Below are 225,039 nucleotides of genomic sequence, written 5' to 3'. Positions count from 1 at the left end.
TTCTTCTCGTCCACCTCGTAGTCGGCCACCGGACGCTGGTCCTCGGGCACCTTGTCGTCGGCGATCCGCGGCTTCAGCGTGTTCGCGATCCGGGCCATCTCGACGTACCAGCGCTGGGAGTCCTCGGCCGGGCCGGAGATGATCAGCGGGGTCCGGGCCTCGTCGACCAGGATCGAGTCCACCTCGTCCACGATCGCGTAGTTGTGGTCGCGCTGGACGCAGTCCTCGATGCTGCCCGCCATGTTGTCGCGCAGGTAGTCGAAGCCGAACTCGTTGTTGGTGCCGTAGGTGATGTCCTTGCTGTAGGCGATCCGCCGCTCGGCGGGCGACATCTCCGGCAGGATCACGCCGTAGTCGAGGCCGAGGAAGTGGTACACCCGGCCCATCCACTCGGCCTGGAACTTGGCCAGGTAGTCGTTCACCGTGACCACGTGCACGCCGCGGCCGGACAACGCGTTCAGGTACGTCGGCAGCGTACCGACGAGCGTCTTGCCCTCACCGGTCTTCATCTCGGCGATGTTGCCCAGGTGCAGCGCGGCGCCACCCATGATCTGGACGTCGTAGTGCCGCTGGTGCAAGGTCCGCTTGGCGGCCTCCCGGACCACCGCGAAGGCCTCCGGCAGCAGCGCGTCGAGCGACTCCCCGTTCTCGTGACGCTGTTTGAACTCCGCGGTCTGACCACGGAGCTCCTCGTCGGACATGCCGACGAAGTCGTCCTCGATCGAGTTGACCATCTTCGCGATGCCCTGGAGCTGACGCAGGATCTTGCCCTCGCCGATCCGCAGGACCTTGTCGATCACCTTCATGGTGGGGAGTTCTCTCCTTGCTGCTGAGCCTGGAAGCGGGCGACGCCTAAGAGCACGTTCCACCCTCGGGCAGGCGCGCGACACCCATGGTACGGGGCTGGGTGCGCCAAGCCACGCCGGATGCGTGCCGCCGGGCTTATCGGACCCACGTTCAGGCGGGCCGGAAAGTTCCCGCTGCTCCGTCAGAAACCTCGGAGGGCGTCACTGAGCGCAGGCGACAGGTCACCGCCCCCGGCCACCCGGACCTGGTCGAGCCCGAGCCAGCCGGCCAGCTGGACCAGCTCGGCGGCCAGCTCGTCCGCGGTCTCCACCGGGGCCTTCGGCTCCGCGTGCGCCGATTGGACCAGCAGCACGCCCGCCGTCCGGTCCGCCTTGAGGTCCACCCGGGCGACCAGCCGGTCCCCGAGCAGGAAGGGGAGGACGTAGTACCCGTAGAGGCGCTTCTCGGCCGGGACGTAGATCTCGATGCGGTACCGGAAATCGAACAGGACCTCGGTGCGGGTGCGCTCGAAGACCAGCGAGTCGAACGGGCTGACCAGGGCCCGCGCGTTCACCCGCCGCGGCAGCCGCGCGTCCCGGTGCAGGTACGCCGGCCGCTTCCACCCGTCGATCCGGACCGGGAGCAGCTCGCCCTCCTCGACCAGCTCCGCGATCGCCTGCGCGGTCGGCTCCGGCGACGTCCGGAAGTAGTCCTTCAGGCACTGCGCGGTCGCCACCCCGTGCGCCCTGGCCGCGATCGACACCAGCCCTCGGTGTGCCTCGGCCACGGACGGCGTCGGTGTCGCCAGGACGGCGGGCGGCAGCACCCGCTCGGGAACGTCGTACATCCGCTCGAACTGCTGGTTACGCCGGGCGACCGTGATCTCCCCGGCGAAGAACAGGAACTCGAGGGCACGCTTCACGTCGGACCAGTTCCAGCCCCAGTTGGTCCGGTCCCGCTCGACGTCGTCGTCGATCTCGCGGGCGGTCAGCGGACCGTGGTCGCGGACGTCGGCGAGCACCTGCTTGACCAGGTCCGGCCGCTGCGCGGCGATCGACCGCGGGCCGCCCCAGGCCTCGGTCGTCGCGCGGGCCATCCGCCAGCGCATCAACGGGTGCGTCTCGACCGGGATCAGGGACGCCTCGTGCGCCCAGTACTCCACCAGGCGCCGCGGCGCCTTGCCCGACGCGCGGTCCAGGAGGTCGCGCGGGTAGGGCCCGAGCCGCGAGTACAACGGCAGGTACTGCGCCCGGCTCAGCACGTTGACGGAGTCGATCTGGATCAGCCCGATCCGGCCGAGCACGCGAGCCAATGCCCGCGCGTCCGGCACGCCCTTCGGCCGGGGATCCATGAACCCCTGCGCCGCCAGCGCCACCCGCCGAGCCTGAGCCGTCGACAACACCTGCGTAGTCACGCATCGAATTCTGCCGGGCGCCTCCGACAGAAACCCGGCCATAACCCGGGAGTTACCGCAAGTGGGAGGTGCGCTACGGAGGGTGTTCAAGGGACGCTGCGAGGAGGTCACGCCGCCCGTGTGGCCCCTATCAACCTGGAGTGAGGCATGACAGGAAGAAAGCAGTTGGTCCGGGCCGCCCTGGCGGCCGGCGTACTGACCGCGGCGTCCCTCGGTGCGGTGGCGGTGGCCGGCTCCGCGTCGGCCGCGCAGTCGCCGGACGGACCCAAGACCCGGATCGTCGGCGGCACCGTCGCCCACACCGCGGACACCCCCTGGGCTATCGCCCTCAACAACAGCGGCTCCCCCTCGCCAAGCGGTCAGTGGTGTGGCTCGACGCTGGTCGCGGCCGACAAGATCGTCACCGCCGCGCATTGCGCCCAGGAGGCGGCCGGCACCTACACAGCGATCCAGGGCCGGGACGTGCTCACGGACTCAGGTGGCCAGGAGTCCAAGATCAGCAGCATCTGGGTGGACCCCGAGTACGGCAAGCAGCCCGGTCACGACGTCGCCGTGATGACGCTGGCCACGCCGTTCGACGGCGTACCGACGCTGGCGCTCGAGACGGACAAGGCCGCCGACGCGGCCGGAGCGGCGTCGGTCGTCTACGGCTGGGGCTCGACGGAGGGCACCGGACCGGAGGACACCTTCCAGAAGGTCGACGTACCGGTCCTCGGCGACGCCTACTGCGAGCAGGCGTACGCGAGCGAGGGCTACACCGCGGACGGCGAGATCTGCGCCGGCTACGAGGACGGCGGCAAGGACTCCTGCCAGGGTGACTCCGGCGGTCCGCTCGTCCTGAACGGCCGCCTGTTCGGCGTCGTCTCGTGGGGCGTCGGCTGCGCGGACGCGGGCAGCCCGGGCGTCTACGCCGAGGTCGCCACCTACGCTGCCGAGCTCCAGTCCCAGATCGGCGGGTAGAAGCCGTCACGTGGGGCCCGGGCGAGGCAGCCCGGGCCCCACGGTCAGACAGCGCCGAAGCGCTCGGTGTGGATCCGCCGGAGTGGTACGCCGAGACCGGACAGGTCCCGGCTGACCGCGCTGACCATCGGCTGCGGGCCGCAGACGAAGTACTCCAGACGCTGCGGGCGGCGTGGCAACTCACGGGACAGGAAGCTCCTGGTGATCCGCCCGGTCGCCCCCTGCCAGCCAGGATGCGGGCGACTGAGCACCTCGACCACCCTGAGGTTGAGCCGGGTGCGCAGCGCGGTGATCTCGGGCCGGAGCATCAGCTCGTCCTCGGTGCGCGCCGCGACGATCAGCCGGTGCCGCCGGCGGTCTTCGCGATCGGCCAGGGTGCGGAGCATGCTCAGCAGCGGGGTGATGCCGACGCCCGCCGCGATCAGCACGAATCCCGGTGCGTCCTCGCGCCCCTCGATCGTGAACCCGCCGTACGGGCCGTCCAGGAAGACCCGGCGCCCCGGCCGGAGCGCGCCGAGCAACTCGGTGAAGTCGCCGAGCGCCTTGATGGTGAACTCCATTCGCTCGGGGTGTTCCGCGGTCGACGCGATGCTGAACGGATGCTCCTCGAAGACGAACGGCGTCGAGCCGATCTTGAGCCAGACGAACTGACCGGCGTCGAACCGCAGACCGGCATGACCGTCGGCCTGGATCACCAGCGTCACGCCGTCGCCCGGCACGGCCCGCACCGACACCACGACGTACGCGTGCTTGCGGGACCGGATCGGCAGCCAGATCCAGCGGCGCGCGGCCAGACCCGCCACCAGCAGCCCGCTGCCGACGAACCACGCGGCCAGCAGCGGATGTGAGACGAGGTGCCGCAGCCACCAGACGTGCAGCCAGGCGGCGACCAGGACGATCGCCACCAGCCCGTTGTGGACCAGCCGCCAGCCCTCGTACCGCGGCTGGCGGCGGGGACGGCGCAGCGCGAGGACGACGACCAGGACCAGCGCGATCGTCGAGGTGACCGCCGCGCGCGCCGCCCAGGTGGTGTGCGCGAGATCGAGGATCGACAGTCCCCGCGGATCCACGAACAGCACCGCGACCAGGTGAACGATCACCAGCACGACCGCGATCAGCGCGATCAATCGGTGCACCGCCAGCACGGTCTCGATCCCGAAGGCCGCGATCAGCCAGGACAACCGGGCCGGAAGGACGACCGCCACGACCAGCGCGGAGAAGCCGACCAGGCCGGCGCTGAGGACCACAGCCGCGCCCGGATTGGCGTCCGGTGGCCCGATCACCCCCCACGTGAGGAAGAGCGGAACCAGCAGGACCGCGGCGTACCAGAGGAACCAGGCGAGGCGGGACAGCGGGCCATGTACGCGCTCGGAGATTCGGTGGCGGGACATGACGCTGGAAAACTACGCCGCCGGGCACGCGGGGGGAACACACGTGCTGAGGTATGACAAGACTGTCATCGCGGCGGGGAAAGACCGAGGGGCCGGGCTCTGCGGCCCGGCCCCTGCTGTTGCGCTCCTCCCAAGATCACACTGTTCGGCCGGGCAGGCTCAGACGGCCAGCCGGATGACGCCGTAGTCGTAGCCGCGGCGGCGGTACACCACGCTGGGCTGGTTCTCGTCGGCGTCGACGAACAGATAGAAGTCGTGTCCGACCAGCTCGAGCTCGTAGAGCGCCTGGTCCAGGGACATCGGCTTGGCGGTGTGGGTCTTCTCGCGCATCACCAGCGGGCCATCGCCGGTGACCGTGAGCGATCCGACTTTGTACGTCGCCACCTTGTCCTCGGCGACTGTCTCCTCCAGAGCGGTGTTCTCCACTGGTTGCTTCGCGTTCACGTGCCGCAGGCCTTCCGGCGAACGCTCACCCCGGTGCACCCGGCGCCGGTCGGCCGCCTTGCGGACCTGGGCCCGGAGCCGGTCCAGGCAGACGTCGAACGCCGCCTGCTTGGTCTCACCGCACGCTTCGGCGCGGACCACCGGACCCTTGGTGTACATGGTGAGCTCGACACGCATCGCCCGATCGTGCTGTCGCGGGTTCTTCTCCTGGCTGACTTCCACCTCGCACCGCAGTACTCGGTGATCGACCTTCTCGATTCGCTCGAGTTTTTCCTCGACGTACTGCCGGAAGCGGTCACTGACCTCGCAGTGATGACCCTTGACAACGACGTCCACGGAAACCTCCATCGATCGGCGACTCTTTGTTACGTCTCCGCACCCCCGTCAGAGCTGAAAACTGACTCCTTCTCGCTGTGTCGGTTGCGGTTGGGGCGCCCGAAACGAAGACACCCGCGGTCGAGCCGGTCGGAGCTCGTGGTGAGGATTCCGGCTGATCCGGCCCTGCACCACATCACTGCCCGACAAGCCCCTGCGGGTGTCATGGGCCAACGCTAGTCGGCTTCGGCGAAAACCGGTAGGGAAGTTCTCATGAACCAGACGCCGAGAACCGCCGGGTCGCGGCCAGCACGGCGCAGCCGAGGACCGGAATTCCCCCGTTTTCCAAGGCGCGGCACGCCTCCGCGAGCGTGGAACCGGTGGTGATCACGTCGTCGACCAGCAGGACCGGCTGAGCCGTCAGCGTTTCAGCCCAGCGCGAACGAAGCCCGAAAGCCCCGTCCAGGTTGGCCGTACGGCGTTCCGCGGACAGGCCGGCCTGGTCGTCGGGACGCCGGACGACCCGCAACGCGTCGGCGATCCGGGCCTCGATCCCCTGCCTGCGCAGCGATCGGACCGCGGCCTTGGTGATACGCCGCAACGGGTCGTGCCCGCGCTGCCGGACGGTCGCCGGCGCCGACGGAACCGGGCACAACCAGGCGCCCCGGCGGTCCCCCAGGGCGCCCACCACAGCGGTTGCGAGGACACCGCCGAGCGGCCGGGCCAGGGCGTACCGGGCGTGCTCCTTGTGGGCGATCACGAGCCGCCGCAGCTCATCGGCGTACGGCGCACTCGCGGTCGGCGGAGGCAGTCCGGGGGGCCTCGGGTCGGGCCAGGCACGGAACGGAGTCAGACCCGTCAGTAGCTTCCGGCAACAACTACAGAGAGTGACACCCGGGCGCTCGCAGCCCGCGCAGCGACCGCCCAGGACGAGATCCACGAACGCGTCCCGGGCCGGCACCGCACCCACGATCGGCGTACCGACCGGTCGTCCGCAACCGCCGGACCACCGACCTGTGGAAAACCCGGCCGGTGGACCCCCGCCCGTGGAACCCCGGCCTGTGGAACCCGGTCCTCGGCCCCGGGTAGACCGGAACTCGTCAGCCCGGGTAGACCGGAACGAGGGGCGGGTCCTTCTCGTCGGCGTCCATCGGCGTCCACAGCAGGTCGCGGCTGAGCCAGTGCACCCTGCCTTCGACGTCCTCGATGACCGGCAGGGTGTCCTTGTTCGGGTTGGACGCGACGGTCTTGGCGATGAACCCGGGCGGTGAACCGGGCAGCAGCTGCAGCCGGGAGCCGTCGGAGTTGACCAGCCACGGCAGCCGGGTCGGGTTGTTGCCCGTGATGCTCTGGCCGACGACCAGGATGCCCTGCTTGTTCCAGGCCGCGTCGGTGATGTTGGTGAGCTGCAGCCGGAGCTGGCGGAACTGCCCGAGCACCAGCTGCTTGCCGCTGCTGGCGGACTGGACCGCTCCGGTCTGCACGTAGTTCTGCCCGGTCGACTTGGACTTCATCACCATCAGGGCCCGGACCCCGTCCGGCGCCATCTTGAGCACCACCGGGGAATCGCCGTGGAAGCTGGTCTTCACCGTGCTGACGTCGCCGTCGCGGTTGCGGACCCGGAGCCGGGGCTCGGCACTGTCGGCCTTGTCCAGGATCCAGAGGTTGTCCTGGTTGTCGTAGGTCGGTGGCAGCACCCGGCCGTCGACCGGGATCGGCTTGACCGCGTCGGCCTTGTCGGTCGCGTCCAGCTTGGCGTACGCGACCACCTCGTCGCCGGCCTTGGTGGTGGTGACGATCGCACCGGCGTCACCGTGCAGGTTCACCGCGAACGAGTCGGCGTCGTACTGGTACAGCTGGCTGGAGTTCAGCGGCTGGGCGGCGATCTCCGACGATCCGTCCAGACCGACGATCCGCTGCACCTTCTTCGACTTCAGGCCGTACAGGTCGGTCAGCGCGCCGGCGGGGACGGACGGGTCGTACTGGCTGAAGTTCGAGAACGGGAGCACGTCGGGGTCGTCCGGCAGCAGCGGTGCGCCGCCGACGGTGATCTTGACCCGGAGACTGATCTGGTTGAGCGTCCAGACGATCTGCGCCGCGAGCAGCCGCCGGTCCTGCTCCCGGAGTGTCCCGGCGGTGTCGTTGAGCGCCACCGTCGCGACACCGAACTCGACCGGCACGGACACCTGGACCTCAGTGCCCGGCGGCGCCAGCGAGACCGCGCCGCCGCCCAGCCGGCTGGTCGGGCCCTTCAGCAGCTCCTGGATCAGCTGGGTCGCGGCCTGCCCGGAGGACAGGTTCAGCGGCAGGTAGACCGGGTCGGGGACGAGCATGTCGTGGGACTGCGTGAAGAAGTACAGGTCCCGCGGGGCGAGTTTGAGGTCCACCTGGTTGCTGCCGAGGTAGGCCCCGGGCGGCGCCGACGCGACCCGCAACTGCCCGTTCACCTTGGCGAGCTTGAAGACGAAGTCGGCCTTGGCGTTCGTCGCGGCCGGGATCCACTCGCCGCGGTCGTTGATGGTGGCGATCTTCAGGGCCGTCAGCTTGATCCCGCCGGCCTGCCGGGAGAGCCCGTCGGGCTGCTGGTCGTACACCACGGTCTGCGACTCCGGCTTCCACGCCGCCGCGGCTTCCGGCGTCATGTACTGCCGGGCGACGTCGTACGCCTGCGAGTCCGACATGGCCTCCAGGAACCCGCTCACGACCTGCATGTCGTTGAGGTTGTCCTTCGGGGGCTTGGCCTCCACACCGACGCCGCCGAGCTCCGGGGCCAGGCCCTGGCGGCTGCCGCTGCGGATGGTGCCCTTGGTCGGCACCGTCGCGCAGCCGGCCAGGAGCAGCACGGCCAGCAGGAGCGCGAACAGCTTCCGCCTCACCGGTCGTCACCCCCGCTCAGCTTCTGGTACGGCGCTCCCACGTCGACCAGCTCCGTGACGACCCGGCTCGCGTCGGCCGGGCGGGCCGGCAACGGCGATCCGGTCAGCGGGATGTCGGGCCGGCGCGGCAGGGTCAGCCGGAAGTACGCGCCCTCGCCCGGTGAGCCCCAGGCGTCCAGCCGGCCGCCGTGCAGCCGGGCGTCCTCCAGCGCGATGGACAGGCCGAGGCCGGTCCCGCCGGTGGTCCGGGCCCGGGCGGGGTCGGCCCGCCAGAACCGGCTGAACACCATCTCGGCCTCCTCGGCCCGGAAGCCGACGCCGTGGTCGCGGACGGCCACCGCCGCCGCGTCCTCGTCGTGCGCCGTGCTGATCCGGATCGGCTGGCCCTCGCTGTGCTCGATGGCGTTGCCGATCAGGTTGCGCAGGATGCGCTCGATCCGGCGCGAGTCCACCTGGGCCCGGCACGGATCCGGCATGTCCAGCTCGACCGGACAGCCCTTGCGCTGCAACAGGGTCTCGTGGTTCTCCAGGACGCGGCCGACGATGTCGCGCAGGTCGACGTCCTCCAGGTCGAGGGCGGCCGCGCCGGCGTCGAACCGGCTGATCTCCAGCAGGTCGGCGAGCAGCTCCTCGAACCGGTTGAGCTCGTTCTGCAGGAGCTCCACCGAGCGGCGGCTGATCGGGTCGAACTGGTCGCGGCTCTCGTGCAGCAGATCGGCGGCCATCCGGACCGTGGTCAGCGGCGTCCGCAGCTCGTGCGAGACGTCGGAGACGAACCGGCGCTGCAGCCGGGACAGCTCCTCCAGCCGCCGGATCTGCCGCTGCAGGTTGCTCGCCATCTTGTTGAACGAGACCGCCAGCCGGGCCAGGTCGTCGGTGCCGCGGACCTGCATCCGCTCCTCGAGCTTGCCGGCCGCCAGCCGCTCCGCGATCCGCCGCGCCATCCGGACCGGGGTGACGACCTGCCGGGTGACCAGCCAGGCCACCGCGCCGAGCAGCACGATCAGCAGCAGTCCCGCGGTCACCAGGGCGCGCTGGACGACGTCGAGCGTCTCCTGCTGCGCGGTGAGCGGGAAGAGGAAGTAGACGGCGTAGCGCTCGTTGGTGGAGTTGATCCGGAGCTGGGAGCCGATCACCAGGCCGGGGACGCTGGGCCCGTCGCGGTAGTTGATCTGGGTGTAGGTGTCGTACAGCTTGGAGTCGTCGCTGGTCACCGAGGACGCCAGCGGCTGCGGGATCGAGTCGCTGTCGACCAGGCCGGTGTAGCGGATCGCGTTGGAGTTCGAGCTGTCGGTCGGCACCAGCAGGACGTCGTACAGACCCGGGCGGTTGGAGCCGAGGACCAGCTCGGACAGCTGCTGGTTGATCTTGTTGCGGTCGGCGGCGTTGATCGTGTTGGACAGCTGGGTGAGCTGGGCGACCGCCTCCGCCTGCGCGCTGGTACGGCGGGATTCGAGCACGCCGTCGGTGACCTGGCTCATCATCACCCAGCCGACGAGCAGCAGGACGAGGGTCGACATCAGCAGAGTGCCGGTGACGATCCGGGCCTGGATGGACCGGCGCCAGAGATCCGGCCAGTGCCGGGGGTGGGTCCGCCAGAGCGGCTGTGGGTAGGCAGGCCAGTCCGCCGCGGCGGCGGTCAGCTCCAGCTCCGTCCCACGGGACTCGGCCACCTCCTGCTCGGGAGGGGCCTGCGGCTGCTGCTCCGGACCCGGTGTGGCCGGAGCTTCGACGACAGCCGGCGACTCTTGGTCGCGTCCGTACTCGATCAGTCCGCACCCGCCTTGTAACCGACCCCGCGGACCGTGACCACGATCTCCGGGTGCTCAGGATCCTTCTCGATCTTGGAGCGCAGGCGCTGGACGTGCACGTTCACCAGCCGGGTGTCGGCCGCGTGCCGGTAGCCCCAGACCTGCTCCAGCAGCACCTCGCGGGTGAACACCTGCCAGGGCTTGGAGGCCAGGCAGACCAGCAGGTCGAACTCCAGCGGCGTCAGCTGGATCGTCTCGCCGGCCCGCTTCACGGAGTGCCCCGCCACGTCGATGGTGAGGTCGCCGATGGTCAGCGACTCCGGCCCGGGCTCGTCCATCCGGCGCAGCCGGGCCCGGATCCGGGCCACCAGCTCCTTGGGCTTGAACGGCTTGACGACATAGTCGTCCGCGCCGGACTCCAGGCCCAGCACGACGTCGACGGTGTCGCTCTTGGCCGTCAGCATCACGATCGGTACGCCGGACTCGGCCCGGATCGCCCGGCAGACGTCGATCCCGTCCATCCCGGGCAGCATCAGGTCGAGCAGCAGCAGGTCCGGTTTGAACTCGCGGAACGCCGGTACCGCTTTGTCACCGGTCGCACACAGATAAGTGTCGTAGCCTTCGTTGCGCAGCACGATGCTGAGCATCTCCGACAACGCAGTGTCGTCGTCGACGATGAGGACCCGACCTCTCATCGTCCGGTTACCGTCTGCCACGCCTGGCTCCTTGCCGTCCGATCTTGTGCGCCCAGCGGATGCTGACCGTACGCACTACGGATAGTGTCCCATCCCCCGGGTAGTGCACACGCCGGATCGCCGAGTGACCCCCGACTTGGGCTGTGATCATGGTGCATCGCCGGGGCTCATCACAACTCACGCACGGTCGGGGCCGGCGGTTCACCCGAGGGGAGGCAGGTAGTGGCCGACGACATCCGCCTGCACGAGGAAGCGGCGGCGGACCCGTTGCGGCCCTGGCTGCCCGCGGACCTGCTGGACAACGCCGCCCGGACCATCTCCGACAACAAGACGATCATGCTGGGCCTTCCGGTGCTGGCCGCTATCGCTCTGGTGGCACTCCAGGCCGCTCTGACCCAGGTCGCCGTACCGGGTGGGCTGGACGGGTTCTTCGGGGCGGATGACCCGTTCCAGCAGGCCGGTGCGGCGCTCCTGCTCACGTACGGCGTGCAACTGGTTCTGTTCAGTGTGGTGTCGAGCATGCTGGCCGGGATCATCGCCCTGGCCGCGGTGCGGAGCCAGCTGGCCCACCGGGTCGGTCCGCGCGAGCTCCTGCGGCTGGTCCGGCCGGCCCTGCCCGCTCTGGCCGCGGTCGGCCTGGTGCAGTCGCTGTCGTTCATGCTGCTGATCGGCGGCTGGGGACTCGCCGTGCTCGGGGTCGGCAGCGGCGCGGATGCGGCCATCTCGTCCGACGTGGCCAGCGCGGTAGCCGTGGCGATGATGCTGGTCGGTGCGGCGCTCGTACTGATCTTCGGCATCCGCCTCGTGCTGGCCGGGACCGTCGTTCTGATGGAGGGCCGGCACGCGCCGGACATCGGGCTCCACATCCCCGTCCGGGTGGGCATCTGGGGTGCGCTGCGGCGGTCGTGGCAGCTCGTGAGGGGCAAGTTCTGGCGGGTCTTCGGCATCCTGCTGTTCGGCGGGCTCGTGGTGAACATCGTCAGCTACGCCCTGCAGTTCGGGATCTCGGCGCTGGTGCTCACGGTCGGCTCGTGGGCGGACGGCAGCGACAGCAGCGGAGCCACCGTGGTGGCGATCGTGCTCGGCGCGGCCGCCGGCATCGCGACCGTGCTGACGCTGATCGCCACCCTCGCGTTCATGTCCGCCGTCCAGGCGTTGATCTATCTGGACCTCCGGGTACGCCGGGAGGGTCTGGACCTGTGGATGCGCCCGGTGCTGCGCCCCGGAGGTGGGTCGTGATCTTTCTCCAGGAGCCGCCGGTCGACATCGGCCGGGACCAGGCCGCGCAGGAGGCGGCCAAGGAGCTGTCCAAGTCGGCGTACCGGGAGTCCGGTAGCTCGCTGATCGGGAAGGCCATCGGCAAGGTGCTGGAGTGGATCGGCGATCTGCTGGACAGCCTCACCGGGACCTCTCCCAACGGCCACGCCGGACTGGTCATGCTGATCGGCCTGCTCGCGCTCATCGTGATCGTGGTGCTCTGGCGGGCCGGCGTACTGCGGACGAGCCGCCGCACGCCGCAGGCGGTGTTCGACACGGCCAAGCCGCGGACCGCGGCCGAGTATCGCGCCCAGTCGGAGCGGGAGGCGGCCTCCGGCGACTACGCGCTCGCGATCCGCAGTCGCTTCCGGGCCTGCGTCTCCGAGCTCACCGAACGCACCATCCTGGACGAGCGCGCCGGCCGGACGGCGTACGAAGTGGTCGCCGACGCCGGCCGGACGGTGCCGGCGCTGCGAGAGCCGCTGCAACCGGCCGCACTGGCCTTCACGGAGGTTGTCTACGGCAACCGTCCCGGCACCACGGAGCGGTACGCCGCTGTCGTGGCCGCCGACGACGCAGCGCGGACGGCTCGGGTGGTGGCGTGAGTACGGCGGTCGGACGCAGCGCCGGCGAGAGTTGGCGAGTGCTGCGGACCCCGCTGCTGGTCACCGGAGCCATTGTCCTGGTTGCGATCGTCGTCATGATCGCCACGACCGCGCGGACGTCCGGACCGTTCAGCCCGGACTCCACCGAGTCGGACGGTGCACACGCGCTGGCGACGCTGCTGGAGAACCACAGTGTCAATGTGCACGGCACAGAGGTCCTGGAAGACGCTGTGCAATCCGGAGTAGGCAAGACGCTCGTCATCGGACCGGCGGGATCGCTGGATCGGTACGACTGGCAGCGGATCGCGGATGCACGGTGGAGCCACCTCGTCCTGATCCGCCCGGGGTCACGGGCCTTGGATATCCTCGCACCGGGTGTGCTGGACACCGGACAGGTGCTGTCGTCGGGCAGTCGCGAACCCGGCTGCGAGCTGCCGGCCGCGGTGAAGGCGGGCACGGTGACTGTCAGCGGGTCGACGTACTCCGCTCCCGAGAGTGCGCAGCGCTGCTACGGCGACGGCATCCACAACACGGTGATCCGGCTGGAGTCGGGCGGCCGGATCGTCGATGTCGTGGGGACGCCGCGGTCGTTCACCAATGCGGAGCTCGCGGACGATGGCAATGCGGCGCTGGCGCTCAATCTGATGGGCACCCATCAGGAGTTGACCTGGTACCTGCCGCAGTGGGAGTCCAGCGGTTACGACGACGAGGACTCGGACGGTCCCCCGCTGATCCCGCCGGATGTCCGGTACATCGGCTGGGCGTTGGCGTTCGCCGTACTGATCGTGGCGCTCTGGCGGGGGCGTCGGCTCGGTCCGGTGGTTGCCGAGCGGTTGCCGGTGATCGTGCATGCCGCGGAGACCACCGAGGGCAGAGCGCGGCTCTACCGGCGCTCACGCGCACGGGACCGTGCTGCCTCGGCACTGCGCGAGTCCGCTCTTGGCAAGCTGCACAAGGCGCACGGCATCCCCCGGCGGGCCGACCCTTCGGCTGTGGTCGCGACTGTGGCTGCTCGCACCGGCCGTGACCCGGCCATGCTCTACGAACTCCTCTACGGCCTTCCACCACTCAGTGACGCCGCACTGATGTCCTTGTCCCATGAACTCGACGTACTGACGCAGGAGGTACGACACCCGTGACGACTACCGAGGTCAGCGCCGACCAGGCCAGGCAGGCGCTGGTGGCGCTGCGGACCGAGATCGGCAAGGCAGTGGTCGGTCAGGACACCGCGGTGACCGCGCTGGTGCTCGCCCTGCTCTGCCGCGGCCACGTGCTGCTGGAGGGCGTGCCCGGTACGGCGAAGACGCTGATGGTGCGCGCACTGTCGATGGCCATGCGGCTGGACACCAAGCGCGTCCAGTTCACGCCGGACCTGATGCCGGGTGACGTCACCGGGTCGCTCGTGTACGACGCGAAGACCAGCGAGTTCGAGTTCCGGCAGGGGCCCGTGTTCACGAACATCCTGCTGGCCGACGAGATCAACCGGACCCCGCCGAAGACGCAGGCCGCGCTCCTGGAGGCGATGGAGGAACGTCAGGTCACCGTGGACGGCGAGCCGCGCAAACTGCCGTCGCCGTTCGTCGTGGCCGCGACCCAGAACCCGATCGAGTACGAGGGCACCTATCCGCTGCCGGAGGCCCAGCTCGACCGCTTCCTGCTCAAGGTGACCCTCGACATCCCGCCGCGCGACGCGGAGATCGCCGTACTGGCCCGTCATGCGCAGGGCTTCGACCCGCGGGACCTGGAGGCCGCCGGTCTGCGTCCGGTGGCCGGGCCGGAGGACCTGCTGGCCGGGCAGAACGCCGTACGACGGGTTGCGGTGCGGGAGGACGTACTGGCGTATGTGGTGGACCTCTGCCGGGCGACTCGGCAGTCGCCGTCGTTGCAGCTCGGGGTGTCGCCGCGTGGTGCGACTGCGTTGCTGGCGGTGTCTCGGGCGTGGGCGTGGCTGTCCGGGCGTGATTACGTGATCCCCGACGACGTGAAGGCGATGGCGCGTCCTTGCCTTCGGCATCGAGTACAGGTGCGGCCGGAAGCCGAGCTCGAGGGTGTCAGTGCCGATGCGGTGCTGGAGAGCGTGCTGGCCACGGTGCCGGTACCACGCTGATGGTTCTGACAGGCAGGGCCGCTCTGCTGGCCGCGGTCGGCGTCGTCTTCGTTGCTCTGGTGATGCCTAGCTGGAGCGGGGTCGGCGTGGTGGTCGCGGTCGTGCTGGTGGTGTGTCTGGTCGACATGCTGCTGGCGGGGTCGCCACGGCGGCTGCAGTTGAGTCGTGAGGGCGACAACGCCGTACGGCTCGGTGAGCAGGCTGTGGTGAACCTGCTGGTCGCCAACCCGGGTCGGCGGGTGCGCGGGTTGCTGCGGGACGCGTGGCCGCCGTCGGCCGGCGTACTCGATCCGCCGCACAAGCTCGACCTGCCCGCTGGTGAACGGCGGCGGCTGGTGACGCATCTGGTGCCGACCCGGCGCGGCGACCGGCACGCTTCGAGGGTGACCGTCCGGTCTGTTGGTCCGCTGGGCTTCGCCGGTCGGCAGGGGTCGCATCAGGTGCCGTGGACTGTGCGGGCGCTGCCGCCGTTCAACAGCCGGAAGCACCTGCCGTCGCGGCTGGCTCGACTGCGGGAGCTGGACGGGCGTACGGCGTTGCTGGTGCGTGGGCAGGGTACGGAGTTCGATTCGTTGCGCGACTACGTGCCGGGGGACGACGTACGCAGCATCGACTGGCGGGCGACGGCTCGGCGCGGCAACGTCGTACTGCGGACCTGGCGGCCGGAGCGGGACCGGCAGGTCGCCATCGTGATCGACTCCGGCCGGATGTCCGCGGGCCGGGTCGGCGACGCGCCCCGGCTCGACCACGCGATGGATGCGGCGTTGCTGCTGGCCGCGCTGGCGACACGGGCGGGTGACCGGGTCTCTTTGCTGGCTTGCGATTCCGCTGTGCGCGCCGACGTACGACGGCCTGCTCCGGAAGACGTACTGCCCTCGTTCGTGAATGCACTGGCGAACGTCGAGGCGGAGCTCGTCCAGACCGACTTCCGCATCGTCGTCTCACAGGTGCTGGAGCGCCTCGGTCAGCGCTCCCTGGTCGTGTTGCTGACCGGCCTCGACCCCGCCGTCATCGAAGAGTCCCTGTTGCCGGTGATCGGCCCGCTGCTGCGCCGCCACGTCATCGTCCTCGCCTCGGTCGCCGACCCCCGCCTCACCGAACTCGAATCCACCCGCACCGACCTCCCCGAGGTCTACGCCGCCGCCTCCGCCGCCCGCACCCGCCTGGACCGCGAACGCGTCACCGCCATCCTCACCCGAGCCGGCGTCACCGTCGTCGACGAAAACCCCGACCAGATAGCGCCCGCACTCGCCGACACCTACCTAGCTCTCAAAAAAGCCGGCCGCCTGTAAGCCCACGCGTGCTACGCAGGCACTCCTTCGTCGCACCCGCTACGCGCGCTCCCACCCACCCCCCGGCTCATCGCCGGTGCTTCCCCTGCCGGCTACCGCCGGCACCTGCGGGCTGCTGCCGCGTGGTGCGGCCTGTCGCCGCGTGGTGCGGGCCTGCCGGCCCCGGTCTGCGGGCTACCGCCCGCGCTTAGCGCGCTGCTGCGCGCACCCGCTCGTTGCCCCTTGCCGGGCTGTAGCCGGCCCTCTGCGGCTACCGCCCGTCGTGCGGCCTACCGGCCGCGGTCTGCGGGCTACCGCCCGCGCTTTGCGCGCTGCCGCGCGCCCTCCCGCGTTGTCCCTTGCCGGGCTGTCGCTGGCGCCCTCCGGCTGCCCGCCTGTCGTGCGGCCTGCCGGCCCCGGTCTGCGGGCTACCGCCCGCGTTGTGCGCGCACACGTGTCGCGGGAGCGTGCCGTCCGTGTGGTGCGGCCTGTCGGCCGAGCTCCGGGGGCTGTCGCCCCCTTGGCGCGCTTCCGCGCGTACCCCGGCCGTTGCCCCTTGCCGGGCAGTCGCCAGCCACCTGCGGCTCCCGCCCGCGCTCCCGCCGGATCCTGTGGCCATCGGCTGCGGGTATCGTCCACGCCTGCTGACCGGCGGGCGGCCTTGGTCGGCGGGTCTTGGCCTGCGGTTGTCGGTGGTCCGCCAGGCCGGCGGTTGTCGGCGGACCGCCGTGGTCGGCGGTTGTTGACGGGCCGCCGTGGCAGACGCTTCTCCGCTGCACGCGGATGGCACGTGGTTGGGATCGGGGTGATGATGGTCGGCGGTCGGGATGTGATGCCTACGGCCTCTAAGCCAGCGCGCGCTCGAAGATCTCTCGGTTGGCTGTTGTGAAGGCGTGTTCGCGGAGGGACCACGCGATGCGTTCGGCGCGCTGGTTTTCGGTTACCTCGGCGACGGCCTCGGTCCAGAAGTGGGCGTTGCGGAGTTGGCGGTCCAGCGTGGCGGCGATGACGGCGGTGCGCTCGGGGCCGGGGAGGTTGTAGGCGTCGACGAGGACTCTGACTTGGGCGGCCTGGCGGTGGGGGTCGGCGTGTTTTGAGGCGATGCACCAGGTCCAGGCTGCGTAGCCGATGTCCTCCAGTGGGTTGCCCGGCTCGGCGGTGTCGAAGTCGATGAGGGCTGCGGGGAGGCCGTTGCGGAAGATGACGTTGTTGGGGCCTGGGTCGTGGTGGCAGATGACTGGGTGGTCGCCGGCCAGGTGGGTGCCTCGGGTGGCGTCGTGGAAAGTGCGGAGGAGGGCGCCGGCGGCGGCTACCTGGTGGTCTTGCCAGCGCTGGAACTTGGGCGGGACCCAGCCGTCCAGGTAGGTGAGGATGTCCCGGCCTTCGTCGTCCTGGCCCAGGTAGCGGGGTGCTCCGGTGAAGCCTTGGCGTTCGAGAAGCCGGAGCAGGTCGGCAGTGAACGGGGACTTCGCGGAGGCAGGGCGCCGTACGGTGTTGCCGATGCGTGCGACGCCCGGGGTGAGCCTGCCTCCGGTTAGTGGGATCACATTGTTGGGCGGGCCTGGGCGAAGGTCCAGTGGTGGCCTTCGAGGTCTTCGGCTTCGTAGCAGCGGTAGCCGTGCTGGTGGATCTCGCTCAGAATCTTGGCGCCGTTGGACTGGGTGTGGGTGAAGTGGTCGTCGAGGTCGTCGACGTACACCCAGACGCTGTGGTCCAGCTGGGCGGTGCGCTTCTCGGTGAGTTTGAAGAGCAGGATCGCGCGCGTACCGACCTGCAGTTCGATCCAGGACGGGTCGGTGCCTTCGGCGGGGATCTTGTCCCAGGAGTCGAGGCCGAAGACGGTGTGCAGCCAGCGGGCCGCGGCGGCGGGATCCTCGTAGTACAAGGCGATTGCGAGCCGGTCGAGCTCGCGGGGAGTGCGCGGCGCGGTGTCGCGCCGGCTGACCCAGGCGGGCAGCCAGTGGATGACGTTGGGCCAGAAGTAGAAGGCTTTCTCGCCACCGGGGACCAGTGACTGTACGACGGTCACCCGGGTGCCGCCGTCGAGTGCGTCGAAGCTGATCCGGGTCTCGGTGTCGTCGACCGAACTGCGATAGGCGAACAGCGCGCCGGGCTCCCAGTCGGTGATCGTGCCGAGCTCGAGGACGTCGTCCGGCGGCGAGTAGACCTCGAGGATGCGGCCGCCGACACCGGGCTCGATCTGCATCGCGGTGGCCCGGGCGGCGTCGAAGAAGTTGATCGGGCCGCGCACCCACCACAGGTCGATCTCTTCGGTGAAGATGCGGAACGCGGTCGACGGGTCGGCGGCGACCTCGACGGACGCCGTGGCGGATGGTGCGGTCATGACGACTCCTTCTGCTCGACGTGGCGTTTGAACGAGCCCAGCTGTTCGCGCCAGTGCGCCTGCACCTGGTCCAGCCAGGCCTGCACCGCGACCACGGGCTCGGGGTTCAGCCGGAAGACCCGGACCCGGGCATCGTCCGGCACCCGCTCGTCGGCGACCAGCCCGGCCGCGAGCAGGATCCGCAGGTGCCGGCTCATCGCCGGTGACGACGCACCGGTCGCGGCGGCCAACTGCCCGGCCCGCCGCGGCCCTTCGCCCAGCAGCCTCACCACCTGCCGCCGGGTGGGATCGGCCAGCACCTCGAAGAACCGGTCCACCTGATCTTCCACCATGCCGCAATAGTTAACCAGAAGTAGAACTATTGTCAATGACTGGAACGACGTACGGCGGTGCCCTCAAAGAGTCAGGTGGTCGTGACGACCGGGGCCAGGTGGCAGGCGACCTGGGGATGGCTGGTCGCCGGGAGGATCGGCAGGGCGCCCGTGGTGCAGGCTTCGGCGCCTCGGCCCGCGGCGACGAGTTGGCAGCGGGGATGGAAGCGGCAGCCGGTGGGGATGCGAGTCGGATCCGGCGGTTCACCGGTGAGGATGACGCGCTCGGGCGATTCGGGCAGGACCGACAGCAACGCCTGCGTGTACGGGTGCTGCGGATTCGTCAGCACGTCCTCGGTCGGGCCGGATTCGACGATGCGTCCGAGGTACATGACCGCGACCCGGTCGGCGATGTTCCAGGCCAGGCCGAGGTCGTGGGTGACGACCAGCGCGGACAGGCCGAGGTCGTCCCGCAACCGCAGCAGCAACGACAGGATCTCGCCGCGGACCGAGGCGTCGAGTGACGCGACCGGCTCGTCGGCGATCAGGACCTTGGGGTTCAAGGCGAGCGCGCCGGCGATCACCACCCGTTGCCGCTGACCGCCGGACAGCTCGTGCGGATACCGCAGGAAGAACCGTTCCGGCGGACGAAGGCCGGCGCGGGCCAGCGCCGCCGACACCACCGACTCCTCGTCCGGCAGGCCGTGGATCCGCGGGCCTTCGGCAACAGCTTCGTAAACGGTCTGGCGTGGGTTGAGCGAGCCCATCGGGTCTTGCAGCACCAACTGGACCTGACGGCGGAACGCGCGCAGCCCGCGAGCGCTGTAGTTCAACGGCGCGCCGGCATAGGAAACCCGACCGGCGGTCGGGCGCTCCAAACCGAGCAGCGTACGAGCGAGCGTCGTCTTGCCGCAGCCGGATTCGCCGACCAGCGCGACGATCTCGCCCGCTCCGACCGACAGGTTCACCCCGTCGACGGCACGGGCCCGGCGTCCGCCCCGGCCACCGAACTCGACCCGGAGATCAGTTGCCTCAAGCAAGAGTCAGCCCTCCACCAGAACACAGGCGGCGGACCGGCCCGCACCGGCCGCACGCAGTTCGACGTCGACCGTCGAGCACGAGTCCAGCGCCACCGGGCACCGCGGATGGAACGCGCAACCACCGGGCAACCGCTGCGGATCCGGCGGATCGCCCGCCAGGCCGCGCGGGGCCAGCCGCGAGCCCGGATCACCGACAGTCGGGAACGCGGCAGCGAGCGCCTGACTGTACGGATGCCGGAAGCGCTCAGCCGAAGGACCCGCCTCGACCAGGCGACCGGCGTACATCACCGCGAGCCGGTCACACACGTCCGCCAGCACGGACAGGTCGTGCGAGATCATCAGCAACGAGATGTCGTGCTCGGCGATCAACTGCCGGATCAGCGTCAGTACCTGCGCCTGCACCATGAGATCCAGCGCGGTGGTCGGCTCGTCCGCGATGATCAGCCGCGGCGAGCACGCCAGCGCCATCGCGATCATCACTCGTTGCCGTTGGCCACCACTGAGCTCGTGCGGATAGCTCCGGGCCCGCCAGGCCGGCAACCCGACCTGCTCCAGCAGCTCCCGCACCCGCGCGGCCGCACCGGATCCGGACGCCAGCCGATGCACGAGCAACGGCTCGGCGATCTGGTCGCCGATCCGCTGCACCGGATTCAACCCGTGCTGCGCACCTTGGAAGACGATCGACGCCGACGACCACCGCACTGCACGCAACCGGCCCCACTTCATCGCCAGGACGTCCTCGCCGGCCAGCATGACCCGCCCGGACACCGCGGCCGACCGCGGCAGCAACCGCGCCCGCCCCCCGGCTTGGCGCCGGAGCATCCTGTCCGGCTGGCGCCGGAGTTTCCGGCTTGGCGCCGGGTTTGCCGGCTGCCGCCGGGGTCTTCCGGCTATCGCCGGACCTTCCGGCTGGCGCCGGGGAGTTGCGGCTGCCGCCGGAGTTGCCGGCTGCCGCCCGCGGTCGCCCCTCGTGCCGTGGTGGTCAAGGCGGGCCGCTGTCCGGGCTGACCACGGTCCCCGCATCACCACGGCCTCGCGGCCGCACGGCCCCACGACCGCACTCCTCCATCACCACAGCCCGCTCCCGAAGCGCATCGACCAAGCAGTCACCTGCGAGCGGCAGCTCGCAACACGCCGGCGGCAGCCGGCAAACCCCGGCGAGAGCCGGAAACTCCCGGCGACAGCCGGAAGGAATGCACGGCGCCAAGCCGGGGGCGGGTGGGAGCGCGCGGAGCAGGTGCGTCGAGGAGCGCAGCGACGAGCCGAGCCCCTGCGGAGCACGCGTGGGCTTGACTACACGCCTGTGTAGTAGTTTGCTCTTCTGTGTAGCGAGAGGAGCGAACGATGGATCGACCGGTCGACGACCTGACCGCGCGGGCCCGGATCCGGGACGCGGCGATCAAGCTGTTCGGTGAGCGTGGGATCGAGGGGACGTCGATCCGCGACATCGCTGCCGAAGCCGGTGTCTCGTCGGGGCTGGTGCGGCATCACTTCGGTTCCAAGGAGGACCTGCGCGAGGCCTGCAACCAGTACGCGCGGGAGCGGATGCTCGAGGTCAGCGAGGAGCTGGCCGGCCCGAGTGGGGTTGCCGCTCTCGACCCGGCGGCGCTGCATCCGCGGATCTTCCCGCTGCAGCTGTACCTGGTCCGCTCGATGATGGACGGCTCGGAGTCCGCGACGAAGCTCTTCACCGAGGCGGTCGACACGATCGAGGAGTGGAGCAAGGGCTACGGACTCGAGCCCAGCGACCGGCGCGCGTACTCGGCGGCGCTGGCCGCGATCAAGCTGAGCGTCTTCGCCTTCCGTGACCAGGTCTCGGAGGCACTCGGGGAGGACATCACCTCGCCGAGCGGGTACGCCCGGATCGGCCAGGGGCTGATGGAGGTCTTCACCATCCCGCTGGTCACCCCTGAACAAGCAGAACAAATCCGCAAACGCTCTGAGGAGAAGTGAGATCATGCCGGCTGCGATCAGCACGGAAGGTCTGGTCAAGACGTTCGGGCGGACCCGCGCCCTGGACGGTCTCGACCTCGAGGTGCGGACCGGTGAGGTCCATGGCTTCCTCGGCCCGAACGGCGCCGGGAAGACCACCACGATCCGGATCCTGCTCGGGATGACCCGGGCCAGTTCCGGCACCGCGCGGCTGTTGGACGGCGACCCGTGGTCGGATGCGACTGCCCTGCACCGCCGGCTCGCCTATGTCCCGGGCGACGTGACGCTGTGGCCGAACCTGTCGGGTGGCGAGGCGATCGACCTGCTCGGCCGGATGCGTGGCGGAATCGACAAGAAGCGCAAGGCCGAGCTCCTCGAGCGCTTCGACCTCGACCCGCGGAAGAAGGCTCGCACGTACTCGAAGGGCAACCGCCAGAAGGTCGCGCTGGTCGCCGCACTGGCCTCCGACGTCGAGCTGCTGCTCCTCGACGAACCCACCTCCGGGCTGGACCCCTTGATGGAGGAGGTCTTCCGCGAGGTGGTCCAGGAGGTGAGCGACGGCGACGGCCGGACCGTCCTGCTGTCGAGCCACATCTTGTCCGAGGTCGAGGCACTCTGCGACCGGGTCACGATCATCCGGGCCGGGCGGGCGGTCGAGAGCGGCACGCTGTCCGAGCTGCGGCACCTGACGCGTACGTCGATCCAGGCCGAGCTGGTCGGGTCGATGGACGGCCTGGCCACGCTGGACGGCATCCACGATCTGCGGGTGGACGACGGCCGGGTGCGGTTCGACGTCGACACGGACGAGATCAACCCGGTGCTGCGCCGGCTGACGGAGATCGGCGTACGGAGTCTGGTCAGTCAGCCGCCGTCGCTGGAGGAGCTGTTCCTGCGGCTGTACGAGCCGGCCCAGGTCCGTGAGCCGGAGGCGGCGAAATGACGAACCTGGCCGGCACCGGTGGGCTCGTCCGGCTGATCCTGCGCCGCGACCGGATCGTCCTGCCGCTGTGGATCATCCTGCTGTGCGCGATCCCGATGAGCTACGTGCGGTCGTACGGCGACCTGTTCCCGACCGCGGAGTCGCGCCGCACCTACGCGAACAACGCGGGCTTCATCACCCTGTACGGCGAACTGCCGGGCACCAGCCTGGGCGAGTTCGTGACCTGGCGACTGGGATTCGTCCCGGTGATGATCGGTCTGATCAGTCTGCTCACAGTCATCCGGCACACCCGGGTCGAGGAGGAGACCGGCCGGAGCGAGCTGCTCAGGTCGAGCATTGTCGGCCGGCATGCCCAGTTGGCCGCGGCCCTGCTGGCGACGTTCGGCGCCAACCTCGTGCTCGCCGTGCTGCTTGCCCTCGGCATGCACAGCCAGGACCTGCCCTGGGCCGGATCCGTTGCCATCGGCATCGAGTTCGCCGTTACCGGCTGGCTCTTCGCGGCGGTCGGCGCGGTCGCGGCCCAGCTGACCGCGAGCGCCGGAACGGCTCGGGGAATCGCGATCAGTGTGCTCGGAGCGGCCTACGTACTGCGGGCCGCCGGCGACACCAGCGAGCACACGGACGGACCGCTCGCCTGGTTGTCCTGGCTGTCCCCGATCGCCTGGGCACAACGGATCCACCCGTACGGCGAGAACCGGTGGGGCCTCGGGGTTCTGGTGCTCGCGGCAACCGTCGCACTCGTTGCCGTTGCCCTCTATCTGTCCGTACGGCGGGATGTCGGAGCCGGACTGTTGCCGGCCCGGCCCGGTCCGGCGCAGGGCAAGCTCGGCTCGCCGCTCGCCCTGGCCTGGCGGCTGCACCGTGGGTTGCTGGCCGCGTGGTCGGTCGGATTCGCCTTGCTGGGCTTGCTGTTCGGCGGTGTCGCGGAGGGGGTCGGCGACATGATGCGAGACGATCCCAAGATCCAGGAGATCTTCGCGCGGCTCGGTGGCTCGGCCGGCTTGATCGACTCGTTCCTGGCTGGGGTGATGACGATCGTCGGACTGATCGCGTCGGCGTACGCGGTGCAGGCGACGCTGCGGCTGCGGGCCGAGGAGACCAGTGGGCGCGCGGAGCCGGTGCTGGCGACCGCGACCAGCCGGCTGCAGTGGGCCGCGAGCCATCTGACGTTCAGCCTGCTCGGCCCGGCGCTGGCCCTGATCGTCGCCGGTGCGGCCGAAGGACTGGCCTATGGATCCGCGATCGGTGATGTGGGCGGACAGGTGCCGCGGCTGATCGGTGCGTCCCTGGCGCAGCTTCCGGCCGTGTGGGTCCTGGCCGCGATCACTATCGCGATCTTCGGGCTGTTCCCACGGCTGTCGCCGGTCGCGTGGGCCGGACCGGCGATCTGCCTGCTGATCGGGCTCGTCAGCTCCGGTGTGGAGCTGGACGACTGGGTGCGGGACATCTCGCCGTTCAGCCACCTCCCGCAACTCCCGGGTGGTTCGACATCAGCCGGTCCGCTGATCGCGCTGCTGGCGATCGCCGCCGTCCTGGGTGCCGCCGGGCTGGTCGGCCTGCGCCGGCGCGACATCCCGATCGGTTAGTGGCTCAGGTGCGGGCGTTGCGGGACCAGGCGAAGGCGTAGACACCGAAGGCGGCGATGCCGAGGGCGAGGATGCCGAGCATGATCGAGCCGAACGGCTGCTCCTTGATCGTGTGCAGGGCCGTGTCGAGGCCGCCGGCCTTCTCGGGGTCGTACTCGATCGCCGCCCAGGCGAACAGGGCGCCGACGACGATGAACGCGACCCCCTTCGCCGCGTAGCCGATCCGGCCGAGCAGGATGGTGCCCTCGGACACCCCGCCGACCAGGTCCTCGGTGAACTTCTTGGTGACCGCCTTGTAGATCTGGCGGACACCGACGGCGATGATCGCCAGCCCGATCACGACGATCAGCACCCGGCCGGGTCCGTGCGCCATCAAGCGCGCACTGAGGGTTTGCTGCTGACTGGTGCTGGAACCACCGGACCCGACGGCGACCTTCACCGCGCTGATGCCGAGGACGAGGTAGATGCACCCGCGCCCCACCGCCGAGACCTTCTTCTCCAGGTCGAGGTGGCCGTAGGCGAGTTCGATCACCCGCCAGATCACCAGCGCGAACAGCCCGATCGCGACGATCCAGAGCAGTACGCCGCCGAGCGGCTGGTCGGCCAGTTGCTGGAGGGCGCCTTGCTGGGATGCCTCCTGCGAGGACTTGCCCAGGGCGAGTTGCAGGGCGATCCACGCGATCAGCAGATGGACCACGCCGTACGCGATCAGTCCGACGGTGATCGCCACGCCGTACCAACGGCTCTGCCGGACCTCATGCGCGGTACTGCTTTGATTGCTCACCCGGATCCGGTGCCCAGGGTCCAAACGGCTACGCAGAGACAGGGGCTGTCGCTTCCCGGTCGGCGGGGTCGATGTCGCCGTACTCGCCGGAGCGGGCGGCGCGGCGGCCGAGGGTCCAGACGTAGGTGAAGAACGCGAGCTCGACGAGGATGCCGATGCTGATCCGGACCGGACCGGGCAGGAACGGGGTCACGAAGGCCTCGATCACGCCGGTGAGCAGGAGGATCGCGGCCAGGCCGATCGCCATGCCGGCGGTGGCGCGACCGGTCTGGGCGAGCGCTTGCATCCGGGTCCGGGCGCCGGGGGCGATCCAGGCCCAGCCGAGCCGCAGTCCGGCCGCGGACGCGACGAAGACCGCGGTCAGCTCGAGCAACCCGTGCGGCGTGATCAGGCTGAAGAACAGGCCGCCCTTGTCGTGGCTGATCATCAGTCCGGCGCTGACACCGAGGTTGACCGCGTTGTCCCAGAGGATGAAGACGGACGGGATCAGCAGGATGCCGAGCGCGAGGGCCGCGGCACTCAGGGTGGCGTTGTTGATCCAGACCCGGAGGGCGAAGTCCTGGGCCGGGTTCTCGGAGTAGTAGGACTCGAAGTCGTGATCGACGAGTTGCTGGATCTGCGCCGGCGTACCGATCGAGTCCACCACTTCCGGGTGGACGAGGATCCGCCAGGCGGCCCAGGCCGCGACCAGGTAGAACAGCAGGCCGATAGTGATCCACCAGCGTCTGGACGCGTAGAGGGCGGCGGGGAAGCTCACCAGGAAGTACTTCGAGATGTCACGCCAGACCGGCGCCTGGGCACCGGTCACGGCGCCGCGTGCGTCGGCGATCAGGCCGGAGAGGCGTCCGATCGAGACCGGGTCGGCCCCGGCGGCTCTGAGCGCGGCGAGGTGGGTGCCGACGCGCTGGTAGAGGGTGACGAGTTCTTCGGCCTCGGCACCGGACAGGCGGCGCTGGCGGCGGGTCAGGTAGGCCAGGCGATCCCACTGTGGCTGGTGCACCGACACGAACGCCTCGACGTCCACAGCCGCACCTCCTCCCCTGACTGGCTCCTTGCGCTGGCAGACTAGCCCGACACGGTGTCTGACCAGGAGGGGGGCGACGGAGTGTCTCAGCTGGTCACCGGTGAAGCAGTCGTCCTCCAGGTGCGGATCGCCCGGATGCCGACGCGGGCGCTGGCGTGTGCGATCGACGTACTGCTGCAGGGCGTCGTGCTGGTGGTGCTGATCTCGCTGCTGGCCGGGTTCCTGATCGGTGGCGAGGCGAGCGAGGCGCTCGCGGCCGCCCTGATCTTCATCGTCGTCCTGCTCGTCGTGATCGGCTACCGCGTGGTGATGGAGACGCTGACCCGCGGCCGGACGCTGGGGAAGATGGTGCTCGGCCTCAAGGTCGTGCGCGACGACGGCAGCTCGATCCGGTTCCGGCACGCCCTGGTGCGGACGCTGTTCTGGTTCTTCGTCGACTTCGCGCCGTGGTTCGCGGCGTGCCCGGGGATCGTGGCGAGCCTGATGAACAAGCAGGGCAAGCGGATCGGCGACATGGTCTCCGGCACCGTCGTCATCCGCGAACGCCACCAGCCGATGGCGTCGCCGCCGTTGTTCGTCCCCGGCCACCTGGTCCAGTGGGCGCAGTCCTTGGAGCTCTCCCGCCTCTCCGACGAGCTCGCCAACGCCTCCCGCGACTATCTCGCCCGCTACACCGAGCTGCAGCCCGACGCCCGCACCACGCTCGGCGACGCTCTCGCCAACCGTGTAGCCGCCGTGACGGCTCCCGTCCCGCCGATCCCCCTGATCGCCCCGGCCTACCTCTCGGCCGTCCTGGCCGAACGCCGCCGCCGCGAACTCAACCGACTCGCCACCCGTCGCCCGGTCCACACCGGCCCCTTCGCCCCGTCGTACGCCGTCCCTCCCGGCCCGTTCGCACCACCGAGCCCGTACGGCGTCCTCCAGGCACCCCCTCCCCCAGGCCCCTTCATCCCACCCCCGCCCATCACCACCCCTCGCCCAGCCACCCTCAACCCCCAGGGCTGGGCGGCACCGGGCAGCAACGAGGCATAAAGCAAAGCGCCCCACCAAAACTGGTGGGGCGCTTGCTTGTGGGGTCTCAGTAGCGGTAGGCCTCGGCCTTGTAGGGGCCTTCGACCGGGACGCCCAGGTAGGCGGCCTGCTCCTTGGTGAGCTCGGTGAGCTTGACGCCGAGGGCGTCGAGGTGGAGGCGGGCGACCATCTCGTCGAGGTGCTTCGGCAGGACGTACACCTCGGTCGGGTAGTCGGCCGTCTTCACGAACAGCTCGATCTGCGCGAGCACCTGGTTGGTGAAGGAGTTCGACATCACGAACGACGGGTGCCCGGTGGCGTTGCCCAGGTTCAGCAGCCGGCCCTCGGACAGGATGATGATCGTGTGGCCGTCGGGGAACCGGAACTCGTCGACCTGCGGCTTGATGTTGATCCGCTCGATGCCCGCGGTCTTGTACAGCCCGGCCATGTCGATCTCGTTGTCGAAGTGGCCGATGTTGCCGACGATCGCCTGGTGCTTCATCGCCGCCATGTGGTCGGCGGTGATGACGTCCTTGTTGCCGGTGGTGGTGACGAAGATGTCGGCGATCCCGACCACGTCGTCGAGCGTGGTCACCTGGTAGCCGTCCATCGCGGCCTGCAGCGCGCAGATCGGGTCGATCTCGGTCACGATCACCCGCGCGCCCTGGCCCCGCAGCGACTCCGCGCAGCCCTTGCCGACGTCGCCGTACCCGCAGACGACCGCGACCTTGCCGCCGATCAGTACGTCGGTGGCCCGGTTGATGCCGTCGATCAGCGAGTGCCGGCAGCCGTACTTGTTGTCGAACTTCGACTTGGTCACCGAGTCGTTCACGTTGATCGCCGGGAACAGCAGCGCCCCGGCCTTGTGCATCTCGTACAGCCGGTGCACGCCGGTGGTGGTCTCCTCGGTGACACCCTTGATGCCCTGACCGATGGTGGTCCACTTCGACGGCGACTCGGCCAGCGACCGGGTCAGCAACTTCAGGACGACGCCGTACTCCTCGGACTCCGCCGTCGACGGGTCCGGTACGGCGCCCGCCTTCTCGAACTCGGTGCCCTTGTGGACGAGCATGGTGGCGTCACCACCGTCGTCGAGGATCATGTTCGGGCCGTCCCCGCCCGGCCAGGTCAGGATCTGCTCGGTGCAGGCCCAATACTCCTCCAGCGTCTCGCCCTTCCAGGCGAACACCGGGACACCGGCCGGGTTCTCCACCGTGCCCTCCGGGCCGACGGCGATGGCGGCGGCCGCGTGGTCCTGGGTGGAGAAGATGTTGCAGCTCGCCCAGCGCACCTCGGCGCCGAGCGCGACCAGCGTCTCGATCAGTACGGCGGTCTGCACGGTCATGTGCAGCGAGCCGGCGATCCGCGCGCCGGCCAGCGGCTTGCTCTCGCCGTACTGCGCCCGCATCGCCATCAGACCGGGCATCTCGTGCTCGGCCAGCCGGATCTCCTTGCGCCCGAACTCGGCCAGGCCGAGGTCCGCCACCTTGTAGTCGAACGTCATACCGGTTCCCGCTCCCCTGAAGACTGTGGATTGCTTCCTGCGTGCCAGAGCCTAGAGGGCCGAGCTACCCGGTTTGATCGCCGGGGGACCGTTTTTGACACCGAAATGTCAAGATTGGGGTATGCGCATCACCGAGGCCGCGCGCCGACTGGGCACCACCCCGCGCATGCTGCGCTACCGGGAGGCCCTCGGCCTGCTCCCGCGCTCACGCGGCGCGCACACCGCACAACGCCAGTACGACGACCGCGACCTGGCCGCCGTCCAGCTGGCCCTCGACCTCGAACGCCGGTACGACGTGACTCCGGCAGCGCTGGCGTTCGCCCTCAAGGCCCTGGCGGAGCCGTCCGTCGCGGCCGACATCCGCAACCTCGGCTACCGCACCGGCCGCCTGTCCGCGCCGCCGACCCAGTCGCAGATCGACCGCGACCGGGCCCTCCGCTGGCTCGGCCGCTCCGGCGTCCTCCCACCCAGACCGCGTTAGTGGGACGGGGCCTCGGGGACCGCCGGGCGCTCGTCGGGGACGTGGTCCTCCTGGTAGACGTCGGGCTCGAGGTAGATGTGCACCGACGTCGGCTCGGCCTCGCGGATCGCGCGTTCGGCGGCGTCGATGATCTCCGCCACGACCGCCGCGTCGGTGGTCGGCTCGACGCCGACCTTCGCGGCGACCAGGACCTCCTCGGGCCCGAGGTGCAGGGTCTTGATGTGGATCAGCCGCTGCACGCCGGGTGTGTTCTCGATCGCGTCGACGATCTTCTGCTGCGCCTCCCGGGTCGCGGACTCACCGAGCAGCAGCGACTTCATCTCGATCGCGAGGAAGATCGCCACGCAGACCAGCAGCGCGCCGATCGCCATCGAGCCCAGGCCGTCGAACACACCGTTGCCGGTGACAAGCGTCAGGACGACGCCGATCAGCGCCAGCACCAGACCGGTCAGGGCGGCGAAGTCCTCCAGCAGGATCACCGGCAACTCCGGCGCCCGCGCGTTCCGGACGAACCTGGCCCAGGACACGTGCCCGCGCAGCTTGTTCGCCTCGATGATCGCGGTCCGGAACGAGAACGACTCCATCACGATCGCGATCAGCAGGACGGCGATCGGGACCCATTTCCAGTTCTCGATCGGGTGCGGGTCGTGCACCTTGTGCCAGCCCTCGTACAACGCGAACAAACCACCGACGCTGAACAGCACGATCGCGACGATGAACGAGTAGACGTAGCGTTCCCGGCCGAACCCGAACTGGTGCAGCTCGTCGGCCTCCCGCTTGGCGCGCTTCGCGCCGACCAGCAGCAGCACCTGGTTGCCGGCGTCGGCGAGCGAGTGGATCGACTCGGCGAGCATCGAGGCCGACTGGGTCAGCGCCCAGGCGGCGAACTTGGTGACCGCGATCCCGGTGTTCGCCAGCAATGCCGCCACGACGGCCTTGTTACCGCCACCAGCCATGTTCTCCAGGTCCTCCGTACGGGATCAGCGCGCGGACACGACGAACGCCGTGCCGGAACCACGCAAGATACAGGGTCCCTCGGGTCCCGCGGCGAACGCGGACTGACCGGTGGACAACGTCACAGCGGATTCTTTGCCGAGAGCATCGACTGTCCCGGCGACGCAGCAGATGATCCGCGGACCGACCCCGTCGATCGTCCGCTCGTCACCGTCGAGCTCCACGCGGTGGATGGCGAAGTACTCACACCCGGTCTCGTACGTCGCCACGCCGTCAGCCACCGTGGTCGCGGTCAGCACCGGATCGGCGAGCGGCTCGAAGTCGACCACCGACACCAGCTCCGGCACGTCGACGTACTTGCTCGTCAGCCCGCCCCGCAACACGTTGTCCGAGTTCGCCATCACCTCGAACCCGAGTCCGTGCAGGTACGCGTGCACGTTCCCGGCCGGCAGGTACACCGCCTCGAAGCGCTCCAGGCGCACCCGGTTCAGCAACAGCGCCGCGAGTACGCCGGGGTCGTCCGGGAAGTCGGCGCACAGCCGCGCGATCGTCTCCCGCTCGAGCGGGAACGCCGCACCGGCGTAGCGCGCCACGGACTCGCCCAGAGCCGAGACCAGCGGGCGGATGGCGTCCCGGTCGGCGCTCATGAACTGGGTGAACGCGTCCTGCAGCTTCCCGTTGCGGAGCAGATCCGTGAGCTCGTCGAAGCCTTCCGGAGCCAGCGCCTCCAGCAGTGCGACCGTGCTGTGCAGCGGCCGGAACCCGACCATTGCGTCGAACGGCTCGAGTGCGATCAGGATCTCCGGCTTCGGCCAGGCGTCCTTGTAGTTCCGGTCGGCCGCGTCCCGCGGGATCCCGGCGGCCTCGTCCCGCGCGTACCCGTCGATCGCCTGCTCGCGCGACGGATGCGCCTGGATCGACAGTGGCTGCCCGGCCGCCAGCAGCTTGGCCAGGAACGGGAACCGGCCGTCGAACCGCTCCGCCGTCTCCGCCCCCAGTACGTCGCTGGGCCCGGCGGACACCACGTCGTACAAGGAGTCCCCGGACGGGAGCACCGACGGTGCGGACTCGTGCGCGCCCATCCACAGCTCGGCCTGAGGCTTGCCGTCCGGCTCCACCCCGGTCAGCTCGGGGAGCGCGGTGAGCGATCCCCACGCGTAGTCCCGGATGGTGTTCCGCAGCCGCACTACCACGCTGGGTCCTCCGACGGATTCCCCGCCTCGAGCGGGCCCGGGTCGGCCGCCGTACCGTAGCGGCCCAGTCCGATCCCGAGGTACGCCGCGGCGTAGCGGCCGTGCTGGGTCAGAGCGGCGTACCTGGCGATGTCGGTGCCGTCGGCCTGCGTCACCACGTGCACCCGCACGTCATGCGCCTCGGCCTTGGCCTCCAGTTTGCGACGGTGCTCGGCGACGCCCGCGTCCTCCACACCGTCGTCCAGGATCACCAGAGCCGGCCGCAACTCCTCCGGCTTGTCGAACGGGTCCGCGAACAGGTCCCGCGGCGGCTGGTTGAGCACCGGCAGCAGGTGACCCGCGTCAGCAGCCAGCGCGGGCCGGCCACTCGCCAGCCGGATGGACTCGACCACACGCCGGGCTGCACGGGCAGCGAGCACAGAGCCACCCCACACCAGCGGCAGAGCGTCCGCCAGCACCAGAGCCAGATCCTTGGCCGGGTTGGACGCCACGTCGTTGTTGGGCGAGCACTCGATCGCGACCTCGTCCAGCAGCGCCGCGACCGACTTGTGGTCCACCTCAGGACCGAGCTCCATCTGGTGCAAGGCCTGCAGTACGGCGACAGCCGACGCCAACTGGTCGTCGGACTGCGACGGCAGCCGGATGGCGTGCCGCAGACCGGCCGACGCGATCGCCACGGGTGAGTCCGCCGGAGTTGCGACCATCAGACCGCACCCCCGCCGTACCGCCTCACCGGCGGCCGACACCGCGTCCATGTCCTCGGTGGCGCCACTCAGGATGATCACCAGGTCCAGCGGACCGGCCCACCCTGGCAGCCCCGGACCGGGCCAGGCGAGGAACGGCACCGGGCAGACCGGCTCCAGCACGGCGCGGACCAGCCGGGCGTCCCGGCCGGCGGCGACGACCGCCCGCGGCCGGAAGCCGTCGGACTCCACCTTCGCCAGCGCTTCCTCGGCCGCTTCCAGCTCGGCCCGGACCCGTGCCCCGGCCATCGCGAGCCGGCGGAGCAGCGGGTCCGCCGCCTCGAGTGCGGCCACGTCGTCCAGCCGCGTGTCGTCGAAGAGGCTCATCAGTTGTCCGCGGTCTCAGACTGTTCCGCCCGGGTGTCCCGGGCCTCGTCGATCAGCAGCACCGGGATGTCGTCCCGGACCGGGTAGGCCAGCGCACAGGCGGCGTTGGTGCAGACCAGCTCGTTCGCCTCGTCGTCCACGCGGAACTCCGAGCGGCACTTCGGGCAGACCAGGATGCTCAGCAGGTCCGGGTCCAGATTGACTGCCATTCAGTTCTCCTCCACCGATGCACCGGTGATCAGGGCCAGCACTTCGTCACGGACGCGCTCCATGGTGGGGCGGTCCGCGGCCTCGACGTTCAGCCGCAGCAGCGGTTCCGTGTTCGACGCACGGACGTTGAACCACCACTGTCCCGCCGACACGGTCAGACCGTCCAGGTGGTCAACGGTAATGCCGTCCCGGCCGCCGAACGTGTCCTCGATCGCCGCCACGGTCGCCGCGGCGTTCTCGACCTTGTTGTTCAGCTCGCCGGACGCGACGTACCGCTCGTACTCGGCGAACAGTTCGCCGGCCGGCCGGTCCTGCTCACCGAGTGCGGCCAGCACGTGCAGTGCGGCCAGCATGCCGGTGTCGGCCCGCCAGAAGTCCCGGAAGTAGTAGTGCGCGGAGTGCTCGCCGCCGAACACCGCGTCGGTCTCGGCCATCTTCTGCTTGATGTTGGAGTGCCCGACCCGGGTCCGCACCGGCGTGCCGCCGTGCTCGGTGACCAGCTCCGGCACCGCCTTGGAGGTGATCAGGTTGTGCAGGATGGTCGAACCGGGGTGCTTGGCCAGCTCCCGGACCGCGACCGCACCGGTGATCGCGCTCGGCGAGATCGGGTCGCCCTTCTCGTCCACCACGAAGCAACGGTCCGCGTCGCCGTCGAAGGCCAGGCCCAGGTCGGCGCCGGTCTCGCGGACCTTGGCCTGCAGGTCGACCAGGTTCTTCGGGTCCAGCGGGTTGGCCTCGTGGTTCGGGAAGTTGCCGTCCAGCTCGAAGTACAGCGGGACGATCGTCACCGGGCCGGAGGCGAAGACGGCCGGGACGGTGTGGCCGCCCATGCCGTTGCCCGCGTCGACGACGACCGTGAGCGGACGGATCCCGCTCAGGTCGACCAGGTCGTGCAGGTGGTCGGCGTACGCCGTGAGCAGGTCCTTGTGCCGGACATGGCCGGTCGCGGCACCGGTCTCCATGCCGCCGTCGGCCAGGGCCTTGGCGACCAGGTCGGCGATGTCCCGCAGACCCGAGTCGGAGCCGACCGGCGCGGCGCCTGCCCGGCACATCTTGATGCCGTTGTACTTCGCCGGGTTGTGGCTGGCAGTGAACATCGCGCCGGGCAGGTCGAGCCGGCCGGACGCGAAGTACAGCTGGTCGGTGGAGGCCAGGCCGATGTCGATCACGTCCGCGCCGGTGCTGGTCACCCCCTCGGCGAACGCGGCCGCCAGTCCCGGGCTGGACGGCCGCATGTCGTAGCCGATCACGACCGCCCCCGGGCCCGCGAGCACGTCCAGGACCTCGACGAACGCGGCGCCGGTCGCCCGGGCCACCGACTCGTCCAACTGGTCCGGGACGACCCCGCGTACGTCGTACGCCTTGAAGATCGCAGCAACGTCAACCATGCGTGGACCCTATCCGGCCGACGGCCGGATGCGTATCTCAGGCTCGGTCGAACCAGTCGATGTCCTTGCGGTGGTGCACCGTCGGCAGCTGCCGCGGGCTGCTCGGAGCCGCCCACTTCGCCGCGTTGGCGATGATCTGCTGGACCTCCGGCTGGTGGTAGGTCGGGAACTCCTGGTCACCCGGCCGGAAGTAGAACACCCGGCCCTGGCCGCGGCGGTAGCAACAGCCGGAGCGGAACACCTCGCCACCGGTGAAGGAGCTGACGAACACCAGCTCGTCCGGCTGCGGGATGTCGAACAGCTCGCCGTACATCTCCTCCCGCTCGATCACCAGCGGGTGCGGGATGCCCTGCGCGATCGGGTGGCCGGCGGCGACCGTCCAGATCAGCTCGCGGTCGTTCTCGGCCCGCCAGTCCAGCGAGCAGGTGGTGCCCATCAGCCGGATGAAGATCTTGCTGAAGTGCGCCGAGTGCAGCGCGATCAGGCCCATGCCTGACAGCACGTGCCGCTGCACCCGCTCGACGATCGCGTCGTCGACGTCGCCGTGCGCCGCGTGACCCCACCAGGTAAGTACGTCGGTCTCGGCGAGCACCTCCTCGGTGAGACCGTGCTCGGGCTGCTGCAGCCACGCCGTCCGGACGACCACGTCCTGGCCGAGCTTGGCCCGCAACGCCGCGGCGATCGTCTCGTGCATCGTGTCGGGGTAGATCTTGCGCACGGACTCGTCGCGGCCCTCGTGCACGTTCTCGCCCCACACCGTGACGCGAATCGGATCAGTCATGCAGCACAACCTCTCGTCCCGCCTTCGCCGAGGCGTAGCAGGCGTCGATGACCTCGGTCCGAAGCAGCGCCTCGGACCCGTTCTGACCGTCCCAGTCGCCGCTGCGGACGATCCGGACGAACTCCCGCACCACCGCGCGGTGGCCGAGCCCGGCGCCGGTCGCGGGCTTCACCTCGGCCGGGACGCCGGCCACGTCGGTGAAGATGCGCAGCGTGTCGACGGTGGTGTAGTTCTGCACCTCGATCTTGGCGCCGCCCTCGGTGCCGAACAGCTCGATACCGAAGTTGTCGCCCGGCGCGCGGTAGGTGGCCCAGCTGGTCTCCAGCTGCAGCGCACCGCCGCCCTGCAGCCGCAGGTACGCCGTGGCGAGGTCCTCGACCTCGAACTTCGACCCGAGCGTGTCGACCGTCGGCCGCTCCGCGCTGCTCACGCTGCCCTTGCCGCGCGGACCGAGCTCGGCGAAGGTGTCGGCCGAGACCGTGGTCACCTGCGGCTCGCCCATCAGGTGCAGCGCCAGGTCGAGGATGTGGACGCCGAGGTCGATCAGCGGACCGCCGCCGGACAGCTCGCGGTTGGTGAACCAGCCGCCCATTCCCGGGATGCCGTTGCGGCGCATCCAGTGCGCCTTCGCGTAGTAGATCCGGCCCAGCTGACCTTCGTCGATCTGGTGCTTCAGGGCTGCGACGTCACCGCGCTCGCGGTGGTTGAAGACGACCTTGAGGACCCGGCCGGCCTGCTTCGAGGCCTCGACCATCGCGGTGCCCTCGGCCACCGTCCGGGCCAGCGGCTTCTCGGACAGCACGTGCAGGCCCTTCTCCAGCGCCTTCAGCGCGATCGGGGCGTGCAGCTGCGTCGGTGTCCCGATGCTGACCGCTTCCAGGCCCTCGGTCTCGAGCAGGTCCTCCCACTTCTCGTAGAGATGCGGTACGCCGTGCTTCTCGCCCAGGCTGGTCAGGATGTCCTTCTCCAGCCCGGCCAGCGCGACCACCTCGACGTCCGGCAGCTCGGAGAACGCCTCCAGGGCCGTCCGCCCGGCGAATCCCAGCCCGACAACTCCGACGCGCAGTTTTTGATCGTTCACACCACGATCCTCTCGCATTGACAACGATGGTCACAAACCCCTTCCCACAGTACGGAACAGGTTTGAACACCAGTGCGCGAGTGGTTTTGCTCGTCGGGAGTGTCGCCCGCGCTTAGTCGTCGTCGGCGTCGAAGTCCGGGTCGATCTGCTCCGGGGAGAGGGCGAGGACGTCGGCCAGCTCGAGAACGAGCGCGGAGCGGACCAGCCAGGCCAGCCCGGCGCCGGAGCGCTCGGCCCGCAGCTCGATCGGCCGGCGGAACACCACGATCCGGTAGGGCTCGTGCGAGGTCCCGCCGCTGGCGTGGGTGAGCGGGATCTCGGTCGCGTCGAGATCCAGGTTCGGCACGTCCTCGATCGCGAACTCGACCCGGGCGACGACCTGCGGCAGCCGTTTCTCCAGCCGGGTCACCTCGATCGCGACCACCTCGTCGAACTGGGCCGCGGCCGCCCGCTGCAGCGGCAGACCGCGCGGCGCGAACCGGCTCGGCCGGCTGATCGGGCCGAGCATGCCGCGGCCGTGACGGTCTATGTGCCTGCGATGACGGCGAGCCTCGGTCACGCGCTCAGCCTAGTGGGCGTAATGTCTGGTCGTGAGCATCGCCAGGATCTGTTCGCGCGCCGCCTGTCACAAGCCGGCTGTGTCGACGCTCACCTATGTGTACGCCGACTCCACCTGCGTGCTCGGCCCACTGGCGACGTACGCCGAACCGCACTGCTACGACCTGTGCGCCGACCACGCCGACCGGCTGACCGCGCCGAACGGCTGGGAAGTCATCCGCCTCGCTCCGGACCCGGCCGCGGCCGGACCGTCCTCGGACGACCTGGAGGCCCTGGCCAACGCGGTCCGCGAGGCTGCCCGGCCCCTGCCCCGCCGCGAGCCCGGCACAGGCACCCCCGGCGCACCCGTCGAGATCGCCCGCCGAGGCCACCTGCGTATGCTCCAGGACCCCGGCGCGAACTCCTCCGAAGGCTGAGCTACCGCAGCGCTGCTGTGAGATCGGGCTGGGCGCCCAGCTGAGCCCGGAACACCAGCGAGGTGTTGAGCGGCCACGCCGCCACCTGAGCCACGTCGTCGTCGCCCGGCTTGGCGGCCGGCATCAGCGTGACGCCGGCGACGACACTGCCCCGCGTCTGCTCGACCATCAGGTACGTCGCCCGCGGTTGCGCGGCGAACGAGATCGGAGTGGTCGCACCACCGACCACGTCGACGGCCCGCGTCTGCAGCACCCGCCCGGCCAGATCCCGCAGCTCGAACTTCACGCTCCCGGTCTTCCCCGGCGCGGTCACCTGCAGCACGGCCGGCTGCTGGTGCGCCGGCAGCACGAGGTACGCCGGTCCCGTGAGCGCCTCGGCCGACCCGAGCGATGCGAAGTCCGTCCCACTCGCGTCCGAGATCCGCATCGACGCCGTCACCGGCTGGTCCGACGAGACGGTGATCGCACTGGGATCGCCGTGCAGGACCGGATCGAGCCGGACCGTCTTCACCGACCCGGCCGGGATCTGCACGGTCTCCAGACCGGCCGGCTTGAACGGGCCGTTCGGTCCGTTGATAGTCAAGCTCGCTGTCGCCTGCAGGTCCGACGGGTTGGCCACCGAGAGGATCCGCATCCCGGCTCCCGGCGCCGTGGCCGGCACGAACACCGTGGTCGCGGGCGGAGTCGACGGGTTCAGCCAGTCCACACCGGCCGGCTTGCCGTTCGTGGTCGGGTTGCTCCGCACGGCGGGCGAGACCCGCCCACCGGTCGACTCGACGTGCAGGGCGACGTCCCGCAGGTTGGCCGCGATCTGGCCGAGGAACAGTTCGTACGTGCCGCGCGCCGGCACGACGATCCCGCGCGCGGCAGGCAGGTCCTGCGGACCACTCCGCGCGTACAGGGTGACGTTGACCTCGGCGTTGATGCTGTCCAGGTTCGTCAGCACCAGCACGTCGCGCCGGTCGCTCGCTCCGGACGCACCGACGAACCAGAAGTCCGAGCCGGGCAGCTGGCACGGCACGCTCGCCATACCCCGGTTCGCGCCTTCGGTGGAGGTCGTCGTACTCGTGCCGACGGTGCCGGCGGCCAGTGGTCCGGTGCCGTGGATCGTCAGCGGAACGGGCTTGGTGGCCGGGTTGGTCGAACCGATCTTGCCGCGCACGAGCAGCGAACCGACCGGGTCGGCCGTCGCCGCCAAGGGGCTGATCGACAGCGGCGCATCGCTGCCCGCCGCGGTCGGAGTGCCTTCGGGCAGTGTCGGCGACACCGCGTTCACGACACTCGTCAGCTCGCCGCCCGGGGCGAGCACCGGGCACGACAACGCCGTACGGTTCACGACCGCCGGCGCCGGCGCGGCGGCGGCCTCCGGACGGGTCTTCGGCTCCTTGGCATGGGTGACCACGCCGAGGCCGGCGAACCCGGCCATCGCCAGTACACAAGCTCCGAGCCGGATGCGCGGATCCGACAGCAACCGGCTCACCGGTCCCTCCTCGCGTGGGTGCCGTGCGGAACGGCGACAGTCCGCCGCACGGTCGGCAGGCAGAAGATCAGCGCGATGATCCACGCGATGATGCCGAGCAGCCGCCACAGCGTGTGGGTCTGGTCGTTCAGCGGCGAACTGCCCTCGATCTTCGACCGGTCCACCAGCCAGGACGCGTCGCCGTCGTTCGCACTGGCCCGGGTCAAGCCGGGCAGCGAGTCGAGCGTCGACTGCAGGGTCGGATCCACCGGACCGGGCAGGTAGACGTAGTCGATCGCGAGTCCGGCCAACTGCCGGCCCTCTTCACCCGAGCCGCCGCCCCCCAGGGTCGACAGCACGTCGGTGATCGGCTTGGTCTGCTCCGCGGTCGGCGCGGCCTCCAGCGAACCCATCCGCGGGCCGCCGTCCTTCACCAGCGAAAACCGCATCTCTCCGTCCGGCGCCTTGCGCACGACCAGGATCGACTGGTTCTCCGGCGGGTCCTGCGCGGACACCAGGTACGCCGGCAGGTCCTGGGCCGGCCCGCGCCACAGCGGACCGTCCATCCCCCGCACCAGCCAGAAGCCGGCCGTCACGATCGTCGTCACCAGCACGATCCCGAGCACGCCCTGCACGATGATCTCGGTGGACTTGCCGACCGAGTCCCAGGCGACCGTCACCGCGATGATCCAGCCGGCCGTCATCAGGAACATCAGCGGACCACTGCCACCACCCAACCGGCTCGCGAGCAGCGTCCCGGCCAGTCCGGCCATCGCGGCGAACCACCCGAGCAGCTCGTACCGCTGGCGCGACTCACGCAGCAGACTGACCAACGCCACCACGATCAGCGGTACGGCGAACCACCACGGCGTCGGCCCACCGATCGGCGTACCCGTCAGGAGGTGCTGCAGGCTGTCGCCCGGACCGATCGCCGCGGTGGGCGGACCGCCCGCCTCTTGTCCGAGCCGCGACGGATGCAGCACCAGCTGGATCGTCCATGGCAGAACGAGCAAGAGACCCAGTACGACGGAGAAGACAAGCTGGCGACCTTGCCGGCGCCAGCCGAGGCCGAACACCGCGCCGAAGACCAAGAGGACGCTGATCAGCAGTCCCAGCGCCGGAGTGAAGGCGAACAGCACGGCCTGACAGATTCCGGCGAACCACGCGGCCCGCCAGCTGCCCTGGATAACCACGCGACGCCGGCGGGCGATGGTGTGCACCGCAGCACCCAGCAGCGGCAGGACGATCGCCGCCACACAGGTCCCGAGCCGGCCTTGGCTGATCGCGCCGTTCGTGAACACAGCAAGCCCGTACGCCGCCGCACCCCACGCCCGCGCCACCCGGTCCACGACGAACGAGCGCAGCAACGCCCACGCAGCGAGACCGGCCAGTGGGACGGCACCGAGCAACAGCAGGTTCGTCGCACCGCCCGGGCCGAACATGACCGTGGAGAAGGCCCAGAACTGCGCCAGCCAAGCAGGCGGCGTCACACCGGGCGGAGCCGAAGCTGCTGCATGCCAAAGCGCACCAAGGCTCTCGTGCGCCGGCAGCAAGAGGTGGGACCGCAGTGCGCCGCCACCGATCAGACTGCGCGCCGAGATCAACGCACCGATCGCCAGGAACACCCAGGCGACGAGGAACGGCCGACGGATCAGCTGACGACGCCAGCGTGGCTGGTCGGTCGCGACCCGGGCGGTGGACTTGGCCCTCCGCGCGCTCGTGACGACCTGCTCTTCCGGCTCGTCCGCCCAGGCTTCGCGGATCCGCTCGGAGATCGTGCCGGTGGTCTCTTCCAGGTTGTGCCGGAGAGCGTGCACAGACCGGGAGAACAGTCCCTTGATGTCGTCGTACGGGACTTGGTCGAGGTTGCGGCGATTCTTGCGGGCTTGGGTCCAGCCACCGGCCAGCAAGGTGCCGAGCAGGGCGGTCCACTCGTCGACCGCACCGGAGGGTGTCTTGCCGAGGAGGAACCAGATCGAGCGCAGCACAGTGCCGAGCAGGAACCGCAGGATCAGCAGCGGCAGCAGCTTGCCGGGCGCGTTCGCGAGGACCGTGTAGTACGCGTGTGCGCGGTCCAGCTGGTAGGCGTGCCGACGGGTGCCGGCCAGCGCGCGCTCACCGGTCGCGGCGGCCTGCGCGTGGTAGATGACCGCATCCGGTGCGACACCGACCTGGAAGCCGGCCCGGCTCGCGCGCCAGCCGAAGTCGATGTCGTCGCGGAACATCGGCAGCCGCGGGTCGAAACCGTGCAGCGCCTCCCAGACATCGCGGCGGACCAGCATGCCGGCCGAGCTGACCGCGAGGACGTTCCGCGGCTGGTCGTGCTGTCCCTGGTCCAGCTCGCCGTTCTCGATGCCGGTGTCGCGGCGGCCGCCGAGTGACGTGGTGACGCCGACCTCGAGCAGCTCGCGGTCCCGCGGCCAGAGCCGCAGCTTCGGGCCCCAGACCCCGACATCCGGTGAAATAGTGGCCTGGAGCAACAACTTCTCCAGGGCCTTGGGAGCCGGCGCGCAGTCGTCGTGCAGCAGCCACAGCCACTCGACCACCGGCATCTGCGCGTCCTCGCCGTACGGGCCGAACGGCGACGGGATCGGCGCGAAGCCGACCGTCTCGACACCGCGGGCGACCGCCGTACCGAAACCGGTACGGGCGGAGACGCTGACGACCGGCTCGACGCCGGGCATCGCGGCCAGCAGTTCGGCGGTCTCGTCGGTGGACCCGGTGTCGACCGCGATCAGCCGGTCCGGGCGTGGGTTGAGCGCCCACAGCGCCTCGGACAGCCGGGGCAGCCAGGCAGCACCCTCGTGCCCGACCACCACCGCGGTGACGACGTGCCGGACCCGCGGACGGCCCATCGGGTCGTCGATGTGATCGGTCGGGAAGTCGACGGAGTCGAAGAACTCCCAGCCGGCCGGAGCTTCTTGTTCCATGCGGAGCAGTGACACCTCGATGGTTACGGACGGTCTGGGTCACCATACAGCCGTGCGCCGAAGCCCAGAAAAGCCGCGGGCCCCGGTGACAGGACGTCCCCGGGGCCTCGCGGAAAGTTCGTGTGAAGTTGTGTGCCGGGTACTGACCGTCAAACGGCCTTTTTCTTCAGCTTGCGGCGCTCCCGCTCCGACAGCCCGCCCCAGATCCCGAAGCGCTCGTCGTTCTGCAGTGCGTACTCGAGGCACTCGCCCCGCACGTCACAGCCGAGGCAGACCTTCTTCGCCTCGCGGGTGGAACCGCCCTTCTCCGGGAAGAACGCCTCTGGGTCGGTCTGGGCACACAGCGCCCTTTCCTGCCAGTTCGGCTCCTCCTCGATCGCCTCACCGTCGACAATCGCCATCAGGCTCTCTGTCACGGTCCGACCTCCTCGACCCTGTTCGTTCCCCTGTACATGTGGGTTTGCGGTCCACATGCCTGACCTCGTCCGTCCTGCGCTCTGCAACGGTCCCCGATACCGAGTGTCCAACGAACGACACGGTTGAAATTACATTCCTGCAATCCACGAAAGTCAAGCCGTGGTCTGCTATTGGCATCATCCGCAACACGGCTGCAAAAGAACGAGAGGCCTGCATGTACAGGCCTCTCGCATCCGTCTCCGCCCGCGCGGGGCGCCGTGAATTTCATTCCACGGTCGCCCCGGCAAGGGCTTGCTGCCTTGTCCGGCTCAGGAAGGCTGGGACCACCAGCCCTGCTGCCCCTGACCCTGCTGCGGGTTCTGCTCGTCCTTGTCGGCCTCGGTCACCCGCGGGTCGACCCGGGTCTCGTCCGCGGCCTCGGTGGCCGGCTGCTCCGCCTGGGCCGCCGGCTCGGCGGCCGGTGCCTCCTCGGCCGGCCAGGCCTGCTCCTGCTGCCACGCCTGCGGCGCCTCGGGCACCTCGTGCGAGCCCTCTTCGCGGGCCGCGTGCTCGCCCTGGGCGGCGGGCCACTCCTGCTGACCCTGCGGCTGCGGCTGGCCGTAGTCCTGACCGCTCCACTGCTGCTGGCCGGCGTCGCCGCCGCCCCACTGCTGCTCCTGCGGCCACTGCTGGGCCTGGTCCTGGCCGCCCCACTGCTGCTGGCCTTCGGAGCTCCACGCCTGCGTCGGCTCGACGCTCTGGCCCTCGGCGGACCAAGCCTGCTCGGCCGGCTGCTGCTGCGGGTCGGCGTGCTGCGCCTCGGCCTCGCCGGCGGACCAGGCCTGCTGCTCGCCCTGGTTCCAGCCCTGCTCCTGCGGCCACTGCTGCTGGTCGCCCTGCGCCGCCGCGTAGCCACCGACCGCACCGGCGCCGGCGGCCGCGCCGTACCCGCCGTACTGGCCCTGGCCCTGGTCGTACTGACCGTACTGACCCGGCTGGCCCTGCGGCTGGCCGTAGCCACCCTGCTGCTGACCGTACGGCGCGGTCTGGCCGTACTGCTGCTGGCCGTACTGACCCTGCGGCGCGAACTGGCCCGGCTTGGGTGCGCGGACCGGCGCCGGCAGCGCCTGGTAGGTCTTGAGGATGTAGAGACCGGCCACGCCGTACAGCGCCAGGCCGGCCAGCGCGTAGAGGAAGCCGACGATCTTCAGACCGGCGGTGCTGGTCTCGTTGAAGCCCGCGAACGCGGTGATCACGCCGATCAGCAGCGCCACACCGGTGATCACCAGCGCGGCCAGCGCCACCGTCCGGGCGTTCGGCGTCCGCTCACCGGCCTCGCTCACCAGCCAGACCGCGCCCGCCAGGGCAACCAGCAGCACCAGCGCGCTGAACGAGGGCGGGGTGAGTGTGCCTTGCACGCCTCCGGCGGCGGCGGTGAAGCCGGCGCCGCCGACGAACAGCCGGATCAGCGAGGCCAGCACGAGCAGGCCGGCGAATGCGAGCAGGATGTACGCGACCGGCTCTCTGAGCTTCTTGGTTGCGTCGGTGACCACGAGGGCTCCTCGGGATGTTGGGGGGCCGTACAACTGAGCTGTGCGGATGGTTCGGACCCACCGCAGCATAGTCGTGCGGTGGTCCGACCGATTGACGACTCGTGCAGACTCTTCCCATGCGATTGACAGTGCTGGCCGGTGGCATCGGCGGGTCCACCTTCCTCCGCGGGCTGCTGAAGGCCCGCCCGGACGCCGAGATCACCGTGGTGGGGAACACCGCTGACGACATCACGCTCTTCGGACTGCGGGTGTGCCCGGACCTCGACACGGTGATGTACACCCTCGGTGGCGGCATCTCGGCCGAACGCGGCTGGGGCCGGGAGGACGAGACCTGGGTGATCAAGGAGGAGCTCGCGGCGTACGGCGTGGAGCCGACCTGGTTCGGGCTCGGCGACCGGGACGTGGCGACGCATCTGGTCCGGACACAGATGCTCGACGCCGGGTACGGCCTGACCGCGGTGACCGAGGCGCTGTGCGAGCGCTGGAAGCTCCCGGTCCGGCTGCTGCCGATGAGTGACGACCGGATCGAGACCCACGTGGTGGTGGACGATCCGGACCAGCCCGGCCGCCGGAAGGCCATCCACTTCCAGGAGTACTGGGTCCGCTGGCACGCGGAGATCACGGCCCACCAGATCGTCGCGGTCGGCCAGGAGAAGGCCAAGCCCGCGCCCGGTGTCCTGGAGGCCATCGCGGACTGCGACGTACTGATCGTGCCGCCGTCCAACCCCGTGGTCTCGGTCGGCACGATCCTCGGCGTACCGGGGATCCGGGACGCGGTCCGGGAGACGGCCGCGCCGGTCATCGGGCTGTCGCCGATCATCGGCACCAGTCCGGTCCGTGGCATGGCCGACAAGGTGCTGGCCGCCGTCGGTGTCGCCTCGACCGCGTCCGCCGTGGCGCGGTACTACGGTTCGCGCGCGAGCGGCGGCGTACTGGACGGCTGGCTGATCGACACGTCGGACGCGATCCAGGCCGATTCGATCGCCGGAGCCGGAATTCACGTCCAGGCGGTGCCGTTGTGGATGACGGACGAGACCACCACCGCCGCGATGGCTGACGCGGCACTGAACCTCGCGGAGGCCGTACGGCGATGAGGAAGCACCTGGACATCTTCCCGGTGACCGGACTGCCCGAGGTGACGGCCGGGGACGACCTGGCCGCGCTGATCGGCGAGGGGACCGACCTGCGGGACGGCGACGTCGTCTCGGTCACGTCCAAGATCGTCAGCAAGGCCGAGGGGCGGCTGACCCACGGCACCCGGCAGGAGGCGGTCGACGCCGAGCTCGTGCGGGTCGTGGCCCAGCGTGGCGAGACCCGGATCGTGCAGACCCGGCACGGCCTGGTGATGGCGGCGGCCGGGACGGATACGTCCAACACCGCGCCCGGCACGGTCCTGCTGCTCCCGGTCGACCCCGACCAGTCGGCCCGGCAGCTCCGGATCGCTCTGAAGCAGCAGTACGACGTCAACGTCGGCATCGTGATCACTGACACACTCGGCCGTCCGTGGCGCAACGGTCAGACCGACCTGGCGATCGGCGCGGCCGGAGTCCGCGTGATGGAAGACCTCCGCGGTACGACGGACAGCCATGGCAACGTCCTCGCGGTGACCGAGCCGGCTCTGGCCGACGAGATCGCCAGTGCGAGTGAGCTGGTCAAGGGCAAGGCGGACGGCGTCCCGGTCGCCGTACTGCGGGGCCTGCAGGACGCCGTACTCCCGATCGGGGAGCACGGCGCCGGGGCGCGGGCGCTGGTGCGGGACGCCGAGCACGACATGTTCAGCCTGGGGACCCGGGAGGCCGCGCGGGCCGCCGTACTGGAGCGCCGGGAGCCGACGGGGCCGCGAGAGGTCGATCCGGCGCTGTGGGACGGGCTGCTGGACGACGCGGAGGACATTCACCTCGAGCTGCTCGACAACGCTGTCACGGTCTTCGGTGACGAGCCGGTCGCGGTCGGGGTGATCGCCGAGCGGCTCGCCGTCCTGCTGCACGCGGAGGGCTACGGCGTGTCCGTGCGGACCGGGCCGGGCAGTGCGGCGACGGTCACGTTCGGCTCACGGTCGAAGTAGTTTTCTAGGCAACCTCTCAGGGTCACCTCGTACACTGCTCCCGCACGGCGGCGCGGTGGCCGCCCCGATCCGGGAAGACCAACACTGTGGGTAAAGCGTCGTCGCAGAAGCAGTCGCGTCGCGAGATGATCGAGAAGATGCAACGGGACCAGGCCCGCACGGACCGGAACCGGACCATCCTCATCGTGGTCGCGTCGATCGTGGTCGGTCTGGCCATCATCGCCTACCCGGCGATCCGGCTGATCCAGGACTCCCGGACCAAGAACCAGGCCATCACCGAGCTCGGCGTGGCCGCGTCGGCGGCGTCCTGTGACGCGCCCACCAACGACGAGGCCGGCGGCACCCAGGACCACAAGCCCGACGGCACCGTGATCAACTACTCGGTCTCGCCGCCGTCGTCCGGCCCGCACTACGCGGTCTGGGCGCCGTTCAACAAGAAGTTCTACACCCTCGACGACCGGCCGCCGATCCCGAACCTGGTGCACAACCTGGAGCACGGCTACACGATCCTCTGGTACAAGGAAGCCCTGCCGAAGGACCAGATCGACCAGATCGAGAAGCTCTCCAAGGCCAAGCTGCCCGACAGCACCGGCGGCAAGTTCATCGCCGCCCCCTTCCGCGAAACCGACGGCAAGCCCTGGCCCGACGGCAAGAACATCGCCTTCTCCCACTGGAGCGGCAACGCCTCCGGCCAGGACAAAGCCTTCGGCCACCGCCAGTTCTGCGCCTCAGTAAGCGGCGACGCCCTGAAGCAATTCATGGACAAGTACCCGTCCACAGACGCCCAGGAGCCGGCAGGCGGCTGAGCCCGACCAGTACACCGAACGCCCCCGAGAAGCTACTTCCGGGGGGCGTTCGCTCGTCCGTGGGTGCCTTCGTCGCCTCAGGCTTCCGCGCGTATCCGATAGCGGGCTAGATGTAGCGTTCGGCGTGGTCGGATTGGACTTGGGCTACTAGGTCTTTGACTCGTTCGCCGTCGGACAGGGGGCAGACCATGGTGACGTCCTGGGTGTGGACGATGATGTGGCTGGTCAGGCCTACGGCGGCGATGAGGTGGTCGGGGTCGTCGGTGACGATGATGTTGTCGTGGGAGTCGAGTAGGCAGCTCAGGGTGGTGCCGTCGGTGCGGTTGCCGTTGGCATCGGCGTCGTAGGTGCCGGCGAGGGCGGCCCACGAGCCGACGTCGAGCCAGTGGACCGGCATGGGTACGACGACCACGTCGGCGTCGACCTTGCCCTGGGAGGCCGGTTCCATCACCGCGTAGTCGACGCTGATCTTGCGCAGGTTCGGGTAGATCTCGGCTAGGGTCGTGTCACGTGCGGGGGTGTCCCACACCGACGCCACCTGACGCAACCGGGCCGCGGACTCGGGCAGGAGCTCGTCCAGCACGCTCAGCACGGTCTCGGCCCGCCAGACGAACATCCCCGAGTTCCACCAGAACCGCCCGGTGGCCAGGTACTCCTCGGCAGTGGCGCGATCCGGCTTCTCGCGGAACCGGTCGACGGCGAACGCCGCGGTCCCCTCGATCGGCTCGCCGCGCTCGATGTACCCGAGCCCGGTGTGCGGATGGGTCGGCTCGATCCCGAACGTCACCAGCGATCGGGCCCGCTGCTCGACGACCGCGAACCCGTTCTCGATCGCGGCCCGGAACTCGTCCTCCGGACTGATCAGGTGGTCCGATCCGACGAACGCGACCACCGCGTCCGGGTCGTTGCGGGCGACCACCGCGGAGGCCAGGCCGACCGCGTTCGCGGTGTCCCGGCGGGCCGGCTCGCCGATGATGTTGTGCGCGCCGAGCTCGGGCAGCTCCTTGCGCACGACCTCGGTGTACGCGCCGACCGTGCACACGTAGATGTTCGCCGGGTCGACCAGGCCGCGGAGCCGGTTGTACGCCACCCGGAGCAGCGACTCGCCGGCCGCCAGCGGCAGCACCTGTTTCGGCCGGTCGTCTCTCGACATCGGCCACAGCCGCGTCCCCGAACCACCGGCCAGGATCACCACGTTTCGCATGAGGGAAGACCCTACCGGTCGTCGCCGGCCGGTGGCGGAATCCTGAGGTGGGCGAGGTCTGCTGGGACTGGTGTGGTCGGCCGCCAGAACGGGTCGGACTCGCCGTCGAGGGCGGTGGCGGGTGCGTCGGTGAGCCGGAAGCGGTCGCGCAACCGGCCGTAGAAGTCGGTCGGGCGCAGGCGAACCAGCCGCAGCCGCCGGGGCGATCCGTAGACGCCGATCCAGTCCCCCGGGTCCAGGACGCCGCGCAGTTGCCCGTCGATGCTGACCGCGGCCTGGCCGGAGTGCGGGAGGACGCGGAGCGCGACCGGCTCGTCCGGCGCCGCGACAACCGTTCGATTGAAGGTCATGTGCGGCGCCACCGGCGTGAACACGATGGCCTCGGCGTTCGGCGACAGGATCGGTCCACCGGCCGCGAAGCTGTACGCCGTCGAGCCGGTCGGCGTCGCCACGATCACCGCATCGGCCGAGTACGACGCCAGCAGCCTGCCGGCGAGGTACACACCGAGGGCCACCTGGTGATCGCGCGCCAGCTTCTCGAGGACGACGTCGTTCAGCGCGGTCACGTCCAGCGCGACACCCCAGCCGTCGCCCTCGGTCGACTCCGGACGGACGGCCGGTGGCGGCAGCCCCGGACCATGCCCGTACCGCAGCAGGGACTCGATACCGCTGGGGATCTCCAGCGGACGCGACGCGCGCATGGTCAGCGTCATCCGCTCTTCGTACGTCGCGCCGCCGTGGTGCACCGCCTCCAGAGCCGCCTCCACATCGCGGCAGGCCACCTCGGTCAGGAATCCGACCTTGCCCAGGTCGACCCCAAGTACCGCGGCGTTGTTCTTCGCCGCGATCCGGGCGCCGCGCAGGAACGTCCCGTCACCGCCAAGCGTGACGACGAGATCCGGGTCGCCGGCGTGATGCAGCTCGTCCATCCCGCCGCGCCGGTCCTCGTGCGCCTTCCACACATCGATGTCCGTACAGCCGATGTCGTGCTCGGCCGCCCACTCACGCACGGTGGCGGCGGTCGTCACGGCAACCGGACGCCCCTCGTGAACGACAAGCCCAATCCGGCTGATCGGCACGGCGCTCTCCCTCCCGACGGTTCTTGGCTCCACGGTAGCCGCCGCGGAACTACTGCCGCGGTTCTGTCTTCGCGGCGCTGACGATCGGGTCGGTCTCGTCGTCGAACTCCCCGATCACCTCTTCCAGCAGGTCCTCCAGCGCGACCACGCCGACCGGCTGATCGGCATCGCAGACGACGGCCAACTGGGATCGCTCGTCGCGCATCGTCCGGATCGCGGTCGCCACCGGAGTCCCGGCTGCCACTCGCAGCGGCGCGGTCATCAGGTCCTGCGCGTGCAACGTCGTACCGCCGCTCGTGGTCGCGCGGGCCGCGTCGCGGACGTGGACGATGCCGCAGATCGTCGTACCCGGGCTGACGACGGCCAGGCGGGAGCGGCCTTCGCGGCGGCTGGTGAGCTCGACCTCGCGGGCCGGCGCGTCCGCGGGGACCGTGGCGAGCTGGGCGATCGGCGTCATCACCTGGGCGACCGTGGTGTTCTGCAGCGCGAGCATCGCGGTGAGCAGGTCGTGTTCGGGCTCTTCCAGCGTGCCGTGCTGCCGGGAGGAGCCGATCAGCAGGCGGAGCTCGTCGGGGCCGTGCGCGTTCGCCAGCTCGTTCTGCGGGGTCACCTTCACCAGCCGGACGCAGAGGTTGGCGATCCAGTTGAGGACGAGCAGCAGCGGGCGGAAGACCCACGTGAAGGCACGGAACGGGAGGGCGAGCACGAGTGCGGACCGTTCGGGGTTGCTGATCGCCCACGACTTCGGCGCCATCTCACCGAGCAGCACGTGGAGCAGGCCGATCGCGGCGACGGCGATGATCAGCGCGATGACGTGACCGACGCCTTCGGGGATGTGCGCCAGCTCGAACAACGGATGCAGCAGGTTGGCGACAGCCGGCTCACTCAGCGAGCCGAGCCCCAGGGTGCACAGGGTGATGCCGAGCTGCGCGCCGGCGAGCATCACCGACAGCTCGCTCACCCCGGCGATCGCGGCCCGCGCCGCGCGGCTGCCGGACGCGGCCAGCTCCTCGAGCCGGTGCCGCTTCGAGGCCACCAGGGCGAACTCGGCGGCAACGAAGAACCCGTTCAGCGCCAGCAGGAGCGCCGAGATGATCAGGGCGAGCGGCGTACTCACGTCGTCCGCTCCATCACGACGAGACCGGGCACCCGGCGCTCGATGGTCTGCACGGTCAGCCGGACGAACTCGGCCGGGACCGGACGCCCGTCGTGGTCGAACCGCTGCGGCAGCTCCACCACGAGCTCGTCGCCGACCACCGGGATCCGGCCGAGCCGCGCCATCACCAGGCCGGACACCGTCTCGTAGTCGTCGTCCTCGGGCAGCCCGACGCCGGTGGCCTCCTCGACCTCGTCGAGCCGCCACCTGGCCGGCACCACCCACGACCCGTCGCCGCCCTGCACCAGCCCGGTCTCCGGCAGGTCGTCCTCGTCCCGGATCTCGCCGACCAGTTCCTCGGCGATGTCCTCGAGCGACACGATCCCGGCGAACCCGCCGTACTCATCGACGACGATCGCGAGCTGGCGGCGGGCCGTCCGCAGCCGTTCCAGTACGCCCGGCAGCGGCAACGTGGACGGTACGACGACCGGCTGCGAAGCCAGTGAGCCGGCCGCGATGTGCTCCCGGTCGGCCGGTTCCAGCTCGACCACGTCATTGATCGCCACCACGCCGATCACCTCGTCGACCGAGTCGCCGATCACCGGGAACCGGCTGTGCCCGGTGTCGAGCAGGTCGACCACCCGGGTGAGCGGCTCGTCGCGGTGCACGTGGACCACGTCGACACGCGGAACCATCGCCTCCCCGGCGGTCCGGGCCCGGAAGTCGAGGCCGCGGTCGAGCAGCCGCATGGTGTCCTGGTCCAGCAGGCCCTGCTCGTACGACGTGGCGATGATCCGGTCGAGCTCCTTCGCGGTCGCGCCCTGCGGCAGCTCCTCGACCGGTTCGATCCCGACCCGGCGCAGGATCCGGTTCGAGGCCGAGTCGAACACCCGGATCACCGGCCCGGCGACGGTCAGGTACAACAGGGTGGACCGGGCCAGCCGGAGCGCGATCGCCTCGGCCTTCGCGATCGCCAGGTTCTTCGGCGCCAGCTCGCCCAGCACCATCTGGATGATCGTTGCCAACAGCAACGCCAGGAGGACGGAGACGGACCTGCTCACGGTCTCCGGCACCCCGGTCGCGCCGAGCAGGTCCTCCAGTCCCGCGCCGAGGTAGGGCTCGGCGAAGTAGCCGGCCAGCAGCGCGGTGATGGTGATGCCGACCTGCGCGCCGGACAGTACGAACGACAGCCGGGCGGTGACCTTCAGTGCCCGGGCCGCGGCCGCGTCACCGCCGTCGGCGAGGGTCTGCAGCCGGCTCCGGTCCACCGCGACGTACGCGAACTCCTGGGAGACGAAGTAGCCAGTGGCAACGGTCAGCACCAGGATCAGGGCCAGGCCGGCCACGATCAACATGTACTGACCTTACCGGCAGCAAGTTTATCGAGGGACGGACGGATTCCACGGGAGGACCTTGCCGTCGCGGACCAGTTCGCCGTACAGGGCCGGGTCGAGGTGGTCGGCCAGGATCAGGTCGACGATCGGTACGACGGCGTCGGCGGGGGACTTCGCCTGGCTGAAGTCGTCGAACCACGGCCGGGAGGCGCGGGTGTCGACGAGCCCGGGGCAGACCGAGGCGACCAGGGTCCCGTCGGCGAGATCCCGCGTACGCCGGTCCGCGGCGACCGCTCGTACTGCGGCGACCTGCGCCACCTTCGACGGGAAGTTGATCCACTCCGGCCAGCCCGGCTCGCCCGTGTGGATGGCCGCCCGCCAGTCCTCGACCGCCTGCTCGACCTCCTCGAGCGTCACGCCGTCGAACCGCGGCCACAGCTCCTCCGGCAGATGGTCGAGCGTCCCGAGCGAGCTCGCCACCACGATCAACCGGCCACCCGGCTTCAGGATCGGCCCGAAGGACCGCAGCACCGCCTGAGCCCCGAGATTGGCGACGTCGATGAACACGTCGGCTTGCTCGGCCTGGGTCCGATCCGGCTGCAACGGGCCGACCGCGTTGGAGATCACGATGTCGACCGCTCCGAGCTCGGCCGCCAGGGCCGCGACCGCGTCGGCATCCGTCACATCGAGCACTCGCCCCTCGACGCGGGCGACTCCCTTCACCCGACGAACCGCCTCGGAGACCCGCTGCGGGTCCCGGCCGGTGAGAAGGACCAGGTCGTCAGGGTCCAAGCGATTCGCCAGAGCCTCGACGAAGGCGAAACCGATGCCTTGGTTGGCGCCGGTGACCAGGGCTATGCGTTGTTCTGTCATATCGCCAACGTAGGGCGGCCGGATCCATGACTCCAACGAAACTTCAGCACAGGTAGTATGCGTAAACGTCATGGACTTCAGCGATGTCTCCCTGGTGGCGCTGCGGGTGTTCCGCGAGGTCGCGGAGCGCGGCACGTTCACCGCGGCGGCGACCGCGCTCGGGTACACCCAATCCGCGGTGTCCCGGCAGATCGCGTCCCTCGAGCGGGCCGCGGGCGCGCCGCTGCTGGAGCGACGGCGCGAAGGCGTGCTGCTCACCGCGGCCGGTCACGTCGTTCTGCGGAATGCCGCCGGTGTGCTGGATCAGCTCGACGCGACCGCCCGGGAGCTCGCCGGGCTACCGGCCGCCGGCGGGACGGTGCGACTGGGCTGGTTCCCGAGCGCCGGCGCCGTGTTGTTGCCGCGGGCAATCAGTGCGCTCCGGAGGTCGCATCCGTCGATCACGGTGACGACGCGGGAAGGCTCGACCCCGGCACTGGTGCGGGCACTGCGGGCCGGGACCCTCGAGTTGGCGCTGCTGGCGTCCGCGCCACCGTTCCGGCCGCCGGACGCGGAGTCACCCGCGCTCAAGCTGGAGACGCTGGCCGAGCGGAGCCTGCGGCTGGCGGTGCCAACCAGTCATCCGCTCGCGGCACACGACTCGGTGGATGTCGCCGACCTGCGCGGTCAGCGCTGGATCGCCGGACCGGCGGCCGGTGAGGAGTTGCTGATGGGTGTCTGGCCGGGGCTCGACGAGCGGCCGGTGATCGCGCACACGGTCCGCGACTGGCTGGCGAAGCTGCAGCTCGTCGCGGCCGGTGCGGGGCTGACCACGATCTCCGTGTCGATGGCCCCGGCGGCGCCACCCGGTGTCCGCGTGGTGACCGTGCGCGGTGGCTCGAAGGAGTTGCGCCGTACGATCCTGGCCCGGTTGCCCGGCCGGATGTCAGAGCCCGCGGCGCTCCTCGCCGACGCTCTCCGGACCGCCGCCCTCGAGGTCGGCGCGGCCGGCTGACCCGGTCCCGGCGGCCGGCTCGCCCGCCCCGACCTCGGGGGTCTCGTCCTCGCCGGACCTGGCCTTGTTGAACTCGTTCATCGCCCGAGCCGCGTTCTTGGTGAGCTCCGGCAGCTTCTTCGCGCCGAAGAGCAGCACCACGATGATCAGAATCACGACCCATTCGCCACCTTGCGGCAGCTCGAGCTGTGGCACCATCACAAGCCTTCTTTCGCTGAATCCCCCACCAAAGTACGTCGGCGCGCGAACCGTAGGGTGGGCCATATGTCACGAGTTCTGCCCGAGCTGTTCGCGGCCGCGGTCCGCCGGGACGGCGCCGGCCCGTTCCTCACCTACTACGACGACGCGAGCGGCGAGCGGATCGAGCTGAGCGCGCTCACCACCGCGAACTGGGTCGCCAAGACCGCGAACCTGCTGGTCGACGAGTACGACCTGGAGGCCGGCGAGACCGTCGCGATCGGCCTGCCGCCGCACTGGCTCGGCGTGGTCTGGGCGCTGTCCACCTGGTCGGTCGGGGCGTCGCTGACCAGCGGCACCGGCTCGCTCGCGATCACCGGGCCGGACTTCGGGATCCGGGGCTCGCGGGAGACCGTCGCCTCCGCGCTGCTCCCGCTCGGCGGCCGGTTCCGGGAGCCGCTGCCGGACGGGATCCACGACTACGGTGCCGAGGTCTACAACCACCCGGACGTCTTCGTCCCGTTCGACCCGCCGACACCCACGTCCCCGGCGTACGACGACCTCACCCACGACGACCTGATCGGTACGGCGGAACCCGTCACCGACCGGATCCTGGTGACGCGGGACCTGGTCGCGCGCGACGGGGTGGGACTGCTCGTCGGGGTGATCTCCGGAGGTGGTTCGATCGTCCTCTGCCGCAACCTCGACGCCGCCAAACTGGAGCGCCGGATCGCGGACGAGAAGGTCGATCGGATGTGCTGAGTCGGAGCATCGTGCAGCAGCTCCGGTGTCCAGGGAGGTGCATCGCAAGGCGGAGAAGCTGCCTCGATGCGGGGTTCATCGTGGCCGCTTCTCCAACGCAGCGAGGTGCCTTCCTGGACACCGGAGATGCTGTGCGAGGCTTCGACTCAGCACATCTCATGATGGAGGGGTAATGCGGCGGTTCGAGGGGCGGGTGGCATTCGTCACGGCGGGGGCACAGGGGATCGGCGCGGCCGTGGCACGACGGCTCGCGGACGAGGGCGCGTCCGTGGTGGTGACCGATCTCCAGGAGGAGAAGGTGGCCGAGGTCGCGGCCGGGATCGGCGAGCAGGCGCTCGGTCTGCGCCTCGACGTGACCAGCCGGGACGACGTCGACAGGGCGGTGGCGGCCGCGGTCGAGCGGTTCGGCCGGCTGGACGTGGTGGTGAACAACGCCGGCGGCTGCATCGTGACGTCCGCCCCCGAGGACACCACCACCGAGGAGTGGCACCGGCAGCTCGACCTCACGCTGGTCGGCGCGGCCCGGTGCATCCAGGCCGCGCTCCCGCACCTGGTGAAGACCCGCGGCAACGTCGTCACGATCAGCTCGGTCAACGGCCTGGCCGCCTTCGGCAACATCGAGTACGCCGCCGCCAAGGCCGGCCAGATCGCGATGACGGTGAACTACGCCGCGCGGTACGGCGAGCTCGGCGTCCGCTTCAACGTGGTTGCCCCCGGCACCATCCGGACGCCGAACTGGGACAGCCAGCCGGACACCCTCGAGCTGTTCTCGAAGATGTACCCGCTCGGCCGGGTCGGCGAGCCCGAGGACATCGCCGCCGCGGTCGCGTTCCTGGCCTCCGACGACGCCGCCTGGATCACCGGCCACACCTTGCCCGTCGAAGGCGGCGTACTGACCGGCCCGCGCGGCGTCATGGACCTGACCCCGTCCGGCGCCTTCAAGAAGGAGTATCCCCAGAGCTGAACAGCTGCTCGGCCTGCTCCGCAGCGGCGGGGTCGCCGGTGGTGCGGTGCAGGCCGCGCAGCGCGTGGGCCTGCTCGAGTTTGTTGCCGAAGGCACCCCAGTCGGCCGCGGCTCGCGCGAAGCCGGCGGCGGCCGTCGCGGTGTCGCCGCGGTGTTCGGCGAGCAGCGCCTGAGCCGTCGTCGCCGAGTACTCGCGCATCGGCAGCACCGGCTCCACGAAGTCCGCGAGCGCGCCGCCCGCCTCGGCATGACCGGCGGCGAGCGCGGCCCGCACCAGCGACGGCAGCCGGGCATCGAACTCCAGGCTGCCGCGCAGGTGCGAGAGCGACGCAAGCAGCCTGAGGATCTCCAGGACGCCGTCCGAGTCGCCGTCGCGGGCCCGGGTCGTCGCCGCGGGCGAGGCCGCGGTGGCGATCAGATCCGGCCAGCCCGCGTCGACCGCCAGCCGGTACGCCTCTTCGGCGGAATCCCGGGCGCCCGGGACTCCGGACTCGACCTCTGCCACCGCCAGCGCCGAGAGGACCTCGATGCGCCGCAAGGTGGTGAACGCCGGTCCGGGGTGCTCGAGCTGGGCCCGGCAGTCCGCGATGGCCCTGTCCGGCCGGCCTTTCTCGATGATCAATTGCAGGACCGTGCAACTGAGCTGCTGCTCCATCTCGGCCAACCGGCGCCGGGCGGCGAACTCACGCGCGGTGTCCAGCTCGTCCAAGGCGACCACCGGCCCCTCGATCTGCCACAGCAGCCAGCCGTAGTTCAGCCAGGTCACCGCGGCGTCGCGGCCCTGGCCGAGTTCGAGCAGGGCGGCAAGCGCCTCCTTGACGTCGACCAGGCCGCCGGTGTCGCCCTGGCCGACCCGGGCGAGCCCACGGGCCTCGAGCGCCCGTTGCGGCACGGCGTACCCGTGCTCGGCCGCCATCCGCAGGGCGCGGTCCGCCGCGACGATCGCATCCTGACGACGGCTGGCGACCATCCGGATGGTCGCCTGGCCGGACAGCAGCTGGACCAGGTCCTCGCTCGGCCCGAGATCCTCGAGCATCGCGACCGCCCGGTCGACCGTCGCCAGGCTCTCCTCCATGGTGTTCAGCGCGTACGTCGACGCCCGTAAGGTGCGAGCCAGCCCGCGGACGTCGCCGGTCGCCTCGAATCCGGCGATCGCCTCGCGGTAGGCGGTCCGCGCGTCGTCGAGCCGGCCGGCCAGGAACGCCGCCCAGCCCCAGCGCGCCAGGACGGCCGGACGTGCCGGATCCCCGGCCGGGGTGAGCCCGAGCGCGCGGTCGAGCAGGGCCATCGCCTCGCTGGCATCGAGGTTCATCGCCAGCTCGGCGGCCATCAGCTGGTAGTCGCGGGCCCGTGGCGCGATCGCCGCGACCGCGTCGGAGTCGCCGACCGCCGCAGACAGATCGAGTGCGGTGCTGAGGTGGTACGCGATCAGGCTCGGAGTCTCGGCCTGACAGGTGGGGCAACGCAGCTCGAGCCAGTCAGCGGCGGCGAGATGCCGCGCCGACCGGGCCGCCCGCGGCACCTGGCTGTAGGCGACGTCGCGGGTCAGTGCGTGCCAGAAGGTGTACTCGTGCTGGCCCAGCATCGCCGACCGCCGGACCGGACGCACCAACTCCTTGCGGGCCAGCTCCTGCAGTGCCTGGACGACCTCCCCCGGCTCCCGGCCGGACAGGGCCCCGACAGCTTCGGCCCAGAACACCGCGCCGATCACCGCCGCGTCGGCGAGCAGTGCCTTGCGATCGGGCTCCAGCGTGTCCAGCCGGGCCGCGATGAGCGCGGCGATGCCGGCGGGCAGCTCGGCGGAGGCAGCTTGGTCCGGGCCGCACTCGGTCACGACCCGGGCGAGCTCCTCGGCGTACAGGGGGTTGCCGTCGGCACGGTGGACCAGGCGCCGGCGGGTCTCGTCCGGGACGTCCTGACCGGCGAACATCTCGATCAGCAGTTGATCGGTCTCGTCAGCCGTCAACGGCGACAGGCCGACGGTGAGGGAGTTCTGCACCCCGCGGGTCCACCGCGGGGTGCGTTCGAGCAGCTCGGGGCGGGCGGTGACGACGACCAGCAGCGGCAGGTCGGTCAGCCATTCGGCCAGGTGATCGACGAAGGCGAGCATCGCGTCCGTCGCCCAGTGCAGGTCCTCGAACACCAGAACCACAGGTGACTGCTCCGCGAACGACTCCAGCAGTTGCCGCCAGGCCGCGAACGACTCCTCCTGGGCCACCGTCTCCGGCGGCCCGGAACGATCGACGCCGACCAGCGCTCCGACGCGGGCATGCAGCCAGGCACGCTCGGCGTCGTCCGGCAGGATCGCATCGAGCTTGTCCGCGACCTGCGCCGGCGGATCGGTGTCCAGGACGCCGGCCTGGACCTTGAAGATCTCCGCGATCGGCCCGAACGGCGTCTCGCCGTACGGCATCGAGCGGCCCTCGCGCCAGGTGACGAGCTCGTCGTGCTGATCCAGCCAGGCAGCAAGCTCCGCGACCAGGCGCGACTTGCCGATCCCCGGCTCGCCCAGCAGCGTGACGAACTGCGGCACCCGCTCCGCGACAGCCTTCTCGAACGCCGTGCACAGCAAGGTGAGATCGCGCTGCCGGCCGACCATCGGCGTACTGAGGTCGCGGATCACGTCCGCACCGAACCGGGCCCGCGGCGGTCCGGCCCGCCAGCGTTCGACCGGGTGGCTGATTCCCTTGGCCACCACGGATTCCAGCGCTTCGTAGCCGAACACGCGACTCGTCGCCGAGTAGGTGCCGGCCCCGACCACGACCGCGCCGACCGGTGCCGAGGCCTGCAACCGGGCGGAGGTGTTGACGACCATGCCGGTGACGAACGGCTCGCCGAGCTCGGGACGCGCGCTCAGCTGCACCAGGGCCTCACCGGTCTCGATCCCGATCCGGACCTCCAGCGGCCCGCCCGGCAGCACGCGCACCGCGTCGAGGACGGCCAGGCCGGCCCGGACCGCCCGTTCGGCGTCGTCCTCCCGGGACCGGGGTGCGCCGAACACGGCCAGGATGGCGTCCCCGGCGAACTTCTCGACCGTCCCGCCGTACCGCTCGACCGTCTGCCGCAGGGTCGAGTGGTACGGCGCCAGCCAGCGGCGGACGTCCTCGGGGTCGGCGGCCTCGGAGGCGGTGGTGAAGCCGACCAGGTCGCAGAACAGCACCGAGACGACCTTGCGCTCCTCGGTCATCGGGCCGCTCGAGCCGATCGGCTCAGTCCTCGGACTCGAGCGAGCGGATCCGGGCGGTCAGTGCCTTGAGCAGCGCCTGGGCGACGTCCGGGTTCTCCTTCACGACCGGCTCGAAGGCCAGCGCGGACAGCGCGAACGTGCGCAGCCCGTCCGGCCCGGCCACCACGGTCGCGGACCGCGGCCGGCCGTCGATCATCGAGATCTCACCGAAGTAGTCCCCCACCTTCAGCGGCGCGCGGACGACACCGTTGACCTCCACGTCGGCCGAACCCTCCAGCACCACCTGCAGACCGGCGTCGTTCGCACCCTGCTCGATCACGTGGCTGCCGGCGTTGACCGTCAGCGTGGTGCCACGCTCGATCAGGTCCGACAGCGTGTCCTTCGACAGCCCTTCGAAGAGGTCGATCTTCGCCAGGAACTGCGGCAGGCTCTCGTAACTCATGGATCGCACCCCTCGATCGGTGCCCGGCACGGGCAGTTCTGTGAACTGCGCCACAGGCTACAACCGGCGAGGGATCGCCCACCACGATTTCAGCTCTTCGGCCAGGCCTCCCACGCCGTCGCGAACATCTGGTCGACGGTGTAGGTGTTCTTCCAGTCCAGGTCGCGGGCGGCCAGCTCGCCGTCGGCGACAACGCGCGACGGGTCGCCGGGCCGGCGCGGACCCTCGGTCGGGGTGAAGTCGATACCGGTGACTCGGCGGGCGGCGTCCATGATCTCGCGGACCGACGTACCCGTTCCGCTGCCCAGGTTGTAGACGCGCTCCAGGGTCCTGCCGGCGTCCAGGGCGCGGGCCGCGGCGACGTGGGCGCGGGCCAGGTCGGCGACGTGCACGTAGTCCTTGACGGAGGTGCCGTCCGGCGTCGGGTGGTCGCTGCCGTAGATCTGCGGCACCTTGCCCTGGGTGAGCAGATCGCACACGATCGGGAACAGGTTGTACGGGCTGGCGTCGTACACCGTCGGGTCGCCGGAACCGACCACGTTGAAGTAGCGCAGCGAGGTGTGGTGCAGCTCGGTCGCGGCGGCCTGGTCCCGGAGCAGCCACTCCCCGACCAGCTTCGACTCGCCGTACGGGCTCTGCGGGTCCGGCGCCGTCCGCTCGGTCACCACCTCGTCCTTCGGGGTGCCGTAGACACCCGCGCTGGACGAGAAGACGATGTTCCGGATCTCCTTCTCCGCCATCGCCTCCAGGAGCGACACCATCGCGGTCACGTTCTGTGTGTAGGTGTGCAGCGGCCGCTCCACCGAGACACCGGCGTACTTGAACCCGGCCAGGTGCACGACCCCGCTGACCCCCTCCAGCGCCTCACGGACCGCCGTCCCGTCGAGCAGGTTCGCCCGCACGAACGGCACCCCGTCCGGCACGAACTCGGCCTTCCCGCTCGACAGGTCGTCGATGACCACCACATCGATCCCGTCGGACAGGAACGCCCGCACCACATGAGCCCCGATATACCCAGCACCACCAGTCACAAGCCACGTCATGTCCCCGATGGTGCCACCAGCTCCCGATCCGGCGCGCTCAGACGGGCCGAACTCGTACCATGGGACATGATCGGACTGGTTCTCGCCGCCGGCGCGGGTCGCCGCCTCCGCCCGTACACGGATACGTTGCCCAAGGCATTGGTTCCGATCGGCCCGGAGACCACCGTCCTCGACCTCACGCTGGCGAACTACGCGGCGGTCGGGATCACCGACGTGGCGATCGTGGTGGGGTATGCGGCGGAGGCGGTCGAGGCCCGCGTTCCGCAGCTGGAACGGCGGTACGGCGTGGCGCTCGAACTGGTCTACAACGACAAGGCCGAGACGTGGAACAACGCGTACTCGTTGTGGTGTGCGCGCGATCACCTGAGCTCGGGGGTGATGCTGGCGAACGGCGACACCGCCCACCCGGTGTCGGTCCAGCAGACCCTGCTCGACGCCCGCGGGGACAACCGGCAGATCATTCTCGCCCTCGACACCGTGAAGCCTTTGGCCGAAGAGGAGATGAAGGTCATCTGGTCGGAGCACGCCGGTGTCGAGCGCATCACCAAACTGATGGACCCGGCCACCGCGTCCGGCGAGTACATCGGCGTCACCCTGATCGAGCCCACCGCCGCGGCCGACCTCGCCACCGCCCTCCGCAAGACCTGGGAGCGCGATCCGCACCTGTACTACGAGGACGCCTACCAACTCCTCGCCGACCAGGGCCTCCGCCTCGATGTCGCCCCGATCGGCACCGTCGACTGGGTAGAGATCGACAACCAAGCAGACCTCACCCGCGCCCGCAAAATCTACGCGGCCAGAGTCGCCAACCAGAAGTAGCTGAGGTCGGTCCACTCGATCGCGGCCGGCGACACGTCTGCCGTGAACTGCCAGACCGTGGGGAAGTTCTTCAGCACCTCGTACGTACGGCCGTCGGACAGTTGCCGGGTCTGGTAGGTGTCGCCGTCCGCCGTGGTTCGCGTGATCGGGTGGTTGCTGCCTTCCACATAACGGTTGTCGGCCAGGATCACCACCCCACCCGGCTCGACCCGATCCAGGAGCCCCGCGGCGAACCGGCGTACGTCGGCGCGTGGGACGTGGGACCAGAAGAAGCCGGCGAAGATCGCGTCGAACCGGCCGGCGATGGCACCGAGGTCGTAGGCGTCGGCGACCTGGAAGCGCACCTCGCCCGGCCCGTACGCACGGGTCCGGGCGACGGCGAGCGTCTCGTCGTTCAGGTCCGTCGCCAGCACCGACTGGGCCGAGGACGACAGCGCCGTCGTCCAGTAGCCCGTGCCGGCGGCGAGCTCCAGGACCGACCGGCCGGTGACCAGGGGTGGCAGGAGGGCCCGCAGGCGGGCGAGGTCCTCCTGCCGTTCCGGCTTCGCGTAGACGGCGTCGTACTCCGTCGCGCGGTCGCGGTAGTAGCCGGCCAGGTCGCTCATCGGTCAGGTCCTCGTCACCTGGCGGATCTTGGGGGTGAGGATGAAGGCGCCCAGGTAGAGGAGGGCCGCGATGATCAGGAGGCCGTCGAAGCCGATGATCAGGGCGGCGTACTCGAGGCAGCCGCCGAGCATGGCGCCGAGGAGGTTGGCGCCGAAGGACGCGGTGCCGTCGGCGGTGTCGGTGAAGCGCTTGGCGAAGATGACGTTCGCGGCGAAGATCGGCAGGAACGCGATCAGCACGGCGACCAGCGCGCGCAGGCCGACCGGCATCCCGAGCAGCCACTCGTCCGGGAACACCCATGCCAATGCCAGCCCGCCGAACAGGACGGCGTACATGATCTTCACCGGTGGCGTCTTGAAGCGTCTGGTCACTTCGACCGCGGCCAGCACCGCCACCAGCACCCCGGCGAACACGATCGCGTTCACGACCCACGTCGTACCGAAGAGCAACGCGAACCCGGTGATGCTCTTCGTCTCCAGCAACATGAACCCGGCACCCAGCAGGAACAGATCCGCGTACGGGCGCATCCGCCGGTACGACGATCCGCCGCCGGCGATCCCGACCCCGATCAGACCGGCGACCAGGACCAGGCCGAGCGTGACCAGGTAGAGCGACGGGATCCGGTCGGTGAACAGGTACAGGAACGGGCGGTTGTCGGTCGCGGGCGGCGGCGTGATCGAGGTCGGCCCGGCCCACGCGTTCTGGCACGTCTGGTCCTGCTCGGTCAGACCGACCGTCACCACCGCCTGCTGCAGGTCGTCGCCGACCTTGTCCACACACGGCTTGTGCCCGAACGCCTGCTGCGCCGTCGACGCCAGCCGGTCGATCAGCCAGGTCTCGCGGTAGTAGTTGTACATCGCGAACGCGCCACCCGGATTGAGGTGGTCACGCGCGGACTCGAACGCCTGCTGGGTGAACAGGTAGCTCTCCAGCCGCAGCGAGCTCGCGCCGTTCACCAGCGTCAGCGAGTCCGGCAGCGCCAGCAGGATCAGGTCGTACTTCTTGTCGGTCCGGGACAGGAACGCCCGCCCGTCGTCGATGTGCGACGAGACCCGCGGGTCCTGGTACGGCCGGTCCGGGTGCAGCGCCTTGCCGATGTCACGGATCCGCGGGTCGATCTCGACCGCGTCGACGTGCTCCGCGCCCTTCTTGAGCGCGATCGCAACGTCGGATCCGGACCCGGCCCCGATGATCAGCACGTTCTTCGGCGCCTTGCCGACGTTCGCCCTCTCGTACGGCAGGCCGTACTGCGGCTCCCACTGCAACCGCGCGTCGGCCGGGATCGCCTGCTGGTGCGGGACGCCGTTCACGGTGATCGTCAGCAGCGGCACGTTCTGCCAGGTGAAGGCCTTGGTCTGCACCTTGTAGTACGGCGACCAACTGTTCTCCGGCCGGGTCGACTCGTGGAAGAGCACCCCGAGCATCACCAGCAGTGGTGCGAGCACCATCCCGGCACTCAGCCCGAGGGCGACGACGCTACGACCGGTCGCGACGCCGGACCGTTGCCGCGGGATCATCAGCACGGCGAACATCACCGTGACGATCAGCCCCCACCAGATCGGCGGCGCACCCAGGAACGACAAGCCGGTGAAGCCCGCGATCCCGATCAGGCTGCCGATCAGGTCGAACCGGTACGCCGTCAGTCGTGGCAACTCGGCGAAACACCGGCCGACCAGCTCGGCCGGACCGGCCAGCACCACCGCGGCCGCGACGAAGATGATCGGCAGGATCACCCACACCGGCGGGCCGGTGGTGTTCAGGCTGGTGAAGTAGATGACACTCGACGAGCTGCCGCGGTCGACCGTGACCGGCTTCCACGCGATCACCAGGACGAGCAGGCCGAGCATGATCGGCGAGTAGTACGGCAGCCGTTTCGCCCGGCCGGACCGCAGGATGCCGATCCCGATGCCGAGGAACGAGCCGAGCAGCACGAAGTTCGAGAAGTAGCTGAGATGGACCACGTTCGAGCCGGTCCAGCGGATCAGCGCGAGCTCGGTGAAGAGCATCAGCGCACTGGACGCGACCAAGCGGGTCCGGACCCCGAGGGGGCTCGGCCACTTCGACGTACTGACCTGGTCAGTGGAGGAGTCGACTGCCATGCGGGGCGACGTTACCGGATATCGAAGTGGTGTGCGTCACCCCGCACTCGTCGTGACAGAGGGTCAGTGACGGGCGGCCGGCTTCGGCAACTGGCACCCCGACTTGTTCAGGTCGATCGCGCGCGTGGCGGTCAGGCAGGTGTAGAGCCACCAGGTCTGCTGGCCGTACGCCGCGCCCTGGTCGACCGTGACATTGCCGTTGGAGTCGACCTCGCACGGGTTGTTCACCGTGCACCGCTCGCCGTCCTCGTTACCGGTGTTGTTCACGCCGATCACCTCGCCGGTCGACGTGCTCACCACCGGGGATCCCGACGTACCGCCGATCGTCTCGCAGCCGGGCTGCTGGTACTTGATCGAGTTCTGCCAGGTCCAGTCGCCCTCGCGCAGCTGCGGGATCGTCGCCTGCACCGAGCAGGTGTAGATGCGCTTCCAGTAGCCGGACACGACCGCCATCCCGGCGCCGTTCGCCGGGCCCTGCTTGGCCAGCGTGAGCGGCGAGACGTTGAGGCGGCTCTTGATCGAGGCGTAGCTCTCGTTCACCTCGTAAACGATCATGTCGGTCTTGGTCATGGTGCCGAAGAGGATCCGGCGCGCGCGCACGGTGCCGGCCCGGCTGGAGTCCGGCCGCAGCAGCGTGATCGAGCGGGACGACGCACGGTTCACCAGCACCTGCCCTGGCTGCAGGAACCCACCTTCGTAGCAGTGGCCGTTGGTGAGTACGAGCGCTCTGTCGGTGCCGACCGACTCGGCGTACCGGACGAGGGACGCGGAGCAGTTGCTCAGCGCGGCGATCCCGGTGAAGTCGGCACCGGGTGCCTGGACAGCGGGTTCGAATGCCTGGGCCGACGTGGTGCCGACCAGCGTGGTGGCGACTACCGCGGTGGCAGCCAGAAGTGTTCGGAACAGTTTCATGGGCGGTTTCCCTGTTCTCGGTGGATGACTCAGTCTCACTGAGTGTGCTTGGAAGACTTCGTAACGCATGCGGATGCCGCTCACCATCACAGCTGCGTGACGGCGGGTGTACGCACGGGTTTTCCTGCGCTCCGTGAGAGGACTGCTACTCTTCGTCTCCGGGTCCGCCTCTGCTCGAACCATCAGCTCGCCCGGCACGTCGTACCGGGTGAGGGTGTGGACGACAAGGTACGGTCGACTGCAGTACCGGCCCGCCGTGCCGCGTGAGATCTGAGAACGGAAGGACGTCATGCCGCAGGAGAAACCTGACCTGCGCAATCTCGGGGAGCCGGTGCGGTTCAAGCGGGCCTTGGCGCTCGTCCTGATGACACTGGTGCTGCCCGGATCGGCGCAGATCGTGGCCGGCAGCAAGCGGGCCGGTCGCTGGGCCTGGCGCATCGTCGCCGGGCTGATCGCGATCGTCGTGTTCCTGGTGCTGCTCGGCCTGGTCTGGCGGTCCGGCACGATCAACCTGATGGCGCGGCCGGGCACCCTGCGGATCGTCCAGATCCTGCTGATCCTGCTCGCGATCGGCTGGGCCGCACTGTTCGTCGACGCCTACCGGCTCGGCCAGCCGCTGACGCTGGAGCGCAATCACCGGCTCATCACCAGCATCCTCGACGGCGTCCTGGTGTTCACGGTCGCCGGTGCGCTGATCTACGGCAGTGTGATCGTGAACACCCAGCGCGACTTCGTCGCCAGCGTGTTCGGCAGCGGGCAGAAGTCGAAGGCCGAGAAGGGCCGCTACAACGTCCTGCTGATGGGCGGCGACTCCGGCGCGGACCGGATCGGCACCCGCCCGGACAGCATGACGGTGGCCAGCATCGACGCGGACACCGGCCGGACCGTCCTGATCGGCCTGCCGCGGAACCTGGCCAAGGTGCCGTTCCCGGCCGGTACGGCGATGGCCAAGCAGTTCCCCGAGGGCTTCCAGTGGAAGAACTGCGGCGCCGAGTGCCTGCTCAACGCGGTCTACACGTACGCCGCCGACCACAAGAGCCTGTTCCCCGGCGACCCGAACCCCGGTGAGACCGCGACCACGCAGGCGATCGAGGCGGTCACCGGGCTGAAGATCAACTACTTCGTGCTGATCGACCTGGCCGGTTTCCGGGACCTGCTCAACGCGGTCGGCGGGATCACCCTGGACATCGGCAAGCGGGTCCCGATCGGCGGCGGCAGTTCGCCGATCAAGGGCTACATCGAGGCCGGCAAGAACCAGCACCTGGACGGCTACCACGCGCTCTGGTTCGCCCGGTCCCGGGCCGAGTCGTCGGACTACGAGCGGATGGCCCGGCAGAAGTGCGTCATGTCGGCGATGCTGAACCAGCTGTCGCCGCAGACCGTGCTGACCAAGTTCCAGGGCATCGCCTCGGCCAGCAAGCAGGTGGTCAAGACCAGCATTCCGGCCAGTGAGCTGGGAACTTTCACCGACCTCGCGCTGGACGCGAAGAAGCTGCCGGTGTCAAGCTTCTCCGCGGTCCCGCCGTTGATCCACACCGGCGATCCCGACTTCGCACTGATCCGTACCAAGGTCGCCGAAGCCATCGCGAAGTCGGAAGCGCTGGACAAGGCGGGCTCGGGGGGAGACGGTAAGACTTCGAACACTCCGCGTAGCACCACCAGCAAGCCGACCACCAGTACGACGAAGAAGCCGAGCACACCGAAACCCGGCAGCTCGGCCACCACACCCGCCACCGGCGTCGACGACGTCGCTTCGATCTGTAAGGCCTGACCTGATATGCCGCTGTCCCACTGGCCGCCCGTGTCCGTCGTGATGCCCGTGCTGAACGAGGAACGTCACCTGGAGGAAGCGGTCGGCCGCGTCCTCGACCAGGACTACCCCGGCGAGCTGGAGGTCGTGCTCGCCATCGGCCCGAGCAAGGACCGGACCCAGGAGATCGCGGACAAGCTGGCCGACCGCGACCCGCGGATCAGCATCGTGCCGAACCCGACCGGCAAGACGCCGGCCGCGCTGAACGTCGGCATCGCGCACGCCAAGCACGACATCCTGGTCCGGGTCGACGGCCACGGCGCCCTCACCGACGGCTACATCACCCGGGCCGTCGAGGTCCTCGACGAGAGCGGCGCGGACAACGTCGGCGGCGTAATGGCGGCCGAGGGCCGCACGCCGACCGAGATGGCGGTCGCCTGCGCCTACCGGTCCCGGCTGGGCCTGGGGGCGTCGACGTTCCACCAGGGCGGCAAGGCCGGGCCGGCCGACACCGTCTACCTGGGCGTGTTCCGGCGGGCCGCGCTCGAGCGCGTCGGCGGCTTCGACGAGACCATGCACCGGGCCCAGGACTGGGAGCTGAACTACCGGATCCGCAAGACCGGCGGCCTGATCTGGTTCAGCCCCGACCTGTCCGTCACCTACCGGCCGCGCTCGTCGCTGTCGGCGGTCGCGAAGCAGTTCTTCCACACCGGCCAGTGGCGCCGCGAGGTCATCCGCCGGCACCCCGAGACCGCGAACAAGCGCTACCTGGCGCCGCCGGTCGCGGTCATCCTGCTGGCCGTCGGCACCATCCTCGGCATCATCGGCGTGATCACCGGTAGCAGCTGGCTCGACCTCGGCTTCCTGGCTCCGCTCGGGTACGCCCTGCTCCTGCTGGCCGGCTCGGCGGTCGAAGGCCGCTACCTGCCCTGGAAGGCGCTGCTCTGGATGCCATTGGTCTGCGCCACCATGCACGTCTCCTGGGGCCTCGGCTTCCTGCTGGGCCTCCGCGAGCAGCCGAAGGCCGTCTAGCCTCTGGTCTCCTTGAGGTAGGCGGCGACGACCTCGTCGGCGGTGCCGTCGAGGCGCAGGACGCCGGAGTCCAGCCAGATGGCGCGGTTGCAGGTGTCGAGGACGACGTCGAGGCTGTGGCTGACCAGGAACACCGTGCCGGCCTGGTCGCGCAGGTCGCGGATCTTGCGTTCGGACCGGACCCGGAACTCGGCGTCCCCGGTCGCCAGCGCCTCGTCCACGAGCAGGATGTCGTGCGTCTTCGCCGACGCGATCGCGAACTTCAGCCGCGCCGCCATCCCGGACGAGTACGTCGACATCGGCAGATCGATGAAGTCGCCGATCCCGGAGAACTCGACGATCTCGCCGTACCGCTGCTCGATCTCGGCCGGCGACATGCCCATCGCGAGACAGCCCAGGACGACGTTCCGGTCGCCGGTGAGGTCGTTCATCATCGCGGCGTTGACCCCGAGCAGCGACGGCCGCCCGCCCGTGTAGACCACGCCGGCCGCGGGTGGCAGCAGCCCGGCGATCGCACGCAGCAGCGTCGACTTGCCCGAGCCGTTGCGGCCGATCACGCCGATCGCATCGCCTTTGTAGGCGGTGAAACTGACGTCCCTGACCGCGTGCACCTCGCGGATCGTCGGCCGGTCCTGGCGCTTCAGGATCCGCCGGAACGCGGTCGCCGCCGTACCCTTGCCGCCCTGGCCGGCGATCACCTTGTAGATGATGTCCACGTGGTCGGCGATGACCGTCGGTTCAGCCACGTCCATAGCGGTCCTCCGCACGCCAGAAGTAGACGAACCCGGCCGCCAGCATCACGAACGACCAGACGATCGCGATCGTCCAGGCGTGCGGCAGCTGGTTGCGCTGGTGCTCCTCGAGCAGCGAGCGCCGGACGATGTCGATGTACGCCGAGATCGGGTTGAACGCGAGCACCTGGACCACCCAGCCCGGGGCGTCGAGCTGGGCCAGCTTGCCCGGCAGCGAGAAGAAGATCCCGGACGCGTACAGCCAGGTCCGGGTGATGAACGGCAGCAGCTGGCTGACGTCCGAGACGAACGTGCCGATCCGCGCGAAGACCAGCGTGATCCCGACGTTGAACATGACCTGCAGGAGCAGCGCCGGGACGACGAGCAGCCAGCGCCAGGCGAGTCCGTCGGTCAGGCCGACGATCACGAACAGGATGCCCATCGAGACGAGCATCTGGTTCAGCTCGTTGAGCACGTAGGCCAGCGGCAGCGTCGCGCGCGGGAAGTGCAGGGTGCGGATCAGCGACAGGTTCAGCGCCAGGGAGCGGGAGCCTTCGGTCATGCACCGCTGGGTGAACGTGAAGACGAAGATCCCGCTGAGCAGGAACGCGACGTAGTTGTCGATCCCGTTCTTGGTGCCGAGCAGGACACCGAAGGCGAGGTAGTAGACCGCCGCGTTGAGCAGCGGTGTCAGCACCTGCCAGACCGAGCCGAGGCGGGCCCCGGCGTACATGGCGTAGGTGCGGGCGGTGGCGTAGCTGAGGACGAACTGGCGACGGCTCCACAGCTCGCGCAAGTACGACCCGAGCGGAGGGCGGATCGAGCTCTTCGAGAGTCCGTAGCGTTCGGCCAGCGCCGCCGGGTCGGTCAGCCCAGTCGAATCTGCGGCGGTCGGCATTGCGCAAATGTACTGCGCTCTGTGATGCCCTCGTGACGCAGGTCTACGCGATCAGCCGGTCGCGGAGACGGCCGAGATCGTCGGTGGTCAGACCACCGTGCAGCAGGTATGCCTCGGGCCCGCCGTACTTTTCGTCGACATGGCGCAGAATCGCGACCAGCGACTCGGCCCGGGTATCGCGGAACTCGATCATCTCCGGATGCTTCGAGGTATCCGGTTCGTCCGCCAACTGTGCGGACAGCCAGTCGGCGAGTCGCGACCGGGTGAGGAAGTAGTCGGCGACGATCTCGTCCTCGGGGACGCCGGCGACGCTGAGCGCGAGCGCCACGACCATGCCGGTGCGGTCCTTGCCGCCGTGGCAGTGCACGACCACCGCGCCGTCGGGCTCGTCCGCGATCGCCTTGACGGCGGCCGCGAACAACTCCGGCCGCCGGTCGAGCATCCAGGTGCAGGCGGCCACGATCGTCGGCTGCCCGTGATCCGGGTCGGCCGGGTCCTGCAGCGACTGGCGGACGGCGAGCGGGTCCCCGGTGAACGGGGTCGGCGCAATCTCCACCTCCTCGTCGCCGCGGAGATCGAGGATGCGGCTGACGTTGGAACGGCGTACCGCCTCGACGCCTTCGGGCGTGAGGTACTGCAGGCTCTCCGAGCGGATCAGGACGCCTTCGCGGATGGTGCGGCCGTCGGCGGTCGGCAGTCCGCCGACGTCGCGGGCGTTGCGGCAGCCGGGCCAGTCGAGATCCACCGGGTTACCGGTCCTCGGGGCGGTCCGGATTCGGTCCCGGGCTGTACGGCGGAGGCGGCGGGGTGCTGCCCGGCGGCGGGTAGTTCCCCGGCGGGTACTGGCCGGGTGGGTAGTTCCCGGGCGGCGGATAGTTGCCGGGCGGGTAATTGCCGGGTGGCGGGTAGTTGCCCGGCGGATAGTTGCCCTGCGGGTATTGGCCGGGCGAGTACTGGCCCTGCGGGTACTGGCCGGGGGGATAGTTGCCTGGGGCACCTGGTGGCTGGTTCGGGAAGGTGTTCGACGGGCGGTTGCGCCTGCGGTTCTTGACGATGCCGATGGTGAGCAGGGTCGCACCGAGGGCGAGGAACACCAGGAACGAGCCGATCGCGCCGAGGATCGACAGCACGAACGCGACCACGGACGACCGCGGGCCGACGGCGTACGTCGCGGACGTCTCGTCGTCGGCGCAGGAGACGCTGTAGTCCCCGGCCGGGACGGTGTCCACCGACCGGGCGACGACGTACCAGCTCTCGCCGTTGATCGTGATCGTCTCCGACCCACCCGGGTCCTCGAGCGGCACGTCGGCGCCGGAGGCGTCCTTCGCCTCGCACGGCGGCGCGGGGACCGGCAGGGAGGCGTAGATCGTCAGGCCCTCCTCGTCCAGGTGGACCACGCCGTTCTCGATCGACTCCGGCGTCTGCGGCGCCGTCACGACGATCCGCCAGACGAAGAACCCGGTCAGCAGGATGCCGATCGCGAAGCACGCGATCGCGATCCAGATCAGCGTCTTCTTGGCCGGCGCCGGCGCCGGCTGCCCGGGATAGGTGCTCATCCACGTCCTCGCTTCGCTCCGGGCGCGGATGAGACACAACAGGCGCAGTGCTCGATGATGAACTCACTACGTTCGTTCATGACAGCACGCTATAGCCTCCGGCTACGGTACGCCGAGCAATCGCAGACCGGCCGCGGTCACGGCGGCCGCCACCACGACCAGCACGAACGGCGCCTTCCGCCAGGCCAGGACCCCGCCGACCAGCACCCCGGCGGGCCGGGCGATCCCGGCCGGACCGTGGCCGTCCGTCAGCGCGGAGGTCGCGACCAGCGCGGTCAGCAGGACGATCGCCGCCGCCGCGAGGACCTGCTGCGCCCGTTCCGGGATCTCGAACCGGCTGCGCAGCGCCGGCCCGGCGAACCGCAACGAAAAGGTGCCTACGGCAAGAACCAGGATGCCGGCCAGCACGAGCGGGGTGTTGGTCACTGGGACACCTCCAGCGCGGGCTTCTCCGCGCGGTAGAACAGCAAGCCGGCCAGGGCGAGCAGCACCGGCAGACCGGCCGGGAGGAAAGGCGTCGCGGCCAGCGCGACCACGACTCCGGCCAAGGCCGCCGTACGGGTCGAACGATCGCGCAGTGCCGGCAGGACCAGCGCGAGCAGGACCGCCGGGAAGGCCGCGTCCAGGCCGAACACGTCGGTGTCGGTGATGACGGATCCCGCCAGGCCACCGACGACGACACCGACGTTCCAGCAGACGAAGATGCCGAGACCACCGGCCCAGTAGGCGGCACGCTTCTGCGCGAGCTCCTCCTGGCCCATCGCGAACGCGACGTTCTCGTCGGTCATCACGTGGCTGCCCGGCACGCGCCGCCAGCCACTGCCGATCACGTCACTGACCGCCAGACCGAACGCGACATGCCGGGTGTTCACCAGCAGGCCGGCGATCATCGCGGCGATCGGGCTGCCGCCGGCCGCCACGATCCCGACGAACAGGAACTGCGAGGCACCCGCGAACACCACGATCGACAGCAGCACCGGCACCCACAGCGGCAGCCCGCCGCCGAGGCTGATCGCGCCGTAGGACAGGCCGACGACGCCGTCGGCCAGGCAGACCAGGCCGATGTCACGGGCCAGGCCACGGTCGAGTGTTCGCCAGATCGAACGCATGGGCATTATGATGAACAGCGCACCGCCCGTTCGTCAAGCCGAACAACCAGACCGATGGAGCGAACACAGATGGACAACAAGGCGCCACTCGAGGTGATTGCCGCTTCGTTGCGCAGACATCGGGCTCGGGCAGGCCTGTCCCTGACCGAGGTGGCCAAACGCGCCGGCGTCGCCAAGTCAACGCTCTCGCAACTCGAGTCCGGCACCGGGAACCCCAGCGTCGAGACCCTCTGGGCCTTGGCCGTCGCCCTCGACACCCCGTTCGCCGCGCTCCTCGACCCGCCCCGCCCGAAGGTCCAGGTCATCCGCGCCGGCGAGGGCCCGATCATCTACTCCGACCAGGCCGAGTACAGCGCGACCCTGGTCGCCTCCAGCCCCCCGAACGCCCGTCGCGACATCTACCGCATCGTCGCCTCCCCCGGCCCCGGCCGGAAGTCCGAGCCGCACATGCCCGGCGTCGTCGAACACGTCATCCTCGGCTCCGGCCGCGCGCTGGTCGGCCCCGCCGACGACCCCGTCGAACTCACCCCGGGCGACTACATCGCCTACCCCGGCGACCTCCCCCACATCTTCCAGGCCCTCGAGGAAGGCACCGCAGCAACGCTCGTTTCCGAGCACGTGTAACGTTAAGCGCTCACCTCTGGACATTAGCGCGCAGGTCTGCGCATCATCATCGCGAGAGAGCTCTCTGGCCGAAGTTCGCCCGCTTCGCTTGGAGGTTGCACCCCGATGAGACTCAAGTCCCTGCTGCTCTGCGCCCTTCTCAGCCTCGCTGCCGCGGTGATCCCGGCGTCCGGCGCCGCCGCCATCGGCGTCACGCCCGGGACGTACGTCAACTACACCTTCGACACGGCCTCGGTCACCCAGGCCGAGTTCCGGATGACGATCAACGCCTCCCCCGGCAAGGCGAACGTCTACTGGGCCAACCAGTTCAGCTTCACCGCGAGTGAGGTCGGCGGGTACACCGGCATGCAGTCGCATCGCGACGGCGTCGGCATGTTCATCTACTCGCTCTGGAACTCGACCGCCTGGCGGGTCGGCGACGCCGGCACCTACTGCATCCAGTTCCAGGAGGACGGCACCGGTGGCAGTTGCCGTCTGGACCAGTCGCCGGTCGCCGGCCACACCTACGCGTTCGCCGTCGCCAGCGAGGGCAGCGGCTGGTACGGCGTAACCGTCCGCGACCTCACCGCCGGTACGTCGTTCAAACTCGGCAGCCTGCAGACCGGAGCCGGCAACGCGATCAGTACGGCGGGCATGGTCAGCTGGACCGAGTATTTCGACTGGAACAACGACAACGCCACCTGCGACGACGAGCCGTACGCGAAGCTGACGATGTCCGCGCCGACGAGCGGCAGCCAGACGGCACACTTCACCGGCAGTTCGGAGAGCAGTGGATGTGCCGCCGACAGCCAGGTGACGCTCTCGGGCTCGACCGCCGTACAGGAGAACGGGATCGGCAACTCGTCGTCCGGTGAGATCCGCGGCAGCGGCGGCTGTCTGGACGTCTCCGGCAGCGACGGTACGTCGATCCTGCTGTACAGCTGCTCCGGCGGGAACAACCAGAACTGGGTGCACGCGGAGAACCGCACGCTGCACGCGCTCTTCAGTTGCATCGACGCGAGTGCCACCCAGTCGGGCGCCGTGATCCTCTACAGCTGTCACGGCGGCGCCAACCAGCAGTGGACCCAGCCCGGCGACGGGACGATCCGGGCGAACGGGCTCTGCCTGACCGCGCCGGTTGCTCTAGGCAACAAGGTGACGGTTGCCGCCTGCAACAACTCGGCGGCACAGCGCTGGACCACGCCGGCCTGAGACGACGGAGCGCCCGGGACCGCAGTGGTCCCGGGCGCCCCGTCGTACCGGTCGGGTCAGAGCTTGCGGCCGACGGCGCCGGCGATGCACTCCTCGACCTGGTTGAGCGGCTTGACCCGGGGGCCGTCCGGCCACCACTCGTCGCAGAGCGCCAGGCCCGGCGGGATCAGCTCCTGGTCGGGGAACAGCTCGAGCAACTGCTCGCGGGTGCGGAAGACGCCGCTGCCCATCGGGCTGTGGACGAACTTCTCCTCCATCATCCGGGCGATCTCCGAGTGCTCCGGCGTCTCCGGGTCGAAGAAGTGCGCGATCACCGTGTACGACCCCGGGACGACGGCGTCGACGTACTTCTGCATGATCTGCGGGCCGTCGTCACCGACGTAGTGGTGCAGGGTGCCGTTCTGGATGACGGCGATCGGCCGGCTGAAGTCGAGGAAGTCGTTCACCTCGGACAGGCTCAGCACGTCGTCGGGGTCGAAGATGTCGGCGCTGACGAACAGCGTGTTCTCGTTCTCCTCCAGCAGCGCGCGGCCGTGCGCGAGCACCACCGGGTCGTTGTCGATGTAGAGGACCTTCGCCTCCGGCTGCAGCCGCTGCACGACCTGGTGGGTGTTCTCCGCGGTCGGCAGCCCGGAGCCGCAGTCCAGGTACTGCGTGATGCCCGCCTGGCCGGCCAGGAACCGGCAGGCCCGGATCAGGAAGTTCCGGTTCGACCAGGCCAGGTCGTTGACCTGGGGTGCCACGGTGGCGACCTGGCGGAGCACTTCGCGGTCGATCTCGAAGTTGTCCTTGCCGTTCAGGGCGGCGTCGTACACCCGGGCGATGCTGGCTCGGGTGGTGTCCACGCCCACCGGGATCGAACTGGGTGCCTTGGTGGCATCGGGCATCAGTGGTCCTCGCACAGGGTCGGGATATCGGTGGCCCCGACTCTACTGACAGTAGGGGCCGGTGGACACATGGTGTACGCGCGCCGGGCTGGACGTGCTCACAATCTGTTGTGAAATGATCTACTGCTTGCACAGGGACACAGCGCTGCTGGGAGGCGAGGCGTGACGGAACCGGGCGCGTACAGCGGTCCGACCGCCTTGCGCATCATGCTCGGCGCCCACCTCCGCCGCCTGCGCGAGGAGGCCGGGATCACCCGGACCGACGCGGGCTGGGCGATCCGTGGCTCGGAGTCCAAGATCAGCCGGCTCGAGCTCGGCCGGGTCGGGTTCAAGGTCCGCGACGTCGACGACCTGCTGACCCTCTACAAGCTCCAGGACGGCGACGAACGCGAGCGTCTGCTCAACCTCGCCCGCGACGCGAACAACCCGGGCTGGTGGCAGCGGTACGACGACCTGACGCCGAACTGGTTCCACTCCTACCTCGGCCTGGAGATGGCCGCGGACCTGGTCCGGACGTTCGAGCTCCAGTTCGTCCCCGGGCTGTTGCAGACCCCCGACTACGCGCGGGCCGTGGTCCAGCTCGGCCGGCAGGACAGGCCGCTGTCGCGATCGGAGCAGGAGCGCCTGGTCGCGTTGCGGATGGCCCGCCAGCAGGTGCTCACCCGGCAGCGGCCGGCCCGGCTCTGGGCGGTCGTCGACGAGGCCGTGCTGCACCGGCCGATCGGCGGTAAGACAGTGCTCAGAGCGCAACTGGAGTTCCTGATCGAGGCGTCCAAGCGGCACAACGTCACGCTGCAGATCATCCCGTTCGGCAAGGGCGGCTACACCGCGACCGGCGGCGCGTTCACGCTGCTGCGCTTCAACGACACCGACCTGCCGGACATCGTCTACATCGAGCATCTGACCAGCGCTGTCTACCTGGACAAGCGCGAAGAGCTCGACACGTACGTCGTCACGATGGACGCGCTGTCGATCGCGGCGGCCCAGCCCCGCGAGACCGACCGCATTCTCCGCGAGGCCATCGCCGCGCTGTAGCGGCTACCCCGCCAGGGCGCGCAGCTGGGCGCCCGGCCCGGGCCTGATCGCGACCTCGCGCGGCACCGGTTCGTGGTCGGCTTCGCAGCGCAGGACGACGTGCACGCGCTCACCGCACTCGCCGCGGTGGCGAGGCTCGATCGGCGGGCCGTCGTCGAGCGGGAGGTACTCGTCGCCCCACTGGATCATCGCGACGAGAACCGGATACAGGGCGAGTCCGGCCTCGGTCAGGCGGTACTCGTACCGCTCGCGCTGGCCCGGGAGGCGGTAGGGCTGCCGGCGGAGCAGACCGCGCTCGATGAGCGCCGCGAGTCGCTCGGTCAGCACCTGCCGCGGGATGCCGGCCCGGGCGCGGATGTCCTCGAACCGCCGGACGCCGACGAACAGCTCGCGGAGCACGTGGAACGTCCACTTGTCGCCGAGGATCTGCATCGTCCGCGAGATCGTGCAGTTCTCGGTCGACCAGCGCATCGCCTCGGGCACCTGCTCAGTCATAGCGTCAGGATAAGTCTGCTTGACAGACTTAGCCAAGTCGAGCCACGCTGAATCCGTGAATCAGACTCAGACCACGGACCGAACGCCCGCAGCGCGGCCGGTGCCGACCGCGACGAGACCGCCGCTCGTCCGCCGTGCCGGTGAACCCGACACGGACGAGCTGGCGCTGATGCTGACGGGGCTGTCGGACCTCAGCCTCTACTTCCGGTTCCAGACCGCGATCGGCCGTCCGCCCCGGCCCGCGCTGCTGCTGCGGATGCTCTGCCCGACCGGCGCCGCGTTCGTCGCGACCCGCGAGACCGCGATCGTCGGCCACGCGATGTGGGCCTGGGCGCCGGGCGAGGCCACCGCCGAGCTCGCGGCGATCATCAGCGAACCCGAGCAGCACCGCGGGCTCGGGATCCGGATGCTGTCGATCGCGGCCGGGGATGCGATCGCGGCCGGAGCGCGGCATTTTCTCTTCGTGGTCAGCCCGTCCAACGACCGGACGGTCCGGATGATCCGCCGCCGCTGGCCGGAGGCGACGGTGGAGCGCGAGGGCACGCTCCTCAACTTCTCCGTACCGGCCCGCCTACCGGACCAGCCGGAAGAACGCGCGGATGTCGTCGACGAGCAGGTCCGGCGCCTCGAGGGCGGCGAAGTGCCCGCCGCGGGTGAACTCCGACCAGTGCACGATCCGGTGCCGGCGATCTAGCACGCGCCGGATCGCGGGATCCGTCGGGAACACGGCGACACCGGTCGGCACGCCCGGCCTGACGTCGTCGGCCGCGTGGCGGTTCTCGTAGTACAGGTTGGCCGAGGACGCACTCGTGTTGGTGAACCAGTAGATGCTTGCATCGGTCAACAAGTGGTCGAGGTCGACCGCGTCCTCGGGCAACGCGCGGGCCGGATCGGTCCACTCCCAGAACTTCTCGAGGATCCAGGCCAGCTGTCCCACCGGTGAATCGCTCAACCCGAACGACACCGTCTGCGGCCGCGTTCCTTGCAGGTCGGCGTACCCGGTCCCCACCGCACGCAACCGCTCCGCTGCCGCGAGTCGCGTGCGTTCGACCTCGGTCAACTGCTCGACATCGCCTGGCTCGATCGCGGGATAGGCCAGTCCACCATTGATGTGTACGCCAACCACGTGCGACGGATCGATCTGCCCGAGCAGCGGCGACACGACGGATCCGGTGTCGCCACCTTGAGCGCCGTACCGCTCGTAGCCGAGCCGGTTCATCAACTCGGCCCACGCCCGCGCGATCCGCCCGTGGTTCCATCCCGCGGACTCCAACGGCACCGAGAACCCGTGCCCCGGAACCGACGGCACCACGACATGGAATGCATCCCGCGCGTCCCCGCCGTACGACGCCGGATCCGTCAGCGGCCCGAGCACCGGCAGAAACTCGGCCACCGAGCCCGGCCACCCGTGCGTCAGCACCAACGGCAACGCGTCAACCTCGCGCGAACGCACGTGGAGGAAGTGAATCGTCTGCCCATCGATCCGCGTCGTGAACTGCGGATGCTCGTTGAGCCGCGCTTCCCACTCGCGCCAGTCGAACGCCAGCCAGCGCTCTACCACGCCACGCAGGTACTCAACCGGAACTCCGCGCTCCCACCCGTTCCCAGGTAGTTGCCGTGGCCAACGAACTCGCCGCAGCCGCTCCCGCAGGTCGTCGAGCTCCGCATCCGGCACCTCGATACAGAACGGAACCAGCTCAGAGGTCATACGCCGTCTCGTGCAGCGGCTGGTAGAGCCCGACCTCCCCGCCCCCTGGCAACCGGATCGACGTCAGCAGACCCCAGCGCTCTTCCTGCACGGGCTTGACGAACTCCACTCCCCGCGCGGTCAGCTCGGCGACGGTCCGCTCGAGGTCGTCGCACATCAGGTACAGCTCGTGCGACTCCTCGTCGGCCGGATGCATCGCCACCTCGGCCGGCGGCAGCTTGAAGATCAACCAGCCGTGGCCGGTGTCAACGTGCGGATACTCGAGCACGTCCCGGAAGAAGTTGCGATCCGCCTCGGCATCCCGGCTGAAGATGATCACATGCGCACCATTGATCATCTCCCGCACTCTACTCGGGAATACCCCCGCCCACCGGCCAGGTTGCCGACAGCATGATCCTCGTGACGGGCGCCTCCGGAAACGTCGGCCGCGAACTGATGAGCCGCCTGCCGGACGCTCGCGCACTCGACCGCCGCTCGGGCGCCGACCTCGCCTATCCGGAGACACTGACCGAGGCACTCGACAGTGTCGACACCGTTTTCCTGGTCTGGCCGTTCCTCACCGCCGACGGCGCGAGGGCGACTCTCGACGCGATCGGCCGGCAGGCTCGCCGGGTCGTCTACCTGTCGTCGTCCGCGGTCCGCTTCGGGCCGGACACCGACCCGATCACGCGGCTGCACGCCGATCTCGAGGCGAGCGTGCAGGAGTCCGGACTCGAGTGGACGATCCTGCGGGCGGACACCTTCGCGTCCAATGCACTGGGTTGGGCTGGGCAACTGCGGGCCGGTGACGTCGTGCGTGGACCGGACAGTGCCGCGACCGCGGTGATCGATCCCGCCGACATCGCGGCCGTCGCCGCTCGTGTCCTGCTCGAGCCCCGACCAGGCACCACGTACACACTGACCGGCCCGGAGGTGCTCAGCCGGTCCGACCAGGTGCGCATTCTCGGTACGGCGCTGGGCCGCGACCTGACCTTCGTCCCGACCCCGTTCGACGAGACTCGGGCACAACTGCTGGCGGACGGGCGGCCGGCGGCGCTCGTAGAGGCGTTGATCGGCAGCGCGGAGAACCGGCCGGCATCCGACCTCGTCACCGGCACAGTGGAGGAGCTGACCGGGCGGCCCGCGCGAAGCTTCCGGGAGTGGGCCGACCGGAACGTCAACGCCTACAGGTGATCAGCCCTCGACGACGGTGACCGGGGCGGTCCACAGGCCGACGATGCCGTCGATGAGTCCGTCGGCCATCTCCTGCCAGGTCGCCCGCGCGGTCGGCGATCCCTCGGCCAGTGCGCGCTCGAACTCCGCGGTCATCTGGATGATCAGGTGCCGGGCCATGTCGTTGCGTTCGAGCCGGACCGGCAAGGGCAGATCGGCCAGGCACACGTTCAGGCCTTCGAGGATCTGCTGCAGCGTCGGCGACGTGAGCGACTCCTCGACCTGGATCTGCCGCAGCGACGGGTCGGTCATCAGCTGGGCACTGAACCGCGCCAGCCAGCTCGGCGTGCCCAGGCTGCCCATGTGGTCGGTCGCCGACCGCACCAAGCAGGTGATCCAGTCCCGCACGTCCAGCGTGGGTCCCAGCTCGGCCAGCAGTTCCTTGCGGCGCGCCTCGATCGGCTCGGAGTGTTTGCGCACGATCGCCCGGACGAGGTCGGACTTCGTCCCGAAGTGGTACCCGACCGCGGTGTTGTTGCCCTGCCCGGCCGCCTCGCTGATCTGCCGGTTGGACACCTCGTGCACGCCCCGCTCGGCGAACATCCGCTCCGCCGTCGCCATGATCAGCTCGCGGGTCGCGTTCACCCGCTCGGTCCGGATCTCCCTCGCCATCATCATCACCACTCACAGTGTGCCCCGGTGACTTGTTTAAGTCAACTGCCTGACTTAAAGTCTAGTTGCACAAACCAACTATCTAGTTCGTCCCGGAGGCCTGTGATGTCCGTTGCTCCCACCCCGGCCGAGGCGCCGCCGGCGCCTTCGCGCACCGGTGCCGTTGTACCGGTGCTCGCCTCGGCCGGCATCACGGTCGCGCTGATGCAGACCCTGGTGATCCCGCTCGTCCCGGAGCTGCCGCGGCTGCTGCACGCCTCGGCCGCCGGGACCGCCTGGGCGATCACCGCCACCCTGCTCGCGGCCGCGGTCGCGACGCCGATCATGGGCCGGCTCGGCGACATGTACGGCAAGCGCCGGATGCTGCTGATCAGCATCGGCATGCTGGTCACCGGCTCGGTCGTCGCCGCGCTGAGCAGCTCGCTGACGCCGATGATCGCCGGCCGTGCGCTGCAGGGTCTGGCCGCCGGCGTGATCCCGCTCGGCATCAGCATCATGCGCGACGAGCTGCCGCCGGAGAAGCTCGGTACGGCGACCGCGCAGATGAGCGCGTCCCTCGGTGTCGGTGGTGCCCTCGGCCTGCCCGCGGCCGCACTGCTGGCCGACAACTTCAACTGGCACACGCTTTTCTGGCTCTCGGCCGCCCTCGGCGCGATCGTCCTCGTGCTCGTCGTGCGCTTCGTCCCCGAGTCCTCGGTCCGCTCCGGCGGCCGCTTCGACGTCCTCGGCGGAGTCGGGCTGTCGACCGGCCTGATTTCGTTGCTCTTGGCAATCTCCCAGGGCGCCGACTGGGGCTGGACCGGTGGCCGGACACTCGGCCTGTTCGCGCTCGCGGTCGTCGCGCTGCTCGCGTGGGGCTGGTGGGAACGCCGTACCGACGAGCCGTTGGTGGACCTGCGAACGACGGCCCGCCCGCAGGTGTTGCTGACCAACCTGGCGTCGATGGTGTTCGGGTTCGCGATGTTCGCGATGTCGCTGGTGCTGCCGCAGTTGCTGCAGATGCCCAAGGCCACCGGCTTCGGTCTCGGCCAGTCGATGCTGGCGTCCGGTCTGGTGATGGGCCCGTCCGGCCTGGTCATGCTCCTGACCGCGCCGTTCTCGGCCAAGATCTCGAAGACCCGCGGGCCGAAGGTCACACTGATGCTCGGCGCCGTCGTGGTCGCGGCCGGGTACGGCGTGGGCAGTGTGCTGATGGGTTCGGTCTGGGAGCTCGTGCTGGTCTCGCTGCTGATCGGCGCCGGGATCGGCCTGGCGTACGGCGCGATGCCCGCGCTGATCATGGCCGCCGTGCCGGTCTCGGAGACCGCGGCCGCGAACAGCTTCAACACCCTGATGCGGTCGATCGGGACCTCGGTGTCCAGCGCGGTCGCCGGTGTGATCCTGGCCCAGCTGACCATCAGCCTCGGCGGCTACACGCTGCCGTCGCAGACCGGGTTCCGCGTCGTCCTCCTGATCGGCGCCGGTGCCGCCCTGACCGCCCTCGCGATCGCGTCCTTCATCCCGACCCGCCGGGTCGCTGACGCACCGGTCCTGGAGGCCGAGGCCGCGCGAGCCTGACCACGCCCGCACCCTCGGGTGGTGTCCGCTTGGCACCAAGCGGACACCACCTACCCGGTTCACGGCCTGGCGATGTGGCGCATACTGGAGACCTGATGGAATCCTTCCGCGGGACGACGCGTCGTCATCTGTCCACGAGCCCCTTCAAACCCCGCGTTCCGGACCCGATCAAAGTTTTCGAGGTCGGGCAGCGGGTGTCCCATGACAGAGAAGGCCTGGGCCGGATCAGCTCGGTCGACGGCGGCTACGCGGTCGTCGTCGACTTCGGCGGCGGCAAGCTGATGCGCATCCAGGCACCCTTCGCCAAACTTCACGCCCTGTAGCTACCTGCCCCTCACGCCTCGAGCGCGCCGAGGAAGGTGAGCACGCGGCGCATCACCAGTGCGGCCGCCGCTTCGTCGTACGCCGGAAGCGAGGCGTCGGCGAAGAGGTGGTCCTTGCCCGGGTAGAGGAACAGCTCGGCCTGATCGGTGGACGCGACCAGCTCGCGGGCCGCGTCCAGATCGCCTTCGTCGGCGAAGAACGAGTCGCCCTCCATGCCGTGGACCTGCACCGGTACGCCGGCCGGCCACGAGCCGAACTCGGCCACCGGCAGGCAGGAGTACAGGAACACCGCCCCCTTCGCACCCGGGCGGGTCTGCGCGAGCTTCTGCGCGGGCATCACGCCGAGCGAGTGGCCGACGTACACCAGGCCCTCGCCGAGGCCCTCGCCGGCTTTCACGCCGTTGTCGAGGAGCGTCCCGAAGCCGGTCTGCTGCGCGTATCCGATGCCCTCCTCGAGGGTGGCGAACGTCCGGCCCTCGTAGAGGTCGGGCAGGTGGACGGTGTGGCCCGCCCGGCGTAGCTCGTCGGCGAACGACTTCACCCCGTCGGTGAGTCCCTGCGCGTGGTGGAACAGCACTACCTCGGCCATCGTCAGCTCCAATGATCCAAATATCTCGAACAATCGACGATGCTAGTCTATTCGGATCATGTCGATCAACAGTTCGGTCCCCGATTACGACCTCGCGGACACCATCGAGCTGACCACCGCGGAGCAGGTCCGCGCGATCAGCGACCCGTTGCGGACGACGATCCTCGGCCTGCTGCACGAGCGGGCCGCGACCGTGACCGAGCTGGCCACCGCGGTCAAACGCCCGAAGAGCACGGTCGCGCACCACGTGAAGGTGCTGACCGACGCGGGCATCCTGCAGGTGGTCCGGACCCGGCGGGTGCGGGCGATCGAGGAGCGGTTCTACGGCCGCGCCGCGCGGATGTTCTACATCGGTCTGGGCCGGCAGGGGCGGGACGGGCAGCTGCCGCACGACTTCAACGACTTCGAGGTCGCCGCCGAGGAGTCCAAGTCGGCGTACGACGCCGGACAGATGCGATCGTTCATCCGGCACGCGCGGATCCCGGAGGAGCGCGCGGCCGAGTTCTGGCAGGAGGTCGACCGGGTCATCCACGCCTTCGACCAGCTGCCGCGCTCCGGCGACACCACCTACGGCTTCACGGTCGGCCTCTACCCGATGATCGACTACCCGACGCTGCCGCCGGCCGAGGACGAGCGGTAGGCGGTGGGCGTGGTCCCGGCCACCTGACGGAAGACCCGGGCGAAGTGCTGGCTCGAGCTGAAGCCCAGGCTCAGGGCGAGTGCGGTGATGGTCACGTCACTGGTGTCGAGGAGCTCCCGGGCGCGGTCGATCCGGCGTTCGTTCAGATAGCGATGCGGCGGCTGACCGAGCTGGCCGACGAACAACTCCGCCAGGTACGACGGCGCCAGCCCGACGCGATCGGCCAGCTGCCGGAGTGTCCACCGCTCGTGGAACTCCTGGTCCAGAAGGCGTCTCACGGTCCGCACCGCCGGGTGCATCGCGAGCTGCGGTACGGCGGTCGGCGTCATGGACCGCGCGACCGCCAGCACCAGGTGGTCGACCGCGAGGGCCAGACCGGTTCCGGCGTACTCGTAGCGCGTGGTGAGCTCGCGAACCAGTTGGGCGAACGCGTAGGCGAGCTCTCCCGCCTCGCGGTGCACCACGGCCTTCGGCCACGGAGTCGCCAGGGCCGGTTGGCGGCGTACGACGGGTTTCAGGTCGATCGCGGCGAAGTAGAAGTGGTGGTTGCCCGAGCGTCCGGCCAGGTGGTGGGTGACGTGCGGCGGTACGGCGAAGAGGTGGCCGGGCCGGAGGACGTAGCTCTCCGCACCGGCCACCCAATGCGTGATGCCGTGCAGCTGCAGGTAGATCTCCCAGACCGGATGGTCGTGCGGCTCGATCAGGAACTGCTCGGGGACCCACTGCTCGCCGGCATGGACGAGGCCGCTCACCGAGTCGTGCACATCGGCATGGAAGCCCGCGCGCAGTCCGCTCGGCCGGGTCAAGGACACCTGAAGATTGTGTCCAGTCACCTGAACAACGGCAACGCTTCCGGCCGATCGGCTGCCTACGGTTCTCGCATGCTTCCAGGACCTGACGACATCGCCTTCTACCGTGAACACGGCTACTGGATCTCGCCGGTGATCGTTCCGCCCGAGGTGCTCGACGCCGCCGAGCGCGGAATGGAACGCTTCTACGCAGGCGATCACGACCACGCCCTCCCGGACCTGCCGGCCACCCGCGGCTGGCAGCCGGCCGATGGCGACGTACTCCGGAAGAACGACTACTCCTCGCTCCGTGTCGACGAGCTTGCCGCGATGGTCCGGCACCCGGCGATCGGAGCGACGGCGGCCGCGCTGTCCGGTGCGGACGGGATCCGGTTGTGGCACGACCAGCTGTTGCGCAAGCCGGTCGGCGGCTCGGCTCAGGTCGGCTGGCACACGGATCGGCAGTACTGGCAGTCCTGTACGTCGGACGACATGTTGACCGCGTGGGTCGGGTTCCACGACGTGGACGAGGTCAACGGCGCGGTGTCGTTCCTGCCCGGCAGTCACCGGTGGGACGTGACCGGGCTGGACTTCTTCTCGCAGGACAACGAGTCGCTCGCGGCCTCGATCGTCAACCAGGGCTTCGATCCCACTCCCGTCGTACCCCGGATGCGCCGCGGCCAGGTCAGCTTCCACCACTGCCGCACGGTCCACGGCAGCTCGGCCAACCGCGGTACGGCGCCACGCCGGTCGATCGCCATCCACCTCCAGCCCATCGACAACCGCTGGCGTCCCGGCTCGTCCCACCCGAACGACACGCTGGTCCGGCACACCCCCGACCCCGACTACACGGACCCGGCCATCCAGCCCTTGCTCTGGCCGAATCCGTTAGCGTCCAGGGGTGGACACTCGTAGCGGTCTCGATCTCGTTTCCCGGCTCGGCAGTCAGGACCACTGGCTCGCCGTACTCATCACCAGCCGGCGCTCCGGCGAACCGGCCGCCTCGGTCGTGAACGCCGGCGTGCTGGACCATCCGCTCACCGGCGAGCCGGTGGTCGCCGTGGTCGCCCGCGGCGGTACGGCGAAGCTCGCCCACCTCCGGCGTACTCCTCGCGCCACGCTCGTGTTCCGGGCCGGCTGGCAGTGGGTCGGCGTCAGCGGGCCGGTCGAGCTCGTGGGACCGGACGACGCGCTGCCCGGGATCGACGCGGAGCGCTTGCGACTGCTGTTGCGGGACATCTACCACGCGGCCGGCGGCGTACACCCGGACCTCGAGGAATACGATCGCGCGATGGCGGAGGATCGTCGTACGGCGGTCCTGGTCAAGCCGGAACACTTCACCGGCAACCCACCCGAGTAGGAAGAGAGCTGCTGTGGAGACGGTCGAGTTGGGTGGGAGCGGGACGGTTGTCTCGCGGGTCGTGCTGGGGCTGATGCGGATCAAGCAGCTCTCGGACGCGGAGATCCGCGAGTTGGTGGGTACGGCGCGTGAGGCCGGGGTGACGATGTTCGACCACGCCGACATCTACGGCGGGTCGCACGGCTGCGAGCAGCGGTACGGCGACGCGCAACCCGTCCCGCCGGCCGAGCGGGACCAGGTCACGATCCAGTCCAAGGTGGGGATCCGGGCCGGCTTCTTCGACTCCTCCCGCGAGCACATCCTGTCGAGCGTCGAGCAGTCGCTGGCCGCGTTGCGGACCGACTACCTGGACGTGCTGCTGATCCATCGCCCGGACACCCTGGTCGAACCGGACGAGGTCGCCGCCGCGTTCGACGAGCTCCACAGCAGCGGCAAGGTCCGCGCGTTCGGCGTCTCGAACCACACGCCCGCGCAGATGGAGTTGCTGGCCAAGTCGGTCCGGCAGCCGCTCGTCGCCAACCAGATGCAGTTCAGCATCGCGAACGCCGCCCTCGTCGCGCAGGGTCTGGCCGCGAACATCATGGGGCTCGACCAGTCCGCCGACCGGGATCTCGGCGTACTCGACTACAGCCGTTTGAAGGACATCACCATCCAGACCTGGGGGTCGCTGCAGAAGCCCCCACCCGGCGGCGTCTTCCTCGGTGACCGGGAGAACTACCCCGAGCTGAACGACGTCCTCGACCAGCTCGCCCACGACCACAACACCACGCCGACGGCGATCGCCATCGCCTGGATCGCCCGCCACCCCGCCCGCATGCAGGTCGTCATCGGCACCACCAACCCGGCCCGCGTCCGCGAATCCGCCGCCGGCGCGACCGTCCAGCTCACCCGCGAGGAGTGGTACCGCCTCTTCACCAGCGCCGGCCACATTCTCCCGTAACCAATTCGCGCCGGCAGCCATCTCTCAAGGTGAAGGGGTGGTGCGAATGTTCAAGGCAATCGGGATGGCGACGACCGCGGTGCTGCTGGTGGCAGCCGGCCTGCAGCCTGGTACGGCGACGGCCGCGGAGACCGCGGCCTGCGGGATCGGGCTGGGGACGGTGACCGCGGGCGGAGACCACACCGAACAAGCGATCACCAGCACCGTGCCACCCACCGCCGGCGCCGCCGCCCTCGTCGGACGCGGGGTGTACGCGCCGGGCCAGGCCAGGGTCAGCAGTTCCATGGTGGGCCTGGCCGACGAGTTCCTCGGCGTCATCGTCAACGGCTTCGCCCTGATCGGCGACGGGCTGTACTTCACCGCCTATTCCTCGAAGGACGGCACGATCACCGGCACCCCGTCCCAGCGGATCGGCGGCGGCTGGGCGAACTTCGTCGCGCTCGAGCAATCGCAGTACCAAGGCCCGACCGAGGCCGGCGTCTCGCGACGGAACACGTACGGACTCCGCAACGACGGCACGCTGTTCCGCTGGACCATCAGCACCAAGGGTGCCTGGGGCAACAAGGCATCCGCACCCGGCTTCGCCGCGGTGAAGTCGATGGTGCTGATCAGCCAGACCAAGACCTACGACACCTTCCTCGCGAACACCCGCGGCGGCGCGCTCTACACGATCCACATCCCGACCACGGCTCCGATGAAGCCGATCGTGAAGCAGGTCCGCGCGAAGACCTGGCAGGGCTTCGAGGCGATGGTCGCGCAACAGTGCGGCCGGTACGGCACCGTCCTGCTCGGCATCGACAAGGACACCCACACCGGCTACCTGTACGCCGTCGGCCACGCCACCGGCACCACCACCGTCATCCAGTCGATCGGCAAGGTCCCCACCACCTTCGCCAACACCGTCTACTTCCGCTGGATGGATCCCACCTACCCGCTCAACGGCGAGTAGGCACCATCCACCTGATGAGACCGCCCCGCGGCAACTCGCCGGCGGGAGCGCGCGCAGCAGGCGCGTCGAGGAGCGGAGCGACGAGGGAGCGCCTGCGCAGCACGCGTGGGGCGGCTACAGGTTTTTGAGGAGCTGGCGGGCCATGACGATGCGCTGGACCTGGTTGGTGCCTTCGTAGATCTGGGTGATCTTGGCGTCGCGCATCATGCGTTCGACGGGGTAGTCGTGGGTGTAGCCGTAGCCGCCGAGGAGTTGGACGGCGTCGGTGGTGACGGCCATGGCTACGTCGGAGGCGAAGCACTTGGCGGCGGCGCCGAAGTAGGTGAGGTCGGCGTCACCGCGTTCGGAGCGGGCGGCAGCGGCGTACGTGAGCTGGCGGGCGGCCTCGATCTTCATGCCCATGTCGGCGAGCATGAACTGCAGGCCCTGGAACTCCGCGATCGCCTTGCCGAACTGCTTGCGCTCCTTGACGTACCCGAGCGCGTAGTCGAGCGCCCCCTGGGCGATCCCGAGCGCCTGCGCGGCGATCGTCACCCGGGTGTGGTCCAGCGTCGCCATCGCTGTGGCGAACCCGGTCCCGGGGTCTCCGATGAGCCGGGACGCGGGGATCCGGACGTTGTCGAGGTACACCTCGCGGGTCGGCGAGCCCTTGATGCCGAGCTTCTTCTCCGGCGCACCGAACGAGACGCCCTCGTCCGACTTCTCCACCACGAAGGCAGAAATCCCGCGGGACCGCGCGTCCGGGTCCGTCACCGCGAAGACGGTGTAGTAGTCGCTGACCCCGGCGTTGGTGATCCACCGCTTCACGCCGTTCAGGACGTACGAGTCCCCGTCGAGCACCGCCCGCGTCTTCATCGAGGCGGCGTCCGAGCCGGCCTCGGGCTCCGACAGGCAGTACGAGAACATCGCGTCACCGGCCGCGACCGGCGGCAGGTAGCGCTGTTTGAGCTCCTCCGACGCGGACAGCAGCAGCGGCAGCGAGCCGAGCTTGTTGACCGCCGGGATCAGCGAGGTCGAGGCGCAGGCCCGGGCGACTTCCTCGATCACGATCACCGTCGCGAGCGCGTCCGCCCCGGCGCCGCCGTACTGCTCCGGGATGTGCGGCGCGTGGAAGTCCGAGGCCTTCAGGGCGTCGTACGACGCTTTCGGGAACTCCGCGAGCTCGTCCACGTCACCGGCGTGCGGGGCCACCTTGGCGTCGCAGACGTCGCGGACGGCGTCCCGGATCGCCTGGTGCTCCTCGGACAGCGCATACAGGTCGAATGAGTTACTCACGAGTCACACAGTACGACGAACAATCCCCGAAGGGAGGGCGTCATACGCCGAAAGTGATCAAGAGCGCACAGTCCAGAAGGCCGGCGGACATGAGCCGGTCACCGGCTGATAACCACGATGGGTAGAGTCCCCGGCATGAGTGAAGCGACCTCCCGCCCCCTGCGGATCGCCGTCATCGGCACCAGCTACCTCGGCGCGAACACCGCCGCGGGCATGGCCGAGTTCGGTTTCGACGTCATCGGGGTCGAGATCGACGAGCACCGGCTGAAGCTGCTGAACGACGGCAAGGCGCCGTTGTACGAACCCGGGCTGGACCCGCTGCTGAAGAAGCACGTCGAGTCCGGCCGGCTGCGGTTCACCAAGGACTACCGCGAGATCGCGGACTGGGCGGACGTGCACTTCATCGCCGTCGGCACCCCGCAGCTCGAGGGCAGCGAGGCGGCCGACCTGTCCCAGGTGCACTCGGTCGTCGACATGCTCGCGCCGCTGCTGACCAGGCCGACGCTGGTCGTCGGCCGGTCCACGGTCCCGGTCGGTACGTCGGCGATCCTGGAGCAGCGGTTCCACGCGGAGTCCCCGGCCGGCGTCGCGGTCGAGGTCGCCTGGCAGCCGGAGTTCCTCCGTGAGGCGCACGGCGTGGACGACACGCTGCACCCGGACCGCCTGGTCTTCGGCGTGCAGTCGGAGACCGCCGAGACCCGGCTGCGGGAGGTCTTCGCGACCCCGATCGCCGAGGGTACGCCGGTCGTCGTCTGCAACCGGCCCACCGCCGAGCTGGTCAAGGGCGGCGCGAACGCCTTCCTGGCCACGAAGATCTCGTTCATCAACGCGCTCGCCGAGCTGGCCGACGCGACCGGTGCGGACGTCACCCAGCTGGCCGACGCGCTCGGGTACGACAAGCGGATCGGCCGCGGCATGCTGAACGCCGGCCCCGGGTACGGCGGCGGCTGCCTGCCGAAGGACCTGCGCTCGTTCATGCACCGGGCCGGCGAGCTCGGCGTCGAAGAGGTGATCACGCTGCTGCGTGAGGTCGACGACATCAACCAGCACCGCCGGGCCCGGATCGTCGACGTCACCCACGAGGCGCTGGGTGGCGAGTGGGTCGGCAAGAACGTCACCGTCCTCGGCGCCGCGTTCAAGGCCGGTACGGACGACGTCCGCGACTCGCCCGCCCTCGACGTCGCCGGCCGGATCCAGCTGCACGGCGCGAACGTCACCGTCTACGACCCCGAGGCGATGGAGAACGCCCGCAAGGTCCGCCCGACCCTGCGCTACGCCGCCTCCGCCACGGAGGCCTGCGAGGGGGCGCACGCCGTACTGCACCTGACCGAGTGGCCCGAGTTCCGCGAGCTGGACCCGGCCGCGCTGCGCGGCGTCGTGGAGCACCCGGTCGTGATCGACGCCCGGCTGCTGCTCGACGCGGCCGCCTGGCGCGCTGCCGGCTGGACCTACCGAGCCCCGGGCAAGCCGTAGGGCTCGAGGTCATGTAAGCCGTAGGGGCCTTAGGTCACTGTCGCGTTGCGGATGACCGGGCGGCTGAGCGCAATGAGCCCGATCAGTGCGGCGGCGACGCCGATACCCAGGCAGACACCGGTGATGCCGATGCTGCTCACGTCGGCGAGGCTGCCGAGGATCGGGTTCATCACGACCAGGGCGAGGCTCTGGCAGAGCACGATGACCGACTGCAGGCGCGACTGGTACTCGCGCTCCACCGAGTTCATCAGCAGGGGCAGCACGTGCCCGGTGAAGGTGCCGACACCGATACCGCTGATCACCGCCGACGCGATGGTCAGCGGCAGTGCGTCCAGCGCGGACAGCCCGATGAACCCGACCGCCGCGAGCAGCAGGCCGAGCATCGCGACGACGCCCGGCCGCTGGAACGCTCCGCGCATCAGGATGCGGATCGAGATGACGCCGACCCCGATACTGCGGGTGGCGATCAGGATGCCCGCGGTCTTCGCGTCCCAGTGATGGTGGCGGGCCAGCAGCGGCAGCAGCAGCGAGTCCATCGGGATCAGCATTCCGGCCGCGATCGTCATCGTGATCAGCAGCGCCCGGGTCAACGGCCGGCCGAACGCCGCGCGGATCCCCTCGACGATCGAGCGGAACATGGTCGTGGTCCGCGAACCGTGCGGCGCCGTCGTCCCGCGCAGCAGGACCAGGACGAGGATCATGACGCCGAAGGTGAGGGCGTCGAACGCGGCCGCGGCCTTGAGGCCGGCCCAGCTGACCAGTACGCCGCCGACCGCGGTGCCGGTGACGGCGAAGACAACGCCCGTGACCTGGAAGCTGGCCAGCGCCCGCGGCACCTGCTCCGGAGGGACGAGCAGGCGCGGCATCGACCGGGACGACGGCAGGAAGAACGCGTCGATCACGCCGACGACGAGCGCCAGGACGACCAGCAGCCAGACCGGCTCGCCCACCGCCGCCGAGGCCGGCACGAGGGCGGCAGTCACCACGAACATCGCGATACAGCTGATCAGGAGGACGCGCGGCGCGCCGTAACGGTCGCCGACGGCACCGCCGACCAGCAGCAGAGCAGCACGAGGGGCGGCGGCCAGCAGCAGGATCAGGCCCGCGACACGGCCGCCGTGCTGGGTGGCCGACCATCCGATGGCGAACGTCATCGTCAGGTCGCCCAGCAAGGACACAGCAGCGCCGAACAGCCAGATCCAGTAGCGGACCGGGATGCGCTGCGTATCCGGTTCAGTGGGCGGAGTCACGATCGACGACCTTAGACGACAACGGTTGGGATCTCACGCCTACCCTGTCGGGAGTAGTGGAAAACTGAGCTGCCTTCAGCCTTTACGGAGGTCTGCCGCGCCGTCACGCACAGTACCGCCCTTGGCCCGGGCCAGATCGGCCAGAGACTCCTGGAAAGCGACCATCCGGTCCCGCAGCTTCTCGTCGGACGCGGCCAGGATCCGGACCGCGAGCAGGCCCGCGTTCCGCGCGTTGCCGATCGAAACGGTCGCCACCGGAACCCCGGCCGGCATCTGCACGATCGACAGCAGCGAGTCCATCCCGTCCAGGTACTTGAGCGGAACAGGTACGCCGATCACCGGCAACGGAGTCACCGACGCGAGCATGCCCGGCAGGTGCGCGGCCCCGCCGGCGCCGGCGATCAGCACCTTCAGTCCCCGCTCGTGGGCCGACCGGCCGTAGTCGATCATCTCGGTCGGCATCCGGTGCGCCGACACCACGTCTGCCTCGAAGGGCACATCGAACTCGACGCAGACCTCGGCCGCGGCCTTCATCGTCGGCCAGTCGCTGTCCGACCCCATCACAATGCCAACGCTCATGGGTGATCCCTACTCGTCGATGGTGCCGGTCAGGTACGCGGCCGCGTGCCGGGCGCGCTCCCGGGTCTTCTCGAGGTCGTCGCCGTACGCCGTGACGTGGCCGATCTTGCGACCCGGCTTCACCGACTTCCCGTAGAAGTGGACCTTCAGTCCGGGGTCGCGGGCCAGACAGTGCAGCAGCCCGCGGTGCATGTCCTCGACGTCGCCGCCGAGCACGTTGACCATCACGGTGTACGGCGCTCGCGCGGCCGGCGATCCGAGGGGCAGGTCGAGCACCGCCCGCAGGTGGTTCTCGAACTGGGATGTGACCGCGCCGTCGATCGACCAGTGCCCGGTGTTGTGCGGGCGCATCGCGAGCTCGTTGACCAGCAGGCGGCCGTCGCGGGCCTCGAACATCTCCACCGCGAGGATGCCGACGACGCCGAGCTCACCAGCGATCCGCAGCGCGGTCTGCTGGGCCTGGGCCGCCCTCTCCGGCGCCAAGCCGGGCGCGGGCGCCGTCACCTCGACACAGATGCCGTCCTTCTGGACCGACTCGACGATCGGGTACGCGACCGCCTGGCCGTGCGGCGACCGGGCCACGATCGCGGACAGTTCGCGGACGAAGTCGACCTTCTCCTCGGCCAGGATCGGTACGCCGCTGCCGAACGCGACCTCGATCGCGCCGTCGTCCGGGCCGTCGACGAACCAGACGCCCTTGCCGTCGTACCCGCCGCGGGTGGTCTTGAGGATGACCGGGAACCCGCCGACCCGCTTGGCGAAGTCCGCGACGTCGTCCGCGGTCTCGACCACCTGATGGGCCGGGGAAGGCGCGTCGAAGGTGTCGAGCCGGCGGCGCATGACGGCCTTGTCCTGGGCGTGCACCAGCGCGTCGGGTCCCGGGTGCACCTTGATGCCGTCGGCCTCGAGAGCGTGCAGCAGGTCGGTCGGGACGTGCTCGTGGTCGAACGTGACCACGTCACACTCCGCGGCGAACCGGCGTACCGTCTCGAGGTCCTTGTAGTCGCCGACGGGCGCGTCCGCGACCGCCTGGGCGGCCGACACCGTCGGGCCCTCGGCGAGCACGCGGAGCTGGATCCCGAGCGCGACGGCGGTCTCCTGGGTCATCCGGGCCAGCTGCCCGCCGCCGACCATGCCGACGACCGGCGTACCGACAGGGAGGTCGTTGCGATCGAACTTCACAGCCTGGAGCCTAATGTCCATACATCATCGGCCGTACGGCGGCCACCGCGGCGCGCGGGCGATTTCGGGGTCGCCCCCGTCGCCAGGTACCGTGGGAAGCTGCTGTCCTCCCCGTTGCGACGCGATCACAGAAGGTTCCGGAGACCGTTGAAGCTCGTCACCACGCTGTATCGCCAGGTCGAGCACCTGGTGCACGAAGTGGCCAAGTTCGGTGTGGTCGGTCTGCTCGGTCTGGTCGTCGACCTGCCGATCTACAACTGGCTGGTCTTCAACAACCCTCTGGTGCTCGCCGACTCCGGCGAGGGCATGCTGCACCACAAGCCGCTGACCGCGAAGCTGATCTCGACGACGGTGGCGACCGTCGCGACCTACTTCGGCAACCGGTACTGGACCTGGCGGCACCGCGAGCGCAGCGGACTGCACCGTGAGTACGTCCTGTTCTTCGTGCTGAACGGCATCGGCCTGCTGATCGCCGCCGGCTGCCTGGCCTTCTCCCGCTACGTCCTGGACCTGCACACCTGGCTGTCCGACAACATCGCCGCGAACTTCGTCGGCCTGGGCCTGGGCACCCTCTTCCGCTTCTGGTCCTACCGCAAGTTCGTCTTCCGCGAGGAGATCGCCCTCGACGAGGCCGAACACACCCCCGCCCCGGACTCCCCCGCCGAACTCGATGGCGAATCCACCGGCGACCTCCCCGCGGTCCGCTAGTCACTCCCCGTTGAGCGGCGCCCCCGGGTCCTTCCAGCGGAAGTCGACCGGGTCGGCGAGGGTGGCCGGGACCTTGCCCAGCGACTGGATCACGGTGGCCGTCCCGTTCGCACGGCCGACGGCGTACAGGTAGCCGCTGCCGGTGTCCCGGTCGATGCCGAGCAGCAGCGTCCCGTACTGACCGCACTTCTGCGCGAGCAGCGCCTCGAACCCCTGCCAGGTCTTCGCCCGGATCTGCTTCACGACCGGCTTCATCGGCGCCGCGGTCGGGATGTGGATCGTGTACAGCGCACCGCCGCGGGTGTTGGCGAGGAACGTGTCGTACGTCTTGGACTTGCTGATCAGCGCCATCGACTTCACCGCGGCGAACCCAGGAGCCGAGGCCCTGTTTCGCCACGCGCCGTTGATCAGGGTCCACCGGAACAGCGTGCCGTCACTGCGGAGTGCATAGGTGTTCCGCCGCGTGATGTGGGTGTCCGTGGGTCCTTGGTAGTCCGCCTCCTCCAGCGCCACGAAGCTCCCCCACCCGCCACCGATCGGCGCCGCGGGCGCACCGTCGTGGGTGCCGTTCTCGGCGTGGTAGCCGCTGAAGTACAACTTGTCGCCCATGATGACGTAGCCGAACACGTTGACCCCACCGAACCCGTCGTCCAGCGCGTTCATCGACGCACTGACCCGTACCTGCCCGGGCGCGTACACATCCGCCGCCACGATGTCGTCACGCGCCGTGGGCGGCCTGGTCGCTATGGCCAGCACACTCCGGTGGTCACCGCCTGACGTCACGGATCCGGCTCCCACTGCGCAGTTCGCGGTTGGTGCGGCTGTTGCTGTGGTTGGTACCAGTGCTCCCGCCACGAGCAGGGCTGCCGCAGTTGTTCCGAGTGCTTTGATCATTTCGCACCACCCCTCCTACTGCGGATGATGGCGACCCGCGGCGGTTTGTTGTTGACCGGTTGTCGGTGGGGCGTGTGAGGATGCGACTGTGAGCGAGATCGCGGTTCGGGTGGGGGTTGCCGAGGACTACGACGCGCTGTCGGGGGTGTTCGGGGGCGCGATGATGTTCGACGCGACGCCGGATGACCTGGGGCGGCGGTTGTTCGAGCCTCGGCGGGCGTTGGTGGCGACCGACGGCGCGGAGGTGATCGGGACCACCAGGGCGTTGACGCGGGATCTGTCCGTGCCGGGCGGGGTGGTGCCGGCCGCGCATGTGACCGGGGTCGGGGTGAAGGCGACGCATCGCCGGCGCGGCGTCATGTCGTCCTTGATCACCCGGCAGTTGCGTGAGGTGCCGGAGGCGATCGCGGTGCTCTGGGCCAGCGAGCCGGCGATCTACGGCCGCTTCGGGTACGGCGCTGCCGCGTGGGGCCTGTCGTACGAGATCGACCTGCACCGGGTCGGCCCGCCCAGCGTGCGGACCCGGCCCGGCGAGCTCGGCGAGCTGACCGTGGACGACGCCCTCAAGGAGCTGCCGCCCCTCCTGCGCGGCCTGCAGGAGCGCCGTCCGGGGATCTCCGGCCGCTCCGACCTCGACTGGCAGCAGCGTCTGGAGGACAAGAAGGACGACCGCGGCGGCAAGACCGCCCGGCAGATCCTCGTCCACCGCGACGAGGCCGGCACCGTCGACGGCTACGCGCTCTGGCGCGGCAAGATGAACTGGGGACCGACCGGTCCGGGCAACGAGGTGTCGCTCCAGGAGCTGGTCGCGCTCGACGCGGCGGCGTACAAGGCACTGTGGCAGCACGTGCTGACCCTCGACCTGGCCGCCAGCCTCGAGTTCGGGTACGCCGCCGTCGACGAGCCGCTGCTCCAGCTCGTCAGCACCCCGACCGCGCTGGACCGGCGAGTGAACGAGTCCCTCTGGCTCCGCATCACGGACGTCCCCCGCGCCCTCGAACAGCGCCGGTACGCCGTCGCCGTGGACCTCGTGCTCGACGTCACCGACGACCTGATCCCGGCCAACGCCGGTCGCTTCCGGCTCACTGCTGACGGCACGACCGCCCGGTGCGAACGGACCGACGACCCGGCCGACCTGACCGTCCCGGTCACCGACCTCGGCGCCGCCTATCTCGGTGGCCGCGCGCTCGCCGAGTTCGCCGCCACCGGCCGGATCACCGAGCACACGCCAGGAGCCGTCGCCCGGGCCACCTCGGCCTTCACCTGGCCGGTGGCCCCGCTGAGCATCGAAGTCTTCTGACAACGGCTCAGATCGTCACGATCGCGGTGACGCCGAGCGCGATACCGGTGAAGTAGGTGCCGAAGGCGCCGACATCGCGCAGCGGGCCGTGGGCCGCGAGCGTCTTCGCGGAGAGCATCCCGACAGCATGCGTGGTGCGCACGACCAGCGCGGCCACGGCCAGTACGTCGACCAGCCAACTGTCGGAGAGCGCCGAACACACCAGCAGTAGGACGATCATCGTCGGGATGTACTCGGCCGCGTTGCCGTGCGCGCGGATCGCGATCAGCAGCCGGTCGGCCGGATCGGTCGGTGCCTGGTTGCCGGCGCCGCGGATCGCACGCTGACGGGACACGTTGGCGCCGAGGACGAACAACAGAATGCCCATCAGGGCGATGCAGACGATCGTGACGGTACTCATGCGAGTACTCCTTCCGGGAGCAGAGCCGGTTCGATGAGCCGGCGGACGATGGTTTCGCTCAGCCGCGTGCCGAGCAGGGCGTCGGTCTTGTGCATGCCGCCCGGGCAGGTCACGTTGACCTCGATCAAGCGGCCGCCGATGACGTCGGCGCCCGCGATGGTCTGGCCGTGCCGGCGCAGCAGCGGGCCGAGTGCGGCGACGATCGCGCGGTCGGCGTCGTCGATCGCGGCCGGCGCGACCGGCGGCCCGATCCGGAAGTCGTCCACGGCCGGCCGGCGCAGCACCGCACCGGCGATCTCACCGTCGACGAGGAACAGCCGTTTGTTGCCATGCGCAACGGTCGGCAGGTACTCCTGGGCGATCACCTGCCGCTGACCGCCGCGGGTCGCCGACTCCAGCAGCGCGACCGCTGTGTGGTCGTCGCGCACCAGCCAGACATCGATTCCGGCGAACCCGTCGACCGGCTTGACCACCGCCGTACCGACCGACGCGACGAAGTCACGCAGGCCGGCGACCGAGGCACCGACGTACGTCGGTGGGCACAGCTCCGGGAACCGCAGCGCCACGAGCTTCTCGTGCACCGAGCGGATCCCGTCCGGACGATTGACCACCCGGGTGCCGGCCAGGTCCAGCAGGTACGTCGTGTGCAGGTACCGCTCGTCGACCGGTGGATCGATCCGCAGGTGCACCACCTCGAACCCGGCGACCTCGACCGTGGCGAGGTCGAGCTCGTCCCACCACTCCGCGTCGACGAGCCATCGGTGATCGCCGCCCGCGGGCCGGCGCGGCCGGAGCCGGATCTTGTGGGCTCGGGCCAACAGCCGCCCGTCGACCACGGCGAGTTCGAAGGGTTCGCAGCACCAGACGTCGAGGCCGAGGTCCTGACTGGCACTCATCAGGCCGATGGTCGCGTCGATGTCGGCCTGCAGCCCGGCCAGCGGGTCGGTGACGAACAGGACGCCGTTCATGCTGCCGCCTCCATCCCGTCGAGATCGCCGGCGGCGGCCGCGTGCCAAAGCTCAGCGAGACGATGCTGCTCCGGCTCCAGTGCGGCCAGGACCCGCCTGCGGTGATCGTCGTCGTACAGGAGATCGGCGAGCGCACCGATCGAGCGGCCGACAGCGGCCGGCTCCTGCGCGTCGAGGAAGCGGACCTCGAGGTACGTCTCCCGCGGCCGGACCGGCGGGAACAGCGTGGTCAGGTGCCCGGCCGGCCCGCCATCGACGAAGACCGTGGCGCCGGCGGCGAAGTCGGCGTACGCGACAACGGGGTCGTCCCCAGACAGCACGCGGTCGTCGAAGCCGGTCCGCGCGGGGTCGACGTTGAGCCAGGTGGTGAGCCGGCCGTCAGGCCCGGCGCAGCGCGCGAACTCCGCGGCGAGGAACGGACCGGCGAGGTTGAGGACCCGCCATTGCTCGATCCCGGCGCGGCCGGGCCACCAGTCGAGGCACACCTGGGTCGACGCGGTACGCCGCATCATCCGCCGCCCGGCCGGCCCGATCGTGTCGAAGTGCCGCTGCATCGCGGCGTATCGCGGACTTGTCAGCTGCAACGGCACGTCCAGGCGCGGATCGACCGGGAGCGCATCGATGCGGATGCCGGCCGCCGCCAGCTCACCCTCGAGGTCCCGCGTGACCTCGCAGAGCAGCCGGGCCGGGTCAGGCCCGCACGGCAGGCTCAGCTCCAGCTGACCGCCGGGCTCGAAACTCAGGTACGGCGAACCGGTCGCCGCGCGGACCCGCTCGATCGGTACGACGCCGCCGGTCGCGGCGTCGCTGACGACGAACTCCTGCTCGACGGCGACCCGGACAGTCCGGCGGCGACCGCGGGCGAACTGACCCGCAACCGCCTCGCGTAGCTCCTTGGGGTCCATCGTCCCCTCCTGATACTGTAAGGATTCCTGTCGAAATATTGGAAGGTATCCTTACAAGATGTCAAGAGCTGAGCTGCCGCGGCTTGGCCGCAAGCCGCTGATCGCACTGGTCGACCGGGCCAACCGGGCCCTGCAGGCCGACATGGTCCGGACCGCCCACCGCCGCGGGCATACCGACGTCAAACCCGCCCACAACTCGGTCTTCGGGACGCTGACCGAGAGCGGCGCCAGAGCCGCGGAGATGGCCGCCCGCGCCGGCATGACCCGGCAGTCGATGGGTGAGGTGATCCGCGACCTGGTCGCCCTGGACGTGCTCGAGATGCGCGCCGACCCCGAGGACGCGCGCGCCAAGGTCGTCAGCTACACCGAGCACGGCGTGTCCGTCGCGGGTGACGGCTACCGGCACCTGATCGAGATCGAGAACTGGCTCGTCGAGGAGTTCGGCACCGAGGCCTACGAGACCGCCCGGGACATCCTCGACCGCCTTCCCGGCCTCCTCGACCGCTGGTCCGCCGAGGAAGCCTCTGCCTAGCGGTCCTTCTCGTCGGAGCTGAACAGGGTCTCGCCGTCGTCCGTGCGAGGCTGCTGCTGCGGGCGGCGGCGCATGTGCTCCGGCGGTTCCTCGTCCTCGAGGATGCCGTCGCCGGGACGGCCTTCCGGACCGCCGAAGAGCAGGTCCGACATCTGCAGGTGGACGTGCTCGACATGCGGTACGTCGGGCAGCACGACCTGACCGCGCTCCCCCGCGGACTCGATGTGCAGGGTCCCGCAGCCGAGGATCCGGTCGATCAGGCCGTGCTCGTAGGAGACGTCGTTGATCCGCATCAGCGGGATGTCCCGGCCGGTCCGGGTGAGGATGCCGTGCCGGGTGATCAGCCGGCGGTTCGTCACCGTGTAGGTCGAGAAGAACCAGTTCAGGAACGGCTTCAGCGCGAAGGCCGCGAGGATCACCACGCCGACCGCGAGGATCGCGATCCGGGCCGGCGTCTGCAGCGACCCGGACGGCACGACCGCGGCCAGGAAACCGCCCCCGGCCGCCACCAGGAGCAGCAGGAACACCGGGAAGATCAGCGCCTTCCAGTGCGTCCGGGTGCTGACGACGACGTACTCGTCCTCACCCAACAACTTCGCCGAGATCGCCATAGGCCCAGTGTCACAGTTCCCGGGTTCGGTTGTCCCGTCCCGACACGATCAGGTGACAGGAAGTGGTTTAACACTTCACAAAATGCATACAGTGCGCGAGTATGCGCGAGGAGTAGCCACCTGGGGGGCAAGAGAAGGAGCCGTGATGGGCATCTTGTCGGTACTCGATCGGGAGCACACCGTCGCGCCCCCGGGATACAGCCGCTGGCTGATCCCGCCGGCGGCGCTGGCCGTTCACCTGTGTATCGGGCAGGCGTACGCGACCAGTGTCTACAAGACGTCGATGGTGAAGCACTTCGACAGCAGCCAGACCGCGATCGGGGTGATCTTCAGCATCGCGATCGTGATGCTGGGGCTGTCCGCCGCGGTCGGCGGCACCTGGGTCGAACGCAACGGCCCACGCAAGGCGATGTTCGTGTCCGCGTGCTTCTGGGCCACCGGCTTCCTGGTCGGTGCCCTCGGCATCGGTACGGGCCGGCTCTGGCTCGTCTACCTGGGGTACGGCGTGATCGGCGGGATCGGCCTGGGGATCGGCTACATCTCCCCGGTGTCCACGCTGATCAAGTGGTTCCCCGACCGCCCGGGCCTGGCCACCGGCCTGGCGATCATGGGTTTCGGCGGCGGCGCGCTGGTCGCCAGCCCGTTGTCCCGGCAACTGCTGAGTGTCTACGACTCCGGCTACGACCCGGACGTCAGCTCGTCGGTCGCCGGCGGTGGTGCCCTGGTCGGGCTGTTCCTGACGCTCGGCATCGGATACTTCGCGATCATGATGTTCGGGGTGTTCAACATCCGGGTGCCCGCGGAGGGCTGGACACCGGCGGGATTCGACCCGGCGTCGGTCAAGCAGAAGCCCCTGGTGACGACCGCCAACGTGTCGGCGGCGAACGCGATCAGGACGCCGCAGTTCTGGTGCCTGTGGGTGGTGCTGTTCTGCAACGTCACCGCCGGCATCGGCATCCTCGAGCAGGCCAGCCCGATGATCCAGGACTTCTTCCGCGGCTCGGACGGCAAGTCCAGCGTCGCGGTCGCGGCGGCGGCCGGGTTCGTCGGGCTGCTGTCGATCTTCAACATGGCCGGCCGGTTCGGCTGGTCCACCACGTCCGACCTGATCGGCCGCAAGCCGATCTACGCGATGTATCTGTGCGTCGGCATCATCGCCTACTTCCTGCTCGCGACCGTCGGGCACAACAGCACGGTGACCTTCGTGCTGCTGGCGGCGGTCATCATCTCGTTCTACGGCGGCGGGTTCGCCACGGTTCCGGCGTACCTGCGGGATCTCTTCGGCACCTACCAGGTCGGCGCGATCCACGGCCGGCTGCTGACCGCGTGGTCGGCGGCGGGGATCGCCGGGCCGTTGATCATCAACGGGTTCCTCGACCACGAAGGCAAACCGGGCACGCTGACGGCGGCGGCGTACCGGCCGGCGCTGTTCACGATGTGCGGCGTCCTGGCCGTCGGCGCCGTCGCCAACCTGTTGATCCGCTCGGTGTCCGACCGGTTCCACGAGAAGTCCGACGTCACGATGGAGGCGACCCGATGAACCAGACCCCACGCCTGGTGATCTCCTGGCTCCTGGTCGCCGTCCTGCTCGGCTACGGGATCATCGAGACCCTGATCACCGCCGCGAAGATTTTCACCAGTTAGGCGAAAACGATCAAGTACGGCGACGCGGGCGGCGGCACGATGGTCCCATGACCGACGTGTTCGCCGCCTTCGTCGATGTCCTGGGCGACGCGCTGGACGATCACGAGGCGACCGGGACCGACCTGGCCGCCCGGGTCCAGCTGTCCCGGTCGCAACTCGTCCGGACCGGATCCGGATCGACGCGCCGAGTGCCGCGCAGTAGGCGTGGGACCACCAGACAAGGCCTTAGGACAAGGTGAGCTCCATGGATCTCGTCCGTACGATCGTCGACCACCACATCTGGCTGCTGGGCAAGATGCTCGAGCAAGCTGCGACGCTGACCGACGAGCAACTCGACCGCCCGATCGAGATCTCGGTCGAAGGCATCGACGACCACCCGACGCTGCGCTCACTGCTGTCGCGGTTGGTCGGTCAGCTCGCGATGTGGCATGCGAACCTCGCCGGGCAGGAGTACGACTTCGCTGTAGAACAAGGCGAAAGCGTCCAGAGCATGCGCCACCGGCTCGACGAGGCCGGGCCCGCGTTCGCCGCCGAGATCGGTGAGCTGTGTGCCCAGGACCGGCTGGACGAGCTGATCGTCTGCCCGGGCGACAACGTCGAGGTCTACACCGCCGGCGCGATGATCGCCCATGTCATCACGTTCGCCTCGTACCGTCGTACGCTCGTCGCCGGTGCTCTGCACGACGCGGGCCGCGACGACTTCGACGGCGGCGATCCGATCCGCTGGATCACCCAGGCACGCTGATGCCCGCGCGACTGATCGCGGTCAACGTCGTCCACGAGATCATCCGCGGGCCGACCCGCTGGACCGCGATCGACAAGCGCCCGGTGGGCGGCACGGTCGCTGTCGACGAACTCGGTCTGGCCGGCGACAAGCAGTGCGACACCCGGTACCACGGCGGCCCGGACAAGGCGCTCTACGCGTACGCCGAGGAGGACGCCGACTGGTGGTCGACCGAGCTCGGCCGGGAGATCCCGCCCGGGCTGTTCGGCGAGAATCTGACGACCCATGGCCTCGACATCACCAGTGCGCTGGTCGGCGAACGCTGGCGGATCGGCGGGCCGAAGACCGGGATCCTGGTCGAGGTCCGGTCACCGCGCACGCCCTGCGGCAACCTGGCGGGCCGGATGGGGATCCCGCGGTTCCATCACCGGTTCGCGCGTACCGGTCGGGTCGGGGCCTACCTCAAGGTGCTGTCGACCGGCTCGGTGCGGGCCGGCAACCGGATCGTCGTGGTCTATCGACCGGACCACGGGAAGACGATCGGCGAGGTGTCACGCCGGGCGTAGGTGGGTCACGTCTCCGGCGGCCAAGGGGCGTGGGCCCTCCGGGGTTTCGACGATGAGGCGGCCGTCGTCGGCCAGGTCGCGGGCCGTGCCTTCGAGGTGGGTGCCGTCGGGGAGTTCGACGCGGACCGGACGGCCGAGCGTCGCGGACAGTTCGCGGTACTCCGGCAGGATCGTCGCCGGATCGCCGTCCGCGTCGACCCAGGCCTGGTAGCGGTCGGCAAGCTCTCGCAGTACGGCGCTCAGCACGGTGGCCCGGTCGGTCGTCGCGGCCTTCTCCAGCGCCAGCGAGGTCGCCGCGGGATGTGGCTTCTCGTCCTCGTGCAGGGTGACGTTGAGACCGATGCCGACCACAACGGCCGGACCGTCGACCCGCTCGAGCAGGATGCCCGCCAGCTTGCGGTCCTCGACCAGTACGTCGTTCGGCCACTTCACCTGGGCCGGGATCTCTCCCACCCGTCGTACGGCGGCCGCCACGGCCAACGGGACCAGCAACCCGAGCCATGGCCACCGGGCCGCACTCACACCCGTCGGACGCAACAGGGCCGACATGAGCACGGCAGAGCGCGCCGGAGTGGTCCACGTGCGCCCCAGCCGCCCACGACCGGACGACTGATACTCCGCGGCCACCACCAACCCCTCAGCTGCACCAGCCGACGCCGCGGCCGCGACGACCGCGTTGGTCGACGGCGTCTCCGCGAGTACGTCGATCTGCGTCCAGAGCGAGCCAGGCCGCACCAGCCGCCCACGCAGGAAGCGCACGTCGAGGGGCGGCCGGTCCAGGTCGCTGAACATCAGCCGGTGTTCTGCAGGCCGGCGGCGACACCCGAGACGGTCAGCAACAGCAGCCGCCGGGTGCGAACGATCTGCTCCTCGTCGAGCGAGTCATCGGTGCGCAGTGTCCGCAGCGCCCGCAACTGCAGGTAGCTCAGCGCGTCGACGTACGGGTTCCGCAGCTCGACCGCTCGGCCCAGCACGCGCCGGCCGGCCAGCAACCGGTCCTGGTCGAGCACCTTGAGCACCCACTCGGTGGTGAGCTCGTGCTCGTCGAGCATCAGCTGGGTCAGATCCGGCCGGTCGCCCAGCTCGAGGTAGCGGCCGAGGATGCGCCGGTCGGTCTTCGCCAGCGACATCTCCGCGTTCTCCAGCATCACCTGGAACAGCGGCCAGTTCTGGTTCGCGTCCCGCAGCGCGGCGACGTCCCCGACGGCCGCGAGTGCCGAGCCGAGGCCGTACCAGCCAGGTGCGTTCACGCGAGCCTGCGACCACGCGAACACCCACGGGATCGCCCGCAAGTCCTCCAACGACGACACCGCGACACCACGCCGGGCCGGCCGCGAGCCGAGCGGCAGCTGACCGAGCTCCTCGAGCGGAGTCACCCGCCCGAACCACTCCGCGAAGCCATCCGCCTTCACCAGCCGGTGGTACGTCGTACGGGCGGCCTCGTCGAGCGTCTTCTCCACCACGGCGAACCGGTCGGCCGCCGCGGCAGCCCGCTCCTCGACCGCCGGAGTGGACGCCAGCAACGTCGCCGCGGTCACCTGCTCGATGTGCCGCTGCGCGATCGCCGCGTTGCCATAGCGCGCTGGGATCGCCTCACCCTGCTCGGTGAGCTTGAACCGCCCGGCCACCGAACCGGGAGCCTGAGCCAGTACGGCGCGGTTCGCCGGGCCACCGCCACGTCCCAGCGCGCCGCCACGGCCGTGGAACAGAGTCAGCCGGACCGCATTGCGCTGCGCCCACGCGGTGATCCGCGCCTGAGCGTCGTACAGCGCGAGTGTGGCCGACACGGGACCGACGTCCTTCGCGGAGTCGGAGTACCCGAGCATGACCTCGAAGCGCCGGTCGTTGGCGGTGAGCCGGTGCCGGACCCGGGTCAGCTGAATCGCATTGTCCAGCACCTCTACCGAGTTCTGCAGGTCCTCACCGGTCTCGAACAGCGGTACGACGTCCAGCTCGATCGGGCGACCATCCAGGGCGGCATCCGCCAGTTCGTAGACGGCTGCGAGGTCTCCGGCGTTCCGAGTGAACGAGACGACGTACCGGCGGCACGCCTCGGGGCCGAAGCGCTGCTGGATCTGGCCGATCACCCGGAGGGTCGCGAGCACCTCTTCGGTCTGGTCGGAGAGCTCACCGCCACCCAGCACCTCTTCGAGCGCCTTGGTGTGGACCGAGGAGTGCTGACGGACCTCCAGTTCGGCCAGGTGGAAGCCGAACGAGTTGACCTGCCAGATGAGCTGCTGGAGCTCGCCGTACGCCTGGCGTGGCGCGCCCGCGGTGACCAGAGAGTCCTGCAGGACCTTGAGCTCGTGCAGGAAGTCAGAGGCCCGCGGATAGCCGAAGTCGGCGTCGCGGGAGCGAGTTGCGGCCAGTCTGCGCGCCGCGAGCAGCAAGAGCTGGCGGTGCGGTTCGGCCGGTGAGCGAGTCTCGATGTCCGCGATCAGGTCCGGGTTGACTGCCCGGGCGTCCTCCAGGATCCGGCGGACCGGTGCGGACGGCGGAGTGGTCGCGGCGTCCAGGGTGAGCGCCCGGCCGAGGGCGTCGGTGGCCCGCTCGAGTGCGCGCAGCACGTGGTCGGCCTGGATCTGCATGGCCTCGCGGGTGATCGCCGCGGTGACGTTCGGGTTGCCGTCGCGGTCGCCGCCGATCCACGAACCGAGCCGGACGAACGGCGCCACCACCGGCGGGCGCATGCCGGCCGCGTCACCGGCGAGCGCGTCGTCCAGCCGCCGGTAGACGTTGCCGACCACATCGAAGAGCGTCTCCTCGAACACGGCCATCGCGGACCGGACCTCGTCCAGCGGGGACGGCCGGCTGGTGCGCAGTTGCGACGTACGCCAGAGGATGTCGACCTGCTCGATCAGGCGGCGCTGGTTCTCCGCGATCTCGCTGTCGCCGGCCCGCGGGTCGCCGCGCTCGTCGAGCAGCGACGAGATCCGCCGGATCGTGGCCAGGACGGCACGCCGCCGGGCCTCGGTCGGGTGGGCGGTCAGGACCGGGCGGAACTCCAGCCCGTTCAGCAGTGCGCGGGCCTGCTGCTCGCCGCTGTCGGCGGAGATCTGCTCCACCGCCTGGGCCAGCTCGGAGACCACCGGTGCGTCGCCGGAGCGGTCCCGCTCGCGCAGCACGCGGGCGCGGTGCAGCTCCTCGCTGAGGTTGGTCAGGTGGAAGTAGCAGGTGAACGCGCGGGCGACGTCCTCGGCCCGCTCGTGCGGCCAGGAGGCGACGAGTTGCTCGGCCGCGGCGCCGTCACCGGCGATGGTCAGCTCGCGCAGCTTCTCCACGTCGTCGAGCAGCGGCTGACCGGCGTACTCGACCAGAACCTTGCCGAGGATCTCGCCGAGCAGGCGGACGTCGGCCCGAAGTTCCTCGGGCACCTCGAACCGCGCGCGGGTACGGGTCTCATTACCGGTCTCGGTCACGTTCGCCCACCCTATCGGCGGGCGCACGCCCGCGCCGCACCGTCCGCCCACTGGAAGCCGATCGTGACCCTGCGCCCAGCTACTTCACAGTAAGGCGATCACACGTTCCCGAAGCCGCCGCCCACCACCTGGGACACCACTTTGGCCAGCTCGACCGGGCTGCGGTCGGTGCCGTCGACGACGAGCATCCGGGCGCAGGCCTCGGTCATCGAGGCGAGCATCTCGGCCAGGACCGGCAGGTTCGCGTCCGGGTCGGTGACGCCGGGCAGGGACTGCAACAGGGTCAGCCGGAGACCCTCGACCAGGAACGCGCGGGCGGCCCGGACCCGCTCGGCCACCGCGGGGGCGGCGCCGTACTGGGCCCCGAAGACGATCCGCCAGGACTGCGGGTTCTTCGCCGCGGTGGTGAGGAACGCGGTCAGGCCGTCGAGGACGTGCTCCTCGGGGGTGCCGACGCTGGGGTCGGCGGGCAGCGCGGAGACGATCGAGGCGACCAGGTGCTGCTCCTCGCGGGCGAGCAGGGCCAGCAGCAGTTCGTCGCGGTTCCCGAAGCAGTCGTAGACGACGGGCTTGGTCACGCCGGCGGCGTCGGCGACCGACTGCATCGTGGTCCCGGCGTACCCGTTCGCGGAGAACACCTCGAGGGCCGCGTCCAGGATCATCGGGCGGCGGCGCTCCGGACCGAGATGCGCCGCCCGCCGGCGTTTCTCGGAGTCCTCGACCACTTGACAAACCTACCAGATCGTAGGAAATTCCTACGGTCTGGTAGGAACTGCCCGGGGGTGGTCGCGATGGCCGAGCGAGGCAGTGCCGGGTGGCTGGAGTCCGACGGGCTCACCGCCCTGGACGCGAAGGAACTGGCCCGGCTGGTCGACCGGACCTCGGAGCGGGAGCTTCGGCATCGGCTCATCGGGGGTGTGCGAGAGATCGCGTTGCGCGAGATCTTTCGCCGGATGCCGGAGTATCTCCGCCCTGCCCGGGCCGCCGGGTTCGACGCTGTCGTCGCCTGGCAGATCACGGGGGCGGGCGGGGACGGCCGTCCCGAGGACGTGGACCAGCACTGGATCCGGATCCGGGACGGCCGTTGCACCGTGCTCGCCGACTACCCCGACCCCGCGGACATCTCGATCCGCACCGACGCCGCCACCCTGCTCCGCGTTGTCACCGGCAACGAGGACCCGGTCCTGGCCGTCCTCAAACAACGCCTCTCCGTCCGCGGCGACCTCGCCCTGGCCGCCCGCCTCACCAAGATCTTCGCCGTCGGCCCCACCTGACCGTCACCGATGCCGATGGCAATCGTCCGCGCGGCGAGCGACACGGTTGCGGCGGACGTCACAGCGCCGGTACGCCGTACTGGCGCGTAGGCTGCCCGCTTATGGGAGAGACGGTGAATATCCACACGACCGCCGGGAAGATCGCCGACCTCGAGCACCGGCTCGACGAGGCCGTACACGCCGGGTCGGAGCGCGCGGTCGAGAAGCAGCACGCCCGCGGCAAGAAGACCGCCCGCGAGCGGATCGCGCTGCTGCTGGACGAGGGCTCCTTCTCCGAGCTGGACGAGTTCGCCAGGCACCGCTCGACCAGCTTCGGCCTGGACGGCAACCGCCCGTACGGCGACGGCGTGGTGACCGGGTTCGGCACCATCGACGGCCGCCAGGTGTGCGTGTTCGCCCAGGACTTCACCGTCTTCGGCGGCAGCCTGGGCGAGGTCTTCGGCGAGAAGATCGTCAAGGTGATGGACCTGGCCACCAAGATCGGCTGCCCGCTGATCGGCATCAACGACTCCGGCGGCGCCCGGATCCAGGAGGGCGTGGTCAGCCTCGGCCTGTACGGCGAGATCTTCCGCCGCAACGTCCGTGCCTCCGGCGTGATCCCGCAGATCTCACTGATCATGGGCCCGTGCGCGGGCGGCGCTGTCTACTCCCCCGCGGTCACCGACTTCACCGTGATGGTGGACGAGTCGTCGTACATGTTCATCACCGGCCCGGACGTGATCAAGACCGTCACCGGCGAGGACGTCACCCAGGAGGAGCTCGGCGGCGCCCGGACGCACAACACCAAGTCCGGCAACGCGCACTACCTCGGCAGCGACGAGGAGGACGCGATCGAGTGGGTGAAGACGCTCGTCGGCCACCTCCCGCAGAACAACCTCGAGGACCCGCCGGTGTACGACGCCCCGGCCGACCTCGAGCTCACCGACACCGACCTCGGCCTGGACACGCTGATCCCGGACTCGCCGAACCAGCCGTACGACATGCACACCGCGATCGAGGCGGTCGTCGACGACGGTGACTTCCTCGAGGTGCAGGCGCTGTTCGCGCCGAACATCATCGTCGGCTTCGGCCGGGTCGAGGGCCGCCCGGTCGGCGTGGTCGCGAACCAGCCGATGCAGTTCGCCGGAACCCTCGACATCGACGCGTCCGAGAAGGCGGCCCGGTTCGTCCGCACCTGCGACGCGTTCAACGTGCCGATCCTCACCTTCGTCGACGTGCCCGGCTTCCTGCCCGGCACCGACCAGGAGTGGAACGGCATCATCCGCCGCGGCGCCAAGCTGATCTACGCGTACGCCGAGGCGACCGTCCCGATGATCACCGTGATCACCCGCAAGGCCTACGGCGGCGCGTACGACGTGATGGGTTCGAAGCACCTGGGCGCGGACATCAACATCGCCTGGCCGACCGCGCAGATCGCGGTGATGGGCGCCCAGGGTGCGGTGAACATCCTCTACCGCCGCGAACTGGCCGGCGCCGAGGATCCGGAGTCCCGCCGGCAGCAGCTCATCACCGAGTACGAGGACCACCTGGCGAACCCGTACGTCGCCGCCGAGCGCGGGTACGTCGACGCCGTGATCAAGCCGAGCGAGACCCGCGCCGAGATCGTCCGCGGCCTGCGCCTGCTGCGCACCAAGCGCGACACGCTGCCGCCCAAGAAGCATGGGAACATCCCGCTGTGACCACCGAGCCGATCCTCCAGGTCGTCAAGGGCGACCCCACCCCCGAAGAGCTCGCCGCTCTCATCACCGTCATCGCCGCCCGCGCCGCGGCCCCGGCACCCGCGCCCGAACCGGAGCGAGCCAACAACTGGGCCACCTACTGGCGCAACGCCCGCACCCCCTTCCACCCCGGCCCGGGGCGTTGGCGCGCGAGCGCGCACCCGTGACCTAGTGGTCCTCGGCGGGCCTGAGTTCGGTTTCGTCGAACCAGAGATCGGGCGGGACGCGGTCTTCGAGCTCGGTGAGGAGGTCGGCGGCGCCGCGGAACATGTCGGTGTCGACCGGGATCGAGCAGCCGTTCAGGCCGAAGACGATCGTCGGGCTGTCGTCGTCGCCGCGCAGGACGCCGGCGATCTCGTCCCACCGGACCTCGTGCACTCCGTCGTCGTCCCGCAGTACCAGCGCTTCGTCGGTGCGCACCCACGTCATCGCGCGCGCCTCCTTGAGGAACGCCCGCGCCGCGAGCGACGGCCGGAAGGTCCGTCCCGCCGGCAACTCGGCGACCACAGGACAGATTGACCGGCGCGTGAATCCGGCTTGCTGCCACGCGTCCAGCGCGTCCTCGTCGGCGTACCCGATCGCGGTCGGCAGCGCGGCCTTCAGTACGGCGGAAATGTCCGCCGGCTGCACTGCGGCCAGCCGGGCCAGGTCGACGGGCGCGAGCTCGGGCTCGCCGAATATCCCACCCAGCAGGTTCATGAACGCTCGCCGCAGCTCGGGTTCCTCCGCCGCGATGCGTTCCTCCGCGCGGGCGACGGCGTACGCGAGCTCCGTTGCGGTCGGCCCGTTCTCGGCGAGGTCGGTGAGCGCCTCGACGACCGCCGTCGACACCGCCTTCTCGCTGCCGTCGCGGGCATCGGCGTACACGACCCAGTCGCTGCTTCCACCCGGTCCCGCGAGCAGGTCAGCGTCGACGTCGTAACTGTGCCCGCCGACGTGCCGGCACTGCTCCTCGACCCGCTGCCGCAGCACGGCGATAGCCAAGGTGGACAGCCGTACGTCGTCGTCCGGCGGCAATGTGAGCAGCACACCGGCCGCCGGGATTCCGTAACCGACCACGGATGGGCCGTCGAACGACCGCCCGGGCCGCAGGACCCGGTCCGCGGCGGGACCGGCCGGGAGCGCGAGCTCGAGGTTCTCCGGCAGCGGGCCGGTCACCTGGAGCAAGGCGTTGGACGCGACGAACCACCGGCGGGCGAACGACGTCACGTGCTCCGGTGTCAGGCCGTCGTACCCGGGACCTTCCAGCCAGGCGAGGCCGGGTCCGGTCGCGCCGTACCGCACGAACATCAGCAGTGCCGTCACCGGATGCGCGACGCTGCCCTCCTCGGCGGCCAGTACGCCGGCTTCCAGCGCGAGGCGCTCCACCGGAGGGTCGGCGAGCCCGCGGCACAACCGGTTCAGGAACTCGCCCACCCGCGCCGCCGAGCCTGACGCGACGAACGAGGTCGTCATCAGGGCGACCTCGGCGTTCATGTCGATCGGTACGTCGCGGACGGCGTGCATCACCAGATGTTCGAGGGCGTGCGCGACGCCGATGGTGCGCAGGGTCTCGTCCCGCGAGCCGACGGCGAACGTCAGGGTGATGTTGGTATGGCCTTGTGTACCGCGGTGCCGCAGCACGGGCACCCCGTTGACAGTGGTCTCCACGTCAGGTCCGCCGGAAACGGATCAGGGGATAGATCGGGATCTGGTCGGTGGTGCGGGGTGGGCCGGGGAAGGTGGTGGCGCCGTCGAGGGTGAGGTTGTAGCGGGCGGCGGTGGCGACCAGGTGGGTGAGGGCGTCCTGGGCGCGGGAGTCGTCCGGGACGCGGCCGTCGGCGTACCGGCCGGCGTCGGACTTGTCGGTGGTGGTGATGAAAACGCCGCCGGGGCGGAGGACCCGGGCGACCTCGGCGAGGACCGGATCGCTGTCGTCGAGGAGTTGGAGCAGCCAGACGGCGACGACCGCATCACAGCGGCGGTCGGCGATCGGGAGCGTGGTCGCGTCCGCGGCCGCGACGTGGCCGGGCAGGCGGATCTTCGCGCGGTGCAGCATGGCCGGGGACAGGTCGACCCCGTGGACTAGGTTGCCTAAAGCAACAAGCTCGGCTCCGACGATACCGGTGCCCACCGCCAGCTCCAGCACCCGGCCGCCCTGCGGGAGCAGGGAATGCACGGCGTGGGCGGCGGCCTGGGCCCGGGTGGTGCCACCGCGGGTCTCGTCGTACTCGGACGCCACGGACTCGTCGTACGTGAACCGGGCCGACTCCTGCCAGAGCGCCGGCCACGGGATGCCGACCTCGATCAGCATCCGGCGGAGCAGCGGCAGGGAGAGGCCGACGACGTTGTGGTAGTCGCCTTCGATGACCGAGACGAACGGGCCGCCGAGGCCGTCGACGGTGAAGGAGCCGGCGACCACGAGCGGTTCGCCGGTGGCGACGTACGCGTCGATCTCGGCGTCGGTGAGGTCGGCGAAGGTCACGGTGGTGGACGCGAGCTCGCGCAGTTCCTGCTTGGAGTTGGTGTCGATCAGGCAGTGGCCGGTGTGCAGTACGCCGGACCGCCCGCGCATCATCCGTAGCCGATCGCGCGCGACCTCCGGCGTACCGGGTTTGCCGTACGCGACGCCGTCGAACTCGAGCACCGAGTCACACCCGAGCACGGTCGCGTGGTCGTCCAGACTCGCGACCACAGCGCGGGCCTTGAGGGTCGCGAGCAGGCGGGCGAGCTCACCCGGCGTCTCGGCGGTGATGTGGTCCTCGTCGACACCGGAGACGATCACCTCCGGCTCGACGCCGGCATCTCGCAGCGTTTTCAGCCGCGCCGGCGACGCCGACGCGAGCACGAACCGGGGCTTCACAGCTTCGCGAGGGCTCGGCGCAGCGGGTCGAGACCGATCGACCCGAGGTTGAGCGCATCGGAGTGGAAGGTCCGCAGGTCGAACGCGGATCCCTTGCGCTGCTTGGCTTCCTCGCGCGCCTGCAGCCAGATCCGTTCACCGACCTTGTACGACGGCGCTTGCCCGGGCCAGCCGAGATACCGGTTCAGCTCGGCCCGCAGGAACTCGGTCTCCATCCGGCAGTGCGCCCGGAGGAACTCGAACCCGAGGTCGGCGTTCCACCGCTCCCCCGGACGCCAGCCGAACGCGTTGTCCCGCGGGATCTCCAGCTCCAGGTGCATGCCGATATCGACGATCACCCGGGCCGCCCGGAACCCCTGCGCGTCCAGCATGCCGAACCGCGCGCCGGGGTCCTCGAGGTAACCCAGTTCCTCCATCAGGCGTTCGGCGTACAGGGCCCAGCCCTCGCCGTGGCCGGAGACCCAGCAGGCGATCCGCTGCCAGCGGTTCAGCAGGTCGGTGCGCAGCATCGTCTGCGCGCACTGGAGGTGATGCCCGGGCACACCCTCGTGGTAGACGGTGGTGACCTCACGCCAGGTGGCGAAGTCCTCGACACCGGTCGGCACGGCCCACCACATCCGGCCCGGTCGCGTGGTCAGGTCCTCGCTCGGCGGCGTGTAGTAGATCGAGCCGTCGGACGTCGGCGCGATCATGCACTCGAGGGTGCGGATTTCGTCGGGGATGTCGAAATGCGTGCCGCCCAGTTCGGCCACGGCCGCGTCGGACATCTGCTGCATCCAGTCCCGGAAGGCGTCCTTGCCGTGGATCTTGCGGCCCGGGTCGTCGTCGAGCAGCGCGGCGGCCGCCTCGATGCCGGGGTCGCCGCCGTTCAGGCCGGCCGCGATCGCCTGCATGTCCGCCTCGATCCGGGCCAGCTCCTGCCAGCCCCAGGCGTACGTCTCCTCGAGGTCGACCGTCGCGCCGAGGAAGCTGCGCGAGGTCAGCGCGTACAGCTCGCGGCCGCAGGCGTCCTTCTCCGGCGCCCGGGGCGCGAGGTCGGACGTCAGCCACTGCCCGAACTGCTCGTAGGCCTTCCGCGCCGAGGCGGCGGCCGCCTCCACGCTCGCCTTGATCGCGCTGTCCGGCGCCCGTCCGGCCAGCCCGGCGAAGAAGTCGTCCCCGTCGGCACCGGTCCAGCTGGCGATCCGGTCGGCCAGGTCCTTGACCTGCCGCACGGCCGAGACCCGGCCCTTCCCGGCCTGCTCCAGCAGGGAGTCGCGGTACCCGTCGAGCGCCGTACCGACCTGGTTCAGCCGGATCGCGATCGTCTCCCAGTCCTGATCCGTTGCCGTCGGCATCAGGTCGAACACCTGCCGGATCTCGGCCGGGACCGAGGCGATCGCGTTCAGCTGGTGCTGCGGCAGGCCGGCCTCGTACGTCTCCAGCTCCAGCCCGAGGCGCTCCAGGAACGCGTCCTTGGCGACCTCCTCGCGCGGGCTGCCGGCCTCGATCGACCGTGCCTCGGCGACCGAACGCCGGGTCAGCTCGATCAGTCCTTCGAACCCGGACGGCGAGTAGTCCGGCAGCGCGTGGTCGTGACCGGCGATCCCCATGAAGGTCGCGGCGGCCGGCTGCAGGACGACGTACTGCTCGAGGTGGCGATCGGCCAGCTGGTCGATCGGGCTGTTCGGCGTGGAAGCTTCGGTCACCTGGCCGACCCTACCTCGCAGGGGCGCGGAGGGCTGACCTGTTCGGTGCCGATACTGTGGCCAGCGATTCTGAGGAAAGGAACGGGGTTGAGTCAGCCACCCTACGGCGGTCCGGGCCAGAACCCGCCGTACCAGCAGCCGGGTCCGCCACAGGGTCCACCGCCCGCCCAGTACGGGCCGCCGCCTGGCCAGTACGCCCCGCCGCCTACCCAGTACGCCCCGCCGCCCGCTCCTTACGGTCCGCCACCCCAGCAGTACGGCGGCCAGCCGCAGTACAGCCCCGCCTCGATGGCACCGCAGCAGGGACCGGGCTTCGGCTGGGGACCCAGCTTCGGGCCTCCCGGCGGGCCAGGTGGTCCCGGCGGGCCGGGGTTCCAGCCGGGCTGGCAGCCGCAGCGGCCGAAGAAGAAGTCCAAGGGACCGCTGGTCGCGATCCTCGGCCTGGTCGGCGTGGCCGTCGTCGGCGCCTGGATCTTCGGCGTGATCAAGAAGAACGCCGACAACGACTACACGCCGCCGGTCAGCTCGCGCCGGTACACGCCGGAGCCGACCACCACGTCGGAGCCGACCGGGCAGCCCACCGAGGAGCCGACCTCGACGTCGTCGACCTCGGCTCCGACACAGGGCCCGTCCGACGCGACGGTGGTCGCCAAGAACGCGCTGTACAAGGTCGGCCAGATGCGGACGGTCAATTGCAAGGAGCCCCGCGTCCGGCCGACCAACGCCCGGAACGCGGCGGCGTACTGGGCCGCGATCAAGCCCTGCCTGGACAGGTCGTGGGCGCCGCTGGTGGCGAAGGCGGGCTACAAGTTCCGCGCGCCGCAGATGCTCTACTGGTCGGGCACCAGCGTGCACAGCCCGTGCGGCGACGGCCCGGTCAACGTGCCGTTCTACTGCTCGGGCAACCACATGATGTACATGAAGGTCGACGTCTTCGTGAAGGCCTACAACGAGTACCCGGACGCGGAGTCGAGGGCGTACGCGCGGATGTGGTACTCGCGGTCGATCGCCCACGAGTACGGGCACAGCGTGCAGTACATGACCGGGATCCTGCAGGCGTCCAGCCGGATGCGGTACGAGCAGACCGACTACGCCGGCCAGATGCGGATGACGCGCCGGATGGAGCTGCAGGCGAACTGCTTCGCCGGCGTCTTCCTGGCCGCGAACAAGCGCAGCTACCCGATCAACGGGATGATGCTCTACGTCTGGAAGAAGTGGGTCGTCACCGCCGGCGACAAGCCCGAGCAGGGTGACCACGGCAGCGTCGCCAGCCAGGCCCGCTTCATGGGCAAGTCCTTCACCAACGCCAACCCGGCCAGCTGTAATACCTTCGCAGCCTCACCGGCCAACGTCAGCTGACAACTCGGGCGGCGCGACCTGCTGCCAGGAGTCGAGCAGGATGTCGTAGAGCTCGTCGGCGTCCTCGAGCGCGGCGAGGCGGGCCCGAACCCAGTTCGAACCCGCCTCGTGCGGCGGAACCCAGAACTTCTGCGGTTCCGCCGCGATCAGCTCCTCCCGCTCCAGCCGGGGACACCGCACCGCGAACGACGTCCGGTCGTCCGGCACCGTCACGAACATCCGCCCCGCGACATCGAAGGTCGGGTGTCCCCACCGCTGCTTCTCCACCGTCTCCGGGAAGGACAGCGCGATCCGTCGTACGTCGTCAGCGTCCAGCACGCTCACACTGTAGAGCGCTTGCGGCCCGGTAGCAGGAGCGCGACGACCGCACCGGCGGCGACGATCGCCGCGCCCGTCCAGACCGCGGGAACCAGGCCGTCGGCGTACCGCGCCGGCGACTCGTAGGAGCCGGCCGAGGCGAAGACCGACGCGAGTACGGCGACGCCCATCGCGACACCGACCTCGCGGATGGTGTTGTTCGTCCCCGATGCCACGCCACGGTCCGCGTCCGCCGCACTCGCCATCACGACACTCGCCGCCGGCGCGAAGGTCAGTCCCATCCCGACACCGGCCAGGACGAACGGTACGACGAGCTCGCTGTACTGCGTCGACGCCGTGGTGATCAGCGCGATCCAGCCGAGCGCCACCGCGAGGAACACCTGCCCGGTCGCGATCAGTGCCCGCGGCCCGACCCGGTCGACGATCAGGCCGGCGATCGGCGCGACCACCATCGGCGCCATCGTCCACGGCATCGTCCGGATGCCCGACTCCAGCGGGCTGTAGCCCTGCACGACCTGGAAGAACTGGGCCAGCAGGAACACCGAACCGAACACGCCGACCGAGAACGTGAACGAGGTGATGTTCACGACGCTGAACGCCCGTACCGAGAACAACCGCAGCGGCAGCATCGGAGCCTCGGTCCGTCGCTCCCAGCCGATGAACGCGGCCAGCAGCACCACACCGGCGACCAGCGAGCCCAGCACTCCACCCGACGTCCATCCGTCGTCGGCGCCGTGCACGACACCCCAGACGATCAACAGCACCCCGCCGGTGGCCAGAACGAGGCCGAGCAGGTCCAGGCGCTTCGCCGTACCCTTCGACTCGCTCAGGACGCGCGCGGCGAGCAGTACGGCGACCACGCCGACCGGCACGTTCAGCCAGAAGATCCACTGCCAGTTCAGGCCGTCGACAACGGCTCCACCGACGACCGGACCGACCGCGACACCGAGTCCGGAGATGCCACCCCAGATGCCGATCGCGGCACTGCGCATCTTGTCCGGTACGGCGCCGGCCAGCAGCGTCAGCGACAACGGCATCACGGCCGCCGCGCCGACACCCTGGATCGCCCGGGAGCCGATCAGCATCCACGGCTCGGTGGCCATCGCGCAGGCCGCCGAGGCGAGCGTGAACAGCGCGATCCCGGCCAGGAACACCCGCCGGCGCCCGAGCCGGTCACCGATCGCCGCCGCGGTCAGCAGCAGGGCGGCGAAGGACAGCGTGTACGCGTTCACGAACCACTGCAGATCGGACAGCGACGCACCGAGCTCGGCCTTGATCACCGGCAGCGCGTTCGTCACGACCAGGTTGTCCAGCGTGACCATGAAGGTTGGAATCCCCACCGCGGCCAGCACCGCCCCGAGCCCGTACTTCCGGGTCCGCGCCACCACCGGCTCTTCGAGAGCGGTCGAAGTCATCGTGCACTCCTCACCCATCCCGGCCCGGAGGGCCGGCTAGTTGTAATTCACTGATAACAAGAACGATGAGACCAAAGTATGCATTGACTGATAACATGTCAAGGGACTTGGAGGAGGAAGCTATGGCGAGGGTTCGGTTGACCGCGGCTGAGCGGGGCGAGGAGGTGCTCCGGGCGGCGGTCCAGGCGTTCGGGGCGTCCGGGTACGAGGGCACCAAGACGGACGAGATCGCGCGGATGGCGGGCGTCTCGCAGCCCTACGTGATCCGCCTCTTCGGCACCAAACAGCAGCTGTTCCTGGCGTCGGTCCAGTTCGTCTGCGACCGGATCGAGCAGATCTTCCGCGAGGCGGCCGCCGAGTCCCCCGAGCTGAGCAACCTCGGCCGCAACTACGAGCGCTTACTCTCCGAGCCGGAACTCCTCCTCGTCCTCCTGCACGGCTTCTCCGCCGGCGGCGACCCAGCCATCGGCGACTGCGTCCGCGCCCGCTTCGGCGGCATCTACCAGCTCATCCGCGATCTCACCGGCGCCTCCGCCCGCGAAGCCCGCGAGTTCCTCTCCACCGGCATGCTCCTCACCGTCCTGTCCGCCATGCAGGTCATAGGCCCCCAAGCCATCCCCCTCCCCTGGGCCGAAGAACTAACCTCCACCCTCGGCACAGACTGACCCACGCGCGCTCCCGCGCTCGCTCCCCCGTCGCGCCCGCTCCGCGCGCTCCCACCCACCCAGGTCTGCGCGCTGCCGCGCTTCATCAACTACCCCGTGGTCCCGGAGCCTGTGGTGGGTCAGCCTGGGGGTGGTGAGCGTGTATCGCCACACGAGCTTCCGCGCGTGGCCGGCAACTACACTCCGGTTGGGTGCAGGGGACGCGGCTGGAGATGGGGCGGATTGCGGGGGCTCGGCGGGTTATTGACCCGGTGTTTCTGGACAGTCCGCTGTATCGGTGTGAGGCGCTGGAGGCCGCGCTCGGGTGTGCGGTGAGCATCAAGCTCGAGACGGCCAACCCGGTTCGTAGCTTCAAGGCTCGTGGGACTGAGCTGGTCGCGACACAGCTGGCGGAGAGCGGCTCGCGGTCCGTGGTGTGCGCCAGCGCGGGCAACCTCGGGCAAGCCCTCGCCTGGTCCGGTCGTGGCCGCGGGCTCGACGTCACGGTCGTGGCGTCGCGCTTTGCGACCGCGGCCAAGCTCGACCGGATCCGCGCGTACGGCGCCACGCTGGAACTGGTCGACGGCGACCACGAGCTGGCTCGCGAGCGGGCGGCCGCGATCGCGAAGTACGACGGCATCCGGCTGCTCGAGGACAGCCTCGACATCGAGACCTGCGAGGGCGCGGCGACCATCGGCCTCGAACTGGTGGACGCCGAGCCGTCGTTCGACGCCGTACTGATCGCTCTCGGCGGCGGCGCACTCGCCACCGGCGTGGGTCACGTGATGAAAGCCTTGGCGCCCGGAGTCGAGGTGATCTGCGTCCAGCCGCTCGGCGCGCCGGCGCTGACCCGCTCATGGCACGAACGCCGGGTCGTCACCACCGATTCGGCCAACACGATCGCGGACGGCGTCGCCGGCCGGTACCCGATCCCGGCCGTCCTCGACGACCTCCTCGTGGTCGCCGACGACGCTGTCCTGGTGGACGAATCGTCGATCATCAGCGGCATGCGGCTGCTCCTCGAGCACGCCGGCCTCGTCGTCGAACCGTCGGCCGCCCTCGGCATCGCGGCGATCCTCGAGGACCGCGAGCGCTTCGCCGGCCGGCACGTCGTCACCATCGTGTGCGGCAGCAACGTCGACCTCGACGCCTACCACCGCTGGGTCGGCACAGCTCCCTGACCGTTGCCTCGGCCAACGATTTCCACCGAGGCAGGCCGCAACACGCATCGGCCCGCCCTCTCGACCGGTGACGCTCACCCAACCACGGCCCCGGAACCACGGTGTGGTTGATGAAGCGCGGCAGCGCGCAACCCCGGGCGGGTGGAGCGCGCGAAGCGGGCGCGACGCAGGAGCGACCGCGGGAGCACGCGTGGGCTGGCTCGGTGGGTTAGTCGCGGCCGAGTTTTTGGCCGGAGGCGAACCAGATGGTGGCTGTGGCGAGGAGTAGGGCTCCGACGGTGATGAGGAGGGAGCCGCGAAGGTTGGCGCCTTGGATGAGGGCGGCTGCTACGGCGACTACGGGGACGAGTAGTACGGCGATTGCTGTGGGCAACCACCAGCGGCGGAGGGCGTCGGGGTGGACGCGGGCGTAGGACGGGAGTTGGGCGGTGAAGGCGGTGGCTAGGTGCACGACCAGGAGGGCGATTGCGGTGATGGCCAGGCTCCAGCTGATCTCGCCTGGTGCTCGCATCAGCCAGCCGGCGGTGACGATCAGGAGGAAGAACAGCCCGGCGAGGGAGTCCGGGAGGACTACGGTCGCCACGAGCAGCGGTACGCCGAGGAGTGGGATGAGGTCCATCTGGTCCCAGGACTGGACGGCCGGCACCACGAGTGCGACGGCTCCTGCGGCGGCGATCAGGAGGCGTGACAGCAGTACGGCGCTCCCGGAGGCCCGCAGTTGCGCAAGCCACAAGGTGATCCTCTCTGCGGCCGTCATCAGCAGCTCCTCCCATCCGCGGTCATGAGCCGTTCGTCAACCGCAGCCGGGCGGGCATTCACGTCCGCGGTCGGGCGGGTGTTCAGGTGCGTGGTCATGAGCGCATCCGGGGGGCTGCGGAGAGGCGGGAGGCGTCTCTGAGGACCTCGTCGAGGGTGCCGGCGCCTCGCCAGCGGACGGTGGGGACGCCGAGGTCGCTGAGGCGGTCGAGGTCTCGGCGGCGTTCGAGGAGGCGGAGGCGCCAGGCGAGGGGCCAGGTGCGGGCGTCGTGTTCTTCGAGGTCGATGATCGACGCGACATCCTCGGGCAGGGTGTCGACGGCGATCACTGTGCAGCCGGAGTGGACGAGCGTCACGACGTACCCGAGCATGGCTTGGCGGAGGAGGGGGCTGAGGACCAGGACCAGGCTGTCGGAGCGGATCCGGTTGCGGCGGGCGAGTTGTTCTTCGTCCTGCTGGCGGCCGCGGCGGTCGGCGTGGACGAGGGTGTCGAGGATGCGGCGCAGGTGGCCGCGGCCGCTGCCGGAGCGGACGCCGCGGACGAGGTTCCCGGTGTCGATCAGGCGGACGCGGTCGCCGTGCCGCAGGTAGTGTTCGGCGATCGACGCGGCGGCCCGGACCGCTGTGTCCAGGCTGCTCGAGCGTCCGTCGATGCCTTCGCTGATGCCGATCTCGCCGCCGGTGTCGAGCAGGATCACCACTTCGGTGTCGCGGTCCGACCACGTCGACGTGACGTGCAGCTCGCGGGTCCGCGCGGACACGGACCAGTTGATCCGCCGCAGCCGGTCACCGGTGCGGAACGGCCGTACGCCGGCCAGCTCGGTCCCCTCACCCGGTCGCCGGGACCGATGCAGTCCGACCAGACCGGCCGGCCGCGGTACGGAATCGACCGCCTCGAAGCCCTCCCGCAACGGCAGCGTGGACACGGCCAGCGGCTCGGCCGACGTCACCTGGACCCGGTACGCGCCGAGCGTCGACGTCGCCACAACCGTTGGTCGCTCCAACGCACGCAGACCCCAGCGCTTCGACCGCAGCCCGACCTCGAGCGTGACCGCGCCCTCCGACACCGGCTCCGCGATCGCCGCCTGTGGTGGGTCGTACTGGAACCACTGCGACCGCGGCAACGCCGCCACGATCAGGTCGATGTCCGGGTCAACCGTCCCGGACACCCGCAGCCGGTACGTCGTCGCCTGTCCCTCGAACAACACATCCGAGTCGAGCTCGGTATGGACGTCAGGCTGCTCACGTGGCCGGAAGTACCGCCCCCAGACCGCGACGAACGCCAGCGGCAGCCCGAACACCGCCGCGTCCGGCCGCCGCAGCAGCACCGCGATGCCCAGCAGCACCGCGGCGACAGAGATCGCGCGGATCTGCGCGTGGGTCGGTTGCCACCCCATCAGCGGGAAACGCTGACCACGGTCGGAGGCGCCGCGACCGTACCGAGCACTGTCCGGACCACGGTCGCCCCGGTGACCTCGTGCAGCCACAGCTCCGGCCGCACGGTGATCCGGTGCGCCAGAGCAGGTACGGCGACCGCCTTCACATCCTCTGGTACGACGTAGTCCCGGCCATGGATCACGGCGTACGCACGGGCCGTGAGGAGCAGCGCGAGTGAGCCGCGAGGGGATGCGCCGACGAGGACCTGCGAGTCCCGGCGGGTCGCGGCCGCGAGCTCCACGCAGTACTGGCCGACCGTGTCGTCGACCGTGACCGTTTCGACGGCTCGTTGGGCGGCGAGCAGGCCGGCGGCGTCCGTGACGGCGTCGACGGTCTGGTCCTCCTGGCGGCGGCTCATCCGGCGACGCAGGACCTCCCACTCCTCGGCGGCGCTCGGGTAGCCGAAGCCGATGCGCAGCATGAAGCGGTCGAGCTGGGCCTCGGGGAGCGGGTAGGTGCCTTCGTACTCGACCGGGTTCGCGGTCGCGAGCACGTGGAACGGGTTGGGCAGCGGGAAGGTCTGGCCCTCGACGGTGACCTGGTGCTCCTGCATCGACTCGAGCAGCGCGGCTTGGGTCTTCGGTGGGGTCCGGTTGATCTCGTCGGCCAGCAGCAGGCCGGTGAAGATCGGCCCCGGCCGGAAGACGAACTCCGACTCCTTCTGGTCGTACACGAACGCGCCGGTCACGTCGGACGGCAACAGGTCGGGGGTGAACTGCACCCGGCGGAACTCCAGCCCGAGCGCCTGCGCGAACGACCGGGCGGCCAGCGTCTTCGCCAGCCCCGGGTAGTCCTCGAGCAGCACGTGCCCACCCGCGAGGATCCCCGCGAGGACCAGCTCCAAAGCCTCAGACTTCCCGACCACTGCCTGGCTCACTCGCTCAAGCACCCGGCGACTCAGCTCCGAGACCTCACCGAGCGTTAGGTCGTGATCAGCCACTATTCCTCACAGGTTCTCGATGGTGTGGATCGCGTACTCGATCTCGTCGAGGGACGCGGTGCGTTTCTCGTCACCGGTGATCAGCCCCCAGAGCCGATCGCCGGTGAGCGCGCGGGCCCGGTCCGGCTCGCGCTCGGGATCGACGCCGTGGCGGTGCACCAGGCGATCGGTGGTCAGCTCCAGCAGCAGCGGCCGGATCCGGCGGGTGAACGTCTGCGACCCCTCGCCGGCCCGCCGCTCCCGGCTCGACTCCTGCAGCCAGGTGGCGATGAACTGGGTCCGGTTGTCGTTGCTCCGGGCCCGCACTACGGCGGAGTCGTCCTGCCGCCCGGGCCAGTTGGTCTCCAGCACCTGCGGGCCGATCAGCCGGATCGCCAGCGACCCGAATCCGATCGCCAGCGCCGCGGCCACGAACCACAACGGCCGGGGCGCCATCCCGGCCGCGGCGAACACGCCGATCAGCAGCAGGCTCGCCAGCACGGTGATCCCGACGTGTTGCAGCAGCACCTTGTTCAGCCGCAGCGACCGGCCCTTCTTCCGCTCCCGCGGATCCGGCGGCGGCCCCTTCTCCTCCAACGGCGACCAGCGGTACGACGTCATGACGTCACGTCCGCGGCGTGAGCGACAGCCAGCTCGTCGCGGAGACGAAGGAGGGCAGCGCGCGCCTCGGCCCGGGCCGCCTCGGTCGAGCCGTGCGTGGAGTACCGGGCCTCGCGGTACAGCTCCCCCAGCCGGACCAGCTGCGGCTCGGAGATCCCACCGACGCCGAGGACCCGGACGGTGAACTCAGCCGGTGTCTCCGACGGATCACGTGCCAAGCCTGCCGACGCCGCCGTCTCCTCCAGCGCGACCCAGCAGGCGATGACCGCGTCGGTCGAGGTCCCGGAGTCGATCGTGGACAGGCTGTTGTCCACCGCCTCGGCGAGCCGCTCGGCCTTGACCCGCTCCCACTCGGCCGCCGCGTCCTCGGCCTGCGGCAGCTCGACCTTGCGGACGATGCGGTAGACCAACCGGACCAGGACCAGCACGACGGCCGCGAACACGAGGTAGACCAGCGCCTGCCATAAGGCCTTCAGCCAGTCCGGCACCGGGCGGGGTTTCACGTCGCGCTGCGGCGGACCCCCGATCGGTGTCGGCACGTTCACGGACTGGGTCGGCGTGAAGGTCGGCAGCGGACGCGGGCTGGACCGCAGCGTGCTCTCGCTGAGTGGCCGGACCGAGCCGCCGGCCGACGCGAGCACGACGAAACCGGCCGCCACGAGCCCCACCAGCAGGACGGCGGCCAGCGCGAGCGCACCCCGACGCTGCGTCTGCATCTGGGAAGGCTAACCGATCAGAAGCCCGTGTCGAGGAACGGTAGGCGAGATGTGGAAAACGCTTGCGACGTCGCCGCCAGCGCACCGGCCGTGTGCTCCTGGACCAGCCCGGCACGGCCGAGCCTCGCCAGCGACGGCTTGCCGAGGTAGACGGCCCCGAGCTCGCGTACGTCGACGGTCAGATCGGCCGTCCGGGTGGTGGGCTCACAGTTGGCGCCGTCCGGTCCGCCGGTCAGGTGCCACGTCCCCGCGTTCCACGGGAGGAAGCCATCGGTGATCGCGAGGACGACGTCGATCTCGTGCGCGTACGTCCGGGCCGCGAGCGCGCGCCCGACGTCGACCGTACGCACCCACAGGCCGTCCCGGGTGATCGGCGACGGGGCCCGCTGGTCGAGCAGCAGATCGAGCAGCGGGTCGTCCGACGGAACCATCTCGCAGCGGATCTCACTCAGCAGGTCGGGCTCCAGCAGGTAGCGCCAGAGCGCGGCGTGCGACGCGATGTCCACGGCATGTACGCGATGGACCTCGACGAACCCCTTCTCCGCACGCTTGGTCCGGTAGTGGGCGAACCCGGTCACCTCGCCGTCGCGCTCGGCCAGCACGCACCGGCGTTTCGACCCGTTCGCCGGATTCCCCAGGAAGTTGTCGGTGACGACGTACTCCTGCCAGCGCTCGTCGTGCTGGAACATCCCCGGCCGCTCTGCCGCGAGCCGGTTGCGCAGGGCCGCGGTGGTCGCGAGGGTCTCCCGCACGTCGGCGTACCGGATCCGTACGTCGTCGATGCCGGCCACCGGCCGCAGCGCCCGCGCGGCCTTGGGTACGACGATCTCCTGGACGTCGGACGCGAAGCCGTACCCGAAGCGGCCGTAGATGACCGGCTCGCTCGCGGTCAGGGCGGCCAGCGGCTCGGTCCCCGTCTCGTGGATCTCGGTCAGCTGGGCGCGCATCAGGTCCCGGAGGATGCCGCGTCGCCGGTGCGTCGGGCGGACGCCGACCATGGTCACGCCGGCCACCGGTACCTGGGCGGCGCCCGGAACCGCCATCCGCAGCGAGAACGTGCCGGTGTGACCCACCAGCTGCCCGTCGTCGGTCGCGACGAGGCTCCGGTCGGGTTCCCAGATCCGCCGCTCCGCCTCGTACTGTGCGTCGGTCCACGGCGCCGCGAACGCCAGGTCCAGGAGCTCCACGAGCTCGTCCCACTCACCCTTGAACCGCCCGATCTCGTTCGCCATGCCCCCTGCCTACCAGACCCCTGGATCCCCGCCCATCGATTTCCGTGCGGTTCGACAGGAGGTACCGCCCCTCGGCCACCCTCGGATCGGCCTGTTCGCGCTCTGGACTGATGAAAATCGTTTTCATATACTCGGGCCATGACCGCCCGAGCGAGAACACCGTTGTCCCTGTTGGTGGGGCTCTCCACGACACTGCGGGAGCCTGTCCTGGATGCGATGACGGACGCGACCACAGTCGTCGTGGTGATCGATCAGGACGAGCTGCCCGAGCGGGGTGTGCTGGCCTGGCGAGTGCAGGACGCGTCCGGGCCGATCGACGCCGGCGAGTTCACGGTCGGGGACGACTGCGGTGCGTGCCAGCTGATCGAGTCGCTGGTGCCGCTGCTCGAAACCCTGGTCGCGCGGGCGCACTGGGATCACGTCGTCCTGGCTGCTCCCCCGGCGATGGAGGCGCGGCCACTCGTGACCACGCTGGTGACGACACTGCCCGAGCTCGTGGTCGACACGGTCACCTGCGTGGTCGACGCCGTACTGCTGGTCCAGCAACTGTCCGGTGACGAACTGCTCGCGGAGCGAGGGCTCGCGCTCGGCCCGCCGGACCGTCGCAACGTCGCGGAGCTCGCCGCACGGCAGATCGAGTACGCCGACATCTGTGTACTCGCGAACGCCCATCGCACCGCGGCGCCCGAGCGACTGCACAACCTCCTCCTGCACCTGAACCCGCGGACGACGGTGGTTGCCACCGACCCCAATGGCGTGCCGATCGGCGGGGTCGCGCGGACCAGACTGTTCGACTTCGAGGCGGCGGAGGCGTGGGCCGGTGAGCTCGCGCCGTCGGACCGGGTCCAGCCCAGCGGGGACGGCGTCACGACGGTGCTGTGGCGTTCGACCCGGCCACTGCATCCGGCCCGGCTGAACGACGCGCTCGAGGACATCGTGAACGGCGTGGTCCGTAGCCGCGGCGTGGTCTGGCTGGCGAACCGCCCGACCCAACGGGTCCGCTGGGAGTCGGCCGGGTACAGCGCGTCGCTCGGCATGCTCGGCGAATGGTCCGACACGGAGCACCTCGCGGAGTGCACGGTCGTCGCGACCGGGATGGGTCTGGATCCGGCCCGCCTGCAGTCGGTCCTCGACGCGTGCCTGCTGACCGAGTCCGAGCTCGCCAGCCTGGACTGGCAGAACCTCGACGACCCGTTCGCCGGAGTCTTCTAACCCAACAGCGGCAGACGGTCCGCGTGCGGGCCGAGCATGTCCAGGTCGGCCTCGTCGAGCGGGACCCGGCCGGTCGCCTTGAGTACGTACGTCGTGGTGTCCCAGCCGATCTCGTCCCACGCCTCCGGGCCGAACAGACCGTCCAGCGTCCGGGCTACCACCTGCAGACCCTCCGGATCCGGCTCGGGCGCGCCCGGCAGGCCGACGATCAGGTCGAGGTGGTGGACCGTTGCCTCGAGCACCAGCGTCGCGACGAAGTCCTTCGCCCGCAGCACGTGCCCCTGCGTCTCGACCCGGGTGGTCTTGTCGGCCAGGCCGGCCGCGGCCGCCCGCACCGCGGCCTCGGACACCTCCCGCCAGTGCTGGACGAGTACGCCGGGCTTCCGGTACGCGGCCGCGACCCCGCGGACGAAGCTCGTGTCCGGCCCGGGATCACCGTCCATCCGGGCCGGGAAGTCCTGCCAGTACGTGACGAAGTCGCGATCCGGATCGGCGATCGCCGGGCTGGCGAACGCGATCAGGGCGCGCTGGGCGTCGTACAGGAGATGGACCAGCAGCGGACCGACCGGCATGCCGGGGCATCTGGTCTCGCGCCCGAAGTCGGTGTCGCTCAGCCCTTGCACGGTCTCGGTCAGGCGCCCATAGGTCCGCCCCAGCGTCGCCGCCAGTCCCAGCGGCAACGCCGCTCGCTCGGGTGCCTTCATCCCCGGCCTCCTCGATCTGCTCCTCTCGAACCTAACCCGCGAGAGTGCCGAGGTGTTCCTACGAGCGCACTGTGTCCAGGTGGGCAGCCGCGGCGGCCTCGAGGTGGCTGAGGTCGGAGGAGACGGTGGCGAAGGTGTAGCCCTGGGCCAGGCGGGCCTTGGCGGATTCGCCGTCGAAGGTGTGGATGCCGGCGGCGATCCCGGCCTCCTGGGCGGTCCGGGCGATCAGCTCGACCGCTTCCTCGAACGGGCCGTCGATCTCCGGGTCGCCCGGGAACCGAGCACCCAGCGCCAGCCCGAGGTCCGACGGGCCGACGTACACACCGTCGAGACCCGGGGTCGCGCAGATCTCCGCCACGTTCTTCAGGCCGAGCGGAGTCTCGATCATCGCGAGCACGACGGTTGCCGCGTTGGCGTCGGCCGGCACCGGGCCGATCCGCAGCGACGCGCGGATCGGGCCGAACGAGCGCCCACCGAGCGGAGGGTACTTGGCCGCCTGGACGGCCCGTGCCACGTCGTCCGCGGTGTCGATCAACGGCACGATCACGCCGACCGCTCCGGAGTCCAGCGCACGCCCGATCGGCGTCGCGTCGTTCGCCTCGACGCGGACCAGCCCGACCGACCTGACGTCGCCGACCGCCGCGCCCGCGTCGATCGCGAGCAGCCCGTTCAGCAGGCCGGTGGAACCGATCAGCCCGTGCTGCCCGTCCAGCACCACGTAGTCGTAGCCCAGCCGCGCGATCCGCTCGGTCGCCGGTGGCGCGTCCAGCGTCACCCAGTAGCCGACCAGCTTTTCGCGCGAACGGATCCGGGTGGCGAAGTCAGTCATACCGACGAGGCTAACTACACCGGCGGGACGCCGTGCCGGCGGTGGGAGAACGTCCGGTCCTTGGACTGGGCCGCGGCCAGCCGGGCGATCAGGTCGTCGCGCAGGTTCTCCGGCTCGACGATGGCGTCGATGACCAGGTCCGCGGCCAGCCGGAGGATGTCGATATCGGTCTCGTACTCCTCGCGCAGGCGGGAGACGTACTCGACCCGTTCGCCCTCGTCGGCGATCTCCTGGATCTTGTTGTAGTACACGGCGTTGATCGCGGCCTCCGGACCCATCACCGCGATCTTCGCGGTCGGCAGCGCGACACACGCGTCGGGTGAGAAGCCGGGTCCGCACATCGCGTAGAGGCCGGCGCCGTACGCCTTGCGCACGATCACCGAGACCGTCGGCACGGTCGCCTCCGACACCGCGGTGATCATCTTCGCGCCGTGCCGGATGATCCCGGCCCGCTCGACCTCGCTGCCGATCATGAAGCCCGGTACGTCGCACAGGTACACCAGCGGCACGTTGAACGCGTCGCACAACCAGATGAACCGCGCCGCCTTGTCCGCGGAGTCGACGAACAGTACGCCGCCCTTCACGGCCGGCTGGTTCGCGACGATCCCGACCACCTGACCGGCGAGCAGCCCGAACCCGGTGACGAGCTCCGGCGCGTACGCCGGCTTGACCTCGAAGAACGTGTCCGCGTCGACGACCGCCTCGATCACGTCGTGGATGTCGAACCCGACGCTCTCCTCGGCCGGCACCAGGTCCCGGGTGAAATCGCGCGCCGGCGGCGAGGCGTCGTACGACGGCGGCCGCGACTGCCACGAGCCGGGCAGGTAGGAGAAGTACTGCTTGGCGAGGTCGATCGCCTCGGTGTCGTCGGACGCGAGCAGGTCGCCGCAGCCGGAGACACTGGTGTGCATCCGGGCGCCGCCCATCTCCTCCAGCGTGACCTTCTCGCCGACCACCATCTCGGCCATCCGCGGGGAGCCCAGGTACATCGAGGCGTTGCCGTCGACCATGATCACGATGTCGCAGAACGCCGGGATGTAGGCGCCTCCGGCGGCGGACGGGCCGAACAGGCAGCAGATCTGCGGGACCTTGCCGGACAGCGCGACCTGGTTGTGGAAGATCCGCCCGGCGCCACGCCGGCCGGGGAACAGGTCGACCTGGTCGGTGATCCGCGCGCCGGCGGAGTCGATCAGCCAGAAGATCGGCAGCTCGTCGCGGAGCGCGACCTCGGTCATCCGGACGATCTTCTCCACCGTCCTGGCCCCCCACGAACCGGCCTTCACGGTCGGGTCGTTGGCGACCAGCAGGGCCGGGCGGCCGTCGACCAGCGCCCGGCCGGTGACCACGCCGTCGGCGGGCAGCCCGGGGTTGAGCGCGTTGGCCAGCTGGGCGTCTTCGACGAAGCTGCCCTCGTCGACGAGCAGCGCGATCCGGTCGCGGACGTACAGCTTGTTCTGATTCGCGAGCTTGGCCGCCGCCTTCTCCGGCGGCCCCAGCGTCGCCTCGCGAGCGACCTTGACCTCTGTCCAGTGATCGCGCGTCATGCAGTCATCATTCCACTGGGAGCCCGAGCGACCGGGCGATCAGCATGCGCTGGACTTCCGACGTACCCTCGCCGATCTCGAGGATCTTGGCGTCGCGGTAGAACCGGGTGACCGGGTACTCCTCCATGAAGCCGTAGCCGCCGAAGACCTGGGTCGCGATCCGGGTCGCGGTCACCGCCGACTCGGTCGCGTAGAGCTTGGCCACCGACGCGGCCTGCTTGAAGTCGGCCATCGACGCGCCGGCATCCTTCAGGGCCGCGGCCCGGTAGACCAGCATCTCGGCGGCGTCGGCCATCACCTTGAGGTCCGCGATCTGGAAGGCGACGCCCTGCTTGCGCCCGATCGGACCACCGAACGTCTGCCGCTCCCCGGCGTACTGGACCGACATCTCCAGGCAGGCCCGGATGCATCCGAGCGCGACGGCCGCGATCGCGACCCGCCCGTCGTCGAGCGTCGCGAGGAACTGCGCGAACCCCTTGCCACGTGTGCCGAGCAGGTTCCCCTCCGGGACGCGGCAGCCGGTGAGCGCCAGCGGGTGCGTGTCGCTCGCGTGCCAGCCCAGCTTGTCGTACGCCGCCTCGGCCACGAAGCCCGGCGTACCACTCGGGACGATGATCGTGGAGATCTCCGGCTTGCCGTCCGCCTTCTCACCGGTCCGCGCGGTCACGGTCACGCACGAGGTGATGGTGGAGCCGGAGTTGGTGATGAACTGCTTCGCGCCGTCGATCACCCACTCGCCGCCGTCGAGCACCGCGCGGGTCTTGGTCGCGCCGGCGTCCGACCCGGACTCCGGCTCGGTCAGCCCGAACCCGGCCAGCTTCCGGCCCGCGACCAGGTCCGGCAGCCAGGTGGCCTTCTGCTCGTCGGTGCCGAAGGTGAGGATCGGGTTGATCCCGAGCCCGACCGCCGCCTCGAGCGTGATGCCCATGGACTGGTCGACCCGGGAGATCTCCTCGATCGCCACGCACAGGCTGGTGAAGTCGCCGTCCGCGCCGCCGTACTCCTCGGGCGCGGTCAGGCCGAACAGGCCGAGCCGGCCCATCTTCTGCACGACCTCCACCGGGAAGTAGTGCTTGCGGTCCCACTCGGCGGCGTGCGGCGCGATCTCCGCCTCGGCGAAGTCGCGGACGCTGTGGCGGAACTCGCGGTGCTCCTCGGACAGCTGGAACATGACCCACTCCCTGTACTTGACGCTGACGCCTCCCCTCCAACCACCCACATCACCAGAGCAACTGGTGATGGTGGTGAGTGGTGGATGGGAGGTGTGCTTGACGCTTACGTAAACGTAAAGCACCATCGGGTGTGTGCACAATAGCCGGGTGCCCGCTCAGACCTGGTCGATCGCCGAACTGGCCACCGAGTACGACGTCACGCTGCGAACGATCCGGTTCTACGAGGACCGCGGCCTGCTCACCCCCGAGCGCCGCGGCACCGTCCGCGTGTACCACTCCCGCGACAAGGTCCGCCTCGGCCTGATCCTGCGCGGCAAGCGGCTCGGCTTCTCCCTCGACGAGATCGCCACCATCGTCGACATGTACGACGCCGAGCCGGGCGAGGAGGGCCAGCTCGTCTACCTGCTCGACCAGATCACCCACCGCCGCGCCGACCTCGAGCAACGCCGCCGCGACATCGACGAGACCCTGCGGGAACTCGCCGAGGTCGAGCGCCGCTGCCAGACCGACCTCGAGTCGTTGCGCACCCGGTAGATCTCCCCGACCCGGAGCCATAGGCGCGAAGCGACGCCGGGACTACCGTGAACCACGGGGCCGCCGCACACGAGGCGGAGGGGAGAAATCCGTGAGCGATACCGGGATGACAGCGCCTGCACCGATCGGAACCGGATCGAACGGCACCGGACCGATCGGCACAGGAGGGCCGCCGGCGTACTCGCTGGGGACGGACGAGGCCGTCGCCGCGGCCCGGTCGAACGCCCTGGCCGGCCTGTCCGGGACCGAAGCGGCCGGCCGGCTCTCGACGTACGGCCCGAACGAGATCGCGGCGGAGAAGCCGCCCTCGCTCTGGGCCGTCGCGCTGGCGCAGGTCCGCGACCCGATGAACCTGATGCTGATCGGCGTCGTGATCGTGAGCCTGCTGATCGGGGAGCTGTCGACCGGGATCCTCGTCGCCCTGCTGATCCTGCTGAACGTCGGACTCGGCACCCGCCAGGAGCTGACGGCGCGGGCGAGCGTCGACGCCCTGGCCAAGATGCAGATACCGCAGGCCCGGGTGATCCGCGGCGGCGAGCTGACGCTGATCGCGGCCACCGAGGTGGTCCCGGGCGATCTCGTCGAGGTCGAGGCGGGCGACATCGTGCCCGCCGACGGGCGCATCATCCGGTCCGCGACGCTGGAGGCGCAGGAGGCCGCGCTCACCGGGGAAAGCGCGCCGATCGCGAAGGACACCCACACGCTGATCGAGGCCGACGTGGCGCTGGGCGACCAGACCGACATGTTGTTCCAGAACACCTCGGTGACCCGGGGCACCGGCACGATCCTGGTCACCGCGACCGGGATGCAGACGCAGATGGGCCAGATCGCGACGATGCTGACCTCGGTCAAGCGGACCCGGTCGCCGCTGCAGCGGGAGCTGGACTCGCTGACCAAGATCCTCGGGATCATCGCCTGGGGCGCGGTCGCGGTCATCGTGGTGGCCGGCCTGATCCGCGGGGTGCCCGGCAAGGAGGTGCTGCTGCTCGGCACCGCGATGGCGATCTCGGCGATCCCGACCGGCATGCCGGCGTTCGTCTCCGGCCTGCTCTCGCTCGGCGCGAAGCAGCTGGCGGCAGCGAAGGCGGTGGTGAAGAACCTCACCGATGTCGAGACCCTCGGCGCCACCAGCGCGATCAACACCGACAAGACCGGCACGCTGACGCTGAACCAGATGATGGTCTCGACGTTGTACGCCAGCGGATTGTGGTTCACCGTCGACGGCGAGGGCTACCGCAAGAGCGGCGCGATCCGTTCGGTGGCCGGCAAGCCGGTGCCGGACTTCACCCGCCTCGGTCTCGGCCTGGTCCTCGACAGCGACGCGGTGGTCGGTGACGACGGTTCGGTGATCGGGGACCCGACCGAGGCGGCGCTGGTAGTGCTGGCCGCGAAGCTCGGCATCGACGCGGAGGAGACCCGGCAGGCCTACCCGCGGCTGGCCGAGGTCCCGTTCGACTCCGAGTACAAGTTCATGGCGACGTTCCACCGGGTGACTGTCGACGACGTCGAGCACGTCATCGAGCTGGTCAAGGGAGCACCCGACGTGGTCGTCGCGCGCTGCACCCAGGCCGGCGGTCCGCTCAGCGGCTCACAGGTGCCGATCGCCGAGTCGCGGGCCGGCATCGACGACGCCAACCTGCGGATGGGGCAGAAAGGCCTGCGGGTACTGGCGTTCGCCGCCCGCCTCATCGCCGACGACGAACTGGCCACGATGACCGCCGATCCGATGTCGCTGACGCAGGGACTGTCGTTCGTCGGGCTGGCGGGGATCATCGACCCGCTGCGGGCGGAGGCCAGGGACGCCGTCCGGACGGCGCTCACGGCCGGCATCGACGTACGCATGATCACCGGGGACCACGCGATCACCGCGCAGGCGATCGGTGCGGAGCTGGGCCTCGGCCCGGGAGCGGTCAGCGGCGCCGAACTGCAGGCGCTCAGTGACGATGAGCTGAAGCAGCGGCTGCCGCAGCTGCACGTGTTCGGGCGGGTGACGCCCCAGGACAAGCTGAGGCTCGCGCGGACGATGCAGGAGCTGGGCCTGATCGTCGCGATGACCGGTGACGCCGTCAACGACGCGGCCGCCCTCAAGCAGGCCGACATCGGGGTGGCGATGGGGAGCGGCAGCGAGGTGACCAAGCAGGCCGCGCGGATGGTGCTGACGGACGACAACTTCGGCACGCTCGTCCACGCCGTCGAGATCGGCCGGCGCGTGTACGACAAGGTCGTGGCGTACGTCCGGTACCAGATGACGCAACTGCTGTCGCTGGTCCTCCTCTACCTCGTCGCGTCGGTGTTCGACATCAACCAGGGTGTGGCCATGACGCCCTCCATGGTGCTGTACCTGCTGTTCGTCGCCACCGTGGCCGGCGTCGTCATCATCGCCGTCGATCCCGGTGACCCCGACGTGATGCACCGGCCACCGCGTGACCCCGGCGTACCGATCACCAACCGGGGCGCGGTGATCATGTGGATCGTCTACGCCTTCGCGCTGTTCCTGGCCGCGCTGGGCCCGCTGCTCCTGGGGCCGGACGAGCCGAGTCCCACGCAGGCCAGCGTGTCGATGACGATGACGTTCGTGGTGATGGGTCTGGGGACCGTGTTCAACGCGGTGGTCAACCGGCGTGACCCGACCAGCGGCCTGACCCCACCGATCCTGATGGCGCTGGGGATCGGGCTGATCTCCTTCGTCCTGCTCTTCCTCGGCACCCAGCTCCCGACCCTCCAGGGCGGGCTGCTCACCACCGAGCTGAGCCCGCGCCAGTGGCTCACCTGCGCCGGCCTGGCCGCGATCCTCCCGATCGTCGTCGAGGTAGGCAAACTGATCCGCCGACGCCGTAACCCCCAACCCCCGACCCTGACCCCGGAGTACGCCGTCGCCCCGGCCCGCGCCCGGAAGCCTGCCTAGGCGGAGGCGCCGGGGAGATGGACCACCCGCACGCCGGCGGGGAGTTGAGCGCCGCCGGTGAGCAGGGTCCCGTCCAGCCAGGCCTCGACCACCGTCGCCAGCTCCTCCGGGTGGCTGAAGTTCACCGCGTGCGCCGCCCGTTCCACCAGCGCGACCGCGACGTGCCCGGCAGCGAGCCGGACCACCTCGGCGACGCGGGCCGGGGACGGCATGAGCGGGTCCCGGCCGCCGAGGACGGCCAACGTCGGGACCGGGGTGTGCAGCAACCGTTCCAAGGATGGGAAGAGGGTCAGCTGGTGGAACAGGCGCAGGCCGTTGACCGGCCCGAACCTGAGGTAGTCCGGTAGCGCGACCGGGACCATCCTCGGGCTCTCACGACTCACGTCCAGCGCAAGCTGGCCGAGCGCGCGGCGCAGCGGCCGGTTCTGCAAGCCGCCGGCCGGCGAGACCAGGACCAGGCGCTCGACCCGCTCAGGTGCCTCGTGGGCGACCTCGAGCCCGATCGGACAGCCCATCGAGTTGCCGATCAGCACCGCCTGGTCGATGTCGAGCGCGTCCAGGATCGCCAGCAGGGCGCCGGCCAGAGCGCGGATGTCCAGGACCTGGTCGCACCGCTCGCTGCGGCCGTAGCCCGGCAAATCCGGGACGACGTTGAGCCGTCGTCCGGCCAGCACGCGGGCCGTGGGCATCAGGTACGCGCCGGAGATGGCGAAGCCGTGGACGTGGACCAGCGGTACGCCGCTGCCCCGCAGACTCCGCTGGACGTAGACGGACCTGCCCCCGACCCGGACGTACTGCGTCACCCACTCGCCGTCGGCCACCATGGCGGATTCTCCCACGAGTGGGCCGGGCCGGTCGCTGGTCCGGCTTCATCCGGGCGGGGTGATGCAGGACGGGGGGTGGGGCAGTCCAATGGTGGGCGGACAGGCGTGCGGAGGGTGGTGCCGGATCGGGGCGTAGGGGGCAGGGGATGACATCTCGCGAGCAACGGATCGCCGACTTCATCGACGCGTTCCGGGTCGAGCCGGGGTCGAAGGTCAAGCTGGGCAGGGACTTCGATCCGGCCTTCAAGGGAACCGTCCGGTCCAAGAAGGAGGGCCGCCGGCTGCTGGCCGTGGGCATCGAACTGCTGGCCGAGTACCAGTCCCGGCTGTACGCGCAGCACACCCACGGCGTCCTCGTGGTGCTCCAGGCGCTCGACGCCGGCGGCAAGGACGGCACCATCCGCCATGTGATGACCGGGGTCAATCCCCAGGGTGTGGCGGTGCACAGCTTCAAGGTGCCCTCCAGCGCCGAGCTGGATCACCACTACCTGTGGCGCTACGGGCTGCAACTGCCGCGTCGCGGCGAGATCGGCATCTTCAATCGCTCGCACTACGAGGAGGTGCTCGTCGTCCGCGTGCACCCCGAGCTGCTCGAGCGCCAGAACCTGCCCCACAGCGCCCGGGGGCAGGGGCTGTGGCGACGGCGGTTCCACGAGATCAACGAGTGGGAGCGAACCCTCACCCGCAACGGCACCAAGATCGTCAAGCTCTTCCTGAACCTGTCCAAGGAGGAGCAGCGGACCCGGTTCCTGCGGCGGATCGATCTCCCCGACCACAACTGGAAGTTCTCCTCGGCCGACGTCCGGGAGCGTGAGTACTGGGACGACTACCAGCGGGCGTTCTCGAAGATGCTGTCGAACACGAGCACCGAGTGGGCGCCGTGGCACGTGATCCCCGCCGACCGCAAGTGGTACGGGCGGATCGCGTCGGCCGCGGTGATCGCCAACGCGCTGATCGAGATCGATCCGCGGTTCCCCACGATCGACAGCGACGCACGGAAAGCGCTGCTGAAGGTGAAGGAGACCCTCGAGGCACAGTCGCCGGAAGGGGCAGCGCCCGACCCGTTCGAAGCAGGGTAGGCCGGGACCGCGATGGCTGCGCCCACCGACCGTCCCGACGTCAGACCGCCGTGGTGGCAGGAGTATGTGCCCGGCGTGGTGCTGGCCAGGGCGTACCAGCGAGGATGGTTGCCCAAGGACATCGTCGCCGGCCTCGTCCTGTCAGCCCTGCTGGTGCCGCAGGGGATGGCGTACGCGCAGCTGGCCGGGCTGCCGCCGGTGACCGGTCTCTACACCTCGATCCTGTGCCTGCTCGGCTACGCGGTCTTCGGCCCGTCCAAGGTGCTGGTGCTCGGTCCCGACTCGTCGCTGGGCCCGATGATCGCGGCAACGATCGCGCCGCTCCTACTCGCGAACGGCGACCCCGCGCGGGCGATCGCGCTCGCGTCGATGCTGGCCGTGATGGTCGGCGTGGTGATGGTGGTCGCCGGGGTGGCCCGGTTCGGGTTCGTGGCGGACCTGCTCTCGAAGCCGACCCAGATCGGCTACATGAACGGGCTCGCGCTGACCATCGTGATCGGTCAACTGGCCAAGCTGTTCGGGTTCTCGGTCGATGCCGAGGGCCTGCTGGCCGAGCTGCGTGAGGTCGTGGAGGGGCTCGCGAACGGGCAGGCCAACACGACGGCCGCGATCCTCGGAGTGGGTTCGCTGGCCGGCATCATGCTGCTGAACAGGTTCCTGCCCAAGCTGCCGAGCGTTCTCATCATCGTGGTGCTGGCCTCCATCGTGGTCAGTGCCTTCGACCTGGAGACCCACGACGTCGACACGGTCGGTGTGCTCCCGCAGGGATTCCCGCCGTTCACGATCCCGGACGTCGCCTGGGACGACCTGCCGCCGTTGTTCATCGGCGCGCTGGCGATCGCCGTCGTCGCACTCGCGGACACGATGTCCACGGCCTCGGCGTTCGCCGCGCGCAGAGGCGAGCAGGTGCGCGGGAACCAGGAGATGATCGGCATCGGCGCGGCCAACATCGCGGCCGGGTTCTTCCAGGGCTTCCCGGTCAGCACCAGCGGATCCCGTACGGCGGTCGCCGAGCAGGCCGGGTCCCGGTCCCAGGTGACCGGCGTCGTCGGCGCCGCGATGATCACGGTGGTACTGGTCTTCGCCACCGGGCTGATGCAGTACGTGCCGCAGCCGACCCTGGGCGCGATCGTCATCGCCGCCGCGCTGTCGCTGGCCGACATCGCCGGGACCCGCAGGTTGTGGCATCAGCGCCGGATGGAGTTCTGGCTGTCGATCATCGCGCTGCTCGGTGTCGCCCTCCTCGGAGTGCTGCCCGGCATCCTGATCGCCGTCGCCCTGTCCATCCTGAACGTCTTCCGCCGTACCTGGTGGCCGCACCAGGCCGAGCTCGGCCGGGTGGAGGGGATCGACGGCCTGCACGACACCGAGAGCTACCCCGACGCCGAACTGCTGCCCGGCCTGGTCGTCTACCGTTTCGACGCGCCGCTGATCTTCGCCAATGCGCGGATGTTCGGCGAGAAACTGCGGGCGATCGCCGAGGACCACCCCGGCCTGCGCTGGATCATCGTGGCCGCCGAACCCATCACCGACGTCGACACCACCGCCTCCGACATGCTGCAGGAACTGGACGCCTGGCTGAACGAGCACGGCGTCTCGCTGGTCTTCGCGGAGATGAAGGATCCGGTGCGCGAGAAGATCGAGCAGTACGAACTGACCCGCACGATCGACCCGCGGCACTTCCTCCCGACACTGGACGAGGCCGTCGAGCAGTACGTGCGGGAGACCGGCGCAACCTGGAGTGCGCCGGAGAACAAGACGTAACTGTCGATCTGCGGCCTACAGGCCGGCCGCGGCGTAGAGCGGCGCCTGCGCTTCGGCGTAGCGCTGCACGGCCAAGGCGGCCAGCCGGGGATCGGCGCCGAGCGGGCGGCTCACCGGGCGACCGGCCGAGAGGCGGCGGACGCGGTCGGCGAAGAAGCCGGGGGCCAGCAGGTACGTCGCGACCGCCACGCGGCCCGGAGTCCGGGACAGAACGGGCCCGAGGCGTTCACCCGCACCGGAGACATAGCCGACGGAGACCGGGCGATCCACGCGAGTCGAGAGCAGGTCCGCCGTCTCGACGCAGTCGGCGAGAGCTCGAGGGTCGGACGAGCCGGCCGCGGCGAGAACCACGTGTTCGACGAGACCGAGGTCGCCGAGGCGGTCGGCGAGGATCTCCACGAGGACCGGGTCCGGCCCGAGCGCCGAGGCCGCCCCGACCCGGCCGGGATACCGGTCCGCCTCGGCGGCGACGTCGACGTACACGTGGTAGCCGCCGGACAGCAGCAGGGGCACCACGACGGCTTGGTTGCTATCAGCAACCACCCGGCGCACCAAGCCGGGCAGCGCGGGGACGTCGACGTCGACGAAGCCGAGGGAGATCGGGACATCGGGACGTTCCCGGGCCATCATCCGAACCAGCTCGTGCACCGTGCGGATCCCACGCGGGTCCGCCGTACCGTGGGCCGCTGCGATCAGATCGGTCATGACGGAACTCCGGCGGGTTCGACCGCGAGGCGATAGCCACGGCGGACGACGGTCCGGACCAGCTCGGGGCGCCCGACCGCCGTACGCAGCCGGTTCACCGTCACCTCCACGGCGTGCACGTCCTCGGCCCCGGGCAGTACGGCGAGCAGCGCGGGCCGCGACACCACATCACCGCCGGCCGCGACCAGGGCAGCCAGTACCGCGCGTGGACCCGGGCCGAGCGGCAACACGACCCCGTCCAGCACCGCAGCACCACCGCGGATCACCAATTGCCCGAACTCGGTCTCGATCGACCGGGCGTTGTCATCCGTGAGCCGGTCGGTCACGATCCGGATCAGCGCGCCCAGCCGGTAGCGGTCCGGCACCAGAGGCTCCAACCCCAACGCCACAAAGGGTCCAGCGGTCACCGGGCCGACGCAGGCGTTGAGCACCCGGCCTGTCCGCAGTGCCGACACCAGAGCGTCGTACTGCCCGGTCAGCGCCGCAGCATCGAGCATGGCCTGCGCACCGGGTGCGGAGGTGTGCACCACCGCGTCCACGATCCCTGTGCAGACCTGGCCGATCATCCGCTCGACCATCGCCGGGTCCGGCGCCGGACCCCAGCGGTACACCTCCAGCCCGCGCACCGACGCCCCAGCCGACCGCAGTGCGTCCTGCAAGGCCGGGTCCGACAGACCATGCAGCTGTACGACGATCTTCCGCCCTTGCACCCCTTGGTCGCGGAGCCACTCCACCACCTCGGCCGTCGTCTCCGACCGGGCGGACCAGTGCTCGACCAGTCCGGCCGCGCGGATCGCACCCCGCGCCTTCGGACCGCGGGCCAGGATGCGCGACTGCTCCAGCGTGCCGAGCAGATCCGCGGCCAGTCCGGCGGTGTCGGCCGCCTCGATCCACCCGCGGAACCCGACCGCGGTGGTGACGACGACGTCGTCCGGCGGGTTCGCGATCACCCGCCGGGTCGCCTCGAGCAGCGCGTGGTCGTCGGCGACCGGCACGATCTGCAGGGTCGGCGCGTGCAGCACCTTCGCGCCGCGCCGCTCGAACGAGGCGATCAGGTCCTCGGCCCGGCGGTGCGCGCTGATCGCGATCGTGCAGCCACTGAGTGGCCCGGTCCTAGTCACCGAGGTTCACCACTACCTGTCCGTCGGCCACTTCGACCTGGTACGCCGGCAGCGACACCGACGGATCGTCCAGGCACTGGCCGGTGCGCAGGTCGAAGACCTGCTTGAACATCGGCGACGCGACCGTCGGTACGTCGCCGCGGCTGCCGACGATGCCGCGGGACATCACGTTCGCGCCGCTGAACGGATCCTGGTTGCCGATGGCAAACACCTGGCCGTCGTGGGTGCGGAACAGGGCGATCTGCACGTCCCCGATCAGAGCCGCGACCCCACGCTCCGGCAGCAGGACGTCGTACCTGCAGACCACTCTCCGACTCATGGCCGTCACCCTCATCGGCGTACCTCCAATCGGGGGCCGGCCAGCAGCACCGGCTCCAGCTGTCCGCGTTCGGCCGGGGTGGCGGGCCGCGGCTGGTTGCGCTCGACCACGTACCGCAGGTCGGCGTCGGGCTGGTCCGGTGCGTTCACGAACGAGACGAACCGGGCCAGCTTGTCGGGGTCGTTCAGGGTCGCCTGCCACTCGTCGACGTAGGAGTCGACGTGCTTGGCCATCGCGGCGTCGAGGTCGGCGGCGATGCCGAGGCTGTCGTTCAGTACGACGTCCCGCACGTGATCCAGGCCGCCGTCGAGCTCGCGCATCCACACGGCCGTCCGCTGCAGCCGGTCACCGGTGCGGATGTAGTACATGAGGAACCGGTCGATGGCCTGGAACAGCTCCTCGTCGGTCAGGTCGGACGCGAGCAGCTCCGCGTGCCGCGGCGTCATGCCGCCGTTGCCGCCGACGTACAGGTTCCAGCCCTTCTCGGTCGCGATCACGCCGACGTCCTTGCCGCGCGCCTCCGCGCATTCGCGAGCACACCCGGAGACACCGAGCTTGAGCTTGTGGGGCGACCGCAGTCCGCGATACCGCAGCTCCAGCGCGATCGCCATCCCGACCGAGTCCTGTACGCCGTACCGGCACCAGGTGGACCCGACACACGACTTCACGGTCCGCAACGCCTTGCCGTACGCGTGCCCGGACTCGAAGCCGGCGTCGACCAACCGCTGCCAGATCGCCGGCAACTGCTCGATCCGCGCGCCGAACAGGTCGACCCGCTGCCCGCCGGTGATCTTCGTGTACAGGCCGAAGTCGCGCGCGACCTCGCCGATCGTGATCAGGCCCTCCGGGGTGATCTCGCCGCCCGGGATCCGCGGGACGACCGAGTACGTGCCGTCCTTCTGCATATTGGCCATCACGTGATCGTTGGTGTCCTGCAGCGTCGCCCGCTCGCCGTCGAGCACGTGCCCGCTGGGGTCCAGGCTGGCCAGGATCGACGCCACCACCGGCTTGCAGATGTCGCAGCCGCGACCGGTCCCGTGCCGCTCGACGATCTCGCTGAACGTGCGCAGCTCGGTGATCCGGACCACGTCGAAGAGTTCGGCCCGGGACAGCGCGAAGTGCTCGCACAAGGCCTTGCTGACCTCGACTCCGGCCTTGGTGAGCTCGGTGTTGAGCAGGTTCTTCACGATCGGCAGGCAGGACCCGCAACTCGTGCCGGCCTTGGTCTTGCCGCACACCGACTTGATGTCGGTGCACCCTTCGTCGCGTACGGCGCACCGGATCGTGCCCGCGGACACGTTGTTGCACGAACACACCGGCGCGTCGTCGGGCAGCTCGAGCTGCACCGGTCCCGCGCCCTCGGGCAGCAGGAACGCGGCCGGATCCGCGCCGAGCTCACGGCCGACCATCGGCCGCAGCCCGGAGTACGCCGACGCGTCGCCGACCAGGATGCCGCCGAGCAGGGTACGAGCGTCGTCGGACAGCACCAGCTTCTTGTAGACACCGGCCACGGGGTCGGCGTAAACGATGTCCAGCGCGCCCTCGGTCGCACCGAACGCGTCGCCGAAGCTGGCCACATCGACACCGAGCAGCTTCAGCTTGGTCGAGGTGTCCGCCCCCGGGAACGTCGCCTCGCCGCCGAGCAGCCGGTCGGCGACGATCTCGGCCATCGTGTAGCCGGGGGCAACCAATCCCCACACGCGGCCTTCGATACAAGCGACTTCGCCGATCGCCCAGACACCGGGCACCGACGTACGGCAGGCCTCGTCGACGACGACACCACCGCGCTCGCCGATCTCCAGGCCGGCGGCGCGACCGAGCTCGTCGCGTGGCCGGACACCGGTCGCGAAGACCACCACGTCGGCCGGGAGGTCCGGGCCTTCGGCAACGGCCATCGCGCGGGCCGCGCCCTGCGAGGTGAGCTTGACCCGGGTCGTCTGCGTCGAGGTCATCACGTCCACGTCGAGATCGCGGATCAGCCGGGCGAGCGCGCTGCCGCCGCCCTCGTCGACCTGCAGCGGCATCAGCCGCGGCGCGAACTCGACCACCTTGGTCGCCGCACCCAGCGCGCGGAGCGCACCGGCCGCCTCGAGGCCGAGCAGACCGCCGCCGACGACGACGCCGTGGACGTCCTTGCCTTCGCTCTTGAGACGCTCGACGTACACCCGCAGTGCGGCCACGTCGTCGATGGTGCGGTAGACGAAGCAGCCTTGGGCGTCGCTGTTCTTCACCGGCGGCACGAAGGCCGATGAGCCGGTCGCCAGGACCAGTTCGTCGTACCCGATCTCCTCGCCGCGCGCGGTCCTCACCGTCTTCCCGGCGGTGTCGACCTCGGTGACCTGCACACCCTTGCGGAGCGTCACGGCCGGGTCGTCCCACAGCTCAGGGTCGCCGAGCGAGAGATCGTGCGGGTCGCGGCCGGAGAAGTAGCTGGTCAGCGCCACCCGGTCGTACGGGAGCCGCGGCTCCTCGGCCAGCACGGTGACGCGGTAGGTGATGCCGGTGTCGCGGGAGCGCAGTGCCTCCACGAGCCGGTGCGCGACCATGCCGCCGCCCACCACCACAACATGCCGGGCCTTGTTCAGCTCTGCCATCGTCGCCCTCCTGCTCGGGACTGGTTCGGTCTCGCCGCGACGGAAGCGGTCGAGCAGTTCGCCGACGGCGCCGGTGCAACTGCCGCACCCGGTCGTCGCCCGCGTCGTGGCGGCGATGCCGGCGACACTGTCGGCACCTCCACGCCAGGCCGCCTCGATCGCGGCCCTGGTGACGCCGTTGCACCTGCACACGGTCGCCACCTTCTTCATCGGTACAGCGGGTTCGGCCAGCAACCCGTCCGCCACCACCGGCGTCCCCCGGTCCGCCAGCAAGACCAGCTCCGCGGCCACGTCCGGCGCCCCCACCGCGACCGCCGACCGCACCACGCCGTCCCGCAGGACGGCCCGCACATACCGGCTGCCGTCCTCCAGCCGAACGACTTCCCCGTCCTCGTCCTTGTCACCGAGCACGAGTACGTCGAGCCCGCCGGCGGTCAGCCGCACGACGTCGAATTCAGGCAACTCGGCTGGAGCACCCGACAATTGCTGGGCCAGCGCATCGGCCTGAGACCACGCCGAGGCAACGGTCCCGGTGATCCGGCCGTCGACCTCCGCGCAGTCCCCGATCGCGTGCACCCGCGGGTCATCCGGACTCGTCAGCGTGCGGTCGACCACGATCCCGGTCCGCGCGGTCAGTCCGGTCGCCAGCTCGGTCCGCGGCTTCACCCCACACGCGACCACCAGCAACTCACCGAACACCTGCCGCCCACTCCGCAACCGCAGCGCCCGGAAGCGCCCGTCCCTCAGCTCGGTGCCGTCCAGCTGCGTGTTGAGCAGCACCTCGACACCCGACTCGCGCACGGCCCGCGTGATCCGCCGGCCGGCGGACAGCCGAACCGTCTTGTCCAGCAGGGTTTCCCCGTCGTGCACCACCGTGACCGCAACACCGCGCTCCCGCAGCGCACACGCGGTCTCGACACCGAGCACGCCACCGCCGAGCACCACCGCCCGGCGCACCCGCCCGGCCGCTTCGACCACCGCACGCGCGTCCCCGGCGGACCGCAGGCACTGCACACCCGCGGCCGCCGGGTTCACGGCGTCCGGGATCACCGGGCCGGCGCCGGTGGCGAACACCAGGCGGTCGTAGGCCCACTCCCGCCCGTCGGAATCTGTCACCATCCGGCGATCCCGGTCGACGGCCACCGCGCGGGCCACGGGCTCGTCCCCAACTACGGGAGCTGCCGCGCGGCCGGCGACGTACTCGGTCAGGCGGCTGCGGTTGTACGACGCCTCGTCGCCGAGGACCACCGCGCCGGGCAGCAACTGGGCGAGCCGCCGGCCCGCCATGCCACCGCCGATGATCAGCAGTCGTTCGTTCATGCCGGAACTCCAGTCGCCGGAAGGCTGGCGGCTGTGACTTCGACGGCACAGACCTTGAACTCGGGCATCCGCGACACCGGGTCGAGCGCATCGTTGGTGAGCTCGTTGACCGCACCCGCTCCGCCGTAGTGGAACGGCACGAACACCGTGTCCGGCCGGACGTCCGCGGTGACGCGCGCCGGGAGCACCATCGACCCGCGAGCCGTGCGCAACCGGAGCGGACGCCCGTCCGGGATCCCCAGCTGCGCGGCCACCCGCGGGTGGATCTCGGCGTACACCTCGGGCTCGGCCTCGGCCAGCTCCGGCACCCGGCGGGTCTGCGCACCACTCTGGTAGTGCTGCAGCAGCCGGCCGGTGATCAGGTAGATCGGCGCCCCGGCGTTCAGGTCGTCCGCGACCGGCCGGTGGTCCACCGGCACCACGTGCGCTCGACCGTCCGGCGTCGCGAACCCGTCCGCGAACAACCGCGGCGTGCCGGGGTGTCCCTCGAACGGGACCGGCCAGAACAGCGCCTCGCCGGAGTCGATCCGCTCCCACGTGATCCCGGAGTAGTCCGCCTTCCCACCGGCACTGGCCAGCCGCAGCTCCTCGAACACCTCAGCCGGATCGGTCGAGAAGGTCACCGGTGAGGCGAGGCGCTCCGCCAGACCCGCAAAGATCGCGAGGTCGCTGCGCACGTCCCCCGGTGGCGCGATCGCGGCCTGCCGACGCAGGACGCGTCCTTCGAGCGACGTCATCGTGCCCTCTTCCTCGGCCCACTGCGTGACCGGAAAGACGACATCCGCGAGCAGTGCGGTCTCGGACGGCACCACGTCCGCCACCACGAGCAGGTCCAACGCCGCAAGGTGCTCCCGCACCGAGGCCAACCTGGGCGCCGACACGAGCAGATTGCTCCCGTGCACCAGCAGCGCCTTCGGACCGTCAGTTGTGCCGAGCGCATTGATCAGCTCGACGGCACTCTTCCCCGGCCCGGGCAGCTCGTCCGGATCCACACCCCACACGCCGGCCACGTGCGCCCGCGCGGCCGGGTCCGCGATGCTGCGGTACCCCGGCAGCTGGTCAGCCTTCTGACCGTGCTCCCGACCGCCCTGACCGTTCCCCTGCCCGGTGATGCACCCATAGCCACTGCCAAGCCGCCCAGGCAGCCCGAGCGCCAGCGCCAGGTTGATGCAGGCGGTCACCGTGTCAGTGCCCTTGCTGTGCTGCTCAGCACCGCGACCGGTCAGGATGAACGCCCCGGCACCACCGTGGACAGGTGCAGCGCCCGCAAGCACCCGAGCGGTCTGGCGGATCGTCGCCGCGGGAACACCAGTCACCCGCTCGGCACGCTCCGGCCACCACGACGCCGTCGACCGGTACAGCACATCAGCGTCATCCACCCGCTCGTCCAGGTACGCCGTGTCCGCCAGGCCCTCCTGCAGTACGACGTGAGTCAGCGCGAGCACCAGCGCCAGATCGGTGCCCGGAGTCGCCTGCAGATGGATACCGGCACCGCCCGCGGTCAGCCCCGCGGTCGCCGAGCGACGCGGGTCGACGACCAGAAGCCCACCCGAGTCTCGTGCGGCCTGCAGATGCGCGACCGCGGGCGGCATCGTCTCGGCGATGTTGCTGCCGACCAGCAGGACGGCGCCGGCACCGCCCAGGTCGGCCAGCGGGAACGGCAGCCCACGGTCGATCCCGAAGGCCCGGTTGGTCGCGGCCGCCGCGGACGACATGCAGAAGCGGCCGTTGTAGTCCACGTTCGCGGTCTTCAGCGCCACCCGGGCGAACTTGCCGAGCGCGTAGGCCTTCTCGTTGGTCAGGCCGCCCCCACCGAACACCGCGACCGAATCACGGCCGTGGGTGGCCTGCAGGGAGCGGATGCGGTCGGCGACGAAGTCCAGTGCCGCGTCCCAGGTCGTCTCCACCAGATTGCCCGCGGCGTCACGCACCAGTGGCGTGGTGAGCCGGTCCGGCACCGTGAGTACGTCAGGAGCCGTCCAGCCCTTGCGGCACAGCCCACCGCGGTTGGTGGGGAACTCCCGCGGTCGCACCTCCACTGCACCCGGCCGGTCGACCGGGTGCAGGGTGGTGGCGCACTGCAGAGCGCAGTACGGGCAGTGAGTGGGGACAGCCGTCACACGCGCTCCCGGCTGAGCGGGCCACCCTTGCGGAGGTAGCAGAAGTACGTCACGGCCAGGCAGAGCACGTAGAAGCCGCAGAACACGTAGAGCGCCGGGACCAGCGAGCCGAAGTGGCTCGTCGACATCGCGAACCCGCGCGGGACCAGGAAGCCGCCGTACGCACCGACCGCGGAGGCGATCCCGATACAGGCCGCCGCCTCCCGGCGAGCCCGGCCCGGGTCACCCGGCGTCGTCAGCCGGAACACCGCGGGGATCATCCGGTACGTCGATCCGTTCGCCGCACCACTGGCCACGAACAGGACCAGGAAGCTGAGCAGGAACGCGGTGAAGCTGCCCGCGTTCAGCGAGACGATCGCGGCCAGGATGCCGAGCCCCATCACCACGAACGACCACACCGTCACCCAGGCGCCGCCGACCCGGTCGGACAGCTTGCCGCCGAACGGCCGCGCGACCGACCCGACCAGCGCGCCGAGGAAGGCGATGTGCGCCACGGTGATCTCGGGGAACGTGGTCTTGATCAGCAGCGGGAACGCCGCCCCGAAGCCGATGAACGAGCCGAAGGTGCCGATGTAGAGGAACGAGATGATCCAGGTGTGCGGCCGCTTCGCCGCCGCGATCGAGGCCCGGAACGACGAGGTCGCGACGGACAGGTTCGACATCACCTTCCAGGCCAGGAACGCGGCCAGCAGGATCAGCGGGATCCACATCAGCCCGGCCCGGTTCAGGGTCAGCCCGGCGCCGGCGACGATCACGATCGGCACCAGCAACTGGACCACCGCGACGCCCAGGTTGCCGCCGGCCGCGTTGATGCCGAGCGCGAAACCCTTCTCCTTCTCCGGGTAGAAGAACGAGATGTTCGTCATACTGCTGGCGAAGTTGCCGCCGCCGACACCCGCCGTCGCCGCCACCAGCGCCATCAGCCAGAACGGTGTGCCGGGCTGGGTTATGAAGTAGGACAGCCCGACCGTCGGGATCAGCAGCAGCAGCGCGGAGACGATGGTCCAGTTCCGGCCGCCGAACCGCGGTACGGCGAAGGTGTACGGCAGCCGCAGTGTCGCGCCGACCAGGCTGGGCAGCGCGACCAGCCAGAACAGCTGGTCCGTGCTGTAGCCGAAACCGGCCTTGGGCATCGAGACCACGACGATGCTCCACAGCTGCCAGACCGAGAAGCCGAGGAACTCGGCGAAGATCGAGGGCCACAGGTTGCGCCGCGCCACCGCGCGGCCCTTCTCGGCCCAGAACGTGGCGTCCTCCGGATCCCAGACATCGATCCAGCGCCCGCGCCGCGGCACCTCGATGGTGCCCACCGCACCGGTCCGGTCGCGGGGAGTGACGACCTCCGGTCGTGCCTCGAGCGTCATGCGAAGTCTCCGATCATCCGACCTGACTGATTAGGCCAGGACGCTATGACCGGGGTGTTTCCGAGTAGTCATCTTGTTGTTACGCCGCCGAAACGGCTCCCGCACACCCACCGCCGGGTGGTGAGAGAAGACGCGCCGGCGCCTGGGTACTGTGCCGGTACCGACAGTCGGAGGGGACAGGGTGAGACAACAGAAGAGCCGGGCGCGCTGGATGTGGCGGGCCGCGATCGCCGCGGTGCTGATCGGGTGGCTGGTCCTCGGCTCGCTCGGCGGGCCGACGGTCGGCAAGCTCAGCGAGGTCCAGGAGAACGACAACGCCAACTTCCTGCCGAAGCAGGCCGAGTCGACGTTGGTGGCCAACGAGTCGGCGAAGTTCGTCGACTCCAAGGCACTGCCGTACTTCGTCCTGATCGTGCGCGACTCCGGTATCACCCCGGCCGACCTGGCCAGGGCCCAGGCGTTCCTCGCCAAGGTCCCGACCCTGGACCTCGGCGACGGCAAGACCATCGGCGACTACCTGGCCGCGCCGGCCACCACGGTGATCCCGTCGGAGGACAAGAAGGCGCTGCTGCTCACCGTCGAACTGGACGGCGACCGGGCCGACGACGTGGTCAAACAGGGCGAGACCGTCCTGTACGCCGTCGCCGACACGATGCGCACCGACATCAAACAAGACCTCACACCGACTGGTCTCACCGTCTACGTCACCGGACCGGGCGGTGTGTTCGCGGACTTCGTCGTGGCGTTCAGCGGGATCGACGGGATCCTGCTCGGCGTCGCACTCGCGGTCGTGTTCGTCATCCTGCTGGTCGTCTACCGCAGTCCGATCCTGCCGATCGCGGTCCTGCTCACGGCGATCTTCGGGCTCGCTCTGGCCGCGCTCGTCGTCTATCCGCTGGCGAAGAACGACGTACTCGAGCTGAACGGGCAGAGTCAGGGCATCCTGTTCATCCTGGTCGTCGGGGCCGCGACCGACTACTCGTTGCTGCTCGTCTCGCGGTACAAGGAGGAGCTGCACGACTACGAGAGCAAGTACGACGCGATGCGGGTCGCGTGGCGGGCTGTCATCGAGCCGATCGCGGCCAGCGCGGCGACGGTCATCCTCAGCCTGCTCTGCCTGCTGCTCTCCCAGCTCGGCAGCACCAAGGGCCTCGGTCCGGTCGGTGCGATCGGCATCGCCGGCGCGCTGATCGCGTCGATGAGCTTCCTGCCCGCGATCCTGCTCGCCTTCGGGCGGCGGATCTTCTGGCCGTCGATCCCGCGCCTCGACCACGTACACGCCAGCGACCAGGTCGGCGGCCGCAAGCTGTGGGGTCGCGTCTCCGGTCTGGTCGGACGCCGGCCGCGACGGGTCTGGGTGATCACGGTGGTGGCTCTGCTCGCGTGTGCGGCGTTCCTGCCGACCTTCAAGGCGAGCGGCATCTCCCAGGAGGACCTGTTCCTGGACAAGGTCGAGTCCGTCACCGGTCAGCAGGTGCTCGCCCAGCACTTCGACGCCGGCGCCGGTACGCCGGTGCAGATCCTCACACCTGCCGCGGAGGCCGACCAGGTGGTGGCGACCGCGCTGAAGGTCGACGGCGTCGGTACGGCGTCCGCCTCGACGGCACCCGGCGTACCGCCGAAGGTTGTCGACGGCAAGGTTCTGGTCCAGGCCACGCTGAAGGTCCCGGCCGACTCACCCGACGCGACCAAGGTGGTCCAGCACCTGCGCTCGGAGCTGGACAAGGTCAGCCCGGAGGTCCTGGTCGGCGGCAACACCGCGATCAACCTGGATGTGCTGGACGCCAGCAAGCGCGACCTGCGGGTGATCATCCCGTCCATCCTCGCGGTGATCTTCGTCGTGCTGATGCTCCTGCTGCGCTCGCTGGTCGCGGCGGTGCTGCTGGTGGTCGCGAACGTGCTGTCGTTCGGCGCGACCGTCGGGGTCAGCGCGATCGCCTTCAACCACATCTTCGGCTTCCCCGGCGCGGACCCGAGCATCCCGCTGTACGCGTTCGTCTTCCTGGTGGCCCTGGGCATCGACTACTCGATCTTCCTGATGACGCGGGTCCGGGAGGAGTCCCGGCTACAGGGCACCAGACCCGGCATCCTGGTCGGCCTCGCCGTCACCGGCGGCGTCATCACCTCCGCCGGCGTCGTCCTCGCCGCCACCTTCTCCGCCCTGGCCGTCCTCCCCATCCTCTTCCTGGTCCAAATAGCCTTCATGGTCGCCTTCGGCGTCCTCCTCGACACCACCGTCGTCCGCTCCCTCCTAGTCCCCTCCCTCGCCTACGACATAGACAAGAAAGTCTGGTGGCCCAGCAAGCTGTCCCACGGGAAGTAAGACCACCCCACGCGGCCACTACACTCGCTGTCGCTCGCCGCGGCCGCTCCCACCCGCCCAGCCGTGCGCGCTACCGCGCTTCACCGACCGCCACCGTGGTGGCGGTCGGCTCGTGCTCCGCGAGCTAGCCGTGGACCAGGCTGCCGCGCTCCAGGGCTCGGGGCTCCCCGTGCTCCGTGCTCCAGGGCTCCTGGGCTTCGGGCCACCGGGCCACCGTTGGCAGCCGGACGACGGACAGCCCCCCGTCCGTCGCTCGGCCGCCACACCGGTAAGAGGCCTGGTGGCCCAGCAAGTTGTCGTCCTAGGTTGTGACCATGGAGACGTTCGTGGGGTCGATCGTGGTGAACGACGGGGGTGGGGCGTGGGTTGAGGTGCCGGGGGAGGTTGTGGAGGCGTTGGGTGGGGGTGGGCGGGTTCCGGTGGTGGCTACGTTTGACGGGGTGGCTTATCGGGGGTCGATCGCGTCTATGGGTGGGTGTATGGCGCTGGGGATGCTGAAGAGCATTCGGGCGCAGCTCGGGAAGGGGGACGGGGATGCGGTCACGGTGACAGTGGAGCGGGACAGCGCCGAGCGGACGGTGGAGGTGCCGGCGGATCTGGCGGCGGCGTTGGCGGAGGCCGGGTTGCGGGAGGCGTTCGACGGGCTGAGCTACAGCCACCGGCGCGAGCACGTGAACGCGATCAACGACGCGAAGAAGCCGGAGACGCGGTCGCGCCGGATCACCAAGGCCCTGGAAATGCTCAGGACTTCTTGAGGGACGCCAGCTCGGTGCGGTTGGCGACGCCGAGTTTTGCGTAGACGTGGGCGAGGTGCGTCTTCACCGTGCCGCGGCTCATGAACAGCCGCTCGCCGATCTCCGGATTGCTCAACCCCTCCACGGCCAGCGCGACGACCTGTTCCTCCGTCGGCGTCAGACTCGCCCACCCACTCGACGGCCGGCCCCGCGCTCCCCTGGTACGCCGGGCATACGCAACAGCCTCGTCCAGCGGCAGCGGCGGCTCATCGGAGCTCGGCAAGACCGGATGATCCGCCGGAGCCACGCAGCCCATCTCGGTACGGGCGACCGCGGCAGCTCCTGCCAACCGGGCGGCGTCGGCACCACGATTGGTGTGATTCGCCAACAGCGCCAGGGATTCCAGACTGTCGACGATGTACGTACGCAGCCCGCGATCGACCCGGATCGTCAGCGCCTCGTGCAGCAGCGCCGCAGCCTTGTCCGGCTGCTCGGTGATCATCGACCGCCCGAGCTGATCGAGTGCATCGGCGAGGATCCTCGGCAGGTTGTACCGGCGCGCCAGCTCCACACAGCGTTCAAGCGCCTCCACCGCCTCGGCCTCACGACCGGCACCGCGCAGTGCGGCCGCGATCGTCGGTAGCAGCATCGCGGGCGCGAAGGTCCCGGCGAGCGGGCTGTCGGGCGCTGTGTCACGGGCCATCCACTCGACGGCGGCGTCGTACTCACCACTCCAGTAGGAGATCAGCCCCATCACCTGGCCGAGGTTCGGCACCACGGCGCCGGCGGTCTCGGCGAGCTCGAGCAGCGGACGCATCAGCTCGCGCGCCTCGGCGATCCGGCCGGTCCGGGTCAGCAAGGCCGCCAGCTGTGCGCGTGCCGCGCCGACCCGGTGGAAGTCGGCGAGTGGTTCGGCCGCGGCGAGGGCCTGCTCGGCGACCTCGACCGCCTGGCCCAGCGCACCGGTGGCTGCCAGGCTCTCCGACCACACCGTCAGTACGGTCGACGCGATCCCCCGCTCGCCGCTGGTGATCAGGCCCGCGGTGATGAGCTCGAGCATCGGCCGCAGTTCGTCGTGCCGGTCCCAGAGCGCCAGCAGGACGCACTGCAAAGCGATGTTGGCGTTCCGCGCGGGTTCATTGCCGATCCCCTCGGCCAGCCGCCGGCCTTCCGCGGTCAGCTCCCAGGCCCGCTGGAAGTCGGTGAAGAACTCGCCGACCGCGACCAGCGCGAGGAAGAGCGACCGCAACCGATCGTCGCCCAGCTCGGTCGCGAGCTCCAGCCCACGTCCTGCCGCGTCGAAACCGAACGGGTCGACGGTGTCGGCGACGGTCGCGTACCCGTACAGCAAACGGGCCTGAAGCAACGTCCGGTCGTCCGGCGCGCGGTCGATCGCCCGGCGCAGATACCCGATGCCCTCGTTGCCCGTCGCCTGCAGGTTCCACAGCCACCGCAGGGCGGCGGCCAACCGGCGACCGCGGTCCGGGTCAGGCGCCGACAGCCCGTGCTCCAGCGCCGCGCGATAGTTGTCGCGGTCGGGCTCGATCAGTGCGCGCCACTTGTCCCGATCGCTGTCCAGCAAGGGCTCTGCCGCTTCGGCGACCTCCAGGTAGTGCCCGAGCTGGAGATCGCGGATCAGCTCGACCTCACCGGCCTCGGCCAGCCGAGCCCCGGCGTACGCGCGGATGGTCTCGAGCAACCGGAAGCGCCCGGCCTCGGCAACGACAAGCGATTTGTCGACAAGGCGCCCGAAAACCTCCAGTACGCCGTCCCGCCCGCAAACGGCCCGTGCTGCGTCCAAAGTGAATCCACCGGCGAACACGGCCAGCCGGCGGAACACCTGCCGCTCGTCGGGATCGAGCAGCTCATGACTCCAGTCGATCGACGCGGCCAGCGTCTGCTGACGAGCCGCGACACCGCGCACGTTCTTCGTCAGCAGGCCGAACCGGTCGTCCAGACCGGCCTCGATCTGCTCGGGGGTCAGCGTACGTACCCAGGCCGCGGCCAGCTCCAAGGCCAGCGGCATCCCGTCCAGCCGGACGCAGATCGACCGGATCGCCTGGGCCGACTCGGGAAACTCGGCCCCGGCGCGCTCGACGAACAGCAGGCGCGCCTCGTCCGGCGCCAGCGCAGGCACTCGCCAGATGGCCTCGCCGGGGACGTCGAGCGGCTCCCGGCTCGTCGCGAGCACCGAGACCTCCGGACACGCAGTCTGCAACGCGACCACGAACTCCGCGACGCCGTCGATGATCTGCTCGCAGTTGTCCAGGCAGATCAAGGCCTGCTTGGTGCGGAGCTGCCCGATCAGCAGACGGGTGCGATCGCCGGCTTCGACGAGTACGCCGACCGCCGCCGCGACCGTCTCCGGGATCTGCGTGCTCTCCGCGATGGTGGAGAGGTCGACCCACCACACGCCGTCGCGCCAGCGCTCCGCCAACTGGGCTGCGGTCTGCGCGGCCAGCCGGGTCTTGCCGCTGCCGCCCGGACCGGTCAGGGTGACGAGCCGGTTGGCGGACAGCTGGGTCCTGAGCGCGGCCAGCTGGGTCTGGCGGCCGACGAAGCTGGTGAACATCACGGGCAGGTTGTTCGGCACCTGATCCAATGAGCGCAACGGCCCGGTGGTCTCCGTGAGCTCGAAGATCCGCTCCGGCGACCCGAGATCCTTCAACCGGTGTACGCCGAGGTCCGTGCCGGCGCCGACGGTTGCGGTCAGCAACGTCTGGCCGGGGTTCGCGATCTCCAGCAACTGCTCGGCGTGTCGCACCACCGGCCCCACCAGGGCGCCTGTGTGTACGGCGATGCGCAGCAGTTCGCCCGCCGGTACACGGGCTGCCGCCTCCCGCAACTCGTGTGCGGCCGCGACGGCGTCCGCCGGGTCCGCGAAGACCACGACCGGCCACGCGGCGTCACGCCGTACCAGCTTCTCCCCCGGCAGGGCGTCGACCAGACCGGCCAGCCGTACGTGGGCGGGCGCGCTCACAGCCCCGGCGTACGCGGCGGTCAGCACAGTCACCCCACTCATGCGTGGCAGTCTGCCACTCCCCACCCCACCAGCCCTCCCGCGCTTGCCTGCCGCACGCAGGGGTACCTGTGTCGGGTCGCTCGTGTCCACAGTATTCGCTAGGGTCCGGACAAAGAGGGGGTCCGAGGAAGTGAGGAGCCCGATGGCAGACACCAGAACGACTGACCACGGCACATTCGCACTACCGACCAAGAACCTGCCCGCGCCACAGGTGCGCGACCTTCCCGAACCGCCCAGCTCGACCTGGAAGATCATCGGCCCGGGCATGGTCGGTGCGGGGGTCGGGCTGGCGTCGGGCGAGTTCATCCTCTGGCCGTACATCTCCAGCCAGGTCGGGCTGGTGTTCCTCTGGGGCGCCTTCGTCGGCGTGCTGATCCAGTGGTTCCTGAACATGGAGATCGAGCGGTACACGCTGGCCACTGGTGAGACAGCGTTGACCGGCTTCAACCGGTACGGCAAGCACTGGGGACTGTTCTTCGCGATCATGACGTACTTCGCGAACATGTGGCCCGGCTGGGCGACCAGCTCCGCCGCGATGCTCACCTACTTGTTCGGCGCAGGTGACCCACGCTGGATCGCGATCGGCATCCTGCTGGTGATCGGCCTGATCCTGACCTTCGCGCCGGTGGTCTACGTGATGCTCGAGCGGCTGATCGCCGTGAAGATCGCCGCGGTCGCCCTGCTCGTCATCCTGGCGCTGGTGTTCGCCATCCGCTCGAAGACATACAACGCGCTCGGCGACGCGGTCACCCACCCGCAGTTCCCGGTCGAGCAGCTCGGGTTCGCGCTGATGATGGGTGCGATCGCGTACGCCGGTGCCGGCGGAGGCCAGAATCTCGTGCAGAGCAACTGGATCCGGGACAAGGGTTTCGGCATGGGCGTGCACGTGCCCCGGCTGACGTCACCGATCACCGGTGAGACCGAGGCCGACCCGACCGCCAACGGGTACGTCTTCACCCCCGACGAGGCGAACATGGCCCGCTGGCGGCGCTGGTGGAGGTTCGCCAACATCGAGCAGCTCGCGACGTTCGTGGCGATCACCGTGCTCACCATCGCGTTCACCTCGATGCTCGCGCACGCGACGCTGTTCGGTAACCCCGACGTCACGAACAACATCAGCTTCCTGAAGATCGAGGGCACCACGCTGCAGGCGTTGGTCGGCGACTGGTTCGGCTACCTGTTCTGGGCGATCGGCGCGTTCTCGCTGTTCGCGGCCGCGGCCGGCATCGTCGACTACACCTCCCGGTTGACCTCGGACATGATCAAGTCCCGCTACCTGCGCGAGTCGAAGGTGTCGGAGTCGAAGCTGTACTTCTGGCTGGTCTGGGGACTGGTTGCCTTCGGCATCCTCGTGCTGCTGGCCGGCCTGACCCAGCCGCTGGTCCTGCTGGTCATCTCCGCCTGCACCGCCGGCACGATGATGTTCGTGTACTCCGGCCTGCTCTGGTGGATGAACTCCCGGGCCCTCCCGCAGGCGATCCGCATCACCCCGGTCCGCACGGCGGTCCTGGCCTTCTCCTTCCTGGCCTTCGGCTTCCTCGCCGTCTTCACCATCATCGACCAGGTCAAGAAGCTCTGACCGGGTTGGCCCGGGGTACGCCGTACCCCGGGCCTCTCACCCCAGGAAGTTCATGACCGCCTGCTCAGCAGCGGTACGACGCTCTCCCGCGACGCGGACCTTCCGGTACAGCGCGACGGTCGCCTTCAACGCCCGCAAACAGTCGTCCCGATCCACGGTCGCCACGGTCTCCCGGAACTCCGGGATCAACTCGGGCGCCCAGGTCTCCAGCCGCCGTACGCCGGAAGGCTTCGGCGTCCGGCCGAGCACGGCCAACGGTGCGAGCGCGACCCCACGAATCGCGCTCAGCGCGTCCACGGCCTCGAACAGCTCACCCCGCGCGATCTTGACCGCTGTGTAGTGCACCCAGACCCAGAAGCGATCCTCGATCCACTGCGGATCCGGCTGCGGCCAACGAGCCGGCGCCCCGGCAGGAGCCGCGTCGAACGTCTCGTCACGCTGCCACAGCACCAGCCCGTCCTCGACCCGCTCGCGCAGGTCGTCGGGCGTCACGAACTTCAGGTCGACGTGCACCAACGGCGGTCCGTAGAGGGCGATCAGCAACCGCCGCTCGCCGACATGCTCCCCGGTGAAGGAGGCCAGCAACGGCCCGAGCCGGCCGGCGAACGTGGGCGCTCCGGCCAGACAGGCGGCGTGGTCCTCCGGTGTGCAGACGAGCACCAGGTCCAGGTCGGAGTACTCGTCACTCGTCCCGGTCGCGATCGACCCGCCGGCGACGACGGCAAGCAATCGGGGATCGGCGGCAGCCTCCCGTACGACGGCTTCCGCGATCTCGCGAAGGTGCGCGGGAATCTGGTCGGTCACGGTGGTCACGAACTCCTCCTCTGGCTGGTCAGCAGACCATCGTCGCGCGACCAGGCCCGGGGAGGCGACCGAATTTCGTCAGGCGCGTGGGCCGAAGGGGGAGGGGTGCGCCCTTGACGGTGGTCAGGAGGGAGTAGACGGAGGTGGTCGCGGTGAGGAAGAGGCGGTTGCGTTTCGGGCCGCCCCAGACGAGGTTGGAGACGGTCTCGGGGACGAGGAGCTTGCCGAGCAGGGTGCCGTCGGCGTGGTAGATGTGGACACCGTCGGCGGCCGAGGCCCAGACGCGCCCCTCGGTGTCGAGCCGGATGCCGTCGAAGATCCCGTTGCCGCACTCGGCGAACAGCTCACCGCCGGACAGCTTGTCGCCGTCGACGGTGAAGACGCGGATCGTCCCCTCCTCCGAGTCGGTGATGTACAGCAACGACTCGTCGACCGAGAAGGCCAGCCCGTTCGGCCGGTTGAAGTCGTCGGCGACCCGGGTCAGCGCGCCGTCCGGCCCGACCCGGTAGACGTGGCAGCCACCCGTCTCGATCTCGCCCTTGTATCCCTCGTAGTCGCTGTCGATCCCGTACGCCGGGTCCGTGAACCAGACCGATCCGTCGCGCTTCACCACCACGTCGTTCGGGCTGTTCAGCCGCTTGCCGTCGTACTCCGAGGCGAGCACGGAGATCCCGCCGTGGTGCTCGGTCCTGGTCACCCGCCGGTTGCCGTGCTCGCAGCTGACCAGGCGTCCCTCGGTGTCGAGCGTGTGCCCGTTGGTGTTCCCGGCCGGCTGCCGGAAGACGGAGACCTGGTACGACGTCTCGTCCCAGCGCAGGATGCGGTCGTTCGGGATGTCGCTCCAGAGCAGGTACCGCCCCGCCGGCGAGTACACCGGCCCCTCGACCCAGCGGCCGCCGGTCCACAGCCGCTCGAGCAACCTGTCCCCGCGGATCCCGGCGAACCGGTCGTCCAGCGACTCCCAGACGGCCGGCGCGGTCCCTGCCAACGGTTCGAGAATGCCCGTCATCACCACTCCTCGAGAGCTCGGCTGCGCATCACCGACGAGCCTATGCGGTTCTCGCCCGGACCGCGCCCCGGCGACCGTCGGTTGGACGGCCCGGTCAGGCCCCGCTTGCCGTCAGCAACCAGGACCAGACCGAAGTGGTCGCCGTGATGAACAGGCGGTTCTTCTTCGGGCCGCCGAAGGTGAGGTTGGAGACGATGTCCGGGAGCACGAGTTTGCCGATCAGCGTGCCGTCCGGGTCGAAGCAGTGCACGCCCTCGTGCGTCGCCGCCCAGACCCGGCCGGCGTCGTCCAGCCGGATGCCGTCGAACATGCCCGCCGTGCACGGCGCGAACACGTCACCACCGGACAGCTTCTCGCCCTCCACGTCGAACCGGCGGATGTGCTTGGCCGGCGTGTCGACGACGTACAACTGGCTCTCGTCCCGGGAGAACGCGAGGCCGTTCGGCCGGGTGAAGTCGTCCGCGACCACGGTCAGCGCGCCGTCCGGGGCGATCCGATAGACGTGACAGCCGTCGATCTCCTGCTCCGCGGCATGGCCTTCGTAGCTGGAGGTGATGCCGTACGGCGGGTCGGTGAACCAGATCGAGCCGTCGCTGTGCACGACCACGTCGTTCGGGCTGTTCAGGCGGCGGCCGTCCAGGTGGGACGCGAGCACCGTACGGGTTCCGTCGTACTCGGTGCGGATGACGCAGCGCTCGCCTTGTGAGCAGCTGATCAGGCGGCCGGCGCGGTCGATGGTGTTGCCGTTGACGTAGCCGGAGGGCTGGCGGAAGACGCTCACCTGACCGGAGAGCTCGTCCCAGCGCAGCAGCCGGTCGTTGGGGATGTCGCTGAAGATCAGGCAGCGCCAGGCCGGGACGTACGCCGGTCCTTCGAGCCAGCGACCGCCGTCGTACAGGCACTCGAGGTACTCGTCGCCGGCGACCTTGCGGAATCTGTCGTCGAGCACCACCAGCTCGGCGCGGATCCGCGGCGGTGCGGGAGTCAGGGTGATGGTCATGTCTCCGAACTCTATCCTGTTCTTGTTCGTTACAACAGAACCAGGTTCTGTATAGTTCGCGTATGACCATAGATGATCTGGACCGGCAGCTGCTCGCCGCCTTGCAGGACGACGCCGCGCAGTCGTACGCCGCGCTCGGCCAGGCGGTCGGCCTCTCGGCGGGGTCGGCGCACGAGCGGGTCCGCAAGCTGAAGGCGGCCGGCGTGATCCGCCGGACCACGGTCGACGTCGACCCGGCCGCGCTCGGTCGCGGCGTACTCGCCTTCGTGCTGCTCGACGCGAGCGCCTGGATGGGCGACGAGCCGACGCTGCGGGCGCTGGAGAAGATCCCGGCGGTCCAGGAGGCGCACATCATCGCCGGCCCGGCTTCCGTCCTGGTCAAGGTGCGGACGGCGACCACCGAGGACCTCCAGGCCACGCTGCGCGCGCTGCACCAGGTCGACGGCGTCACGAGTACGCAGACGATCGTCGTACTGGAGTCGTTCTTCGAGCGGGCGCCCGCGGTGATGTGAGCAACGCCCTGTCTCCTTCGGGGGCCGGTTCACCCTAGACTCGGGCCAGCCGAAGGGAGTCGCTGTGTCCGACAGCAAGCAGATCACCAAGGTGCTGGTCGCCAACCGAGGCGAGATCGCCGTCCGGGTCATCCGGGCCGCCGCCGACGCGGGGCTGGGCAGCGTCGCGTTGTACGCCGACCAGGACCGGGACGCCCTGTTCGTCCGGCTCGCCGACGAGGCGTATGCGCTGGACGGGTCGACACCGGCCGACTCCTACCTGAACATCGCCAAGATCCTCGACGTCGCGGCCCGCTCCGGCGCGGACGCCGTCCACCCCGGCTACGGCTTCCTGGCCGAGAACGCCGGCTTCGCCCAGGCCGTGATCGACGCCGGGCTGATCTGGATCGGCCCGCCGCCCGCGGCGATCGACTCGCTCGGCGACAAGGTCAAGGCCCGGCACATCGCCGAGAAGGTCGGCGCCCCGCAGGTCCCCGGTACGCCGGACCCGGTCGCGGACGCCTCCGAGGTGATCGCGTTCGCCGAGGAGTTCGGGCTGCCGATCGCGATCAAGGCGGCGTACGGCGGTGGCGGGCGCGGGATGAAGGTCGCGCGCACGCTGGAGGAAGTGCCGGAGCTGTTCGAGTCGGCCACCCGCGAGGCCGTGAGTGCCTTCGGGCGCGGTGAGTGCTTCGTCGAGCGGTACCTGGACAAGCCGCGGCACGTCGAGACCCAGTGCCTGGCCGATGCCCACGGCAACGTCGTGGTCGTGTCGACGCGGGACTGCTCGCTGCAACGCCGGTACCAGAAGCTGGTCGAGGAGGCTCCGGCTCCGTTCTTGTCCGCCGAGCAGCTGGACATCCTGTACTCGGCGTCGAAGGCGATCCTCCGGGAGGCCGGGTACGTCGGCGCCGGCACGTGCGAGTTCCTGGTCGGGCAGGACGGGCTGATCTCGTTCCTCGAGGTGAACACCCGGCTGCAGGTCGAGCACCCGGTCTCGGAGGAGGTCACCGGGCTGGACCTGGTCCGCGAGATGTTCCGGATCGCCAACGGCGAGGAGCTCGGGTACGACGATCCCGTCGTGTCCGGGCACTCGATCGAGTTCCGGATCAACGCCGAGGACGGCGGCCGTGGGTTCCTGCCAGCGCCGGGGACCCTGACCCGGTGGCATGCGCCGTCGGGTCCCGGCGTACGACTCGACGGCGGCTACGACCAGGGCGAGACGGTGCCGGGCGCGTTCGACTCGCTCGTCGCCAAGCTGATCGTGACCGGTCGCGACCGGACCCAGGCGCTGGAGCGGTCCCGCCGGGCGCTGCGCGAGTTCGTGGTCGAGGGCATGCCGACGGTCATTCCGTTCCACAGCGCTGTCGTGTCGGATCCGGCGTTCGTGGGGACCGACGGCTTCACGGTCCACACCCGCTGGATCGAGACCGAGTTCGACAACCAGCTCACGCCGTACGACGGTCCCACCGCCGAGACCCCGGAGCCCGGCGAACGCGAGAAGATCACCGTCGAGGTCGGCGGCAAGCGCCTCGAGGTCGTCCTCCCCGCCGGCCTCGGCGCCACCGCCGGCGCGGCCACCGTCGCCGCGGCCGGCAAGAAGAAGCCCGCCCGCCGGGCCGGCAGCTCCGGCAAGGCCGCCACCTCCGGCGACGCCCTCACCTCCCCCATGCAAGGCACCATCGTCAAGATCGCCGTCGAGGAAGGCGCCACCGTCGCCGAAGGCGACCTGATCGTCGTCCTCGAAGCCATGAAAATGGAACAACCCCTCAACGCCCACAAATCCGGCACCATCACCAACCTCACCGCCGAAGTAGGCAGCACAGTCACCGCCGGCGCCCCCCTCTGCGAAATCAAAGACTGACCACCCCCAAAACGGACACCGCCCCGCGGCGGCTGCCCACCGGCCGCCTCCGCCGGCAGGCGCAAAACCGGTGTCCCCGGCAACGTCATTGCGCCGAGCACCAAACCGGTGGCCGCCTGCGCCCAACCAGCCACACCCGCCGCGGCTGGGTCAGCGGGTTGAGGTGAGGCGGGATTCCAGGCCGTCGAGGATGGCTTGGAGGCCGAAGGTGAAGGTGTTGTCGGGTTCGGCGGCGTACTGGGTTGCGGCTGTGGTGTTGAGGCGGGCTCGGAGGTGCGGGAACTCGGCGGCGATCTCCTGGGCCCTGGTCATGAAGTCCCGCATCGTCTGCTCGGGGTCGCGGCCGCCGCGGCTGAGGCGGCGGTTCAGCGAGACCTCGGCGGCGGCACTCAGCGCGCTGCCGATGACGAAGATCATGACGGTGCCCGCCGCGCGATCCGCGTCGGCAGGGCTGAAGCCTGCTTGTTCGTAGATCGCCAGACTGTGGTCGTCGTACCGGAACTTCCCCGGGCCGGCCAGCAGATGACTCCCGAACGCCTGCCCGAGCCACGGGTGCCGCGTGAGCATCCCATGCAACCCGGTGGCCATCGCGGTTGCCGCCGTACGCCAGTCGCCGGCCGCGAGATCCGGCAGCTCGATCTCCGCCCAGATCGCGTCCCCGGCCAGCTGCACCAGCTCGTCCTTGGTCTTGATGTGCCAGTAGATCGCCGTCGCCGCCGTACCGAGCCGCTGCCCGAGCGCCCGCATGTTCAGCCCGTCGAGCCCGTCAGCGTCGAGCAACTCGACAGCTGCCGACACGATCTGCTCCACCGTCAAGGAATCCCTAGGCACCCTGCCACCTTAATTGAACATAGTTCAGCCGTCTGCCTCGACTCCACCGACGACGCCTTCATCAGAGTCCTTGCCTGAAGCAACATTCATTCGAGCTGTCCACAGGGCCGAACTGTTGTGGATGACCGACGCAACCCTGTGGATAGTTCGAATCCCTTGAAAATAAGGGCTTCTGGGTTTGAGAACTGTCGGCGGGTGTGCCTAGAGTTGTCGGCATGGAACTCCTGGGCGAGCGACCGGTGTGGTCGATGAGTGGCGGCGAGATGCTGTCGACTCTCGACGCCCTGGATGCTGAGCTGGCCCAGCTGGAGACCTATCGTCTGCAGGTCATCGCAAGTATCGACGCGACCGGATACGCGCAGGAGCTGGGCGCCCGCGACACCCCCGAACTGCTCGCCTTCCGCTACCGCATCGACCGCCCCCAGGCCCACCGCGACGTCAAGCTGGCTCGCGCCCTGCCGAAGTACGGCAGCGTGTCCACAGCCCTGACCCACGGCATCATCCCCTCGGACTCCGCCGCCGACGCCGGGGCGAGCGCAACCGGCGGCCTGGACGTCGACACTGCCGATGGTGTGGACGCTTCCGTCGACGGACCCGACTTGCTCCCCGACCAGAGCGCTGACCATGCAGGGTCGTTGCGCCCGGCACAGGCAGGCGCGATCGTGTCAGCGCTGGAGCGAGTCCGGTCAAGGGTGCCGGTAGAACACCTTGAGGTGGCCGAGGCGCAGCTGGTGACCCTGGCCGGGCACCTGTCCCCGAGCGAGCTGCGCAGGGCCGCGAAGCAGATCTGCGACCTCCTGGACTCGGACGGCCCCGAACCGGACGAACAGAAGGCGTACGCACGCGAATCCCTGACGCTGGCGAACGCCGACAACGGCGTCACGTTCCGCGGCTACCTCGCCAACGAGAACGCCGAACTCCTGCGCTCCCTGATCCACGCCGGCGCCCGCCCCCACAAGACCATCGACGGCGAACTCGACCCCCGCCCCCGCGACAAACGCCAAGCCGACGCCCTCACCACCGCCCTCACCATCGCCGCCGCAGCCACCGACACCAGCTTCAAACTCCGCGCCACCGAGACCTCAGCCACCGACACCAGCTTCAAAGTCCGCCCCACCGAGACCTCAGCCACCGACACCGGCTCCAAACTCCGCGCGACCGAGACCTCAGCCGCCCACCACAGCAGTCACCCCACGGCCGACGGCGATACCGGCGTCGGCTCCGGCAGCGACACGGGCGTCGGTGCCGGCAGTGACACGGGCGTCGGTGCCGGCAGCGACACGGGCGTCGGTGCCGGCAGCAACACCGGCGCCCACACGGCAACTCCGGCCACAAGCCCGACGGCCGCCGCCGGCGACCCCGCGACCTCCCTTGCCGACCGAGCGCCCGGGGCGAGCGGTTGGCTGCCCGGCTTCGGCGCCAAGGCCAACATCACCGTCACCATCGACCTGGACGATCTGAAGCGTGCCACCACGGACGCAACCGGCGACCTGGTGTACGGCGACAACCTGTCAGCAGCCACCATCCGCCGCCTCGCCTGCGACGCCAAGATCATCCCGCTAGTACTCGGCTCGCACTCCGAACCCCTCGACGTCGGCCGCGCCGAACGCCTCGTCACCGCCGGAATGCGCCGCGCCCTCAACGCCCGCGACAAAGGCTGCGTCATCTGCGGAGCCCCACCCGTCCAATGCGACGCCCACCACCTGACCTCCTGGATCGACGGCGGCCCCACCGCCGTACACAACCTCGCCCTCCTCTGCCGCCGCCACCACATCGACCTGCACAACGGGAACTGGATCATCACCATCACCAACGGCGTCGTCCACGTAGCACGCCCCACCTGGGCCGACCCACCACCCCCACGCCTAGCCCTCCCAACCCACCAACCTCCCGCACCCCGACCTACAACCACGCCCACACCCACCACGACACCAGCCGCATCCACCACCACACCAGCCGATCCCGCCACCAGACCACCGCCCGAACCGGAGCCGATACCCAGCACAACGCAGACGCCGGCGCGCGCGCCCGCGCCCACATCACTCACCGAAGCTGGCGTGCAGTTCCCACCTGCGTTGGTTGCCGCCCCGACCGCACTCGGTTCCGCAAGCCGCCGTACAACAGGCGCAGAACCACGTCAGCGCCTACTCGCAGCCAAGGGCGAGAACACCAGTCCCATCACGGCGTCATCACTACGAGAAGCAGCGACCCTAGCCATCTGGGGCGAGCCGTCCGCGCCACCCGACAGCCCCATGACCACCGAGACCACCACCGCCGCAGGCGATCCACGACTCGCCCCGTACGACGATCAACCATCCGCCCCATGGCCCGAGCTCCCCGACGACCGCCCGTCCAATCAACTACACAAGGACCGCGATCACCCTCGGACCGACGCCGTAGCCCACCTGGCTCCATCGACCCGAAGCCAGCCCCTGTGCCCGCTCCGCCCCATCGATCTCGAGAAGGCGGTCGGCAGTGCTTCGCACATCGCCGGCCCGAAGGCGCCGCCGGACCGCACCGCGCACAGGCCGCCCGGCCATAAGCATCGCCGGCACGAACACCACGCCGGAGCCACACCGTGAACAAGCCACCCGGACCACGGGCATCGCCGGCACCGACGCCGCGCAAAGCCGCACCGTGGACAGACCGCCCGGACCACGCACATCCCGGCCCGAAGGCGGCACCGGAGCCACACCATGGAGAAGCCGTCCGGACCACGAGCATCCCGACCCAGAGGCCGCGCAGAGCGACACCGTGGACGGGCCACCCTGACCAGGAGCATCGCCGGCGCGAAGGCGGCGCAGGAGCCAGACGGTGGAGAGGCCGCCCGGACAAGAGCATCGCCGGCACCGGCGCTGCGCAGGAGCCGCACCATGGACAGGCACCCCGGACCGCGAGCATCGTCGGCACGGACCGTGCGCAGCGTCGATGCCCGCCGGGCACGCGTCGCCAACGACGCGCGCGGCGTCCAGCCCTTCGTCGTACCCAGGCGTGCGACCAGCAGCCGAGCCCCAGGGGTTGGACCTGACAGCCGACTCGAGCACGGCGAAACCGTGCGCGGTGAGATACCAGGCGCACCCGCGGCCGTCGCGTCACCCGTTGCTGGTGACGGGGTGGTTGAGGGGGTGTAACGACTAGGGCGGTTCAAACAGATGACCCGCGACATCGGTGGACCCCAGCGCGTACCGTTGGAAGTCCCCACGGTGTGGAGTCATCCCCCCTGACCCACACGGACGGGTGCCCTGTTCTGGTGATCAGGGCACCCTGTTCATCTCCTCCGGTGTGGCGTGTAACGCGGGCCGATCCCGCAGCGATGTCATCCATGAAAGCCCTGCTACCCGAGCTGTCGTACGCAGCGCGGGACCCCACGCAGGGCTTTCGATATTGCGCAGCACACGACATGCCCTCCCGGCGTCAGGTACGGCGATCTCACGTTCCGCGTGATCCGGAGGCTGCATGCTGCACGGGGCATCTCAAGTACGACGACTGCTGCCGAAACTCACGTCCTCGACCGCATTGGGCCGTGCGGCGATGTCGACCGCACTAGGCATGGTGATGTCTGCCGTGGTCGACGTGGTGGTGTCGACGGGGCTTGGTGCGGTGTCGGGGAACGGGCTCGGGGTGGTGACTGTTACGCCGTCGCCGGGGCCGGCTTCGTCGGGTTCGGGATTTGACGCGAGTTCGTTCTTCACGGGGGCCGCGGTCGCGACCGTGCTTGCCGCGGTGATCGGGGCTGTGTCGGCGTGGCGGCGAGCTAAGAAGGAGCGGGCTGAGTCGCTCGAGGATCAACGGAGCAAGGCTCGGGAAGACGCCGTACAGCGGCAGCGCGACGCCGGGCAGGAGTTGCAAGGGAAGGCGATCACTCTGGCCGAGGCCGCCGTGCTGGGTTATGCCGGCAAGACCTCGGCCGAGATCGCTGCACCTGGTACGGAACTCGTGAGGGCATGGCAAAGCCTTCAGAGCTCAGCCAGGGAAGCCTGGACGACGCTCGGCGCCGAGGACGACCTCACGCCACTAATGGGTGCGGTCAATGCAGCGGTCAAGGGTCTGCTCGACTCGGCAACGGCCGGAAAGGTCGACGCACCCCAAGCGAGCCGGAGCCTCGAGGCGCTCAACGACAGCGTGATCGCACTCGGGCAAAGAGCCCTGGAAGTGCTCCAAACCAAGGGGGGATCTGAATGAGGACGGTCATCCGCTTGGCTGCGGCAACAGTGATTGTCGGCGGCTGCCTGCTGCCCGCCGCGGCAACCCAGGCATATGCCGCGACCGCTGCATTCACGACGACGGCCGCGTCCACCACAACCGCCGCATCCGGCGAGACCGGTGCAGCCGGTGCGTACGGCGCGACCAGTGCGACCGGCGTCTTCGGCGGGATCGTGGGCGGTGGCCGGATTGTGGTGCCGATGGTGGACTCTGGGGGGATCGATGCTTCGGATGTTTATGTCGCGTTGGCTGGGTTCTGGGGTGGGGCGGTGACGGCCGGGGTCGTTGCGGTTGCGCGGCAGGGGCGGCAGAACCAGCGGCGTGTGAGCGAACAGGAGCGTCGGGCGGCCGAGGAAGGGCGTCGGGCCGATGTGCAGCGGCAGGTTGAGGCGGCGAAGAAGGCGGTTGCGACGTGCATGGCAGCTGTGCAGACGCTGGTGACTGCTCGCAAGCTGGGACTGGAGGGGAATGTTCTCGAGCACGTCCAAATCGCCAACCAGGCCATGGCGGAACTTCAGGTCAGTCCTCTGTGGCCTGAGTTGATCGACAAGGACGGGAAGGATCGGTTGGGGCCGGCACTGAACGCCGTCATCCTGGCGAACTACGACGGTGATGCACTGGCCGTTACCAGGTTCTACAAACTCGCCGAAGTCATGGTCGCCACCCTGAACGCCTGGCCCCCGGACCGAGCAGCCGCCTAGCCTCCGAAGGCGCCCCCGCGTGTAGCCATGGCCACGGGGAGCGCGGCTGGATGGGGCTTGCCGGGTGTTGTCAGGGTGGGTGGGACTTGCCGAGTGTTGTCGGCGGTGGGGGCTTGCCCCGCTGTTGCCGGAGGCGGGTGGGGCTTGCCCGCCGTTGTCGGAGGTGGTGGGGCTTGCCGGCCGTTGTCGGAGGTGGGCGGGGCTGCCGCCGTTGTCGGAGGTGGGCCGGTTTGCCGGGTGTTGTCGGAGGTCGGTCGGGCCTGCGGCCGTTGTCGGAGGTAGGTCGGGCCTGCCGGCCGTTGTCCGGGGCGGTCGGGGAATGCCGCGTTGTCGGGGTGGTTGGGGCATGCCGCGTTGTCGGGGTGGTTGGGGCATGCCGCGTTGTCGGGGGCGGTGGGGCTTGCTGGTTGTTGTGGGGATGCGCCGGCGGGCTGCTGCGGTTGTGGGCGTGCTGCGATCGGCAGGGGTGCACTCGTGGCAGCAGGCCCGCCGGCTTGGGTGGATGCCGGGGGCGACGGCGAGTGGTCAGGTTGGCGGGGCCGGTGGGGCTGGGGCGGTTATGACTCGGGCTGGGTGAAGTGGCGGTTGAAAAAAGCCACTGAGTCTTCTACCTCGAACCAGGGGACCTGGTGGTGGGTGCCTGGGTTGGCGTGGAGGGTTTTGTGTTTGGAGGCGAAGGCGTCGTAGAGGTCGAGGCCGGACTGGCGGTCGATCTCGTCGTCGTCCCACGGGAGGAGGAACTGGATCGGGATCGTGATCCGGCGGGCCGCTTCGGTGAGGGCGTCGTAGACGAAGACTCCGCCGAAGACGGCGGCGGTGATGCGGGGGTCTACGGCTGCCAGTTCGAGGCCGATGGCGCTGGCGAGCGTCATGCCGGTGTAGCCGATCGGCGCCGCCGTACCGATCTCGGGGAGTGCTTGGAGGGCGTCGATGGTTGCCTGCCATTCCGGCACGGCACGTGCCGTCAGCGAGCTGTTGTAGTCGATGATGATCGGGCCTAGGGGCTCGCCGGCGGCCCGGGCGTTGAGGAGGCCGGCGACCCATTGCTCATCCTGTGGTGTGCGGGGCCGGTCGCCGTGGCCGGGCGCGTCGATGGCGGCGGCGGTGAAGCCGCAGGTGGTGACGTAGTGACGGGCTCGGGCGACGAGGCCTGGTGCCAGCTTGTGCAGGCCGCCGGGGTGGCCCATCAGGATCAGGGGTGCGCGATCGGCGCCTGACTCGGGCGACCACAGGACGCCGGGGATGTCGTCCAGCGTGAAGGTGCGTTCGATGACACCGTTCGACGATGTCTCAGCGATGAAATGCATGGGAGTGCCTTTCGGGAGTGCCTTGTCATGACGGCGCTCCCGGCGACCCCTGGGTCAGTCGCCGCGCCGTGACGAACAAGGAAGCGCCCACAGCGAAACAGCGTTCATCGGGCACCACCTCCTGGCGTCAGTCACGGACTCCGAGCGACGGTACCAGCCCGAGCGGCCCCTCGCCCCTCCTTTTCCATCGACGACTTGAACAAAGTTCAAAACTCTCTTGCACACTGTTCAATCGCCGGGCTACGCTCCACCTGAACTTAGTTCAAGTCAAGAAGGAGTGAGGGACGATGCAGGACGAGCTGGCGGGGTTCGTGGCGAAGACCGCCGCGGAGTTCGGGATCCCCGGCGTCGCGGTCGGCGTACTGATGGACGGCCAGGAGGTCGTCGTCACGCACGGAGTGACGAGTGTCGACAATCCACAGCCGATCGACCGGGACACCCTCTTCCACATCGCGTCGGTGACCAAGACGTTCACCGCGACCGCGTTGCTGCGGCTGGTGTCGCAGGGCAAGGTCGACCTCGACGCACCCGTACTGCGGTATGTCCCGGAGCTGAAGCTGATGGACCAGGACGTGGCCGAGCGGATCACGGTGCTGAACCTGCTCAACCACACCGCGGGCCTGGACTGGAACCTGATCGACCCCGGTGACGGCGACCAGTCGCTGGCGGCGTTCGTGGAGAAGCTGGCGACGCTGCCGATCATCGCGGCTCCCGGCAGCCGAGCGTCGTACAGCCAGGCCGGGTACAACCTGGCCGGCCGGATCATCGAGAACGTCACCGGGATGCCGTACGAGAAAGCGATCGCCGAGCTGCTGCTGGAGCCGCTGGAACTGTCGAACACGGTCTTCGACCTGGACGACGTGATCATCCGGAAGTTTGCCGTCGGCCACAACCCGGACGAGGACGGTACGCCGCGGCCGGCCGTGCCGTGGAAGGCGAATCGGGCCGGGGAACGCGGCAACAACCCCGGCGGCGGCGCGGTCTCGACCGTCGGCGATTTGTTGCAGTGGGCAAAGTTCCACCTGGGGACGGGTGCCGGGTTGTTGCCGGCCGAAGCGCTGCACGGGATGCGCGAGCGGACGGTCGAGCTGCGGGCCAGCACGATGGGCGACGGGTTCGGCATCTGCTGGTTCCTGCGGGAGATCGACGGCGTGCGGACGATCGGGCACGGCGGTTCGGGCAACGGGCAGTACGCCGAGCTGCTCGTCGTACCCGACCGGGACTTCGCGGTCGTGTCACTCGCCAACGCCGGGCCGGACGGGTACGCCTTCAACCAAGCCGTGGGGCGCTGGACGCTGGAGAACTACCTCGGCCTGGTCGAGCACGAGCCGGAGCCGGTCCCGTACGACGAGGCGCGGGCGCGCGAGGTGGTCGGACGGTACGGGAACGACGCGATGAACCTGGACCTCGCCACCGACGGCACCCAGGTCACGCTCGCGGTCGAGATCAAGCCCGAACTCCGCGAGGCCTCCGACGTCGAGATGCCCCCGGACCTGCCCGCGGCCCCGATCGGCTTCCTCCCCGCCGACGAGTACGTCGTCACCGCCGGCGCCCTCGCCGGCCAGCGCGGCTACGTCAGCCGCACCCCGGAAGGCCGGATCACCGGTATCGACCTGGCCGGCCGCCTCTTCACCCGCACGACCTGACCGTCGCCAGGCGGTGTCAGTCACAGGATTGCGGCTGGATTAACAGACAGTTCTCAGGTTGAGGTTGTAGGTTCCCTGCAGACATTCCGGTGAGGAGGGTTCCTGCATGTCCAAGAAGACCCATCAGCAGCAGCTTGCGCAGCGGAAGGCCAAGCGGCAGGCCGAGCGGGAAGCTGAGCGGCGACGGCAGCGGCGGAACGTGGCGATCACGATCACGGCGATCGCGGCGGTGGTTGTGGTCGTGGTCGGGGTCTTCGTGGTGTTCGCTCCCGGGGGCGGCGACGACAGTCCGGCGGCGGCGGCGCCGACCGAGCTGCCCTCGTCGGCCGGGCCGGACAACAAGGCGACCAACATCCCGACCGCGCTGGCGGCTCCGCTGAAGCGGCCGACGCCGCTGCCGGCCGAGGTGAGCTGCACGTACAAGAAGAGCGCCGAGCCGGCGAGCAAGAAGGTGAACCCGCCGGCCGACGGGAAGGCCAAGGCGTCGGGTACGTCGAAGGTCAGCCTCAACACCTCCATCGGCGACCTGCAGCTCACGCTGGACAGCGCGCTGGCGCCGTGCACGGTGAAGAACTTCCTCAGCCTGGTCGGGCAGAAGTTCTACGACAACACCAAGTGCCACCGGATGACGGTCGGCGAGGGTCTGCAGGTGCTGCAGTGTGGTGACCCGACCGGTACCGGCGGTGGCGGGCCGGGCTACTCGTTCGCGGACGAGGTGTACCCGACGCTGAAGTACGGTCGCGGCGTGCTGGCGATGGCGAACTCCGGGGCGAACACGAACGGGAGCCAGTTCTTCATCGTGTACGGCGATGCGTCCGGTCTCGGGCCGCAGTACACGGCGTTCGGGACGGTCGACGCGGCCGGGCTGAAGCTCATCGACCAGGTCGCGCGCACCGGTGTCACTCCGCAGAACGGTCCCACGGATGGCACCCCCATCACCCCGGTAGAAATCAAAACAGCAACCGCCGCAGCCTGATCAACAACCGCGCCGCCCGTCCCCTGCGGGGACGGGCGGCGCGGTGTTCAAAGCAGGTAGGCACCCGAGCCTGTTCTCCTCCTCCCGTCCGTCCCCGAAGGGGGCGGGCGGTGCTACTCCTGCTCGCCCGGGGTGGTCAGGCCAGGAGGCCGTACTTGGAGCGGGGCCAGGCCAGGAGGGCGTGGATCTGGGTGATGCCGGATTGCTGGAGGAGTTCTACCGGGCCTTCGTCGAAGTGGTAGAGGTTGGTGGCGGGGTCGCGGGTGGTGTTCCAGTTGTCGTCGGCGTAGGCCTGCATGGCCTTGCGGTAGCGGGGGTCGGGCGCCACCGAGTCGAGGATCAGCAGGTTCTTGAACCAGATCGAGTTGAACGCGGCGCCCTGCTTGGCCAGCACGTCCCGCGTGCTGTAGAAAGCGAGCGACGCGCTGGCGACGGACTTGGCCTCGTCCAGGTACTGACGCTTACCCGTTGCCTTGTACAACAATACCCCGGCGCCGAGCATGACGCCCTGGTTGTAGCTCCACTGCGTCTTCTCGATGTTTCCGGCCAGGTCGATGTGGTCCCAGTACAGACCGTTCGGCGCCAGCATGCAGTCCTGCGCCCACTTGTACATCGTCTGCGCCCAGGTCAGGTACGACCGGTCCCGCGTCAGCAGATACAGGTGCGCGCCGAGCTCAGCCCCCGGCCCGTTCGACACCGTGTTGCGGTCCTGGCTCCACGGCGCCTGGGTCCAGTAGACGCCACCGGCGCACGGATGCGACGGATCGGTATCCCACCCGTGCACGACCAGCGCGAAGATCTCCTGAGCCCGAGCCAGCGCCGCACGGTCACCAGTCCGCTTGTAGCGCTGGATCAGGTTCAGTCCGATCCACTCGTTGTCGTCGTAGAACTTGTCCCCACCCTGACCCAGCGGCGGCCGGACGTACGAGTCGTACCCCTTCGGCGTCGTCCCGGCGTTCCAGTACGGCTCGTACGCCGCGAGCCGCCGGTCGGCCTCCTCCGACGCCTTCCGCCCGGCGCCCGGCACACCGGCCAGGTTCTCCGCGGCGATGGCAGCCTGCGAGTACGGCCAGACGTACGAGTACGGGTTGGTCTGCGTGTTCGGGTACTCCTCGAGCAGCAGTCCCTGGCCCGCGTCGAAGTACTTGTTGATCGCGTCGTACGACGCCTGCGCACGAGCTGCCGGATTCGTCCCGGCGTCGGCCGCGGGCATGGTCAGCGACCCGAGGACGGCGACCGCGAGCACTCCGGCCGCGATCCGAGTTGATATACCAATTTTCCTGCGCATCGAGCTACATCCTCCTGGGCGGTGGTGATTGACATCGATGTCACGTTCTAACCGGCTCGGGGATGCGGCGTCAATGGCTCAGCGGCCGGCGTCCTCGACGGGATTGGTTGGCATATCAAGCGGACGGACCGGGAACGCGATCCAGCCGGACTTCAGATGCAGCCGGATCCGGACCTGATCGGCTGTGAGCACCCGGCGGCCCTTGGACCCGACCGCCTCGACGGTGAGCGCCCGGCCGCCGGATGGGCCGATGCCGGTCCGCTTCAGCACCCGCAGGCTCCGGATCGACCCGACGTCGAAGACGGCCTGCAGCTCGGCCGCCGTCCGCGTCACCGTCCAGGTCACGTTGGGGTTCCCGTTCCCCGGGTACGCGTCCCAGCTGTCCGCCTTCATCACCTGGTACGGCACTGCACCCGTCGCGGTCGCCCCGCCGTTCGACGAGGAGAACTCGGCGATGATCGGCTTGCCCTGGTAGAGCCGCACCTGTCCCGCGGTCGCGGCGATCGCGGTGTTCGTCGACGCCTTCTCCGAGTCGTAGCCGCCGTACACCTGACAGGACGTGGTGTCACACAGGTCGTACGCCTTCCGCGTGGCCCGGCTCCGGTGGAACACGGAATAGGTGCGCGCGGCAACAGCCTGCGCCTGCAGAGCCGCCGGACGCCAACTGGACAAGGCCTCCCGGGATACGACGCCACGCAGGTAGTACTCGAGCGACACGACGTTCACCGTGTCCAGGTGCGCGCCGGACACGTCGATGGCCCGGAGTGCGCCGCGATACCGGCGTACCGCGCCACTCGGCAGCACCAGCCCGATCACGGCCGCACCCTCGAACTGCGTCATCCCGGTGAACGTCTTCCACAGCGTCCATTTCCGCGTCTTCGCGTCGAACGAGCTGACCTTCGTGCCGTGATCGCCGGACGGGTCGATCGACCACTGGTTCCGGTTCGCTGCCCTGGGCACCAAATAGACCTTGCCGGTGGCAAACGAGCGCACGCTCAGACCATTGACGGCGCCGACCCGGACCCCGTCGGTGGTGTCCGCGCTGATCCGGACCCGGATGCTGCCGGTCGTCTTGCCGGTCGTCGTCCCCGGGTAGTAGAAGTCCAGGATCTGCCGGACCGACTTCCCGGCGATGGCCGCGCCCTGGGCGCCGTACTGCGACATGCCGCGGCCGTGCCCGAAGCCGCGGCCGGCGATCGTGGTGTCGGGGACGGTGGCCTTCGGCTCGACCGGGCTCGCCTGCGCACTCGCGCTGATCAGCGCGGAGGATAGGACGACGGCGGCGATCGCACGCTTCTTCATGACGCACTCCCGTACTGGACGTAGACCTTGTCCTGACGCTGGTTGTAGATGAGCCAGCCACGCTGGAACTTCTGCTTCGAGCCGCCCTCGACCGCGTACGACTCGGTGATCGGCAGCCCGAGGCGGGCGCTGCCCGCGCCGAGGCGCCGGTAGCGGGTCCGGAACACACCGGCGGTCGAATGGGTGCCGGAGGCAACGGAGTAGAAGACGTCCCGGGTGGCGAAGTACGTCGCCCAGCCGGTCCTCGTCCGGTGTTCACCCCAGAACGGCTGCCCCAGGGACCGGAAGCCGATCCTCCGCGCGAACCGGTAGATCGGCGTCGCGACGCTGCCGCCGATCAGCGTGTTGACTCGTTGCTTCAGCCAACCGAGTTTGTTGTACAGCTGCGTGCCCGGGCACGCGGTCGCCTTGGTGTCGCGGTGCCCGGACACGGTGTGCAGCCGGCTCCCGTCGAGCACGATCGTTGCCAACGGCGACCGATAGTTCGCGTCCAGCTTCCAGGCGATCACCCGGGCCGTCGTCTCCAGCATCGCCCGCGGTGGCGTGGCTTTCTCGAAGTTGCCGATCACCGCGACGCCGAACGAGTTCGCGTTGTACGACGCGGTGTGCGCACCGAGCACCGGCAGCTGCGCACCGCCGTACCGGCCCTCGAACGCGCGGCCGAAGCGGTCGACCAGGAAGTTGTAACCGAGGTCGCACCAGCCGCGGCTCTTCACGTGGTACGTGTACATCGCACGCACCATCGCCGGGACCTGCACCCGCGTGTAGTCGTTGCGATCGGCGGTGTGGTGGACGAACGCGGCCATCACAGTGGTCGTGTACTTCGGTCGCGCGCACGCCACCCCGTTGAAACTCCGCAGCCGCTCGTCGGCACCCCACCGCTTCCGGCTCACCATGACCGGCATCGGGTACGGCGCCCTGCTCGCCTCGGGCTCGATGACGCCGGCGGCCTGCGGTTCGTCGGCGTCGGTGGCCAGTACGCCGGGCTGGATCAGGATCACCTTGGCGTCGCTGACCGTCGTACCGCTGCTGGTCACGGCGCTGGCCTGCACGCCGGTCGCGTCGCCGACCCACAGCGGTTCGGTTCCGGCGCGCTCAACTCCTTCGGGCACCGATGGATCCGGCCCGTGGTCGTCCTCGACGTGCAGGGCTTCCCAGTCGGTCCACTGGCCGTTGCGTTCCACGCGGACCTTGGCCTGCACCGCGCCGGCGCCTTCGGGCCAGGTGATGCCGACCATCCCGAAGGGCTTCGTCCCGGCCCGCACCGCCGGCCCGTCGAGCGCGATCTCCTGGTACGACGAATCCGTCGACGGCGCCTGGGGAGCCGGGCCGGCGGGGAGGACCAGGGCGACGCCCGTCGCCGCGAGGGTCAGGAGGCGCGCGGTCTTGCCCATGGAACAGCCTTCCGGCGGGGGACGACGGTCGCTGGGCGGCGCTCATCGATTATGCGCGTTGGGTGACCGCTTTCCCGGTATTGCGTCACCCTGCGTGGCGTGCGCACCTTGCGGAGTTCGATAGGCTCGGTGTAAAGCCCGGGAGGAAGGCCTGTCATGACCACCATCCTGATCATCGCGCTCGTGGTGATCGCCGTTCTGGCATACCGTTCGTACCGCCGGACCCAGCTGCAGAACCGCAAGCAGCACGAGATCACGGCCACCGAGCTGGAGTCGGTGAAGCGCACCGCCGACGAGGACATCACCCGCTTCGGCGAGGAGCTGCAGGACCTCGACCTGGAGATGGTCGGCAAGGACCTCGGCGACGGGGCCCGGCAGGACTACCAGCGCGCGCTGGACTCGTACGAGTCGGCCAAGCAGGCGGTCGGCCAGGTCACCCAGGCCGACCAGATCAAGCACGTGATCGAGATCCTCGAGGACGGCCGGTACGCCGCGACCTGTGTGCGCGCCCGGGTGAACGGCGAGCCGCTGCCGCAGCGCCGTCCGTCCTGTTTCTTCAACCCGCAGCACGGCCCGTCCGTCGTGGACGTGATGTGGGCGCCGCCCGGTGGCGCGCCGCGGGAGGTGCCGGCCTGCGCGGCCGACGCCGAGCGGGTCCGCGCCGGTGCCGAGCCGGACGTCCGCAAGGTCATGGTCGGCCCGCAGCGGGTGCCGTACTGGGAGGCCGGCCCGGCCTACTCGCCGTACGCGCAGGGCATGTTCGGCGCCCTCGGCGGCGTGATGACCGGCATGTTCCTCGGCACGATGCTCGGCGGCATGTTCGCCGGCGGCGGCTACGGCGACTACGCGGCCGGCTACGACGCCGGCATGGCCGACGGCGGTGGCGACGGTGGTGACGGCGGCGGCGACTTCAACATGGGCGACTCCGGCGGCGGAGACTCCGGCGGCTGGGACTTCGGCGGCGGAGACTTCGGCGGCGACTTCTAGCCTCGCAACTCCACAGAGCCCCGGGCGACCAATCGGTCCCCGGGGCTCCGTCGTTGACGGGGTTACTCGCCGAAGAGCGGGGCGTTTCCCTCGGCGGTTTGGAGGGAGTAGACGGGGTCCTTGTAGGTGCCGGGGACTTTGCCCAGGCCCTTGATGACGGTGGTGGCGCCGGTGGCGTGGCTGATGGCGTAGAGGTAGGCGGAGCCGGTGTCCTTGTCGATGGCGGTGAGGAGGGTGCTTTGGGTGCCGCACTTCTCGGCGACCAGGAACTCGAAGCCTTGCCAGGTGGAGGCGCGGAGCTGCTTGAGGACCGGCTTGGCGGTGCCTACCGGGATGTGGAGTGTGTAGAGGCCGCCGGCCTTGGTGGTCAGCAGGAAGGTGTCGTAGGTCTTGGTCTCGCTGATCAGGGCCATGGTCTTCACGTTCGCGTAGCCCGTGTAGCGGGTGACCACCCGGCCCTCGGTGCGGTACAGCACACCGTCACCGCGCAACCTGTAGGAGGCTCCCCGGACCGTCGCGCCCCAGTAGAACGAGGACTCGATCGCGATGTAGCCGTTGTACCCGGCGCCCTGTGACTTCAGGCTGCTGGTCGGCGACCCGTCCGAGGCGTGGCCGTACGACGCGTAGTACAGCGTCGAGTTGAGGATGACGTCGCCGTACGTCGTGTCGCCGGCCGGGACGTCGAGCGTCGTCGTCCAGGTCGAGCTGAGTTTCGCGAGGCCGGGTGTGAACAGATGGACGCCGGTCGACTGCTTCGCCGTGATCGGCGACGACGCGGTGATGCCCGAGTAGCCGAGGTTGCCGCCGCTGGTGATCGAGCCGACGGTCATCTGGCAGGCCGCGGTCGCCGACGCGACCGCCGCTTTGGCCGGAACGGTTGCCAAGGTCCCCAGCAGTACGGCGGTCGCCGCCGCGGCGGAGGCTCGTTTCAAGGTCAGAGTCTTCACACTGAGCTTGATACGGCCCCCGCCGCAGAAGTTGCGGTTATCTGGTGATCTTGATCGGGACGGACAGCGCGGTCGGAGCCGAGGACGGGCCGAGCAGGAGCTCGCCGTTGTAGCTCTGGCCGGGTGTCATCGCCTTGTTGTAGTCGACGTGCAGCGTGACCGTCGTGTTGGCCGGGACCGCACCGGTGGGCAGGCCGCTCACGGTCAGGTCGTTGCCCTGGATCGCGTTGACGACCAGCGGGAACGACGGCGTCCCGGTGACTCCGAAGCCGTGCACCCAGATCTGGTAGTTGCCGTCGGGCGGGTTGACCAGGTCGACCGACTCGTCGCCGGTACCACCGGCGGACGACGCGACGATCTCGGACGGCGAGAACACGCCGTCGTTGTTGGCGTCCCGCAGCACATAGAGGTCCACGTCGTTGTTGGCCAGCGCCGTGCTCACGTCCAACCGGGACGCGTGCGAGAGCGTGAGGTTCTTCTTCACGCTCGCCGTGGACGGGTCGTTCGGGTCGTCCTGGTGGGCGACCTCGGACGTCGTGCTCGGCTGGCTGAGGCCGTAGGCCGACGCGTTCAGCCCGTCCAGCGGCACGCTCGACGAGAACGTCACGTCGAACCCACCGGTGTCCCCGGTCGCGGTCTGGACGACCGACGAGGGCGACACCGACGCACTGCCCAGCTGCACCTTGAACGGGGTGTTGAACTTGTCACCCTGCCAGCTGACCTGGTGCAGCGCGAGCGCCTGCAGGCCTTCCTGCGCCGGCGCGGTCACCACGTCGGCCGGGCCACCGGTCGCCGTGTCGAACCGCCAGGCACCCGCCCGGACGTTGGTGTTCGGACTCTTCCCGACCGTGTCGATCGTGTACGGCGCGCCGTACACGGAATCCGGCTCGAGCTGGAAGTGGTTGACCGAACGGCCCATGATCAGCGTGTCCAGGTCGGTGTACGGACCGGAGTCCTCCCAACTGGTGTTGGCCAGGAACTTGGTTCCCTCGGCCGGTGTCTTCGGGACGTCGAGGTAGAAGAACCGCCAGTCCCCGGACTCGGCCCGCCAGGTCCAGTCGTTCGCACCGAACACCGAGCCGTTGTTGTAGGTGTAGTTCTGCTGGGCCTTCGCGACGTCGTCACCGCCGAACGTGATCGCACCGGTGATCCTGCCGCTCGCGTCCTGCGTCGCCTTCGCCGCGACCGCCACGGACACCGGCACCACCATCGAGTCCGAGCCGCGGTTCAGCACCACGGCACCGGAGTACATGCCGTACGGCGCGTTGCCCGGGACCTTGATCGACGCGGTGAACGAGCCGTTCGCGGTCTTCGGCGTGGTGACCCACTTCCAGTCGCTGTTCTTGTACCAGTCGATCGAGATCTTGAAGTTCGTGACCGGGATCGACGTGTTCTTCGCGGAGTGCTGCAGGCCGAGGAACAGGCCGTCGGCCATCCGCTTCGCCGGGTCCGCGACGTACGACTGCAGTGCGTTCGAGCCGGCCCGGTGGTACATGAACCGCTCGTACTCGCCCTGTTCCATGTCCGACTTGGCGAAGTCCAGGTCGAGGAAGTTGTCGATGTTCGAGCTGGTCGTCTTGTCGGTGTGGTTGACGACGCCGTTGTGGTTCTTGTCGGTCCACAGCTTGCCGTCGTGGTTGACGTCGGTCCAGTTGTAGGTGAGCAGCCGCCAGGCCTGGTCCTCGGTCAGGTTGTTGTCACCGTCGAACTGCGACCGTGGGTACTCGAGTTTGACCACCATCAGATCGGCGTCTTTGTGCTGTTTGACCTGTTTGGTCAGGTCGATCAGGTAGTCGGGGGCGTTGAAGTTCGACGTACTCTCCTGGCTCAGGTCCTTGCTGTTGAAGGAGAGCGTGTCGCTGTCGGTCCGGACGAGTTGCCGGTCGCTGACCTGCCACGCGCCGGGGCCGTTGAGCGTGAACTTCTGGCTGTCGGTCCCTCCGGGCGAGATGATGTTCGCGAACACCGGGTACTCGGTGCCGCGGTAGTCACCCACCCGCCACTCCGTCGGCGACACGGTCGCGCGGGTGCCGAGGGCACCCGCCACCGCCTTGCCGGCGTCGATCGAGCCCGAGCCCTGGACGTTGGCGTCGTACCCGAGGTCCTTCGAGGTCGACTTCAGGATGTCCTGCGCGGTCGAGTAGAAACCGGCCGGCACCGTCCCGCCGTGCGCCTTCTTGTAGGCCTGGTAGAGCAGCGCCGTCGCACCCGCGGCGACCGGGGTCGACCGGCTGGTGCCACCCCAGGTCTCCCACGCGTTCCGGCCGTCGAGGACGGTGTTCAGGGTCGCGTCACCCGGTGCGTAGGAGCCGTCGGCAACGACATCGACGCCGTTGGTGGCGTTCGCGCCGAAGCCGCGGTTGGACCACACCATCACGTCGTTGTCGGTGATCTGGCTGGTCCGCACGATCGAGTCCCAGCCGGTCCCGCCGAACTGGGTGGACGCGCCGACCTCGATCGCGGTCGAGGGCGCCGCGGCCGTCGTCGTACCGAAGCCCGGAGCGCCGTTACCGGTGGAGAACAGGGCCGTGGTCTTGAAGCCGTCGGAGATCACGTCGGCCTCCTGGCTCGCCGCGTCCCAGCCGTCGTTGTCGGTGGTGGAGTCGCCGTACGAGTTCGACGTGATGTCGACGCCCTGCCGGGTGGACAGGAAGTAGCCGAACTGGTCGGAGAAGTCGTGGCTGAAGTAGATGTCGCCGAACGGCGCCAGCTTGGCGTGCGGCGCACCACCGAGGACGGCACCGGCGTACTTGCCACCGGGGATGTCCTTGAAGGTCGGCGCCTTGCCGTTGATCACGGCCTGGCCGACCACGTTCGACGCGGTCAGCGTGCCGTGGCCCTCGATGCCGGGGTCGAAGTCACCGGTCCACGCGACCAGCGCGCCGGATCCGAACGACGTGTCCTCGACACCGAACGCGTCCAGACCACCGGGGATCGGGGTCTTGCCGTCGGAGATGTAGTACATCAGGCCGCCGGACAGGTCGGTGTAGCCGTCACCGTTCATGTCCCGGTACGACGCGGGCGAGGACTTGGTCACCGGCTTCTCGTCGGCGAACGAGTAGTCGTCGTCCAGGTCGACGTACACGGTGTCGTAGACGCCGGCCGTGTGCGGGTCGGTGACCAGGAAGCCCGGGCGCTCGCCGTACAGGTCGAGCAGGTAGTCGTCCGGGTGGCTGCCGAGCATGACCTTGCCGGACTTGCTCCAGCTCGCCGGGAAGGAGTACGTGTGCTGCTTGGTCCCGGCCGGCAGGCTGAAGTTGCGCGACGGTCCGGTCTTGGTGGCGAAGTCCACCGAGCAGGTGCCGCCGGACGTGACGCAGGTGGCCGCGGTGGTCTTGGTGTACCAGGACAGGCCCTGGTCGACCTGGCTCGGGTCGGCCAGCCACTGCAGCGTGCCGAACGGGTCGAACGCCTTCGGCCAGCCGTTCCAGCCGGCCTTCGCGCCGGTCTGGCCGGTCCAGGTCTGCCAGGTGTTCAGCAGGTCCGGGTGACCCCAGTCGGTGCCGCCGTCGAGGACGCCGACGGTCACACCCTGACCGGTGAAGCCCGCGTTCCAGGCGCCGGTGAAGTTGTGCGTCTTGGCGTCCAGCAGGTTCTGCTTGCGCAGCGTCTCGAAGTTGGAGCCGCGCAGCGGCGGGGCCTCGCTGTACGGGACGTCGTCGGCCTTGGCCTTCGCGAGCGCGGCGTGCTTCTCGGCGGCGGTGGGCGCCTTGTGCAGCCCCGGGTCGGGATCGGTCAGCGGCTGCCCGGTCTTGGTCATCTCGACCGGCTGGATCGCGACCACGCCCGGTACGGCGGCCAGCTTCGGCAGCGCCTGGACCGGGATGGATCCGAGCACCAGCGCGGCGTCGCCGGACTTGGCCACCTTGGCGTTGTCGAGCACGTCCTTGGCCTGGGTGGCGTCGCCCTGGACGGTCGCGAAGACCGCCACCTTGGCGGTGTCACCCTTCTTGACCTTCGCCTCCAGCGTCGGGTCGAGTTTCGCCAGCGCGGCGTCGGCCGCGGTCTTCACCTGCATCGCGCCCGGCGCGTGGCCCGGAGGCGGATCCTTTCGGACGGCGGCCTGCACCGGCGCCGACAGGGACGCGAGGATCAGGCTGGTCAGGGCAACGAGCGCAGCAGTGTGCTTCAGGCGTCGTCTCATACTTCCCCTCCGACATGGGCGGTCCCCCCTTGACCGCAAGCTGAACAGTCGGAGCGTAAGACCGCTCCCACGAGCCGCGATAGCGGTTGCACCGGGCGTTTTCCTTGGTTGCTGCCAGCAACGGTAACTATTCGTCACCAATATAAATCGATCGCCGCCCGGCAACCGCGTTTTCCCCCGAAATCACGCCCAACTCCGCCGATCACGCACGGTGTTCGATCCGCCGGTGCGGGTCCGCAGGTTTTCCCGTGTCTTCGGGTCTTGCTCGCCGCGGACGGCCCGGCCTACCGTCGGGAGCGTGCACGAGCTCGCCATCACGGAGAGCATTGTCGATGCGATCGTCGAGAAGATCGGCGACGGACCGGTGGCCGCCGTCCGGCTGGAGATCGGCCGGCTGTCCGGGGTGGTGACCGACTCGATCCGGTTCTGCTTCGAGATCGTGGCCGACGGCACCGGGCTGGCGGGCGCCCGGCTGGACATCGACGAGCCGCCGGGCCGGGCGTACTGTCGGGACTGCCGGCGGGAGTTCACGCTCGACGATCCGATCATGCTGTGCGACTGCGGCAGCGCCGATCTCGACATCCTGGCCGGCCGCGAGCTGCGGATCGTCTCGGTGGAGGTGCCCTGACATGTGCAGTACCTGTGGATGTTCGGGCGAGGACGCCACCACCCGGGTCACCCTGGTCGACGGGCCCGAGCACTCGCATGACCATGCCCACGGCCACGGCCACGGCCTCGGCCATGAGCACGAGACCAGGACCGTGCTGCTCGAGCAGGACATCCTGGCGAAGAACGACGTCCTCGCGGCCGCGACCCGGCACCGGCTGGCCGAGCACGCGGTCACCGCGATCAACCTGATGAGCTCACCGGGCTCGGGCAAGACGACGCTGCTCGAACGCACCGTCCGCGACCTCGACGGCCGCCGCGAGACGCTGGTGATCGAGGGCGACCAGGAGACCTGGCTGGACGCCCAGCGGATCCGGTCCACCGGCACCAAGGTGGTCCAGATCAACACCGGCGCCGGCTGCCACCTCGACGCGGAGATGCTCGACCGCGGCCTGACCGAGCTCGCCCCGCCCGACGGCTCGCTGGTCTTCGTCGAGAACGTCGGCAACCTGGTCTGCCCGGCGCTGTTCGACCTCGGCGAGTCGGCGCGCGTGGTGATCATCTCGGTCACCGAGGGCGCGGACAAACCGGCGAAGTACCCGTACATGTTCCGCACCGCCGACCTCGTCCTGCTGAACAAGATCGACCTGCTGCCGTACGTCGACTTCGACACCGACCTGTGTCTCGACTTGATCCGGCGGGTCAAACCGGACGTCGAACTGCTGCCGGTCTCCGCGACCCGCGGGGACGGCCTCGACGCCTGGCACCGCTGGCTGGCGACCCGCTAGCAGATCCTGGGCAACTGCTCCCCGATCGGCGTATCCACCACCCGGGTGGCACCGAACGCGGTCTTCGTCACCACCATGCCCGGATGTGCCTCGACGCACTCGCCGATGACCGCCGCGTCCGCACCGAGCGGATCCGCCCGCATCGCCGCGAGTACGGCGTCCGCGTCGTCGCGCGCCACGATCGCGAGCAGCTTGCCCTCGTTCGCGACGTACAACGGATCGAGCCCGAGGAACGAGCAGGCGTTGGCGACTGTCTCCGGCACCGGGAGCGCGGTCTCGGTCAGCTCGATGCCAACCCCGGCCGCCTTGGCGATTTCGTTCAGCGAGGTCGCCACGCCACCCCTGGTCGGGTCGCGCAGGACGTGCAGGTCGGTGCACACCGCGAGCATCGCGGCCACCAGGCCGTTCAGCGGTGCGCAGTCACTGACCACCTCGGTGCCGAACGAGATGCCCTCGCGGACACTCATGATCGCGATCCCGTGCACCCCGATCTGACCGCTGACGATGACGACGTCGCCCGGCGTCGCCCGCTGCGGCCGGATGTCCACGCCGGCCGGGACCAGCCCGACGCCCGCCGTGTTGACGTACACGCCGTCACCGTGGCCCGCGTCCACGACCTTGGTGTCGCCGGTCGCGATCGTCACCCCGGCCCGCCGCGCCGCCGCGCCGAGGTCCTCCGCGATCCGGCCGACCACCGACAGCTCGACGCCCTCCTCGAGGATGAACCCGCAGGACAGGTACGCCGCCTGGGCGCCGCTCATCGCGAGATCGTTGACCGTCCCGTTGACGGCCAGGTGCCCGATACTCCCGCCGGGGAAGAACAACGGCTGGACGACGAACGAGTCCGTCGAGAACGCCAGCCGCGCGTCCCCGAGGGTGAACACCGCCGAGTCCGTCAGGCCGCTGAGCACCGGGTTGGCGAACGCGGGCACGAAGAGGTGCTCGATCAGCTCGCCCGACATCTGTCCGCCGCCCCCGTGGCCCATCACGACCGCAGGGTGATCGCGCAACGGCAGCGGACAGACCCACCCGTCGAAGTTCGGGGCCGTCAGTTGCTCAGCCACCGGTGGTCACCACCTCGACGGGGGTCTGGAGGCGCCGGTAGAGGTAGTACGCCGCGCAGGCGCCCTCGCTCGACACCATCGTCGCGCCCAGCGGGTTGCGCGGTGTGCACAACGTCCCGAACGCGGAACACTCGTGGGGCTTGATCAGCCCCTGCAGCACCTCGCCGCTGCGGCACACGGTCGACTCCTGGGTGTCGATGTCGCGCACCTGGAAGCGGTACTCGGCGTCGTACTCGCGGTAGCGCTCGGACAACCGCCAGCCGCTCCGCGGGATCATCCCGATCCCGCGCCACGACCGGTCCGTGGTCTCGAACACGTCGGCCAGCATCGCCTTCGCCGCCGGGTTGCCCTCGTCGCGCACCGCCCGCCGGTAGGCGTTCTCGACCACGTGCTCGCCGTTCTCGAGCTGGCTCACCGTGCGCAGGATCCCGGCCAGGATGTCCAGCGGCTCGAACCCGGTGACCACGATCGGTACGCCGTACTTGTCCGCGAGCTCGGGGTACTCGGCCGTACCCATCACGCTGCAGACGTGGCCGGCGGCGAGGAAGCCCTGGACCCGGCAGGTCGGCGACTGCATGATCGCCTCGATCGCCGGCGGCACCCGGACGTGGGAGACGAGCAGGCTGAAGTTCGGGATGCCGAGCTTCTTCGCCTGGTAGACCGTCATCGCGTTCGGCGGCGCCGTGGTCTCGAAGCCGATGCCGAAGAACACCACCTGCTTGCCCGGGTTCTGCTGGGCCAGCCGGAGTGCGTCCAGCGGCGAGTAGACGACCCGGACGTCACCGCCCTCGCTCTTGATCCGGAACAGGTCGCGGCCGCTGCCGGGCACCCGCAGCATGTCGCCGAACGAGCAGAAGATCACGCCGGGCTGGGCGGCGATCTCGAGCGCCTTGTCGATGATCTCCAGCGGGGTCACACAGACCGGGCAGCCCGGGCCGTGGATCATCTCGACGCCGTCCGGCAGCAGCTGGTCGATCCCGTGCCGGACGATCGTGTGCGTCTGACCGCCGCAGACCTCCATCATCGCCCACGGTTGCGTCACCGTGGCGTGGATCTGGTCGACCAGCTTCCTGGCCAGGACCGGATCGCTGAACTCGTCCAGGTACTTCATGTCGCGGCCTCCCCCATCTCCTCGGCGCGCTGCCACTCGGTGCCGGGCGGGCGGCGCTCCCCGGCCTGCTGCGCGGCCAGGCCCCAGTGGTCGCCGAACTCCTCCTCGAGCGCGCCGAGCTGGCGGTACAGCGCGAGCGACTGCATCGCGGACTCCTCGTCCAGGCGCTGCAGCGCGAAGCCGACGTGCACGATGGTGTACTCACCCACCTGCAGGTCCGGCAGGTACTCCAGGCAGACGTCCTTGAGCACGCCACCGAAGTCGACCATGCCCATCCGGGTGCCGTCCTCCTCCCGGATCTCCACGACCTTTCCCGGTACGGCCAGACACATGCTGATCCCTCCCTAAGCGGCGCGCGCCGCGACGGCCAGCTGCCCGAGGGCGAGACCGGCGTCGGTCGGTGGCACCCGGCGATGCCGCAGGACGGTGAACCCGGCCCCGGTCAATGCCCTGGTAGTTGCCGATAGCAACACTTTGTTGACGAACACCCCGCCGGACAGCGCGACGGTGGTCAGTCCTTCGGCGGCGCGGATCCGGTCGGCCAGCGTCACCATCAGGCCGGCCAGGCTCTGGTGGAAGCGGGCGCTCACCACCCCCGGCTCGGCCCCGCGCAGCACGTCGCGCACCACCCCGGCCAGCACCGGCGCCGGATCGATCTCGTCCCCCGTGACCGCGAACTCGTACGTACCGAGCCCGCGACCGGACGAGATCAGTCCCTCCAGCTCGATCGCGGCCTGCGCCTCGTACCCGACCCGGTGACATACCCCGGCCAGCGATGAGACCGCGTCGAACAACCTGCCCATGCTGGATGTCGGTGCACAGGCGATGTCCTTGTCCAGCTGCATCCGGAGCAGATCCAGCTCCGGCCCACGGCAAGCGCGCACCGACGGCAGATCGGGATGCCACGGCAGACCCGCGGCACGCAGGTGCGACAGCGCCATCCGGCAGGGATTGCGGACTCCCGCGTCACCGCCCGGCAGCGGCACGTACTTCAGATGCGCCCGCCGTTCGAACCCGTCGTAGTCGGCCAGCAGTACTTCGCCGCCCCACACCGCGCCGTCGTCGCCGTACCCGGTCCCGTCGAAGGCGAAGCCGATGACCCGGCCCTGGTGCCGGTGCTCGGCCATCACCGAGGCGACATGCGCGTGATGATGCTGTACGCCGACCACCGGCCGGCCGGCCGCGTTCAGCTGCGCCCACTGCCGGGAGCGGTACGACGGATGCTTGTCCGTCACGAGCACCTCGGGCCGGACCCCGGTCAACTGCTCGAGATGCTCCTCCGCGCGTTCGAACGCCCGCAGAGTCGCGAGATCGTCCATGTCCCCGACGTGCGCCGAGAGCCAGGCGTACCGCCCGTCCCCGAGGCAGAACGTGTTCTTCAGATCTCCGCCGACCGCCAGCGCCGGCCGGACCGGGACCGGCAGGTCGATCGGGAACGGCGCGTACCCGCGGGACCGGCGGACCGGCAGCTCGGCCCCGTCCACGATCCGTACGACGGAGTCGTCACACGGCACGTGGATCGGGCGGTCGTGCCCGAGCCACGCGTCGGCCAGGCCGGCCAGCCGGGTCCGGGCCTCGTCGTCGGCCGTCACGATCGGTTCGCCGGTCAGGTTGCCGCTCGTCATCACCAGGACACACGGGCCGGGCTGGTCGAACAGCAGCTGGTGCACCGGTGTGTACGGCAGCATCACGCCGAGGTCAGGGTTGCCGGGGGCAACTGCTTCGGCGACGGCGGCACCGGCCCGGCGGCGGAGCAGCACGATCGGGTGCCGGCTACCGGTCAGCAGCGCTTCCTCGTCCGCGTCGATCAGGGCGATCCGCCGGGCCGCGTCGAGGTCCGCGGCCATCACGGCGAACGGCTTGTCACCACGGTCCTTGCGCTTGCGCAGCGTGGTCACCACCGCCGGGTCGCCGGCGTCGCAGACCAGATGGAAACCGCCCAGTCCCTTGACCGCGATGATCGCGCCGTCGACCAGCAGCCCGTGCGCGGCCGCCAGCGCGTCCTCGTCGTACGCCGTCTCGAGGCCAGGCTGCACCAGCTCCAACCGGGGGCCGCAGGCCGGGCAGGCGATCGGCTGCGCGTGGAACCTGCGATCGGCGGGATCGGCGTACTCGCGGGCGCAGTCCGGGCAGAGCGGGAACTCGGCCATCGTGGTGGCCGGCCGGTCGTAGGGCAGACCGGTGATGATCGTGAAGCGCGGCCCGCAGTTGGTGCAGCTGACGAACGGGTGCCGGTAGCGCCGGTCGGACGGATCGGCGAACTCGGCCAGGCAGTCCGCGCACGTCGCGACATCCGGCGAGACCAGCGTCCGGCCCGGTCCCGCGGTCGAGTCGAGGATGATGAACTCGGTCCCGCCGCGCGGCGCCAGCGGCTCCGGGGTCACCGTCGAGACCGCGGCCAGCGGCGGGGCTTCGGTCCGCACGCGGCGCCCGAACGCGGCGACCGCGGCGACCGGCCCCTCGACCTCGGCGACCACGCCGGCCGCGGTGTTGCCGACCTGCCCGGACAGCCCGAGCTCCCGCGCCAGGGAATAGACGAACGGACGGAAGCCGACGCCTTGGACCACGCCGGTGACCAGGACCCGGCTGCGAACACGTTCCGGCTCGTTCGTGATGCTCACCCCGCCGGGCAAGAAATGACGAATTCCGCGATCAGCGGATAATTCGCACACTAAACCCGGTCCCCGGACCGCGCCAGGGATCACGGCCCGAAGATCTCGTGCACCCGGCGAAGGTCGCGCAGTCGCGGTTCGGTGTCACCGTGCAGCCAGCGGCTGATGGTCCGCACCGACACCCCGATCCGCTGTGCGGCGTCCTGCTGGGACAGGCCCTGACCGCGCAGCACGCCGTTCAGCCAGTCGGCGAACGGCTCGGCCGCGGGCTGCACCCGGTGGACGCCGGCACCGTGCAGAACCTCGACCTCCACACCATCGGGGAAGATTCGCACGGTCACGTCGAAAACGCCGTCCTTCGGCCCGGCCGCGGCGAGCAGCGCGGTCGTGATCGCGTCGTACAGCGCCTTGCGCTCCTCGGCCTCGAGAGTGATCGGCTCGAGCGCCTCGCGGACGAACTGCTCGGCGTCCGGCAGCGATCCCGGCCGGGCCGGGAAGGCGTGCGAAGCCACGACCACGGGCGAGACGAAGACCTCGCGGCCGGGATCGTCCATTGGGCAAGAATAACGGTGCGACACTGGCCGAAAGGCGTCCCGGATTGTCCTGGAATCGCGGAATCCCGGATTTCCCGACACCGCCATTAATACCCGACACAAGTGTCTGTCGGACCGGACATGACGGAAGTACGGTCAAAAGACCGAGGTCGTTTCCCGGGCGAGGGAGGACGGGGTCGTGTCCACGACGCTGGAACCGGAGCAGGCACAGGAGACCGACGAGGGTGTGGTGCACATCCTCTGGATGAACGGCGGACTGAGCTGCGACGGTGACTCCGTCGCGCTGACCGCGGCCACCCAGCCCAGTATCGAGGAGATCGTCCTCGGCGCCCTGCCCGGGCTGCCGAAGATCGCGGTGCACTGGCCGCTGATCGACTTCGAGTGCGGCCCGGAGACCGGCGCGGACAACTTCATCGCGTGGTGGCACAGGGCCGACCGCGGCGAGCTGGAGCCGTTCGTGCTGGTGGTCGAGGGGTCGATCCCGAACGAGGCGATCCACGGTGACGGGTACTGGGCCGGCTTCGGCAACAACCCGGCCACCGGGCAGCCGATGAAGACGTCGGAGTGGCTCGACCGGCTGTCCCCGAAGGCCACTGCCGTGGTCGCGGTCGGCACCTGCGCGACGTACGGCGGGATCCACGCGATGGCCGGCAACCCGACCGGCGCGATGGGGGTGCCCGACTACCTCGGCTGGAGCTGGAAGTCCAAGGCCGGCCTGCCGATCGTCTGTGTGCCCGGCTGCCCGATCCACCCCGACAACCTGTCCGAGACGCTCGTGTACCTGCTCTACCAGGTGGCCGGGCAGGCTCCGATGATCCCGCTCGACGCCGAACTGCGACCGCAGTGGCTGTTCGGCCGGACCGTGCACGAGGGCTGTGACCGGGCCGGGTACTACGAGCAGGGCGACTTCGCCAAGGAGTACGGCTCGCCCAAGTGCCTGGTGAAACTGGGCTGCTGGGGTCCGGTGGTCAACTGCAACGTGCCCAAGCGGGGCTGGATCAACGGCGTCGGCGGCTGCCCGAACGTCGGCGGGATCTGCATCGCCTGCACGATGCCCGGCTTCCCGGACAAGTTCATGCCGTTCATGGACGAACCACCGGGCAGCAAGATCTCCACCACCGCGACCATGGTCTACGGCACCGTCATCCGCCGGCTGCGCAAGTTCACCCAGAACACCAGCAACAAGGAACCCAAGTGGCGGCGCAAGGGCGACGAGCTCGCCACCGGCTACGAGAAGGTCTGGTAGGGCCATGACCACCACCGAAACCAAAGTCACGCCCGCCGGCACTGAGTCGAAGAGCTCCGACGTCGTCGAGATGGCGTGGGACCCGATCACCCGGATCGTCGGCAGCCTCGGCATCTACGCCAGCGTGGACTTCAAGCAGAAGACCGTCCAGGAGTGCCACAGCACCTCGTCGATCTTCCGCGGCTACAGCATCTTCATGAAGGGCAAGGACCCGCGCGACGCGCACTTCATCACCAGCCGGATCTGCGGCATCTGCGGTGACAACCACGCGACCTGCTCGGTCTACGCGCAGAACATGGCGTACGGCGTCGCGCCGCCGCACCTCGGCGAGTGGATCGTCAACCTCGGCGAGGCCGCGGAGTACATGTTCGACCACAACATCTTCCAGGAGAACCTGGTCGGGGTGGACTACTGCGAGCGGATGGTCAAGGAGACCAACCCCGGCGTGCTGGAACTGGCGAACCGGACCGAGGCGCCGCACGCCGGTGACCACGGCTACCGGACCATCGGCGACATCATGCGCTCGCTGAACCCGCTGGAGGGCGAGTTCTACCGGGAGGCGCTGCACGTCAGCCGCTACACCCGGGAGATGTTCTGCCTGATGGAGGGCCGGCACGTCCACCCCTCGACGCTCTACCCCGGTGGGGTCGGTACGGTCGCGACGATCCAGCTCTTCACCGACTACCTGACCCGGCTGATGCGCTACATCGAGTTCATGAAGAAGGTCGTCCCGCTGCACGACGACCTCTTCGACTTCTTCTACGAGGCGCTGCCCGGCTACGAGCACGTCGGCGAGCGGCGGATCCTGCTCGGCTGCTGGGGCAGTCTGAACGATCCGGCGATCTGCGACTTCACCTACCGGAACATGGAGGCCTGGGGCCGGCGGATGTTCGTCACGCCCGGCGTGATCGTCGACGGCGAACTGGTCACCAACAGCCTGGTCGACATCAACCTCGGCCTGCGGATCCTGCTCGGCAGCTCGTACTACGACGACTGGGCCGACGGCAGTCACGAGAAGTTCGTCGACATCGACCCGCTCGGCAACCCGATCGACGTCCGGCATCCGTGGAACCAGCACACGCTGCCGAAGCCGCAGAAGCGCGACTTCTCCAACGCCTACAGCTGGACCATGTCGCCGCGCTGGTTCGACGGCAAGGACCACCTGGCCCTCGACACCGGCGGCGGCCCGATCGCCCGGCTGTGGTCGACCGCGCTGTCCGGTCTGGTGAACACGCCGAACGTGCAGGCCACCGGGAACAGCGTGAAGATCCAGCTGCCCAGGACCGCGCTGAAACCGGCCGTGGAGTACGAGTGGAAGATCCCGCGCTGGAGCAACGCGCTCGAGCGCAACCGGGCCCGGACCTACTTCCAGGCCTACGCGGCCGCACTCGCGCTGCACTTCTGCGAGAAGGCGATGAACGAGGTCCGCGGCGGGCACACCGAGACCTGGACGCCGTTCAAGGTGCCGGACGAGGCGATCTCGTGCGGGTTCACCGAGGCCGTCCGGGGCGTGCTCTCGCATCACATGGTGATCCGCGACGGCAAGATCGCGAACTACCACCCGTATCCGCCGACCCCGTGGAACGGCAGCGTCCGGGACACCTACGGAACCCCCGGCCCGTACGAGGACGCGGTCCAGAACACGCCGATCTTCGAGGAGAACCCACCGGACCGGTTCAAGGGCATCGACATCATGCGGGCCGTGCGCAGCTTCGACCCGTGCCTGCCGTGCGGCGTGCACATGTACGTCGGCAACGGCCGGGAGAAGACCCACCTGCATTCACCCACGATCGCGGTCAAGCCGTACTGAGATGGACCGGCACGACGTCCAGGAGCTGAGCGAACGGATCGACGTCCTGCTGGACGAGGTCCAGCGACGCGCCGACCCCGCGCTGGCCCGGCAGGTGGAGGAACTGGTCCGCGCCGTGCTCACCCTGCATGGCGCCGGCCTCGGGCAACTGCTGGACCTGCTCGACGAGCCGCAGGTCCGGCAGTTGGCCGGGGACGATCTGGTCGCCGGGCTGCTGCTGCTCCACGACCTCCACCCCGACGACGTCGCGACCCGGATCCAGCACGCCCTCGACGACGTCCGCCCGTACCTGGGCTCCCATGCCGGCGGCATCGACTACCTCGGTATCGACGACGACGGCGTCGTCCACCTGCGCCTGCAGGGCAGTTGCGACGGCTGTCCCGGCTCGACCGCGACCGTCCGGCTCACGGTCGAGAACGCCGTCCTGGACGCCGCGCCCGAGGCCATCGCGGTCGACGTCGCCGGCATGGTCAAGGAGAAGCAGAACCTGCTGACCATCGAGCCGTTCCGTCCCCACCGGAACGGCTGGCACCAGCTGGACCTGGTCACACCCCCCGACCAGGTCCAGCACCTCAAGGTCGCCGGACTGGACCTGCTCGTGGCCAACCTGGCCGGCACGTTCTTCGCCTACCGCAACATCTGCCCTATGTGCGGGTCAGCCCTGCACCACGGGCAGCTGGACGGCGACCGGCTCACGTGTCCACGCTGTACGGCCGAGTACGACGTACGCCTGGCCGGGCGGGCGCTCGCACCCGAAGGGTCGCTGCCACTCGAGGCGCTGCCGCTGCTGCCGGAGGGCGCCGGCTGGAAGGTGGCCATCCCGGGGGTGCAGCCGGCGTGAGACCGTCGCCGACCCTGCGCTCACTCGCGCGGAACAAGCCACCACGTCCGGCCGTCGACCCGGTCGCGGTGCTCCGCGAGTTCACCGGTGGGGTCCGTGAGCAGGCCGCACCGGGTGAGCAGTGCGAGATGTGCGCCGTACCGATCGGGCCGGAGCACTCGCACCTGGCCGACGTGCAGGGACATCGGCTGCTGTGCTCGTGCCGGTCCTGCTACCTGCTCTTCACCGACGGCGCCGCATCGCGCGGGCATTATCGCGCCGTCCCCGAGCGCTATCGGACGAACGCGGACTTCACCCTGTCCGCGGCGCAGTGGGACGCGATGGGCATCCCGGTCAACCTGGCTTTTCTCTTCTACCAGTCCGACCAGGCCCGGTACGTCGCCTTCTACCCGAGCCCCGGTGGTGCCACCGAGTCGCTGCTCGACCTGGCCGCGTGGGACGAGGTGGTGGCCGGCGATCCCCAGTTGCAGGAGCTCGTCCCGGATGTGGAGGCCGTGCTGTTGCGACGGCTCGACGACGGGTTCGAGTGCCATCTGGTCCCGATCGACGCGTGCTACGAGTTGGTCGGGATCGTCCGGCAGTACTGGGAGGGCTTCGCCGGTGGCGAAGTGGTCTGGCAGCGGATCGACGGCTTCTTCGCGGGGATCCGGGAGCGCAGCCGTGGTTGACCTGGACTTCACCTGCACCGGCGCGGAGGCGGATCGGTACGCCGCGACACCGTTGATCCGCCTGCACCTGCGGATCGAGGAGACGACCGGTACGCCGGTGCACGCACTCGCGTTGCGGTGCCAGATCAGGATCGAACCGATCCGGCGGCGCTACAACGACGAGGAGGCCGAGGGACTCGCGGACCTGTTCGGCGACCGGGCCCGGTGGGGCGAGACGCTGAAGCCGCTGCAGCTCTCGTTCGTCACCCAGATGGTGCCCGGCTTCACCGGCGCGACCGAGGTCGATCTGCAACTCCCCTGCAGCTACGACTTCGACGTCGCCGCCCACAAGTACCTGTACGCCGTGCGCGAGGACGGCGTACCACTGCTGCTGTTGTTCAACGGGACGATCTTCACCGGTAGTCCCGGGACCCTCTCGGTGACACCGGTCGCCTGGCAGAAGGAGACGTCGTACCTGCTGCCGGTGGCGGTGTGGCGGGAGGCGATGGACCAGCACTTCCCGGGTGCCGCCTGGCTGCGGCTGCGGTGCGACACCTTCGAGCGGCTCTACCGGTACCGCACGCGGGAAGCACTGCCCGGCTGGGACGACGCGATCGAGCGACTCCTGAAGGAACAGCTGGAATGAACAGGTTCGACGCGGTCCAGCAGGTCGCGGACGCGCTGTTGTTCGAGGGTTACGTGCTCTACCCGTACCGGGCGTCGGACGGGAAGAACCGGGTGCGCTGGCAGTTCGGCGTGCTGATGCCGCCCGACTACTGCGTTCTGGACCCGTCCGAGCGGGGCTGGTCACAGACCGAGTGCCTGCTCGACGGCGACGAGGCCGTGATCACCGTGCGAGTGCGCTTCCTGCAGGCGCAACGCCGTACCGTCCTCGACGCCGATGAGGTCGAGGTCGCCGCGCTGGAGACGGAGGACGCGACGTACGTGCCGTGGGACGAGGCGGTGGAGCGGACCGTGGACCTCACCACGAACCTGCACAGGCTCCCCCGGGAGGTGCCGTTCCGGATCTCCGGCGGCACCGACACCGAGGCGGTCGGCACGGCCGGGTTCCTGCGCCGGTCCCGGCTGCCGATGACCGGAACCGTCGCGCTGAGCCTCCAGCCGCTGCCCGGCCCGTACGGCGCGGTCCGGGTCGGGATCCGGGTCGCGAACACCACCCCGGACGGCAGCTCGGAGCGCGTCGGCGCACTGCGGCAGGCCTTGATCTCCCACCACGTCATCGTGGCCGCCGACGGCTGCCGGTTCCTCTCGCTGCTGGATCCGCCGGAGTGGGCCAGGGCCTTCGCCGCCGGGTGCGAGAACATCGGTGTCTACCCGGTGCTGGCCGGGGAGCTGCTGCTGTCGTCGCCGATCATCCTGTACGACCAGCCGCAGATCGCGCCGGAAAGCCAGGGCGACCTGTTCGACGCCACCGAGATCGACGAGATCCTCAGCCTGCGCACGATGACGCTGACCGACGACGAGAAGCGCGAGGTCCGCGGCACCGATCCGCGCGCGGCCGAACTGCTGGCCCGGGTCGACACCATGCCGCCGGAGTTCCTGGACCGGTTGCACGGCACGATTCGCTACCTGCGCAAGGTGACCGAACCGGAGCCGGACGACAAGCCCTGGTGGGATCCCGGCAGCGACCGCTCGGTCTCGCCGGAGACCGACACGGTCCTCGTCGGCGATGTTGCCGTCGGCAACGGTTCGCGGGTCCGGCTGCGGCCCGGCATCAAACGGGCCGACGCGCAGGACATGTTCCTCACCGGGCGCCTCGGCACCGTGGTCGCCGTCCTGTCCGACGTCGACGGCGAGACGCATGTCGCGGTCGCGCTGGACGGCGAGGAGGGCGAGGTCCAGCGAACCCACGGCCGCTATCTCTACTTCGGTCCCGACGAGCTCGAGCCGCTGGTGGGTGCGGAATGACCGTCCTGGTGGCGGGCCTCGGCAACGTGTTCTGCGGCGACGACGGCTTCGGCGTCGCGGTCGTGGAAGAGCTGGCCCGGCGCGACCTGCCGGCCGGGGTCGAGGTGCACGACTTCGGGATCCGCGGCATCCACCTGGCCTACCAGCTGCTCGAGCCGTACGACCTCGTCGTCCTGGTCGACACCGTCCAGCGGGGCGGGCCGCCGGGGACGGTCTACCTGATCGAGGCCGAGCCCGGCGCCGAGCCCGGACCGGACGTGAGCATGGACGCCCACGACCTCGGACCGGACGCCGTGCTCTCGCTTGTGCCGCGACTAGGTGGCACCGTGGGACCTGTGGTGGTGGTCGGCTGCGAGCCGGCCGGCCTCGACGCCGGGATCGGGTTGTCGGCGGCCGTCCAGGACGTGGTCGGCACCGCCGTACAGCTGGTGATCGACCTGGTCACCGGACAGGTCGCCGGGCCGGCTGACCGGCCGGTCGGCGTGACGGAGGGGAAGATCTGATGCGCTGGGTGCTGTTGGCCGTCGTACTGGTGGTGCTCGTCGGACTCGGGTACTACGGGATCGAGGACGTCCGCCGCTACCGCCGGCTCCGGGAGATGTAACCCGATGTGCCTGGGGATCCCGGGCCGCGTGGTCGACTGCCCGGAGGACGCGGACCTCGGCCTGGTCGAGGTGGCGGGCGTCGTCCGGGAGATCAACCTGTCGCTGCTCGACGGCCCGTTCGTCCCCGGTGAGTACGTGCTGATCCACAGCGGCTTCGCGCTCGAGCGGATGTCGCCCGAGCGGGCCGCGGACGCGCTCGCGTTCTTCGGGGCGGAGCCGTGACCGGACCGGCCCTGTTCGTCCGGTACGCCTTCGCGCCGAACCGGCTCGGGTACTGCGGTCCCGCCGACTCCGGCGCCCTGCTCGAGTACGGCGCTCTCGGCCGGGCGGACAACGGGTTCCGCGCACTGGCCCGCCAGTTCGAGGGCGCCTGGCCGCAACTGCGCCGGATCGCCGCGGCCACGGGTACGGCGGATTCCCTCGATCGCGAGGTGGTCGAGGCGTACTGGATCGGCAACCGCTTGCTCGACCGCGCCGGCGACGGCGAGGGCGGTCTGCCGCACCACAGCTTCCAGGTCTTCTGCCTGTACCCCTGGGCCGATCTGCTGCCCGCGGAGCGCAGTACGGCGCAGGCCCCCCGGGTGCTCGACCAGTGCCGGATCCGCTGGGGCCGGGTGATCGCCGATGTCGACGGGCAGGTCGTGGTCGAGTCCCGTCCACTGGAATGGGACGGGGCGCAGCTCGCGCTCGGCGCGCCACGGGAGGAAACGGCGATCCGGGGCTTCGACGGTGTCGCGCTGCTCGAGCGTCTGACTCCGGGCGAGTGCGTCGCCCTGCACTGGGGATGGGTGTGCGACCGGCTGACGCCGGCCCAATTGGTTGCCTTACGCCACTATTCGGCGTACCACCTGCGGCTGGTCAATCAGCGCCTGGGCGGACGGGCCGGGACATCCGGGCCGAGGATCCAGTGACCGTCCGGATGGTTCACCACGCCGGGTGAGTTGAGCACGGCCGGGCGCGGGAGCGAACGGTCGTCGGTCCGGGTGGATCGGTCGGGCTCCCAGCGGGCCGGGTCCTCGGTCAGGCCGAGCAGGTACGTCACTGTGCAGTCGAGCGCGGCGGCCAGCTCGGGCAGGCGGACCACGTCGACACCGGCGCCGTGCTCGAAGCTCGACAGGGTCTTGTTGGTGGTCCGGATCCCGCGGCGGGCGAGCCGGCTGACGAGCTGCTTCTGGGTCAGGCCGAGCTGCAGCCGGCGGGCTCGCAACCGGTGGCTGACGACCAGGTGCCGGTCGACAGCGAGATCAGTACGGTCCTCGAACATGCGCCTCGCCCCCTGGAGCCAGGGTCTCCCCGGCTCCGCGAGCGCGTCAATCGCCCGGGCGGCCGGAATCCATCTCGGCGAGTGCATGCACCGTGTACCGAGCGAAGTTGAACACCGGCGCCCGCCCCAGCAAGCGTTCGAACTCCTCGTGCGAGTCCACCTCGTAGATCCACGCCCCACCGTGCGATCCGACCACGTGGTACCGCGCCAGCACCTTCCCCTCACGCTCGAGCCGCTCGCCGTACTCCGGCATCGCACCCACCGCCCGCGCCATCTCCGGCGAGAGCAGACTCAACTCCATCTGCCACAACACCAGGAACTTCATGAGCGCAGGTGCAGCCGGCGGGCGGCCTCGGCGACCGAGCCGGAGACGGACGGGTAGACGGTGAAGGCGTGGGCGACCTGGTCGACGGTCAGGCGGGCGCCGACGGCGAGCGAGATCGGGTGGATGAGCTCGCTGGCGCGGGGAGCGACCACCACGCCGCCGACCACGATGCCCGTGTTGGGCAGGCAGAACAGCTTCACGAAACCGTCGCGGACGCCCTGCATCTTGGCCCGGGCGTTGTCGGCCAGCGGCACCTTCACGACCATCGCCGTACTGCCGCCGGCGTCGACCACCGCCTGGGTCAGGCCGACGGTGGCGATCTCCGGGGCGGTGAAGACGTTCGAGGACACGGTCGACTGGTCCAGCGGGATGACCGCGTCGCCGAGCGCGTGCGACATCGCGATCCGGCCCTGCATGGCGGCGACCGAGGCGAGCATCAGGACACCGGTGCAGTCGCCGGCCGCGTACACCCCGCGGGCCGTGGTCCGGGAGACCCGGTCGACCTGGACGAAGCCGCCGTCGGTCAGCGACACGCCCGACTCGACCAGGCCCATGTCGTCGGTGTTCGGCAGCGATCCGACCGCGAGCAGCGCGTGCGATCCCTCGACCGTCCGGCCGTCGGTCAGCGTCACCACGACGCCGTCGCCGTCCCGCTTCACCGACTCGGCCCGGGACTTGCCCAGGACCGTGAGTCCGCGCCGCTTGAACACGTCCTCCAGCACCGCCGCCGCGTCCGCGTCCTCACCGGGGAGCACCCGGTCCCGCGACGACACCAGGACGACGTCGCTGCCGAGAGCGTCGTACGCGCTGGCGAACTCCGCGCCGGTGACGCCGGAGCCGACCACGATCAGCCGCTCGGGCAGCTCCTCGAGCTCGTAGACCTGTTCCCAGGTCAGGATCCGCTCGCCGTCCGGCTCCGAGCCCTTGAGAATGCGCGGCCTTGCTCCGGTGGCGATCAGGACCACATCGGCGTCCAGCCGCTCGTCGCCGACGACCACCGTCTCCGGCCCGTCCAGCCGGCCGCGGCCCTGGATGATCTGGATCTTGTCCCGCTCGAGCCGCCGGGTGATGCCCTCGGACTGCGCGGTGGCCAGCGCCTTGACCCGCTTGTTGACGACGGAGAGATCGACACGCACGGAGTTGGCCGGATCGTCGTCCCCGTCGTCCAGCCGGACCCCGAGCTCGCCGGCCTCCTCCACCTCGGTCATCACCTCCGCGGTGGCGATCAGGGTCTTGCTCGGGACGCAGTCCGTGAGCACGGCGGAACCGCCGATCCCGTCGGAATCGACGACCGTCACCTCCGCCCCCAGCTGGGCGGCCGCACTGGCCGCTTCGTACCCGCCGGGACCGCCTCCGATGATCACAACTCGCGCCACGGGAGGTCATTCTTCCGTATCCTGTGTCGTCGTGACCCTGTACGCCGCGTTTGCGTCGAATCTGGACCCGAACCTGATGGCCGAGCGGTGCCCGTACTCGCCCCTGCGCGGGACCGGCTGGATCGCCGGCTGGCGCCTCACCTTCGGCGGCGAGGAACTCGGCTGGGAGGGCGCGATGGCCACCGTGGTCGAGGACCCGGGCGACCCGACGCACCAGGTCTTCGTCGCGCTGTACGACATCCACCCCAAGGACGTCGAGCGGCTGGACGAGTGGGAGTGGATCGACCAGGGCGTCTACCGCAAGATCCAGGTCCGGGTGCAGACCCTGGACGGCGAGCAGCTGGCCTGGATGTACGTGCTGAACGCCTACGAGGGCGGCCTGCCCTCGGCCCGCTACCTGGGCATCCTCGCCGAGGCGGCCGAAGCCGCCGGCGCCCCCGACGACTACGTCGCCGACCTCCGCGCGCGCCCCTGCCAGTCGTCCGGACATTAGTTATCGTGCGCATGTGACCGATGACCTGCGCAGCGCCGCCGAAGCCTGGCTGAGCGAAGACCCCGACCCCGACACCCGCGCCGAGCTGCGGGCGCTGCTCGACTCCGGGGACACCGCCGAGCTGGCCGACCGGTTCGCCGGAACCCTCGAGTTCGGTACGGCGGGACTCCGCGGCGCCGTCGCCGCCGGACCGAACCGGATGAACCGGGTCGTGGTCATCCGCGCCGCCGCCGGCCTGGCCGCCTACCTGAAGGCGAACGGACTCACCGGCGGCCCGGTCCTGATCGGGTACGACGCCCGCCACAAGTCCGACGTGTTCGCGCAGGACACCGCCGCCGTGATGCGCGGTGCCGGACTGGACGCCGTACTGCTGGATCGTCCGACACCGACCCCCGTGATCGCCTTCGGAATCAGGCATCTCCAGGCCGTCGCCGGGGTGGTCGTGACCGCCTCGCACAACCCGCCGCAGGACAACGGCTACAAGGTCTACTTGGGCGACGGCTCACAGATCGTCCCGCCCGCGGACGCGGAGATCGCGGCCGCCATCGCGGCCGTCGGGCCGCTGGCGGAGGTCCCGCGCGGCGAGGACTGGCAGACGACCGGGGACGACCTGCTGAACGCTTACCTGGATCGCATCGCCGAGCTGGTCCCGGCCGACGCCCCACGCGAGCTGAACGTCGCCTACACGCCGCTGCACGGCGTCGGGCGGTCCCTCGTCGAGGACGCGGTCGCCCGCGCGGGCTTCGCCGTACCGGCCGTGGTGGCATCGCAAGCGGACCCGGATCCGGACTTCCCGACCGTCTCCTTCCCGAACCCGGAGGAGCCGGGCGCGATCGACGCTGCACTCGAGCTGGCCCGGTCGGTGGATGCGGACATCGCGGTCGCGAACGACCCGGACGCGGACAGGTGCGCGGTCGCCATCCCCGACGCGTCGGCCGAGGGTGGCTGGCGGATGCTGCGCGGGGACGAGCTGGGCGGGTTGCTCGGTGAGTTCCTGCTGTCATCGCGGCCGGACGGGGTCGCGGCGTGCTCGATCGTCTCGTCGTCGCTGCTCGGCAAGATCGCGGCGTCGTACGGCGTCCGGTACGTCGAGACGCTGACCGGGTTCAAGTGGATCGGGCGGGTGCCGGACCTCGTCTTCGGCTACGAGGAGGCGCTCGGGTACTGCGTGGACCCGGCGGCCGTGAAGGACAAGGACGGGGTCTCAACGCTGGTGCGCGTGCTGCAGCTGGGGGCGCGGGCGAAGTCCGAGGGGCGCACGCTCTTGGATCTGCTGGATGACCTGGCGGTGAAGTACGGCCTGCACGCCACGGACCAGTTGTCGGTGCGTGTCGACGACCTGTCCCTGATCCAGACCGCGATGAACGGGCTCCGCAGCACTCCCCCCACCTCGCTGGGCAGTCACGCGGTCGAGCGGGTCGACGACCTGAGCGAGGGCAGCGAGACGCTGCCTCCGACCGATGGCCTGCGGTACACGCTGTCCGAGGGTGCCCGGGTGGTGGTGCGGCCGTCCGGCACGGAGCCCAAGCTGAAGTGCTACCTGGAGGTCGTCGTCCCGGTGGCGGGCTCCGATGTCGCGAGCGCTCGACGCCGGGCAGGAGAAGACCTGACCGGCATCAAGCAGGCACTGTCTACGGCGCTGGGCATCTAGACCCTGGTGGGGAGCACCTGGCGGGTCGCTCCCCCGTCGGGGGTCTCAGCGGGCCGCGGCCGCCGCGGCTTCGGCCTGTTCGGTGCGCAGCGAGCTCTGCAGCGAGGCGTGCAGGATCCGCAGGGTGCTGGTCGACTGCATCAGCGCGTCCCGCTCGTCCGGGTTCCGGTTGGCGAGGCTGGAGATCTCGTTGATGCTCGCCTCGATCCGGGCGATCCGGTCCGCGACCGAACCCTCCTGGCTGCTGGCCCGGCGGATCGCGTCGGACGTGACCGTCCAGACGTCCTCCTTGTCGTTGGTCCGCCGGGACATGTCGACCATCTGGCTCAGTGCGGCCAGGTCGTGGTCGACCTGGGTCCGCTCCACCCGAGCCGTGATCCCGGCAGTCGCCTGGCGCAGCCGGGTGACGTGACCGGACAGCTCCGACCAGCTGCACCGACCGCTCTTGATCTTGTCCAGCACCTTCGCGTACTCGGTGTTGAACTCGTCGTAGTTCACTGTCCTTGACTCCTGCCGTTCGACGCTCGACTCAGACTCTAAGGCGTGCAGCCCCGAAACAAGTAACCACACGATCGCAGATCGTGCAGGTGTCTCCAAAACGCAACAGCCGCCCGGTACGGCAACGCGTACCGGGCGGCAGAGTTACGTCAGGAAGCCGAACGGGGTCAGGCCACCGCGCTGGAGGCCGCGTTCCAGGTGTTGCAGCGACCAGCGTAGGTCTTCGAGCTGGCGGCGTAGAAGCCGGCCTTGGACCAGAAGCCGTGGTTCGCCGGCGAACCGTGGTCGCGCGGGTAGCCCGGCTGGTCACCGGAGTGCTCGACCAGGTACAGCCACTGGGTGTACAGGCCGCCGCTCATCGGGTAGTAGCGCTTGTTCGCACCGATGTAGGCCGAGCCGAGGCAGGACGCCTGCAGCTCCCGGCGACGGCTCTCCTCGAGCCGCGCGGCGTTGGTGGTGAAGGCCCGCTGGCGCGCCCAGGACGCGTTCAGGATGCCGGTCAGGTACTGGATGTGGTGGCCGTACTCGTGCGCGATCGTGTTGGTCGCGTACGCCCGGGCGTAGGTCGGGTTCGTCTTCCACATGTTCACGATGGTGTAGGCCGGGATGTAGATGAAGCCGTTCCCGTAGCCGCAGTAGTACGAGTTGCCGCCGCTGATCACACCGCAGTTGGTGCTCAGCTTGCTGTAGTTGTGGATGACCAGCTTCGGCTTCACCTTGTACGCCGCGCCGGCCGCCTTCAGCGGAACGGCCCAGGCCGCGTACAGGCAGTTCCAGAGCTGGGTGTCGTAGGCCACGACGCCCGCGGTGGTGCGCAGGGAGACGTTGACCTCCTTGCACTTCGACGGCGTGATCGCCGGGGTGCTGTAGAGCCGGTTGTAGCGGACGATGTTGGTCGTCGAGCTGAGCGCCGTGACGGTGCCGTCGGCCTTCGGCGGGTTCGTCACCGCCTCGGCGGTCTTGCCGGCCACCGGGGTCGGCGGGACGACCGCACCGGAAGCCGAGGACGCGGCCTGGGCGTTCGGCAGCGCCGCGACTGCGAGACCGGCCAGGGCAGCGACACCGGCCAGGCCACGCAGGGTGGTACGGGAGAGGTTGACCATGAGCTCCACTCTCGATGATGAAGGGACGTTGCGTGCCCATCCTGGAGTGAACAGGGGTTCATCCCGGGGGCGGACACGATCTCAGACGCCGCGACCCCCACCACAGTTCCCCCCACCCGCCGACTTTCTCCCGCCGAACCGCAACTGCTCGGCAACCATCCGCCGCCCGCCCACAATCGATGCGCACAGCAACATCTTCGAAGTCGTCGCGGCGACCGAGGACCTGGTTGTCCGCAAAGTGCCGGTAGAGCGCCGTCCGCACCCCCGTTTCGCCAGCAACGGCAGGAGTTCCTGGTCGAGCATGGCCGGCGGGAGACCGACGGCATCAGCGCAGGACGGCCGCCACGACGGCGACGACCGCGAGGACGCCGATGATGATCAGTTCGGGGCGGGCCCAGGTGGTGACGATCTCGCCGCCGGGCCGGTCGCCGTACTGGGTCATGTGGGTCTCGATCCGGTCGACGACGAAGTCGGCGCGGGAGATCGAGCTGTCGGCCGGGAGCTTGGCGCCGCCGACCCGTTGCTTGCGGACGTCACGCATGACCAGGACGACGCCGGGCGCGCGGAACTTCTCGTCGCCGGCGTGCACGCGCAGGATGTCGGCGACGTCGACCCCGGTCACCCTGGACCACGGGATCATGTGGTCGCGCAGGTGGTTACGCAGCAGGATGTGTTCAGGGCTGAGGGTGACCGACGGCCGCATCAGGAAGACGTAGGCGAGCACCATCAGGATGCCGATCACACTGCCGACCAGCACGCCGCTGGCCGTCCGCCACTCCAGCACGATGTCGAGCAGCGCCAGGACGCCGATCCCGACCACCAGCCCTCCGGTGATCCGGTTCGACGTCGACAGGTACCGCTCGGTGTCCGATGACTTCGACTTCACCTGCACAAAGTAACTGGCTGTCCAGAACAGCACTAGACTGCCCAAGGTGACCACTCTCGACAGCGGCGTCGACTCGTTGGCCGACGTGACCTCGTCCGAGGACCGGCTGCGCCGGTTCCTGCTCGGCCTGCCGGGCGTCGACCAGGTCGGCGCCGAGGCCCGGGCCGCCACTCTCGGCACCCGGTCGATCAAGACCACCGCGAAGGCGTACGCGCTGGACCTGGCGATCAGCATGATCGACCTGACCACGCTGGAGGGGCAGGACACCCCGGGCAAGGTGCGGGCCCTGTGCGCGAAGGCGAAGCGGCCCGACCCGGCCGACCCGACCGCGCCGCAGGTGGCCGCGGTCTGTGTCTACCCGGACCTGGTGGCGACGGCCAAGCACGAGCTGCGCGGCTCCGGCGTCAACGTGGCGAGTGTCGCAACCGCCTTCCCCAGTGGGCGTTCCAGCCTCGCGATCAAGGTCCAGGACACCAAGGACGCGGTCGCGTCCGGCGCCGACGAGGTCGACATGGTGATCGACCGCGGCGCCTTCCTGTCCGGCCGGTACGGCCTGGTCTTCGACGAGATCGCCGCGATCCGCGAGGCGGCCGGCGACGCGCACCTGAAGGTGATCCTCGAGACCGGCGAGCTGGTCACCTACGACAACGTCCGGCGCGCGTCCTGGCTGGCGATGCTGGCCGGCGCCGACTTCATCAAGACGTCCACCGGCAAGGTGTCCCCGGCGGCCACGCTGCCGGTGACCCTGGTGATGCTGGAGGCGGTCCGCGACTACCACGAGGCCACCGGCCTGCACATCGGCGTCAAACCGGCCGGCGGGATCCGGACCGCGAAGGACGCGATCAAGTACCTGGTCACGGTCAACGAGACGGCCGGACCGGACTGGCTGGACCCGGAGCTGTTCCGCTTCGGGGCGTCCAGCCTGCTGAACGACCTGCTGATGCAACGCACCAAGCTGGCCACCGGGCACTACCCCGGCCCCGACTATTTCACGCTGGACTGAGGCATGAGCAGATTCGAGTACGCACCGGCCCCGGAATCGCGGGCGATCGTCGATATCAAGTCGTCGTACGGGCTCTTCATCAACGGAGCCTTCACCGACGCGACGGACGGCAAGCCGTTCAAGACCATCTCGCCGGCGTCGGAGGAGGTGCTGGCCGAGGTCAGCGAGGCCGGTCCGGCGGATGTGGACAAGGCTGTGCGGGCCGCGCGGAAGGCGTTCGAGAAGGTCTGGGGCCCGATGGCCGGCCGCGACCGGGCGAAGTACCTGTTCCGGATCGCGCGCCTGATCCAGGAGCGGTCGCGTGAGCTGGCGGTGCTGGAGTCGCTGGACAACGGCAAGCCGATCCGCGAGTCCCGGGACGTCGACATCCCGCTGGTGGCCGCGCACTTCTTCTACTACGCCGGCTGGGCGGACAAGCTCGAGTACGCCGGGGTCGGTGACGACCCGCAGCCGTGGGGTGTCGCGGGTCAGGTGATCCCGTGGAACTTCCCGATGCTGATGCTGGCGTGGAAGATCGCCCCGGCACTGGCCGCCGGCAACACCGTCGTGCTCAAGCCGGCCGAGACCACCCCGCTGACCGCGCTCGCGTTCGCGGAGATCTGCCAGCAGGCCGACCTTCCGCCTGGCGTGGTGAACATCGTCACCGGTGCCGGCCGGACCGGCCAGGCGCTGGTCGAGCACCCGGACGTGAACAAGGTCGCCTTCACCGGGTCGACCGCCGTCGGCCGGTCGATCGCGAAGTCGGTCGCGGGCTCGGACAAGGCGATCACGCTGGAGCTCGGCGGCAAGGCGGCGAACATCGTCTTCGAGGACGCGCCGATCGACCAGACCATCGAGGGCATCGTCAACGGCATCTTCTTCAACCAGGGCCACGTCTGCTGCGCGGGTTCGCGGCTGCTGGTCCAGGAGAGCGTGTACGACGAGGTCCTGTCCCGGCTGAAGCGCCGGATGGGCACGCTGCGCGTCGGCGACCCGCTGGACAAGAACACCGACATCGGCGCGATCAACTCCTCGGCCCAGCTGGCCAAGATCCGCGAGCTCTCGCAGATCGGTGAGGACGAGGGCGCCGAGCGGTGGTCGCCGGAGTGCGAGCTGCCGCCGCAGGGGTACTGGTTCCCGCCGACCGTGTTCACCGGGGTGTCCCAGGCACACCGGATCGCCCGCGAGGAGATCTTCGGCCCGGTCCTGTCGGTGCTGACCTTCCGGACGCCGGCCGAGGCGGTCGAGAAGGCGAACAACACTCCGTTCGGGCTGTCCGCGGGGATCTGGACCGACAAGGGCTCGCGGATCCTCTGGATGGCCAACCAGCTGCGCGCCGGCGTGGTCTGGGCCAACACGTTCAACCGCTTCGACCCGACCTCGCCGTTCGGCGGCTACAAGGAGTCGGGCTACGGCCGCGAGGGCGGCCGCCATGGTCTGGAGGCCTACCTTGCCCACTAAGGACGGAGTGCGGCTCGAGGTGCGCAAGACGTACAAGCTCTACATCGGCGGCGCCTTCCCGCGCAGCGAGTCGGGCCGCTCCTACGTGGTGACCGATGCCAAGGGCAAGTTTCTCGCCAACGCGTCGCAGGCGTCCCGCAAGGACGCCCGGGACGCGGTCGTCGCGGCCCGCAAGGCGTTCGGCGGCTGGTCGGCCCGGACGGCATACAACCGCGGCCAGGTGCTCTACCGGATCGCCGAGGTGATGGAGGGCCGGCACGAGCAGTTCAGCTCGGAGGTCTCCCGGTCCGAGGGTCTGTCGATCAGCAAGGCCCGCGCGGTCGTGGACGCGGCGGTCGACCGCTGGGTCTGGTACGCGGGCTGGGCCGACAAGCTGGCCCAGGTGGTCGGCTCGAGCAACCCGGTGGCCGGCCCGTACTTCGACTTCTCGTTGCCTGAGGCAACCGGTGTGGTCGCGGTGCTGGCGCCGCAGGACTCCAGCCTGCTCGGCCTGACCAGCGTGATCGCGCCCGCGATCGTCTCCGGCAACACGGTCGTCGCGGTCTCGTCGTACGAGCGTCCGCTGCCGGCCATCACGCTGGGCGAGGTGATGGCGACCTCCGACGTGCCGGGTGGCGTGGTCAACCTCCTCACCGGATCGGCGTCGGAGATCGGCCCGTGGCTGGCGTCGCACATGGACGTCAACGCGATCGACCTCTGCGGGATCGAGGACCCGGACGAGGCCCGCGACCTGGAGGCCGCCGCGGCCGAGAACCTCAAGCGGGTGCGCCGTCCCGCCGACGAGGACTGGTCCGAGTCCCCGGGCCTGTCCCGCCTGACGCAGTACCTGGAGCTGAAGACCGTCTGGCACCCGATCGGAGTGTGAATGGTCCAGCCAGGTGACCGGGTGGCGATCGTCTCGCCGTCGAGCGGGCTGCCGGGGCTGTTCCCGGCGCCGTACGAGCTCGGCCTGCGGCGGCTGCGCGACGACCTCGAGCTGATCCCGGTCGAGTACCCGACGACCCGGACGATGGGATCCACTCCGGAGGAGCGGGCCGCCGATCTGCACGCCGCCTGGTCGGATCCGTCGATCAGCGCGGTGATGGCGTCCATCGGTGGCGACGACCAGCTGACCGTGCTGAAGCACCTCGATCCAGCGGTCTTCCAGGCGAACCCGAAGCCGTTCTTCGGGTTCAGCGACAACACGAACCTGCTCAACTTCCTGTATTCGCTGGGGTTGCCGGCCTTCCACGGCGGCAGCGTGATGATGCACCTGGGCCGCGGCGGTGCCATGCACCCGGACTCCGAGCGGTCGCTGCGGGCCGCGCTGTTCACCCCCGGCGACTTCGACCTGACCCCGGCCGAGAGCTGGCAGGACCACGACCGCGACTGGAGCGAGCCGAAGTTCCTGGAGACCGAGCCGCCGGTCTTCCCCGGCACCGGCTGGACCTGGAACGGCACCCAGCCGGTCAGCGGGCGGTTGTGGGGCGGATGCGCGGAGATCCTCGACTGGCAGCTGGCGGTGGGCCGCTGGATGCTGCCGGTGGACTCCTACGGCGGCGTGCTGTTCCTGGAGACCAGCGAGGAGCTGCCCACCGCCGAGACTGTCTACCGGATCCTCCGCAACTTCGGTGAACGCGGCCTGCTCGAGCGGTTCGACGCCGTGCTCTGGGCGCGCCCGAAGTCGTGGTCGCTGGACCAGCGCCTCACGCCGGAGGAGTCCGTTGCCTACGTCACCGGGCAGTACCTCGCGGTCGACCGGGCGCTCGCCGAGTACAACCCGAATGCCCTTGTGGTGAAGGGCCTCGACATCGGCCACACCGACCCGCAGCAGATCCTCCCGTACGGCGGCCAGATCCGGATCGACCCGGCCGCGGAACGGATCACGGTCACCTACTAACGCACGACTGTCCTGGTCAGGGCCGGGTTGGGATCGGGGTAGCAGGAGACGGGCGCGGTGGTGGTGAGGAACTTCCACTTGATCTTGGCCTGCAGGGTGAGCCCGGGATCGTCGTAGCTGGTGCCTTTGAGCCTGGTCTCGATGGCCGATCCGCGCCGGCCGGACTTCAGCCGGACGCTGAGCGTCGGCAGCTGGTAGTTCGCGCCGCCCGCGATCGGGCCGGCGACCTTGATGACGGCGACACCGCGGTCGAGCTGGACGGTCGGCGTGGAGTTGAGGCCGGACCCGCCGCGGAGGTCGGCACTCACGTACGACGAGTTGGCCGGGATCGGGATCCGCAGCGAGAGGTCGCGGACCTCCTGGAGCTTGAAGCCCTTGACCTCGCTGGGCAGCGATCCGGGCTTGAGGTCGACAGCGATCGTGAAGCGGGTGTTGGGACGCACGGTGGCCGGTGCTTTCGCGTCGACACCCTGCCGCAACGACAGCGAGTGCTGACCGAACTTGGTGTTCGCGCGGCAGGCATAGCTGGCGACCGGTGCGGCCGCCCCGGCGGTAGTGGTTGTAACGAGGAGTGGAAGGACGGCGAGCAGCACGACAATGCGGCGAGTAGCCATATGACTACTCTATGCAATCAGCGACCGAACAGGTACCAGCCGCCCACGCCGGCGAGCACGAACACGACCGGCAGCGCGAGCAGGAACAGCGCCCGGTGGCGGCGCCGGCGGCGTACCGGCGGGTCGGTCGCGACGGTGGTCGGGAGGTCGTCGTCGGTGATGCTGGTCCGCTCCGCCGCCCGCAGCGGCGCCTCCTGCTCCAGCCGGTACGCCTCGGCCTCGAGCCGCTCGGCGAGCGTGTCGGCCCGCTCCCACCGCTCGGGGACCCGATAGGCCAGCGCGCGGGCCATGATGTCGTCGAGCTGACCGACCGAGTCGTGCAGCTCCTTCCGCAGACTCGGCGGCGGGAGATCCGGGTCCCGGTTGAGCACGTCGCCGATCGAGGCCGCGGCGTACGGCGGATGCCCGGTGATCAGCGCGTACGTCACCGCACCGACCGCGTAGATGTCCGCCCGCTCGTCGAACCCGCCATCGCCACGCCCCTGCTCAGGAGCCATGTACGACGGCGTGCCGACGGCCTGGGTCAGCCCGGACGCCTCGGCGGCCCGCTTCGCCAGCCCGAGGTCGGCCAGCACGATCCGGTGCGTACCGCCACCGGACTCGTCGCCCTGGTTGGGCCGGAGCAGCAGGTTCGCCGGGGTGACATCGCGGTGCACGACGCCCTCGCTGTGCAGGGCGGCCACCGCCCGGGCCAGGTCCGCACCCCACCACAACGCGTCCACGGCATCCAGCGGCCCGTGCCGCAGGACATCGCCCAGCGTGCCACCGCCGACATAGTCCATCACGAAGTACGGACGGCCGTCCGGGAGCTTCCCGAGGTCGAACACCCGGACCACGCGGTCGCTCGCGATCCGGCGCATCAGCCGGGCCTCGGACAGGAAGCGTTCCCGCACGTCGGCGCGCGACGCCCAGTTGTCCGCCAGGATCTTCACGGCCACGTCGACATCGAGGTCGTCGTCGTACCCGCGCCAGACCGTCGCGAACGCGCCAGCGCCGATCTTGTCCTGCAGCCGGTAACGCCCGATGACATCCATCCCGGCTATTGTCGTTCACAGGTGAGCTCATTTGTGAACACCACCCTGGGGGAGCATGAACGAGGAGCTGGAAGATCTGGCCGCCCGTGCCGCGACGGGGGACCAGACCGTCCTGCCACAACTCCTGCAGGCGATCCGGCCACAGGTGCAGCGCCGGGTGGCCAAGTTCCTGCCGTACCGCGAGGACGCCGAGGAGGCGGTCCAGGACACCCTGCTCCAGGTGGCCAACAAGATCCACACCTTCAAGGGCACCGGGACCTTCGCCGGCTGGGTCACGATCGTGGCCACGAACCAGGCCCGGCAGACCTACCGCACGCTGAAGCGGCGCTCGGTCGAGCAGTCCGCCGAGGTCCTGCCGGAGTCCGTCGACCCGCGGACGACGTCGGTGATCGCCGGTTCCCGTCTAGACCTGCTGGAGGCGCTGGAGTCGCTCGAGTCCAGCCATCCCCAACTGGTCCAGCCGCTCGTCCTGCGTGACCTGGGCGCCCTGACGTACGCCGAGATCGCGGACGAGCTCGATGTCCCGCTCGGCACGGTCAAGGCCCGGATCCACCAAGCCCGCAAGGCCGTCGCCGAACGCCTCATGGTGCGCTGACCCAACCCACAGGATCGTCGTCGCCCCGGTCCGCTCCGCGCTAGCCGAACGTACGGCGTACCTCCACCGCCCGGCGCAGGTCGTCGAGGAAGTTGGCCGTCTGCCGGCGGACGCCCGGCCCGACGTTCTCGTCGGCGATCAGCTCCTCGGCCGGGGCGATCAGATCCGCGTCGATCGCGAACCGCGGTGCGATCCGGTGCACCGTCAGCGCGACCACCATGCCGGCCCGGATCTCGGCGGTCTGCGGGATGTCGGTGAAGAACCGCCGCACGTACGGCGCGGTGATCGCGGCCTGACCCGGGTGCCAGAAGCCCTCCGCCGTGGCGAGCAACTCCTTCACGCCGATCGCCGGGTCCGTCATGATCCGCGTCCAGGCGGCCTCCTTGCCGTCCGGCAGGGCGGCCCGGCACCGGGCGGCCTGGTTGACGCCCTCGGTCGACGTGTCGCGCACCAGCTCGGCGTCGATCTCCGCCGCCCCGAACGCGTCCAGCTGCACGAGCCGGAGGACGAGCGACCAGCGCAGATCCGCGTCGATCTCCAGGCCGGGTGGCACGCCGGCACCCTCGAGCCAGGACCTCAGCAACTGCGCGTCGTCCGTGGTCGCGATGAACCCGCGCGCGGTGACCAGCTGCAGGCTGCTGCCCGGCGCGGTGCTCGCCAGCTTGTTGCTCAGCGCATCGGCGACCGGGCCGCGGTACTCGTCGTACGGAAGGTAGCCGCCGAGGAGCCGGTCCTCGACCCAGCGGGCCAGCGAGCCGACGGCGATATCGCTGTCCTCGTGCGGAAGCGCGGTGACGAACAGGTCGAGCGCCTGGCGCGGGTCCAGCTCGGCGCTCATCGTGGCGTCGCGGATCGCGTTCCAGATCACCGCGCGGGTAGTGCTGTCGGCGATCTTCGGCAGCACGGCCGGAAGGTTGGCAAGGCTGGTCGCGTCGAGCCGGATCTTCGCCCAGGTGTCGTCGTTCGCGTCCGGCACGATCACCGCGAGATCGTTGCTGAGTGCAACTTCCACGGCATCCTGGTCGAGGACGACGTCGACGATCGACGCCGCGCCGCTCTCGTCGTACCCGCCGACGCTCAGCTTGTGCAGCCGTCGCGAGCCGTCCGGGCTCTGGCGGCGCAGGACGACCCCGGTGCCGGTGCGCTCGACCGTGATCGTGTCCGGGCCGGACGTCCGCAGCCACTGCGCGGACCAGTTGTCCAGGTCGTGGGCGCCGGCCTCGGTGAGCTTCTCGATGAACTCGTGCAGATCGGCGTTGCCGTACTCGTGGGCCTCCAGGTGCGCGTTGACCCCCTTCAGGAACACGTCGTCGCCGAGGTACTTCGCCAGTTGCTTCAGCACCGCGGCACCCTTGGCGTACGAGATCCCGTCGAAGTCGTCGAGCGACTGGCGCGCGTCTTTCAGGCTGTCCGGCGCGACCGGGTGCGTCGAACTGCTCTGGTCCGTCTGCAGGCCCCACCACTTCCGCACGAAGGCGAAGTCGGTCCAGTTGCCGCCGTAGCTGGTCGCGTCCTCGGACACCCGGTGCGCCATGTACTCGGCGAACGACTCGTTCAGCCACATGTCGTTCCACCACTTCATCGTGACCAGGTCGCCGAACCACATGTGCGCCATCTCGTGCACGACGATCCGGGCGCGGGTACTGCGTTCGGCCTCGGTCGCCTGGCTACGGAAGACCAGGTGGTCGGCGAACGTCACGCAGCCCGGGTTCTCCATCGCGCCGAGGTTGAAGTCGGGGACGAACGCCTGCCAGTACTCACCGAACGGGTACCGCTCGCGGAACATCCGGTGGTACTCGTCGAAGGCCTCCCGGGTGGTCCGGAACAGGTCGTCGGCGTCCCGCTCGAGGGAGTCCTTCAGCGACTGCCGGCAGGCGAGTCCGAGCGGGATCCCGTCGTACTCGCTGCTGATCTGGTGGTACGGGCCGGCGACGATCGTGACGAAGTACGACGACAGCGGCTTGGTCTCCGCGAGCGTCCACTCCCCCGGCGCGGTCCGCGTGGCGGCGCCGTTGCCCATCACCACCCAGTCCTCGGGGCACCTCACCGTGATCGCGTACGGCGCTTTGAGATCGGGCTGGTCGAAACACGGGAAGTACCGCGGCGCCGACTCCAGCGACGACATGCCGTACGTGTACACCCGCCCGTCCGCGGCGTCGACGGACCGCTGCAGACCCTCACCATCCGCGGAGTAGTTCATCTCCGCGGTCACCACGACCTCGTTCTCCGCCCGCAACCCGGTCAGGGGAAACCGGCCGTCGTCCAGCAGCGCCGGGTCCAGCTCCTGCCCGTTCAGCACGACGCCGATCAGCCGCGCCGGCTTCACATCGACCCAGGTCGCGCCGGTCGTGGCGCCGAACCGCAGCGTGCTCGTGACGCCGAAGGTCGTCTCGTCACCGGTCAGATCGAAGGCGACCTCGGCCGAGCGCACGGTCAGCGCGGCGGCGCGCTCCCGGGCTTCACTGACTGTCAGGGCGGGCATGCGTCTCCTCGGTGGGTACGGCGGCAGCCGCGAGCTGTGCTACCGCCTTGACCTGGGTGTTGGTCGTGGACCGGAGAACGTGGGCGATCAGCTCCGCGTCCTCCGGTTCCGCCAGGCTAGTCAGCACATTCAACGCACTCACGTGGTCGAACCCGGGCTGGATCTCCGCATCCCCCTCGACCGGTGGCCGGGACAGGATCTCCCGCGCGACCACCCGCACCTCGCCGCCCAGCGGTTCCAGCGGGTTCCCGCCGCTGAGTCGGGTGTACGCCGCGGCCACCTGGTACATGTTCAGTGCCCGGCAGACGGTCGCGATGTTCTCGCTGTGCAGCAACGCACTGAACGCCTGCAGCGGGATGGCCTCGTCGGTCATACCCGCACGCTAGTCGACCGGCTCCGGCTGGAAGAACCGCAGGACCTTCTGCGCCGCGTCCGGGCCGGTCAGCAGCTCAGCGGCCGCTGCCGACTTCTTCGCGGTCGCGGCGGCGCGGGACAGCATCGCCGGTTCGTAGTCGGTCACCGCGGCCTCCAGATCACCCGGGTGTGCCGCGATGGCCCGGCCGAGGTCGGCGGCATCCAGCATGGCCAGGTTGGCCCCCTCGCCGACCGGCGGCATCAGATGGGCGGCGTCGCCGAGCAGGGTGACACCGGGCCGGCGCGGCCAGGTCAGGCCGATCGGCAGCACGGTGACCGGCCGCACCACGAGCGGCTCGTCACCGGCGGCCCACAGCCGGCGGAACTTCGGATGCCAGCCGTCGAGCAGGTCGCTGTCGAGGTCAGGAGTGCCTTGAACCGAGATACCGAGCCTGATGGTGCCGTCACCGTTGCGCTGGCCGGCCAGCAGCCGGTCCGGGCCGAACACCCAGTAGTTGCCGCGGCCAACCATTTCGGCCAGTTCGGGCTGGGTGCGGTCGGCCTCGTGGATCGCTCGCTCGATCAGGGTGCTGCCGCCGTACCGGGGCTGCGCGTCGGTGAGCAGCGAGCGGACGCGGGAGTTCGCGCCGTCCGCTCCGACGAGCAGGTCGCACTCGATCACGTGGCCATCGGCGAAGGACACGACGTACCCACCGGCCCGGGCTTCGGCGTGACTGAAGACGCTGCCCCAGCGAACGGTGCCTTCCGGAAGCGAAGCGAGCAACAGATCCCGCAGATCCGCCCGGTCGATCTCCGGGCGCGCCATCGGCGCATCGTCCGGGGTGTCCTCCTGGAGCAGCAGCGTGCCGGTGTGATCCAGCAGCCGCATGTCCTGGCCTTCGCGGCGGGCGACCGCGAGGAACTGCTGCTCCAGGCCGGCGGCGCGCAGGGCGGCCTGACCGGTGTCGGCGTGCAGGTCGAGCATGCCGCCCTGGGCGCGGGCGTCCGGCCCGGCGTCGCGCTCGAACACGACGGCGTCGATGCCGTGGACGTGCAGGACCCGCGCGAGGGTGAGGCCGCCGGGGCCGCCTCCGATGATCGCGATCATCAGGAACTCCGTTCGATACGCCGTATCTGTCGATACACTGTATCGCGCGAGTCAGTGTATTGTTCAAGACTCGGAGGTGTGCGGTGGCAGACAGTCCCCTCGTCTGGGAGCGGCCCGAGCCGCCGGAGCGGCGCGCACCGAGCCCGTTGAGCCGGGAGCGGATCGTGCGGGCCGCCGTCACCCTGGCCGATGCCGAGGGCCTGGAGGCGGTGTCACTGCGGAAGGTCGCCGGCGCGCTCGACGCCGGCCCGATGCGGCTCTACCGGTACGTCGACACCAAGGATGAGCTGCTCGAGCTGATGGTCGACGCGGTGTACGGCGAGCTTCCGGCGCCGGCCGGGTCGACCTGGGCCGACGTACTGCGCTCCATCGCGAACGGGATCCGGGACGCCGCCCTGCGGCACGAGTGGTTCGCCGACCTGCTCGGCGGCCGCCCGCATTTCGGCCCGGCGACCCTCGCGCACACCGAGAGCTCCCTGGCCGCGCTCCGGGCGGCCGGGATCGACGACCTCGACACGATGATGGGCGTGCTCGAGGCGCTCGACCTCTACCTGATCGGTGCCGTGCGCAAGGAGGTCACCGAGCGCCGCGCCGAACGCGCCACCGGCCAGGACGAGCGGGAATGGCAGGCGAAGACCTTCCCGTACCTGGCCCGGATGTTCGCGGCCGGCCACTACCCCACCCTCGAGAGAACCATCCACGACGCCCGCCACCGGTCCGCCGCCGAGGTGTTCGAGCTGGGTCTGGGCTACCTCCTGGACGGCATGTCGCACCGCCTCCAGGGCTAGCTGGTCGCCGCCGCGTGCAAATGGGCCGCCAAGAGGTGGGCGGAGTCAGGGGCGTTCGCCGCGTAGCAGAGCAAGTGCGCCCGGGTGGACCAGGCGTCCTGGAGCGGGCAGATCTCGACGGCCGTGCTGGCGTCGACGGCCCGGCGGGGCACGATCGCGAGACCGGCGCCGGCGGTGGCCAGGGTGATCAGGGTGTGCAGGGTGGGTACGACGGTGCGGTAGCGGGGGGCCGGGGCGTGCGGACCGAGACGTTCGTCCATCCACTGGGTGAGTGGGGAGTTGCGGTCGAGCCCGACCAGGGGATGCTCGGCGACTTCGGCGTACGCGATCGAGGTGCGGCCGGCGAGAGTGCCGCCGGCCTGGCCGATCACGACCAGGGAGTCGTCGGCAAGTGGCTCGGTCCGGAGGTCGGTCGGTTCGTCGTCGAGGATGACGCCGAGGTCGGCCTCCCCGGCGGCGAGCAGGCGGACGCTGCGGACGGTCCGGCGCTCGTGCACGGTGACGTCGTACTCGGGCTGGTCGCGGAGGAACGTGGCGAGCGCGACCGGGACGAGCTGGTGCATCGCGGACCCGCCGGCGACCAGACGGATCGGGGCGGAGCGGGAGACGGCGTACGACGCGACCGCGCTGTCGAGCCGGATCGTCTCGGCGAGGACCTCGCGGGCGTGCCGGGCCAAGGTGGCGCCCGCGGGGGTCAGCCGGACGCCGCGGCGCTCGCGCACCAGCAGCGGTACGCCGGCCTGGACTTCGAGCGCTCTGACCCGCGCGCTGGCTGAAGGCAGACTGAGGTGCATCACCCGCGCGCCGGCGGTGATCGAGCCCTCTGCCGCGACGTGAGTGAAGAGCCGGAGGTCGTCCAGGTCGTACCGCACGAGCTCAGCCTACGGCTCAGACTGAGGCTGGCTACGGAGATCGCGCATTGTGGAGTGCCCGCCGGGCCGTGATCCTCGAACTGTGTTCCTGATGAACCGCGCTCGGCTCGCGATGGCCTACCAGGCGTGTGAAGTCGCCGACCTGGCCCGGTCGGCGGTGGTCCTGGAGGATCCCGCCGAGGCCGTCGCCCGGGCCGAGCTCGTCCTCGTGGCCGCGCATCAACTCCTCGCGGCCGCCGGGCGGCTCGTCGAGCCCGCGGCGCCGACGGACCCGCTGCAGTCGTTCGCCTACGAGCACCCCGAGGAGGCCGCGGCCGACATCACCGACTGGCTCCGCCGCTGCCGTACTCCCGAGGACCCGGCAGACCTTCCCGCTGACGTTCGCGCTCCCGGTGCAGGTAGAGACCCGTCGCGGTAGACACACTGGTGAGCAGCCAGACCACCACGCCGGCGTCGTCGGTCACGCCGAGGATCGGCAGCAGGTCCGGGAGGATGTCGATCGGCGAGACCAGGTACACCAGCGCGAGCACCCACAGGAACATCCGGCGCTGCGGCAACTCCCCGTAGGTCCCCTGCCGTGCCGCCCGGATCAACCGCGGCAGCGCCCGGGCCCGATCGACCACGTTCCCGACCGGCACCGGCTCCCCGCGCGCGACCTTCCGCCGCCGCACCCGCCGACGCCAGACCACTCCCAGCGCGCCGATCCCGAGGCCCAGCACCAGCAGGCCCCCGCCGATCCCGGCGGCCGGCAGCCCGGCGATATCCCCGTCCCGGAACACCAGGGTCAGAAGCCCGATCAGCCCCAGCACTCCACCGAAGTACACCATCCCCCAACTGTAGGGTGCACAACCTGAACGCGCCGGGCGTCACCTGATGCAGGCGCCGACTCCCTCGGTGGCACCGAGGCTGAAGGCAGCCGTCCGCTCTTCGATATCGCCGTGGTCCCGCTCGTTCGTCCAGGGGTAGTCGTCGGCGACCGCTGCGAGCGTCTGAGCGAGCTCCTCGGCGTCACCGGGCTCGAAAGTGAGCGCTCCGTCGTTCACCGCACCCTGCAGCGCGGCTCCGGCGAAACAGTCCGCCTGAAGCTCCGCCTGCACCGAGACCAGGTCGGAGTTCAGCCGCGCCTGGATGGCGTGTCCCCACTCGTGGGCGATGATCAGATAGACCCACGCATCACCGATCTGGTTGTAGCCGGACGCCATCAGGTTCTGGTCCCAGGCGATGAAGTCGCCGGGCTGGCAGTAGAACGCGTTGAACGCCACCGACGGCTCCCCACCGCACGACGGTCCGTCGGTGCCGACGTACGGACCGGCGATCCGCGGCGGGACGTACTGCTCGCCGAGGATGTCGGCGGAGTGCTGTCGCCAGAACTGGTCCACCGCGGTGACCGCCGCCTGCTCGTCCTTGGTCATCGCGTCGCGATCGACCTCCTCGAGCGACGCGGGCGTGGTCGGCGGGGCGTCTTCGAAGGTCGGAGGGGTCGTGATCTGGCACCCCACGGCGGCCGGCACCAGGAGCAGCCAGGCGAGCTTGCCCATCCTCATGTCGCCGTCAGCTCCTTCCGGGGTTGGTCGGCTCTCCGGCCACTGTGCTGGGCATCCGGCGCGTCGGCGTCACCCGCGCCGGACGAGATGTCCGGGTTTCAGTCGAGCAGGTCCTCGACGATCGTGGTCATCCGGTCGACCGGGATGGCGAAGCCGATGCCGATGTTGCCGGAGCGGGAGGTGCCGAGGGTGGCGATCGCGGTGTTCACGCCGACGACCTGACCGGCCGCGTTGACGAGCGGGCCGCCGGAGTTGCCGGGGTTGATGGCGGCGTCGGTCTGGATCGCCGACTGCCGGGTGCCGTTGTCGCCGAAGCGGGCCTGCCGGTCGACCGCGCTGACAATGCCCGCGGTCACCGTCCCTTCCAGCCCGAGTGGTGAGCCGACGGCCAGCACCGGGTCGCCGACCCGCAGCTGTGCGGACCGGCCGAGCGTGAGCGCGCGCAGTCCCTCGGCATCGGCGGCCGCGACCTGGAGTACGGCGAGGTCGTTGTCCTCGTCGGCCCCGATGACCTCCGCGTCGACGGTACGTCCGTTCGACAGGACCAGGGATACATCGCTCGCTCCTTCCACCACGTGCGCATTGGTGACTACGTGCCCTTGCTGGTCGATCGCGAACCCCGACCCGGTCGCCCGCCCGGCCCGCACCGACACCACTCCCGGCAACACACTCGCCGCCGCGGCCGAGATCGATCCCTCCGCCGCCGCCGGCGGAGCTCCCACCTGCGGCAACTCCACCGCGGACTGCGGATCCCGCGAGCCGGTCACCGCACCGGCCAACCCACCCGCCGCGATCGAGAGCGCGAGCGTGCCGACGAGTACGGCGCCACGCCGTGCACCCCTGCGGGGTGGGGCGACCGTCACCCCGGCCGGAGGTGCCGCCACCGGAGTGGGGGGAACCGGGACGGCAACCGGGGTGACGGCGAATGTGGACGGCGGAGCGCCGGAGGCCGGCGGCGCGGGCGGGACAGCCCGCGCCGCCGGCATCGGGGGTGGGCCGGGGATGTAGTCGGGGCCGCGGAAGGGGTGGCCCAGGTGTGGGGGCATGGTCGGGTCCTTAGGGGAGGCGGGAGAACCAGAGGAGGGAGGCGAGGGCAGCCAGGAGGGCTGCGGCGAGGGCTGTTCCGGCGACCAGGTTGGTGATCTCGCGGGGTTCGGTGGTCCAGCCGATCGACGACTGCAGGTCGGAGTAGACGTCCCGCAGTTGCTCGTCACTCTCGGCGGCGTAGAACGAACCGTTGGTCGCGTCGGCGAGGCCCTTCAGCGCCTCGGAGTCCGCGGGGACAGGGATCGTCCGGCCCTCGAGGTTCACCGTGCCCTCCGGCGTTCCGTACGCGATCGTCGACACCGGTACGCCGGCCTGCTCCGCCGCCTGCGCCGCCTCGTCGATCGGCCGCCCGGCCGTGTTGCCGCCATCGGACAGCAGCACGATCCGGCTCGGCGGCGGGTCGTCCGGGTCGATCGTCCGTACCGCCTGCAGGCTGGTCAGGACGGCCTCCCCGATCGCGGTGCTGTCACTCAGCTCCAGCCCGTTGATCGCGTCCACGGTCGCCTGGTGGTTCGTGCTCGGCACCGCGACCACCGTCGCGGTCCGCGCGAACGACACCAGCCCGACGTTGAACTTCGCCGGCAGGTCCCGGACGAACTCCACCGCCGCCTGCTTGGCGACCTCGAACCGGTTCGGCGCCACGTCGGTCGCCGCCATCGAGTTTGACACGTCCATCGCGACCAGCACGGTGGCCCGCTCGCGCGGGACCCGGATGTCCGCGACCGGCCGTGCGATCGCGATCGTCAGCACGGTCAGCGCGGCGAGGAAGGCCACGGCCGGCGCGTGCCGGCGCCAGCCGGGCCGCGTGGGGGCGACCTTCTCCAGCATCGGGAGGGTCGCGAACCGTACGGCGTACTTGGTCCGCCGGCGCTGGGCGATCAGGTACGCCGCCACCAGCGCGACGACCAGCACCAGCAGCCAGAGCCACAGTGGTTGCTCGAATCTCATCGGATACCGGTCCTCCCGGTCGGGTGCCGCCGGGTGCCGGCCCGCTTGCGGGCGGTGGCGAAGGCGGCGACGTCACGGACCCAGTCGGTGTCGGTGCGCAGTACGAGGTGCGCGGCACCGGCGGCCCGGATCGCCTGGGTGGTCAGTTCACGGTGCGCGGCCATCGCCTCGGCGTACCGGCGCCGCAGCTTCTTGCCGGCGGTCTGTACTTCGCGCCGCCGCCCGGTCTCCGGGTCGACCAGCGTGAGCAGGCCGACCTCGGGCAGTTCGAGCTCGCGCGGGTCCAGCACCTCGACCGCGATCACCTCGTGCCGCGCGGCCAGCCGGCGCAGTGGTTCGGCCCAGCCGTCCTCGTGGAAGTCGGACACGACAACACGCAGTCCGGGCCGGCGGTGCTCGCGGTTCAGCCGGGTGATCGCGGCACCGAGATCGGTCCGCGGATATTCGCCCGGCGTTGCCCTGGGCAACGACAGCAGCGTCCGCAACGACCGGCGGAGCTGCACCGCACCACCGGCGGCCGGCAGCCGGCGCAGTTCGTTGCCTAGAGCAATGCGCACGCCGAGCCGGTTGCCGGGGCGATCGGACAGCAGACCGACCGCTCCGACGACGGCGACGGCCAGGTCCCGCTTCTCGCTGAGCGCGGTGCCGAAGTCCATACTCGCGGACGCGTCGAGCAGCGCCCAGGTCTCCAGCTCGCGCTCGGCCAACGGCGCCCGGACGTGCGGCTCCAGCGAGCGGGCGGTGACGTTCCAGTCCATCCGTCGTACGTCGTCCTGGCCCGCCTGATACGGCCGTGCCTCGTTGGGCTCGCTGCCGGGACCGCTGCGCAGGCCGGTGATCTCGCCGTGCAGGAACCCTTCCAGCTTGCGCTTTACCGACAACTCCAGCGCGCGCAACGCCCGCTCCCGGCCGGCCAGCAGATCAGGACCGGTCATCACGCCGCCGAACCCTGGGCGTCGTCGGCCGGGACCACGTGCGGTTGCTCGATGGTGTGCAGGATCCGGGCCACGACCGCGCGGGGGTCGACCCCGTCGGCGAGCGCGTCGAACGTCAGGACCAGCCGGTGGGCCATCACGTCGAGGGCGACGTCGTACACATCGGCCGGCAGGACGTAGTCCCGCCCACGCAGCAAGGCCAGCGCGCGGCCGGCCGCGACCAGGCCGAGCGTGGCCCGCGGGCTCGCGCCGAACTCCAGTACGCCGGCCAGATCGTCGATCCCGTACTGCGCCGGCACCCGGGTCGCGTGCACCAGGCGTACGACGTACTCCGCCACGGCATTGTGGACGAACACGTCTTCCGTTGCCTCTTGCAACTGTGCGACCTGCTCCGGACTGAGGACGGCGTTGGCGTGCGGCCGGTGCGCGCTCATCCGTTGCAGGATGGTCAGTTCCTCCAAGGGCGATGGGTAGTCGACCGTGATCTTCAGCAGGAAGCGGTCCCGCTGTGCCTCGGGCAGGGCGTAGACGCCGTCGGACTCGATCGGGTTCTGCGTCGCAAGCACGAGGAACGGCTCGGGCAGTTGGTAGCTCGTGCCGCCGATGCTGACCTGGTGCTCGGCCATCGCCTCCAGCAAGGCGGACTGCACCTTGGCGGGGGCGCGGTTGATCTCGTCCGCGAGGACCAGGTTGGCGAACACCGGGCCGAGTTCGGTGTCGAACCCCTCGGCGGACGGCCGCCAGATCCGGGTGCCGGTGATGTCGCCGGGCACCAGGTCGGGGGTGAACTGCAGCCGCGCGAACTTCCCGCCGATCACCTCGGCGAGCGTCCGAACGGCGAGGGTCTTCGCGACACCGGGCACACCTTCGAGCAGGCAGTGCCCACGGGCGAGCAGGCCGACCAGCATCCGCTCGACCAGGTGGTCCTGCCCGACGACGACCTTCTTGACCTCGAACAGCGCGTGTTCGAGCGTGGCCGCCGTCATGCGTTCCCAGCCGGGTTCTGGGCGCCACTCTTCTCCGGGCAATCATGCGAGGGCGACGGCGACGGAGTGGTCGCGTCGTCCTCGACCGTCACATAGCCCTGCTCGGGTGCCGGGTCGTCGGTCGCGGCGTACGCGACGCCGCCGGCACCGAGGGCCGCCACCACGATCGCCGCACCAAGGATCAGCCGTTTCATGAGAGTCTCCTTCGCATCGAGTGGTGCACAGCTCATCAAGTGGGTGCGAAAACGACCGGAAAGCAGAACGAAAGTCCGCCGAAAGAGCACCCCTGACCACGCGGTCCGTGCGGCTACCTTGGTTGCGTGCGACTACTGGTGGTGGAGGACGAGGAAGGCCTGGTCAGCGCGCTGCGCTCCGGACTCGGCCGGGCCGGGTACGCCGTCGACGCGGCGACGACCGGCGCCGAGGCGATGGAGAAGCTCGCGACCACGGCGTACGACCTGGCGATCCTGGACATCACCCTGCCGGACACCAACGGGCTGGACCTGTGCCGCGCGGTCCGGCGCGGTGAGATCGAGGTGGCGTCCGGCCGGGAGCTGCGGGTGCTGATGCTGACGGCGCGCGCCTCGCTGGCCGATCGCGTCCGCGGGCTCGACGAGGGCGCCGACGACTACCTGACCAAACCGTTCGCCCTGGTCGAGCTGCTCGCCCGGATCCGCGCGCTGCTGCGCCGCGACGTGACGAACGGCAGCACCCAGTTGCACGTCGGCGACCTCGTCCTGGACTCGTCCCGCCACCTCGCCACCCGCTCCGGCCGCGAACTCCCCCTGACGTTGAAGGAGTTCGGCGTACTGCGGTATCTGATGTCGCGACCCGGTCACGTCGTGTCGGCCGAGGAACTGCTCGAACACGTCTGGGACGAGAACGCGGATCCGTTCACCCAGAGCGTCCGGGTGACCGTCGGCACCCTGCGACGCAAACTCACCCAGGAAGGCGAGGAGCCCGTCCTGGAGACCGTGATCGGCCGCGGCTACCGGCTCCGAGGTGACACATGAAGCTCAAGCGACCGCCGTGGACGCAGACGATCCGGTTCCGGTTGACGGTGACGTACTCGGCGGTGCTGATCGCGTTGTCGGCGTTGCTGCTCGGCGGGGTGTACGTGGCGCTGGCGCAGATCCTGCATCCGGAGCCGCTGAACCAGATCCCGGTCAACAAGGTCTACAAGGATTCCGAGGGCGACCTCCACCTCAAGCCCGGTCAGGTGATCCAGGCCGCGGAGATCTCCAGCGTGCAGTCCGCGGTGAACTACCAGACGCTGCAGACCCTGCGGAACTACTCGGCCGTCGGGATGGCCGGGCTGTTCCTGGTCAGCCTCGGCACCGGCTGGTGGTTGTCGGGTCGCGCGCTCCGGCCGGTGCGGCGGATCACCGCGACCGCCCAGGAGATCTCGGCGACCGACCTGTCCCGCCGGATCGCGCTGGACGGACCGCAGGACGAGCTGCGGAACCTGGCCGACACCGTCGACGACATGCTCGGGCGGCTCGAGTCCGCGTTCGTGGCGCAACGTCAGCTGGTCGACGACGCGTCGCACGAGCTGCGCAACCCGCTCGCGGTGATCCAGGCGAACGTCGACGCCGTACTCGCGCACGACGACACCCCGCCGGAGGACCGCGCCCAGGCGACGGCGATCGTGAGCCGCGCGATCCAACGGATGACGCGGCTGGTCGAGGACCTGCTCGCCTCGGCGCGGCGGTCGTCGCCGGCGTTCGTCGACGCGGACGTGGACCTGGCCGCGATCGCGGGTGAGGCGGCCGAGGAGTACGAGCTGCTCGCGGCCGATCGCGAGCTGCACGTCGTACGACGTCTGTCCCCGGGGCCGACCGCGGCCGGGGACGCGTCGGCGCTGCGGCGGGCGGTCGACAACCTGCTCTCGAACGCGGTCCGGCTGGCCCGCGGCGGCAGCGAACTCGTCCTCGCCGTCGGCAGCCGCAACGGCTGGGCCTGGATCGCGGTCCGCGACGAGGGCCCGGGCATCGCGGCCGACGACGCCGACCGGGTCTTCGACCGCTTCTTCCGCGCCGGCCAACGGCAACATCCCGCGACCGTCCCGTCGACGGGTCAGCGCCGGGCCGGCCTCGGCCTGGCCATCGTCCGCCAGATCGCCGAGTCCCACGGCGGCACCGTCGCCCTCCACTCCGAGCTCGGCGTCGGCAGCACCTTCATCCTCTGGCTCCCCGAACGCTCCCTCACCAACACCACCCGCCGAACCCCCACCCCACCCGAAGAAGACCCCCTCGGCCCCCGGTAACACGCAGTCACCCGCCCCCGATAACCGGAGCATGACCGCCCCACCACCAGGCACAGCCGTGCCGCCCATGAAGCTCGGCGCGGTGGCCTACGGGCTCGTCGCGATCGCCCTGTTCGCGTCGGCTGTGGCGATCCTTCGGCACTACGGTCCGTACGCGGACGTGCGGGGCGGACCGCTCATCGCGACGGTCGCCGGGGTCGCGGTGTCGGGCGCACTGTTCGCCATCGGCGCCGTGACCCGGCGAGGCCTGGTCTCCTCCGACGGCCCGTGGATCTGCCGCAACGGCTGGATCGTCCTCGGCGGGGCGACCGTCGCACTCTCCGTCGTCGCGTTCCTGAGCAGCCAGGAGCTCCCGCCGTTCCCGACCGGCCCGGCGGTGTTCGTGCCGGCCTGGCTCCGTCGGCTCCACGAGTCGTACTACGAGGGCGTCGCCGAAGCCGAGCGGGACTCGGCCGTCTCCTAGCGGTTGTACGGGGCGGACAGGAGGGGCTGGGTGTTGGTGAGGACTTGTTCGTAGAGGGAGCGGACGTGGGCGGCCTGGGTGTCGGTCATCGCGGACGGCTCGGGTTTGCCGGCTGGGACCTGCCAGGTTGGTGGGGTGTCCGCGCCGGAGAGGGCCCAGGCGGCCTGGCGGGCGGCACCTAGGGCGACGTACTCGGCCGGCTCCGGCAGCACCACCTCGGCGCCCAGGAGGGCCGGTGCGAGGGCCTGTACGGCGCGTGAGCGGGCGCCGCCGCCGAGCAGCAGGACCCGGTGGACCGGGAGACCCTGGTTGCGGAGGGCGTCGACGGCGTCGGCGAGACCGCAGAGCAGGCCCTCGACGGCCGCGCGGGCCATCGTCGTGGGGTTGGCGGTGGCCCGGGTGAGCCCGTAGATCAGGCCGGTCGAGTGCGGGAGATCCGGCGTACGCTCGCCGTCCAGGAACGGCAGCAGGACGAGGCCCTCGCTGCCGGGCGAACCGATCGCGGCCTCGTCGAACGCGGCGAGGTCCAGACCGAGCAGCTCCGCCGTCGCCGACATCACCCGGGCGGCGTTGAGGGTGCAGACCAGCGGCAGGTACTCGCCGGTGGCGTCGGCGAACCCTGCGACGAGGCCACTCGGATCGGCGGTCGGGTGGGCCGACCGGGCGAACGCCGTACCACTCGTGCCGAGCGAGACCGCGACGTCGCCAGGCTGCAGGTCGAGGCCGAGCGCGGCCGCCGCGTTGTCCCCGGTGCCGGCGGCGATGGCCGCGCCGAAGGCTGTCCGGCCGACGACCTCGGCGGGGCCGGCGACGCGCGGCAGCTCGAGCGAGCGCCCGAACGCGAGCTCCACCAGGTCAGGCCGGTAGCTGTTCGAGGCCGGTGACCACCACCCGGTCCCGGAAGCGTCCCCACGGTCGGTGGTAATGCCCTCGATGCCCTGCCGGTCGGCCGCCAGCCGGTGCGTCATCCAGTCGTGCGGCAGCACGACGGCCGCCGCGCGCTCCGCGGCCGTACGCCGCGTCGCGTCGCCGTCGCTCGCCCCGTCCCGGACCCAGCGCAACTTCGTGACCGTGAACGACGGAACCGGCACCGACCCGACCGCCTCGGCCCACGCGCCCGGCCCACCGAGCTCCGAGACGAGCTCGACGGTGGCGTCCGCCGAACTGGTGTCGTTCCACAGCACCGCCGGGTGGACGACCTCGCCGGCGTCGTCGAGCAGGACCATGCCGTGCTGCTGGCCGCCGATCGAGATCGCCTCGACCCCGTCGAGCAGCCCGTCGGACGCGATCTCCCACGCCTTCCACCACTCGGCCGGGTCCACCTGGGTGGCATCCGGGTGCGGCGCCCGCCCCTCGCGGACCACGGCTCCGGTCTCGGCGTCGCACACAAGAACCTTGGTCGCCTGAGTGGAACAGTCCACACCGGCAACCAGTCTCTGCTCAGTCATGGACCCCAGACTAGAGGGCCTCGAGCGTGGCCCGGGCGCCGATCTCGTGGAGCGATTGCACAGCAGCCTTGTACTGGGTCACGAACTGCTCGTTCGAGGCCAGGTCACCGAACAGGTCCGGGTCCGCGATGAAGACCAGCGGGTCCGCGCGGTTGTGCTGGGCCCGCTCGACCAGCTTGTCGCGGAGCCGGTCCACCACCTCGATCGGCGCACCCTGCTCGTCGACGGCTTCGGCGTAGCGGGCCCAGGACGCGACCACGAGCACCGAGCGCTTGATCTCTCGCCCGGCCGCCAACTGCTCGCGGACCACCGGCAGCAGCCACTTCGGGATCCGGTCCGAGCTCTCCGCGCACAGCCGGGCCAGCGTGTCCCGGACCTCCGGGTTCGCGAACCGCTCGATCAGCTGGTGCTTGTAGCGACCCAGATCGACTCCCGGCACCGGCGGCAGGGTCGGTGCACCTTCGTCGTCCATGTAGCCGAGCAGGAAGTCGACGAACAGCTTGTCCTGGCACACCTCGTGCGCGTACCGGTAGCCGGCCAGGTAGCCGAGGTAGCAGAGCGCCTGGTGGCTCGCGTTCAGCAGCCGCAGCTTCATCAGCTCGTACGGCTCGACGTCGTCGACGATCTGTACGCCGACCTCCTCGTACGGCGGCCGGTCGCCACCGAAGTCGTCCTCGAGCACCCACTGCGTGAACGGCTCGCACACCACCGGCCAGCCGTCCTCGATCCCGAACCGCTCGGCCAGCGCTTCCCGGTCGGCGTCCGTGGTCACCGGCGTGATCCGGTCGACCATGCAGTTCGGGAACCGCACCTCCGCGGCGATCCAGGACGCCACCGACGGATCCTTCAGCTGGGCGAAGGAGACCAGCATCTTCCGCGCGACGTGCCCGTTGCCCGGGATGTTGTCGCAGGACATCACCGTGAACGGCGGTACGCCGGCCGCCCGCCGCCGGGCCAGCGCCTCGACGATGAACCCGAAGACACTGACCGGCACCGCACCCGGCTCCAGATCGGCGGACAGCCCGGGATCGGAGGTGTCGAGCTCACCCGTCACCTGGTTGACGTTGTACCCGCCCTCGGTGATCGTCAGGGACACGATCCGCGTGGCCGGGTCGACGAGCCGGTCCAGCACGGCGGCCGGGTCGTCCGGCGCGAACAGGTAGCCGACGATCGACCCGATCACGCGCGGCTCGAGGGTCCCGTCCGGGTACTTGATCACCAGCGTGTACAGGTGGTCCTGGGCGGAGAGGACGTCGGACATCTTCCGGTCGTGCGGGAGCACGCCGACGCCGACGATGCCCCGGTCGAGCGCCTTGCCGTCGTTCATCAACTGGTCGAGATACATCGCCTGGTGGGCGCGGTGGAACCCGCCGACCCCGAAGTGCACGATCCCGGGGCGTACCGCCGTACGGTCGTACGACGGAACCCCGATCTCGTTGCCCAGGGCATCAAGGCTGGCCGCGGACAACTTCACTTGACCGCCCCCAGCGACAGGCCCTGGACGAGCTTGTCCTGTGCGGCGAACCCGGCGATCAGCACCGGCAACGACACCACGATGGAGGCGGCACAGACTTTGGCGAGGAACAATCCTTGGCTGGTCACGAACCCAGTCAAGAACACCGGCGCCGTCTGCGCCACCGTGCCGGTCAGCACCCGGGCGAACAGCAGCTCGTTCCAGCTGAAGATGAAGCAGATCAACGCGGCCGCCGCGATCCCCGGCGTGACGATGGGTGCCACCACGGAGCGGAGCGTGCGGGACAGACTCGCCCCGTCGACCGATGCGGCCTCGAGGATCTCCACCGGCACCTCGGACAGGAAGCTGCGCAGCATCCAGACCGCGATCGGCAGGTTCATCGACATGTAGAGGATGATCAGCAGCCAGATGTTGTCCAGGAAGTTCACCGACTGCGCGAAGAGGTAGATCGGCAGCAGGCCGGCCACCACCGGCAGCATCTTGGTGGACAGGAAGAAGAACAGCACGTCCGTCCACTTCTTCACCGGCCGGATCGACAGCGCGTACGCCGCCGGGAACGCGAGCAGGATGACGAACGCGGTGGACAGGATGCTCGCGGTCAGCGAGTTCGCGATCGCCGGCCACGGTCCGGTGTCGAAGAACGCCCGGTAGCCGTCCAGTGTCAGCGGCGCGGCGAGGTCCGGTGGGTTCTTGGCCGCGTCCTCCTCGGAGTGGAAGGAGGTCAGCAGCATCCACAGCACCGGCAGGATGAACAGCAGACCGACGATCCACGCCAGCGCGGACAACGCCATGCCGCCACGGTTCTTCCGCCCCGTCACGATCGTGACTTGACCGCTCATCGTCCGGTCTCCTCTCGGAACAAGGTGGACACCGACCGCAGGGCGAACGTCGCGATCAGGATCGTGCCGATCACCACGATCACGCCCGCGGCCGAGGCCCGGCCGTAGTCGTGCGCGGTGTAGAAGGTCTGGTAGATCGTGTACGGCAGGTTGGCCGTGCCGAGGCCGCCGGAGGTGATGGTGAAGACGGCGTCGAAGTTCTGGACGACGTAGATCGAGCCGAGCAGCGCGGACAGCTCCAGGTACTGCCTCAGGTGCGGGAGCGTCATGTAGCGGAAGATCTCCCACTGGTTCGCGCCGTCGATCCCGGCCGCCTCGATCACGTCCAGCGGGCGGCTCTGCAGACCGGCCAGCAGGATCAGCATCATGAACGGCGTCCACTGCCAGACCAGCGCGAAGATGATCGACCACAACGGCTGGTTGCTGATCCAGTCCGGCTGCGGCGCGTTCGCACCGAAGATCCACTTCAGCACGCCGTTGAACAAGCCGTACGTCGGGTTGTAGAGCGCGTGCTTCCACAACAGCGCGGCAGCGACCGGGACCACGAGGAACGGCGTGATCATCATCGTCCGGACCGCACCCCGGCCACGGAACTTCCGGTCCAGCAGCAACGCGATCAGCAGCCCGAGCACCAGGCTGATCAGCACGACGCCCGCGGTCAGCAGGATCGTCACCCAGATCGCGTGCCGGGTGTTCGAGTCGGTGATCACCCGGCGGAAGTTGTCGATCCCGGCGAACCCGCGCTCGTCGGGGTAGTACGCGTTCCAGTCCATGAACGACACGATGATCGTGACCACGAACGGCAACTGGGTGACGATGATCATGAACACCAGCGCGGGCATCAGCGGCGCCCGGCGGGCCCAGTCGCCGGCCTTGCGCATCATCGTGCCTTCGGAGCCGGACGGTGGAGCGTTCCGGCGCCCTACCTGCGTCGCGGTGCCGGTCTTCTCGTCGACAGACATGACTCCACCCCTCACTTGGCCTGTCGCGAGCGGTAGCGCTCGGCGACGTCGTCGGCGAGCTCCTGCCCGCGTTTCAGTGCCTTGTCGACGCTCATCCGCCCGGCGATCGCCGAACTCACGTCCTGGCTGACCTGCGTCCCGAGGTCCGGGAACTCCGGGATGTCGACGAACTGGATGCCCGGAGCCGGCCGCGGCTGCACGCCCGGGTTGTTCGGATCGGCGTTCTCGATCGCCTGCTTGGTCGGCTCCGCGAACGCGGACGCCTCCTTCAGGTACTCCGCGTTCTCGTACGTCGACGCCCGCTTGCCGGCCGGGACCCGGGACCACCCGAGCTGCCGGCCGACGAGCTCCTCGTAGTCCTTGCCGGATGCCCAGGAGATGAACTTCCAGGCGTTGTCCTTCTTCTTCGACGCCTCCTGGATGCCCCAGGCCCAGGCGTACAGCCAGCCGGAGCTGTCGGTCTTGACCACCGGCGCCGGGGCGTAGCCCATCTTTCCCTTCACCGGCGAGTTCGGCGCCTCGAGGGATCCGGCCGCGGAGGTGGCGTCGTACCACATCGCCACGTTGCTCTGGATGGTGTTGTTCAGGCATTCGGTGAACCCGGCCTGCGGTGCGCCCGCCTCGCCGTGGGAACGGACCAGGTCGACGTAGAAGTTGGTCGCCTCGGTGAACTCCGGCGCGTTCACCCGCGCCTGCCAGTCCTTGGTGAACCACGTGCCGCCGAAGGTGTTCACGACGGTCGTGAGCGGCGCGAACAGCTGGCCCCAGCCGGGCTGGCCGCGCAGGCAGATGCCGCGCATCCCCGGCTGCGCGTTGTCCACCTCGGCCGCGATGTCCGCGACCTCCTGCCAGGTGGGCTTGGCCGGCATCGTGACGCCCTTCGACGCCAGCACGTCCTTGCGGTACATCAGGAACGACGACTCGCCGTAGAACGGTTCGCCGTAGATCTTGCCGTCGTCGGAGCTCATCGACTGCGTCATCGGCTTGAGGATGTCGTCCTGGTCGAACGACGGGTCCTTGGCGATGTAGTCCGACAGCGGCGCGATCCACTTGCTCTTGGCATAGATCGGGATCTCGAAGTTGCTCACCGTCGCGACGTCGTACTGACCGGCCTGGCTGGAGAACTCCTGGCTGATCTTGTCCCGGACGTCGTTCTCCGGCAGCACGGTGAAGTTCACCCTGATGCCGGTCTGCTTGGTGAAGTTGTCCGCGGTGAGTTTCTGCAGGTCGACCATCTGCGGGTTGTTCACCATCAGCACGTTGATGCTGTCGGATCCACCGCCACCCGCGCCGCCTCCCCAGCCCGCGCAGCCACTGACCGCACTCACCAGGAAGGCGACTCCGACCGCTCCGATGCGTTTGCGCCTGTTCAGCACGAGCCGCTCCCTCGCTCCTCGCTCATTTGAGCACACCTCCGCTCACACAATGAGTGAACCGGGAAGGCCCTTGACCTGTCAAGAGTCTGTGCAACACTTGGGGCCAGGTGTGCTCATATGAGCGGGGAGGGTCTGATGGAGCCTGGCACGGGAACGTTCGGGCCGGCGCAGCTGGTGCTGACGGCGTCGATCGCGCGGCGGTACTACGTCGACGGGCGGTCGAAGGTGGAGATCGCCGACGAGTTCCAGCTGAGCCGGTTCAAGGTCGCGCGGTTGCTCGACCAGGCCCGCAGCAGCGGACTGGTGCGGATCGAGATCAGTCACCCCGGGTCCATCGACCTCGACCTGTCCGCGCGGCTGCAGGAGTCGCTCGGGCTGCGCCGGGCGATCGTGGTCGACACCCCCGAGGTGGACGAGGCCGCGCTGCGCACCCAGCTCGGCAAGGCGGCCGCGGACCTGCTGTCGGAGATCGTCACGCCCGAGGACGTCCTCGGGCTCGCCTGGGCCCGCGCGGTCACCGCGATGACCGAGCAGCTGACCTCGCTCGCCCCGGTTCCGGTCGTCCAGCTCACCGGTGCACTCACCCGTCCCGACGTCGAGGCGAACTCGGTGGAACTCGTCCGGCACACGGCCCGCCTGTCCGGCGGACCGGCCTACCTGTTCTACGCGCCGCTCGTCGTACCGGACGCGGCCA

At 69.9% G+C, this 225,039-nt stretch carries 214 protein-coding genes and 1 pseudogene (2 of these 215 only partly in view); 88 read left to right on the top strand and 127 right to left on the bottom strand.

Annotated elements, in window-relative coordinates:
• Positions 1-806, bottom strand: partial view of a preprotein translocase subunit SecA gene (gene secA / locus ACZ6O0_RS14860; RefSeq protein WP_465765408.1) — the 5' portion only. 2,122 nt of this gene lie to the left of the window's left edge; 806 of the gene's 2,928 nt are visible here — the first part of the coding sequence; the start codon lies at positions 804-806; the stop codon falls past the left edge of the window.
• 182 nt (positions 807-988) lie between these two features.
• Positions 989-2,242, bottom strand: a complete 1,254-nt coding sequence (locus tag ACZ6O0_RS14855) for a winged helix-turn-helix domain-containing protein (protein WP_465765407.1) — start codon at positions 2,240-2,242, stop codon at positions 989-991.
• 105 nt (positions 2,243-2,347) lie between these two features.
• Here ACZ6O0_RS14855 and ACZ6O0_RS14850 point away from each other — a divergent pair, with 105 nt between their 5' ends.
• The gene (locus tag ACZ6O0_RS14850) at positions 2,348-3,160 is read left to right on the top strand and encodes a S1 family peptidase (protein WP_465765406.1); all 813 of its coding nucleotides are present in this window, start codon (positions 2,348-2,350) and stop codon (positions 3,158-3,160) included.
• 44 nt (positions 3,161-3,204) lie between these two features.
• Here the strand turns inward: ACZ6O0_RS14850 and ACZ6O0_RS14845 are convergent, their stop codons facing one another.
• The 6 genes from ACZ6O0_RS14845 to mtrA form a co-directional block, all read right to left on the bottom strand.
• Complete coding sequence (locus tag ACZ6O0_RS14845; RefSeq protein ID WP_465765405.1) at positions 3,205-4,551, bottom strand: ferredoxin reductase family protein; 1,347 nt, start codon at positions 4,549-4,551, stop codon at positions 3,205-3,207.
• A 159-nt stretch (positions 4,552-4,710) separates the two neighbouring features.
• Positions 4,711-5,331 carry a ribosome hibernation-promoting factor, HPF/YfiA family gene (gene hpf, locus ACZ6O0_RS14840; RefSeq protein ID WP_465765404.1) on the bottom strand — a complete coding sequence of 207 codons (621 nt, stop codon included), beginning with the start codon at positions 5,329-5,331 and terminating at the stop codon, positions 4,711-4,713.
• Positions 5,332-5,581: 250 nt separating this feature from the next.
• Positions 5,582-6,070, bottom strand: coding sequence for a ComF family protein (locus ACZ6O0_RS14835; protein ID WP_465765403.1), 489 nt, complete (start codon positions 6,068-6,070; stop codon positions 5,582-5,584).
• A gap of 340 nt (positions 6,071-6,410) precedes the next feature.
• A complete protein-coding gene (locus tag ACZ6O0_RS14830) occupies positions 6,411-8,186 on the bottom strand; it encodes an LpqB family beta-propeller domain-containing protein (RefSeq protein ID WP_465765402.1) in 1,776 nt (591 codons plus the stop codon).
• Positions 8,183-9,859 (bottom strand): MtrAB system histidine kinase MtrB, encoded by a 1,677-nt coding sequence (gene mtrB, locus ACZ6O0_RS14825; protein ID WP_465765401.1) that lies wholly within the window; start codon positions 9,857-9,859, stop codon positions 8,183-8,185. The genes ACZ6O0_RS14830 and mtrB overlap by 4 nt, the downstream gene beginning before the upstream one ends.
• 95 nt (positions 9,860-9,954) lie before the next feature.
• Positions 9,955-10,632, bottom strand: coding sequence for an MtrAB system response regulator MtrA (gene mtrA / locus ACZ6O0_RS14820; RefSeq protein WP_131345780.1), 678 nt, complete (start codon positions 10,630-10,632; stop codon positions 9,955-9,957).
• A gap of 222 nt (positions 10,633-10,854) precedes the next feature.
• On the opposite strand from mtrA, the gene ACZ6O0_RS14815 reads away from it, so the two are divergent.
• From ACZ6O0_RS14815 to ACZ6O0_RS14795, 5 genes are read left to right on the top strand one after another with little or no spacing between them, the layout of a single operon-like run.
• Entirely contained in the window at positions 10,855-11,871 is a 1,017-nt protein-coding gene (locus ACZ6O0_RS14815; RefSeq protein ID WP_465765400.1) for a hypothetical protein, read from the top strand.
• On the top strand, positions 11,868-12,494 hold the full coding sequence (locus tag ACZ6O0_RS14810; RefSeq protein ID WP_465765399.1) for a DUF4129 domain-containing protein: 627 nt from the start codon (positions 11,868-11,870) through the stop codon (positions 12,492-12,494). The genes ACZ6O0_RS14815 and ACZ6O0_RS14810 overlap by 4 nt, the downstream gene beginning before the upstream one ends.
• On the top strand, positions 12,491-13,633 hold the full coding sequence (locus ACZ6O0_RS14805) for a DUF4350 domain-containing protein (protein WP_465765398.1): 1,143 nt from the start codon (positions 12,491-12,493) through the stop codon (positions 13,631-13,633). Before ACZ6O0_RS14810 ends, ACZ6O0_RS14805 begins: the two co-directional genes overlap by 4 nt.
• Entirely contained in the window at positions 13,630-14,601 is a 972-nt protein-coding gene (locus ACZ6O0_RS14800) for an AAA family ATPase (RefSeq protein WP_465765397.1), read from the top strand. The genes ACZ6O0_RS14805 and ACZ6O0_RS14800 overlap by 4 nt, the downstream gene beginning before the upstream one ends.
• On the top strand, positions 14,601-15,893 hold the full coding sequence (locus tag ACZ6O0_RS14795) for a DUF58 domain-containing protein (RefSeq protein WP_465765396.1): 1,293 nt from the start codon (positions 14,601-14,603) through the stop codon (positions 15,891-15,893). Before ACZ6O0_RS14800 ends, ACZ6O0_RS14795 begins: the two co-directional genes overlap by 1 nt.
• An 824-nt stretch (positions 15,894-16,717) precedes the next feature.
• Here the strand turns inward: ACZ6O0_RS14795 and ACZ6O0_RS14790 are convergent.
• The 5 genes from ACZ6O0_RS14790 to ACZ6O0_RS14770 all read right to left on the bottom strand — a co-directional run bounded on the left by ACZ6O0_RS14790 (position 16,718) and on the right by ACZ6O0_RS14770 (position 20,389).
• Entirely contained in the window at positions 16,718-17,419 is a 702-nt protein-coding gene (locus ACZ6O0_RS14790) for a phosphotransferase (RefSeq protein WP_465765395.1), read from the bottom strand.
• Positions 17,416-18,216: a VOC family protein gene (locus ACZ6O0_RS14785; RefSeq protein WP_465765394.1), complete on the bottom strand. Its 801-nt coding sequence runs from the start codon at positions 18,214-18,216 to the stop codon at positions 17,416-17,418. The genes ACZ6O0_RS14790 and ACZ6O0_RS14785 overlap by 4 nt, the downstream gene beginning before the upstream one ends.
• Positions 18,213-18,548, bottom strand: a complete 336-nt coding sequence (locus ACZ6O0_RS14780; protein WP_360363709.1) for an ArsR/SmtB family transcription factor — start codon at positions 18,546-18,548, stop codon at positions 18,213-18,215. Before ACZ6O0_RS14780 ends, ACZ6O0_RS14785 begins: the two co-directional genes overlap by 4 nt.
• Before the next feature lie 71 nt (positions 18,549-18,619).
• A complete protein-coding gene (locus ACZ6O0_RS14775) occupies positions 18,620-19,567 on the bottom strand; it encodes an ABC transporter ATP-binding protein (protein WP_465765393.1) in 948 nt (315 codons plus the stop codon).
• A gap of 3 nt (positions 19,568-19,570) precedes the next feature.
• Positions 19,571-20,389: an ABC transporter ATP-binding protein gene (locus ACZ6O0_RS14770; protein WP_465765392.1), complete on the bottom strand. Its 819-nt coding sequence runs from the start codon at positions 20,387-20,389 to the stop codon at positions 19,571-19,573.
• A gap of 522 nt (positions 20,390-20,911) precedes the next feature.
• On the opposite strand from ACZ6O0_RS14770, the gene ACZ6O0_RS14765 reads away from it, so the two are divergent.
• Genes ACZ6O0_RS14765 through ACZ6O0_RS14755 form a run of 3 tightly spaced genes read left to right on the top strand, consistent with a single transcriptional unit; the run spans position 20,912 to position 24,025 of the window.
• On the top strand, positions 20,912-21,520 hold the full coding sequence (locus ACZ6O0_RS14765; protein ID WP_465765391.1) for a TetR/AcrR family transcriptional regulator: 609 nt from the start codon (positions 20,912-20,914) through the stop codon (positions 21,518-21,520).
• Positions 21,521-21,524: 4 nt separating this feature from the next.
• Positions 21,525-22,439 carry an ABC transporter ATP-binding protein gene (locus ACZ6O0_RS14760; protein WP_465765390.1) on the top strand — a complete coding sequence of 305 codons (915 nt, stop codon included), beginning with the start codon at positions 21,525-21,527 and terminating at the stop codon, positions 22,437-22,439.
• Complete coding sequence (locus ACZ6O0_RS14755; RefSeq protein ID WP_465765389.1) at positions 22,436-24,025, top strand: ABC transporter permease; 1,590 nt, start codon at positions 22,436-22,438, stop codon at positions 24,023-24,025. The genes ACZ6O0_RS14760 and ACZ6O0_RS14755 overlap by 4 nt, the downstream gene beginning before the upstream one ends.
• Positions 24,026-24,029: 4 nt before the next feature.
• Here the strand turns inward: ACZ6O0_RS14755 and ACZ6O0_RS14750 are convergent, their stop codons facing one another.
• Entirely contained in the window at positions 24,030-24,809 is a 780-nt protein-coding gene (locus ACZ6O0_RS14750) for a DUF1206 domain-containing protein (protein ID WP_465765388.1), read from the bottom strand.
• A 28-nt stretch (positions 24,810-24,837) separates the two neighbouring features.
• Positions 24,838-25,833, bottom strand: coding sequence for a stage II sporulation protein M (locus ACZ6O0_RS14745; protein ID WP_465765387.1), 996 nt, complete (start codon positions 25,831-25,833; stop codon positions 24,838-24,840).
• A 54-nt stretch (positions 25,834-25,887) separates the two neighbouring features.
• Between ACZ6O0_RS14745 and ACZ6O0_RS14740 the strand changes: the two genes are divergently transcribed.
• Positions 25,888-26,865, top strand: coding sequence for an RDD family protein (locus tag ACZ6O0_RS14740; protein WP_465765386.1), 978 nt, complete (start codon positions 25,888-25,890; stop codon positions 26,863-26,865).
• Between the two features lie 46 nt (positions 26,866-26,911).
• Here ACZ6O0_RS14740 and ahcY read toward each other — a convergent pair whose 3' ends face one another.
• On the bottom strand, positions 26,912-28,348 hold the full coding sequence (gene ahcY / locus ACZ6O0_RS14735; protein ID WP_465765385.1) for an adenosylhomocysteinase: 1,437 nt from the start codon (positions 28,346-28,348) through the stop codon (positions 26,912-26,914).
• 121 nt (positions 28,349-28,469) lie between these two features.
• Between ahcY and ACZ6O0_RS14730 the strand changes: the two genes are divergently transcribed.
• Positions 28,470-28,829, top strand: a complete 360-nt coding sequence (locus tag ACZ6O0_RS14730) for a MerR family transcriptional regulator (protein WP_465765384.1) — start codon at positions 28,470-28,472, stop codon at positions 28,827-28,829.
• On the opposite strand, the gene ACZ6O0_RS14725 is transcribed toward ACZ6O0_RS14730, so the two are convergent.
• The 8 genes from ACZ6O0_RS14725 to ACZ6O0_RS14690 form a co-directional block, all read right to left on the bottom strand.
• Positions 28,826-29,785: a cation diffusion facilitator family transporter gene (locus tag ACZ6O0_RS14725; RefSeq protein ID WP_465765383.1), complete on the bottom strand. Its 960-nt coding sequence runs from the start codon at positions 29,783-29,785 to the stop codon at positions 28,826-28,828. The genes ACZ6O0_RS14730 and ACZ6O0_RS14725 overlap by 4 nt on opposite strands.
• Positions 29,786-29,809: 24 nt before the next feature.
• Complete coding sequence (manA, locus tag ACZ6O0_RS14720; RefSeq protein ID WP_465765382.1) at positions 29,810-30,976, bottom strand: mannose-6-phosphate isomerase, class I; 1,167 nt, start codon at positions 30,974-30,976, stop codon at positions 29,810-29,812.
• Positions 30,970-32,046: an SIS domain-containing protein gene (locus ACZ6O0_RS14715; protein WP_465765381.1), complete on the bottom strand. Its 1,077-nt coding sequence runs from the start codon at positions 32,044-32,046 to the stop codon at positions 30,970-30,972. The genes manA and ACZ6O0_RS14715 overlap by 7 nt, the downstream gene beginning before the upstream one ends.
• Entirely contained in the window at positions 32,046-32,255 is a 210-nt protein-coding gene (locus ACZ6O0_RS14710) for a Trm112 family protein (protein ID WP_465765380.1), read from the bottom strand. Before ACZ6O0_RS14710 ends, ACZ6O0_RS14715 begins: the two co-directional genes overlap by 1 nt.
• Positions 32,256-33,644, bottom strand: coding sequence for a phosphomannomutase/phosphoglucomutase (locus ACZ6O0_RS14705; protein ID WP_465765379.1), 1,389 nt, complete (start codon positions 33,642-33,644; stop codon positions 32,256-32,258).
• Positions 33,645-33,681: 37 nt separating this feature from the next.
• A complete protein-coding gene (locus ACZ6O0_RS14700) occupies positions 33,682-34,425 on the bottom strand; it encodes a ThuA domain-containing protein (RefSeq protein ID WP_465765378.1) in 744 nt (247 codons plus the stop codon).
• Positions 34,418-35,506 carry a Gfo/Idh/MocA family protein gene (locus tag ACZ6O0_RS14695; protein ID WP_465765377.1) on the bottom strand — a complete coding sequence of 363 codons (1,089 nt, stop codon included), beginning with the start codon at positions 35,504-35,506 and terminating at the stop codon, positions 34,418-34,420. The genes ACZ6O0_RS14700 and ACZ6O0_RS14695 overlap by 8 nt, the downstream gene beginning before the upstream one ends.
• A 112-nt stretch (positions 35,507-35,618) precedes the next feature.
• Positions 35,619-36,065: a metallopeptidase family protein gene (locus ACZ6O0_RS14690; protein ID WP_465765376.1), complete on the bottom strand. Its 447-nt coding sequence runs from the start codon at positions 36,063-36,065 to the stop codon at positions 35,619-35,621.
• Between the two features lie 31 nt (positions 36,066-36,096).
• Between ACZ6O0_RS14690 and ACZ6O0_RS14685 the strand changes: the two genes are divergently transcribed.
• Positions 36,097-36,480 (top strand): DUF3499 domain-containing protein, encoded by a 384-nt coding sequence (locus ACZ6O0_RS14685; protein WP_465765375.1) that lies wholly within the window; start codon positions 36,097-36,099, stop codon positions 36,478-36,480.
• 1 nt (position 36,481) lies between these two features.
• On the opposite strand, the gene ACZ6O0_RS14680 is transcribed toward ACZ6O0_RS14685, so the two are convergent.
• From ACZ6O0_RS14680 to ACZ6O0_RS14665, 4 genes are all read right to left on the bottom strand, one after another.
• Positions 36,482-37,960, bottom strand: a complete 1,479-nt coding sequence (locus ACZ6O0_RS14680; protein ID WP_465765374.1) for a DUF5719 family protein — start codon at positions 37,958-37,960, stop codon at positions 36,482-36,484.
• Positions 37,957-40,869: a glycosyltransferase family 2 protein gene (locus tag ACZ6O0_RS14675; protein WP_465765373.1), complete on the bottom strand. Its 2,913-nt coding sequence runs from the start codon at positions 40,867-40,869 to the stop codon at positions 37,957-37,959. Before ACZ6O0_RS14675 ends, ACZ6O0_RS14680 begins: the two co-directional genes overlap by 4 nt.
• 149 nt (positions 40,870-41,018) lie before the next feature.
• Positions 41,019-41,270 (bottom strand): WhiB family transcriptional regulator, encoded by a 252-nt coding sequence (locus tag ACZ6O0_RS14670; RefSeq protein WP_020389877.1) that lies wholly within the window; start codon positions 41,268-41,270, stop codon positions 41,019-41,021.
• Positions 41,271-41,594: 324 nt separating this feature from the next.
• Positions 41,595-42,818 (bottom strand): hypothetical protein, encoded by a 1,224-nt coding sequence (locus tag ACZ6O0_RS14665; protein ID WP_465765372.1) that lies wholly within the window; start codon positions 42,816-42,818, stop codon positions 41,595-41,597.
• Between the two features lie 116 nt (positions 42,819-42,934).
• Here ACZ6O0_RS14665 and cofD point away from each other — a divergent pair, with 116 nt between their 5' ends.
• The 3 genes from cofD (at position 42,935) to ACZ6O0_RS14650 (ending at position 45,689) form a co-directional block, all read left to right on the top strand.
• Positions 42,935-43,912: a 2-phospho-L-lactate transferase gene (gene cofD / locus ACZ6O0_RS14660; protein ID WP_465765371.1), complete on the top strand. Its 978-nt coding sequence runs from the start codon at positions 42,935-42,937 to the stop codon at positions 43,910-43,912.
• A complete protein-coding gene (locus tag ACZ6O0_RS14655; RefSeq protein WP_465765370.1) occupies positions 43,909-44,883 on the top strand; it encodes a coenzyme F420-0:L-glutamate ligase in 975 nt (324 codons plus the stop codon). The genes cofD and ACZ6O0_RS14655 overlap by 4 nt, the downstream gene beginning before the upstream one ends.
• 125 nt (positions 44,884-45,008) lie before the next feature.
• Positions 45,009-45,689: a DUF3105 domain-containing protein gene (locus ACZ6O0_RS14650; RefSeq protein WP_465765369.1), complete on the top strand. Its 681-nt coding sequence runs from the start codon at positions 45,009-45,011 to the stop codon at positions 45,687-45,689.
• 106 nt (positions 45,690-45,795) lie between these two features.
• Here ACZ6O0_RS14650 and ACZ6O0_RS14645 read toward each other — a convergent pair whose 3' ends face one another.
• From ACZ6O0_RS14645 to ACZ6O0_RS14625, 5 genes are read right to left on the bottom strand one after another with little or no spacing between them, the layout of a single operon-like run.
• A complete protein-coding gene (locus ACZ6O0_RS14645; protein WP_465765368.1) occupies positions 45,796-46,893 on the bottom strand; it encodes a mannose-1-phosphate guanylyltransferase in 1,098 nt (365 codons plus the stop codon).
• An 11-nt stretch (positions 46,894-46,904) separates the two neighbouring features.
• On the bottom strand, positions 46,905-47,972 hold the full coding sequence (locus tag ACZ6O0_RS14640) for an NAD(+)/NADH kinase (RefSeq protein ID WP_465765367.1): 1,068 nt from the start codon (positions 47,970-47,972) through the stop codon (positions 46,905-46,907).
• Positions 47,973-48,021: 49 nt separating this feature from the next.
• The gene (locus tag ACZ6O0_RS14635; RefSeq protein WP_465765366.1) at positions 48,022-49,089 is read right to left on the bottom strand and encodes a hemolysin family protein; all 1,068 of its coding nucleotides are present in this window, start codon (positions 49,087-49,089) and stop codon (positions 48,022-48,024) included.
• Positions 49,086-50,423: a hemolysin family protein gene (locus ACZ6O0_RS14630; protein ID WP_465765365.1), complete on the bottom strand. Its 1,338-nt coding sequence runs from the start codon at positions 50,421-50,423 to the stop codon at positions 49,086-49,088. The genes ACZ6O0_RS14635 and ACZ6O0_RS14630 overlap by 4 nt, the downstream gene beginning before the upstream one ends.
• Positions 50,424-50,447: 24 nt before the next feature.
• Complete coding sequence (locus tag ACZ6O0_RS14625; RefSeq protein WP_465765364.1) at positions 50,448-51,275, bottom strand: SDR family NAD(P)-dependent oxidoreductase; 828 nt, start codon at positions 51,273-51,275, stop codon at positions 50,448-50,450.
• Positions 51,276-51,345: 70 nt separating this feature from the next.
• Here ACZ6O0_RS14625 and ACZ6O0_RS14620 point away from each other — a divergent pair, with 70 nt between their 5' ends.
• Positions 51,346-52,269 (top strand): LysR family transcriptional regulator, encoded by a 924-nt coding sequence (locus tag ACZ6O0_RS14620; protein ID WP_465765363.1) that lies wholly within the window; start codon positions 51,346-51,348, stop codon positions 52,267-52,269.
• Here ACZ6O0_RS14620 and tatA read toward each other — a convergent pair.
• Positions 52,201-52,467, bottom strand: a complete 267-nt coding sequence (tatA, locus tag ACZ6O0_RS14615; protein ID WP_465765362.1) for a twin-arginine translocase TatA/TatE family subunit — start codon at positions 52,465-52,467, stop codon at positions 52,201-52,203. The two genes, ACZ6O0_RS14620 and tatA, sit on opposite strands and share 69 nt — an antisense overlap.
• Positions 52,468-52,533: 66 nt before the next feature.
• Between tatA and ACZ6O0_RS14610 the strand changes: the two genes are divergently transcribed.
• Positions 52,534-53,208, top strand: a complete 675-nt coding sequence (locus ACZ6O0_RS14610; RefSeq protein ID WP_465765361.1) for a TIGR03089 family protein — start codon at positions 52,534-52,536, stop codon at positions 53,206-53,208.
• A gap of 172 nt (positions 53,209-53,380) precedes the next feature.
• Positions 53,381-54,172, top strand: coding sequence for an SDR family NAD(P)-dependent oxidoreductase (locus tag ACZ6O0_RS14605; protein ID WP_465765360.1), 792 nt, complete (start codon positions 53,381-53,383; stop codon positions 54,170-54,172).
• Here ACZ6O0_RS14605 and ACZ6O0_RS14600 read toward each other — a convergent pair.
• The 3 genes from ACZ6O0_RS14600 to galE form a co-directional block, all read right to left on the bottom strand.
• Positions 54,147-57,359: an ATP-binding protein gene (locus ACZ6O0_RS14600; protein WP_465765359.1), complete on the bottom strand. Its 3,213-nt coding sequence runs from the start codon at positions 57,357-57,359 to the stop codon at positions 54,147-54,149. The genes ACZ6O0_RS14605 and ACZ6O0_RS14600 overlap by 26 nt on opposite strands.
• A gap of 22 nt (positions 57,360-57,381) precedes the next feature.
• Complete coding sequence (locus tag ACZ6O0_RS14595; protein ID WP_465765358.1) at positions 57,382-57,801, bottom strand: cyclic nucleotide-binding domain-containing protein; 420 nt, start codon at positions 57,799-57,801, stop codon at positions 57,382-57,384.
• 89 nt (positions 57,802-57,890) lie between these two features.
• Entirely contained in the window at positions 57,891-58,844 is a 954-nt protein-coding gene (gene galE / locus ACZ6O0_RS14590) for a UDP-glucose 4-epimerase GalE (protein ID WP_465765357.1), read from the bottom strand.
• Positions 58,845-58,910: 66 nt separating this feature from the next.
• On the opposite strand from galE, the gene ACZ6O0_RS14585 reads away from it, so the two are divergent.
• Positions 58,911-59,663: a phosphocholine cytidylyltransferase family protein gene (locus tag ACZ6O0_RS14585; protein WP_465765356.1), complete on the top strand. Its 753-nt coding sequence runs from the start codon at positions 58,911-58,913 to the stop codon at positions 59,661-59,663.
• On the opposite strand, the gene ACZ6O0_RS14580 is transcribed toward ACZ6O0_RS14585, so the two are convergent.
• The 3 genes from ACZ6O0_RS14580 to ACZ6O0_RS14570 all read right to left on the bottom strand — a co-directional run bounded on the left by ACZ6O0_RS14580 (position 59,633) and on the right by ACZ6O0_RS14570 (position 63,280).
• Positions 59,633-60,268 carry a class I SAM-dependent methyltransferase gene (locus ACZ6O0_RS14580; protein ID WP_465765355.1) on the bottom strand — a complete coding sequence of 212 codons (636 nt, stop codon included), beginning with the start codon at positions 60,266-60,268 and terminating at the stop codon, positions 59,633-59,635. The genes ACZ6O0_RS14585 and ACZ6O0_RS14580 overlap by 31 nt on opposite strands.
• Positions 60,269-60,271: 3 nt before the next feature.
• Positions 60,272-62,368 carry a spermine/spermidine synthase domain-containing protein gene (locus ACZ6O0_RS14575; protein ID WP_465765354.1) on the bottom strand — a complete coding sequence of 699 codons (2,097 nt, stop codon included), beginning with the start codon at positions 62,366-62,368 and terminating at the stop codon, positions 60,272-60,274.
• 63 nt (positions 62,369-62,431) lie between these two features.
• Entirely contained in the window at positions 62,432-63,280 is an 849-nt protein-coding gene (locus tag ACZ6O0_RS14570) for a S1 family peptidase (RefSeq protein ID WP_465765353.1), read from the bottom strand.
• Between the two features lie 289 nt (positions 63,281-63,569).
• Between ACZ6O0_RS14570 and ACZ6O0_RS14565 the strand changes: the two genes are divergently transcribed.
• Both ACZ6O0_RS14565 and ACZ6O0_RS14560 read left to right on the top strand, forming a co-directional pair.
• Positions 63,570-65,051: an LCP family protein gene (locus ACZ6O0_RS14565; protein WP_465765352.1), complete on the top strand. Its 1,482-nt coding sequence runs from the start codon at positions 63,570-63,572 to the stop codon at positions 65,049-65,051.
• A gap of 6 nt (positions 65,052-65,057) precedes the next feature.
• A complete protein-coding gene (locus ACZ6O0_RS14560) occupies positions 65,058-66,062 on the top strand; it encodes a glycosyltransferase family 2 protein (protein WP_465765351.1) in 1,005 nt (334 codons plus the stop codon).
• Here ACZ6O0_RS14560 and ACZ6O0_RS14555 read toward each other — a convergent pair.
• From ACZ6O0_RS14555 to ACZ6O0_RS14530, 6 genes are all read right to left on the bottom strand, one after another.
• The gene (locus ACZ6O0_RS14555) at positions 66,059-66,814 is read right to left on the bottom strand and encodes an ABC transporter ATP-binding protein (RefSeq protein ID WP_465765350.1); all 756 of its coding nucleotides are present in this window, start codon (positions 66,812-66,814) and stop codon (positions 66,059-66,061) included. The genes ACZ6O0_RS14560 and ACZ6O0_RS14555 overlap by 4 nt on opposite strands.
• Positions 66,801-67,691, bottom strand: a complete 891-nt coding sequence (locus tag ACZ6O0_RS14550) for an ABC transporter permease (protein WP_465765349.1) — start codon at positions 67,689-67,691, stop codon at positions 66,801-66,803. Before ACZ6O0_RS14550 ends, ACZ6O0_RS14555 begins: the two co-directional genes overlap by 14 nt.
• Before the next feature lie 43 nt (positions 67,692-67,734).
• Complete coding sequence (locus ACZ6O0_RS14545) at positions 67,735-68,436, bottom strand: tyrosine-protein phosphatase (RefSeq protein WP_465765348.1); 702 nt, start codon at positions 68,434-68,436, stop codon at positions 67,735-67,737.
• Between the two features lie 4 nt (positions 68,437-68,440).
• On the bottom strand, positions 68,441-69,247 hold the full coding sequence (locus ACZ6O0_RS14540; protein WP_465765347.1) for a hypothetical protein: 807 nt from the start codon (positions 69,245-69,247) through the stop codon (positions 68,441-68,443).
• 102 nt (positions 69,248-69,349) lie between these two features.
• Complete coding sequence (locus tag ACZ6O0_RS14535) at positions 69,350-69,673, bottom strand: AzlD domain-containing protein (protein ID WP_465765346.1); 324 nt, start codon at positions 69,671-69,673, stop codon at positions 69,350-69,352.
• Positions 69,670-70,356: an AzlC family ABC transporter permease gene (locus ACZ6O0_RS14530; RefSeq protein WP_465765345.1), complete on the bottom strand. Its 687-nt coding sequence runs from the start codon at positions 70,354-70,356 to the stop codon at positions 69,670-69,672. The genes ACZ6O0_RS14535 and ACZ6O0_RS14530 overlap by 4 nt, the downstream gene beginning before the upstream one ends.
• A gap of 54 nt (positions 70,357-70,410) precedes the next feature.
• Between ACZ6O0_RS14530 and ACZ6O0_RS14525 the strand changes: the two genes are divergently transcribed.
• Both ACZ6O0_RS14525 and ACZ6O0_RS14520 read left to right on the top strand, forming a co-directional pair.
• Entirely contained in the window at positions 70,411-70,980 is a 570-nt protein-coding gene (locus tag ACZ6O0_RS14525) for a helix-turn-helix domain-containing protein (RefSeq protein ID WP_465765344.1), read from the top strand.
• A 105-nt stretch (positions 70,981-71,085) separates the two neighbouring features.
• A complete protein-coding gene (locus ACZ6O0_RS14520; protein ID WP_465765343.1) occupies positions 71,086-72,171 on the top strand; it encodes a ricin-type beta-trefoil lectin domain protein in 1,086 nt (361 codons plus the stop codon).
• A gap of 56 nt (positions 72,172-72,227) precedes the next feature.
• On the opposite strand, the gene ACZ6O0_RS14515 is transcribed toward ACZ6O0_RS14520, so the two are convergent.
• Complete coding sequence (locus tag ACZ6O0_RS14515) at positions 72,228-73,058, bottom strand: SAM-dependent methyltransferase (protein ID WP_465765342.1); 831 nt, start codon at positions 73,056-73,058, stop codon at positions 72,228-72,230.
• A gap of 162 nt (positions 73,059-73,220) precedes the next feature.
• On the opposite strand from ACZ6O0_RS14515, the gene ACZ6O0_RS14510 reads away from it, so the two are divergent.
• Positions 73,221-74,093 (top strand): helix-turn-helix domain-containing protein, encoded by an 873-nt coding sequence (locus ACZ6O0_RS14510; RefSeq protein WP_465765341.1) that lies wholly within the window; start codon positions 73,221-73,223, stop codon positions 74,091-74,093.
• A gap of 3 nt (positions 74,094-74,096) precedes the next feature.
• On the opposite strand, the gene ACZ6O0_RS14505 is transcribed toward ACZ6O0_RS14510, so the two are convergent.
• The gene (locus ACZ6O0_RS14505) at positions 74,097-74,588 is read right to left on the bottom strand and encodes a winged helix-turn-helix transcriptional regulator (protein ID WP_465765340.1); all 492 of its coding nucleotides are present in this window, start codon (positions 74,586-74,588) and stop codon (positions 74,097-74,099) included.
• Between the two features lie 169 nt (positions 74,589-74,757).
• On the opposite strand from ACZ6O0_RS14505, the pseudogene ACZ6O0_RS14500 reads away from it, so the two are divergent.
• Positions 74,758-75,081: pseudogene (locus ACZ6O0_RS14500) on the top strand (GNAT family N-acetyltransferase); the annotation flags it as partial.
• A 78-nt stretch (positions 75,082-75,159) separates the two neighbouring features.
• On the opposite strand, the gene ACZ6O0_RS14495 reads toward ACZ6O0_RS14500, so the two are convergent.
• Both ACZ6O0_RS14495 and ACZ6O0_RS14490 read right to left on the bottom strand, forming a co-directional pair.
• Entirely contained in the window at positions 75,160-76,296 is a 1,137-nt protein-coding gene (locus ACZ6O0_RS14495; RefSeq protein WP_465765339.1) for an epoxide hydrolase family protein, read from the bottom strand.
• Entirely contained in the window at positions 76,286-76,633 is a 348-nt protein-coding gene (locus ACZ6O0_RS14490; protein ID WP_465765338.1) for a VOC family protein, read from the bottom strand. Before ACZ6O0_RS14490 ends, ACZ6O0_RS14495 begins: the two co-directional genes overlap by 11 nt.
• Before the next feature lie 53 nt (positions 76,634-76,686).
• On the opposite strand from ACZ6O0_RS14490, the gene ACZ6O0_RS14485 reads away from it, so the two are divergent.
• Positions 76,687-77,469 (top strand): NAD(P)H-binding protein, encoded by a 783-nt coding sequence (locus tag ACZ6O0_RS14485; RefSeq protein WP_465765337.1) that lies wholly within the window; start codon positions 76,687-76,689, stop codon positions 77,467-77,469.
• On the opposite strand, the gene ACZ6O0_RS14480 is transcribed toward ACZ6O0_RS14485, so the two are convergent.
• A complete protein-coding gene (locus tag ACZ6O0_RS14480) occupies positions 77,470-78,120 on the bottom strand; it encodes a TetR/AcrR family transcriptional regulator (RefSeq protein WP_465765336.1) in 651 nt (216 codons plus the stop codon).
• Between the two features lie 105 nt (positions 78,121-78,225).
• Between ACZ6O0_RS14480 and ACZ6O0_RS14475 the strand changes: the two genes are divergently transcribed.
• Together ACZ6O0_RS14475 and ACZ6O0_RS14470 are read left to right on the top strand one after the other, a co-directional pair.
• Positions 78,226-79,677, top strand: coding sequence for an MFS transporter (locus ACZ6O0_RS14475; protein ID WP_465765335.1), 1,452 nt, complete (start codon positions 78,226-78,228; stop codon positions 79,675-79,677).
• A gap of 95 nt (positions 79,678-79,772) precedes the next feature.
• On the top strand, positions 79,773-80,000 hold the full coding sequence (locus tag ACZ6O0_RS14470) for a hypothetical protein (RefSeq protein ID WP_465765334.1): 228 nt from the start codon (positions 79,773-79,775) through the stop codon (positions 79,998-80,000).
• Between the two features lie 11 nt (positions 80,001-80,011).
• Here the strand turns inward: ACZ6O0_RS14470 and ACZ6O0_RS14465 are convergent, their stop codons facing one another.
• Positions 80,012-80,590, bottom strand: a complete 579-nt coding sequence (locus tag ACZ6O0_RS14465; protein WP_465765333.1) for a dienelactone hydrolase family protein — start codon at positions 80,588-80,590, stop codon at positions 80,012-80,014.
• Between the two features lie 58 nt (positions 80,591-80,648).
• Between ACZ6O0_RS14465 and ACZ6O0_RS14460 the strand changes: the two genes are divergently transcribed.
• Positions 80,649-81,230 carry an ArsR/SmtB family transcription factor gene (locus ACZ6O0_RS14460; RefSeq protein ID WP_465765332.1) on the top strand — a complete coding sequence of 194 codons (582 nt, stop codon included), beginning with the start codon at positions 80,649-80,651 and terminating at the stop codon, positions 81,228-81,230.
• Here the strand turns inward: ACZ6O0_RS14460 and ACZ6O0_RS14455 are convergent.
• Positions 81,194-82,042: a helix-turn-helix transcriptional regulator gene (locus ACZ6O0_RS14455; protein WP_465765331.1), complete on the bottom strand. Its 849-nt coding sequence runs from the start codon at positions 82,040-82,042 to the stop codon at positions 81,194-81,196. The two genes, ACZ6O0_RS14460 and ACZ6O0_RS14455, sit on opposite strands and share 37 nt — an antisense overlap.
• Before the next feature lie 69 nt (positions 82,043-82,111).
• On the opposite strand from ACZ6O0_RS14455, the gene ACZ6O0_RS14450 reads away from it, so the two are divergent.
• From ACZ6O0_RS14450 to ACZ6O0_RS14435, 4 genes are read left to right on the top strand one after another with little or no spacing between them, the layout of a single operon-like run.
• Positions 82,112-82,933 carry a phytanoyl-CoA dioxygenase family protein gene (locus ACZ6O0_RS14450; protein ID WP_465765330.1) on the top strand — a complete coding sequence of 274 codons (822 nt, stop codon included), beginning with the start codon at positions 82,112-82,114 and terminating at the stop codon, positions 82,931-82,933.
• Positions 82,920-83,378, top strand: a complete 459-nt coding sequence (locus ACZ6O0_RS14445) for a TIGR03618 family F420-dependent PPOX class oxidoreductase (RefSeq protein WP_465765329.1) — start codon at positions 82,920-82,922, stop codon at positions 83,376-83,378. Before ACZ6O0_RS14450 ends, ACZ6O0_RS14445 begins: the two co-directional genes overlap by 14 nt.
• A gap of 13 nt (positions 83,379-83,391) precedes the next feature.
• Positions 83,392-84,318, top strand: coding sequence for an aldo/keto reductase (locus tag ACZ6O0_RS14440; RefSeq protein ID WP_465765328.1), 927 nt, complete (start codon positions 83,392-83,394; stop codon positions 84,316-84,318).
• 46 nt (positions 84,319-84,364) lie between these two features.
• The gene (locus tag ACZ6O0_RS14435; protein ID WP_465765327.1) at positions 84,365-85,267 is read left to right on the top strand and encodes a hypothetical protein; all 903 of its coding nucleotides are present in this window, start codon (positions 84,365-84,367) and stop codon (positions 85,265-85,267) included.
• Positions 85,268-85,381: 114 nt separating this feature from the next.
• Here ACZ6O0_RS14435 and ACZ6O0_RS14430 read toward each other — a convergent pair whose 3' ends face one another.
• Complete coding sequence (locus tag ACZ6O0_RS14430) at positions 85,382-86,542, bottom strand: acyl-CoA dehydrogenase family protein (RefSeq protein WP_465765326.1); 1,161 nt, start codon at positions 86,540-86,542, stop codon at positions 85,382-85,384.
• 135 nt (positions 86,543-86,677) lie between these two features.
• Between ACZ6O0_RS14430 and ACZ6O0_RS14425 the strand changes: the two genes are divergently transcribed.
• Complete coding sequence (locus tag ACZ6O0_RS14425) at positions 86,678-88,015, top strand: UDP-glucose dehydrogenase family protein (protein WP_465765325.1); 1,338 nt, start codon at positions 86,678-86,680, stop codon at positions 88,013-88,015.
• A gap of 29 nt (positions 88,016-88,044) precedes the next feature.
• Here the strand turns inward: ACZ6O0_RS14425 and ACZ6O0_RS14420 are convergent, their stop codons facing one another.
• The 3 genes from ACZ6O0_RS14420 to ACZ6O0_RS14410 all read right to left on the bottom strand — a co-directional run bounded on the left by ACZ6O0_RS14420 (position 88,045) and on the right by ACZ6O0_RS14410 (position 91,026).
• Positions 88,045-89,265 (bottom strand): MFS transporter, encoded by a 1,221-nt coding sequence (locus ACZ6O0_RS14420; protein WP_465765324.1) that lies wholly within the window; start codon positions 89,263-89,265, stop codon positions 88,045-88,047.
• A 75-nt stretch (positions 89,266-89,340) separates the two neighbouring features.
• Complete coding sequence (gene purE / locus ACZ6O0_RS14415; protein ID WP_465765323.1) at positions 89,341-89,844, bottom strand: 5-(carboxyamino)imidazole ribonucleotide mutase; 504 nt, start codon at positions 89,842-89,844, stop codon at positions 89,341-89,343.
• Between the two features lie 9 nt (positions 89,845-89,853).
• Positions 89,854-91,026 (bottom strand): 5-(carboxyamino)imidazole ribonucleotide synthase, encoded by a 1,173-nt coding sequence (locus ACZ6O0_RS14410; protein WP_465765322.1) that lies wholly within the window; start codon positions 91,024-91,026, stop codon positions 89,854-89,856.
• 147 nt (positions 91,027-91,173) lie between these two features.
• On the opposite strand from ACZ6O0_RS14410, the gene ACZ6O0_RS14405 reads away from it, so the two are divergent.
• Complete coding sequence (locus tag ACZ6O0_RS14405; RefSeq protein ID WP_465765321.1) at positions 91,174-91,734, top strand: GtrA family protein; 561 nt, start codon at positions 91,174-91,176, stop codon at positions 91,732-91,734.
• Here the strand turns inward: ACZ6O0_RS14405 and ACZ6O0_RS14400 are convergent, their stop codons facing one another.
• Positions 91,735-92,517 (bottom strand): hypothetical protein, encoded by a 783-nt coding sequence (locus tag ACZ6O0_RS14400; protein ID WP_465765320.1) that lies wholly within the window; start codon positions 92,515-92,517, stop codon positions 91,735-91,737. It abuts the gene before it with no gap.
• 199 nt (positions 92,518-92,716) lie between these two features.
• Here ACZ6O0_RS14400 and ACZ6O0_RS14395 point away from each other — a divergent pair, with 199 nt between their 5' ends.
• A complete protein-coding gene (locus ACZ6O0_RS14395) occupies positions 92,717-93,928 on the top strand; it encodes a GNAT family N-acetyltransferase (RefSeq protein WP_465765319.1) in 1,212 nt (403 codons plus the stop codon).
• A 7-nt stretch (positions 93,929-93,935) separates the two neighbouring features.
• On the opposite strand, the gene ACZ6O0_RS14390 is transcribed toward ACZ6O0_RS14395, so the two are convergent.
• The 3 genes from ACZ6O0_RS14390 to ACZ6O0_RS14380 are packed head-to-tail and all read right to left on the bottom strand — an operon-like array spanning position 93,936 to position 96,201.
• A complete protein-coding gene (locus ACZ6O0_RS14390; RefSeq protein WP_465765318.1) occupies positions 93,936-94,328 on the bottom strand; it encodes an MAPEG family protein in 393 nt (130 codons plus the stop codon).
• Positions 94,325-95,296, bottom strand: a complete 972-nt coding sequence (locus ACZ6O0_RS14385) for an ATP-grasp domain-containing protein (RefSeq protein ID WP_465765317.1) — start codon at positions 95,294-95,296, stop codon at positions 94,325-94,327. The genes ACZ6O0_RS14390 and ACZ6O0_RS14385 overlap by 4 nt, the downstream gene beginning before the upstream one ends.
• Positions 95,293-96,201 (bottom strand): glutamate-cysteine ligase family protein, encoded by a 909-nt coding sequence (locus tag ACZ6O0_RS14380; RefSeq protein WP_465765316.1) that lies wholly within the window; start codon positions 96,199-96,201, stop codon positions 95,293-95,295. The genes ACZ6O0_RS14385 and ACZ6O0_RS14380 overlap by 4 nt, the downstream gene beginning before the upstream one ends.
• A gap of 58 nt (positions 96,202-96,259) precedes the next feature.
• Between ACZ6O0_RS14380 and ACZ6O0_RS14375 the strand changes: the two genes are divergently transcribed.
• Positions 96,260-96,733 carry a hypothetical protein gene (locus ACZ6O0_RS14375; protein ID WP_465765315.1) on the top strand — a complete coding sequence of 158 codons (474 nt, stop codon included), beginning with the start codon at positions 96,260-96,262 and terminating at the stop codon, positions 96,731-96,733.
• On the opposite strand, the gene ACZ6O0_RS14370 is transcribed toward ACZ6O0_RS14375, so the two are convergent.
• Positions 96,730-97,344, bottom strand: a complete 615-nt coding sequence (locus ACZ6O0_RS14370; RefSeq protein WP_465765314.1) for a PH domain-containing protein — start codon at positions 97,342-97,344, stop codon at positions 96,730-96,732. The two genes, ACZ6O0_RS14375 and ACZ6O0_RS14370, sit on opposite strands and share 4 nt — an antisense overlap.
• Positions 97,345-97,489: 145 nt before the next feature.
• Between ACZ6O0_RS14370 and ACZ6O0_RS14365 the strand changes: the two genes are divergently transcribed.
• From ACZ6O0_RS14365 to ACZ6O0_RS14345, 5 genes are read left to right on the top strand one after another with little or no spacing between them, the layout of a single operon-like run.
• Positions 97,490-98,884: an OFA family MFS transporter gene (locus tag ACZ6O0_RS14365; protein WP_465765313.1), complete on the top strand. Its 1,395-nt coding sequence runs from the start codon at positions 97,490-97,492 to the stop codon at positions 98,882-98,884.
• On the top strand, positions 98,881-98,988 hold the full coding sequence (locus tag ACZ6O0_RS14360; protein WP_465765312.1) for an MFS transporter small subunit: 108 nt from the start codon (positions 98,881-98,883) through the stop codon (positions 98,986-98,988). Before ACZ6O0_RS14365 ends, ACZ6O0_RS14360 begins: the two co-directional genes overlap by 4 nt.
• A 47-nt stretch (positions 98,989-99,035) precedes the next feature.
• Positions 99,036-99,227, top strand: a complete 192-nt coding sequence (locus ACZ6O0_RS14355; protein WP_465765311.1) for a hypothetical protein — start codon at positions 99,036-99,038, stop codon at positions 99,225-99,227.
• Between the two features lie 5 nt (positions 99,228-99,232).
• On the top strand, positions 99,233-99,733 hold the full coding sequence (locus tag ACZ6O0_RS14350) for a hypothetical protein (RefSeq protein ID WP_465765310.1): 501 nt from the start codon (positions 99,233-99,235) through the stop codon (positions 99,731-99,733).
• Positions 99,733-100,278: an MOSC domain-containing protein gene (locus ACZ6O0_RS14345; protein ID WP_465765309.1), complete on the top strand. Its 546-nt coding sequence runs from the start codon at positions 99,733-99,735 to the stop codon at positions 100,276-100,278. The genes ACZ6O0_RS14350 and ACZ6O0_RS14345 overlap by 1 nt, the downstream gene beginning before the upstream one ends.
• Here ACZ6O0_RS14345 and ACZ6O0_RS14340 read toward each other — a convergent pair.
• From ACZ6O0_RS14340 to ACZ6O0_RS14330, 3 genes are all read right to left on the bottom strand, one after another.
• Positions 100,264-101,070 carry a biotin--[acetyl-CoA-carboxylase] ligase gene (locus ACZ6O0_RS14340; RefSeq protein WP_465765308.1) on the bottom strand — a complete coding sequence of 269 codons (807 nt, stop codon included), beginning with the start codon at positions 101,068-101,070 and terminating at the stop codon, positions 100,264-100,266. The genes ACZ6O0_RS14345 and ACZ6O0_RS14340 overlap by 15 nt on opposite strands.
• On the bottom strand, positions 101,070-103,697 hold the full coding sequence (locus ACZ6O0_RS14335; RefSeq protein WP_465765307.1) for a phosphoenolpyruvate carboxylase: 2,628 nt from the start codon (positions 103,695-103,697) through the stop codon (positions 101,070-101,072). Before ACZ6O0_RS14335 ends, ACZ6O0_RS14340 begins: the two co-directional genes overlap by 1 nt.
• Positions 103,698-103,795: 98 nt before the next feature.
• The gene (locus ACZ6O0_RS14330) at positions 103,796-104,422 is read right to left on the bottom strand and encodes a TetR/AcrR family transcriptional regulator (protein ID WP_465765306.1); all 627 of its coding nucleotides are present in this window, start codon (positions 104,420-104,422) and stop codon (positions 103,796-103,798) included.
• Positions 104,423-104,488: 66 nt separating this feature from the next.
• Here ACZ6O0_RS14330 and ACZ6O0_RS14325 point away from each other — a divergent pair, with 66 nt between their 5' ends.
• From ACZ6O0_RS14325 to ACZ6O0_RS14315, 3 genes are all read left to right on the top strand, one after another.
• Positions 104,489-104,971 (top strand): SCP2 sterol-binding domain-containing protein, encoded by a 483-nt coding sequence (locus tag ACZ6O0_RS14325; protein WP_465765305.1) that lies wholly within the window; start codon positions 104,489-104,491, stop codon positions 104,969-104,971.
• A 101-nt stretch (positions 104,972-105,072) separates the two neighbouring features.
• Entirely contained in the window at positions 105,073-106,650 is a 1,578-nt protein-coding gene (locus ACZ6O0_RS14320; RefSeq protein ID WP_465765304.1) for an acyl-CoA carboxylase subunit beta, read from the top strand.
• Complete coding sequence (locus ACZ6O0_RS14315; protein ID WP_465765303.1) at positions 106,647-106,856, top strand: acyl-CoA carboxylase subunit epsilon; 210 nt, start codon at positions 106,647-106,649, stop codon at positions 106,854-106,856. The genes ACZ6O0_RS14320 and ACZ6O0_RS14315 overlap by 4 nt, the downstream gene beginning before the upstream one ends.
• 1 nt (position 106,857) lies before the next feature.
• Here ACZ6O0_RS14315 and ACZ6O0_RS14310 read toward each other — a convergent pair whose 3' ends face one another.
• The 3 genes from ACZ6O0_RS14310 to ACZ6O0_RS14300 are packed head-to-tail and all read right to left on the bottom strand — an operon-like array spanning position 106,858 to position 111,219.
• Positions 106,858-108,339 carry a peptidase M16 family protein gene (locus tag ACZ6O0_RS14310; RefSeq protein WP_465765302.1) on the bottom strand — a complete coding sequence of 494 codons (1,482 nt, stop codon included), beginning with the start codon at positions 108,337-108,339 and terminating at the stop codon, positions 106,858-106,860.
• A gap of 1 nt (position 108,340) precedes the next feature.
• Positions 108,341-109,531 carry a Maf family nucleotide pyrophosphatase gene (locus ACZ6O0_RS14305; protein ID WP_465765301.1) on the bottom strand — a complete coding sequence of 397 codons (1,191 nt, stop codon included), beginning with the start codon at positions 109,529-109,531 and terminating at the stop codon, positions 108,341-108,343.
• Positions 109,528-111,219 carry a DUF885 domain-containing protein gene (locus ACZ6O0_RS14300; RefSeq protein WP_465765300.1) on the bottom strand — a complete coding sequence of 564 codons (1,692 nt, stop codon included), beginning with the start codon at positions 111,217-111,219 and terminating at the stop codon, positions 109,528-109,530. Before ACZ6O0_RS14300 ends, ACZ6O0_RS14305 begins: the two co-directional genes overlap by 4 nt.
• Before the next feature lie 87 nt (positions 111,220-111,306).
• Between ACZ6O0_RS14300 and ACZ6O0_RS14295 the strand changes: the two genes are divergently transcribed.
• The gene (locus ACZ6O0_RS14295; protein ID WP_465765299.1) at positions 111,307-112,578 is read left to right on the top strand and encodes a neutral zinc metallopeptidase; all 1,272 of its coding nucleotides are present in this window, start codon (positions 111,307-111,309) and stop codon (positions 112,576-112,578) included.
• On the opposite strand, the gene ACZ6O0_RS14290 is transcribed toward ACZ6O0_RS14295, so the two are convergent.
• Entirely contained in the window at positions 112,558-112,896 is a 339-nt protein-coding gene (locus tag ACZ6O0_RS14290; protein WP_465765298.1) for an MmcQ/YjbR family DNA-binding protein, read from the bottom strand. The genes ACZ6O0_RS14295 and ACZ6O0_RS14290 overlap by 21 nt on opposite strands.
• A gap of 2 nt (positions 112,897-112,898) precedes the next feature.
• On the bottom strand, positions 112,899-114,311 hold the full coding sequence (locus ACZ6O0_RS14285) for a DHA2 family efflux MFS transporter permease subunit (protein WP_465765297.1): 1,413 nt from the start codon (positions 114,309-114,311) through the stop codon (positions 112,899-112,901).
• A gap of 122 nt (positions 114,312-114,433) precedes the next feature.
• On the opposite strand from ACZ6O0_RS14285, the gene ACZ6O0_RS14280 reads away from it, so the two are divergent.
• Both ACZ6O0_RS14280 and ACZ6O0_RS14275 read left to right on the top strand, forming a co-directional pair.
• Positions 114,434-114,976 carry a TetR/AcrR family transcriptional regulator gene (locus ACZ6O0_RS14280; RefSeq protein ID WP_465765296.1) on the top strand — a complete coding sequence of 181 codons (543 nt, stop codon included), beginning with the start codon at positions 114,434-114,436 and terminating at the stop codon, positions 114,974-114,976.
• A 191-nt stretch (positions 114,977-115,167) separates the two neighbouring features.
• Entirely contained in the window at positions 115,168-116,136 is a 969-nt protein-coding gene (locus ACZ6O0_RS14275; RefSeq protein ID WP_465765295.1) for a threonine ammonia-lyase, read from the top strand.
• Between the two features lie 208 nt (positions 116,137-116,344).
• On the opposite strand, the gene ACZ6O0_RS14270 is transcribed toward ACZ6O0_RS14275, so the two are convergent.
• The 6 genes from ACZ6O0_RS14270 to ACZ6O0_RS14245 form a co-directional block, all read right to left on the bottom strand.
• Complete coding sequence (locus ACZ6O0_RS14270; protein WP_465765294.1) at positions 116,345-116,893, bottom strand: hypothetical protein; 549 nt, start codon at positions 116,891-116,893, stop codon at positions 116,345-116,347.
• Positions 116,894-116,987: 94 nt separating this feature from the next.
• Complete coding sequence (locus ACZ6O0_RS14265; protein ID WP_465765293.1) at positions 116,988-118,289, bottom strand: DUF58 domain-containing protein; 1,302 nt, start codon at positions 118,287-118,289, stop codon at positions 116,988-116,990.
• The gene (locus ACZ6O0_RS14260; protein ID WP_465765292.1) at positions 118,289-119,218 is read right to left on the bottom strand and encodes an AAA family ATPase; all 930 of its coding nucleotides are present in this window, start codon (positions 119,216-119,218) and stop codon (positions 118,289-118,291) included. Before ACZ6O0_RS14260 ends, ACZ6O0_RS14265 begins: the two co-directional genes overlap by 1 nt.
• Positions 119,219-119,275: 57 nt before the next feature.
• A complete protein-coding gene (locus tag ACZ6O0_RS14255) occupies positions 119,276-119,869 on the bottom strand; it encodes a hypothetical protein (protein ID WP_465765291.1) in 594 nt (197 codons plus the stop codon).
• Complete coding sequence (locus tag ACZ6O0_RS14250; protein ID WP_465765290.1) at positions 119,866-120,585, bottom strand: DUF4129 domain-containing protein; 720 nt, start codon at positions 120,583-120,585, stop codon at positions 119,866-119,868. The genes ACZ6O0_RS14255 and ACZ6O0_RS14250 overlap by 4 nt, the downstream gene beginning before the upstream one ends.
• A gap of 17 nt (positions 120,586-120,602) precedes the next feature.
• Positions 120,603-121,817, bottom strand: a complete 1,215-nt coding sequence (locus ACZ6O0_RS14245) for a GNAT family N-acetyltransferase (RefSeq protein ID WP_465765289.1) — start codon at positions 121,815-121,817, stop codon at positions 120,603-120,605.
• Positions 121,818-121,955: 138 nt separating this feature from the next.
• Here ACZ6O0_RS14245 and ACZ6O0_RS14240 point away from each other — a divergent pair, with 138 nt between their 5' ends.
• Positions 121,956-123,029, top strand: a complete 1,074-nt coding sequence (locus ACZ6O0_RS14240) for a GTP-binding protein (RefSeq protein ID WP_465765288.1) — start codon at positions 121,956-121,958, stop codon at positions 123,027-123,029.
• On the opposite strand, the gene ACZ6O0_RS14235 is transcribed toward ACZ6O0_RS14240, so the two are convergent.
• From ACZ6O0_RS14235 to ACZ6O0_RS14220, 4 genes are read right to left on the bottom strand one after another with little or no spacing between them, the layout of a single operon-like run.
• The gene (locus ACZ6O0_RS14235; protein ID WP_465765287.1) at positions 123,026-123,733 is read right to left on the bottom strand and encodes a maleylpyruvate isomerase family mycothiol-dependent enzyme; all 708 of its coding nucleotides are present in this window, start codon (positions 123,731-123,733) and stop codon (positions 123,026-123,028) included. The two genes, ACZ6O0_RS14240 and ACZ6O0_RS14235, sit on opposite strands and share 4 nt — an antisense overlap.
• Before the next feature lie 58 nt (positions 123,734-123,791).
• The gene (locus ACZ6O0_RS14230) at positions 123,792-124,562 is read right to left on the bottom strand and encodes an HpcH/HpaI aldolase family protein (RefSeq protein ID WP_465765286.1); all 771 of its coding nucleotides are present in this window, start codon (positions 124,560-124,562) and stop codon (positions 123,792-123,794) included.
• A gap of 14 nt (positions 124,563-124,576) precedes the next feature.
• Entirely contained in the window at positions 124,577-126,106 is a 1,530-nt protein-coding gene (locus ACZ6O0_RS14225; RefSeq protein WP_465765285.1) for an acyl-CoA carboxylase subunit beta, read from the bottom strand.
• A 7-nt stretch (positions 126,107-126,113) separates the two neighbouring features.
• Positions 126,114-127,277 carry an acyl-CoA dehydrogenase family protein gene (locus ACZ6O0_RS14220; RefSeq protein ID WP_465765284.1) on the bottom strand — a complete coding sequence of 388 codons (1,164 nt, stop codon included), beginning with the start codon at positions 127,275-127,277 and terminating at the stop codon, positions 126,114-126,116.
• A 148-nt stretch (positions 127,278-127,425) separates the two neighbouring features.
• On the opposite strand from ACZ6O0_RS14220, the gene ACZ6O0_RS14215 reads away from it, so the two are divergent.
• Together ACZ6O0_RS14215 and ACZ6O0_RS14210 are read left to right on the top strand one after the other, a co-directional pair.
• On the top strand, positions 127,426-127,812 hold the full coding sequence (locus ACZ6O0_RS14215) for a MerR family transcriptional regulator (RefSeq protein ID WP_465765283.1): 387 nt from the start codon (positions 127,426-127,428) through the stop codon (positions 127,810-127,812).
• 106 nt (positions 127,813-127,918) lie between these two features.
• The gene (locus ACZ6O0_RS14210; protein WP_465765282.1) at positions 127,919-130,717 is read left to right on the top strand and encodes a cation-translocating P-type ATPase; all 2,799 of its coding nucleotides are present in this window, start codon (positions 127,919-127,921) and stop codon (positions 130,715-130,717) included.
• On the opposite strand, the gene ACZ6O0_RS14205 is transcribed toward ACZ6O0_RS14210, so the two are convergent.
• A complete protein-coding gene (locus tag ACZ6O0_RS14205; RefSeq protein WP_465765281.1) occupies positions 130,714-131,541 on the bottom strand; it encodes an alpha/beta fold hydrolase in 828 nt (275 codons plus the stop codon). The two genes, ACZ6O0_RS14210 and ACZ6O0_RS14205, sit on opposite strands and share 4 nt — an antisense overlap.
• A 146-nt stretch (positions 131,542-131,687) precedes the next feature.
• On the opposite strand from ACZ6O0_RS14205, the gene ACZ6O0_RS14200 reads away from it, so the two are divergent.
• Together ACZ6O0_RS14200 and ACZ6O0_RS14195 are read left to right on the top strand one after the other, a co-directional pair.
• A complete protein-coding gene (locus ACZ6O0_RS14200) occupies positions 131,688-132,620 on the top strand; it encodes a polyphosphate kinase 2 family protein (RefSeq protein ID WP_465765280.1) in 933 nt (310 codons plus the stop codon).
• Between the two features lie 12 nt (positions 132,621-132,632).
• Positions 132,633-134,384 (top strand): SulP family inorganic anion transporter, encoded by a 1,752-nt coding sequence (locus ACZ6O0_RS14195; RefSeq protein ID WP_465765279.1) that lies wholly within the window; start codon positions 132,633-132,635, stop codon positions 134,382-134,384.
• A 15-nt stretch (positions 134,385-134,399) separates the two neighbouring features.
• Here the strand turns inward: ACZ6O0_RS14195 and ACZ6O0_RS14190 are convergent, their stop codons facing one another.
• From ACZ6O0_RS14190 to ACZ6O0_RS14165, 6 genes are read right to left on the bottom strand one after another with little or no spacing between them, the layout of a single operon-like run.
• Complete coding sequence (locus ACZ6O0_RS14190; RefSeq protein WP_465765278.1) at positions 134,400-135,089, bottom strand: sirohydrochlorin chelatase; 690 nt, start codon at positions 135,087-135,089, stop codon at positions 134,400-134,402.
• Positions 135,086-136,210 (bottom strand): uroporphyrinogen-III synthase, encoded by a 1,125-nt coding sequence (locus tag ACZ6O0_RS14185; RefSeq protein WP_465765277.1) that lies wholly within the window; start codon positions 136,208-136,210, stop codon positions 135,086-135,088. Before ACZ6O0_RS14185 ends, ACZ6O0_RS14190 begins: the two co-directional genes overlap by 4 nt.
• A complete protein-coding gene (gene nirD / locus ACZ6O0_RS14180) occupies positions 136,203-136,529 on the bottom strand; it encodes a nitrite reductase small subunit NirD (protein WP_465765276.1) in 327 nt (108 codons plus the stop codon). The genes ACZ6O0_RS14185 and nirD overlap by 8 nt, the downstream gene beginning before the upstream one ends.
• Positions 136,530-136,540: 11 nt before the next feature.
• Positions 136,541-140,443, bottom strand: coding sequence for a nitrite reductase large subunit NirB (gene nirB / locus ACZ6O0_RS14175; protein ID WP_465765275.1), 3,903 nt, complete (start codon positions 140,441-140,443; stop codon positions 136,541-136,543).
• Entirely contained in the window at positions 140,440-142,563 is a 2,124-nt protein-coding gene (locus ACZ6O0_RS14170) for a molybdopterin oxidoreductase family protein (RefSeq protein WP_465765274.1), read from the bottom strand. Before ACZ6O0_RS14170 ends, nirB begins: the two co-directional genes overlap by 4 nt.
• The gene (locus ACZ6O0_RS14165; protein WP_465765273.1) at positions 142,560-143,927 is read right to left on the bottom strand and encodes an MFS transporter; all 1,368 of its coding nucleotides are present in this window, start codon (positions 143,925-143,927) and stop codon (positions 142,560-142,562) included. The genes ACZ6O0_RS14170 and ACZ6O0_RS14165 overlap by 4 nt, the downstream gene beginning before the upstream one ends.
• Positions 143,928-144,108: 181 nt before the next feature.
• On the opposite strand from ACZ6O0_RS14165, the gene ACZ6O0_RS14160 reads away from it, so the two are divergent.
• Entirely contained in the window at positions 144,109-146,250 is a 2,142-nt protein-coding gene (locus ACZ6O0_RS14160) for an MMPL family transporter (protein ID WP_465765272.1), read from the top strand.
• Positions 146,251-146,564: 314 nt separating this feature from the next.
• A complete protein-coding gene (locus tag ACZ6O0_RS14155; RefSeq protein ID WP_465765271.1) occupies positions 146,565-147,005 on the top strand; it encodes a YdeI/OmpD-associated family protein in 441 nt (146 codons plus the stop codon).
• On the opposite strand, the gene ACZ6O0_RS14150 is transcribed toward ACZ6O0_RS14155, so the two are convergent.
• Complete coding sequence (locus ACZ6O0_RS14150) at positions 146,992-150,006, bottom strand: helix-turn-helix transcriptional regulator (RefSeq protein WP_465765270.1); 3,015 nt, start codon at positions 150,004-150,006, stop codon at positions 146,992-146,994. The two genes, ACZ6O0_RS14155 and ACZ6O0_RS14150, sit on opposite strands and share 14 nt — an antisense overlap.
• Before the next feature lie 142 nt (positions 150,007-150,148).
• On the opposite strand from ACZ6O0_RS14150, the gene ACZ6O0_RS14145 reads away from it, so the two are divergent.
• The gene (locus tag ACZ6O0_RS14145) at positions 150,149-151,585 is read left to right on the top strand and encodes an Nramp family divalent metal transporter (protein WP_465765269.1); all 1,437 of its coding nucleotides are present in this window, start codon (positions 150,149-150,151) and stop codon (positions 151,583-151,585) included.
• 36 nt (positions 151,586-151,621) lie between these two features.
• On the opposite strand, the gene ACZ6O0_RS14140 is transcribed toward ACZ6O0_RS14145, so the two are convergent.
• The 3 genes from ACZ6O0_RS14140 to ACZ6O0_RS14130 form a co-directional block, all read right to left on the bottom strand.
• Positions 151,622-152,398, bottom strand: coding sequence for a nucleotidyltransferase domain-containing protein (locus ACZ6O0_RS14140; RefSeq protein WP_465765268.1), 777 nt, complete (start codon positions 152,396-152,398; stop codon positions 151,622-151,624).
• A gap of 19 nt (positions 152,399-152,417) precedes the next feature.
• Positions 152,418-153,398, bottom strand: a complete 981-nt coding sequence (locus tag ACZ6O0_RS14135) for an SMP-30/gluconolactonase/LRE family protein (RefSeq protein ID WP_465765267.1) — start codon at positions 153,396-153,398, stop codon at positions 152,418-152,420.
• Between the two features lie 94 nt (positions 153,399-153,492).
• Positions 153,493-154,398, bottom strand: a complete 906-nt coding sequence (locus tag ACZ6O0_RS14130; RefSeq protein WP_465765266.1) for an SMP-30/gluconolactonase/LRE family protein — start codon at positions 154,396-154,398, stop codon at positions 153,493-153,495.
• 62 nt (positions 154,399-154,460) lie between these two features.
• Here ACZ6O0_RS14130 and ACZ6O0_RS14125 point away from each other — a divergent pair, with 62 nt between their 5' ends.
• Both ACZ6O0_RS14125 and ACZ6O0_RS14120 read left to right on the top strand, forming a co-directional pair.
• A complete protein-coding gene (locus tag ACZ6O0_RS14125; RefSeq protein WP_465765265.1) occupies positions 154,461-154,910 on the top strand; it encodes an Lrp/AsnC family transcriptional regulator in 450 nt (149 codons plus the stop codon).
• Between the two features lie 64 nt (positions 154,911-154,974).
• Positions 154,975-156,753, top strand: coding sequence for an acetyl/propionyl/methylcrotonyl-CoA carboxylase subunit alpha (locus tag ACZ6O0_RS14120; RefSeq protein ID WP_465765264.1), 1,779 nt, complete (start codon positions 154,975-154,977; stop codon positions 156,751-156,753).
• Between the two features lie 150 nt (positions 156,754-156,903).
• Here ACZ6O0_RS14120 and ACZ6O0_RS14115 read toward each other — a convergent pair whose 3' ends face one another.
• The gene (locus ACZ6O0_RS14115) at positions 156,904-157,584 is read right to left on the bottom strand and encodes a TetR/AcrR family transcriptional regulator (RefSeq protein WP_465765263.1); all 681 of its coding nucleotides are present in this window, start codon (positions 157,582-157,584) and stop codon (positions 156,904-156,906) included.
• Between the two features lie 215 nt (positions 157,585-157,799).
• On the opposite strand from ACZ6O0_RS14115, the gene ACZ6O0_RS14110 reads away from it, so the two are divergent.
• From ACZ6O0_RS14110 to ACZ6O0_RS14100, 3 genes are all read left to right on the top strand, one after another.
• Positions 157,800-160,166 carry an HNH endonuclease signature motif containing protein gene (locus ACZ6O0_RS14110; RefSeq protein WP_465765262.1) on the top strand — a complete coding sequence of 789 codons (2,367 nt, stop codon included), beginning with the start codon at positions 157,800-157,802 and terminating at the stop codon, positions 160,164-160,166.
• An 874-nt stretch (positions 160,167-161,040) separates the two neighbouring features.
• Complete coding sequence (locus ACZ6O0_RS14105) at positions 161,041-161,766, top strand: hypothetical protein (protein ID WP_465765261.1); 726 nt, start codon at positions 161,041-161,043, stop codon at positions 161,764-161,766.
• Positions 161,763-162,488 (top strand): hypothetical protein, encoded by a 726-nt coding sequence (locus tag ACZ6O0_RS14100; RefSeq protein ID WP_465765260.1) that lies wholly within the window; start codon positions 161,763-161,765, stop codon positions 162,486-162,488. Before ACZ6O0_RS14105 ends, ACZ6O0_RS14100 begins: the two co-directional genes overlap by 4 nt.
• Before the next feature lie 557 nt (positions 162,489-163,045).
• On the opposite strand, the gene ACZ6O0_RS14095 is transcribed toward ACZ6O0_RS14100, so the two are convergent.
• The gene (locus ACZ6O0_RS14095; RefSeq protein WP_465765259.1) at positions 163,046-163,795 is read right to left on the bottom strand and encodes a dienelactone hydrolase family protein; all 750 of its coding nucleotides are present in this window, start codon (positions 163,793-163,795) and stop codon (positions 163,046-163,048) included.
• A gap of 287 nt (positions 163,796-164,082) precedes the next feature.
• Here ACZ6O0_RS14095 and ACZ6O0_RS14090 point away from each other — a divergent pair, with 287 nt between their 5' ends.
• Both ACZ6O0_RS14090 and ACZ6O0_RS14085 read left to right on the top strand, forming a co-directional pair.
• Positions 164,083-165,441, top strand: a complete 1,359-nt coding sequence (locus ACZ6O0_RS14090) for a serine hydrolase domain-containing protein (protein ID WP_465765258.1) — start codon at positions 164,083-164,085, stop codon at positions 165,439-165,441.
• A 106-nt stretch (positions 165,442-165,547) separates the two neighbouring features.
• Positions 165,548-166,417 (top strand): peptidylprolyl isomerase, encoded by an 870-nt coding sequence (locus ACZ6O0_RS14085; RefSeq protein ID WP_465765257.1) that lies wholly within the window; start codon positions 165,548-165,550, stop codon positions 166,415-166,417.
• Between the two features lie 136 nt (positions 166,418-166,553).
• Here the strand turns inward: ACZ6O0_RS14085 and ACZ6O0_RS14080 are convergent, their stop codons facing one another.
• From ACZ6O0_RS14080 to ACZ6O0_RS14070, 3 genes are all read right to left on the bottom strand, one after another.
• A complete protein-coding gene (locus tag ACZ6O0_RS14080) occupies positions 166,554-167,705 on the bottom strand; it encodes a glycoside hydrolase family 76 protein (protein WP_465765256.1) in 1,152 nt (383 codons plus the stop codon).
• Between the two features lie 78 nt (positions 167,706-167,783).
• Positions 167,784-169,007 (bottom strand): SpoIID/LytB domain-containing protein, encoded by a 1,224-nt coding sequence (locus ACZ6O0_RS14075; RefSeq protein WP_465765255.1) that lies wholly within the window; start codon positions 169,005-169,007, stop codon positions 167,784-167,786.
• Positions 169,004-170,401: an N-acetylmuramoyl-L-alanine amidase gene (locus ACZ6O0_RS14070; RefSeq protein WP_465765254.1), complete on the bottom strand. Its 1,398-nt coding sequence runs from the start codon at positions 170,399-170,401 to the stop codon at positions 169,004-169,006. Before ACZ6O0_RS14070 ends, ACZ6O0_RS14075 begins: the two co-directional genes overlap by 4 nt.
• 156 nt (positions 170,402-170,557) lie before the next feature.
• Here ACZ6O0_RS14070 and ACZ6O0_RS14065 point away from each other — a divergent pair, with 156 nt between their 5' ends.
• The gene (locus ACZ6O0_RS14065; RefSeq protein WP_465765253.1) at positions 170,558-171,388 is read left to right on the top strand and encodes a hypothetical protein; all 831 of its coding nucleotides are present in this window, start codon (positions 170,558-170,560) and stop codon (positions 171,386-171,388) included.
• Positions 171,389-171,450: 62 nt separating this feature from the next.
• Here ACZ6O0_RS14065 and ACZ6O0_RS14060 read toward each other — a convergent pair whose 3' ends face one another.
• Positions 171,451-172,335 carry a hypothetical protein gene (locus ACZ6O0_RS14060; RefSeq protein ID WP_465765252.1) on the bottom strand — a complete coding sequence of 295 codons (885 nt, stop codon included), beginning with the start codon at positions 172,333-172,335 and terminating at the stop codon, positions 171,451-171,453.
• 37 nt (positions 172,336-172,372) lie between these two features.
• Positions 172,373-176,479 (bottom strand): S8 family serine peptidase, encoded by a 4,107-nt coding sequence (locus tag ACZ6O0_RS14055; RefSeq protein WP_465765251.1) that lies wholly within the window; start codon positions 176,477-176,479, stop codon positions 172,373-172,375.
• Positions 176,480-176,777: 298 nt separating this feature from the next.
• On the opposite strand from ACZ6O0_RS14055, the gene ACZ6O0_RS14050 reads away from it, so the two are divergent.
• A complete protein-coding gene (locus ACZ6O0_RS14050) occupies positions 176,778-177,107 on the top strand; it encodes a hydrogenase maturation nickel metallochaperone HypA/HybF (RefSeq protein ID WP_465765250.1) in 330 nt (109 codons plus the stop codon).
• Position 177,108: 1 nt separating this feature from the next.
• A complete protein-coding gene (gene hypB / locus ACZ6O0_RS14045) occupies positions 177,109-177,873 on the top strand; it encodes a hydrogenase nickel incorporation protein HypB (RefSeq protein ID WP_465765249.1) in 765 nt (254 codons plus the stop codon).
• Here the strand turns inward: hypB and hypE are convergent.
• The 5 genes from hypE to ACZ6O0_RS14020 all read right to left on the bottom strand — a co-directional run bounded on the left by hypE (position 177,870) and on the right by ACZ6O0_RS14020 (position 183,214).
• The gene (hypE, locus tag ACZ6O0_RS14040; protein WP_465765248.1) at positions 177,870-178,937 is read right to left on the bottom strand and encodes a hydrogenase expression/formation protein HypE; all 1,068 of its coding nucleotides are present in this window, start codon (positions 178,935-178,937) and stop codon (positions 177,870-177,872) included. The genes hypB and hypE overlap by 4 nt on opposite strands.
• Positions 178,930-180,048, bottom strand: coding sequence for a hydrogenase formation protein HypD (hypD, locus tag ACZ6O0_RS14035; RefSeq protein WP_465765247.1), 1,119 nt, complete (start codon positions 180,046-180,048; stop codon positions 178,930-178,932). The genes hypE and hypD overlap by 8 nt, the downstream gene beginning before the upstream one ends.
• Positions 180,045-180,380 (bottom strand): HypC/HybG/HupF family hydrogenase formation chaperone, encoded by a 336-nt coding sequence (locus ACZ6O0_RS14030; protein WP_465765246.1) that lies wholly within the window; start codon positions 180,378-180,380, stop codon positions 180,045-180,047. The genes hypD and ACZ6O0_RS14030 overlap by 4 nt, the downstream gene beginning before the upstream one ends.
• A gap of 12 nt (positions 180,381-180,392) precedes the next feature.
• Complete coding sequence (gene hypF / locus ACZ6O0_RS14025) at positions 180,393-182,669, bottom strand: carbamoyltransferase HypF (RefSeq protein ID WP_465765245.1); 2,277 nt, start codon at positions 182,667-182,669, stop codon at positions 180,393-180,395.
• Positions 182,670-182,749: 80 nt separating this feature from the next.
• Complete coding sequence (locus tag ACZ6O0_RS14020; RefSeq protein WP_465765244.1) at positions 182,750-183,214, bottom strand: helix-turn-helix domain-containing protein; 465 nt, start codon at positions 183,212-183,214, stop codon at positions 182,750-182,752.
• A gap of 178 nt (positions 183,215-183,392) precedes the next feature.
• On the opposite strand from ACZ6O0_RS14020, the gene ACZ6O0_RS14015 reads away from it, so the two are divergent.
• The 9 genes from ACZ6O0_RS14015 (at position 183,393) to ACZ6O0_RS13975 (ending at position 191,203) form a co-directional block, all read left to right on the top strand.
• Positions 183,393-184,460, top strand: a complete 1,068-nt coding sequence (locus tag ACZ6O0_RS14015) for an NADH-quinone oxidoreductase subunit B family protein (protein WP_465765243.1) — start codon at positions 183,393-183,395, stop codon at positions 184,458-184,460.
• A gap of 4 nt (positions 184,461-184,464) precedes the next feature.
• Positions 184,465-186,270, top strand: coding sequence for a nickel-dependent hydrogenase large subunit (locus ACZ6O0_RS14010; protein ID WP_465765242.1), 1,806 nt, complete (start codon positions 184,465-184,467; stop codon positions 186,268-186,270).
• A 1-nt stretch (position 186,271) separates the two neighbouring features.
• The gene (locus ACZ6O0_RS14005) at positions 186,272-187,111 is read left to right on the top strand and encodes a NifU family protein (protein WP_465765241.1); all 840 of its coding nucleotides are present in this window, start codon (positions 186,272-186,274) and stop codon (positions 187,109-187,111) included.
• Positions 187,108-187,779 (top strand): DUF5947 family protein, encoded by a 672-nt coding sequence (locus ACZ6O0_RS14000; RefSeq protein ID WP_465765240.1) that lies wholly within the window; start codon positions 187,108-187,110, stop codon positions 187,777-187,779. Before ACZ6O0_RS14005 ends, ACZ6O0_RS14000 begins: the two co-directional genes overlap by 4 nt.
• Positions 187,772-188,404 (top strand): DUF6084 family protein, encoded by a 633-nt coding sequence (locus ACZ6O0_RS13995; RefSeq protein ID WP_465765239.1) that lies wholly within the window; start codon positions 187,772-187,774, stop codon positions 188,402-188,404. Before ACZ6O0_RS14000 ends, ACZ6O0_RS13995 begins: the two co-directional genes overlap by 8 nt.
• Entirely contained in the window at positions 188,401-189,687 is a 1,287-nt protein-coding gene (locus tag ACZ6O0_RS13990; protein ID WP_465765238.1) for a hypothetical protein, read from the top strand. Before ACZ6O0_RS13995 ends, ACZ6O0_RS13990 begins: the two co-directional genes overlap by 4 nt.
• Positions 189,684-190,190, top strand: a complete 507-nt coding sequence (locus ACZ6O0_RS13985) for a hydrogenase maturation protease (RefSeq protein ID WP_465765237.1) — start codon at positions 189,684-189,686, stop codon at positions 190,188-190,190. The genes ACZ6O0_RS13990 and ACZ6O0_RS13985 overlap by 4 nt, the downstream gene beginning before the upstream one ends.
• A gap of 105 nt (positions 190,191-190,295) precedes the next feature.
• A complete protein-coding gene (locus ACZ6O0_RS13980) occupies positions 190,296-190,514 on the top strand; it encodes a HypC/HybG/HupF family hydrogenase formation chaperone (protein WP_465765236.1) in 219 nt (72 codons plus the stop codon).
• Positions 190,511-191,203: a DUF6390 family protein gene (locus ACZ6O0_RS13975; RefSeq protein WP_465765235.1), complete on the top strand. Its 693-nt coding sequence runs from the start codon at positions 190,511-190,513 to the stop codon at positions 191,201-191,203. The genes ACZ6O0_RS13980 and ACZ6O0_RS13975 overlap by 4 nt, the downstream gene beginning before the upstream one ends.
• Here the strand turns inward: ACZ6O0_RS13975 and ACZ6O0_RS13970 are convergent.
• The 3 genes from ACZ6O0_RS13970 to ACZ6O0_RS13960 are packed head-to-tail and all read right to left on the bottom strand — an operon-like array spanning position 191,155 to position 193,257.
• Positions 191,155-191,556, bottom strand: coding sequence for a helix-turn-helix domain-containing protein (locus ACZ6O0_RS13970; RefSeq protein WP_465765234.1), 402 nt, complete (start codon positions 191,554-191,556; stop codon positions 191,155-191,157). The genes ACZ6O0_RS13975 and ACZ6O0_RS13970 overlap by 49 nt on opposite strands.
• Before the next feature lie 46 nt (positions 191,557-191,602).
• The gene (locus ACZ6O0_RS13965) at positions 191,603-191,881 is read right to left on the bottom strand and encodes a muconolactone Delta-isomerase family protein (RefSeq protein ID WP_134123154.1); all 279 of its coding nucleotides are present in this window, start codon (positions 191,879-191,881) and stop codon (positions 191,603-191,605) included.
• Positions 191,878-193,257, bottom strand: coding sequence for an NAD(P)H-quinone dehydrogenase (locus ACZ6O0_RS13960; protein WP_465765233.1), 1,380 nt, complete (start codon positions 193,255-193,257; stop codon positions 191,878-191,880). The genes ACZ6O0_RS13965 and ACZ6O0_RS13960 overlap by 4 nt, the downstream gene beginning before the upstream one ends.
• A gap of 31 nt (positions 193,258-193,288) precedes the next feature.
• Here ACZ6O0_RS13960 and ACZ6O0_RS13955 point away from each other — a divergent pair, with 31 nt between their 5' ends.
• Positions 193,289-193,750, top strand: coding sequence for a gamma-glutamylcyclotransferase (locus tag ACZ6O0_RS13955; protein ID WP_465765232.1), 462 nt, complete (start codon positions 193,289-193,291; stop codon positions 193,748-193,750).
• A gap of 13 nt (positions 193,751-193,763) precedes the next feature.
• A complete protein-coding gene (locus ACZ6O0_RS13950) occupies positions 193,764-195,401 on the top strand; it encodes a phospho-sugar mutase (RefSeq protein ID WP_465765231.1) in 1,638 nt (545 codons plus the stop codon).
• Between the two features lie 45 nt (positions 195,402-195,446).
• Here the strand turns inward: ACZ6O0_RS13950 and ACZ6O0_RS13945 are convergent, their stop codons facing one another.
• The 3 genes from ACZ6O0_RS13945 to ACZ6O0_RS13935 form a co-directional block, all read right to left on the bottom strand.
• On the bottom strand, positions 195,447-195,899 hold the full coding sequence (locus tag ACZ6O0_RS13945) for a hypothetical protein (RefSeq protein ID WP_465765230.1): 453 nt from the start codon (positions 195,897-195,899) through the stop codon (positions 195,447-195,449).
• A gap of 167 nt (positions 195,900-196,066) precedes the next feature.
• Positions 196,067-197,002 (bottom strand): neutral zinc metallopeptidase, encoded by a 936-nt coding sequence (locus ACZ6O0_RS13940; RefSeq protein ID WP_465765229.1) that lies wholly within the window; start codon positions 197,000-197,002, stop codon positions 196,067-196,069.
• A gap of 325 nt (positions 197,003-197,327) precedes the next feature.
• The gene (locus ACZ6O0_RS13935; protein ID WP_465765228.1) at positions 197,328-197,888 is read right to left on the bottom strand and encodes a PH domain-containing protein; all 561 of its coding nucleotides are present in this window, start codon (positions 197,886-197,888) and stop codon (positions 197,328-197,330) included.
• A 46-nt stretch (positions 197,889-197,934) separates the two neighbouring features.
• Between ACZ6O0_RS13935 and deoC the strand changes: the two genes are divergently transcribed.
• The 4 genes from deoC to ACZ6O0_RS13915 are packed head-to-tail and all read left to right on the top strand — an operon-like array spanning position 197,935 to position 202,210.
• Positions 197,935-198,891, top strand: a complete 957-nt coding sequence (deoC, locus tag ACZ6O0_RS13930; protein ID WP_465765227.1) for a deoxyribose-phosphate aldolase — start codon at positions 197,935-197,937, stop codon at positions 198,889-198,891.
• A 3-nt stretch (positions 198,892-198,894) separates the two neighbouring features.
• Positions 198,895-200,331 carry an aldehyde dehydrogenase family protein gene (locus ACZ6O0_RS13925; RefSeq protein ID WP_465765226.1) on the top strand — a complete coding sequence of 479 codons (1,437 nt, stop codon included), beginning with the start codon at positions 198,895-198,897 and terminating at the stop codon, positions 200,329-200,331.
• The gene (locus ACZ6O0_RS13920; protein WP_465765225.1) at positions 200,321-201,196 is read left to right on the top strand and encodes an aldehyde dehydrogenase family protein; all 876 of its coding nucleotides are present in this window, start codon (positions 200,321-200,323) and stop codon (positions 201,194-201,196) included. The genes ACZ6O0_RS13925 and ACZ6O0_RS13920 overlap by 11 nt, the downstream gene beginning before the upstream one ends.
• Positions 201,197-202,210 (top strand): S66 family peptidase, encoded by a 1,014-nt coding sequence (locus tag ACZ6O0_RS13915; protein ID WP_465765224.1) that lies wholly within the window; start codon positions 201,197-201,199, stop codon positions 202,208-202,210.
• Here ACZ6O0_RS13915 and ACZ6O0_RS13910 read toward each other — a convergent pair.
• Both ACZ6O0_RS13910 and ACZ6O0_RS13905 read right to left on the bottom strand, forming a co-directional pair.
• Positions 202,207-202,824, bottom strand: a complete 618-nt coding sequence (locus tag ACZ6O0_RS13910; RefSeq protein WP_465765223.1) for a hypothetical protein — start codon at positions 202,822-202,824, stop codon at positions 202,207-202,209. The two genes, ACZ6O0_RS13915 and ACZ6O0_RS13910, sit on opposite strands and share 4 nt — an antisense overlap.
• Before the next feature lie 17 nt (positions 202,825-202,841).
• Positions 202,842-203,858, bottom strand: coding sequence for a serine/threonine-protein kinase (locus ACZ6O0_RS13905; protein ID WP_465765222.1), 1,017 nt, complete (start codon positions 203,856-203,858; stop codon positions 202,842-202,844).
• Positions 203,859-203,913: 55 nt separating this feature from the next.
• Between ACZ6O0_RS13905 and ACZ6O0_RS13900 the strand changes: the two genes are divergently transcribed.
• The gene (locus ACZ6O0_RS13900) at positions 203,914-204,453 is read left to right on the top strand and encodes an RNA polymerase sigma factor (RefSeq protein WP_465765221.1); all 540 of its coding nucleotides are present in this window, start codon (positions 203,914-203,916) and stop codon (positions 204,451-204,453) included.
• Positions 204,454-204,493: 40 nt separating this feature from the next.
• On the opposite strand, the gene pepN is transcribed toward ACZ6O0_RS13900, so the two are convergent.
• The 3 genes from pepN to ACZ6O0_RS13885 are packed head-to-tail and all read right to left on the bottom strand — an operon-like array spanning position 204,494 to position 208,397.
• Positions 204,494-206,935 (bottom strand): aminopeptidase N, encoded by a 2,442-nt coding sequence (pepN, locus tag ACZ6O0_RS13895; protein ID WP_465765220.1) that lies wholly within the window; start codon positions 206,933-206,935, stop codon positions 204,494-204,496.
• Complete coding sequence (locus ACZ6O0_RS13890) at positions 206,913-207,308, bottom strand: hypothetical protein (RefSeq protein WP_465765219.1); 396 nt, start codon at positions 207,306-207,308, stop codon at positions 206,913-206,915. The genes pepN and ACZ6O0_RS13890 overlap by 23 nt, the downstream gene beginning before the upstream one ends.
• A 9-nt stretch (positions 207,309-207,317) precedes the next feature.
• Positions 207,318-208,397, bottom strand: a complete 1,080-nt coding sequence (locus ACZ6O0_RS13885; protein WP_465765218.1) for an FAD-dependent oxidoreductase — start codon at positions 208,395-208,397, stop codon at positions 207,318-207,320.
• An 83-nt stretch (positions 208,398-208,480) separates the two neighbouring features.
• On the opposite strand from ACZ6O0_RS13885, the gene ACZ6O0_RS13880 reads away from it, so the two are divergent.
• Complete coding sequence (locus ACZ6O0_RS13880) at positions 208,481-209,185, top strand: TetR/AcrR family transcriptional regulator (protein WP_465765217.1); 705 nt, start codon at positions 208,481-208,483, stop codon at positions 209,183-209,185.
• Here ACZ6O0_RS13880 and ACZ6O0_RS13875 read toward each other — a convergent pair.
• Positions 209,182-210,057 (bottom strand): LysR family transcriptional regulator, encoded by an 876-nt coding sequence (locus ACZ6O0_RS13875; protein ID WP_465765216.1) that lies wholly within the window; start codon positions 210,055-210,057, stop codon positions 209,182-209,184. The genes ACZ6O0_RS13880 and ACZ6O0_RS13875 overlap by 4 nt on opposite strands.
• A 91-nt stretch (positions 210,058-210,148) precedes the next feature.
• Between ACZ6O0_RS13875 and ACZ6O0_RS13870 the strand changes: the two genes are divergently transcribed.
• Positions 210,149-210,475, top strand: a complete 327-nt coding sequence (locus tag ACZ6O0_RS13870) for a hypothetical protein (RefSeq protein ID WP_465765215.1) — start codon at positions 210,149-210,151, stop codon at positions 210,473-210,475.
• Here ACZ6O0_RS13870 and ACZ6O0_RS13865 read toward each other — a convergent pair.
• The 7 genes from ACZ6O0_RS13865 to ACZ6O0_RS13835 all read right to left on the bottom strand — a co-directional run bounded on the left by ACZ6O0_RS13865 (position 210,378) and on the right by ACZ6O0_RS13835 (position 215,711).
• Positions 210,378-210,884, bottom strand: a complete 507-nt coding sequence (locus tag ACZ6O0_RS13865; protein WP_465765214.1) for a YkvA family protein — start codon at positions 210,882-210,884, stop codon at positions 210,378-210,380. The two genes, ACZ6O0_RS13870 and ACZ6O0_RS13865, sit on opposite strands and share 98 nt — an antisense overlap.
• Positions 210,885-210,923: 39 nt before the next feature.
• Positions 210,924-211,601, bottom strand: coding sequence for a neutral zinc metallopeptidase (locus ACZ6O0_RS13860; RefSeq protein WP_465765213.1), 678 nt, complete (start codon positions 211,599-211,601; stop codon positions 210,924-210,926).
• Between the two features lie 98 nt (positions 211,602-211,699).
• Positions 211,700-212,647: a S1C family serine protease gene (locus ACZ6O0_RS13855; RefSeq protein WP_465765212.1), complete on the bottom strand. Its 948-nt coding sequence runs from the start codon at positions 212,645-212,647 to the stop codon at positions 211,700-211,702.
• Positions 212,648-212,657: 10 nt separating this feature from the next.
• Positions 212,658-213,596: a VWA domain-containing protein gene (locus ACZ6O0_RS13850; RefSeq protein ID WP_465765211.1), complete on the bottom strand. Its 939-nt coding sequence runs from the start codon at positions 213,594-213,596 to the stop codon at positions 212,658-212,660.
• Complete coding sequence (locus ACZ6O0_RS13845; RefSeq protein ID WP_465765210.1) at positions 213,593-214,531, bottom strand: DUF58 domain-containing protein; 939 nt, start codon at positions 214,529-214,531, stop codon at positions 213,593-213,595. The genes ACZ6O0_RS13850 and ACZ6O0_RS13845 overlap by 4 nt, the downstream gene beginning before the upstream one ends.
• Positions 214,531-215,517 carry an AAA family ATPase gene (locus ACZ6O0_RS13840; protein ID WP_465765209.1) on the bottom strand — a complete coding sequence of 329 codons (987 nt, stop codon included), beginning with the start codon at positions 215,515-215,517 and terminating at the stop codon, positions 214,531-214,533. Before ACZ6O0_RS13840 ends, ACZ6O0_RS13845 begins: the two co-directional genes overlap by 1 nt.
• A complete protein-coding gene (locus ACZ6O0_RS13835) occupies positions 215,514-215,711 on the bottom strand; it encodes a hypothetical protein (protein ID WP_465765208.1) in 198 nt (65 codons plus the stop codon). Before ACZ6O0_RS13835 ends, ACZ6O0_RS13840 begins: the two co-directional genes overlap by 4 nt.
• A gap of 126 nt (positions 215,712-215,837) precedes the next feature.
• On the opposite strand from ACZ6O0_RS13835, the gene ACZ6O0_RS13830 reads away from it, so the two are divergent.
• Genes ACZ6O0_RS13830 through ACZ6O0_RS13820 form a run of 3 tightly spaced genes read left to right on the top strand, consistent with a single transcriptional unit; the run spans position 215,838 to position 218,246 of the window.
• A complete protein-coding gene (locus tag ACZ6O0_RS13830) occupies positions 215,838-216,530 on the top strand; it encodes a response regulator transcription factor (RefSeq protein ID WP_465765207.1) in 693 nt (230 codons plus the stop codon).
• A complete protein-coding gene (locus tag ACZ6O0_RS13825) occupies positions 216,527-217,783 on the top strand; it encodes a sensor histidine kinase (RefSeq protein ID WP_465765206.1) in 1,257 nt (418 codons plus the stop codon). Before ACZ6O0_RS13830 ends, ACZ6O0_RS13825 begins: the two co-directional genes overlap by 4 nt.
• 31 nt (positions 217,784-217,814) lie before the next feature.
• Positions 217,815-218,246, top strand: a complete 432-nt coding sequence (locus ACZ6O0_RS13820) for a hypothetical protein (protein ID WP_465765205.1) — start codon at positions 217,815-217,817, stop codon at positions 218,244-218,246.
• Here the strand turns inward: ACZ6O0_RS13820 and ACZ6O0_RS13815 are convergent.
• Genes ACZ6O0_RS13815 through ACZ6O0_RS13795 form a run of 5 tightly spaced genes read right to left on the bottom strand, consistent with a single transcriptional unit; the run spans position 218,243 to position 224,345 of the window.
• Positions 218,243-219,694, bottom strand: a complete 1,452-nt coding sequence (locus ACZ6O0_RS13815) for an FGGY family carbohydrate kinase (protein ID WP_465765204.1) — start codon at positions 219,692-219,694, stop codon at positions 218,243-218,245. The genes ACZ6O0_RS13820 and ACZ6O0_RS13815 overlap by 4 nt on opposite strands.
• 10 nt (positions 219,695-219,704) lie before the next feature.
• Positions 219,705-221,168 (bottom strand): mannitol dehydrogenase family protein, encoded by a 1,464-nt coding sequence (locus ACZ6O0_RS13810; protein WP_465765203.1) that lies wholly within the window; start codon positions 221,166-221,168, stop codon positions 219,705-219,707.
• Positions 221,165-222,007 (bottom strand): carbohydrate ABC transporter permease, encoded by an 843-nt coding sequence (locus tag ACZ6O0_RS13805; protein WP_465765202.1) that lies wholly within the window; start codon positions 222,005-222,007, stop codon positions 221,165-221,167. The genes ACZ6O0_RS13810 and ACZ6O0_RS13805 overlap by 4 nt, the downstream gene beginning before the upstream one ends.
• A complete protein-coding gene (locus ACZ6O0_RS13800) occupies positions 222,004-222,969 on the bottom strand; it encodes a carbohydrate ABC transporter permease (RefSeq protein ID WP_465765201.1) in 966 nt (321 codons plus the stop codon). The genes ACZ6O0_RS13805 and ACZ6O0_RS13800 overlap by 4 nt, the downstream gene beginning before the upstream one ends.
• An 11-nt stretch (positions 222,970-222,980) precedes the next feature.
• The gene (locus ACZ6O0_RS13795) at positions 222,981-224,345 is read right to left on the bottom strand and encodes an ABC transporter substrate-binding protein (RefSeq protein ID WP_465765200.1); all 1,365 of its coding nucleotides are present in this window, start codon (positions 224,343-224,345) and stop codon (positions 222,981-222,983) included.
• Positions 224,346-224,480: 135 nt separating this feature from the next.
• Here ACZ6O0_RS13795 and ACZ6O0_RS13790 point away from each other — a divergent pair, with 135 nt between their 5' ends.
• Positions 224,481-225,039, top strand: partial view of a sugar-binding transcriptional regulator gene (locus tag ACZ6O0_RS13790; protein WP_465765199.1) — the 5' portion only. The gene runs 401 nt beyond the window's last position; only the first 559 of its 960 coding nucleotides appear in the window; it begins with the start codon at positions 224,481-224,483; its stop codon lies beyond the right edge, outside the window.

It is taken from the genome of Kribbella sp. NPDC048837, assembly GCF_055586945.1.
The sequence above is the reverse complement of the archived record's forward strand: the minus strand, read 5'-3'. Positions and strand labels throughout refer to the sequence as shown.

Coding starts and splice junctions, on each gene's coding strand:
- ACZ6O0_RS14855 (WP_465765407.1), bottom strand. CDS start 2,242: ATGGCCGGGTTTCTGTCGGAGGCGCCCGGCAGAATTCGATGCGTGACT.
- ACZ6O0_RS14850 (WP_465765406.1), top strand. CDS start 2,348: ATGACAGGAAGAAAGCAGTTGGTCCGGGCCGCCCTGGCGGCCGGCGTA.
- ACZ6O0_RS14845 (WP_465765405.1), bottom strand. CDS start 4,551: ATGTCCCGCCACCGAATCTCCGAGCGCGTACATGGCCCGCTGTCCCGC.
- mtrA (WP_131345780.1), bottom strand. CDS start 10,632: ATGAGAGGTCGGGTCCTCATCGTCGACGACGACACTGCGTTGTCGGAG.
- ACZ6O0_RS14795 (WP_465765396.1), top strand. CDS start 14,601: ATGGTTCTGACAGGCAGGGCCGCTCTGCTGGCCGCGGTCGGCGTCGTC.
- ACZ6O0_RS14785 (WP_465765394.1), bottom strand. CDS start 18,216: ATGACCGCACCATCCGCCACGGCGTCCGTCGAGGTCGCCGCCGACCCG.
- ACZ6O0_RS14780 (WP_360363709.1), bottom strand. CDS start 18,548: ATGGTGGAAGATCAGGTGGACCGGTTCTTCGAGGTGCTGGCCGATCCC.
- ACZ6O0_RS14770 (WP_465765392.1), bottom strand. CDS start 20,389: ATGCTCCGGCGCCAAGCCGGGGGGCGGGCGCGGTTGCTGCCGCGGTCG.
- ACZ6O0_RS14765 (WP_465765391.1), top strand. CDS start 20,912: ATGGATCGACCGGTCGACGACCTGACCGCGCGGGCCCGGATCCGGGAC.
- ACZ6O0_RS14760 (WP_465765390.1), top strand. CDS start 21,525: ATGCCGGCTGCGATCAGCACGGAAGGTCTGGTCAAGACGTTCGGGCGG.
- ACZ6O0_RS14755 (WP_465765389.1), top strand. CDS start 22,436: ATGACGAACCTGGCCGGCACCGGTGGGCTCGTCCGGCTGATCCTGCGC.
- ahcY (WP_465765385.1), bottom strand. CDS start 28,348: ATGACGTTCGACTACAAGGTGGCGGACCTCGGCCTGGCCGAGTTCGGG.
- ACZ6O0_RS14730 (WP_465765384.1), top strand. CDS start 28,470: ATGCGCATCACCGAGGCCGCGCGCCGACTGGGCACCACCCCGCGCATG.
- ACZ6O0_RS14725 (WP_465765383.1), bottom strand. CDS start 29,785: ATGGCTGGTGGCGGTAACAAGGCCGTCGTGGCGGCATTGCTGGCGAAC.
- ACZ6O0_RS14715 (WP_465765381.1), bottom strand. CDS start 32,046: ATGAGCCTCTTCGACGACACGCGGCTGGACGACGTGGCCGCACTCGAG.
- ACZ6O0_RS14710 (WP_465765380.1), bottom strand. CDS start 32,255: ATGGCAGTCAATCTGGACCCGGACCTGCTGAGCATCCTGGTCTGCCCG.
- ACZ6O0_RS14705 (WP_465765379.1), bottom strand. CDS start 33,644: ATGGTTGACGTTGCTGCGATCTTCAAGGCGTACGACGTACGCGGGGTC.
- ACZ6O0_RS14700 (WP_465765378.1), bottom strand. CDS start 34,425: ATGACTGATCCGATTCGCGTCACGGTGTGGGGCGAGAACGTGCACGAG.
- ACZ6O0_RS14675 (WP_465765373.1), bottom strand. CDS start 40,869: ATGGAACAAGAAGCTCCGGCCGGCTGGGAGTTCTTCGACTCCGTCGAC.
- ACZ6O0_RS14670 (WP_020389877.1), bottom strand. CDS start 41,270: ATGGCGATTGTCGACGGTGAGGCGATCGAGGAGGAGCCGAACTGGCAG.
- cofD (WP_465765371.1), top strand. CDS start 42,935: ATGCGATTGACAGTGCTGGCCGGTGGCATCGGCGGGTCCACCTTCCTC.
- ACZ6O0_RS14655 (WP_465765370.1), top strand. CDS start 43,909: ATGAGGAAGCACCTGGACATCTTCCCGGTGACCGGACTGCCCGAGGTG.
- ACZ6O0_RS14650 (WP_465765369.1), top strand. CDS start 45,009: ATGATCGAGAAGATGCAACGGGACCAGGCCCGCACGGACCGGAACCGG.
- ACZ6O0_RS14645 (WP_465765368.1), bottom strand. CDS start 46,893: ATGCGAAACGTGGTGATCCTGGCCGGTGGTTCGGGGACGCGGCTGTGG.
- ACZ6O0_RS14630 (WP_465765365.1), bottom strand. CDS start 50,423: ATGTTGATCGTGGCCGGCCTGGCCCTGATCCTGGTGCTGACCGTTGCC.
- ACZ6O0_RS14625 (WP_465765364.1), bottom strand. CDS start 51,275: ATGACAGAACAACGCATAGCCCTGGTCACCGGCGCCAACCAAGGCATC.
- ACZ6O0_RS14620 (WP_465765363.1), top strand. CDS start 51,346: ATGGACTTCAGCGATGTCTCCCTGGTGGCGCTGCGGGTGTTCCGCGAG.
- tatA (WP_465765362.1), bottom strand. CDS start 52,467: ATGGTGCCACAGCTCGAGCTGCCGCAAGGTGGCGAATGGGTCGTGATT.
- ACZ6O0_RS14610 (WP_465765361.1), top strand. CDS start 52,534: ATGTCACGAGTTCTGCCCGAGCTGTTCGCGGCCGCGGTCCGCCGGGAC.
- ACZ6O0_RS14605 (WP_465765360.1), top strand. CDS start 53,381: ATGCGGCGGTTCGAGGGGCGGGTGGCATTCGTCACGGCGGGGGCACAG.
- ACZ6O0_RS14600 (WP_465765359.1), bottom strand. CDS start 57,359: ATGACCGAGGAGCGCAAGGTCGTCTCGGTGCTGTTCTGCGACCTGGTC.
- ACZ6O0_RS14595 (WP_465765358.1), bottom strand. CDS start 57,801: ATGAGTTACGAGAGCCTGCCGCAGTTCCTGGCGAAGATCGACCTCTTC.
- galE (WP_465765357.1), bottom strand. CDS start 58,844: ATGACGTGGCTTGTGACTGGTGGTGCTGGGTATATCGGGGCTCATGTG.
- ACZ6O0_RS14585 (WP_465765356.1), top strand. CDS start 58,911: ATGATCGGACTGGTTCTCGCCGCCGGCGCGGGTCGCCGCCTCCGCCCG.
- ACZ6O0_RS14580 (WP_465765355.1), bottom strand. CDS start 60,268: ATGAGCGACCTGGCCGGCTACTACCGCGACCGCGCGACGGAGTACGAC.
- ACZ6O0_RS14575 (WP_465765354.1), bottom strand. CDS start 62,368: ATGGCAGTCGACTCCTCCACTGACCAGGTCAGTACGTCGAAGTGGCCG.
- ACZ6O0_RS14570 (WP_465765353.1), bottom strand. CDS start 63,280: ATGAAACTGTTCCGAACACTTCTGGCTGCCACCGCGGTAGTCGCCACC.
- ACZ6O0_RS14565 (WP_465765352.1), top strand. CDS start 63,570: ATGCCGCAGGAGAAACCTGACCTGCGCAATCTCGGGGAGCCGGTGCGG.
- ACZ6O0_RS14560 (WP_465765351.1), top strand. CDS start 65,058: ATGCCGCTGTCCCACTGGCCGCCCGTGTCCGTCGTGATGCCCGTGCTG.
- ACZ6O0_RS14555 (WP_465765350.1), bottom strand. CDS start 66,814: ATGGACGTGGCTGAACCGACGGTCATCGCCGACCACGTGGACATCATC.
- ACZ6O0_RS14550 (WP_465765349.1), bottom strand. CDS start 67,691: ATGCCGACCGCCGCAGATTCGACTGGGCTGACCGACCCGGCGGCGCTG.
- ACZ6O0_RS14540 (WP_465765347.1), bottom strand. CDS start 69,247: ATGAGCACCTATCCCGGGCAGCCGGCGCCGGCGCCGGCCAAGAAGACG.
- ACZ6O0_RS14530 (WP_465765345.1), bottom strand. CDS start 70,356: ATGCGTTCGATCTGGCGAACACTCGACCGTGGCCTGGCCCGTGACATC.
- ACZ6O0_RS14525 (WP_465765344.1), top strand. CDS start 70,411: ATGGAGCGAACACAGATGGACAACAAGGCGCCACTCGAGGTGATTGCC.
- ACZ6O0_RS14520 (WP_465765343.1), top strand. CDS start 71,086: ATGAGACTCAAGTCCCTGCTGCTCTGCGCCCTTCTCAGCCTCGCTGCC.
- ACZ6O0_RS14515 (WP_465765342.1), bottom strand. CDS start 73,058: ATGCCCGATGCCACCAAGGCACCCAGTTCGATCCCGGTGGGCGTGGAC.
- ACZ6O0_RS14505 (WP_465765340.1), bottom strand. CDS start 74,588: ATGACTGAGCAGGTGCCCGAGGCGATGCGCTGGTCGACCGAGAACTGC.
- ACZ6O0_RS14495 (WP_465765339.1), bottom strand. CDS start 76,296: ATGACCTCTGAGCTGGTTCCGTTCTGTATCGAGGTGCCGGATGCGGAG.
- ACZ6O0_RS14490 (WP_465765338.1), bottom strand. CDS start 76,633: ATGATCAATGGTGCGCATGTGATCATCTTCAGCCGGGATGCCGAGGCG.
- ACZ6O0_RS14485 (WP_465765337.1), top strand. CDS start 76,687: ATGATCCTCGTGACGGGCGCCTCCGGAAACGTCGGCCGCGAACTGATG.
- ACZ6O0_RS14480 (WP_465765336.1), bottom strand. CDS start 78,120: ATGGCGAGGGAGATCCGGACCGAGCGGGTGAACGCGACCCGCGAGCTG.
- ACZ6O0_RS14475 (WP_465765335.1), top strand. CDS start 78,226: ATGTCCGTTGCTCCCACCCCGGCCGAGGCGCCGCCGGCGCCTTCGCGC.
- ACZ6O0_RS14470 (WP_465765334.1), top strand. CDS start 79,773: ATGGAATCCTTCCGCGGGACGACGCGTCGTCATCTGTCCACGAGCCCC.
- ACZ6O0_RS14465 (WP_465765333.1), bottom strand. CDS start 80,590: ATGGCCGAGGTAGTGCTGTTCCACCACGCGCAGGGACTCACCGACGGG.
- ACZ6O0_RS14460 (WP_465765332.1), top strand. CDS start 80,649: ATGTCGATCAACAGTTCGGTCCCCGATTACGACCTCGCGGACACCATC.
- ACZ6O0_RS14450 (WP_465765330.1), top strand. CDS start 82,112: ATGCTTCCAGGACCTGACGACATCGCCTTCTACCGTGAACACGGCTAC.
- ACZ6O0_RS14435 (WP_465765327.1), top strand. CDS start 84,365: ATGTTCAAGGCAATCGGGATGGCGACGACCGCGGTGCTGCTGGTGGCA.
- ACZ6O0_RS14425 (WP_465765325.1), top strand. CDS start 86,678: ATGAGTGAAGCGACCTCCCGCCCCCTGCGGATCGCCGTCATCGGCACC.
- purE (WP_465765323.1), bottom strand. CDS start 89,844: ATGAGCGTTGGCATTGTGATGGGGTCGGACAGCGACTGGCCGACGATG.
- ACZ6O0_RS14390 (WP_465765318.1), bottom strand. CDS start 94,328: ATGAGTACCGTCACGATCGTCTGCATCGCCCTGATGGGCATTCTGTTG.
- ACZ6O0_RS14385 (WP_465765317.1), bottom strand. CDS start 95,296: ATGAACGGCGTCCTGTTCGTCACCGACCCGCTGGCCGGGCTGCAGGCC.
- ACZ6O0_RS14380 (WP_465765316.1), bottom strand. CDS start 96,201: ATGGACCCCAAGGAGCTACGCGAGGCGGTTGCGGGTCAGTTCGCCCGC.
- ACZ6O0_RS14375 (WP_465765315.1), top strand. CDS start 96,260: ATGTCAAGAGCTGAGCTGCCGCGGCTTGGCCGCAAGCCGCTGATCGCA.
- ACZ6O0_RS14370 (WP_465765314.1), bottom strand. CDS start 97,344: ATGGCGATCTCGGCGAAGTTGTTGGGTGAGGACGAGTACGTCGTCGTC.
- ACZ6O0_RS14365 (WP_465765313.1), top strand. CDS start 97,490: ATGGGCATCTTGTCGGTACTCGATCGGGAGCACACCGTCGCGCCCCCG.
- ACZ6O0_RS14360 (WP_465765312.1), top strand. CDS start 98,881: ATGAACCAGACCCCACGCCTGGTGATCTCCTGGCTCCTGGTCGCCGTC.
- ACZ6O0_RS14355 (WP_465765311.1), top strand. CDS start 99,036: ATGACCGACGTGTTCGCCGCCTTCGTCGATGTCCTGGGCGACGCGCTG.
- ACZ6O0_RS14350 (WP_465765310.1), top strand. CDS start 99,233: ATGGATCTCGTCCGTACGATCGTCGACCACCACATCTGGCTGCTGGGC.
- ACZ6O0_RS14345 (WP_465765309.1), top strand. CDS start 99,733: ATGCCCGCGCGACTGATCGCGGTCAACGTCGTCCACGAGATCATCCGC.
- ACZ6O0_RS14340 (WP_465765308.1), bottom strand. CDS start 101,070: ATGTTCAGCGACCTGGACCGGCCGCCCCTCGACGTGCGCTTCCTGCGT.
- ACZ6O0_RS14325 (WP_465765305.1), top strand. CDS start 104,489: ATGGCCGAGCGAGGCAGTGCCGGGTGGCTGGAGTCCGACGGGCTCACC.
- ACZ6O0_RS14320 (WP_465765304.1), top strand. CDS start 105,073: ATGGGAGAGACGGTGAATATCCACACGACCGCCGGGAAGATCGCCGAC.
- ACZ6O0_RS14285 (WP_465765297.1), bottom strand. CDS start 114,311: ATGACTTCGACCGCTCTCGAAGAGCCGGTGGTGGCGCGGACCCGGAAG.
- ACZ6O0_RS14280 (WP_465765296.1), top strand. CDS start 114,434: ATGGCGAGGGTTCGGTTGACCGCGGCTGAGCGGGGCGAGGAGGTGCTC.
- ACZ6O0_RS14270 (WP_465765294.1), bottom strand. CDS start 116,893: ATGACGGCCGCAGAGAGGATCACCTTGTGGCTTGCGCAACTGCGGGCC.
- ACZ6O0_RS14265 (WP_465765293.1), bottom strand. CDS start 118,289: ATGGGGTGGCAACCGACCCACGCGCAGATCCGCGCGATCTCTGTCGCC.
- ACZ6O0_RS14255 (WP_465765291.1), bottom strand. CDS start 119,869: ATGACGTCGTACCGCTGGTCGCCGTTGGAGGAGAAGGGGCCGCCGCCG.
- ACZ6O0_RS14250 (WP_465765290.1), bottom strand. CDS start 120,585: ATGCAGACGCAGCGTCGGGGTGCGCTCGCGCTGGCCGCCGTCCTGCTG.
- ACZ6O0_RS14245 (WP_465765289.1), bottom strand. CDS start 121,817: ATGGCGAACGAGATCGGGCGGTTCAAGGGTGAGTGGGACGAGCTCGTG.
- ACZ6O0_RS14240 (WP_465765288.1), top strand. CDS start 121,956: ATGACCGCCCGAGCGAGAACACCGTTGTCCCTGTTGGTGGGGCTCTCC.
- ACZ6O0_RS14235 (WP_465765287.1), bottom strand. CDS start 123,733: ATGAAGGCACCCGAGCGAGCGGCGTTGCCGCTGGGACTGGCGGCGACG.
- ACZ6O0_RS14230 (WP_465765286.1), bottom strand. CDS start 124,562: ATGACTGACTTCGCCACCCGGATCCGTTCGCGCGAAAAGCTGGTCGGC.
- ACZ6O0_RS14225 (WP_465765285.1), bottom strand. CDS start 126,106: ATGACGCGCGATCACTGGACAGAGGTCAAGGTCGCTCGCGAGGCGACG.
- ACZ6O0_RS14220 (WP_465765284.1), bottom strand. CDS start 127,277: ATGTTCCAGCTGTCCGAGGAGCACCGCGAGTTCCGCCACAGCGTCCGC.
- ACZ6O0_RS14210 (WP_465765282.1), top strand. CDS start 127,919: ATGACAGCGCCTGCACCGATCGGAACCGGATCGAACGGCACCGGACCG.
- ACZ6O0_RS14205 (WP_465765281.1), bottom strand. CDS start 131,541: ATGGTGGCCGACGGCGAGTGGGTGACGCAGTACGTCCGGGTCGGGGGC.
- ACZ6O0_RS14200 (WP_465765280.1), top strand. CDS start 131,688: ATGACATCTCGCGAGCAACGGATCGCCGACTTCATCGACGCGTTCCGG.
- ACZ6O0_RS14195 (WP_465765279.1), top strand. CDS start 132,633: ATGGCTGCGCCCACCGACCGTCCCGACGTCAGACCGCCGTGGTGGCAG.
- ACZ6O0_RS14190 (WP_465765278.1), bottom strand. CDS start 135,089: ATGACCGATCTGATCGCAGCGGCCCACGGTACGGCGGACCCGCGTGGG.
- nirD (WP_465765276.1), bottom strand. CDS start 136,529: ATGAGTCGGAGAGTGGTCTGCAGGTACGACGTCCTGCTGCCGGAGCGT.
- nirB (WP_465765275.1), bottom strand. CDS start 140,443: ATGAACGAACGACTGCTGATCATCGGCGGTGGCATGGCGGGCCGGCGG.
- ACZ6O0_RS14165 (WP_465765273.1), bottom strand. CDS start 143,927: ATGACGCTCGAGGCACGACCGGAGGTCGTCACTCCCCGCGACCGGACC.
- ACZ6O0_RS14155 (WP_465765271.1), top strand. CDS start 146,565: ATGGAGACGTTCGTGGGGTCGATCGTGGTGAACGACGGGGGTGGGGCG.
- ACZ6O0_RS14150 (WP_465765270.1), bottom strand. CDS start 150,006: ATGAGTGGGGTGACTGTGCTGACCGCCGCGTACGCCGGGGCTGTGAGC.
- ACZ6O0_RS14145 (WP_465765269.1), top strand. CDS start 150,149: ATGGCAGACACCAGAACGACTGACCACGGCACATTCGCACTACCGACC.
- ACZ6O0_RS14135 (WP_465765267.1), bottom strand. CDS start 153,398: ATGACGGGCATTCTCGAACCGTTGGCAGGGACCGCGCCGGCCGTCTGG.
- ACZ6O0_RS14130 (WP_465765266.1), bottom strand. CDS start 154,398: ATGACCATCACCCTGACTCCCGCACCGCCGCGGATCCGCGCCGAGCTG.
- ACZ6O0_RS14125 (WP_465765265.1), top strand. CDS start 154,461: ATGACCATAGATGATCTGGACCGGCAGCTGCTCGCCGCCTTGCAGGAC.
- ACZ6O0_RS14110 (WP_465765262.1), top strand. CDS start 157,800: ATGGAACTCCTGGGCGAGCGACCGGTGTGGTCGATGAGTGGCGGCGAG.
- ACZ6O0_RS14105 (WP_465765261.1), top strand. CDS start 161,041: ATGCTGCACGGGGCATCTCAAGTACGACGACTGCTGCCGAAACTCACG.
- ACZ6O0_RS14100 (WP_465765260.1), top strand. CDS start 161,763: ATGAGGACGGTCATCCGCTTGGCTGCGGCAACAGTGATTGTCGGCGGC.
- ACZ6O0_RS14095 (WP_465765259.1), bottom strand. CDS start 163,795: ATGCATTTCATCGCTGAGACATCGTCGAACGGTGTCATCGAACGCACC.
- ACZ6O0_RS14090 (WP_465765258.1), top strand. CDS start 164,083: ATGCAGGACGAGCTGGCGGGGTTCGTGGCGAAGACCGCCGCGGAGTTC.
- ACZ6O0_RS14085 (WP_465765257.1), top strand. CDS start 165,548: ATGTCCAAGAAGACCCATCAGCAGCAGCTTGCGCAGCGGAAGGCCAAG.
- ACZ6O0_RS14080 (WP_465765256.1), bottom strand. CDS start 167,705: ATGCGCAGGAAAATTGGTATATCAACTCGGATCGCGGCCGGAGTGCTC.
- ACZ6O0_RS14075 (WP_465765255.1), bottom strand. CDS start 169,007: ATGAAGAAGCGTGCGATCGCCGCCGTCGTCCTATCCTCCGCGCTGATC.
- ACZ6O0_RS14070 (WP_465765254.1), bottom strand. CDS start 170,401: ATGGGCAAGACCGCGCGCCTCCTGACCCTCGCGGCGACGGGCGTCGCC.
- ACZ6O0_RS14065 (WP_465765253.1), top strand. CDS start 170,558: ATGACCACCATCCTGATCATCGCGCTCGTGGTGATCGCCGTTCTGGCA.
- ACZ6O0_RS14055 (WP_465765251.1), bottom strand. CDS start 176,479: ATGAGACGACGCCTGAAGCACACTGCTGCGCTCGTTGCCCTGACCAGC.
- hypB (WP_465765249.1), top strand. CDS start 177,109: ATGTGCAGTACCTGTGGATGTTCGGGCGAGGACGCCACCACCCGGGTC.
- hypD (WP_465765247.1), bottom strand. CDS start 180,048: ATGAAGTACCTGGACGAGTTCAGCGATCCGGTCCTGGCCAGGAAGCTG.
- ACZ6O0_RS14030 (WP_465765246.1), bottom strand. CDS start 180,380: ATGTGTCTGGCCGTACCGGGAAAGGTCGTGGAGATCCGGGAGGAGGAC.
- ACZ6O0_RS14020 (WP_465765244.1), bottom strand. CDS start 183,214: ATGGACGATCCCGGCCGCGAGGTCTTCGTCTCGCCCGTGGTCGTGGCT.
- ACZ6O0_RS14010 (WP_465765242.1), top strand. CDS start 184,465: ATGACCACCACCGAAACCAAAGTCACGCCCGCCGGCACTGAGTCGAAG.
- ACZ6O0_RS14005 (WP_465765241.1), top strand. CDS start 186,272: ATGGACCGGCACGACGTCCAGGAGCTGAGCGAACGGATCGACGTCCTG.
- ACZ6O0_RS13990 (WP_465765238.1), top strand. CDS start 188,401: ATGAACAGGTTCGACGCGGTCCAGCAGGTCGCGGACGCGCTGTTGTTC.
- ACZ6O0_RS13985 (WP_465765237.1), top strand. CDS start 189,684: ATGACCGTCCTGGTGGCGGGCCTCGGCAACGTGTTCTGCGGCGACGAC.
- ACZ6O0_RS13980 (WP_465765236.1), top strand. CDS start 190,296: ATGTGCCTGGGGATCCCGGGCCGCGTGGTCGACTGCCCGGAGGACGCG.
- ACZ6O0_RS13970 (WP_465765234.1), bottom strand. CDS start 191,556: ATGTTCGAGGACCGTACTGATCTCGCTGTCGACCGGCACCTGGTCGTC.
- ACZ6O0_RS13965 (WP_134123154.1), bottom strand. CDS start 191,881: ATGAAGTTCCTGGTGTTGTGGCAGATGGAGTTGAGTCTGCTCTCGCCG.
- ACZ6O0_RS13940 (WP_465765229.1), bottom strand. CDS start 197,002: ATGGTCAACCTCTCCCGTACCACCCTGCGTGGCCTGGCCGGTGTCGCT.
- ACZ6O0_RS13925 (WP_465765226.1), top strand. CDS start 198,895: ATGAGCAGATTCGAGTACGCACCGGCCCCGGAATCGCGGGCGATCGTC.
- ACZ6O0_RS13915 (WP_465765224.1), top strand. CDS start 201,197: ATGGTCCAGCCAGGTGACCGGGTGGCGATCGTCTCGCCGTCGAGCGGG.
- ACZ6O0_RS13910 (WP_465765223.1), bottom strand. CDS start 202,824: ATGGCTACTCGCCGCATTGTCGTGCTGCTCGCCGTCCTTCCACTCCTC.
- ACZ6O0_RS13905 (WP_465765222.1), bottom strand. CDS start 203,858: ATGGATGTCATCGGGCGTTACCGGCTGCAGGACAAGATCGGCGCTGGC.
- ACZ6O0_RS13900 (WP_465765221.1), top strand. CDS start 203,914: ATGAACGAGGAGCTGGAAGATCTGGCCGCCCGTGCCGCGACGGGGGAC.
- pepN (WP_465765220.1), bottom strand. CDS start 206,935: ATGCCCGCCCTGACAGTCAGTGAAGCCCGGGAGCGCGCCGCCGCGCTG.
- ACZ6O0_RS13890 (WP_465765219.1), bottom strand. CDS start 207,308: ATGACCGACGAGGCCATCCCGCTGCAGGCGTTCAGTGCGTTGCTGCAC.
- ACZ6O0_RS13885 (WP_465765218.1), bottom strand. CDS start 208,397: ATGATCGCGATCATCGGAGGCGGCCCCGGCGGCCTCACCCTCGCGCGG.
- ACZ6O0_RS13870 (WP_465765215.1), top strand. CDS start 210,149: ATGAACCGCGCTCGGCTCGCGATGGCCTACCAGGCGTGTGAAGTCGCC.
- ACZ6O0_RS13865 (WP_465765214.1), bottom strand. CDS start 210,884: ATGGTGTACTTCGGTGGAGTGCTGGGGCTGATCGGGCTTCTGACCCTG.
- ACZ6O0_RS13860 (WP_465765213.1), bottom strand. CDS start 211,601: ATGAGGATGGGCAAGCTCGCCTGGCTGCTCCTGGTGCCGGCCGCCGTG.
- ACZ6O0_RS13855 (WP_465765212.1), bottom strand. CDS start 212,647: ATGCCCCCACACCTGGGCCACCCCTTCCGCGGCCCCGACTACATCCCC.
- ACZ6O0_RS13850 (WP_465765211.1), bottom strand. CDS start 213,596: ATGAGATTCGAGCAACCACTGTGGCTCTGGCTGCTGGTGCTGGTCGTC.
- ACZ6O0_RS13845 (WP_465765210.1), bottom strand. CDS start 214,531: ATGACCGGTCCTGATCTGCTGGCCGGCCGGGAGCGGGCGTTGCGCGCG.
- ACZ6O0_RS13840 (WP_465765209.1), bottom strand. CDS start 215,517: ATGACGGCGGCCACGCTCGAACACGCGCTGTTCGAGGTCAAGAAGGTC.
- ACZ6O0_RS13835 (WP_465765208.1), bottom strand. CDS start 215,711: ATGAAACGGCTGATCCTTGGTGCGGCGATCGTGGTGGCGGCCCTCGGT.
- ACZ6O0_RS13825 (WP_465765206.1), top strand. CDS start 216,527: ATGAAGCTCAAGCGACCGCCGTGGACGCAGACGATCCGGTTCCGGTTG.
- ACZ6O0_RS13820 (WP_465765205.1), top strand. CDS start 217,815: ATGACCGCCCCACCACCAGGCACAGCCGTGCCGCCCATGAAGCTCGGC.
- ACZ6O0_RS13815 (WP_465765204.1), bottom strand. CDS start 219,694: ATGACTGAGCAGAGACTGGTTGCCGGTGTGGACTGTTCCACTCAGGCG.
- ACZ6O0_RS13805 (WP_465765202.1), bottom strand. CDS start 222,007: ATGAGCGGTCAAGTCACGATCGTGACGGGGCGGAAGAACCGTGGCGGC.
- ACZ6O0_RS13800 (WP_465765201.1), bottom strand. CDS start 222,969: ATGTCTGTCGACGAGAAGACCGGCACCGCGACGCAGGTAGGGCGCCGG.